At 48.8% G+C, this 202,500-nt stretch carries 192 protein-coding genes, 15 tRNA genes, 1 rRNA gene and 1 other RNA gene (2 of these 209 cut by a window edge); 177 read left to right on the top strand and 32 right to left on the bottom strand.

The genetic code is table 11. The annotated features are described in order from the left end of the window. From ABGT54_RS00990 to ABGT54_RS01025, 8 genes are all read left to right on the top strand, one after another. Window positions 1–1,528 (top strand): 23S ribosomal RNA (locus ABGT54_RS00990); it begins 1,364 nt to the left of the window's first position. Between the two features lie 77 nt (window positions 1,529–1,605). After that, window positions 1,606–1,678: transfer RNA gene (locus tag ABGT54_RS00995), tRNA-Asn, on the top strand. Between the two features lie 6 nt (window positions 1,679–1,684). Continuing rightward, window positions 1,685–1,756: transfer RNA gene (locus tag ABGT54_RS01000), tRNA-Glu, on the top strand. A 4-nt stretch (window positions 1,757–1,760) separates the two neighbouring features. Further along, window positions 1,761–1,833, top strand: a tRNA-Thr gene (locus ABGT54_RS01005). 28 nt (window positions 1,834–1,861) lie between these two features. Next, window positions 1,862–1,935, top strand: a tRNA-Ile gene (locus ABGT54_RS01010). 19 nt (window positions 1,936–1,954) lie between these two features. Beyond that, window positions 1,955–2,028, top strand: a tRNA-Asp gene (locus ABGT54_RS01015). A gap of 6 nt (window positions 2,029–2,034) precedes the next feature. Next, window positions 2,035–2,107, top strand: a tRNA-Val gene (locus tag ABGT54_RS01020). 21 nt (window positions 2,108–2,128) lie between these two features. Continuing rightward, window positions 2,129–2,214, top strand: a tRNA-Leu gene (locus ABGT54_RS01025). A 101-nt stretch (window positions 2,215–2,315) separates the two neighbouring features. Here the strand turns inward: ABGT54_RS01025 and ABGT54_RS01030 are convergent. The 9 genes from ABGT54_RS01030 to ABGT54_RS01070 all read right to left on the bottom strand — a co-directional run bounded on the left by ABGT54_RS01030 (window position 2,316) and on the right by ABGT54_RS01070 (window position 9,431). Then, on the bottom strand, window positions 2,316–3,554 hold the full coding sequence (locus ABGT54_RS01030; protein ID WP_346662442.1) for a site-specific integrase: 1,239 nt from the start codon (window positions 3,552–3,554) through the stop codon (window positions 2,316–2,318). A gap of 128 nt (window positions 3,555–3,682) precedes the next feature. Further along, window positions 3,683–3,988, bottom strand: a complete 306-nt coding sequence (locus tag ABGT54_RS01035) for a hypothetical protein (protein ID WP_346662443.1) — start codon at window positions 3,986–3,988, stop codon at window positions 3,683–3,685. An 18-nt stretch (window positions 3,989–4,006) separates the two neighbouring features. After that, window positions 4,007–5,029 carry a hypothetical protein gene (locus ABGT54_RS01040; RefSeq protein ID WP_346662444.1) on the bottom strand — a complete coding sequence of 341 codons (1,023 nt, stop codon included), beginning with the start codon at window positions 5,027–5,029 and terminating at the stop codon, window positions 4,007–4,009. Window positions 5,030–5,055: 26 nt separating this feature from the next. Continuing rightward, window positions 5,056–5,757, bottom strand: coding sequence for a hypothetical protein (locus tag ABGT54_RS01045; protein WP_346662445.1), 702 nt, complete (start codon window positions 5,755–5,757; stop codon window positions 5,056–5,058). A 210-nt stretch (window positions 5,758–5,967) separates the two neighbouring features. Further along, window positions 5,968–6,744: a hypothetical protein gene (locus tag ABGT54_RS01050; protein ID WP_346662446.1), complete on the bottom strand. Its 777-nt coding sequence runs from the start codon at window positions 6,742–6,744 to the stop codon at window positions 5,968–5,970. After that, the gene (locus ABGT54_RS01055) at window positions 6,741–7,379 is read right to left on the bottom strand and encodes a hypothetical protein (protein ID WP_346662447.1); all 639 of its coding nucleotides are present in this window, start codon (window positions 7,377–7,379) and stop codon (window positions 6,741–6,743) included. Before ABGT54_RS01055 ends, ABGT54_RS01050 begins: the two co-directional genes overlap by 4 nt. Window positions 7,380–7,423: 44 nt before the next feature. Further along, window positions 7,424–7,783: a hypothetical protein gene (locus ABGT54_RS01060; protein ID WP_346662448.1), complete on the bottom strand. Its 360-nt coding sequence runs from the start codon at window positions 7,781–7,783 to the stop codon at window positions 7,424–7,426. A 290-nt stretch (window positions 7,784–8,073) separates the two neighbouring features. Next, the gene (locus ABGT54_RS01065; RefSeq protein WP_346662449.1) at window positions 8,074–9,177 is read right to left on the bottom strand and encodes a hypothetical protein; all 1,104 of its coding nucleotides are present in this window, start codon (window positions 9,175–9,177) and stop codon (window positions 8,074–8,076) included. 38 nt (window positions 9,178–9,215) lie between these two features. After that, on the bottom strand, window positions 9,216–9,431 hold the full coding sequence (locus tag ABGT54_RS01070) for a helix-turn-helix transcriptional regulator (protein WP_346662450.1): 216 nt from the start codon (window positions 9,429–9,431) through the stop codon (window positions 9,216–9,218). A 329-nt stretch (window positions 9,432–9,760) separates the two neighbouring features. On the opposite strand from ABGT54_RS01070, the gene ABGT54_RS01075 reads away from it, so the two are divergent. Together ABGT54_RS01075 and ABGT54_RS01080 are read left to right on the top strand one after the other, a co-directional pair. Continuing rightward, on the top strand, window positions 9,761–11,416 hold the full coding sequence (locus ABGT54_RS01075) for an S-layer homology domain-containing protein (protein WP_346662451.1): 1,656 nt from the start codon (window positions 9,761–9,763) through the stop codon (window positions 11,414–11,416). Window positions 11,417–11,449: 33 nt separating this feature from the next. Next, the gene (locus tag ABGT54_RS01080) at window positions 11,450–12,010 is read left to right on the top strand and encodes a hypothetical protein (RefSeq protein ID WP_346662452.1); all 561 of its coding nucleotides are present in this window, start codon (window positions 11,450–11,452) and stop codon (window positions 12,008–12,010) included. A 220-nt stretch (window positions 12,011–12,230) separates the two neighbouring features. Here the strand turns inward: ABGT54_RS01080 and ABGT54_RS01085 are convergent, their stop codons facing one another. Beyond that, window positions 12,231–13,103, bottom strand: a complete 873-nt coding sequence (locus tag ABGT54_RS01085; protein ID WP_346662453.1) for a sugar phosphate isomerase/epimerase family protein — start codon at window positions 13,101–13,103, stop codon at window positions 12,231–12,233. A gap of 222 nt (window positions 13,104–13,325) precedes the next feature. Between ABGT54_RS01085 and ABGT54_RS01090 the strand changes: the two genes are divergently transcribed. The 17 genes from ABGT54_RS01090 to ABGT54_RS01170 all read left to right on the top strand — a co-directional run bounded on the left by ABGT54_RS01090 (window position 13,326) and on the right by ABGT54_RS01170 (window position 31,736). Continuing rightward, a complete protein-coding gene (locus tag ABGT54_RS01090) occupies window positions 13,326–14,498 on the top strand; it encodes an ROK family transcriptional regulator (protein ID WP_346662454.1) in 1,173 nt (390 codons plus the stop codon). Between the two features lie 235 nt (window positions 14,499–14,733). Continuing rightward, entirely contained in the window at window positions 14,734–15,510 is a 777-nt protein-coding gene (locus ABGT54_RS01095; RefSeq protein ID WP_346662455.1) for an SDR family oxidoreductase, read from the top strand. A gap of 68 nt (window positions 15,511–15,578) precedes the next feature. After that, window positions 15,579–16,610 carry a sugar ABC transporter substrate-binding protein gene (locus ABGT54_RS01100; RefSeq protein ID WP_346662456.1) on the top strand — a complete coding sequence of 344 codons (1,032 nt, stop codon included), beginning with the start codon at window positions 15,579–15,581 and terminating at the stop codon, window positions 16,608–16,610. A gap of 95 nt (window positions 16,611–16,705) precedes the next feature. Beyond that, window positions 16,706–18,220 (top strand): sugar ABC transporter ATP-binding protein, encoded by a 1,515-nt coding sequence (locus tag ABGT54_RS01105; RefSeq protein WP_346662457.1) that lies wholly within the window; start codon window positions 16,706–16,708, stop codon window positions 18,218–18,220. A gap of 1 nt (window position 18,221) precedes the next feature. Then, window positions 18,222–19,172, top strand: coding sequence for an ABC transporter permease (locus ABGT54_RS01110; protein ID WP_346662458.1), 951 nt, complete (start codon window positions 18,222–18,224; stop codon window positions 19,170–19,172). A gap of 87 nt (window positions 19,173–19,259) precedes the next feature. Next, on the top strand, window positions 19,260–19,751 hold the full coding sequence (locus ABGT54_RS01115) for an ureidoglycolate lyase (RefSeq protein WP_346662459.1): 492 nt from the start codon (window positions 19,260–19,262) through the stop codon (window positions 19,749–19,751). An 86-nt stretch (window positions 19,752–19,837) separates the two neighbouring features. Next, a complete protein-coding gene (locus tag ABGT54_RS01120; RefSeq protein WP_346662460.1) occupies window positions 19,838–20,974 on the top strand; it encodes an ROK family transcriptional regulator in 1,137 nt (378 codons plus the stop codon). A gap of 104 nt (window positions 20,975–21,078) precedes the next feature. Continuing rightward, window positions 21,079–22,611 carry an FGGY-family carbohydrate kinase gene (locus tag ABGT54_RS01125; protein WP_346662461.1) on the top strand — a complete coding sequence of 511 codons (1,533 nt, stop codon included), beginning with the start codon at window positions 21,079–21,081 and terminating at the stop codon, window positions 22,609–22,611. A gap of 359 nt (window positions 22,612–22,970) precedes the next feature. After that, on the top strand, window positions 22,971–23,645 hold the full coding sequence (locus ABGT54_RS01130) for a class II aldolase/adducin family protein (RefSeq protein ID WP_346662462.1): 675 nt from the start codon (window positions 22,971–22,973) through the stop codon (window positions 23,643–23,645). Window positions 23,646–23,672: 27 nt separating this feature from the next. Beyond that, a complete protein-coding gene (rhaB, locus tag ABGT54_RS01135; protein ID WP_346662463.1) occupies window positions 23,673–25,067 on the top strand; it encodes a rhamnulokinase in 1,395 nt (464 codons plus the stop codon). Window positions 25,068–25,235: 168 nt separating this feature from the next. Next, a complete protein-coding gene (locus ABGT54_RS01140) occupies window positions 25,236–26,021 on the top strand; it encodes a DeoR/GlpR family DNA-binding transcription regulator (RefSeq protein WP_346662464.1) in 786 nt (261 codons plus the stop codon). 34 nt (window positions 26,022–26,055) lie between these two features. Continuing rightward, window positions 26,056–26,907 carry a class II fructose-bisphosphate aldolase gene (locus ABGT54_RS01145; protein WP_346662465.1) on the top strand — a complete coding sequence of 284 codons (852 nt, stop codon included), beginning with the start codon at window positions 26,056–26,058 and terminating at the stop codon, window positions 26,905–26,907. A 68-nt stretch (window positions 26,908–26,975) separates the two neighbouring features. Beyond that, window positions 26,976–28,493, top strand: coding sequence for a xylulokinase (gene xylB / locus ABGT54_RS01150; protein WP_346662466.1), 1,518 nt, complete (start codon window positions 26,976–26,978; stop codon window positions 28,491–28,493). 3 nt (window positions 28,494–28,496) lie between these two features. After that, window positions 28,497–29,546 (top strand): galactitol-1-phosphate 5-dehydrogenase, encoded by a 1,050-nt coding sequence (locus ABGT54_RS01155; RefSeq protein ID WP_346662467.1) that lies wholly within the window; start codon window positions 28,497–28,499, stop codon window positions 29,544–29,546. A gap of 9 nt (window positions 29,547–29,555) precedes the next feature. After that, on the top strand, window positions 29,556–30,488 hold the full coding sequence (pfkB, locus tag ABGT54_RS01160) for a 1-phosphofructokinase (RefSeq protein WP_346662468.1): 933 nt from the start codon (window positions 29,556–29,558) through the stop codon (window positions 30,486–30,488). A gap of 76 nt (window positions 30,489–30,564) precedes the next feature. Further along, entirely contained in the window at window positions 30,565–31,362 is a 798-nt protein-coding gene (locus ABGT54_RS01165) for an N-acetylmuramoyl-L-alanine amidase (protein WP_346662469.1), read from the top strand. 128 nt (window positions 31,363–31,490) lie between these two features. Further along, window positions 31,491–31,736 carry a hypothetical protein gene (locus tag ABGT54_RS01170; protein ID WP_204909463.1) on the top strand — a complete coding sequence of 82 codons (246 nt, stop codon included), beginning with the start codon at window positions 31,491–31,493 and terminating at the stop codon, window positions 31,734–31,736. On the opposite strand, the gene deoC is transcribed toward ABGT54_RS01170, so the two are convergent. After that, entirely contained in the window at window positions 31,713–32,369 is a 657-nt protein-coding gene (gene deoC, locus ABGT54_RS01175; RefSeq protein ID WP_346662470.1) for a deoxyribose-phosphate aldolase, read from the bottom strand. The genes ABGT54_RS01170 and deoC overlap by 24 nt on opposite strands. Before the next feature lie 127 nt (window positions 32,370–32,496). Here deoC and ABGT54_RS01180 point away from each other — a divergent pair, with 127 nt between their 5' ends. The 9 genes from ABGT54_RS01180 to ABGT54_RS01220 all read left to right on the top strand — a co-directional run bounded on the left by ABGT54_RS01180 (window position 32,497) and on the right by ABGT54_RS01220 (window position 40,288). Then, window positions 32,497–33,261, top strand: a complete 765-nt coding sequence (locus ABGT54_RS01180) for a radical SAM protein (RefSeq protein ID WP_204909465.1) — start codon at window positions 32,497–32,499, stop codon at window positions 33,259–33,261. A 48-nt stretch (window positions 33,262–33,309) separates the two neighbouring features. Next, a complete protein-coding gene (locus ABGT54_RS01185; RefSeq protein WP_346662471.1) occupies window positions 33,310–35,688 on the top strand; it encodes a pyruvate formate lyase family protein in 2,379 nt (792 codons plus the stop codon). Window positions 35,689–35,830: 142 nt separating this feature from the next. Next, the gene (gene murB / locus ABGT54_RS01190) at window positions 35,831–36,742 is read left to right on the top strand and encodes a UDP-N-acetylmuramate dehydrogenase (RefSeq protein ID WP_346662472.1); all 912 of its coding nucleotides are present in this window, start codon (window positions 35,831–35,833) and stop codon (window positions 36,740–36,742) included. A gap of 1 nt (window position 36,743) precedes the next feature. Beyond that, entirely contained in the window at window positions 36,744–37,625 is an 882-nt protein-coding gene (gene rapZ, locus ABGT54_RS01195) for an RNase adapter RapZ (protein ID WP_346662473.1), read from the top strand. A gap of 9 nt (window positions 37,626–37,634) precedes the next feature. Then, the gene (gene whiA, locus ABGT54_RS01200) at window positions 37,635–38,516 is read left to right on the top strand and encodes a DNA-binding protein WhiA (RefSeq protein ID WP_346662474.1); all 882 of its coding nucleotides are present in this window, start codon (window positions 37,635–37,637) and stop codon (window positions 38,514–38,516) included. Between the two features lie 16 nt (window positions 38,517–38,532). Further along, the gene (locus ABGT54_RS01205) at window positions 38,533–38,790 is read left to right on the top strand and encodes an HPr family phosphocarrier protein (protein WP_346662475.1); all 258 of its coding nucleotides are present in this window, start codon (window positions 38,533–38,535) and stop codon (window positions 38,788–38,790) included. A 114-nt stretch (window positions 38,791–38,904) separates the two neighbouring features. Continuing rightward, a complete protein-coding gene (locus ABGT54_RS01210; protein ID WP_346662907.1) occupies window positions 38,905–39,867 on the top strand; it encodes a YegS/Rv2252/BmrU family lipid kinase in 963 nt (320 codons plus the stop codon). Between the two features lie 100 nt (window positions 39,868–39,967). Continuing rightward, window positions 39,968–40,039, top strand: a tRNA-Glu gene (locus tag ABGT54_RS01215). A 120-nt stretch (window positions 40,040–40,159) separates the two neighbouring features. Beyond that, entirely contained in the window at window positions 40,160–40,288 is a 129-nt protein-coding gene (locus ABGT54_RS01220) for a hypothetical protein (protein ID WP_346662476.1), read from the top strand. Window positions 40,289–40,328: 40 nt separating this feature from the next. Here the strand turns inward: ABGT54_RS01220 and ABGT54_RS01225 are convergent, their stop codons facing one another. Next, window positions 40,329–40,547: a helix-turn-helix transcriptional regulator gene (locus ABGT54_RS01225; RefSeq protein ID WP_076780376.1), complete on the bottom strand. Its 219-nt coding sequence runs from the start codon at window positions 40,545–40,547 to the stop codon at window positions 40,329–40,331. A gap of 623 nt (window positions 40,548–41,170) precedes the next feature. On the opposite strand from ABGT54_RS01225, the gene ABGT54_RS01230 reads away from it, so the two are divergent. From ABGT54_RS01230 to ABGT54_RS01250, 5 genes are all read left to right on the top strand, one after another. After that, window positions 41,171–42,085, top strand: a complete 915-nt coding sequence (locus ABGT54_RS01230) for a restriction endonuclease (RefSeq protein ID WP_346662477.1) — start codon at window positions 41,171–41,173, stop codon at window positions 42,083–42,085. 113 nt (window positions 42,086–42,198) lie between these two features. Beyond that, window positions 42,199–42,441, top strand: coding sequence for a type II toxin-antitoxin system Phd/YefM family antitoxin (locus ABGT54_RS01235; protein ID WP_204905148.1), 243 nt, complete (start codon window positions 42,199–42,201; stop codon window positions 42,439–42,441). After that, window positions 42,438–42,815, top strand: coding sequence for a type II toxin-antitoxin system death-on-curing family toxin (locus ABGT54_RS01240; protein WP_346662478.1), 378 nt, complete (start codon window positions 42,438–42,440; stop codon window positions 42,813–42,815). Before ABGT54_RS01235 ends, ABGT54_RS01240 begins: the two co-directional genes overlap by 4 nt. Before the next feature lie 573 nt (window positions 42,816–43,388). Next, window positions 43,389–44,762 (top strand): PhoH family protein, encoded by a 1,374-nt coding sequence (locus ABGT54_RS01245; protein WP_346662479.1) that lies wholly within the window; start codon window positions 43,389–43,391, stop codon window positions 44,760–44,762. Window positions 44,763–44,844: 82 nt separating this feature from the next. After that, entirely contained in the window at window positions 44,845–45,504 is a 660-nt protein-coding gene (locus ABGT54_RS01250; protein WP_346662480.1) for an HD domain-containing protein, read from the top strand. Between the two features lie 41 nt (window positions 45,505–45,545). Here ABGT54_RS01250 and ABGT54_RS01255 read toward each other — a convergent pair whose 3' ends face one another. After that, window positions 45,546–46,889 (bottom strand): CapA family protein, encoded by a 1,344-nt coding sequence (locus tag ABGT54_RS01255; protein WP_346662481.1) that lies wholly within the window; start codon window positions 46,887–46,889, stop codon window positions 45,546–45,548. Between the two features lie 112 nt (window positions 46,890–47,001). Next, window positions 47,002–48,165 carry an MFS transporter gene (locus ABGT54_RS01260; protein ID WP_346662482.1) on the bottom strand — a complete coding sequence of 388 codons (1,164 nt, stop codon included), beginning with the start codon at window positions 48,163–48,165 and terminating at the stop codon, window positions 47,002–47,004. A gap of 122 nt (window positions 48,166–48,287) precedes the next feature. Here ABGT54_RS01260 and ABGT54_RS01265 point away from each other — a divergent pair, with 122 nt between their 5' ends. The 27 genes from ABGT54_RS01265 (at window position 48,288) to ABGT54_RS01395 (ending at window position 67,621) form a co-directional block, all read left to right on the top strand. Further along, the gene (locus ABGT54_RS01265; RefSeq protein WP_346662483.1) at window positions 48,288–49,202 is read left to right on the top strand and encodes an AraC family transcriptional regulator; all 915 of its coding nucleotides are present in this window, start codon (window positions 48,288–48,290) and stop codon (window positions 49,200–49,202) included. A 171-nt stretch (window positions 49,203–49,373) separates the two neighbouring features. After that, complete coding sequence (gene thiS / locus ABGT54_RS01270) at window positions 49,374–49,571, top strand: sulfur carrier protein ThiS (RefSeq protein ID WP_346662484.1); 198 nt, start codon at window positions 49,374–49,376, stop codon at window positions 49,569–49,571. A 1-nt stretch (window position 49,572) separates the two neighbouring features. Continuing rightward, window positions 49,573–50,301 (top strand): sulfur carrier protein ThiS adenylyltransferase ThiF, encoded by a 729-nt coding sequence (gene thiF, locus ABGT54_RS01275; RefSeq protein ID WP_346662485.1) that lies wholly within the window; start codon window positions 49,573–49,575, stop codon window positions 50,299–50,301. After that, window positions 50,298–51,074, top strand: coding sequence for a thiazole synthase (locus tag ABGT54_RS01280; RefSeq protein ID WP_346662486.1), 777 nt, complete (start codon window positions 50,298–50,300; stop codon window positions 51,072–51,074). Before thiF ends, ABGT54_RS01280 begins: the two co-directional genes overlap by 4 nt. 2 nt (window positions 51,075–51,076) lie before the next feature. Continuing rightward, on the top strand, window positions 51,077–51,664 hold the full coding sequence (locus ABGT54_RS01285; RefSeq protein ID WP_346662487.1) for a thiamine phosphate synthase: 588 nt from the start codon (window positions 51,077–51,079) through the stop codon (window positions 51,662–51,664). Between the two features lie 321 nt (window positions 51,665–51,985). Further along, window positions 51,986–52,849 carry a class II fructose-1,6-bisphosphate aldolase gene (gene fba / locus ABGT54_RS01290; protein ID WP_346662488.1) on the top strand — a complete coding sequence of 288 codons (864 nt, stop codon included), beginning with the start codon at window positions 51,986–51,988 and terminating at the stop codon, window positions 52,847–52,849. Window positions 52,850–52,955: 106 nt separating this feature from the next. Beyond that, window positions 52,956–55,067, top strand: coding sequence for a glutamine synthetase III (locus ABGT54_RS01295; protein ID WP_346662489.1), 2,112 nt, complete (start codon window positions 52,956–52,958; stop codon window positions 55,065–55,067). 12 nt (window positions 55,068–55,079) lie between these two features. Continuing rightward, complete coding sequence (locus ABGT54_RS01300) at window positions 55,080–55,559, top strand: DUF1700 domain-containing protein (protein ID WP_346662490.1); 480 nt, start codon at window positions 55,080–55,082, stop codon at window positions 55,557–55,559. Window positions 55,560–55,849: 290 nt separating this feature from the next. Beyond that, window positions 55,850–56,023, top strand: a complete 174-nt coding sequence (locus ABGT54_RS01305; protein WP_346662491.1) for a hypothetical protein — start codon at window positions 55,850–55,852, stop codon at window positions 56,021–56,023. Window positions 56,024–56,189: 166 nt separating this feature from the next. Continuing rightward, window positions 56,190–57,356, top strand: coding sequence for a class I SAM-dependent RNA methyltransferase (locus ABGT54_RS01310; protein WP_346662492.1), 1,167 nt, complete (start codon window positions 56,190–56,192; stop codon window positions 57,354–57,356). Window positions 57,357–57,369: 13 nt separating this feature from the next. Continuing rightward, window positions 57,370–58,002, top strand: coding sequence for an RdgB/HAM1 family non-canonical purine NTP pyrophosphatase (gene rdgB, locus ABGT54_RS01315; RefSeq protein WP_346662493.1), 633 nt, complete (start codon window positions 57,370–57,372; stop codon window positions 58,000–58,002). A gap of 70 nt (window positions 58,003–58,072) precedes the next feature. After that, window positions 58,073–58,570, top strand: coding sequence for a metallophosphoesterase (locus tag ABGT54_RS01320; RefSeq protein ID WP_346662494.1), 498 nt, complete (start codon window positions 58,073–58,075; stop codon window positions 58,568–58,570). A 113-nt stretch (window positions 58,571–58,683) separates the two neighbouring features. Then, a tRNA-Pro gene (locus tag ABGT54_RS01325) sits at window positions 58,684–58,758 on the top strand. A 12-nt stretch (window positions 58,759–58,770) separates the two neighbouring features. Next, window positions 58,771–58,841 (top strand) — tRNA-Gly (locus tag ABGT54_RS01330). A 7-nt stretch (window positions 58,842–58,848) separates the two neighbouring features. Beyond that, a tRNA-Arg gene (locus ABGT54_RS01335) sits at window positions 58,849–58,922 on the top strand. A 66-nt stretch (window positions 58,923–58,988) separates the two neighbouring features. Next, window positions 58,989–59,062: transfer RNA gene (locus ABGT54_RS01340), tRNA-His, on the top strand. Between the two features lie 19 nt (window positions 59,063–59,081). Further along, window positions 59,082–59,153: transfer RNA gene (locus tag ABGT54_RS01345), tRNA-Gln, on the top strand. A gap of 7 nt (window positions 59,154–59,160) precedes the next feature. Next, window positions 59,161–59,233, top strand: a tRNA-Lys gene (locus tag ABGT54_RS01350). A gap of 55 nt (window positions 59,234–59,288) precedes the next feature. Further along, window positions 59,289–59,368 (top strand) — tRNA-Leu (locus tag ABGT54_RS01355). Between the two features lie 202 nt (window positions 59,369–59,570). Beyond that, a complete protein-coding gene (locus tag ABGT54_RS01360) occupies window positions 59,571–60,293 on the top strand; it encodes an ATP-binding cassette domain-containing protein (RefSeq protein ID WP_346662908.1) in 723 nt (240 codons plus the stop codon). 13 nt (window positions 60,294–60,306) lie between these two features. After that, window positions 60,307–61,254, top strand: a complete 948-nt coding sequence (locus tag ABGT54_RS01365) for a SufD family Fe-S cluster assembly protein (protein ID WP_346662495.1) — start codon at window positions 60,307–60,309, stop codon at window positions 61,252–61,254. A 39-nt stretch (window positions 61,255–61,293) separates the two neighbouring features. Beyond that, on the top strand, window positions 61,294–62,148 hold the full coding sequence (locus tag ABGT54_RS01370) for a hypothetical protein (protein WP_346662496.1): 855 nt from the start codon (window positions 61,294–61,296) through the stop codon (window positions 62,146–62,148). 142 nt (window positions 62,149–62,290) lie between these two features. Continuing rightward, a complete protein-coding gene (xylB, locus tag ABGT54_RS01375) occupies window positions 62,291–63,748 on the top strand; it encodes a xylulokinase (protein WP_346662497.1) in 1,458 nt (485 codons plus the stop codon). A 108-nt stretch (window positions 63,749–63,856) separates the two neighbouring features. Beyond that, window positions 63,857–64,831, top strand: coding sequence for an alpha/beta hydrolase (locus ABGT54_RS01380; RefSeq protein WP_346662498.1), 975 nt, complete (start codon window positions 63,857–63,859; stop codon window positions 64,829–64,831). A 129-nt stretch (window positions 64,832–64,960) separates the two neighbouring features. Then, window positions 64,961–65,641 carry a TIGR00266 family protein gene (locus tag ABGT54_RS01385; RefSeq protein ID WP_346662499.1) on the top strand — a complete coding sequence of 227 codons (681 nt, stop codon included), beginning with the start codon at window positions 64,961–64,963 and terminating at the stop codon, window positions 65,639–65,641. Between the two features lie 67 nt (window positions 65,642–65,708). Further along, the gene (locus ABGT54_RS01390) at window positions 65,709–66,593 is read left to right on the top strand and encodes a class II fructose-bisphosphate aldolase (protein WP_346662500.1); all 885 of its coding nucleotides are present in this window, start codon (window positions 65,709–65,711) and stop codon (window positions 66,591–66,593) included. Between the two features lie 8 nt (window positions 66,594–66,601). Then, the gene (locus ABGT54_RS01395) at window positions 66,602–67,621 is read left to right on the top strand and encodes a carbohydrate kinase family protein (protein WP_346662501.1); all 1,020 of its coding nucleotides are present in this window, start codon (window positions 66,602–66,604) and stop codon (window positions 67,619–67,621) included. A gap of 37 nt (window positions 67,622–67,658) precedes the next feature. On the opposite strand, the gene ABGT54_RS01400 is transcribed toward ABGT54_RS01395, so the two are convergent. Continuing rightward, a complete protein-coding gene (locus ABGT54_RS01400) occupies window positions 67,659–68,546 on the bottom strand; it encodes an AraC family transcriptional regulator (protein ID WP_346662502.1) in 888 nt (295 codons plus the stop codon). Window positions 68,547–68,668: 122 nt separating this feature from the next. Between ABGT54_RS01400 and ABGT54_RS01405 the strand changes: the two genes are divergently transcribed. Both ABGT54_RS01405 and galT read left to right on the top strand, forming a co-directional pair. After that, on the top strand, window positions 68,669–69,841 hold the full coding sequence (locus tag ABGT54_RS01405) for a galactokinase (protein ID WP_346662503.1): 1,173 nt from the start codon (window positions 68,669–68,671) through the stop codon (window positions 69,839–69,841). An 89-nt stretch (window positions 69,842–69,930) separates the two neighbouring features. Continuing rightward, the gene (gene galT, locus ABGT54_RS01410; RefSeq protein WP_346662504.1) at window positions 69,931–71,436 is read left to right on the top strand and encodes a UDP-glucose--hexose-1-phosphate uridylyltransferase; all 1,506 of its coding nucleotides are present in this window, start codon (window positions 69,931–69,933) and stop codon (window positions 71,434–71,436) included. Window positions 71,437–71,506: 70 nt separating this feature from the next. Here galT and mtnA read toward each other — a convergent pair whose 3' ends face one another. Both mtnA and pepT read right to left on the bottom strand, forming a co-directional pair. Beyond that, a complete protein-coding gene (gene mtnA / locus ABGT54_RS01415; protein WP_346662505.1) occupies window positions 71,507–72,583 on the bottom strand; it encodes an S-methyl-5-thioribose-1-phosphate isomerase in 1,077 nt (358 codons plus the stop codon). 133 nt (window positions 72,584–72,716) lie between these two features. After that, a complete protein-coding gene (pepT, locus tag ABGT54_RS01420) occupies window positions 72,717–73,931 on the bottom strand; it encodes a peptidase T (protein WP_346662506.1) in 1,215 nt (404 codons plus the stop codon). A 141-nt stretch (window positions 73,932–74,072) separates the two neighbouring features. On the opposite strand from pepT, the gene ABGT54_RS01425 reads away from it, so the two are divergent. The 21 genes from ABGT54_RS01425 (at window position 74,073) to ABGT54_RS01525 (ending at window position 95,966) form a co-directional block, all read left to right on the top strand. Next, on the top strand, window positions 74,073–75,539 hold the full coding sequence (locus ABGT54_RS01425) for a UDP-N-acetylmuramoyl-L-alanyl-D-glutamate--2,6-diaminopimelate ligase (RefSeq protein WP_346662507.1): 1,467 nt from the start codon (window positions 74,073–74,075) through the stop codon (window positions 75,537–75,539). Next, complete coding sequence (gene priA, locus ABGT54_RS01430) at window positions 75,529–77,757, top strand: primosomal protein N' (RefSeq protein ID WP_346662508.1); 2,229 nt, start codon at window positions 75,529–75,531, stop codon at window positions 77,755–77,757. Before ABGT54_RS01425 ends, priA begins: the two co-directional genes overlap by 11 nt. A 29-nt stretch (window positions 77,758–77,786) precedes the next feature. Beyond that, window positions 77,787–78,272, top strand: a complete 486-nt coding sequence (gene def / locus ABGT54_RS01435) for a peptide deformylase (protein WP_346662509.1) — start codon at window positions 77,787–77,789, stop codon at window positions 78,270–78,272. Beyond that, a complete protein-coding gene (fmt, locus tag ABGT54_RS01440) occupies window positions 78,273–79,220 on the top strand; it encodes a methionyl-tRNA formyltransferase (protein WP_346662510.1) in 948 nt (315 codons plus the stop codon). A gap of 13 nt (window positions 79,221–79,233) precedes the next feature. Then, window positions 79,234–79,938, top strand: a complete 705-nt coding sequence (locus ABGT54_RS01445; protein WP_346662511.1) for a zinc metallopeptidase — start codon at window positions 79,234–79,236, stop codon at window positions 79,936–79,938. A gap of 2 nt (window positions 79,939–79,940) precedes the next feature. Next, window positions 79,941–81,230: a 16S rRNA (cytosine(967)-C(5))-methyltransferase RsmB gene (rsmB, locus tag ABGT54_RS01450; RefSeq protein ID WP_346662512.1), complete on the top strand. Its 1,290-nt coding sequence runs from the start codon at window positions 79,941–79,943 to the stop codon at window positions 81,228–81,230. Window positions 81,231–81,232: 2 nt separating this feature from the next. After that, on the top strand, window positions 81,233–82,303 hold the full coding sequence (gene rlmN / locus ABGT54_RS01455) for a 23S rRNA (adenine(2503)-C(2))-methyltransferase RlmN (protein WP_346662513.1): 1,071 nt from the start codon (window positions 81,233–81,235) through the stop codon (window positions 82,301–82,303). Beyond that, window positions 82,281–83,024: a Stp1/IreP family PP2C-type Ser/Thr phosphatase gene (locus ABGT54_RS01460; RefSeq protein ID WP_346662514.1), complete on the top strand. Its 744-nt coding sequence runs from the start codon at window positions 82,281–82,283 to the stop codon at window positions 83,022–83,024. Before rlmN ends, ABGT54_RS01460 begins: the two co-directional genes overlap by 23 nt. Further along, window positions 83,018–85,138: a Stk1 family PASTA domain-containing Ser/Thr kinase gene (pknB, locus tag ABGT54_RS01465; protein WP_346662515.1), complete on the top strand. Its 2,121-nt coding sequence runs from the start codon at window positions 83,018–83,020 to the stop codon at window positions 85,136–85,138. The genes ABGT54_RS01460 and pknB overlap by 7 nt, the downstream gene beginning before the upstream one ends. Window positions 85,139–85,141: 3 nt before the next feature. Beyond that, complete coding sequence (rsgA, locus tag ABGT54_RS01470) at window positions 85,142–86,020, top strand: ribosome small subunit-dependent GTPase A (protein ID WP_346662516.1); 879 nt, start codon at window positions 85,142–85,144, stop codon at window positions 86,018–86,020. A 1-nt stretch (window position 86,021) separates the two neighbouring features. Further along, complete coding sequence (rpe, locus tag ABGT54_RS01475) at window positions 86,022–86,684, top strand: ribulose-phosphate 3-epimerase (RefSeq protein ID WP_346662517.1); 663 nt, start codon at window positions 86,022–86,024, stop codon at window positions 86,682–86,684. Beyond that, window positions 86,677–87,357 (top strand): thiamine diphosphokinase, encoded by a 681-nt coding sequence (locus tag ABGT54_RS01480; protein WP_346662518.1) that lies wholly within the window; start codon window positions 86,677–86,679, stop codon window positions 87,355–87,357. The genes rpe and ABGT54_RS01480 overlap by 8 nt, the downstream gene beginning before the upstream one ends. Window positions 87,358–87,362: 5 nt before the next feature. Continuing rightward, a complete protein-coding gene (ychF, locus tag ABGT54_RS01485; RefSeq protein WP_346662519.1) occupies window positions 87,363–88,463 on the top strand; it encodes a redox-regulated ATPase YchF in 1,101 nt (366 codons plus the stop codon). A gap of 38 nt (window positions 88,464–88,501) precedes the next feature. After that, entirely contained in the window at window positions 88,502–89,365 is an 864-nt protein-coding gene (gene lgt / locus ABGT54_RS01490; protein ID WP_346662520.1) for a prolipoprotein diacylglyceryl transferase, read from the top strand. Further along, window positions 89,362–90,564 carry an N-acetylglucosamine-6-phosphate deacetylase gene (gene nagA, locus ABGT54_RS01495; protein ID WP_346662521.1) on the top strand — a complete coding sequence of 401 codons (1,203 nt, stop codon included), beginning with the start codon at window positions 89,362–89,364 and terminating at the stop codon, window positions 90,562–90,564. The genes lgt and nagA overlap by 4 nt, the downstream gene beginning before the upstream one ends. Window positions 90,565–90,683: 119 nt before the next feature. Then, window positions 90,684–91,388 (top strand): DUF5714 domain-containing protein, encoded by a 705-nt coding sequence (locus tag ABGT54_RS01500; RefSeq protein WP_346662909.1) that lies wholly within the window; start codon window positions 90,684–90,686, stop codon window positions 91,386–91,388. Between the two features lie 542 nt (window positions 91,389–91,930). Then, window positions 91,931–92,542 carry a DUF3267 domain-containing protein gene (locus tag ABGT54_RS01505; protein WP_346662522.1) on the top strand — a complete coding sequence of 204 codons (612 nt, stop codon included), beginning with the start codon at window positions 91,931–91,933 and terminating at the stop codon, window positions 92,540–92,542. A gap of 48 nt (window positions 92,543–92,590) precedes the next feature. Further along, the gene (gene tyrS / locus ABGT54_RS01510; protein ID WP_346662523.1) at window positions 92,591–93,814 is read left to right on the top strand and encodes a tyrosine--tRNA ligase; all 1,224 of its coding nucleotides are present in this window, start codon (window positions 92,591–92,593) and stop codon (window positions 93,812–93,814) included. A gap of 89 nt (window positions 93,815–93,903) precedes the next feature. Next, window positions 93,904–94,548 carry a zinc-ribbon domain-containing protein gene (locus tag ABGT54_RS01515; RefSeq protein ID WP_346662524.1) on the top strand — a complete coding sequence of 215 codons (645 nt, stop codon included), beginning with the start codon at window positions 93,904–93,906 and terminating at the stop codon, window positions 94,546–94,548. Between the two features lie 40 nt (window positions 94,549–94,588). Further along, window positions 94,589–95,389 carry a zinc-ribbon domain-containing protein gene (locus ABGT54_RS01520; protein WP_346662525.1) on the top strand — a complete coding sequence of 267 codons (801 nt, stop codon included), beginning with the start codon at window positions 94,589–94,591 and terminating at the stop codon, window positions 95,387–95,389. A 55-nt stretch (window positions 95,390–95,444) separates the two neighbouring features. Beyond that, window positions 95,445–95,966: a flavin reductase gene (locus ABGT54_RS01525; RefSeq protein WP_346662526.1), complete on the top strand. Its 522-nt coding sequence runs from the start codon at window positions 95,445–95,447 to the stop codon at window positions 95,964–95,966. 103 nt (window positions 95,967–96,069) lie between these two features. Here ABGT54_RS01525 and ABGT54_RS01530 read toward each other — a convergent pair whose 3' ends face one another. Together ABGT54_RS01530 and ABGT54_RS01535 are read right to left on the bottom strand one after the other, a co-directional pair. Next, a complete protein-coding gene (locus ABGT54_RS01530; RefSeq protein WP_346662527.1) occupies window positions 96,070–97,377 on the bottom strand; it encodes an alpha-amylase family glycosyl hydrolase in 1,308 nt (435 codons plus the stop codon). A 78-nt stretch (window positions 97,378–97,455) separates the two neighbouring features. Further along, complete coding sequence (locus ABGT54_RS01535; RefSeq protein WP_346662528.1) at window positions 97,456–98,814, bottom strand: MATE family efflux transporter; 1,359 nt, start codon at window positions 98,812–98,814, stop codon at window positions 97,456–97,458. Window positions 98,815–99,164: 350 nt separating this feature from the next. On the opposite strand from ABGT54_RS01535, the gene rplM reads away from it, so the two are divergent. From rplM to ABGT54_RS01565, 6 genes are all read left to right on the top strand, one after another. Next, complete coding sequence (gene rplM, locus ABGT54_RS01540) at window positions 99,165–99,593, top strand: 50S ribosomal protein L13 (protein WP_346662529.1); 429 nt, start codon at window positions 99,165–99,167, stop codon at window positions 99,591–99,593. Between the two features lie 27 nt (window positions 99,594–99,620). Continuing rightward, the gene (gene rpsI / locus ABGT54_RS01545; protein WP_346662530.1) at window positions 99,621–100,013 is read left to right on the top strand and encodes a 30S ribosomal protein S9; all 393 of its coding nucleotides are present in this window, start codon (window positions 99,621–99,623) and stop codon (window positions 100,011–100,013) included. A 191-nt stretch (window positions 100,014–100,204) separates the two neighbouring features. Beyond that, window positions 100,205–100,537, top strand: a complete 333-nt coding sequence (locus tag ABGT54_RS01550) for a hypothetical protein (RefSeq protein WP_346662531.1) — start codon at window positions 100,205–100,207, stop codon at window positions 100,535–100,537. Window positions 100,538–101,012: 475 nt separating this feature from the next. Beyond that, window positions 101,013–101,450: a VOC family protein gene (locus ABGT54_RS01555; protein WP_346662532.1), complete on the top strand. Its 438-nt coding sequence runs from the start codon at window positions 101,013–101,015 to the stop codon at window positions 101,448–101,450. A 55-nt stretch (window positions 101,451–101,505) separates the two neighbouring features. Beyond that, window positions 101,506–102,534 (top strand): LuxR C-terminal-related transcriptional regulator, encoded by a 1,029-nt coding sequence (locus ABGT54_RS01560; protein ID WP_346662533.1) that lies wholly within the window; start codon window positions 101,506–101,508, stop codon window positions 102,532–102,534. A 125-nt stretch (window positions 102,535–102,659) separates the two neighbouring features. Beyond that, a complete protein-coding gene (locus tag ABGT54_RS01565) occupies window positions 102,660–104,438 on the top strand; it encodes an S-layer homology domain-containing protein (protein ID WP_346662534.1) in 1,779 nt (592 codons plus the stop codon). Between the two features lie 74 nt (window positions 104,439–104,512). Here the strand turns inward: ABGT54_RS01565 and ABGT54_RS01570 are convergent, their stop codons facing one another. Beyond that, window positions 104,513–105,892 carry an MATE family efflux transporter gene (locus tag ABGT54_RS01570; RefSeq protein WP_346662535.1) on the bottom strand — a complete coding sequence of 460 codons (1,380 nt, stop codon included), beginning with the start codon at window positions 105,890–105,892 and terminating at the stop codon, window positions 104,513–104,515. Between the two features lie 50 nt (window positions 105,893–105,942). After that, the gene (locus ABGT54_RS01575) at window positions 105,943–107,085 is read right to left on the bottom strand and encodes a PucR family transcriptional regulator ligand-binding domain-containing protein (RefSeq protein WP_346662536.1); all 1,143 of its coding nucleotides are present in this window, start codon (window positions 107,083–107,085) and stop codon (window positions 105,943–105,945) included. Between the two features lie 269 nt (window positions 107,086–107,354). On the opposite strand from ABGT54_RS01575, the gene ABGT54_RS01580 reads away from it, so the two are divergent. From ABGT54_RS01580 to ABGT54_RS01590, 3 genes are all read left to right on the top strand, one after another. Then, complete coding sequence (locus ABGT54_RS01580; protein ID WP_346662537.1) at window positions 107,355–108,440, top strand: cytosine permease; 1,086 nt, start codon at window positions 107,355–107,357, stop codon at window positions 108,438–108,440. Next, complete coding sequence (locus tag ABGT54_RS01585; protein ID WP_346662538.1) at window positions 108,437–109,537, top strand: DUF917 domain-containing protein; 1,101 nt, start codon at window positions 108,437–108,439, stop codon at window positions 109,535–109,537. The genes ABGT54_RS01580 and ABGT54_RS01585 overlap by 4 nt, the downstream gene beginning before the upstream one ends. A 130-nt stretch (window positions 109,538–109,667) precedes the next feature. Continuing rightward, on the top strand, window positions 109,668–110,282 hold the full coding sequence (locus tag ABGT54_RS01590) for a cytidylate kinase-like family protein (RefSeq protein WP_346662539.1): 615 nt from the start codon (window positions 109,668–109,670) through the stop codon (window positions 110,280–110,282). Window positions 110,283–110,367: 85 nt separating this feature from the next. Here the strand turns inward: ABGT54_RS01590 and ABGT54_RS01595 are convergent, their stop codons facing one another. Continuing rightward, complete coding sequence (locus ABGT54_RS01595; protein WP_346662540.1) at window positions 110,368–111,747, bottom strand: aldehyde dehydrogenase; 1,380 nt, start codon at window positions 111,745–111,747, stop codon at window positions 110,368–110,370. Then, window positions 111,728–113,014, bottom strand: coding sequence for an iron-containing alcohol dehydrogenase (locus tag ABGT54_RS01600; RefSeq protein WP_346662541.1), 1,287 nt, complete (start codon window positions 113,012–113,014; stop codon window positions 111,728–111,730). The genes ABGT54_RS01595 and ABGT54_RS01600 overlap by 20 nt, the downstream gene beginning before the upstream one ends. Window positions 113,015–113,205: 191 nt before the next feature. Between ABGT54_RS01600 and ABGT54_RS01605 the strand changes: the two genes are divergently transcribed. The 12 genes from ABGT54_RS01605 to ABGT54_RS01660 all read left to right on the top strand — a co-directional run bounded on the left by ABGT54_RS01605 (window position 113,206) and on the right by ABGT54_RS01660 (window position 122,971). After that, a complete protein-coding gene (locus ABGT54_RS01605; RefSeq protein ID WP_346662542.1) occupies window positions 113,206–114,000 on the top strand; it encodes a Cof-type HAD-IIB family hydrolase in 795 nt (264 codons plus the stop codon). Window positions 114,001–114,148: 148 nt separating this feature from the next. Next, window positions 114,149–114,688 carry a hypothetical protein gene (locus ABGT54_RS01610; RefSeq protein WP_346662543.1) on the top strand — a complete coding sequence of 180 codons (540 nt, stop codon included), beginning with the start codon at window positions 114,149–114,151 and terminating at the stop codon, window positions 114,686–114,688. A gap of 11 nt (window positions 114,689–114,699) precedes the next feature. Then, window positions 114,700–114,915, top strand: a complete 216-nt coding sequence (locus ABGT54_RS01615; protein WP_346662544.1) for a helix-turn-helix transcriptional regulator — start codon at window positions 114,700–114,702, stop codon at window positions 114,913–114,915. Window positions 114,916–115,063: 148 nt separating this feature from the next. Beyond that, entirely contained in the window at window positions 115,064–115,564 is a 501-nt protein-coding gene (gene greA / locus ABGT54_RS01620) for a transcription elongation factor GreA (protein WP_346662545.1), read from the top strand. Window positions 115,565–115,765: 201 nt separating this feature from the next. Then, on the top strand, window positions 115,766–116,917 hold the full coding sequence (locus ABGT54_RS01625) for a double-cubane-cluster-containing anaerobic reductase (protein ID WP_346662546.1): 1,152 nt from the start codon (window positions 115,766–115,768) through the stop codon (window positions 116,915–116,917). Between the two features lie 42 nt (window positions 116,918–116,959). After that, entirely contained in the window at window positions 116,960–117,730 is a 771-nt protein-coding gene (locus tag ABGT54_RS01630) for an acyl-CoA dehydratase activase (protein ID WP_346662547.1), read from the top strand. Between the two features lie 244 nt (window positions 117,731–117,974). Further along, window positions 117,975–118,841, top strand: a complete 867-nt coding sequence (gene thiM, locus ABGT54_RS01635; RefSeq protein WP_346662548.1) for a hydroxyethylthiazole kinase — start codon at window positions 117,975–117,977, stop codon at window positions 118,839–118,841. Next, window positions 118,828–119,538 carry a thiamine phosphate synthase gene (thiE, locus tag ABGT54_RS01640; RefSeq protein ID WP_346662549.1) on the top strand — a complete coding sequence of 237 codons (711 nt, stop codon included), beginning with the start codon at window positions 118,828–118,830 and terminating at the stop codon, window positions 119,536–119,538. Before thiM ends, thiE begins: the two co-directional genes overlap by 14 nt. Continuing rightward, window positions 119,535–120,212: an HAD family phosphatase gene (locus ABGT54_RS01645; RefSeq protein ID WP_346662550.1), complete on the top strand. Its 678-nt coding sequence runs from the start codon at window positions 119,535–119,537 to the stop codon at window positions 120,210–120,212. The genes thiE and ABGT54_RS01645 overlap by 4 nt, the downstream gene beginning before the upstream one ends. Further along, window positions 120,209–121,009 carry a bifunctional hydroxymethylpyrimidine kinase/phosphomethylpyrimidine kinase gene (gene thiD / locus ABGT54_RS01650; protein WP_346662551.1) on the top strand — a complete coding sequence of 267 codons (801 nt, stop codon included), beginning with the start codon at window positions 120,209–120,211 and terminating at the stop codon, window positions 121,007–121,009. The genes ABGT54_RS01645 and thiD overlap by 4 nt, the downstream gene beginning before the upstream one ends. A gap of 19 nt (window positions 121,010–121,028) precedes the next feature. Further along, window positions 121,029–122,381: a replication-associated recombination protein A gene (locus ABGT54_RS01655; protein WP_346662552.1), complete on the top strand. Its 1,353-nt coding sequence runs from the start codon at window positions 121,029–121,031 to the stop codon at window positions 122,379–122,381. Continuing rightward, window positions 122,381–122,971, top strand: a complete 591-nt coding sequence (locus tag ABGT54_RS01660) for a DUF3841 domain-containing protein (RefSeq protein WP_346662553.1) — start codon at window positions 122,381–122,383, stop codon at window positions 122,969–122,971. Before ABGT54_RS01655 ends, ABGT54_RS01660 begins: the two co-directional genes overlap by 1 nt. 3 nt (window positions 122,972–122,974) lie before the next feature. Here the strand turns inward: ABGT54_RS01660 and ABGT54_RS01665 are convergent, their stop codons facing one another. After that, on the bottom strand, window positions 122,975–124,021 hold the full coding sequence (locus ABGT54_RS01665; protein ID WP_346662554.1) for an acyltransferase family protein: 1,047 nt from the start codon (window positions 124,019–124,021) through the stop codon (window positions 122,975–122,977). A 167-nt stretch (window positions 124,022–124,188) separates the two neighbouring features. Between ABGT54_RS01665 and ABGT54_RS01670 the strand changes: the two genes are divergently transcribed. The 4 genes from ABGT54_RS01670 to glmM all read left to right on the top strand — a co-directional run bounded on the left by ABGT54_RS01670 (window position 124,189) and on the right by glmM (window position 128,969). After that, on the top strand, window positions 124,189–124,902 hold the full coding sequence (locus ABGT54_RS01670; RefSeq protein WP_346662555.1) for an IMP cyclohydrolase: 714 nt from the start codon (window positions 124,189–124,191) through the stop codon (window positions 124,900–124,902). Between the two features lie 22 nt (window positions 124,903–124,924). After that, complete coding sequence (locus ABGT54_RS01675; protein WP_346662556.1) at window positions 124,925–126,103, top strand: phosphoribosylaminoimidazolecarboxamide formyltransferase; 1,179 nt, start codon at window positions 124,925–124,927, stop codon at window positions 126,101–126,103. Between the two features lie 18 nt (window positions 126,104–126,121). Beyond that, a complete protein-coding gene (locus ABGT54_RS01680; protein ID WP_346662557.1) occupies window positions 126,122–127,522 on the top strand; it encodes an NAD(P)/FAD-dependent oxidoreductase in 1,401 nt (466 codons plus the stop codon). Between the two features lie 100 nt (window positions 127,523–127,622). Then, window positions 127,623–128,969: a phosphoglucosamine mutase gene (gene glmM, locus ABGT54_RS01685; protein ID WP_346662558.1), complete on the top strand. Its 1,347-nt coding sequence runs from the start codon at window positions 127,623–127,625 to the stop codon at window positions 128,967–128,969. Window positions 128,970–129,014: 45 nt separating this feature from the next. Here glmM and ABGT54_RS01690 read toward each other — a convergent pair whose 3' ends face one another. Continuing rightward, window positions 129,015–129,857, bottom strand: coding sequence for a YitT family protein (locus ABGT54_RS01690; RefSeq protein WP_346662559.1), 843 nt, complete (start codon window positions 129,855–129,857; stop codon window positions 129,015–129,017). A 154-nt stretch (window positions 129,858–130,011) separates the two neighbouring features. On the opposite strand from ABGT54_RS01690, the gene eno reads away from it, so the two are divergent. The 5 genes from eno to ABGT54_RS01715 all read left to right on the top strand — a co-directional run bounded on the left by eno (window position 130,012) and on the right by ABGT54_RS01715 (window position 134,582). Continuing rightward, the gene (gene eno / locus ABGT54_RS01695; protein ID WP_346662560.1) at window positions 130,012–131,298 is read left to right on the top strand and encodes a phosphopyruvate hydratase; all 1,287 of its coding nucleotides are present in this window, start codon (window positions 130,012–130,014) and stop codon (window positions 131,296–131,298) included. Between the two features lie 89 nt (window positions 131,299–131,387). After that, window positions 131,388–131,630, top strand: a complete 243-nt coding sequence (gene secG / locus ABGT54_RS01700; RefSeq protein ID WP_346662561.1) for a preprotein translocase subunit SecG — start codon at window positions 131,388–131,390, stop codon at window positions 131,628–131,630. 70 nt (window positions 131,631–131,700) lie between these two features. After that, entirely contained in the window at window positions 131,701–133,890 is a 2,190-nt protein-coding gene (gene rnr, locus ABGT54_RS01705; RefSeq protein WP_346662562.1) for a ribonuclease R, read from the top strand. Next, entirely contained in the window at window positions 133,853–134,323 is a 471-nt protein-coding gene (gene smpB, locus ABGT54_RS01710) for an SsrA-binding protein SmpB (protein WP_346662563.1), read from the top strand. Before rnr ends, smpB begins: the two co-directional genes overlap by 38 nt. Window positions 134,324–134,333: 10 nt before the next feature. Then, a complete protein-coding gene (locus tag ABGT54_RS01715; RefSeq protein WP_346662564.1) occupies window positions 134,334–134,582 on the top strand; it encodes a hypothetical protein in 249 nt (82 codons plus the stop codon). 77 nt (window positions 134,583–134,659) lie between these two features. Here the strand turns inward: ABGT54_RS01715 and ABGT54_RS01720 are convergent, their stop codons facing one another. Further along, window positions 134,660–135,085 (bottom strand): Hsp20/alpha crystallin family protein, encoded by a 426-nt coding sequence (locus tag ABGT54_RS01720; protein ID WP_346662565.1) that lies wholly within the window; start codon window positions 135,083–135,085, stop codon window positions 134,660–134,662. A gap of 100 nt (window positions 135,086–135,185) precedes the next feature. After that, entirely contained in the window at window positions 135,186–135,647 is a 462-nt protein-coding gene (locus ABGT54_RS01725; protein ID WP_346662566.1) for an Hsp20/alpha crystallin family protein, read from the bottom strand. A 287-nt stretch (window positions 135,648–135,934) separates the two neighbouring features. Here ABGT54_RS01725 and ytvI point away from each other — a divergent pair, with 287 nt between their 5' ends. Next, window positions 135,935–137,065 carry a sporulation integral membrane protein YtvI gene (ytvI, locus tag ABGT54_RS01730; RefSeq protein WP_346662567.1) on the top strand — a complete coding sequence of 377 codons (1,131 nt, stop codon included), beginning with the start codon at window positions 135,935–135,937 and terminating at the stop codon, window positions 137,063–137,065. A gap of 102 nt (window positions 137,066–137,167) precedes the next feature. Continuing rightward, window positions 137,168–137,518: a transfer-messenger RNA gene (ssrA, locus tag ABGT54_RS01735) on the top strand. Window positions 137,519–137,550: 32 nt separating this feature from the next. Here the strand turns inward: ssrA and ABGT54_RS01740 are convergent. After that, window positions 137,551–137,892: a helix-turn-helix transcriptional regulator gene (locus tag ABGT54_RS01740; RefSeq protein WP_346662568.1), complete on the bottom strand. Its 342-nt coding sequence runs from the start codon at window positions 137,890–137,892 to the stop codon at window positions 137,551–137,553. Between the two features lie 162 nt (window positions 137,893–138,054). On the opposite strand from ABGT54_RS01740, the gene ABGT54_RS01745 reads away from it, so the two are divergent. The 13 genes from ABGT54_RS01745 to hflX all read left to right on the top strand — a co-directional run bounded on the left by ABGT54_RS01745 (window position 138,055) and on the right by hflX (window position 153,910). Then, the gene (locus ABGT54_RS01745; RefSeq protein ID WP_346662569.1) at window positions 138,055–138,915 is read left to right on the top strand and encodes a class C sortase; all 861 of its coding nucleotides are present in this window, start codon (window positions 138,055–138,057) and stop codon (window positions 138,913–138,915) included. Window positions 138,916–139,039: 124 nt separating this feature from the next. Beyond that, entirely contained in the window at window positions 139,040–140,863 is a 1,824-nt protein-coding gene (locus tag ABGT54_RS01750; protein WP_346662570.1) for a SpaH/EbpB family LPXTG-anchored major pilin, read from the top strand. Next, entirely contained in the window at window positions 140,860–141,744 is an 885-nt protein-coding gene (locus tag ABGT54_RS01755; RefSeq protein ID WP_346662571.1) for a class C sortase, read from the top strand. Before ABGT54_RS01750 ends, ABGT54_RS01755 begins: the two co-directional genes overlap by 4 nt. A 45-nt stretch (window positions 141,745–141,789) precedes the next feature. Further along, window positions 141,790–143,655, top strand: coding sequence for a vWA domain-containing protein (locus ABGT54_RS01760; protein ID WP_346662572.1), 1,866 nt, complete (start codon window positions 141,790–141,792; stop codon window positions 143,653–143,655). Continuing rightward, entirely contained in the window at window positions 143,562–144,995 is a 1,434-nt protein-coding gene (locus ABGT54_RS01765; protein WP_346662573.1) for a Cna B-type domain-containing protein, read from the top strand. The genes ABGT54_RS01760 and ABGT54_RS01765 overlap by 94 nt, the downstream gene beginning before the upstream one ends. Before the next feature lie 795 nt (window positions 144,996–145,790). Beyond that, window positions 145,791–146,471: a response regulator transcription factor gene (locus ABGT54_RS01770; protein ID WP_346662574.1), complete on the top strand. Its 681-nt coding sequence runs from the start codon at window positions 145,791–145,793 to the stop codon at window positions 146,469–146,471. Next, window positions 146,472–147,938 (top strand): HAMP domain-containing sensor histidine kinase, encoded by a 1,467-nt coding sequence (locus tag ABGT54_RS01775; RefSeq protein ID WP_346662575.1) that lies wholly within the window; start codon window positions 146,472–146,474, stop codon window positions 147,936–147,938. A gap of 44 nt (window positions 147,939–147,982) precedes the next feature. After that, window positions 147,983–148,594, top strand: a complete 612-nt coding sequence (gene hisH, locus ABGT54_RS01780) for an imidazole glycerol phosphate synthase subunit HisH (protein ID WP_346662576.1) — start codon at window positions 147,983–147,985, stop codon at window positions 148,592–148,594. Window positions 148,595–148,607: 13 nt separating this feature from the next. Further along, entirely contained in the window at window positions 148,608–149,369 is a 762-nt protein-coding gene (gene hisF, locus ABGT54_RS01785) for an imidazole glycerol phosphate synthase subunit HisF (RefSeq protein ID WP_346662577.1), read from the top strand. A gap of 23 nt (window positions 149,370–149,392) precedes the next feature. After that, on the top strand, window positions 149,393–150,061 hold the full coding sequence (locus ABGT54_RS01790) for a uracil-DNA glycosylase (RefSeq protein ID WP_346662578.1): 669 nt from the start codon (window positions 149,393–149,395) through the stop codon (window positions 150,059–150,061). 130 nt (window positions 150,062–150,191) lie between these two features. Further along, window positions 150,192–152,054, top strand: a complete 1,863-nt coding sequence (locus ABGT54_RS01795; protein ID WP_346662579.1) for a heavy metal translocating P-type ATPase — start codon at window positions 150,192–150,194, stop codon at window positions 152,052–152,054. A 34-nt stretch (window positions 152,055–152,088) separates the two neighbouring features. Continuing rightward, window positions 152,089–152,616, top strand: a complete 528-nt coding sequence (locus ABGT54_RS01800) for a tetratricopeptide repeat protein (protein ID WP_346662580.1) — start codon at window positions 152,089–152,091, stop codon at window positions 152,614–152,616. 13 nt (window positions 152,617–152,629) lie between these two features. Then, window positions 152,630–153,910, top strand: coding sequence for a GTPase HflX (hflX, locus tag ABGT54_RS01805; RefSeq protein ID WP_346662581.1), 1,281 nt, complete (start codon window positions 152,630–152,632; stop codon window positions 153,908–153,910). 4 nt (window positions 153,911–153,914) lie between these two features. Here hflX and ABGT54_RS01810 read toward each other — a convergent pair whose 3' ends face one another. Beyond that, entirely contained in the window at window positions 153,915–154,757 is an 843-nt protein-coding gene (locus tag ABGT54_RS01810) for an AraC family transcriptional regulator (RefSeq protein ID WP_346662582.1), read from the bottom strand. Between the two features lie 212 nt (window positions 154,758–154,969). Between ABGT54_RS01810 and dapF the strand changes: the two genes are divergently transcribed. The 19 genes from dapF to ABGT54_RS01905 all read left to right on the top strand — a co-directional run bounded on the left by dapF (window position 154,970) and on the right by ABGT54_RS01905 (window position 177,508). Further along, window positions 154,970–155,827, top strand: coding sequence for a diaminopimelate epimerase (gene dapF / locus ABGT54_RS01815; protein WP_346662583.1), 858 nt, complete (start codon window positions 154,970–154,972; stop codon window positions 155,825–155,827). Between the two features lie 185 nt (window positions 155,828–156,012). Beyond that, window positions 156,013–159,411 carry a helicase-exonuclease AddAB subunit AddB gene (gene addB / locus ABGT54_RS01820; protein WP_346662584.1) on the top strand — a complete coding sequence of 1,133 codons (3,399 nt, stop codon included), beginning with the start codon at window positions 156,013–156,015 and terminating at the stop codon, window positions 159,409–159,411. Beyond that, on the top strand, window positions 159,356–162,934 hold the full coding sequence (gene addA / locus ABGT54_RS01825; protein ID WP_346662585.1) for a helicase-exonuclease AddAB subunit AddA: 3,579 nt from the start codon (window positions 159,356–159,358) through the stop codon (window positions 162,932–162,934). The genes addB and addA overlap by 56 nt, the downstream gene beginning before the upstream one ends. A 160-nt stretch (window positions 162,935–163,094) precedes the next feature. Continuing rightward, window positions 163,095–163,415 carry a PadR family transcriptional regulator gene (locus ABGT54_RS01830; RefSeq protein WP_346662586.1) on the top strand — a complete coding sequence of 107 codons (321 nt, stop codon included), beginning with the start codon at window positions 163,095–163,097 and terminating at the stop codon, window positions 163,413–163,415. Beyond that, complete coding sequence (locus ABGT54_RS01835; RefSeq protein ID WP_346662587.1) at window positions 163,416–164,072, top strand: DUF1700 domain-containing protein; 657 nt, start codon at window positions 163,416–163,418, stop codon at window positions 164,070–164,072. After that, entirely contained in the window at window positions 164,069–164,914 is an 846-nt protein-coding gene (locus ABGT54_RS01840; protein ID WP_346662588.1) for a DUF4097 family beta strand repeat-containing protein, read from the top strand. The genes ABGT54_RS01835 and ABGT54_RS01840 overlap by 4 nt, the downstream gene beginning before the upstream one ends. A gap of 51 nt (window positions 164,915–164,965) precedes the next feature. Continuing rightward, on the top strand, window positions 164,966–165,160 hold the full coding sequence (locus tag ABGT54_RS01845; protein ID WP_346662589.1) for a small, acid-soluble spore protein, alpha/beta type: 195 nt from the start codon (window positions 164,966–164,968) through the stop codon (window positions 165,158–165,160). A gap of 112 nt (window positions 165,161–165,272) precedes the next feature. Next, the gene (locus ABGT54_RS01850; RefSeq protein WP_346662590.1) at window positions 165,273–165,944 is read left to right on the top strand and encodes a WecB/TagA/CpsF family glycosyltransferase; all 672 of its coding nucleotides are present in this window, start codon (window positions 165,273–165,275) and stop codon (window positions 165,942–165,944) included. A 148-nt stretch (window positions 165,945–166,092) separates the two neighbouring features. After that, a complete protein-coding gene (locus ABGT54_RS01855; RefSeq protein ID WP_346662591.1) occupies window positions 166,093–167,181 on the top strand; it encodes a helix-turn-helix domain-containing protein in 1,089 nt (362 codons plus the stop codon). 16 nt (window positions 167,182–167,197) lie between these two features. Then, on the top strand, window positions 167,198–167,884 hold the full coding sequence (ftsE, locus tag ABGT54_RS01860) for a cell division ATP-binding protein FtsE (protein WP_346662592.1): 687 nt from the start codon (window positions 167,198–167,200) through the stop codon (window positions 167,882–167,884). Further along, window positions 167,874–168,782, top strand: a complete 909-nt coding sequence (ftsX, locus tag ABGT54_RS01865) for a permease-like cell division protein FtsX (protein ID WP_346662593.1) — start codon at window positions 167,874–167,876, stop codon at window positions 168,780–168,782. The genes ftsE and ftsX overlap by 11 nt, the downstream gene beginning before the upstream one ends. Before the next feature lie 38 nt (window positions 168,783–168,820). Continuing rightward, on the top strand, window positions 168,821–169,963 hold the full coding sequence (locus ABGT54_RS01870) for a peptidoglycan DD-metalloendopeptidase family protein (protein ID WP_346662594.1): 1,143 nt from the start codon (window positions 168,821–168,823) through the stop codon (window positions 169,961–169,963). A gap of 41 nt (window positions 169,964–170,004) precedes the next feature. Then, window positions 170,005–171,165 (top strand): S41 family peptidase, encoded by a 1,161-nt coding sequence (locus tag ABGT54_RS01875; RefSeq protein WP_346662595.1) that lies wholly within the window; start codon window positions 170,005–170,007, stop codon window positions 171,163–171,165. Between the two features lie 96 nt (window positions 171,166–171,261). Further along, window positions 171,262–172,560, top strand: a complete 1,299-nt coding sequence (locus ABGT54_RS01880) for a dihydroorotase (protein ID WP_346662596.1) — start codon at window positions 171,262–171,264, stop codon at window positions 172,558–172,560. A 1-nt stretch (window position 172,561) separates the two neighbouring features. Then, a complete protein-coding gene (gene pyrF, locus ABGT54_RS01885; protein ID WP_204909346.1) occupies window positions 172,562–173,479 on the top strand; it encodes an orotidine-5'-phosphate decarboxylase in 918 nt (305 codons plus the stop codon). Between the two features lie 97 nt (window positions 173,480–173,576). Further along, window positions 173,577–174,368: a dihydroorotate dehydrogenase electron transfer subunit gene (locus ABGT54_RS01890; RefSeq protein WP_346662597.1), complete on the top strand. Its 792-nt coding sequence runs from the start codon at window positions 173,577–173,579 to the stop codon at window positions 174,366–174,368. Then, window positions 174,368–175,270: a dihydroorotate dehydrogenase gene (locus ABGT54_RS01895; protein ID WP_204930966.1), complete on the top strand. Its 903-nt coding sequence runs from the start codon at window positions 174,368–174,370 to the stop codon at window positions 175,268–175,270. Before ABGT54_RS01890 ends, ABGT54_RS01895 begins: the two co-directional genes overlap by 1 nt. 2 nt (window positions 175,271–175,272) lie before the next feature. After that, window positions 175,273–176,805: a DUF1538 domain-containing protein gene (locus ABGT54_RS01900; protein ID WP_346662598.1), complete on the top strand. Its 1,533-nt coding sequence runs from the start codon at window positions 175,273–175,275 to the stop codon at window positions 176,803–176,805. Window positions 176,806–176,815: 10 nt separating this feature from the next. Beyond that, a complete protein-coding gene (locus ABGT54_RS01905) occupies window positions 176,816–177,508 on the top strand; it encodes a P-II family nitrogen regulator (RefSeq protein WP_204930968.1) in 693 nt (230 codons plus the stop codon). Window positions 177,509–177,628: 120 nt separating this feature from the next. Here ABGT54_RS01905 and ABGT54_RS01910 read toward each other — a convergent pair whose 3' ends face one another. Further along, window positions 177,629–177,805, bottom strand: a complete 177-nt coding sequence (locus ABGT54_RS01910) for a hypothetical protein (protein ID WP_346662599.1) — start codon at window positions 177,803–177,805, stop codon at window positions 177,629–177,631. Window positions 177,806–177,963: 158 nt separating this feature from the next. Here ABGT54_RS01910 and ABGT54_RS01915 point away from each other — a divergent pair, with 158 nt between their 5' ends. From ABGT54_RS01915 to ABGT54_RS01975, 13 genes are all read left to right on the top strand, one after another. Further along, a complete protein-coding gene (locus ABGT54_RS01915) occupies window positions 177,964–178,731 on the top strand; it encodes a GNAT family N-acetyltransferase (RefSeq protein WP_346662600.1) in 768 nt (255 codons plus the stop codon). Window position 178,732: 1 nt separating this feature from the next. Then, on the top strand, window positions 178,733–179,179 hold the full coding sequence (locus ABGT54_RS01920) for a GNAT family N-acetyltransferase (protein ID WP_346662601.1): 447 nt from the start codon (window positions 178,733–178,735) through the stop codon (window positions 179,177–179,179). 26 nt (window positions 179,180–179,205) lie between these two features. Continuing rightward, complete coding sequence (locus ABGT54_RS01925; protein WP_346662602.1) at window positions 179,206–180,465, top strand: hypothetical protein; 1,260 nt, start codon at window positions 179,206–179,208, stop codon at window positions 180,463–180,465. Window positions 180,466–180,578: 113 nt separating this feature from the next. Next, window positions 180,579–181,259, top strand: coding sequence for an orotate phosphoribosyltransferase (gene pyrE / locus ABGT54_RS01930; protein ID WP_346662603.1), 681 nt, complete (start codon window positions 180,579–180,581; stop codon window positions 181,257–181,259). A 59-nt stretch (window positions 181,260–181,318) separates the two neighbouring features. After that, window positions 181,319–181,471 (top strand): hypothetical protein, encoded by a 153-nt coding sequence (locus ABGT54_RS01935; protein ID WP_204909354.1) that lies wholly within the window; start codon window positions 181,319–181,321, stop codon window positions 181,469–181,471. Window positions 181,472–181,500: 29 nt separating this feature from the next. Then, on the top strand, window positions 181,501–181,989 hold the full coding sequence (locus tag ABGT54_RS01940; protein ID WP_346662604.1) for a VanZ family protein: 489 nt from the start codon (window positions 181,501–181,503) through the stop codon (window positions 181,987–181,989). Next, window positions 181,949–182,356, top strand: a complete 408-nt coding sequence (locus ABGT54_RS01945; RefSeq protein WP_346662605.1) for a DUF6142 family protein — start codon at window positions 181,949–181,951, stop codon at window positions 182,354–182,356. Before ABGT54_RS01940 ends, ABGT54_RS01945 begins: the two co-directional genes overlap by 41 nt. A 1-nt stretch (window position 182,357) precedes the next feature. Next, window positions 182,358–184,400, top strand: a complete 2,043-nt coding sequence (locus ABGT54_RS01950; RefSeq protein WP_346662606.1) for an aminopeptidase — start codon at window positions 182,358–182,360, stop codon at window positions 184,398–184,400. Between the two features lie 76 nt (window positions 184,401–184,476). Next, window positions 184,477–184,989, top strand: a complete 513-nt coding sequence (purE, locus tag ABGT54_RS01955) for a 5-(carboxyamino)imidazole ribonucleotide mutase (RefSeq protein ID WP_346662607.1) — start codon at window positions 184,477–184,479, stop codon at window positions 184,987–184,989. 60 nt (window positions 184,990–185,049) lie between these two features. Beyond that, window positions 185,050–186,075, top strand: coding sequence for a phosphoribosylformylglycinamidine cyclo-ligase (gene purM / locus ABGT54_RS01960; RefSeq protein ID WP_346662608.1), 1,026 nt, complete (start codon window positions 185,050–185,052; stop codon window positions 186,073–186,075). Then, entirely contained in the window at window positions 186,069–186,701 is a 633-nt protein-coding gene (gene purN / locus ABGT54_RS01965) for a phosphoribosylglycinamide formyltransferase (protein WP_346662609.1), read from the top strand. The genes purM and purN overlap by 7 nt, the downstream gene beginning before the upstream one ends. Before the next feature lie 4 nt (window positions 186,702–186,705). After that, the gene (gene purD, locus ABGT54_RS01970) at window positions 186,706–187,977 is read left to right on the top strand and encodes a phosphoribosylamine--glycine ligase (RefSeq protein WP_346662610.1); all 1,272 of its coding nucleotides are present in this window, start codon (window positions 186,706–186,708) and stop codon (window positions 187,975–187,977) included. A 233-nt stretch (window positions 187,978–188,210) separates the two neighbouring features. Further along, window positions 188,211–189,101: a hypothetical protein gene (locus ABGT54_RS01975; RefSeq protein WP_346662611.1), complete on the top strand. Its 891-nt coding sequence runs from the start codon at window positions 188,211–188,213 to the stop codon at window positions 189,099–189,101. A 100-nt stretch (window positions 189,102–189,201) separates the two neighbouring features. Here ABGT54_RS01975 and ABGT54_RS01980 read toward each other — a convergent pair whose 3' ends face one another. Next, window positions 189,202–191,424, bottom strand: a complete 2,223-nt coding sequence (locus ABGT54_RS01980; RefSeq protein WP_346662612.1) for an alpha-galactosidase — start codon at window positions 191,422–191,424, stop codon at window positions 189,202–189,204. Window positions 191,425–191,604: 180 nt separating this feature from the next. Then, entirely contained in the window at window positions 191,605–192,462 is an 858-nt protein-coding gene (locus ABGT54_RS01985) for a MurR/RpiR family transcriptional regulator (RefSeq protein ID WP_346662613.1), read from the bottom strand. 272 nt (window positions 192,463–192,734) lie between these two features. Here ABGT54_RS01985 and ald point away from each other — a divergent pair, with 272 nt between their 5' ends. From ald to ABGT54_RS02030, 9 genes are all read left to right on the top strand, one after another. Next, window positions 192,735–193,853, top strand: a complete 1,119-nt coding sequence (gene ald / locus ABGT54_RS01990; protein ID WP_204909643.1) for an alanine dehydrogenase — start codon at window positions 192,735–192,737, stop codon at window positions 193,851–193,853. A 140-nt stretch (window positions 193,854–193,993) separates the two neighbouring features. Continuing rightward, window positions 193,994–194,368 (top strand): GntR family transcriptional regulator, encoded by a 375-nt coding sequence (locus ABGT54_RS01995; protein ID WP_346662614.1) that lies wholly within the window; start codon window positions 193,994–193,996, stop codon window positions 194,366–194,368. A gap of 8 nt (window positions 194,369–194,376) precedes the next feature. Continuing rightward, a complete protein-coding gene (locus ABGT54_RS02000) occupies window positions 194,377–196,821 on the top strand; it encodes an ATP-dependent Clp protease ATP-binding subunit (RefSeq protein ID WP_346662615.1) in 2,445 nt (814 codons plus the stop codon). A gap of 51 nt (window positions 196,822–196,872) precedes the next feature. Then, window positions 196,873–197,286, top strand: a complete 414-nt coding sequence (locus tag ABGT54_RS02005; protein WP_346662616.1) for an endosialidase — start codon at window positions 196,873–196,875, stop codon at window positions 197,284–197,286. A 90-nt stretch (window positions 197,287–197,376) separates the two neighbouring features. Continuing rightward, window positions 197,377–198,756: a DNA repair protein RadA gene (gene radA, locus ABGT54_RS02010; protein ID WP_346662617.1), complete on the top strand. Its 1,380-nt coding sequence runs from the start codon at window positions 197,377–197,379 to the stop codon at window positions 198,754–198,756. A 149-nt stretch (window positions 198,757–198,905) separates the two neighbouring features. Continuing rightward, window positions 198,906–200,540 (top strand): peptide ABC transporter substrate-binding protein, encoded by a 1,635-nt coding sequence (locus ABGT54_RS02015; RefSeq protein ID WP_346662618.1) that lies wholly within the window; start codon window positions 198,906–198,908, stop codon window positions 200,538–200,540. Between the two features lie 72 nt (window positions 200,541–200,612). Then, window positions 200,613–201,539 carry an ABC transporter permease gene (locus tag ABGT54_RS02020; protein WP_346662619.1) on the top strand — a complete coding sequence of 309 codons (927 nt, stop codon included), beginning with the start codon at window positions 200,613–200,615 and terminating at the stop codon, window positions 201,537–201,539. Window positions 201,540–201,548: 9 nt separating this feature from the next. Then, window positions 201,549–202,472, top strand: a complete 924-nt coding sequence (locus ABGT54_RS02025; protein ID WP_346662620.1) for an ABC transporter permease — start codon at window positions 201,549–201,551, stop codon at window positions 202,470–202,472. 15 nt (window positions 202,473–202,487) lie between these two features. Further along, window positions 202,488–202,500, top strand: the start of a protein-coding gene (locus tag ABGT54_RS02030; protein ID WP_346662621.1) for an ABC transporter ATP-binding protein. The gene runs 1,013 nt beyond the window's last position; only the first 13 of its 1,026 coding nucleotides appear in the window; it begins with the start codon at window positions 202,488–202,490; its stop codon lies beyond the right edge, outside the window.

Raw genomic sequence — 202,500 nt, forward strand, 5'->3', positions numbered from 1 at the left:
GGGTAAGTCGGGGCCTAAGGCGAGGCCGAGAGGCGTAGTCGATGGACAACAGGTGGAGATTCCTGTACCACAACATAACAGAACTGTGGGGACACGTGTGGAGAGCATGAGCCGGGAATGGGAAGACCGGTGCAAGCGAAGTAGGAGTGTGATTGGCAAATCCGTCACATGATCCAAAGGCGTGATGCGGACCGAACAAAGAGTAGGGAAGCATGTGAGCCATGCGTCAAGAAAAGCCGCTATTGTTTATGTTGTGCCCGTACCGTAAACCGACACAGGTGGATGAGGAGAGAATCCTAAGGCCGACGGGAGAAGCATTGTTAAGGAACTCGGCAAAATGACTCCGTAACTTCGGGAGAAGGAGTGCCGGTGAGAGCCGGCCGCAGAGAATTGGCCCAAGCAACTGTTTAGCAAAAACACAGGTCTGTGCAAAACCGAAAGGTGAGGTATACGGGCTGACGCCTGCCCGGTGCTGGAAGGTTAAGGGGAGAGGTTAGCTTAAGGCGAAGCTTTGAACTTAAGCCCCAGTAAACGGCGGCCGTAACTATAACGGTCCTAAGGTAGCGAAATTCCTTGTCGGGTAAGTTCCGACCCGCACGAAAGGCGTAATGATTTGGGCACTGTCTCAACAATGCACCCGGTGAAATTGAAGTACCAGTGAAGATGCTGGTTACCTGCGCCAGGACGGAAAGACCCCATGGAGCTTTACTCCAGCTTGATACTGGGATTCGGTATTGCATGTACAGGATAGGTGGGAGGCAAAGAAGTGGTGACGCCAGTTGCCATGGAGCCACTGTTGGGATACCACCCTTGCAGTACTGGGTTTCTAACCAGCAGCCGTGAACCGGCTGGGGGACAATGTCAGGTGGGGAGTTTGACTGGGGCGGTCGCCTCCGAAAGGGTATCGGAGGCGCTCAAAGGTTCCCTCAGAATGGTTGGAAACCATTCGAAGAGTGCAAAGGCAGAAGGGAGCTTGACTGCGACACCGACGGGTGGAGCAGGTACGAAAGTAGGACTTAGTGATCCGGTGGTATAAAGTGGGATTGCCATCGCTCAACGGATAAAAGCTACCCTGGGGATAACAGGCTTATCACTCCCAAGAGTTCACATCGACGGAGTGGTTTGGCACCTCGATGTCGGCTCATCGCATCCTGGGGCTGAAGTAGGTCCCAAGGGTTGGGCTGTTCGCCCATTAAAGCGGTACGCGAGCTGGGTTCAGAACGTCGTGAGACAGTTCGGTCCCTATCCGGCGCGGGCGTAGGATATTTGAGAGGAGCTGTCCTTAGTACGAGAGGACCGGGATGGACTGGCCGCTGGTGTATCTGTTGACTACCAAGGTCATGGCAGAGTAGCCAAGCCGGGAGGGGATAAACGCTGAAGGCATCTAAGCGTGAAGCCCCCCTCAAGATGAGATATCCCTAACGCAAGTTAGTAAGACCCCTTGAAGACGACGAGGTAGATAGGGCAGAGGTGGAAGTACAGTAATGTATGGAGCTGACTGCTACTAATCGGTCGAGGGCATGACCAAAGAAGGTCGGTAGGCAGGATGAAGTTTCTTATATGCAGTTTTGAAGGTATATGAATTATATATCTTTATATGAATATTCCTCCTTAGCTCAGTCGGTAGAGCACTCGGCTGTTAACCGAGTTGTCGTTGGTTCGAGTCCAACAGGGGGAGTTTTTTGGCTCCGTGGTCAAGAGGTTAAGACATCGCCCTTTCACGGCGGTAACACGGGTTCGATTCCCGTCGGAGTCATTTTGCCGATGTGGCTCAATTGGCAGAGCAGCTGATTTGTAATCAGCAGGTTATCGGTTCGAGTCCGATCATCGGCTTGGTTCCTGAATGGGACTTTATGATTTTGGACCTTTAGCTCAGTTGGTTAGAGCAACCGGCTCATAACCGGTCGGTCCTGGGTTCGAGTCCCCGAAGGTCCATTTACCACAATGAATATATGGCCCAGTGGCTCAGTTGGTTAGAGCGCCGCCCTGTCACGGCGGAGGTCGAGAGTTCGAGTCTCTTCTGGGTCGTTATATGGGGTCTTAGCTCAGCTGGGAGAGCATCTGCCTTACAAGCAGAGGGTCATAGGTTCGAGCCCTATAGGCCCCATTAACAATTTTATATTGTTATGCCGCAGTGGCGGAACTGGCAGACGCACAGGACTTAAAATCCTGCGGGACTAACCTCCCGTACCGGTTCGATTCCGGTCTGCGGCAGTTTTGTAAGGTGCTTCAATCCCTTGTAAATAGAGGGGTTGAAGCGTTTTTTGTTTTTTTGAAAAAGTTGTACAAAGTTGTACAGTCTGTAAATACGTGCCTTAAGCTAAAATGCGAGCCATTTGTGAAGTATCGTTGTCATCGACCCGCTGGCCTATATAATGCTCTGTCATGGCAAGTGTAGAATGTCCCAATAAAGGTTGAATGTCGATTGGCTTTACGCCTGCATTATAGAGCATAGAAGCACCGGTAAAACGTATTTTATGACTGGACAGGTAGATAATGCCTGCCTCGTTGCAATACTTTCTTAAACGGCGGTTGAAGGTGTCTGTCGTCAAGGGTCTGCCTTTATGCATGAAAAGAAATTTCCCGTTTGGATTCAGAGCTTTCATTTTTTTCAGAACGGTGACGCCTTCCGCAGGAAGATACTCTGTCCGTATGCTGTAAGAAGGATTTCCTTTTGGATCTTTTAATACCCGGTGCGGCTGGCTTAATGTCAAATCTGCTTGTACTGTCCGTTCCTCTATAAGCTGCTGGCGTATTACAACCATATTCTCATCTTTATTGTCCCATGACAAAGCCTTAATTTCTCCGATTCGGAATATACCATAGAACGCAAGCATAATAGCCAGAATATAGGCATCAGGTTCCAGTGTTTGAAGATAAGACAATAGAGTGGCACGCTCTTTGATCGTATATGCCTTTTTCTTTGTTGACGGAAGTTTATATTTCAAATCATTACAAGGAATTGATGTGATCGGATTGTAAGTGATGATCTCATTTAGCACAGCATAGCGGAAAATTCCGTTTAAAACAGATTTTCTGTTATTAAAATCTTTTCTGGTAATGAATCCGTTGCCTGTCCATATTTGAAAAAGTTTCATCAGATGCTTTGGTTTTATTTCAGCAATCTGCATTTTAGAAATTTCGGAATCAGCTAAAAAACGTTTCCATATGCTGATGTCTTCCTCTATGGTCTTGCCTGATACGATTTTAGTTTCAGAACGATGCGTTACCCATTGTTTATAAACATCTTCTAAAGTATTATCGAAATAGTATGCATACAGTTTATCAATTAATTCTGCTCTGGTATTGGCAATAAATTGTGGATTGTATGACTTAAACCGTCCGTCCTTACAAGTGTAAAAATCTTTCCCCCTTCTGTTTTTAAAATAAATTTCCGATACAAGTTTTTCTTTTTGCTTCTTAGTCATTTCTATCAGTTGTACCGCTTCTGATAAGTTTAGTGTACCACTGTCAATAGAGTCCTTCAACTGTTTAATAGAAGCTGCCTGTTTCTTCTGTTCAATTGTAAGCATAGGTTTGCTAATAATTTCCATATACTGCATAATCTAGCAATACATAAAAGAAATTCTAGTCAATCATTCAACTCTTATACATTACATCACATTACACTACAAAACATTACACTAGGCGTATTGACTAGAATCCTCCTTCTTGATTCGTATTAGTGCTCTCGCGGAAAGGAGATGAGTCTTTCTCCTTCGTAGTCCAGAGTACGATCTGGAGTAACCTCAAGCGTAAATGCTTTTGGGTCGGCGATGACCGAAATATGGGTATCATGCTCCCGAAAAAAGATATCCAGGGATTCCGAAGTCTGATTGTCGACGAAATCCCGGGTGTATGAAATCTCATAGACTCCTGCTGATTCCTGGGCTTTTAAAGCCAGTGTTTCAAGCGTAGAGCAGGAGGGCAACGCCCGGATCAGTAAAGTTAATTTGGCTGCAAGTGTTTCTACTTCTTTTCTCTTCATGATTCATTCTCTCCTTTTCTAATTTTTGAACGGTAATTCGTCCATTTCTTCTTTTGTTGCTTTATGAAATTCTGAATTGCGGTTCAGATATTTCTCTACGGAATCGTATACTGTGACGGATCCGTCCTGTTCGTACGTCCGAACCTCATGAATCCGCCGCAGGAATGCCCGCCATGTTTCGGGATCTTCAAGCTGTGAGGCCTTATACTGCATTTCCAGATCCCAGTTTGAAGTCAGGCATACTGTTTCTGCACACATAACCTTGTTTGCGTATCTTGCCGGGAGTTCCACCGGGTAGATATCGAGATAGCCGAGCATGTCGCTGATCCGCAGCTGTGAGCGGAATTCATCAAAGCACAGGACAGGCTGGCAGGCGTAGGAGTCAAAAGGATGTTCATAATCATTTACCTTGTATACTGCGGAATCTCCATATTCGTCTAGTACGCCCCTTGTCTTGCCTGATCCGGTCGCTCCGTTTATATAAATGACTTTCAGATTCAGACGACGAGTGTTTTTAAACTTTTCTGTCAGCATAGTTGTTCTGAGTCTGTCAATCGAGGTCAGATGAGGGATGTAATCCGGGTTTTCGGAAATGATCTCTGCATTGGAAAGCCCATCGTCCACTACCATGCGGTATAAGTCCTGCATCAGCGTGTTTTCTCCTTTAGGGAATGGCTCTTTTCCCCATTCTTCATAACTTCCTTCAATGCTTGTCTCGGCCTTGTCTGAATCTTTCCATTTCCCACGTTTCTTGATATATGCGATGTTCGCCTGAGGGGTTCCGATTGCAGCCTCGATATGTGCTTTCTCAAAATGACGCTTAAGAGTGCTGAAGCGGACACGGGAACTAAAGTATACATATACATGAGTATGGAAAGTCTGGGTTTCCCCGCCGATTTCATCAGCCATACAGAAAAATTCAAGGGTAGTAAAATTCTCAATCAGTCGTTTCTTTATCTCGGTATGATCCGTGCCATAATCTAACGGATTATTAAGCGTCAACTGAAAAGCATGGCGCTGTGGATCGGATGTTTTCGCCATAAGTGCCCACCTCTTTCTATCCTGTCCTATTCTTCATAAGACAGGGTAATCTTGATGTTGCGGATTACTTCATGCTCATCTGTAAACTCCGAGAGTCTCGAAAGCAGAGACTTCTCCAGAGCTTCATAGCTTTCCAGATTATCCCCTTTATAAAGCTGATAATTTCTCTTTTTCGGCTTCGGAGCAGACTCTTTTTCTGACGAAATTTCCTGAAGTTCATTGTTAAGCCGTAACTTTTTCATGGAAGAAACAGATGTATTTTCTGTAACAAGTTCCTGCTGATCTTTGTCCATTTTCGACATTTCAACTAATTGCGAAACCGAATAATTCTGAAACTCGGGCTTGATTCCGGTACAGCAGTTTGTCTTTTCATCAATAGCACCGAAAGCTTCAACCACCCTTTTAAATTCAGAACACCTGCTCCGGCTAATTCCAAAAATTCTCTTCGCGAAATTATAAATGTCTGAATCTCCTAATATATCAAACCATTTTTTGATATATACGTTGTAGATCGATATTGCTATTTGAAAATAGGAATTATTCGAGTTTTTCTGCTCTTCATATATCTGTCTGCATATCTTTTCAAACTCATCGATCTCTTCCGGGGTATGGTTCACTACTGTACCCCGGATCGATTCTATGTCACTAATCACAGGAAGTGTCGTTTCTGTTGTTGTTTCTTCTGCTTTATCTGTTGTCATTTTCTTTTCAGTTGTTTCTTGTACCATAAGGATTACCTCCGTTTTTTTGCTTTTGTTCAGATGTCTGAATTTTTATTGCTATATTTAAATCTATAAATCTCTTCTAAAAATTACAGTGTTCGCTTTGTGCAAAGGTGCGAACGGGCTGTAAGGCTGAAAATGCAAGAGATTATTAATGTTTGGGTTCCGTGGTACTACTTAGCCACGGAACCCCCGGATCCCTTACCGCCTCCCGGGCTACTGCCTTACGGCATCCGCCCCGTCCGGCGGACGGAAATCCGGCTGATGGGAAAGATAGAACCGCAAATCCCGGCACATTACATCAGGATTCCTAATCAACGGAACTATAATCTCCTGAACCGACTCCTGGCCATCGATCAGAGCAAGAGCCTGCCCCGCTTTATAACTGCCTGTGGGATTCTCTTCCAATTCGCCGGAAAATCCCAACATACGGAATTGTTCAGCGGAACACCGACCAAAAGAAAGGACTGCCTGAAACTGCTCCCGACTGCCAGAAGCGAAGTTTGCTGCATCTGCCCGTTGGACACAAACCATTAAACCAGTGTTTAAGGCTCGAGAGACCGCAAGTATCTCGCCTACCTTTGACATGATCTCTGTTTTCAGCTTCTTTGACTGGGTTTCCGCATAAGTCAGCAGGCCGAAATACTCTTCAATGAATAGCGTATAATGCTTTTTTAGCCTGATCCGTCTTCTCCTGATCTCTGTGAAAAAATCATAGAAGTCAAGGATCATCTGAATTGCGTCCTGTCCCGAAGCATAGGCAGGGGATCCCTCAAAGGCCTCATATTCTTCCCCTGCTTTATAATCCGAGATATATACCGCACTTTCCCCGGATGAAAGCAGCTGCCAGAGATACCACCGGGCAGAAAGGCTTTTCCCTGAGCCGGATTTTCCGGCTATCAGGATACTGCTTGTCTGTTTTGCCAGTGTGATACTGACAGGTACTTTCAAGCCGTACTCCTGATAGTCAGACAGCTGGTATCCTAAGATCATCGATTCTCCCTTGTATCTGGAGATCGTTCCGGTACTGTCTCGGTCAAAGGTTCAGCTGGTGCAGGATCACTTACGGACTCCGCAGCAGACACTTCCTGCCTGTCAAGAAAGCGTTTCCCGGCGTCCGAAAGGGGAATTGCGAAATAGAGACGTGTCGGTGATGCTACACGGATATAGACCGCCACCTGACAACCCCGGGTTTTCATAAAGTAGGTTTCAATGATATTCTGGCAGATTGCTACAATCTGCTCATATGTAATGTCTTTGTAGCGTCCTGCCAAGCCCACAGCTTTTATATCAATCCATGAAATACCGTTTGCGTTCGGGATATAGCTTGCCAGTGCAGGAGTGTCATAAGGATGATCTTCAAGAGCATCCACCAGGTCAAGAGGTTCCTGCTCGGTGAGTATATAGGTTATGTCTACGGTCTGATCCGTCAGCAGTTTATCAACCACCTTTTTATAAATGAATTTTGCGAGGGAAAAGAGTGGATCAAATACCAGGTGTACCATGAATGAAACGCCATCTTCCCAACGCTCTGTACTCTTGGGATATAGCCGGTATATCACATACCCGCTAATCATAAAACCACAAATGCAGACGAGTATAATAATAATAATATCAACTATCATCATAATGAATTCCTCCTTTTGAGGGGGCTTATCGCCCCCGTTTTGAATCACTGTTTCTTAGGTACAATATGTATTGAGTCGGCCTTGATACTGTCCTGAATGGATTTCATTCTTTCGTTGTAGTAAGGTTTTACAATAGCATTATCAAAGGTAACAAGCAGTTTTTCATCCTTCTCTTTAAGTTCTTCCAGTTGTTCCGATGTAATAATCGGCTGGGTCTCTTTTACCAGGATGTCAAACTGATCATAGGATTTCGCTCCGGTTACCGTATAAACGATTCCGGCTATCTTATCCGTCTTTTCTCCATCTTGGTACTCATGGCGGGCATAGCTGTCATTCACAATATAATAGGGATCCTTTGAGTAAACAGCCAATGGAGCCCCTTTTGTGGACATTTGTTTTTTCATAATGCCTCCTTTTGGAATCTGTCAGAATATGATATAATCGTCTTGTCACAGAAGATCATCGCAGCCTGACGTTTACGGGTTACTGATGGTTGCCCCCGCCCTGCGGGGGTTATTCAATGAGCATCAACAACACCTCTTTTCTTGAAGTTTTTCAGCTATGTATTGCTGACACTTATAATCTATCGCATGACCCTATCCATAAGCCAGAATTCCCCCTTATAATGACAAAAAGGGGGAAAATAAAAAATGACTGGGTTACCCAGCCATTCTAAATGATAACTAATAAATGATTATTTAATTTTAGAAAACGCCTTTATTAATTTTAAGAATCGAAGATCAGGAATATTTTCCGGTATTTCACCCCATTTTTCTTCATATTCTTTAATGTTTACGCCTTCTTTCTTTAGTACGTCTCGAATTAAATTTTTTAAAAGAACTTTATACTCCTCATAAAGGAATTCATATATTAAGTCTATCATTATTTGCTTTTGAGATTTATTTAATTTTTTAAATATCTGCGCTAACCAGTCGAAGTCAAACCTATAGTATTTATTATCTCCACCACAATATGAGATTCGGCTCTTTTCAAAATCTTCTATAGTGATAGGGTATTCTTTATAAAATGCATAGGTTTCGTTTTCGTATTTACAGTTTTGAGGTGCAAATATATTAATCCATCTAAATGAATCATCATAATAGTTCTCATTAAGAATACCGACATCAGTTTTGCTATACTTCTCCTCAATGATTTTATTAATTGCAGTTGCTATAGATTGCAATTTGTCTATATCAATTATCTCATGAGTTTCTTTATTAATAATTTTACTGACAATGTGTTTATTGTGTGGCGGAACATCATGGCTATTCTCAGTTTCTAATTCCCATATTTTTTTATCAACTTCTGATACTGTAATATTAAACGCATCTAAAATGATTTTTATGTTTTTCGCGTGAAACGGGATGGGTGTTTCGCTGTTTAAATTCTCGTAATTACAATTTTGCGTTTTAATATTTGCTTTCATTACACATTCCACAATTTGTTTATGTTGATAACTTTTTAATAATGCATACGAATCTAGAAAAGAGTCCTTTTTAAGTGGGGCAATTGGCTTTAATAAACATGAGTTATATTTTTCATATATTTCATCGTTAATGAAAGCATTCTTTATATAGTTGTAGTCCGCTTTTGTCAGAGTTGCCATGGATATATAATCAAAATGCAGCCTTTCTTGTATTTGTTGATATAGGGTTGTAAAAGTTTGATATTTGTTTATGCGTGTACCGGTTTCACTATTAAGCGTATATTTTAAATTGCAATAAGGAATTAGAATCTGCCACATTTTCCCTAAATATTGTATGTCATATGTTGTTTTATCATCAAAGTCCTTATACATAGCCATTCCCTTCCTAAATAGTTTAGACGACTGAAATTTTATCGGTTGACTTCTTTCTTATCGGTACGCTCAAGCAGATAGTCAACGGAGACATTATAATAATCTGCCAGTTTTATCAGTACATCTGTTGGTACATCTCGAAAACCTTTTTCGTACCTGGCGTATACATCCCGGTGTAAATCTATTTCAGCAGAAAGTGTTTTGATTGTCAGATCGTGGTCTGTTCTTAAATTATAAATCCGCCCATACTTCATGCTGCCACCTCGGGAATGTCCTAGATAAATTATATAAGAGCAATAAACTAATTTCAAGGAGAGCTTTACCAGGTGAAAAAATAGATGGCGTAAGAGAAATATTTGTCGAAAAACTCCTTGTTATATATAAGTAGCGATAGTATAGTTGTTATAAGGCAATGGGCTAAAAAATCAAAGATACGATAATGAAATCCTGATTTTCAGAAATTGGAAGAGGTTGCCTGATGAATAGAGATTGATATGGCGGTGATAGGGGGCGGTATCGGATTTAAGGGGATAAAGACTACTATTTTAGGAAGGAGTAAGTTTACTTAAAGGAGGAAATTATTATGAGAAAAAAGAATTTATTTAAGAGGTGTATTTTAGGTGCTTTGTCCATGGCGTTGTTGGTTCCTGTGGTTGGTGCTGTTTCGCCACCGGTAGTTGTTCAGGCGGAGGATATTTCCCAATTGCCAGAGCCTACAGATGAATGGGCAGCAGCTAATGGATGGGTAAAGGAAGGCTTTGACTATGTAAAATCGGAGGGCACCCTCCTTTACCGTCTTAAGTATACTACAACATATTGGGAAATGCAGGAGAATAGTGAAAATTGGCACTGGTTCATCTCAGTCGAAGCCATCGACCCATACGCCACTACGGGGAAGGTAGTGATTCCGTCTAGTGTTGATGGTTATCCGGTGTTATCTATTGCCCGGTACGCTTTTAAGAACGCTCCTATTTCGGAGGTAGTTATTTCGGAGGGGGTACAGGAGGTAGGACTTGCAGCATTTGAGGGGTGTAAGTCATTACAGAGTGTATCATTGCCTAATTCGTTGCTATTTCTGGACCAGGCGTCCTTTTCTCAGACTGGTTTAAAAGATATCACAATTCCAAGTAGTGTAAAGGCAGTTGGTACAGATGCATTATATTATGTTTCGAACAGTATTACATTTGAAGGCAATGCTCCAGAGGTCTTATATGCAGATGATGGTAGTCTAAGTGTTTATGGAGACGTTGTTGTAAATTGTTATTCTAATACTACTGGGTGGGACCAGTTCTCTCTTTACAGGTTAACAGATCAAGGTTGGGTGACTTCTACAGATATAAACATCATTCAGAACGGCGAACCGCCTGTTGTCGAGGCTACATCCGTTAGTGTTAGTCCTGCTTCGGTAACTTTGGATGAGGGTGGGTCTGCTACGGTTACGGCTACGGTAGAGCCGTCTGATGCGACTGATAAAACTATTACTTGGGCGAGTGCTGATCCGTCTATTGCTACGGTTAGTAATGGTGTAATTACGGGTGTTAAGGCTGGGTCTACGACCGTTACAGCTACTTGTGGAAATGCTTCTGCATCCGTTGCAGTAACCGTTACTGCTGAAACAGAACCTGACCCGGAAGAACCAGGGACAGACCCGGGCGAGCCGACACCAGACCCGGAACCAGGAGTCACACTGCCCTATACAGATGTAACTCCAGATGCCTGGTATTACGACACCGTAGCAGATGTCTATGAAAAAGGTCTTATGACCGGAATGGACGCTACCACCTTTGCACCTGTAGAGACACTGGCAAGAGCACAGTTCGCAATCATCCTGTATCGAATGGAAAGCGAACCGGATATTGCTTTCGAAGCAACCTTTAAGGATGTTACGGATGGTCAGTGGTACACGGACGCTATCCTGTGGGCAGCTGATGCAAGTGTGGTAACCGGATATTCCAATGGAAACTTCGGCCCCGCTGATAAGATTAACCGGGAACAGATGGCAACCATGATGTTCCGATACGCCAATGCCAAAGGCTTGGACACCTCCCAGAGGGCAGACTTTAGTTCCTATCCGGATGCTTCATCCGTGAGTGACTACGCCCGTGATGCTATGTCGTGGTGTGTGGCGAATGGCATTATTAGTGGTGATAATGGAAGGTTAAATCCGCAGGGTGAAACTGCCAGGGCGGTGTGTGCTACGATTATTAGTAGGTTCTACAATGCGTATGACTTACAGTAAAAAAGAATACATAGAATATGAGAGGTTCCGGTGTTGGAGCCTCTCGATGATGATTCGGTAACAAGAGTTAATAGATTTTATAGACATATGGAGGAATCATTCATAAAAGTTGTAGATGATGTAATCAGTGAAGAATTTGTAAGATTTGCGCTTCAAGCAAAAGGTAATTTAAATATCGAAGACAGTAATATCAATTCGATAGGTTATATCGTTGCTAATAGAAAAGACCCAGATAAGAAGTATGGTGTTGTTATACGTTATAGAAATATACCGGGAAGTGAAACGCGTTCACAGACTTTTGACGATCTTGAATCAATTAAACAAAATTGCGCTAAAAATCAACTTATTCCAACAATAGGATTTGTTTTGTACGATAAAGAAGAGAAATATGGTTACGTATTTATATTTACTGTAGAGCAATTAGAACATTTAGCCAGTAGTGGCAAAATAGGGGATGAGATTTCTTATGTAAAATGTGGAATCCAGATAAAGTACGGAATTAATCATAAAACAGTAAAGGAAATGTTAGATAAATTAAAATCAAATCTTGACTATATTGAGATTACTATGGGAGAGAAGGATTTTACTGAGTAGTAGCAGGTCATGATTTCCATTAACAAGAAATGAAGTTGTACAAAAGTTGTACACTGTACAACAGAAGCGGTACAAGCCTCCTTTCTATGCGGTTTGTAGGATTTCCGTAGAGTTCGATTCCGGTCTGCGGCATGGAAAAACCCTTGAAAAATCAAGGGTTTATTTTTTATGTTGCATTTCGTGTTGTATAGTTCTTTCAATATTGACAGAATACCGCGTTCTATTTCCAGTCCAGCATGTATCTCTGGAAGGTTACGGCGTCGCGGGCATCTTTGTCCAGTTGCTCTTCGGTGGCGCCGTGACTAATGTCCCGCCATACATGAATATCCTGACCTACCTGGCCGCCCATCGTGACAAAAGGCTCCATGACTACTGTGCCGTCATATCCGATATCCCGAAGAGCATTGCCGATCTCCCGCCAGGGAGTGCGTCCTTTTCCAGGAACCATCCGGTTGCATTCGCCAGTGTGGAAGTGGCCGAGCAGGCTGCCGGCGGTGCGGATGGCGTCGCCGATACTGGATTCTTCCACATTCATATGAAAAGTATCCAGCATGACCTTGATATTATCCATTCCCACTTCTTTTACAAAGGCCACGCCTTCTTCGGCAGTATTCAGGATATGATTCTCAAATCGGTTCAGGACTTCCATGCCCATAGTAATGCCGTACTGTGCGGCTACAGGGGCAATGTCCTGCATTGCTTCTACGCTGCGTTTCCAGTCATCTTCTTTGTTTACGCCCTTGGAGAAGTCCAGGGGCCAGTATGAGTAGAGTGCGCCGCCGATGAGAGTAATGTGAAGCTGCGCCATCACATCAAAGAGACGGGTGAACCATTCTCTGGCATTCTTGCGGATGGCAGGGTCTGCGGATCCCAGATTGTGGTCACGGGTAGGACCGTATCCTGCAGTCAGTTCAATATGATTTGCTGTTGCACAGTCTCTGAGGGCGCGGATCTGATCCGGACTATAGTCTGGCAGGGGAGCTGCGCCCACCTCTAAGATGTCAAATCCCAGCCGCGCTACTTTGTCTACATAATAAGTATAGTCCGCAGCCCATTCTTTTTCCCAGTAAGCATAGTAAATTCCGTGTTTCATAGGTTCCCGTTCCTCCTTTGGTGATCAAATTCTTCTGATGTTATCAAATATACCACCAGTGGAACAAAAAAACAACAAAAGTGAACAATGAAAATTTGGATTTGAACAAAAAAATTGTATAACCTGTATAGTTTCTGTTGAAAAAAAGTTGAAGTAGTGATATAATATATTTGCGTTAATAAAATACTTAAAAAAACACCTTAAAAAAGAGGTGGTTGAAATATGAAGATCAGTACCAATAATACAGATGTAAGAAGAAGAAACCGCAACCGGGTCTTTCGTTTTATCAATAATACCAGGGAGACCTGTATGTCTGAGATTTCCGCGGCGCTGGATGTGAGCGGACCGACGGTGATGTCCATTGTCAAGGAACTGAAGGAAGACGGTGTGATCCGCGAGGTGGGAGAGTATGAATCCACCGGAGGGAGAAAGGCCAAAGCGATCGCATCTGTCAAGGACGGGGTGTATGCCATCGGTGTGGATATCACGCTGAATCATGTCAGTCTGGTTTATACGGATCTAAGTGAAGAAACACTTCGGCATCGCCGGATTCAGAAGTCCTTCCGGAATGAGATTGCCTATATAGAAGAAATTGCAGAGATCGTGAGGACTTTTGTGAAAGAAAATCAGATCCCGGAAGAGAAGATCCTGGGCATGGGGCTGTCTATGCCGGTAATCGTGGATAAAGCAAGGGACATGATCGCAAATTCTCATGTGCTGGGTTTATATGAGGTAGAGTGTGAGGAGTGGACGACACGGATGCCATATCCCTGTGAGATTATTAATGACGCCAATGCGGCCGCTCTTTCTGAAGCATTGTGGCAGAAGGAAAGAGGAAGTATGATCTATCTTCTTTTGAGCAACACGGTGGGGGGCGCGATCAATGTGAAGCCCCCGGAGACAGAAGATGTAAGGGAAGACATACGGGAGAGGGCTGTGACAGACGCTTATGAAGGAGACAACTGGCGGAGCGCTGAATTTGGCCACATGACCCTGTACCCGGGTGGGAAGACCTGCTATTGCGGAAAACAAGGGTGCGTAGATGCTTATTGTTCGGCATCGAATCTGGCGGATCTGGAAGATGGAAAGCTGGAGCGTTTCTTTGAAAAGCTAGAGAAAGGAGACTCCGGTTATCGGAAAGTCTGGAATCAATATCTGGACGATCTTGCGTTGGTGGTAGATAATCTTCGGATGGCTTTTGACTGCGACGTTGTACTGGGAGGCTATGTGGGAAGTTTTATGGAACCTTATATGGAAGAGTTTCGTCAGAGGCTGGCGCCAAAGGATATTTTTGATCACGACGGCTCTTACGCAAGGCCCTGCCGGTACCAGAAAGAGGCATCGGCTCTGGGAGCAGCGCTTTATCAGATCAAGGATTATATTGCATCCATCTGATTGTACAGGCTGTATATGACAGATAAGTGAAAAAGAACTGTACAATCTGCCATACAAATCGCGTTGATAAAAAAATAACATTATGCAGATTGTACAAATCTAAAAATGATAATTTGTCTGTTATTCCGTCTTGCGAAAAAGCGAGACTGAGTTCTATAATGTAAACAAATTTATAAAACACCTTTATAAAAGTGTTATATTATATGGAACGGCTAACAACCGGAAGGAGGACGAAATGGGAATTATTGAGAAAATGAGACTGGACGGGAAAGCAATCTATGTAACAGGCGCTGCCAGCGGGATCGGAAGATGTGCAGCCATGGCGTTTGCAGAGGCAGGAGCTGATGTGGCCATCGTTGACATTAACCTGGAAGGCGCACAGAAAGTGGCAGAGGAGATCAAAGAAGCTACCGGATCCAACACGATTGCGATCCAGTGCGACGTTACCAATCAGGAACAGGTTGAGGCCATGGTCGCAAAAGTAGTGGAAACTTACGGCAAACTGGATGCCTGCTATAACAACGCCGGTATCTGCATCAACCAGCCGGCAGAAGAGATGACTTTTGAGCAGTGGAAGAAGGTCATTGACATCAACCTGACAGGTGTATATCTCTGTGCCACAGCAGCAGGACGCGTGATGCTGAAACAGGGCTATGGTTCTATCATCAATACTGCTTCCATGTCCGGACACATCGTAAATGTGCCGCAGCCGCAGTGTGCATACAATGCATCCAAGGCAGGCGTGATCATGCTGACCAAATCCCTGGCAGTAGAGTGGGCGAAGAAAAATGTGCGTGTAAACTGCATCAGCCCCGGATACATCGGAACCGAGCTGATCATGAATGCAGATCATCTGAAACCGCTGATCGCACAGTGGAATGCGATGGCGCCGATGGGAAGAGTTGGAAAACCGGAAGAACTGCAGTCCATCCTGGTATACCTGGCCGGAGACAGCTGCCCGTTCACCACAGGTTCCGACATCGTAGTAGACGGAGCGTTTACCTGCTTCTAAATCATTTTTCAGATAGCTAATAGCAAAGGCTATAAAAAAATACATTTTCATTAAAAGGAGGACGAAATATGAAAAAGAAAGTGTTAAGCGCTATCCTTTGCATCGCAATGGTAGCAACCATGCTAATCGGATGTACCACAGAATCACCGACATCATCAGATGACAGCTCCAGTGACGACAGCGGAAGCGAAGGCGGCGGCAAGAAAATCGGCATTACCATTCAGAATATGGAAAATGCGTACTGGGCAGGCGTTATGAGCAAGCTTCAGGAAATCCTGGATGAGAACGGTTACGATGCCACTATCGTTGGATGCTCTGAGAATGCGTCCACACAGATCAGCCAGATCGAGAACTTTATTACCAGCGGATGTGATATGATCATGGTTCATCCTCATGATGCAGATGCAGTAGAATCTTCCTGCCAGAATGCGATGAACCAGGGCATCAAGGTAATGTGCTGGGATAACGAGATGGAAAATACCACAGCAAACTGGGTTCTTGACAACACAGAACTTGGAAAAGAGATTGGAAAAACAGCTGCGGCATTTATCAACGAGCATTATACTGCTGACAACAAAGCACAGGTATGTGTAATCGGAAAACCGGATACACAGGTTCTGTTAGAGAGACAGCAGGGAATCGAAGCAGGTCTGGAAGAGAACTGCGAAGATAATTATGAGATCGTGGCTACTATCGACGGCGTTGTAAACAACGAAGTTCAGTCCAAAGCCGAGACCGTTCTGCAGGCTCATCCGGATTGTAAGGTATGGGTTGGTGTAGGCGCTGGCGCGATGATCGGATCCAACACTGCGCTCCTTGCACACTACGGCGGAGCTGGAAATATTCCGGAAGATGTTGGCGTTATTACAACTGACGTTACAAGCGAGCAGTTAGACGCTCTGCAGGCAGGTGATGAGGCCGTTAGAGCTATCGTAGGTTTTGAAGGCTCCAACACCGATACAGCACAGGCTTGCTTCGAGATGTTTGAGAAGATCCTGAACGGCGACTTTGACGACGTCACAGGCGAAGACAGAAACGTATTCAGACCGACCATGGAGATCAACATGGACAACATCGAAGAGATCCAGGCAGGTATGTAATAGTTGTCTTAAGAATGTAGCTGGTTAATTCAAACACAGACCAGGGGGCGGCTTTTCTAAGCTGCCCCCTGGTGAAACTATCACGGGGGAAGAATATGAGCGAAGAATATGTATTGGAATTAGAGCATATAAGAAAAGAATACCCGGGTGTTGTTGCGCTGAAGGACGTTACGCTGCAGTTGAAAAAGGGAGAGATCCTGGCTTTGATCGGTGAAAACGGAGCCGGGAAGTCTACGTTGATCAAGTGCTGCTCCGGGGCGGTTATTCCGACCTCCGGCAAGATCAAAGTAAATGGGAAAGAATTCACAAGCATGACTCCTCAGCTTGCATCGGAAAACGGTATCGCCATCATCTACCAGGAGTTTAACAATGTCAAGGAGTTGTCGGCGGCAGAGAATCTGTTTCTGGGACATCCGATCAGGAAAGGGATCATAATCGATAAGGCTGCCATGGAAAAAGAGGCGGCCAAGGCATTTGAGAGATTACATATCAAGATTAATCCAAAAGAATTAATGAAAAATCTGACTGTCGGTTATCAGCAGATGGTAGAGATCGCCAAGGCGATCCAGCAGGACGCCAAGATCCTGATCATGGATGAGCCTTCTGCACCTCTGACCAGCAAGGAAGTCGAGAGTATGTTTGAAGTGGTGGAACTTTTAAGAGAGCAGGGCGTGTCCATCATTTATATCTCCCATCGTCTGGAAGAGATTTATCGTCTGTCTGACAGGATCCTGGTTCTGCGTGACGGTGAGTATATCAAAACTTTGATCACCAAAGAAAGTCATGTACAGGAGCTGATCAAACTGATGGTGGGTCGTGAGCTGACAGAGACTTATCCGCCGAGAGGAGACTGCATTCAGAAGGATGATGTGGTCCTGGAGCTGAAAAATGTTACCGGAAACGGAGACCGAAATATCAGCCTGAAGGTACACAGAGGAGAGATCCTGGGACTGGGCGGATTGGTGGGAGCCGGACGTACCGAGCTTGCAGAGATTATCTTCGGCGCGGCTAAGAAGCAGTCCGGACAGATTATCTTTAAAGGAAAAGAAGTCAACCCGAAGACCCCTCGGGAGGCAATAGATTTGGGAATCGCGCTGGTTCCGGAGGACCGGAAGCGTCACGGCGCTATGCTGGGCATTTCGATTAAGAATAATATCAATATGCCCATCTATGAAAAAAATTCGACCTTAAGCGTGATTGATTCCAAGAAGGAGAAGGCTATTGCGGAAAAGTACAGAGAAAATATGGCCATCAAGACTCCGTCTTTGAATCAGCTGGTAAAGAACTTAAGCGGTGGTAATCAGCAGAAGGTTATCCTTGGAAGATGGCTGGCAGCCGATTCCGAGCTGATCATATTTGACGAGCCTACCCGTGGTATCGACGTAGGCGCAAAACATGAGATCTATAAGTTAATGAACGATTTGGTGGAAAAAGAGGGAAAGGCAATTCTGATGATTTCTTCTGAAATGGAAGAATTAATGGGTATGTCGGATCGGATCATCGTTCTTGCAGAGGGCGATATGACTGGAGAGATCAGTAGAGATGAATTCAGTCAGGAAACCATCATGGCATACGCATCAGCGGCCAAAGCCAAGGTTGAGGAGGCTTAATATGAATAGTAATAAAGTTGTATATCAGTTAAAAGATAAGGCAATCTGGGTTGTACTGGTTGTGCTGGTGGTTGCCTTTACAGTTGCAAACCCGCGTTTTATCAATCCGGACAACCTGCTTACTCTGCTCCGTCAGGTGGCGGTATTCGGTATTGCATCCATTGGTATGACATTCGTTATCCTGCTTGGGGATATCGACCTTTCCATTGGTACGATTATGTCTTTTGTAAATATTATCGGCGCTTATATGATGGTAAACATGGGAATGAACATGTATCTGGCATGTATCCTTTCCCTGGTTGCGGCAACTCTGATTGGTGTGATCAATGGTTTCATGGTTTCCACGATTGGAATCCCTGCCATCATTGCGACCTTTGCAACGCAGACAGGATTTAACGGTCTGGCCTATATTATCTGTGGCGGTATGCCGATCAGTGGATTCCCGGATGGATTCATTGTACTGGGCCAGGGTTATATTGGAATCGTGCCGATCCCGGTTATCATTATGGCGATCTGTTTCGCGGTAGGTTCCTTTATCCTGAATAAGTCCTACTTCGGCCGTTATTTCTACGCAGTGGGCGGTAATATTGAGGCGGCTAAGCTGTCCGGTATCCGTGTTGGCGTTGTAAAATATCTGGTATTTGCATTGTCCGGATTTTTTGCAGGTCTGGCAGGTATCGTTCTTCTGTCCCGTACCAATTCCGGTAACGCATCTGCAGCGCTTGGATACGAGTTTGACGTTATCACTTGTGTGGTTTTAGGCGGCGTATCGATCACTGGTGGTTATGGTAAGATGTCGGGCGTTGTGGCAGGTACCTGTATCATTGGCGCTCTTCAGAATGGTATGGTGCTGATGAACATCAACTCCTTTGTGCAGGATATTGTCATGGGTATCGTGCTTGCGCTTGCAGTTGGATTTGACTGTATGCAGAAGAAATCACAGCAGAACTAATCGAGAGAAACCAAGAGTAATTGTCCCGGCAAAGTTTTCTTTGCCGGGACTTTCTGCAAACGGGAACCGTTTGAGAAGGGAGAATTTATGCGTACGATCAAAGCGGAACCAATCAGCCGGGAGGCATATGCCCCCTTTGGTGTTTATTATGATTATCTGAATCCGGAAGGGTATGCTCTGGAAGGAGAGATTCACAAGTTTTATCCGGACCGGATCAGTGAGTCTGCAGTTACAAGGGTGGGATATTCTCCCATTGTGGTAAGAAGGGAAGAGCGCAGGATTGTGAAAAGCGTGGAATACCATACGACGGCCCCGGAGTTGATTCTGCCGCTAAATGATGATATGATCATTCATGTGGCTCCTGCTTCCGGAGGCACGCCGATCCCGGAGTGGACAAAGGCATTTGTGGTACCAAAGGGAACCTTGGTGAAGATCAATACGGCAGTCTGGCATCTGGCGCCGCTTCCGGTAAAGGAAGAAGTGCTCCATGCCATGATCATTCTGCCGGAGTGTACTTATGCCAATGATTGCCGGGTGGTGGATCTGAAAGAAGAGGAGCAGTTTGAAATTGTGCTTTAGTGTCAGGAAAACCGATGGATTGACAGAAGCGAAAGACTAGAGAATGGGGAAAGCCATGGTCCGGGGACTATGGCGAAAGCAGAGGTATGGATATTGAAAGAATAAGTTCCAATGAAATAAAGATCAAGAACAGGCAAAGAATTTATCAGTATATCCGGATGAACGGTCCTGTATCAAAACAAGATCTGGTAGTGGCCCTGCAGTTAAGCCTCCCCACAGTAACCCAGAACCTGGAATACCTGAAAAAGGCGGCGCTGATCGACAGCTCCAGAAAGATTACCAACACAGGTGGGCGCAATGCAACGGCATTTACCTATCTAAAAAGGGCGAAGATGGCGATTGGAATTTATATTACAGCGCATCACATGAACGGGGTGGCGGTGAATCTGTCGGGCGACGTAGAAACCATGATCAGAGAGCAGCAGGACTTTGATCTGGACGATGAAGGATATTTAAAAAAGCTGGGGCGTCTGGTGGAAAAGGTCAGAAAAGAGGCGCTTATCAAAGAGGAAGATCTTCTGGGTGTTGGAATATCAGTTCCGGGTCTTGTGTCAGATGACGGTGAGATGGTAATCTACGGGCGTACTCTGAATTTTACGGGAAAAACAAAGAAAGAGATTGCGAAATACATTCCCTATCCCTGCCGGCTGGTCCATGACTCTTATGCTGCCGGATATATTGAGGCATGGAAGAATCAAAATGTAAAGAATGCTTTTTATATCAGCCTTAGCAACAGCATCGGCGGTTCCGTGATCATTGATCATGAAATCTATCAGGGGGACACGCAGAAAGGTGGCGAGATCGGTCATATGACCGTTGTGCCGAAAGACGGCGAGAGATGTTACTGTGGGAAAAGGGGATGTTTTGATACTGTGTGCAGAGCGGGAAATCTGGACCAGTACACGAACGGTAATCTGGAAGCTTTTTTTGAGAAGCTGGCGCAAAAAGATCCCAAAGCGATGGAGCTCTGGGAGACTTATCTGGATTACCTGGCGCTTGCTGTTCATAATATCCGGGTTCTTTTTGACGGGAAAGTAATCCTGGGAGGATATGTGGGAGCATATATTGGAGAGTATCTGGAAGAGCTTTGCCGCAGAGTAGATGAGTACGATTCCTTTGGAGAGCAGGCAAAGGATTATGTACTTGCCTGTCACTATACAAAAGAGGCTTCGGCGGCAGGCGCAGCTGTCTTTTACATTGATGAGTTCCTGGAAGGGATTTAGGAAGTCTTAAATCCGGCAATATCCGATTGACAAGATCAGGTATAGGGTTTATTATTTAAACAGGTTTTATAAAACGTGTTTAAATAATAAAAAGGAGGAAGCTTATGAACTATTTACTTGGCACGGATATTGGAACGTCAGGAACCAAGACAATCCTGATGGATACGAGCGGAAAACTGATTGCCCAGGACCTTCAGGAATATGATGTACTGACTCCTGCGCCTTTGTGGGCGGAGCAGTGGCCGGATGTGTGGTATGAAGCCACAAAAGATTCTATCCGAAATACGGTGGAGAAGGCAAAGAAAGAAGGCGTTGCCACAGAAGATATCAAAGGCATTGCCATCAGCGGACTCTATGGAGGAAGCGGAATCCCTCTGGATGAGCATATGAAGCCGGTTCGGCCTTGTATGATCTGGATGGACAGAAGAGCGGATGAAGAGACCAGGTGGGTGCTGGAGCATATCGGGGAGGAGAAACTGCAGGAGATCACGTTTAACGGAGCTGATCCCTACTATGGTTATACCAAGATTCTTTGGATGAAGAATCACGAGCCGGAAAACTGGGCAAAGACCAGACTGTTTTTGCCGCCCAATGATTATGTGATATACAAGCTGACCGGAGAAGTGGCGATTGATTATTCTTCGGCAGGAAACATCGGCGGAATCTTTGATATGAATACGAGAGAATGGTCCAAAGAGCTGATGGACGCAATGGGAATCCCTTTGTCGATGATGCCACAGAGAATCGTTGAATCTACGGATATTGTGGGGGGCATGACCCGGGAGGCAGCAGAAGATCTGGGCCTTTGGGAAGGATTTCCTGTAATCGCAGGCGGCATTGACTGCGGCGCGGCCAATATCGGACTTGGTGTGTTTGACTCCGGGGTTTATGCGGCGGCTATCGGCACTTCCATGTGCGCGGCGCTTATTTCAGATCAGCCGGTAAAAGGGAAGGGACTGATCGTCTGGCCTTATCTTTATGATGCGAAGAGACTTTCTTATTATTTTGCAGGAGGCAATACGGCGGGAGCCATTGTGAAATGGTTCCGCAATACGTTGTGCCAGTGGGAAGTAGAACAGCAGAAAAATGGCGGACCGTCCATGTATGATGTTATGAATGAAGCCGCGGAGAAGATCCCCGCCGGGAGTGAAGGTCTGGTGGTGCTGCCGTATTTCATGGGCGAGCGGAGCCCGGTGTGGGACTCCGATGCAAAGGGAACCATTGTAGGGCTGTCTCTGACACATAGCAAAGGTCATATTTACCGGGCGTTTCTGGAGGCGGTTGCCTATTGCCTGCGTGATGCCATGGAAGCCACCGGCGACAATCTGGGCGATTATATCCTGATTGCAGGAGGCGTGACAAAATCCAAAGTATGGCGGCAGATTTTTGCTGATGTGACCGGCTATCCGGTGGTGTGCCCCATTTACGACGTAGAAGCAAATATGGGAGATGTGATGCTGGCGGGCATCGGCACCGGCCTGCTGACTTATGAAGAAGTGAAGAAGTGGCAGGTACTGGATGAGAAAATTATGCCGGATGAAGAAAACCATAAGAAGTATAACGAATATTTCAAATTATACAAAAATATTTACAATCATCTGAAAGATGATATGAAAGAACTGACCAGGATCCGGTAAGACAAGACTCCGGCTGAGGCGGAAACGCTTCAGCCGGAGCTTTTTAATTGGGGACGTAGTCGTTTTGCAAATCACCCCGTCCCTAAGTTGCAAAGTACTACGTCCCAAATTGCAAAGTACCCTGTACCCAATGATGTGGATTGTCTGGAAAACAACATAAAATTATGTGGTTTTATGGTGAATTATACATAGATTTAAAAAATGCAACATAAAACAACATGAAATTGATTGCTTTGTGAAGAGGCGTATGCTATGATGGGATTAGAAAGGTTGAAGCGGGGGAGACAGGACCCGCTGATATGACAGGATGGCAAGCTGACAAGTTGGCAAATTGAAGTTGGAAAGGAAGGAAACGGAACATGAAAACAGAACTGGAAATGAAGCAGGAAATGTGTGAGATCGGCAGACGTGTTTACAATCGGGGAATGGTGGCTGCCAATGACGGGAATTTTTCCGTAAAGCTAAATGAGCACGAATTTTTGTGTACCCCGACAGGTGTTAGTAAAGGATTTATGACGCCGGAGTTTATCTGTAAGGTGAATGAAAAGGGAGAGGTGCTGGAAGCGAACGAGGGATTCCGTCCGTCTTCAGAGGTAAAGATGCACATGCGGATCTATGAGCAGCGTCCGGACGTGAACGCGGTGGTACACGCGCACCCCATGTATGCTACTACATTTGCAATTGCGGGAAGAGCCCTGATGGAGCCCATCATGCCGGAGGCGGCGATTTTCCTGGGCGGCGTTCCGCTGGCAAGATACGCCACACCGTCCACTATGGAAGTGCCGGATTCCATTCAGGAGTATTTGCAGGATTATGACGCGGTTTTACTGGAAAATCACGGGGCTCTGACCTTTTCGGATACACTCCTGAATGCGTATTACCGTATGGAGTCTGTGGAGTTTTATGCGCGTCTGATGTATCAGGCAGAAATGCTTGGCGGACCCAAGATCATTCCGCCGGAAAAGGTGGAGGAACTTTATGAGATCCGCCGGAATATGAATCTTCCGGGGAAGCATCCGGCAATGAAAAAGTAGCAGGACGGAAAATGAGGTGAGGATCAGATGGGTAAATATTATCTGGCGGTAGATATCGGCGCTTCCAGCGGACGCCACATCCTGGCCGAATTAAAAGATGGGAAAATGGAGCTTGAAGAAGTGTATCGGTTCCAGAATGGTATGCAGGAGAAGAACGGCGCCCTGTGCTGGGATCACGAATATCTATTCCGGGAAATTAAAAACGGAATGAAAAAATGTAAAGAGCTTCACAAGATCCCAGAATCCGTTTCGGTGGATACCTGGGGAGTGGATTTTGTGCTGTTGGATGCAGATGACCGGGTGCTGGGCGATACCGTGGGATACCGGGACAGCCGGACACAGGGGATGACTGAGAAGGTAGAGACATGCATTTCCCAGGAAGAGCTTTACAAGAGAACAGGGATCCACTGGCAGCTGTATAATACGATTTATCAGCTGGAGGCTGTAAAAAACACACATCCGGAATACCTGGAACAGGCAGAAAGTATCCTGATGACGCCGGACTATTTTCATTTCCTTTTAAGTGGGCAAAAGTACATGGAATATACCATTGCTTCCACCAGTCAGCTGTTAAGCGCCGCTACCGGCGACTGGGACTGGGATTTGCTGGAACTTCTGGGATTTCCAAAAAAAATCTTTCGATCTGTATCCATGCCAGGTACAGTAGCGGGATGCCTTAGAAAAGAAGTCCAGGATGAGGTCGGATTTAACTGCAAGGTTGTGCTGCCGGCATCTCATGACACCGGATCGGCGGTGCTGGCCGTGCCGGCAAAAGGAGAAGACGTGGTGTATATCAGTTCCGGCACCTGGTCCCTGATGGGAGTAGAGCGAAAAGAGCCGGACTGCTCTCTGGAGAGTATGGAAGCAGACTTTACCAATGAGGGCGGCTATGATCACCGGTACCGGTATCTGCGTAACATTATGGGGCTGTGGATGATCCAGTCAGTAAAAAAAGAGCTGACAGAGGATCTCACCTTTGGAGAAATTTGTGAAATGGCGGCACAGGAATCGATAGAATCTATCGTAGACTGCAATGATGAAAGCTTTATGGCGCCCAAAAGCATGATAAAAGCAGTGCAGCAGTTCTGTCGCAAGACCGGGCAGCAGGTACCAGAGACCACCGGTGAAATGGCAGCGGTCATTTATAACAGCCTGGCCAGATGTTATGCAGACACGCTGGAGCATCTGGAAACGAACACTGGGCGGCATTATGATACCGTTTATGTGGTGGGCGGCGGTTCCAGGGCTGGTTACTTAAACGAACTAACCGCAAAGTATACCGGCAGACGGGTGTCCGCAGGTCCCACAGAAGCAACGGCAATCGGCAACCTGGCAGTGCAGATGTTAAGCGATGGCATGTTTGCAGATGTGGATGCAGTGAGAGATTGTATCCGGAGGTCATTTGAGATAGAAGAGTATTGACAGATATGTAACAGGGGACGTAGACCTTTGCAAAAGGTCTACGTCCCCTGTTACATATCTGACAACATAAACCAACAATTATATATTGAATTTTTGTTGGGTTCATGATAATATCAAAGAAGAAACAACATAAAATATGTGGGATTTGTTTGGAAATGGAGGTGAAATATGCTTGCTATTGAAAGGCGCAATCATATTCTGGAAAGATTGCAGAAGGATAAGCGGGTGGTGGTCAGTGAACTGAGCCGGACGTATCAGGTGTCAGAAGAAACGATCCGCCGGGATCTGGAAAAGCTGGAAAATGACGGGCTGGTGATTAAGAGTTACGGCGGGGCGGTATTGAATGAGCACAGTATTTTTGACCTGCCTTTTAATATCCGGAAAAATCAGATGGTGGCGGAGAAGCAGAGGATTGCGGATACGATTGCGGATATGGTGCGGGACGGCGAGGCGCTGATGCTGGATGCCAGTTCCACGGCGGTCTATGTGGCCAGAAGGCTGAAGAGCAAGAAAAAGCTGACGGTGATCACGAATTCCGTGGAGATCATTGTGGAGCTGTTTGATGTGCCGGAGTGGAATGTGATCTCCACTGGGGGTGTGTCGCGGGAGCGTTCGTTTGCGCTGGTGGGCCCCAATACGAACCGAATGATCAGTTCCTACCATGTGGACAAGGCGATTATATCCTGCAAGGCCGCCAATATGGCCACAGGTATGATGGATTCGGACGAGCAGGACGCCTGCAGCAAGCGGCTGATGCTTGCCGCGGCCAAGGAGCGGATCCTGGTGGCGGATAATTCCAAATTTGACAAGATGGCATTTGCCAAAGTGGCGGACTGGACGGAGCTGACAAAGGTGGTAACGGACCGGGAGCCATCCAGAGAGTGGCTCCGGGAGTTTGAGCGGCTTCGGATCGAGTGTGTTTATCCGGGGAAAGAAGACGTGAAAAGTAAATAAAAAATAAGAAAATAAAAAACAGGAGGACAAAGAAATGGCATTGGTAACTTCAAAACAGATGCTGGAGGATGCCCAGAAGGGCGGTTATGCAGTTGGTGCATTCAATGTGGAGAACATGGAGATGGTAAAGGCAGTGATCGCTGCGGCAGAGGAGATGCAGGCTCCGGTCATGCTCCAGACCACACCGTCTACGGTGAAATATGGCACGCTTGAGAGCTATTACGCTATCGTTGCCGCAGAGGCAAAGAAGGCAAGTGTTCCCGTATGTCTCCACTTGGATCACGGCAGCAGCTTTGAGCTGGCGGCACAGGCTCTGCGGGCAGGCTACACTTCTGTTATGATCGACGGATCCCACGAGGATTTCGAGGGAAATGTAGCAGTGACGAAGAAGGTAGCCGATATGGCAAATGCTATAGGCATTCCGGTAGAAGCGGAGCTTGGAAAAGTAGGCGGAAAGGAAGATGACCTGGAAGCAGAGGCGGATACCAACACCGATCCGCAGGAAGCAAAGGAATTCGTAGAGCGTACCGGCGTGACTTCTCTGGCCGTGGCGATCGGAACCGCTCACGGCTTCTACAAGACCACACCGGTCCTGGATAAAGAGAGAGTTTCGGAGATCAAGGCGGTAGTTTCCGTACCGTTGGTACTTCACGGCGCATCCGGATTAAGCGATGAAGATGTAAAAGAATGCGTGCAGAGAGGCATGTGCAAGGTAAATTTCGCGACAGAGCTCCGGGCTGCCTATACAGACGCAGGCAAAAAGCTGCTGGAAGAAAAACCGGAGACCTTTGATCCGAAGAAATTTGGCGTTGTGGGCATGGAAGCTGTCAAAGAGCTGGTAAAAGGCCGTATGAAAGTTCTGGGCTGCGAGGGAAAGGCAAAATAAAGGGCAGCCGGATAAAAGGAAGGACTGTGCAAGGGAAAAAGCAACACGACAGAAAGAGTGGTACGCTTATGAAACAATATTTATTAGGGATTGATATTGGAACCAGCGCATGCAAAACAGCTGTTTTTGACGAGAACGGTCATGTGCTGGCCACCGGAAGCGGCGATTATCCGGTTTATTATCCAAGACCCGGGTGGGCGGAACAAAATCCGGAAGAATGGTGGGCTGCTGTCTGCGACGCCATCAAAGAAATGCTGGAAACAAGCGGCATCCGTGCGGGGGAGATTGCGGGCATCGGCATCGACGGCCAGAGCTGGTCGGCCATCCCGGTGGACAGGGATGGAAATGTCCTGGCCAACACTCCGATCTGGATGGATACCCGGGCGGCGGATATCTGCGAAGAAGTAGGGGCGAGGATTGGAGAAGACAGGATTTTTCAGGTCTGCGGCAACCCATTTAAAGCTACTTATACTACGCCGAAGATTCTCTGGTATCAGAGAAATCTGCCGGAAGTTTACGGGCATACTTATAAAATACTGCAGTCTAACAGTTATATCGCCTATAAACTGACCGGGGAAATGACCCAGGAATTAAGCCAGGGGTACGGCCTGCACTGCTTTGATATGCGAAAAGGCGTGTGGGATTATGAGATGTGCAGGGAATTTGGGATCCGGGAAGACCTGCTCCCGGACATTTATCCCAGTCACGCCATTGTAGGGAGCGTGACGGAACAGGCGGCAAAAGAATGTGGCCTGCTTGCCGGTACGCCGGTGGCGGCAGGCGCTCTGGATGCAGCCTGCGGAACCCTGGGAGCCGGAGTGGTGCATCCGGGCGAGACCCAGGAGCAGGGCGGACAGGCCGGCGGCATGAGCATCTGCATCGATGAATATAAGGCGGATCCCAGACTGATCTTAAGTTATCACGCGGCCGCCGGGCAGTGGATCCTGCAGGGCGGCACCGTAGGCGGAGGCGGCGTTATGCGCTGGATGGAGCAGCAGTTTGGGGATTATGAGAGAAGCCGGAAGACAGAGCTTGGGAAGAGTTCCCTGGATCAGTTCAATGATCTGGCGGGAAATGTGCCGGCAGGAAGCGACGGCGTGGTATTTCTTCCTTATATGTCCGGCGAGCGGTCCCCAATCTGGGACCCCAACGCCAAAGGCGTATTTTACGGGCTGGACTTTAGCAAGACTAAGGGACATTTCATCCGCGCGGCCATGGAAGGCGTAGCCCTGTCCCTTCGCCACAATCTGGAAGTGGCAGAGGAAGCGGGCGCCAGAGCAGATGTATTACGAGCCATGGGAGGATCAGCAAACTCTCTTCTCTGGACGCAGATTAAGGCAGATGTGACAGGCAAAGAGATTCTTGTGCCATCATCCGATACAGCCACGACTCTGGGCGCAGTGATCCTGGCAGGAGTGGGGATCGGGATGTATAAAAGTTTTGAGGAGGCAGTGGATAAGACCGTGGAAATCAAACGGTCCCACAAGCCGGATCCGGCGAAGAAAGAAGTATATGATCGAAACTATGAGACGTATTTAAAATTATATGACCATTTGAAAGATCTTATGGCGGAAAGGAGCAGATAAGAAATGAAAGCAGCAGTTGTATGTGCAAATGAAGACGTACGCTACATGGATTATGAAGAGCCGCAGGTGGCGCCAGGCACCGTAAAGGTTAAAGTTAAAGCATCGGGCATCTGTGGATCTGATATCCCAAGAGTCCTGAATCACGGCGTACATTTTTATCCGATCGTACTGGGACATGAGTTTTCCGGCGATGTGGTAGAGGTAGGAGAAGGAGTGACCTCCATCAAAGTGGGCGACCATGTGTCCGGCGCGCCTCTGGTTCCCTGTATGAAATGTGACGACTGTCAGAAGGGAAATTTCTCTCTGTGCAAACACTACAGCTTTATCGGTTCCAGACAGCAGGGCAGCAACGCAGACTATGTCGTGATCCCGGAGCAGAATGCGGTGGTCTATGATCCCAGCATTTCCTATGAGCAGGCGGCTATGTTCGAGCCCTCCACCGTGGCCCTTCACGGCGTATACCAGAACCAGTACCAGGGCGGCGGCTATGTGGCGGTTCTCGGCGGCGGCACCATCGGTATGTTTACCATGCAGTGGACCAAAATTTTCGGCTCCAAGAAGGTTGTGGTGTTTGATATCAGCGAGGAACGTCTGGAACTGGCAAAACGGCTGGGCGCTGACGAGGTGATCAATACTACAGAAGAAAATTATATGGAAAAGGCCATGGCCATCACAGAGGGCAAAGGATATGATTATGTATTCGAAACAGCAGGACAGGTGCCCACACTGAAAATGGCATTCGAAGTGGCTGCCAACAAAGCGCATGTGTGCTGCATCGGAACACCCCATGCAGACGCGACATTTACACCGGCCCTGTGGGAGAAGATGAACCGCAAGGAATTCTATCTGACCGGTTCCTGGATGTCCTACAGCGCGCCGTTCCCGGGCAAAGAGTGGAAGCTGACGGCCCATTATTTTGCCACAGGACAGCTCAAATTCGATCCGGGATTCATTTTTAAGAAAATGCCCATGAGCCAGGCCCAGGAAGCATTTCAGATGTATAAAACACCGGGGCTTGTACAGGGCAAGATCCTGTTGATGAACGAAGAGTAGGAGGCTGTTATGATACTGACCGTAACATTAAATGCAGCGATCGATAAGCGGTACGTGGTGGAAGAGTTCCGGGAAGGAGAAGTCAACCGGGTAAAGGAATGCGCCTATGTGCCAGGAGGAAAAGGGCTGAATGTATCCAAGCCGGCGGCAGTTGCCGGGGCGGAAGTTGTGGCTACGGGATTCGTGGGCGGTCATGCGGGTAATTACATCGAAGAATCCTTAAAGGCCTATCATGTCACAGGAGATTTCTATCATCTGGAGGCGGAAAGCCGTTCCTGCATCAATATCTGGGACGAAAAAAACCAGAGGCAGACCGAATTTCTGGAACCGGGCTTTACCGTGACAGAAGAAGAATTTCAGGCTTTTGCCGAAAAATTCCGGGGTCTGGTGGAACAGGCGGACGTAGTGACCATGTCCGGCAGCGTGCCCAAAGGCCTGGATGGAACGGCATATCAGCGTCTGGTAAAGATCGTAAAAGACGCCGGTAAGCCGGTGATCCTGGACACCAGCGGGAAACTTCTGACCATGGGTATCGAGGCCTGCCCCACGATGATCAAACCCAACATTGACGAGATCCGGATGCTGACCGGTAAACGCTGCGACCACATGGAAGACATCATTGAGGCGGCAAAAGCAGTGCATGAAAAAGGCGTCGAGGTGGTTGCGGTATCTCTGGGCGCGGACGGGTCCCTTGCAGTGGGAAAAGAAGGCGTGTTCCGGGCGATTGTTCCCAAGATCCAGGCAGTCAACACCGTGGGATGCGGAGATTCCATGATCGCAGGATTTGCCCTGGGATTTGCCGAGGGAGCAGGGCTGGAAGAAACCCTTCGCAAAGCCAGCGCCATTTCCGCGGCAGCCGCACTCCGGGAAGAGACCGGTTTCTTTGTCATGGAAGATATGGAACAGCTGTACCCGCAGATCCAGATTGAAAAGATCGGATAAGTTCCTGGAAAAAGAATGCACACAATACCCCTTTTTCGCATACGTTAAGATAGAACGTAGGGAAAGGGGTATTTTTATGCCATATTCAATCATGCTGGATGCCGGACACGGCGGAAAAGATCCGGGCGCCGTATCTGCAGGCCGCCAGGAGAAGGACGATACACTCAGGCTTATGCTGATGGTGGGAGAGATCCTGCAGGACAGAGGGGTGGATGTGGAATATACCAGGACCACAGATATCTATGAGACGCCGGTGGAGAAGGCGATGGAAGCCAATGCGGCAGGAGTGGATTACTTTGTTTCCATTCACAGAAATTCTACCCCGGATGAAAAAGGACCGTCCGGAGTGGAGAGTCTGGTCTACGATCTGTCCGGGGTGAAGTATGAGATGGCCCAGGACATCAACGAACAGCTGGAAGCCGTGGGATTCGTGAACCGGGGCGTGCAGGCAAGGCCCAATCTTGCGGTGCTCCGGCGGACGAAGATGCCGGCGGTGCTGGTGGAAGTGGGATTTATCAATTCTGATACAGATAATCAGCTGTTGGATGAAAATATGCGGGATATTGCGGAAGCCATCGCTGAAGGGATCCTGGATACGCTGGAGTATGAAGGGGAACTGGGCGGAGGAACTGCCGGAACCTTGCAGGGCGGCCCTCATTACCGGGTGCAGGCGGGCGCCTACCGGAACCGGACCTATGCCCAGCGGCTGATGGAAGAACTGATGGAGTATGACATTCCGGCTTATATCGATGACTCTGGTCCGTTCTATCTGGTGCAGATCGGCGACTACCGGGATCTGGATGAAGCCGCGGCGATGGAGCAGAGGGTAAAAAGGGCCGGATACCCGGCGGTGATCGTAAAACTGCCTTCCTGACGTGCGCTGCAAAGGAAGATTTAACATAATTTTAAAGGGAATCTTTATATGGGCTTAACACTCCTGGACTATACTATCCTCAGAAAAGGAAAAAGAGGAACCTGTCTGATTCCAGGGAGGGAAAGAACATGAGAGAATTATGGGAACTGACACAAAAATTTTGCAGAAATGAAGATGTGGAAGCAGTATTTCTTGCGGTGAATATCGTCTGCTGGACGGCAGGCACACTTCTGGCAGGGCTGGCGTTCTGCCTGATCACAGGAACCGCTGTCTCGCTTTGCCTGACAAAGCTGATGTGTGCCGCCATCTATATGGGTCTGATCGTCGGCCTGGCCGGCGGGATCGTATATTTATTCCGCAGAAGAGCACAGTAGTTTTACTGCGGAACTGGTGCCGATCCGGCTGCATCCCGCCTGGATAAAGGCTTCTAAGTCTTCCCGGGTGCGGATTCCCCCTGCGGCTTTGATCTTGACCGAAGAGCCGATGTGCTCTTTGAATAATAAAATGTCTTCCATCGTGGCGCCGGCTGTGCCAAAACCGGTGGAAGTTTTTATATAGTCAGCTCCGGCTTTTGTGACGATCTCACAGAGCCGGATTTTTTCGTCTCTGGTCAGATAGCAGGTCTCCACGATCACCTTTAAGATCCGGCTGCCTGCGGTTTCTCTGAGGGCGCGGATCTCCTCGTATACTTTATCAAAATCCCGGTTTTTCACATCTCCCAGGTTGATCACCATGTCCAGTTCGTCCGCCCCGTCCCGGAGAGCGAGCCGGGCTTCGCAGACTTTGGCCTCTGCAGGATTGTAGCCAAGAGGAAAGCCGATGACGGTACAGATGGGAAGTTCCGGTCCAAAAGCTTCCCTTGCTCTTCTGACATAAGAAGGAGGAATGCAGACCGAGGCAGTGTGGTAAGAGAGGGCCTCTTTACATAGTGTTTCGATCTCGTCCCAGGTACAGACAGGTTTCAGAAGCGTGTGGTCGATATACTGCAGCATTTCCTTTGTTTCCATAAGTAACCTCCTCGCCGAATACATTATCTTTATTGTATCTCCGGATCAGAAAAAATGTCAACAGAACTTATTGACATTGAATGGTCATATGGTATAATACCATTAAAGATAGAAAATGGGGGATATCATGACTTTAAAACTATTTCAAAAAGGATTTAATTATTCCCAGGACGGCCAGGGAAACCGGCTGGTCTATCATCTCCAGGGCTGCAATATGACCTGTCCCTGGTGCGCCAATCCGGAGGGGATGCCGATGGAGGGGGCCATGATCCGGGAAGCGGGGAAGTCTCCCAGGCTTTCCTGTAAAGTATACGAGACAGAAGAGATTTTAAGGGAGGCGGTAAGCTGTGTCCCCATGTTTTTTGACGGGGGCGGCGTAACCTTTAGCGGCGGGGAAGCCACCTGCCAGTTTGAGGCCCTCAAAGAAGTGCTGACAGAGCTTCAGAAAGCCGGGATCCACACGGCTGTAGAGACCAACGGCACCCACAGGAGACTGCCGGAACTCTTCCCCTGCATCGATCAGCTGATCATGGACTGTAAGCACTGGGACGCAGAACAGCACCGGAAATACACCGGCGTCCCGTTTTCTGTGGTATATGCGAATCTAAAAGAAGCGGCTGCAAAGCATCCCAGGGTGGATATCCGGACGCCTCTTATCGGCGGCGTCAATGACAGTGAAGAGGATGTGGCACATTTCCTGGATCTTTATGAGGAACTTTCCGGCCCCAATGTGACCTTTGAGTTATTGAAGTATCACGAATACGGCAGGAAGAAATGGGAAGAGTGCGGATGGACCTATGCCATGGATGAAAAGGCACATGTAACCGTGGAGCAGATGAAGGATTTTCAGGAAAAGATCCGCGGAAGAGGACTTACTTATAAAAAGAGCTGATACAAAGGCTGACCAGAATCAGAGGAGAAAGAAAGGAGCTGCAGAAAAATGGAGATCAAAGCAGTATGGAATGCAGATAAGATTACGGAACTTGCAAAGGAACGGTTTCAGGAAGAGAGAAGCTTAAACCATCTGGAGGGATGGTTCCTGGCAAAAGAGATCCAGAGAGAGTGCGACCAGAGATTTGAAAAAGATCCGGACTGCATCCGGATCGCTAAGACGCAGGTGGAAGTGGTGAAGCACATCCCGCTTTCCATCGGGGATTATCATGTGTTTGCGGGAACACAGGACGATTCCTTTGCCAGATCCTATGCGCTGATCAATCCGGCATTTACAGTGGATTCTTTTTCCGGCTACTGTGATCCGGTAGCAGTATTTGGGGACATTGATCCGATCGGCGATCTTACGAAAGAACGGATCGAGGATCTGCGGGAATATAATAATCATACCAGGTTTGCCGATGCGCTCCGCCATGCCTACGACCTGGCGGGAGAGGATACCAGTGAGGCGATTTATTTCATCGAGCAGGTAACCGGGCATCTGATCCCGGACGTGCGGCCGCTGCTTGCGGAAGGCACGGCGGGCGTGCGGGCAGAGATTGAGAAAAACCAGGCGGCCTGCGAAGACGACAGAAAGGATTACTTTGAGGCGATGAAGATCGCCCTGGACGCCCTGGACATTCTGGCGGACCGTTACCGCGCTCTGGCAGAGGACAAGGAGAAAAACAGCGAAGGAGAGGCAAAAGAGCGGTACCGCCTGATGAAAGAGACGCTGGAGAAAGTGCCGGCGCACGGAGCGTCGAATCTTTTTGAGGCGATCCAGTCGTTTATCCTGATCTGGCAGACCATGTGTCTGGAACAGACGCCCAATCCCTTTGCCTTTTCCGTGGGAAATGCGGACAGGATCTTTGAGCCCTACCGGGCAAAGACCAATATGAGCCGGGAAGTGGCGGCAGCCCTCTTTAAGCACCTGCTGGTCTTTTTCAACGTGGCGGACAGAAGCTGGGCCATTTCCCAGAACCTGCTGATCGGCGGCAGGAATGTGGAGGGAGAGGATCTGACCAATCTTACCTCTTATGCGCTTCTGGATGCCTATTATGACATGAACCTGCCCCAGCCTATTTTGTCGGTCAAGCTGCATAAGAATACGCCCAAAGAACTGTATGAGAGTCTGGGAAGGTTCTTCTTTACTCCGGGATGCCTGACCCCGTCCTTCTTTAATGACGACAGCCTCTTCCCGATCCTTGAGGCACACGGCGTGGAGACCGGGGATCTTGCGGATTATTCAGTGGCAGGCTGCCAGGAGCCGCTGATCATGGGAAAGGATAACGGCAATACCACCAACAGCTGGCTGAACCTGGGCAAGATCCTGGAACTGTGCATCAGCGGAGGCGTGTCCACTGTTACCGGAAAGAAGCTGGGAAAGACGGATGAAGAGAACGGCTGCCACAGTAAACTGGAAGTGTTGCAGAACATCCGGCAGATCTTCTATCAGAATGTGGATGAATATGCAGACCGGATGGTACGGTCCGCCAATGCGGCTTCGGAAGCCATCGGAATCCTGCAGGTACCCTTCTTGTCTACGATGATGGGCGGCGCAGACTCCGGCATCGACGTCAGGGACACCAGAAAGCAGGGAACCCGCTATAACGGCAGCGGCTGCCTGATCCACGGCCTGTCCGTGGTGGCAGATTCCTTTATCGCCATTGACACACTGCTAAAAGAACGTCCCCAGGACGCAGACCGGCTGGCGGAAGCGCTCCGGACCAATTTTGAGAAGGACCCGCAGATGCATGAGTATCTGATGAACTGCAAAAAATTTGGAAATAATGAGGCACAGGTGGATCTGGAGGCGCAGGAGATCGCCAATCGAGTGGCAGACATCGTGGCTTCCAAGAAAAATTATCTGGGCAATCCCTTCCGGCCTGATTTTTCTACACCGTCCACCCACCTTCTGTACGGCTACTGGGTGGGGGCGACGCCAGACGGACGCAAGTCCAGAGATATGCTGGGTTACGGCGTGGACCCGCTGTACGGTGAAGCACATTCCGGACTGGGATTCCGGGTGCTTTCCGGCATGAAGCTTCCTTATGAGAAGATGAACGGCGGATATGCTTCTCATTTTGGCATCAATCCGGGATATTTCCGGGTAGATACCCTGGAAGGAAAGGGCGTGGAATTCAGGGATAAGATCATCAATCCATTGTTCTATAATCCCTGCAATCCGGGCATCCAGCCCTTTTATCTGTATGTCAATGTCACCACGCCGGATATGCTCCGGAAGGTATTGAAAGAACCAAAGAAATATGCGCCCAGCGGGGTCTATATCATGCGGATCCACGGGACATTTGTCAATTTCCTGGATCTGTCTCCGGCGATCCAGGAGGATATTATCACCCGTCTGGATATGGAGTCTACCAGTATGTAGAGCAAAGTGTCGTATCAGGCGGTCTGCCCCGGTTTTCAGAAGAAACCCGCGGACAGCCGCCTCTTTGTTTTGAAGTAAACATTGAATTTGGCGGGTTTTTAGTGTATGATGGACGTTGAAATGAAGAAGACCGGGGTGTTTTATGAATCAGAAGTTTTATGAAAAACTGGCAGAGATCCTGCCGGAAGAAAGAATCAAGACAGAAGAGCCGATGCAGATGCACACTACGTTTCGGGTAGGCGGGCCTGCGGATTATTTCCTGATGCCTCAGACGCCGCAGGAGGTACAGAAGGTGGTTTCTTTGTGTAAAGAAGAGGGAATGCCCTTTTATGTGATCGGAAATGGCAGCAATCTTCTGGTGTCAGATCAGGGATACCGGGGAGTGATCCTGCAGCTGTACCGGAACATGAGCCGCATCCAGGTGGAGGGAACGGTGATCCGGGCGCAGGCAGGCGCGCTGTTGTCTGCGATAGCGGCAAGAGCGTATGAAAACCATTTGACAGGGTTTGAATTTGCGGCCGGGATTCCGGGTACCATTGGAGGCGCCACGGTGATGAATGCAGGAGCTTACGGAGGAGAGATGAAGGACGTGCTTTTGCGGGTGATGGTTCTGACGCCGGAAGGAGAACTTCTGTCAATTGAAAAAGAGGAGATGGAGCTGGGATACCGGACCAGTGTTATTTCTAAAAAGGGATATATTACTCTGGAGGCTGAGATCGGACTTTCGCCTGGAAAGCAGGAAGAGATCAAAGCGCGGATGGACGACCTTCGGATCAGGCGGACTACCAAACAGCCACTGGAGTACCCAAGCGCAGGCAGTACCTTTAAGCGGCCGGAAGGATATTTCGCCGGGAAGCTGATCCAGGACTGCGGACTGGCCGGATATCAGGTGGGAGGCGCGCAGGTATCCGAAAAGCACTGCGGATTTGTGATCAACAAAGAACATGCAACGGCTGCGGACATTGATGCGTTGATGCGCCAGGTGTCTGCGAAGGTCAAAGAACAATTTGGAGTAACGCTGGAACCGGAAGTAAAGAGACTGGGAGTGTTCTGATATGAGGCTTGTAATCATAACAGGAATGTCAGGGGCAGGGAAGAGTACCGCTCTTAAGATGCTGGAGGACGTGGGATATTTCTGTGTGGACAATCTGCCGGTGCCGCTGATCCCGAGGATTGCGGATCTGTGGAAGGGATCCGGCACAGAGATCAGCAAGGCTGCGCTTGGCGTAGACATCCGGAGCGGCCAGAGCTTTCGGGAGCTTCACAAGGTGCTGGATGAACTGGACGGCGCAAAGGTTCTCTATGAGATCCTGTATCTGGAATCGGATGATGATGTGCTGATCAAGAGATACAAGGAAACCAGAAGATTCCATCCGCTGACAGGAAGCCAGGGGCGGATTGAGGACGGGATCCGGGAAGAACGTCAGAAGCTGAAGTTCTTAAAAGATCGGGCGGATTATATCATTGATACCAGCCATATGCTGACCAGAGAACTGAAAGCAGAGCTGAACAAGATCTTTGTTCAGAATAAGGAGTATAAAAATCTGTACATTTCTGTGATGTCCTTTGGATTCAAATATGGAATCCCGCAGGATGCAGATCTGGTATTTGACGTGCGGTTCCTTCCGAATCCTTATTATATAGAAGAATTAAGACCAAAGACCGGGAATGATCCGGGGGTTCATGCCTATGTAATGGATAGTCCGGCAGCAGTTGCTTTTCTGGAAAAACTGACAGACCTGGTGGAATTCCTGATCCCGAATTATGTGCAGGAGGGAAAGACACAACTGGTGATCGCGGTGGGATGTACCGGAGGGAAGCACCGGTCTGTGACACTTGCCGCGGAATTATATCAGGCCCTGTCACACAATGAATCTTACGGTATCCGCCTGGAACACCGGGATATCGGCAAGGATGCGATCACGAAGGCAAAGTAGGGATGAGGCATGTCATTTTCAGGGAAAATCAAAGAGGAACTGGCCGGACATATTGCCAGGGCCAGGCACTGTAACCTTGCAGAACTCTCTGCGCTGACGGAGATGAGCGGGGAGTTTCGCGTGGGGACGGATGAAAGCTGCGGTCTGATGATCCATACAGAAAATCTGGCAGTGGCAAGAAAAGTCTTTACATTATTACAAAAAACATTTAATATAAGAACGGATATTATCGTCAGGAGAAATACGGTAAAAGGCAGCAGTAGTTATCACATCTATGCCAAGGGCGGCGAGCTTCTGGCGATCAGACAGGCAATCGTACAGGCTGTGTGCTGTAAACGCGCATATATTCGGGGAGCGTTTCTGGCATCCGGGTCTATGAGTGATCCCAGTAAGGCATATCATTTTGAAATCGTCTGCGAAGAAAACAGGCAGGCAGAGCATCTGCGGGATATGATCAATAGTTTTGATCTGGACGCGAAGATCGTGAAGCGGAAAAAGTCCTATGTGGTCTATCTGAAAGAAGGTTCTCAGATCGTGGATATCCTGAATATAATGGAGGCTCATGTGGCCCTGATGGAGCTGGAGAATATACGGATCGTAAAAGAAATGCGTAATTCTGTCAACCGCAAGGTCAACTGCGAGACTGCCAACATCAACAAAACCGTGTCGGCTGCAGTGAAGCAGAAGGAGGATATCCTGTATATCAGAGATACCATCGGTTTTGAAAAACTGCCGGAAGGCCTGCGGGAAGCTGCTCTTGCCAGGCTTCGGTACCCGGACGCTCCTTTAAAAGAGCTGGGAGCTCTACTTGAGCACCCGGTGGGAAAGTCGGGGATCAATCACAGACTTAGGAAATTAAGTGAGATGGCAGAGAAGTTAAGGGAACAGTAAGGAGGAGCAAGTAGTTATGATTAGAAGACCAGTGATTATTCAGAAGGATATGGCGAAAGAAGAGCACCCGATTGCTCTGTTAGTCCAGGAAGCCAGCCAGTATGAAAGTCAGGTTTACATCGAGGTCGACAATAAAAAGATCAATGCCAAAAGTATCATGGGCATGATGAGCCTGCAGCTGGAAAAAGGACTGAACATTACAGTGGTAAGTGATGGAAACGATGAAGAGGCTGCGGCATCCGGCGTTGAAAATTTTCTGGCAGCTCATGCCTGATGAGAACTTATACATAATAACATAATATTTGAGATAAGAGGGCATGTAAGATGCCCTCTTTGCGTAACAGGATCCTGCAGGAAGAAAGAAGTGGAGGGAAAAGGAATGGCAAGAATGAAACGATTATTGTTTGTATATAATCCGCGGGCAGGAAAAGAGCTTCTGAAGCCAAAACTTTCAGACATTGTAGACATTTTTGTAAAATCCGGATATGAAGTGGTGATCTATCCGACACAGTCCTATCATGATGCTTACAAGAAGATCCGAAAATATCCTTCCGAAGACTTTGACCTGGTGGTCTGCAGCGGGGGAGACGGGACCATTGACGAAGTAGTGACCGGTATGATGAAGCGAAGCAGAAGAAATCCCATCGGTTATATTCCCACCGGCACCACCAATGATTTTGCCAACAGCCTTCATATTCCAAAGGATCTTCTGGGCGCAGCCGACAATGCGGTAAACGGCGCAGTATTTCCCTGCGACGTGGGAAGATTCAATGACGGGACCTTTGTATACATTGCGGCTTTTGGCCTCTTTACCGACGTTTCTTATGAGACAAAGCAGGGAATGAAAAATGTGCTGGGCCACCTGGCCTATGTGCTGGAGGGGACAAAGCGGCTCTTTAACGTGCCTTCCTACCGGATCAAAGTCACCCATGACGGAGAAGTGATCGAAGATGAATTTATCTATGGCATGGTGACGAATTCCCGTTCAGTAGGCGGTTTCCGGAACATGGTAGGAAAGCAGGTGGTCTTTGACGACGGCCTCTTTGAAGTGACGCTCATCAAGACACCGAAAAACCCCATCGCCCTGCAGGAGATCATTGCGGCCCTTCTGATCGAACAGGTAGATACGAAGCATATGTATACCTTCAAGACCGGCAGGATCGAGTTTGAGTCCCTGGAAGAGATTTCCTGGACGCTGGACGGAGAGTATGGAGGAAGCCATGACAAAGTCGTGATCGAAAACCTGAATAAGCAACTGCAGATCATGGTGCCCGAAGAGCATATCCGGGAGCTGATGGCGAATCCGGATGATTATCAGCCGGAAGAAAGCAGGGTAGAAGAAGACTTGTAGAAGGAGCGAAAATCGGAATCCTGAAAAAATAAAAAAATTTGAAAAAAGTACTTGCCTAATTAGCATTTGTCTGCTATACTAGGCAAGTACGATATGACATGGCTCCGTGGTCAAGAGGTCAAGACGCTAGCCTCTCACGCTGGAATCAGGGGTTCGATTCCCCTCGGAGTCACTGAGAAAGCCCGTTTTTACGGGCTTTTTTCGTGTCTGGAAAACAAAAGTGTATCAAATGGTGTATCAAACATACGTTTGGATATTGAGGAATCAAAATACTTAAGGAGGAAATGATACATTGGATAATGCAATGGATATTCTTCTTACGAAACTGGATGATGCCATTCATGATATGGAGACTGGCAGAGTGCAGACGATAGAGGAAGCGTGGAAAGAGATTGATGAAATAGAAAGCCTTGACAGTTAACAGAAAAACTGCCAGGGCTTTTTCGCCGGTAAAATGAATTTTATAATGACTGGTCTGTATCACTTGGAATATATCTGCAAATCTCCTGAATATCACAATCCAGAATACGGCAGAGATCATTCAGCGTTGTAGTATTCAACGGTTTGTTCTTCCGCAGCTTATCAATCGTAGAACTGGAGATATGGTGCTTGTTGATCAATGTATATGTTGACTCGTTTGATTTCTTTAATGTTTCCCAGAAAGGACTGTAATCAATCATGGCATACCTCCTATGGTTAAAGGATAGTATGTGGTTGTTTTATTGACTATAGTCGCTAAAAAGACTGCAATATTAGAGAAATGAAATGGACAAAAGAACAACAGGAAAACATGATATATCTGCTAAGGGATTCCATGTACAGAGGATTGATGAGGAAGATCAAGAAATATGAAACAGGAGTAGAATAAAAATATCTCTCACAGCCTTCATTTTGTACCATCGCGATGGGCTTTTTTGAAGTTCAAGTGAGACAGGCGATAGAAATATTGTCTCAATGGACTCAGGGTCCAGTTGGATGATCTGATCAGTCGTTTGGATCATTGCGTGGATTTTAATCACAAGCCGGATATATGCAGGTATGGGAAGCAGAGTTCTCAGCAAGAGTGCTGCCATGTGAAATGCAAATAACAGATTTTCTGTTTTGGTATTACGGGGTGGATCTTGCTCTTTGAAAATTATTTGTTCCATGTTAAAATTTATGTATGTTTATAGTATTGTTTGATTATGGACAGTCAAACAGTATACTAATCGTATAAAATCGAGGATTGTGTTGCAGAGCTAATGATATTTTATCAGACGCTTATAAAGTAAAATACTTTAATAGCAAAAAGAGGTGGCGAAAAATGTATTTTGATACGTTAAATTCCGATGAACAGATATCTTATTTAATCAAACCTATTATTGAAGTGCTTCAGGAAGCAGGCGGTCAGCTGGATCGATCAGAAATCAGAGACAGGATTGGGGAAAAAGACGAGAGGATTGCAGAGTTTGAACAGAAACTGTATACGTCTGGGAAAACCGGAAATCAGTATAAAAAATTTGATTTTAAATTCAATTTTGCAATCAAAGAATTGAGTTATCTTGGGATTATCTCTTATGTAAAGTATAATCCGAAGATTACTCTTACACAAAAAGGGGCAGGTATTATTCTCGATTCTTTCGATGCGGCAGTTGAAGTGCATGATAAAGCCAAAGAGTATTGGACAGAACAGGCTGTTAAAAACAAAAGTAAAAATCCCGCACATGAAAATCCGGCGGCGGAAGACGAAGAGGAAGTTTCGACAGAAGATGGAATTGTAGATGACTTCAAAGTGAGACTGCAAAGTGCGATTGCTAGTATGTCACCGGCAAAGTTCGAGCAGTTTTCCAGAGCACTGCTCACCAAAATGGGAGTCCAGTTTACCAACAAAGGTATTCAGATCTCTAATGACGGCGGTATTGACGGATATGGATATCATGTGGATGAAGAGGATTTCAGAACCACCAGGGTAGTGATCCAATGCAAGAGATATAATACAAATCCAGTAAGTGAACCGGAGATCAATCAATTCCTTGGGGCAATGAACAAGTTTCAGGCAGACTACGGCGTTTTTATTACAAACAGCAGATTTACCAATAAAGCGCGGGAGGCCGCTAGAGAAGGCACGCCGATCACGTTGATTGACGGAAACGATCTGATCAGATTAGTGATTAAGTATGAACTTTTCATTACGCCTGTCACTACATATGTTTTAGACGACTTCTATTTGGACGATTAGGATGATTAGTCAAATGCCATGTTGAAAGATATTGGAAAATTTAAAAAATAGGTTGTATTTATCCTATTTTTTGCATATAATGCAATTAGAATATTATGAAAAGAGGGATTGATATGATCGTTGATACAAATAATTTGATTTCTATTACAGAAGCAAACCAGAATTTCTCCAAAGTGGCCCGGCTTGTAGATGAAAAGGGTTCGGTTGTGATATTAAAGAATAATGTGCCGCGTTATATGATAGTGGAATTTTCATTAGCAGAGGAAGAGCAGATGGCATCGGATGAGGATGTCATGGATATCTCCAGACGTTTGATTGAAAAGAACCGTCAGGCTTATGAGGTGCTTGCTAAATGATCCGATTATCCAAAGCACAGGTTATTATGATTCATAAACAACTCATAAAAGAGACGGGCGGAGCATCAGGCCTTCGAGATGAGGGGCTGTTGGAGTCCGCATTAAATTCTCCGTTTCAGACGTTTGGCGGGGAGGATGTATATCCGTCTCTACAACAGAAAGCAGCAAGACTATGTTTTGGACTTGTTAAAAATCATCCGTTTGTAGACGGAAATAAGCGGATTGGCGCACACGCTATGCTGGTGTTCCTTGCACTTAACGGTGTGGAGTTGCAGCATTCACAGGAAGAACTTTCTGATATCATTCTCCAGGTTGCGGCAGGCGAAATCGAGACAAAAGAACTTCTGAACTGGATTCTTCTTCATCAAATATAAATTGACAATTACGGAAATACAGTCATTAGGTACACAGCCTGATGACTGTATTTTTTACAATCTAACACAGTAAAAGCGTCCGGTTTCTTTTCTATAACATTTCTCTTATAATGAATTATGTTGGGACAGGTCCGCCTATCACAAAAGCAAAGCACAACAAAAGAAATAACACTTCTCCTGGTTGAGGTTATTGTATCACCAAACAGCAAATTAGTCACTCAACGCATAGTAGAATCGGCTTAAATACAAGAGGACTGTGAGTTCACTTTGATAAATTAGATGTTTACAATACGGGATAATAATTGCTGTCAAAGCATATAATATAATTTTGAAATAGAAAAATGCAACATGTTGCAAAAATTTTTTGCAGAGATGGATAAGCTTTTTCACTAAATAGTCAAAGAAATAATTGGAGTACACAGAAAAAGGGCATCGCAAAATCATCCGCCTGATGATTTTGCAGGAGCCCTCCTTTTACGTTGGTTTTACATTAGGCGGATAGAAGATATAACAATAAAAACGTATAGTAAAAATAGTAAGATTCAAAAAAATAACTACGGGAAGGAAATCTGAATGGGAAAAATCTATGTGCTTGATACCAACGTCCTGATCCAGGCACCATATGCGCCGGTCTGTTTTGAGGAAAATGAAGTGATACTTCCGCTGGTGGTTCTGGAGGAGTTAGATAATCTGAAGAAAGACGAGGGAGAGAGGGGAGTTAATGTGCGCCGGGCGATCCGTTTCCTGGAACAGATGCGTGCAAAAGGGAATCTGCTGGACGGGATCAGGATGGAAAATGAGGGCATCCTGAAAGTAGAGAAGAATTACCTGGATGTGGAACTGCCGCCAGATCTTCCCGATTATAAATCGGACAACCGGATTTTAAAAGTCTGTAAAGGACTGTCACAGTCCAGAGAAGAGCAGGTCACTCTTGTGACAAAGGATATCCTGCTTCGCATCAAGGCGCAGATCCTGGGAATCCGGGCGGAAGATTTTACCACAGAACAAGTGGGAGAGCATGAGACGCAGTATCAGGGCAGGATTCAGGTGTATGTGCCGGAAGAAGCATTTAAGGACTTTAAGAAAAAAGGGATCGGCACAGAACTGGCTTATTGCATGGATGAAGACGGGAAAGCATGGACGCCGGAACTGTTTGAAAATGAGTTTGTAATTTTGAAGGCTGATCAGTCTCATAAAAAGACCCAGCTTGGAAGAGTGGAGAAAGGGATGATCCGGAAGCTGGATTACAGGAAAAGCACGCCTTACGGGGTGAAGCCAAGGAACGCCGGGCAGTATTTTATCCAGGAAGCGTTGATGCAGCCGGCGGAAAAGGCGCCGCTGGTGATCATCAAGGGGATTGCCGGGACCAGCAAGACTTTTTATTCTCTGGCTGTGGGACTGGAGAAAATGCTGAATCACTATACCGGGGAGTACCGGAGGATTCTGATCTGCCGGCCAAACGCGCAGTTTGATTCGGAAATAGGTTTTCTGCCGGGCAATGAGCAGGAGAAGATTTCCCCTCTTTTGCGCCCGGTGATCGATAATCTGGAACAACTGGTAGATTCCGATGAAAAGGAAAGGTACAGCAGTGAGGCGGAACTGTCCGGGAAAATAGAAGAAATCTTTGAGCGGGGGATCATTCAGGCAGAAGCTATGAATTTTATCCGAGGAAGATCTATCGTAAAGACTTATCTGATCATAGATGAAGCGCAGAACATGACGCCTGCCCAGGTAAAAGGAATTATTACCCGGGCAGGAAAAGATACGAAGATCATCCTCCTTGGAGATCCGGGCCAGATAGACCGGCCGTTCCTGGATGAACGGACAAACGGACTAAGTTATGCGGCGGAACATATGAAGGGAAGTCCGCTCTGCTGGCAGATCACTCTGACGCCAGATGAGTGTGAGCGGTCAGAACTGGCCGTGGACGCAGTTCAGAGATTATAGAAAACATTCCGCGGAAGGTAACCAGTAAATTTTGCGGCGCCTTCCGCTTTTTATTCTAAAAAAGCAGGAGTAGTGAACACAAGTGATCAGTTATAAAGACGTTAAGAAAAATGAAGAAATCAACGCATTGATTGAAAAAGGCAATGACGTATTATATGAGCTGGGGTATACGGAGCATTCCAGAAAACATGCGGCCAGAGTCGCCCAGCGGGCCGGAGAGATTCTTGAAAAATTAGAGTTTGACGAACACGAGGTAGAACTTGCCAGGATTGCAGGATATATGCATGATATCGGCAACTGCGTCAACCGGAACAACCATGCGCACAGCGGGGCGATACTGGCATATCAGATCTTGAGGGAAGAGGATCTGTCCATCGACGATGTTCTTACAGTAGTGACAGCCATCGGGCATCACGATGAAGCCACCGGGACATCAGTAGACGCCGTCTCTGCGGCGCTGATCCTGGCGGACAAGACGGATGTGAGAAGAAACCGGGTGCAGAACCGCAACCCGGCAAACTTTGACATCCATGACCGGGTCAATTATGCGGCGCTGAAAGCGGCTCTGGAACTGAAAGAAGAAAAGAAAGTGATTCAGATGAATCTGGAACTGGACGATTCCATCTGTACGGTGATGGATTATTTTGAGATCTTTCTTGAACGGATGTTGATGTGCCGCAGAGCCGCAGAAGTGCTGGGATGCCGGTTTAAGCTGGTGGCGAACGGGAACAAGCTGTGCTGAAAACCGGTTGCATTTCATCTCTTACGAACAGACCGGATCGCTTACAGCGCTGATTTTAATGGAAGGGCTTCCTTTACTTTTTCCACGCCTTCGCCGATGATAGCCTGGGTTCTAGCTGCGGATTCGTCTGCTTCTTCTTTGATGCCTGTAACGCCGGTTGCGTTTTCCAGGTTTTCGGTGTCATCGACCGGCAGGACCAGGAACGCGGCGCCCTTCTCGCCGGGGTAGCGGTGCGTCCACATGGGAGTGAAGGTCACATCTTCCAGCGTAACCTTTCCCTTTTTGTTGCTGGAAAGGGAGAGGCTTATGAGGTAACTGTCCTCAGTTTCGCCTGTGGGCAGTTCTTCTGTCATATATTCGATCTGCTGGTTGGACAGGAAATTTCCGATGGCATAAGCGCAGAGCATCTGGTGCTTGCCGTCTGTGGAAGTCAGCACGTCTACCGGCTGGATCACATGAGGATGGCTGCCGATCAGAGTGTCGATCCCCAGGTCGCAGAGCTCCTGTGCGATCGTTTCCTGCTGTTCAGACTGGGTGGTCTGGTATTCATTGCCCCAGTGCATATAGGCGATGGTATACTGGACGCCTTTCTTTTTCATATATGCAAGAGATTTTTCTACTTCTGTATAGAAGGAATCCAGATCGTTGTAGTCAAAGGAATTGATCAGCGGTGCGATGTCCTCGGAAAGAGGGATGGCGTTGATGGAAGTTTTGCCGCCTTTTTCTGTGGTTTCATATACATAGCTTAGGACGCCGACCTTGATTCCGTTTACGTCAATGATGCGACAGGTCTTTTGTTTTTCATCGGAACGGGTCCCCAGATAGTCAAGATCCCGTTCTTTCAAAACATCCATGGTGCGTAAAAGCCCTTCGTCGCCTCCATCGTATACATGGTTGCTGGCAAGATTGATCATGTCAAAGCCGCATCCGGACAAGGCGTCTGCCAGAGCGTCCGGAGCGCGGAACATGGGATATCCGCTGTAGCCGGCTTCTTCTCCGGCAAGAGAGGTTTCCAGTGTTACGGTGGAAATGTCAGACGCCTTCAGAAGATCCCGGCAGTAGTCAAAGATGGGAGCATAATCGTAACTGCCATCCTCTGCGTTATGATAGGTGGCGGAATTCAGAATCGGGCCGTGAAACACGATATCTCCGGCTGCCGTCCAGGTGACAGTGGAAGGTGTAAACGTTTGTCCTTCCTCTTTTTTGCCGGAAGAAGAAAAGGCAAGAAAGGCAAGGATGATCAGAAGAACACAAAGTACAATGCTTTCAGACAGTAACAGATAGAATCGTTCCCTGCCCCGGACAGTAAATGTCTCCGGCAGATATCGTGTATAACGGGCGCGGCGTCTGGCCGCTTTTTTACGGTGTTTTTCAAATTCTGACATAGTTCCTGCCGCCGCTTTTGCAGTGCCAAAAGGGCTTCTCCTTCTTTTGTGTGATACAGATATTGTAACGCGCAAAAGAGAGAAAAACAAGAACGATTCCGTTCCCGGAACCTTATCTTTTCGCGGACAGTTTTCCGGCTGCAAAGGTAAAAAGTAAAATACTGGCGCCGAACAGGCAGCTGCATGCCATGCCGGTTTTCGGGCCTGCCAGATCGTTTAGGATTCCCAGAAGCCAGGGGCCGAACATGCCGCCCAGGCCGCCAAACGACAGAAAGACGCCGAGGGCCCGGCCGGGATGGCCCGGGGCCAGCCCGGAAACAACGGCCGAAGATGTGGGAAAGATGACAGAGTAACAAAGGCCGCTGACAGAGACCAGGATGGCCAAAGCGTCCGGTCCGTATACCCCGGCCAGGGTACAGCCAACGGCAAGAAGCGATGCGGCAAGGATACTTGGAATGTGTCCGATGCGGTCAACAAAAAGGGATCCGCCAAGCCGGCCCAGTGTGATCCCGATGTAAAAGAGGGAAAGGCCGGCGGAAGCTTCCAGAAGAGAAAAATGCTTCACATGACAATAGAAGTCCGCCAGCCAGGTGGCAGTGCCGATCTCGGCTGCCATATAAGCGAAGTTTGATAGGTTCATGGAAAAGAGGGCAAGGGACTGCGAGGCGCGCTGCTTTTTCTGCATAATTTTCTGCGCCTTTTGGCTGAGGCGGGGGCAGTGAAGGAAGATAAAGTACAGGGCGCAGGGCGCTGCAAATACAAGTCCCAGCCGGTAAACAAGCCGCCAGGATAGTCCGGCGTCCAGAAGGAGGCCTGCGGCTGCAGGAGTCAGGAATGCGCCGCAGCCTGCGATAGCTGCCAGGATATTTAAGTGGCGGCCCTTTTTTTCCGGATAGATGGCAGAGATGATATTGCAGCCGCCAAGTTCCAGAGAGCCAAGGCCCATCCCGATGAAAAACATGAAGAAAATGAGGAGAGGAAGCGCTGTGGAAGCTGTGTATCCAAGGACACCGGCCGTCAGGGAAACGCCTGCAAGGATCAGAGTGGATCTGGGACTGGTCCGGTCGGCAAGGACGCCTGCAAGTAAAGTGGCTGTAAAATATCCGGCGTATTGCCCCATAACAATCAAACCTCCCAGAGCATAACTAAGAGGAAGATCGGCAAGCAGTGTGGAAAGAGTAGCGCCCCGCATGCTGTCAAAAATGCCAAAAAGCAGATAGCTGAAATATCCGCCCAGAGTCAGGGCGATCAGGTGTCGTCTGGTCAAAGAAATCATCTGTTTCCTCCTGTATCTTGTGTGACGTTCAGAAATCTAGTATGATTATATCAGCAACTGCGGCAGATCAATAATATTATTTAGCCGGATAATAAGAATATTCCGTCAAAATGGAGGGAAACATGATTGAATTTGGAGATACCATCGTTGATGAGGCCGGATATGAAGATCTCGGGCATAAAATGGGAGAATTTCCCATAGGATGCTATTTTGATGACCTGGAGAAACGAACGATTCCCTGGCATTGGCATGAGGAGATGGAAAGCGGCGTTGTGGCAAAAGGAGAGATCCGTTTCCGCACGCCGAATCACAGCTTTCTTCTGACGAAAGGGGATGCTTTTTTTGTCAACAGCGGAATCCTTCATGAGATACAAAGGAGTGCGGAGGGCTCCTGTGAGGTGCAGATCCTTGCGTTTCATCCCAGGCTGATCGGAGAAGAAGAAAGTGTATACTGGAAAAAATATGTCCTGCCTTTTCTGGAACATCCGGAAATGGAGGGGAGCGGATTTAGCAGGACTCTCTGGAAAATGCCGGGAGATCTGATCGAAGAAGCATGGATGGGATGTGTAGAGGAAGAAGAAGGATATGAGATCCTGGTGCGGGAAAACCTGACCCGTCTGTTGCTGCTCCTTGGCAGAAGACCTGGAGAAGATTGCAGAGCCGGAGCGAAAGAAAGAGCCAGAAGAAACAATGAACGGATCAAGCAGATGCTGACCTTTATCCGGCAGCATTACGGAGAGCGGGTGACGGTGAAGGAGATCGCAGCCAGCGCATCTGTCAGTGAGAGCGAATGTCTGCGCTGTTTCCGAAATGTCCTGGATACGACGCCGGTCGCCTGTTTGAAGGAATGTCGTCTGCAGACCGCGGCAAAACTTTTGGCAGGCACATCCGTCAGGATTTCTGAGATTGCGTACCAGTGCGGATTTTCGGATATGAGTTATTTTGCCAGATCTTTTCGTGAGAAGTATCACTGCACGCCGTCTGCTTACCGGGATCGGGCCGGAAGCTCTGCCGTACCGGTGCAAGGGAAATATTGACATTTCCGGAAGCTGTGCTATAATGAGCAAAGATTCATATCGGAAACATAGAGTGGACAAAGGTTCATGAAGGGGTGCACCACCGCGGGTGTATTACTTTGTGAACCTTTTTTGTGGCAATTGTGGGACGAATACCATGTGAAGCAAAGGTTTCCGGGAAAGGAGAAACAGATGATCAGGGTAAACGGAGAAGAAAAAAAGCTGGACAAACCGACCGCGCTTTTGACTTATCTGGTACAGGAAGGGTATCAGACCGGGCGGATCGCGGTGGAATTAAATGGAACGATTATCCCGAAGAGAAATTATGAACAGATCATCCTTCATGCCGGAGACGTGCTGGAAGTGGTCAGTTTTGTAGGAGGAGGTTAGCATGGGGAGTCTGCATATGCAAGGAACAGCCGGAGAGGAAAGAAAAGGACAGCTTTCCAGAGAAGCGGTGGAAGAGGCGCTGACCCTAAGGCATGGCCGGACAGTGCAGGAGAAGCTGAAGGCCGGGAAGGTGGCGGTGGCCGGGCTGGGAGGCCTGGGATCGAATGTTGCCTTTTCTCTGGCCAGGATCGGAGTCGGATCTTTGCATCTGATTGATTTTGATCGGGTGGATGTGACCAATCTGAACCGGCAGCAGTACAGGATGTGCCATGTCGGCAGGTACAAGACGGAGGCGCTGAAAGAAGAACTTCTGGAGATCAACCCTTACCTGGAGATCCGGACAGATTGCGTACGGATGACAGAAGAAAATCTAGGGGAACTATTCCGGGAAGATGAGATCATCTGTGAGGCCTTTGATGATCCGGAATGTAAGGCCATTCTGGTCAACGGCGTCCTGGAGACTTTCCCGGAGAAGGTGGTTGTCAGCGCGTCCGGGATGGCCGGGTATGGAAGAAGCAATGAGATCCGTACCCGGAAGGTGACGGAACACTTTTATCTTTGCGGAGATGAAGTCAGTGATTCACAGGAAGAACCGGGGCTGATGGCGCCCCGTGTGGCCATCTGTGCCGGCCATGAGGCGAATCTGATCGCAGAGCTTTTAATCCGGAGGCGTGACAATGACGGTGGTCAGACAGATATAAAGGAAGAAATGAGGAGGAATCAGAAATGACAGACAGAGAAAAAGACACATTGATGATCGGAGGACATGAATTTACATCCCGTTTTATACTGGGATCCGGGAAATACTCGTTTGAGCTGATCAAAGCGGCTGTGGAAAATGCAGGGGCGCAGATCATCACTATGGCGCTTCGCAGGGCGAGTCAGTATGGAGATAATATTCTGGATTATATTCCAGAGGGAATCACGTTGCTTCCCAATACGTCCGGATCAAAAACGGCAGAGGAGGCCGTGCGGACTGCCAGGCTTTCCCGGGAAATCTGCGGCAGCGATTTTGTGAAAGTGGAGGTGATCCCGGATGCCAAGTATCTGCTTCCGGACAATTATGAGACGGTAAAGGCAACGGAGATCCTGGCAAAAGAAGGATTTGTCGTAATGCCTTATATGTATCCGGATCTGAATGCGGCTAAGGCTCTCCGGGATGCGGGGGCGGCCTGCATCATGCCTCTGGGAGCGCCGATCGGCTCAAACAAGGGCATTTGTACCAGGGATTTTATTCAGATTCTGATCGATGAGATCGATCTGCCGGTCATTGTGGACGCGGGGATCGGAAAGCCGTCCCAGGCCTGTGAAGCCATGGAGATGGGAGCTGCGGCTGTGATGGCAAATACTGCTATTGCCACAGCCGGGGACATTCCGGCAATGGCGGGCGCGTTTAAACAGGCCATTGAGGCAGGTCGCGCCGCTTACCGGGCAGGACTGGGCCGGGTTATCGAGTGTGGCGCAAGTGCGTCTTCTCCATTAACTGGTGTGAGTGGGAAATAAACATGTATGAAGAGATTGATTTTACCAGGATAATAGCGGTGTCTAACCGTCATGTAAGCCGTCTTCCTTATCTGGAACAGGTGGAGAGGATCTTAAGCTTTCATCCCAAAGCATTTCTTCTAAGAGAAAAGGATCTGGAAGAATCTCAATATCTGGATCTGGCAGAGAAGGTGCATAGACTTTGCAAGAAGTACCGGGTGGAGTTGATAGCGCATTATTACCCGGAAGCGGCGGAAAGGCTGGGAGTGGACGCGCTGCATCTGCCACTGTGGAAGCTGGAGGCTCTGGCAGGCGGCCGGGACCGGTTCGTGGCGGACAGGAAGATTGGCGTGTCTGTACACTCTCTGGAAGAAGCGGCTAAAGCTGTGGGGCTTGGCGCGTCTTATCTGACGGCGGGACATATCTTTGCTACGGACTGTAAAAAGGGACTGGCGCCCAGAGGATTACCGTTTCTAAAGGAAATCTGTGATTCCGTGGAGGTGCCAGTCTATGGCATCGGCGGGATCCGGCTTGAGCCGCCTGGGATTGCCGGGGTGATGGAGCAGGGCGCGGCGGGAGTCTGTATCATGTCGCAGATGATGCGGATGTAAACAGGTGGGTTCCCGGCGAGCCGGCCGGATGATTTTCTGTCGTCAAATAAGGGACGCCATCCTAAAAAGGATGGCGTCCCTTGTTTCATCATGGTGTGAGTGTAAAGTGTGGCATCCGGAGCACGGAGCTCCGGATGCAAACTTTATGAGGGGGGAGATAGTCGAATATTTTCAACTATCTGTGCTTTATTATAGATAGAAAATGTGACCAAACTATGTTCAAAGTCTAAAAAAAGTGAAAATTACTGATTTCCTTGTCATTTTTCTCTTTATGAGATATAATGATTAAAGCAAATTTTTAGGAATTGGAGGAAATTGAAAATGTTAGTATCAGCAAAAGACATGCTCGAAAAAGCAGTCGCAGGTCACTATGCGGTCGGACAGTTCAATATTAATAACCTGGAGTGGACCAAGTGTATCCTTCAGGCGGCAGAGGAGTGCAAATCTCCGGTAATCTTAGGTGTATCCGAGGGAGCCGGAAAGTACATGACAGGATTCAAGACTGTTGCGTCTATGGTGTCTGCAATGATCGAAGAGATGGGGATCACCGTTCCGGTAGCGCTTCATCTGGATCACGGAACTTATGACGGATGTATGAAATGTATTGAGGCAGGATTTTCTTCCATTATGTTTGACGGCTCCAAGTATCCGATCGAGGAAAATGTTGAGAAGACCAAAGAACTGATCGCAATCTGTCGGGAGAAGGGAATGTCCCTGGAGGCAGAGGTAGGAGCCATTGGCGGCGAAGAGGACGGCGTGATCGGACAGGGCGAATGTGCAGATCCGCAGGAATGTAAGATGATCGCTGACCTTGGCGTAGACATGCTGGCAGCAGGTATCGGAAATATTCACGGAAAATATCCTGCAAACTGGGCAGGTCTTAGCTTTGAGACTCTGGACGCGATCCAGCAGCTGACAGGGGATCTTCCGCTGGTTCTGCATGGCGGTACCGGTATCCCGGATGATATGATCAAAAAAGCGATCGATCTTGGCGTTGCAAAGATCAATGTAAATACAGAGTGCCAGCTGGTATTTGCAGAGGCTACCCGTAAGTACATCGAGGCGGGCAAGGATCTGGAAGGCAAAGGATATGACCCGCGTAAGCTTCTGAAGCCGGGCGCAGAGGCCATTATCGACAAGGTAAAGGAAAAAATGGAACTGTTTGGTTCTGTAGGAAAAGCCTAAGCAACAGGCAAAGCGATAAAAAGAATAAAGGCGTTCCAACCGGTAGTTGGAGTGCCTTTTTCTATATGGAATATGCAGGATAAGAGAAGAAAGGAAATGCGAGAATATGAGTGAAGCATTTAACGTGGCTGACATCTTTGGCGAGGACGTTTTCAATGATACAGTCATGCAGGAGCGACTGCCGAAAAAAGTTTACAAAGATCTGAAAAAGACCATTGAAGAGGGAAAGGAACTGGACCCGGCAACTGCCGACGTGATTGCCCATGAAATGAAGGAATGGGCGATTGAAAAGGGCGCGACCCATTATACGCACTGGTTCCAGCCCCTGACAGGAGTGACGGCAGAAAAGCACGACTCCTTTATTTCAGCGCCCATGCCAAGCGGCAAGGTTCTTATGAGTTTTTCCGGCAAGGAGCTGATCAAGGGAGAACCGGATGCGTCTTCTTTTCCGTCGGGCGGACTTCGGGCCACATTTGAGGCGAGAGGATATACGGCCTGGGACTGCACTTCTCCGGCCTTTGTCCGCAAAGATGCGGCTGGCGCGACACTATGTATTCCTACGGCATTTTGCTCTTATACAGGAGAAGCTCTGGATCAGAAGACGCCTCTTCTGCGGTCTATGGAGGCGATCAACATTCAGGCGCTCCGCCTGATCCGTCTCTTTGGCAATACGACTGCCAGGAAGGTAACGCCGTCTGTCGGCCCGGAGCAGGAATATTTCCTGGTAGACGCAAAGAAATTTCAACAGAGAAAAGACCTGATCTATACCGGCAGGACTTTGTTTGGCGCGATGCCGCCAAAAGGGCAGGAGCTGGACGACCATTATTTTGGGACGATCCGCCAGCGGATTGCCGGATTTATGCGTGATGTGAATATTGAACTGTGGAAGGTGGGCGTAAGCTCCAAGACACAGCATAACGAGGTGGCTCCGGCGCAGCATGAGCTGGCGCCGATCTATGCGCCTGCCAATGTGGCGGTGGATCACAATCATCTGGTGATGCAGACGTTAAAAAGAGTAGCAGGGCAGCACGGGATGAAGTGTCTGCTTCATGAGAAGCCCTTTGCAGGGGTCAATGGATCCGGTAAGCATGACAACTGGTCTCTGACCACAGATGACGGGAAAAATCTTCTGGATCCGGGTAAGACACCCCATGAAAATATTCAGTTTTTGCTGGTACTGACTTGTATATTAAAGGCGGTGGATGAGCATGCGGATCTGTTAAGAGAGTCTGCGGCTGACCCGGGCAATGACCATCGTCTGGGAGCGAACGAAGCGCCTCCGGCGATCATTTCTGTGTTCCTTGGCGATCAGCTGGAGGATGTGATCGATCAGCTGGTCAGCACGGGAGAAGCCACGCACAGTCTGAAGGGCGGGAAGCTGGAGACCGGCGTGCGTACGCTGCCGGAACTGGCAAAGGATGCGACAGACCGTAACCGCACGTCTCCATTTGCATTTACCGGAAATAAATTTGAATTTCGTATGGTGGGATCCAGAGATTCTGTGGCCGGCCCGAATGTGGTGCTGAACACCATTGTGGCGGAAGCGTTTGCAGAGGCCTGCGACGTGCTGGAGCAGGCGGATAATTTTGAGATGGCTGTTCATGACCTGATCAAAAAATATGCGACAGAGCATCAGCGGATTATTTTCAACGGAAACGGGTATTCTGAGGAGTGGGTAAAAGAGGCGGAAAGAAGAGGCCTGCCGAACATTTCCTCTATGGTGGAAGCTATCCCGGCCCTGACAACAGACAAATCCGTAGCAATGTTTGAAAAGTTCGGAGTGTTTACCAGGGCGGAACTGGAGTCCAGAGAAGAGATCAAATACGAGAATTATGCGAAAGCTATCAATATTGAAGCGCGTACGATGATCGATATGGCCAGCAAACAGTTCCTGCCGGCATTTATCAAGTATACGAAGACTCTGGCAGATACGGTAAATGCGGTAAGAGATGCCGGGGCGGATGCTTCTGTGCAGTCCGATATCTTAAATGAAGTGACGGTTCATTTAAGAGAGACCAGGGAGGCGCTGGAAAAACTCAAAGCAGTAACAGAGACGGCGGCTGCCATGCCGGAAGGTGGAGATCAGGCCAGATATTATCATTTCGATGTGGTTCCGGCCATGGAAGCTTTGCGCGCTCCGGTGGATACGATGGAAATGATCGTGGACAAAGAAGCGTGGCCGATGCCTTCCTACGGCGATCTGATGTTTGAGGTGTAAAGGAGAAGCTTCGTGACAAGAAGAGAATTTATAGAAAAGCTGAAGGCTGCGCTGGAGCAGGACTTAAGTCCGGGCGAGGTGCAGGAGCAGGCTGCGTTTTATAATGATTATATCCGGGACGAGGTGCAAAAAGGGAGAACGGAGGAAGCGGTAACCGCGGAACTCGGGGATCCCTGGGCGATCGCCCGCAATATCATCAGCGCCGCGGAGATCGCAGACGGAGAAACCGGGCGCGGGAGAGAGAGCGCGCGCCGGTTCCGCGAAGATGGCGGGAACAGCGCCGCAGGAGGCTTCCGGGAAAAAGGAGAAAGGCAGATCCATATCTCTGGCACGCCAGGCTGGTGGCAGATCCTGCTGGCTGTTTTGGGAGTGCTCGGGGTTATCGTACTGGTCGTGGCGGTGATCGGCGGGATCTTTTCCCTGCTTGCCCCTATTTTGCTGCCTCTTATTATAATTCTGATCGTATTTCGGATATTAGGAAGACGCCGGTGAAAACCGGCGCCTTTTTTGTAACAGAAAGAATCGCAGAAAGGTAAAAGACCGATGGGGGAGCCATCGGTCTTTTGAGGGGAGTATAAATAATTAATAAGGGGTTGTAGAAAGAACACTTTCTACATGACTTAGTATAATATAGCAGAAAACAAAAAGCAAGCAAAATATTAAAAAAATCTTAATGTTCAAAAGAAACACCAGAATGAAAGCCGATTTTGCATAAATCGATACATAGAATTCTGCCGGTTGGAAACAATAATCTCGAAATCAAAAAAGCAGGAGGAATCGATATGGCAAAGAATAATCAGTCGTCCAACAGTAATCAGAATGCAAATAATATGGGACAGAATGGCACCAACAGACAGACATCCGGAAAAAATTCCGCAAACAAAAATTCTTACGGAAAAAATAACACGTCCCGGAATTACACGTCCGGTGCATCCGATTACAGCGACAAATACTAGCGCAGCCAGCGAATGGGGACGTAGACCTTTGCAAAAGGTCTACGTCCCCATTTCCATTTTGCCCTGTCCCTAATCGCATTTTACCCTGTACCCGATTGACAAATTCCTGGGGAAGCAAGTAAGATGTAAGGTGAGATATGGAAATGTTTGGTTGAGGATAAAGGATATGAAAAAGCGTATGGAGTTGATTGCGCCCTGTCATTTTGGGCTGGAAGCTGTTTTGAAGCGTGAAATTCTGGATCTGGGATATGAGATCCTGGAGGTGGAGGACGGGAGAGTGACTTTTCTCGGGGATGAGGAAGCTATCTGCCGGGCGAATGTGTTTCTTAGGACTGCGGAGCGGATCCTGCTTAAGGTGGGGAGTTTTCAGGCAGTGTCTTTTGAAGAATTATTTGAGAAGACGCGTGCGCTTCCCTGGGAGGAGTACATCCCCAGAGACGGCCGGTTCTGGGTGGCCAAGGCTTCGTCTGTGAAGAGCAGGCTCTTTAGTCCGTCGGATATTCAGTCGATTATGAAGAAGGCCATGGTGAAAAGACTGCAGGACAGATATCATATCGAATGGTTCCCGGAGGACGGGGCGGAGTATCCGCTGCGCGTGTTTTTGATGAAGGACCAGGTGACGGTTGGAATAGATACATCTGGCACATCCCTGCATAAGAGAGGATACCGGGAGGTTTCCGGGAAGGCGCCGATCACAGAGACGCTGGCGGCGGCGCTTATCATGCTGACGCCGTGGCGGCAGGACCGTATCCTGGTAGATCCTTTTTGCGGAAGCGGTACATTTCCCATTGAGGCGGCGATGATGGCGGCAAACATTGCCCCTGGCATGAACCGTTCATTTACCGCGGAGAAATGGACCAACTTTCTGCCTAAGAAATTGTGGTATGAGGCGGTCAATGAGGCTGGAGATCTGATCCGTGATCCGGCTGAAACAGATATCCAGGGTTATGACGCAGACGAAGAGGTGATCCGCATCGCAAGGAGAAATGCCCGGGAAGCCGGGGTGGAGCATCTGATCCATTTCCAAAGGCGGGACGTCAGAGATCTGCATCATCCAAAAAAATATGGATTTATCATTACCAATCCGCCCTATGGGGAAAGGCTGGAAGACAAAAAAGATCTGCCCCGGCTCTACCGGGCGTTTGGCGAGGCGTTCCGGGGGCTTGACTCCTGGTCTGCATATATGATCACATCCTATGAAGACGCGGAAAAATATTTTGGCCGTAAGGCAGATAAGAATCGGAAAATATATAACGGCATGCTCAAAACATATTTTTATCAATTCCAGGGGCCAAAACCGCCCCGGAGAGCGAAAGCGTCAGGACAGGAATAAAAGGAAAGAAAGGATGGAAAAAATGGGGAAGATGGATAAAATTATTTTTGCAACAGGCAATGCACATAAGATGACAGAGATCCGCATGATTTTAAAGGATCTGGGGGTGGAAATCCTTTCACAGGCGGAAGCGGGGATCCATGCAGACGTGGTAGAGGATGGTTCGACCTTTGAAGAAAATGCGCTGATCAAGGCCACGCAGATCCAAAAGATCGCAGCTGCCGTGCCGGAATATCAAAATGCGGTGGTCCTGGCGGATGATTCCGGTCTGGAGATTGATTATCTGAATAAAGAGCCGGGCATTTATTCTGCCAGATATCTGGGAGAAAATACCTCTTATGATATCAAGAATCAGGCGCTTCTCGGCCGGCTGGAAGGCGTACCGGATGAGAAAAGGACCGCCCGTTTTGTATGCGCGATCGCAGCGGCGCTTCCGGACGGGACTACAGAAGTGGTAAGAGGAACCATGGAAGGGATCATCGGACATGAAATTGCCGGAGAGAATGGATTTGGCTACGACCCGATCTTCTATCTCCCGGCTCTGGGATGTACCAGCGCGCAGTTGGCTCCGGAAAAGAAAAATGAGCTGAGTCACCGCGGCGAGGGATTAAGGAAAATGCGGGAGATCCTGGGAAATCGACGATAGCAGAGGAGACAGCGAAGAAAGAAAAAAGCTGACAATGATAAAAGAGGCGTTGACATAAGGAGGATGACCCATGAAAGTTCTGATCGTCAGTGATACGCACAAATCCCATCGGAATCTGGAAAAGATCATGGAAAAGGAGCGCCCGTTTCAGATGCTGATACATCTGGGAGATGTGGAAGGAAGTGAGGACTATATAGAGGCTCTGGCCGGTTGTCCGGTTCATATTGTCCGGGGAAATAATGATTTCTTTTCTGATCTGCCGGCAGAGGAAGAGTTTTTTATCGAGGGCCAGCATGTTTTTATTACCCACGGCCATTACTACGGGGTTTCTATGGGCGAATCCAGGATCCGGGCGGAAGGAAGAGGCCGGGGGGCGGATCTGGTTATGTACGGGCACACACACAGGCCGTCTCTTTTGGTGGAAAAGGATCTGGTGACGTTAAATCCGGGGAGCGTGTCTTATCCCCGGCAGGAGGGAAGAAAGCCGAGCTATATTGTGATGAATACAGATGGCGATGGAGAGGCAGTTTTTCAGATATGTTATCTGGATGGATCCGGATTGTTATAGATGTTAAAATTTCCGGTTAAAATTTCCGCAGTTAAAAAATATGAAAAAGTTGTTGACAATCCGAAAAGCATCGGATATAATAATTTTTGCGTTGTGAGACGGTAAGGAGATGTCGGGGTGTGGCTCAGCTTGGCTAGAGCGCCTGGTTTGGGACCAGGAGGCCGCAGGTTCGAATCCTGTCACCCCGATACCGACAGCATGCGGGTGTAGTTCAATGGTAGAACACCAGCCTTCCAAGCTGGATACGTGGGTTCGATTCCCATCACCCGCTCTCTTATGAGTCTGTAGCTCAGCTGGATAGAGCAACGGCCTTCTAAGCCGTAGGTCGAGGGTTCGAATCCCCCCAGGCTCGTTAGAACCAAGACAATTAAATACAGGATACTTAGTTGGACGCTTGGTTCGATAAGTAATTAGCATGGTGGGTATGGTGCAGTTGGTTAGCGCGCCAGATTGTGGTTCTGGATATCATGGGTTCGAGTCCCATTACCCACCTTTTTCTATTTTCTTTTATTGGGCTATCGCCAAGCGGTAAGGCACAGGACTTTGACTCCTGCATTCGTTGGTTCGAATCCAACTAGCCCAGCTTTTACGGGCGTGTAGCTCAGGTGGTAGAGCACTTGACTTTTAATCAAGTTGTCCGGGGTTCGAATCCCCGCACGCTCACTTTGATATTCCGGCGGAAATCCTTTGAAAGATTTCCGCTCTTTTGATACGTTGGGCGGATGTGGCGGAACTGGCAGACGCGCTAGACTTAGGATCTAGTACTTCGGTGTGCAGGTTCGATTCCTGTCATCCGCATTAGGATCGTGATTTCTGATCTTGCATCGGGGGTTGCGGTTCTTTTTTTTACAGATTTTCACAGAAATATCAGGAGGGCCTGGTTGCGGAAGTGAAAGCATCGGAAAAGGCGGATTTGCTGTTCTTTGGCTTGAATATCCGCAAAAAAGAGGATATAATGTGCTTTGTGGAAAGAAGAGGCTTAAAAGGAGCGAAAAAGGAAATGCTGGAAGTAAGAAATCTGACATTTAATGTCCATGAAAATGGAGTGGAAAGAAGCATTGTTGAAAATATAAGTTTTCAGGTAAAGGATGGCGAGATGCTGGTGATCACCGGCCCAAACGGCGGCGGAAAATCTACGCTTGCCAAGGTGCTGATGGGGATTGAAAAAGCCGACGGCGGACAGATCCTTCTGGATGGAGAAGACATTACCGGTTATGATATCGATCACCGGGCAGGCGCAGGGATTGGCTTCGCGTTTCAGCAACCGCCAAGATTTAAGGGAATGACGGTAAATAAACTGCTTTCCCTGGCTGCGGGAAGAGACCTTTCGGAGCCGGAGTGCTGCAGGATGCTCAGCGCGGTAGGATTGTGCGCCAGAGAATATATCAGCCGGGAAGTAGATGCTACCTTGTCCGGTGGAGAGATGAAACGGCTGGAGATTGCCACTGTGCTTGCCAAACATCATAAATTGTGCATTTTCGACGAGCCGGAGGCGGGGATTGATCTGTGGAGTTTTTCCATGCTGATCCAGCAGTTTGAAAAGATCCACCAGAAAAAAGAAGAGAGTCTGATCCTGATCTCGCATCAGGAGAGGATCATTCAGATGGCGGATCGGATCATGGTGATCGAAGGTGGGAAGATCGCAGCAATCGGGCCAAAGGATGAGATCCTGCCCACTCTCCTGGACAAAGGGGAAAGCTGCGTATGTATGGACCGGGAATAGGAGGAGACGACAGATGGAACAAACAATCGACCAGGCAAAACTGGACCGGATCACGGAGCAGATTTTAAAACAGATTGATAATGGAAATGGATTCTCCCAGGAGGGGGCATTTAACCTGCGCCACAATGGGGTTGCGCTCTGCCACGGGGACAGTGAGCATATCAAGATCCGTAAGAAAGAGGACAGGCAGGGGATCGACGTCTATATTGATGCAGAGACAAAGGGCGAGCAGGTGCATATTCCTGTGGTGGTAGATGCTTCCGGCATGACAGATATTGTATACAATGATTTTTATATCGCAGATGGAGCGGATGTGGTCATTGTGGCCGGCTGCGGAATCCATAACAGTGGATGCAATGAGAGCCGCCATGACGGGATCCATTCCTTTCATGTGGGAAAAGGCGCAAATGTGCGCTATGAAGAAAAGCACTACGGAGAGGGCGAGGGAACCGGAGCGAAGGTCCTGAACCCGGTGACAAAGATCTTTATGGAGGAAGACTCTGTATTTACATTGGATACGGCCCAGATCAAAGGCGTGGATTCTACGGTAAGGGAGACAGAGGTACATCTTGGAAAAGGGGCAAAGCTGTATGTGATTGAAAAGCTGATGACCCACGACTGCCAGACGGCAGAATCCAATATGGAGGTGGATCTGGACGGCGAAGGAAGCTCTGCACAGATCATTTCCCGGTCTGTAGCCAAAGGAACCTCAAAGCAGATTTTTCATCCCAGGGCTGTGGGAAATGCCAGGTGCCACGCTCATGTACAATGTGATTCTATTATCATGGATCACGCAGAGGTCAGCTCGATCCCGGAGATCAACGCCAGACATCTGGATGCGGCGATTATCCATGAGGCGGCCATTGGCAGAATCAACGATGAGCAGCTGATCAAACTTCGGACGCTGGGCATGACAGAAGAAGAGGCGGAAGGTGTGATCATTGAAAACTTTTTGAATTAAGAGGCTATGTAGTTTTTTGACAGAAGAGAAGAGGAATCAATGAAATTAAAGAAACGACTGCACGTCATGGGGAAAGCGCTGCACATGGAGCTTAGAGAGCATAAAAGCTCCTTTCTTGTGTATGTGACGCTGCGGGCGCTGGTCATCGTGATGATGATCCTGCAGATTTTTAACCGGAACTATGAGAATGTATTTTTGTGCGCCCTGACTCTGGTGCTGCTGATCATGCCAAGCCTGATCCAGATCAATTTAAAGATCGAGCTGCCGACTGCGCTGGAGATTACCATTCTGGTATTCATTTTTGCGGCGGAGATCCTGGGAGAGATCCAGGCGTATTATATCAAATTTCCGTTCTGGGATACCGTACTCCATACCATCAATGGATTTTTGATGGCGGCCATTGGATTTGCGCTGGTGGACATCCTGAACCAGAGTAAGAAATTTTCCATCCAGCTGTCGCCGGTATTTCTGGCGATCGTTGCATTTTGCTTTTCCATGACCGTAGGCGTGCTGTGGGAATTTTTCGAGTGCGCCATGGACCGGTTTTTTGGCATGGATATGCAAAAAGATACCATTATCCACAGTTTTTCTTCCGTGATGCTGGATCCCACGCACAAGAATATTCCTGTGCCCGTGGAAGGGATTAACGAGGTGGTGATCAACGGGCAGGAACTGGGCCTGGGCGGGTATCTGGACATTGGGCTTTTAGATACCATGAACGACCTGTTTGTCAATTTCATCGGGGCAGCGGTATTTTCCGTGATTGGATATTTCTATGTAAAAAGCCGGGGAAAAGGGAAATTTGCCCGTAAGTTTATCCCCAGGCTTAAGAGCAAGGATGCAGATTTTCTGGAAAAAGCGGAAGAGATGGAGAAAACAGAAAAACAGAAGTGATTCTCGAAATGGTACTGGCCGGGGGCAAAAGCCCCCGGCTTTTTTCTTTTGCTGACAGGGGTCTGTTATGATAAAATAAGAATCAGATAAGAATTCAGATAATAGTCAGAAGGTGAAGGATAAACAGAAAAGGAGGAAGGTTATGTATTTTATCGGTATTGATCTGGGAACATCGGCGGTCAAGCTTCTTCTGATGGATGAAAAGGGGACGATCCACCGGGTGGTGTCAAAAGAATACCCTCTGTATTTCCCGCAACCGGGATGGTCGGAGCAAAATCCAAAGGACTGGTATGAGAAGACCCTGGAAGGGATCCGGGAACTGACGGAGGGAGTGGAGAAGCGCGAAGTGGCCGGGATTGGCTGCGGCGGGCAGATGCACGGGCTGGTGGTCCTTGACGACCGCGATCAGGTGATCCGTCCGGCCATCCTCTGGAATGACGGACGAACGGCGAAGCAGACGGAATATCTCAATCAGGTGATCGGAAAAGAGACCCTGTCAAAATATACGGCAAATATTGCATTTGCGGGATTCACAGCGCCCAAGCTTTTGTGGATGCAGGAAGAGGAGCCGGAACATTTCGCGAAAATCGCAAAGATCATGCTCCCCAAGGACTATCTGTCCTACCGGTTGGGCGGCGTCCACTGTACCGATTATTCGGACGCGTCGGGCATGCTGCTTCTGGATGTGGAGCATAAATGCTGGTCAAAGGAAATGATGGAGATCTGCCATGTCCGCGAGGAACAGCTGCCAAAGCTGTTTGAAAGCTATGAGGCCGTAGGGACTCTGAAGCCGGAGCTGGCAAGAGAACTGGGGCTTTCTGATCAGGTGAAGATCGTAGCGGGAGCCGGGGATAATGCGGCGGCGGCTGTGGGAACCGGAACCGTGGGCGACGGACGATGCAATATTTCCCTTGGGACTTCCGGGACCATTTTCATTTCCAGCAGGACATTTGGCGTGGACAGCTACAACGCGCTGCATTCCTTTGCTCATGCAGACGGGCATTATCATCTGATGGGCTGCATGTTAAGCGCGGCGGCCTGCAATAAATGGTGGATGGAAGAGATCCTGAAGACCTCGGATTATGGCGCGGAGCAGGAAAAGATCTGCAGGCTGGGGGAAAATCACGTGTATTACCTGCCTTATCTGATGGGCGAGCGGTCGCCCCATAACGATCCCGATGCCAGGGCCTGCTTCATCGGCATGTCCATGGACACCACCAGAGAAGAAATGACCCAGGCCGTGCTGGAGGGCGTGGCCTTTGCCCTTCGGGATTCCCTGGAGGTGGCAAAAAGCCTGGGCGTACAGCTGACCCGGACCAGGATCTGCGGCGGCGGGGCAAAAAGCACACTCTGGAAACAGATCATCGCAAATGTCATGAACCTGAAGGTAGACATGATCGAGAGCGAAGAAGGACCAGGACTTGGCGGCGCAATGCTGGCAGCCGTAGGATGTGGCGCATTTGCCAGCGTAGAAGAAGCAGCTGAAAAGCTGGTCCGGGTAGTGGACACCATCGAACCCGATCCGGAACTGGTCGAAAAATACGCCAGACACTACGAAAAATTCCGGAAATTCTACCCGGCGCTGAAGGGGTTATTTTAGCACTCGGGTACAGGGTAAAATTCAATTAGGTACAGGGTGAAATGCAAATTGGGACGTAGACCTTTGCAAAAAGTCTACGTCCCAAATGAAAGTAGTGGAGGTGGAATTATGGCGATTTACCGGAAGTATCTGGAGCCGTCCTACGGCCCTGTGGCGCCGGAGGTGGAGATTATGGCGCCCCAGGTGATGGATATGGAGCACAAAGAGGCCTGGCGGAGGCAGAGTGATTATGAATCGCTGGCGCTTATGACGGCTGCCTATCGGAAATGTAACTGCTATCCGCAGGTGATGCGTGTGCTGACGGAGGATGTTCGGCTGGATTTTGGGAACGGGCCGTTCCGGGTGCGGATCTACCTGCCGCCGGAAGGGGCCGGAAAGCGTCCCGTGCTGGTGTACTGCCATGGCGGCTCGTTTTCCTTTAACAGTATCGAAGTGTATGAGTATGTGTGCCGCTATCTGTGCATGGCGGGCAATCTGATCGTGGTGGCGCCGGATTACCACCTGGCGCCGGAGTTTCGGTTCCCGAAGGGACTGGAAGAGTCTTATGAGACGTTGAAATGGGCGGAGGCTCACGCGGAAGAGTACGGTGGCGATCCGGATAATTTAAATGTGGGCGGCGACAGTTCCGGCGGAAATTTTGCGGCGGTACTCTCTATGCTGGCAAGAGACTGGAAGGGCCCGAAGATCTGCAGACAGCTCCTGGTCTATCCGTTGGTGTGCAACTATGCGGAAGAGGTAACACGGTCGGAGGAACTCTACGGACGGAACCATTTTCTGGATTACCGCTGTGTGGACGATCCTATGGCGCCTTACTTTAGCAGAGAAGAGGAGAGAAAGAATCCGCTGGCCTCCCCGCTCCTTGCCAAAGATCTGACCGGCCTTCCGCCGGCCTGCCTGGTGCTTGCCGGCTGCGATCCGCTGCTGGATCAGGGACTGATGTACGCGGCCAGGCTGGAAGACGCCGGCGTTCCGGTGGAATGCCATGTGATGGAAGGGATGCTCCACGGATTTTTCAACTGGACCTATGGGAAGAGTTTTGAAGCCCTGGGCCTGGGCGCCCGGTTTCTCAATCAGAGATCGTAGGCGTTTGTAAAGAAAACAAGAGGAAATGTTAAATCTTACCACATTTGCTTTACGGGCAGGGTAAAATCCAGTAAGATAAATGTAATAGTAATATACCTAATAAAAAAATGATCCAAGGAGGGCAAAGAGATGAAGTATCAGATTTTAGGCGACACGCTGCCGGTAGTGGTATGCCAGCTGGAGGGCGGCGAGAAGATGATCACAGAGAGCGGGAGCATGTCCTGGATGTCTCCGAATATGAAAATGGAAACGACCAGCAATGGCGGTTTTGGAAAGGCGCTGGGACGGATGTTCGCAGGAGAACATATTTTCCAGAACATTTACACGGCGCAGGGCGGCGAGGGAATGATCGCTTTTGCATCCAGTTTTCCGGGATCTGTCCGGGCATTTGAGATTGCGCCCGGAAAGGAAATGATCTTCCAGAAGAGCTCATTCCTGGCAGGCGAGGCTGGCATCCAGCTGTCTGTATTCTTTAATAAGAAATTCACATCCGGCCTGTTTGGCGGCGAGGGATTTATCATGCAGAAGCTGTCCGGACAGGGCATTGCGTTTGCTGAGTTTGACGGTCATGTAGTGGAATATGATCTGGCTCCAGGCCAGCAGATCGTGGTGGACACCGGATATCTGGCAGCCATGGAAGCAACCTGCAGCATGGAAGTAAAGAGTGTTCCCGGCGTGAAAAATATGTTGTTTGGCGGGGAGGGGATTTTCAACACCCTGATCACAGGTCCCGGCAGGATCTGGCTGCAGACCATGCCGCTTAGCAATGTGGCGGGAGTGTTAAGGCCTTACATGCCGACAGGAAATTAAGCGCTTTTTTGTCAGACATGCGAGAAAAGGCGGATGTCAGAAAATATGGGAAACAGGAGGAAATGCCATGTTAGTTTCATTGAAAGAGCTGATGAAAGCTGCGTCAGAGGGTGGTTATGCGGTGGGCGCATTTAACGTATCCAATCTGGAATCTCTGATGGCCATCATGGGGGCGGCGGAGGAAACAGGACACGGAGTGATTTTAAATTATGCAGAAGTGCACGCCCCGTTTCTGTCGATGGAGCAGGCGGCTCTGATCATGCTGGATGCAGCCAGAAAGGCCAGTGTTCCGGTGTGCGTCCACCTGGATCATGGCTCCTCTATGGAAGCCTGCATCCGGGCCATCCGTCTGGGATTTACATCTGTGATGCTGGACGCATCCGCAGAAGATTATGAGACGAATGTAAGGGCGACAGCCCAGATTGTCCGTCTGGCCCACAGTGTGGGGGTAACCGTGGAGGCGGAGCTTGGTCATATTTTTTCTTCTAATATGGGACTGGCGGAATCGCCTGCAGAGGCGGAAACGCTGGATTCCTACGAAAGCGCTGACGACGTGTATACAGATCCGGCAACGGCAAAGGATTTTGTAGAACGGACCGAAGTGGACGTTCTTGCCATTGCTTTTGGCACCACTCATGGCATTTACACGAAGAAGCCGGTGCTGGACCTGGAGCGGATCGCAAGGATCCGGCAGGCCATTGACATTCCTTTTGTGATGCACGGAGGATCAGGCCTTAGCAAAGAAGAATTCCAGACCGCCATCAGAAACGGGATTCGGAAGATCAATTATTATACTTATATGACGCTGGCCGGAGGAAAAGCGGTGAAGGAGGCTATGGATCAAAAGGGAGCGGATGAAAATGTTTTCTTCCATGATATTCCCATGATCGCGACAGAAGCCATGAAGGAAAATGTCAAAGAAGCCATTCGGGTATTCAGTCTGGAAGTGTAGGTGGAAAAATGAAAGAAGGAAAAAAGGGGATCGCAATTGCGGGAACCCTGATCGCAGATACATTTTATAAGATCGATACCTATCCAGAGCCTGGGAATCTGACCAAGATCCGCGACATTGTATATTATATCGGCGGTACCGGAAATACCATCCTGGATCTGGCAAAACTGGATCCGAAGCTTCCATTAAAATTAAGCGGCATTATCGGTGAGGACGCGCAGGGGCGGATGATGAAAGAAAAGCTTCAGGAGTTCCCAAACATCGATCTTGCCAATCTGACAGTGACAAAAGACGGATTTAGTTCCGTGACCCATGTGATGAATGCCCAGGATACCAAGCAGCGGACCTTTTTTTACCAGGGCGGCGCAGGTGATATCTATGAAGAAAAATACATTGACTGGGAAGCCATTGACGCAGAGATTTTTCATCTGCAGTACCTGCTTTTGATGGACAAGGCGGACAGCCCGGATCCGGAGTACGGCACCCATGCGGCCAGGATCCTTCATGACGCCAGAAAACGGGGGATGAAAACTTCGGTAGATATGGTTTCGGAACAGAGCGACCGGGCGCCGGGGATCGTCAGCGCTGCGCTGAAATATACGGATTACTGCGCCATTAACGAAGTGGAAGCGGAGGCGGGAACCGGCGTGCAGTTGCCGGCGGAAGGCCCTACGGAAGCCTGGGCAAAGAAAGCGCTCCTGAAAATGAAGGAAAAAGGGGTCACTACCTGGGCGGTGATCCATTGTCCCAGTTGCGGATATGGCTATGACTGCCAGACAGATACATTTGTAAGTGTTCCCAGTCTGACGTTGCCCGAGGGGTATATCAGGGGAACCAACGGCGCAGGCGACGCATACTGCTCAGGGATCCTTTACGGCGCATACCAGGGGATGACCCTTCAGGACTCCATGATCCTGGGAACAGCCTGCGCGGCCTGTTCACTGTCTGAAGTAAATGGCACGGACGGCATGCGGTCTTATGAGAAGACCATGGAATTGTACCGGAAGTTTTCCCGGGCTGCGGATTAAGAGGATAGCTCCGGCAGAGCCGGACGGAAGGCCTGTATCAGGGTTCCAGACGGTTTTTCCGGTACTGGCCGGGAGAGCATCCCATATAGCGTTTGAAGATCTGACCATAATAGGCCGGCGTGGAAAATCCAACCATGCCGGCTGTTTTTGTGATGCTTTCTCCCCGCAGAAGAAGAGGCAGGCTGTTCTGGATGCGGAGAAATAAAATGTAGTCGAAGATCGTCATTTTCATATATTTCCTGAAAAACCGGCAGCATTCGCTTTTACAGATATTGATGTGGGAGGACACATCTTCCAGGGACAGGTCTTCAGCATAGTGTTCCTGAAGATAAGCCAGCATATCCTTGAGGCGCCGAAGCTGCTTTTGGGGATGCGGTTTCTTTTCCGGAAGACGGCTGTAGTAGAGGTAGAGTTGTTTCCAGATGCCGGCAAGGAGCAGATGGAGGTCCAGCTCGTAGCAGGAAGTGGGAGCCTCGGAGAGAGCATGGATTTCTTTCAGGCTGTGCAGAATCTGCGCCTGCCAGTCGGTGTCCGGACAAAGTTTCAGAGAGTGCCAGGCTTCGTTGGCGGTGATAAAGTCTACATATTTTGTCTGCAGCCGGCTGTTTTCGTATCCGTAAATAAAACGGGGCGCAAAGGTGACAGAGACGTACCGGCAGTCGTTTTCGTCTATCATGTAGCCGGAATGCAGGGCATTGCTGTTGCAGAAAAGGCCTTCGCCTGCATGCAGGATGTATTTCTGGTCATTGATATGGTATTCCATCTGCCCGGAGAGAATGTAAGTCAGTTCGATCTCCCGGTGCCAGTGCCAGAGAAAGGATCCCTGTTCGTAAGAGCGGATAGATTCCGGACTGATGTGGACGGGAAATTCGTAATTGCCGTGGTGTTTGATCTCCTGGCGGTTTTTGGCGGTGTGGATCTGCATTTTCGGGTAAACTCCTCAAAATCTTTATAGTTTTCTGGAATATTCTTATTGAGAAACTTTTGGAATCTCATTATAATCATAAAATAGAATAAGAAATTATGCAAGTGGAGGAGAAAAGGACCATGATGACAAAACTGATGGAGACGTTCCAGAAACTGTATGGGGAAGGCGGAGAGATCCGCGCTTATTTTGCGCCTGGAAGAGTCAACCTGATCGGCGAGCACACAGACTATAACGGAGGACATGTATTTCCCTGTGCGCTGACACTGGGGACATATGGACTGGTCCGGGAAAGAAAGGACCGGGTTCTTCGTTTTTATTCGGTTAATTTTGAAAGACTTGGCGTGGTGGAGACAAGTCTGGATGATCTGACGCCTTATAAAGAGGCTTCCTGGACGAATTATCCGAAGGGAGTAATGTGGGCTTTTGAGAAGAGAGGCTATCACATGGATCATGGACTGGACATGCTGATCTGGGGAAATATCCCCAATGGATCCGGATTGTCTTCTTCTGCGTCCCTGGAAGTGCTGACCGGCATTATCTTAAAGGATACTTATGGATTTGACCAGGTGAGCATGGTGGACATCGCACTGATCGGACAGGACTCAGAGAATAACTTTAACGGCTGCAACTGCGGGATCATGGATCAGTTTGCCAGTGCTATGGGCAAGAAGGATCATGCCATTTTCCTGGATACGAACACGCTGAAATATGAGTATGCGCCGGTGATCCTGGAAGATGCAAAGATTGTGATCACGAACAGCAAGGTAAAACACAGCCTGGTGGATTCTGCCTATAACGACAGGAGGCAGGAGTGCGAAAAAGCGCTGGAAGAACTTCAGCAGGCGGTGGAGATTAAAACGCTGGGAGATCTGACAGAAGAAGAGTTTGAGATGCACAAAAGCGCCATCCAAGATCCGGTTCGGCAGAAGCGGGCAAAACACGCGGTTTACGAGAATCAGCGGACCATCCGGGCGGTGGAGGCTCTGAAGAACAATGATGTAGAACTGTTTGGCAAGCTGATGAACGCTTCGCATAAGTCTCTCCGGGAGGATTATGAAGTATCCTGCGAGGAGATTGATATTCTGGTAGATCTGGCACAGGCCATGCCTGGCGTGCTGGGATCCAGGATTACCGGAGGCGGATTTGGCGGATGTACTGTCAGCATTGTAAAGAATGATACCGTGGATGAATTTATAAGCAGCATTGGGAAGGCATACCAGGAAAAAGTGGGTCATGAAGCAGAATTTTATGTAGTGGACATCGGGGACGGAGCCAGGAAGCTGGAATTATAAGACGAGAAAATCCGGGATATTGTATTGAGAAACACAGGAGTCAGAAAAAGCAAGGCCAAAACAGCCGATTGGAAACAGGGGGATGTAGGATGTTACAGAAAAATATTAAAAAATTAGTAGAATATGGGATCAGCACCGGCCTGACGCCGGAGTGCGAGAGGATTTATACGACAAATCTTCTGCTGGAACTGTTTCATGAGGATAGTTATGAGGACGTAGAAGCGGAAAAAATAGCGATAGACGAAGAAGGAAGCGGTCTGGAGCAGGTGCTGGCGGAGCTTCTTGACGAGGCGGTAAAGCGTGGGATCATCGAGGACAGTATCGGCTACAGGGATCTGTTTGACACGAAGATCATGAACTGCCTGATGCCCCGTCCGGCCCAGGTGCAAAAAGAGTTCTGGGAGCATTACGGACATTCTCCGGAGGAGGCGACAGAATTTTACTACAAGTTCAGCAGGGACAGCGATTATATTCGCCGGTACCGGGTAAAGAAGGACATGAAATGGAAAGTAGATTCTCCTTACGGAGAGATCGACATCACCATCAACCTGTCCAAGCCTGAAAAGGACCCGAAGGCCATCGCTGCAGCGAAAAACGCGAAAAACAGCAGCTATCCAAAGTGCCAGCTGTGTATGGAAAACGAAGGGTATGCGGGAAGACTGGATCATCCTGCAAGGGAAAACCACAGGATCATCCCCATCACTGTCAACGGAGGAAAGTGGGGATTCCAGTATTCTCCTTATGTATATTACAATGAGCACTGTATCGTATTTAACGGCGAGCATATCCCGATGAAAATTGACCGGGCTGCATTTACCAAATTATTTGATTTTGTAAAACAGTTTCCCCATTATTTCCTGGGATCCAACGCAGATCTACCCATCGTAGGCGGTTCGATCCTAAGCCACGACCATTTCCAGGGCGGACATTACACCTTTGCCATGGCAAAGGCGCCCATGGAAAAAGCAGTTACCATTCCCGGGTATGAAGACGTAGAAGCCGGAATCGTAAAATGGCCGCTGTCCGTGCTGCGGATCCGCCATAAGGACGAAAAACGGCTCATCGACCTGGCAGACCATATCCTGGGTGTGTGGAGAGACTACACCGACGAAGCGGCATTCATTTACGCTGAGACAGACGGAGAGCCCCATAACACCATCACGCCAATTGCCAGAAAAGTAGGAGACGTATACGAACTGGACCTGACACTTCGGAACAATATTACCACCGAAGAGCATCCGCTGGGCGTGTACCATCCACATGCACAGTACCACAATATCAAAAAAGAAAACATCGGCCTCATTGAAGTCATGGGCCTGGCAGTGCTGCCGGCCAGACTGAAAGAAGAGCTGGAGATCCTGGCCGATTATCTGGCAGAAGGAAAAGACATCCGCAGCAACGAAAAGATTGAAAAACACGCTGCCTGGGCAGAATCCTTCCTGCCAAAATACAAAAACATCACCAGAGAGAACGTAATGGACATTCTGAAAGAAGAAGTAGGGCAGACATTTGTCCATGTGCTGGAAGACGCAGGCGTGTACAAATGCACGGAAGAAGGCAGAAAAGCCTTCATGAGATTTGTGGAAAAACTGTAACGGGTACAGGGTAAAATTCAATTAGGTACAGGGCAAAACGCAATTTGGGACGTAGACCTTTGCAAAAGGTCTACGTCCCAAATTGCATTTGCGCGGCCAGACTGTCGGTGAAGGGCGGATAGCAGATGCCTTTTTCTGTGATGATGGCAGTGATCAGGCTGTGGTCTGTTACGTCAAAGGCGGGATTGTAGCAATTGACTCCCTTCGGGGCCATGGGTTCCTGATAGAACATTTCCCGGATTTCATCGGGATCGCGCTGTTCGATCTGGATCTCGCTGCCGGTTTTGCAGGTCATGTCGATGGTGGAAGTTGGACCGAGTACATAGAAGGGAATATGGTAGTAATGTGCCAGTACCGCTATACTGCTGGTACCGATTTTGTTGGCAACATCTCCGTTTGCTGCTACCCGGTCGCAGCCTACCATACAGGCCTGTACCCACCCGTTTTTCATAACCATGCCGGCCATGTTATCGCAGATCAGGGTGACATCAATGCCGGCGCGGCTTAGTTCGTAGGCGGTGAGCCGTGCGCCCTGGAGGAGGGGTCTTGTCTCGTCTGCAAATACTTTCAAATGCATGCCTCTTTCTTTTGCGAGAAAAAGCGGACCCTGGCCGGTGCCGTACCGGGAGGTGGCGAGAGGGCCGGCGTTGCAGTGGGTCAGGATGCCGTCGCCGTCTTTTAACAGAGAAAGACCGTATTCGGAAATAGCGGTGCACATCTTTATGTCTTCCTGGTGGATTGCCATACATTCGGCCTTTAAAAGCGGAAGGATTTCTTCTGAAGGCCGGCCGGCGTTTGCTGTAACAACGCCCTCCATGCGGTTCAGGGCCCAGCTTAAGTTGACAGCGGTTGGTCTGGAAGAATTCAGATATTCCTTCTGTTCACGAAATTTTCGCAGAAATTCTTTGGGATCAGCGGCGCGGATCTGCTTTGCAAGGCAATAGATTCCGTAGCCTGCACAGATGCCGATGGCCGGCGCGCCGCGAACCTTCAGTGAATGGATGGCGTCCCAGATCTCATCGACAGAGGAAAGACACTGGTATTCCAGACGTCCGGGAAGTCTGGTCTGATCAATGATAATGACAGCAGTTTCGTCATCACTTAAACGTACACTTTGCGTATGGGTAATTTCTCTTAATTGACTCATAAGGATCTCCTGGTGTGGTTTTGAATAGGGTGCAGGGTAAAATCCGATTAGGTACAGGGTAAAATTCAATCAGGTACAGGGCAAAACGCAATTTGGGACGTAGACCTTTTGCAAAGGTCTACGTCCCAAATTGTTATGCGTAGAGCTTTACTAACTCAATCAGTACGTCTACGGCTTTGTCCATTCCTTCTACGGTAATGTGTTCATAAGGGCCATGGTAAGCGTGTCCGCCGGTGCCCAGGTTCGGGCAGGGCAGTCCTTTGAAGCTTAACTGGCAGCCGTCTGTACCGCCGCGGATCGGAAGGATCAGCGGAGTGACATCTGCGTTTTCGCAGGCAATCTTGGCATTGTCGATCAGATGCATGCAGTCTTTGATAATGACTGCCATGTTCTGGTACTGATCGGTAATGGTCAGTTTTACGGTGCCTTCGCCCCATTTTTCGTTCAGGTCTTTTTCGATCAGCTGCAGAGTCTTTTTCCGTGATTCAAACATATGGCCGTCATGGTCGCGAACAAAATAGTGGAGCTCTGCATGTCCGCAGTCGCCGGACATGGATACCAGATGGAAGAATCCTTCATAGCCCTCGGTTCCACGAGGTGTTTCGCATCCGGGAAGCATCTGGTTGATCTCCATAGCGACCAGGGCAGCGTTGATCATGGTGTCCTTGGAGGATCCGGGATGAACGCTGAATCCGGTGATCTCAAAATCAGCCTTGCAGGCGTTGAAGTTTTCGTACTGGATCTCGCCTTCGGTGTCGCCGTCCAGAGTATAACCATACTGCGCGCCGAACTGTTCTACATTGAAATGAGCGGCGCCGGTTCCGATCTCTTCATCGGGAGTAAACGCTACGGAAATCGGTCCGTGAGGCATCCCGCTCTCGTTCAGATATTCAATGAGAGTGAGGATTTCGGCGATTCCGGCCTTGTCGTCTGCGCCAAGAACGGTATGGCCGTCTGTGGTGATAAGGGTTCTGCCCTTCAGATCCTTAAGGTGCGGGAAAGTTTCTGTGCTAAGTACCAGACCGCTGTCTCCCAGAGGAAGATCTTCTCCGTTATAATTCTCTGTGATCACCGGATGAATGTCCTGATCACAGAAGTCAGATACGGTATCCATGTGGGCGATGAAACCGATGGAGGTCTTGTCCTCATACCCGGGAGTTGCCGGGAGTTTTCCGTACAGATAGCACTGGTCATCCAGCACTACATCGCTAAGTCCCAGCTCTTCCATTTCTGTTTTCAGGATCTTTGCCAGATCAAACTGGCACTGTGAGGAGGGAACAGTCTCGCTGTTCTCATCACTGGGTGTACGCACAACAACGTACTTCAGAAGTCTTTCATAAGCTTTCATGATATGATTTCCCCTTTGCTTTGTTTTTGCTACAGTTTTCTGTAGTAATGATCCTTCTATACTATAACACAAATTTGTCTTTGCTGCACTTAAAATTAATGCTATACTATAAGAAGCGGGAAAAACAGGGAGGAAACTCATATGAAATTAAACAGTCTGCTGGAACACCTGGAATATGAAGTCAGACAGGGCAGTGACAGCATAGAAGTAACCGAGCTTATTCATGATTCCAGAAAGGTAACGCCGGGCAGTGTTTTTGTCTGCATCAGCGGCGCCGTGTCAGATGGACATGCGTATGTTGAAGAGGTAGCGGCCAAAGGAGCAAAAGCGGTGATCGTAGAGAGACCGACAGACGCGCCGGAAGGGGTGACGGTGATCCATGTGGATGACACCCGTTATGCGCTGGCGCTGATGTCTGCGGCATATTTCGGATATCCGGCCAGAAAGCTGAAGGTCATCGGCATCACGGGGACCAAGGGAAAGACGACAACGACTTATATGGTAAAATCCATCCTGGAAGGCGCCGGCTATAAAGTCGGCCTGATCGGGACGATCGAGGCTATCATTGGAGATACGTCGATTCCTGCCAATAATACCACACCGGAGTCTTATACAATCCATCAGTATTTTGCACAGATGGTAGAGGAAGGCTGCGATTGCGTGGTGATGGAGGTGTCCTCACAGGGCCTGATGCTGCACCGGACGGCGGGAATCCAGTTTGAGATCGGTATCTTTACCAATCTGGGCGAAGATCATATCGGGCCTAATGAACATAAGGATTTTGAAGATTACAAGCGCTGTAAAGGTATTTTATTTACCCAGTGCAGGCTTGGGATCGCCAATGTAGATGACAAGTGGTACAAAGATGTATTCCAAAATGCTACCTGCCGGGTGGAAACTTTTGGATTTTCCAGTGAGGCAGACCTTCGGGCGACCAGGGTGCAGCACATCGCGAGACCGGGATATCTGGGAGTGGCCTATCATGTGACAGGCCTGATGGATTTTGATGTGGAGATCGATATTCCGGGAAATTTCAGCGTATACAATTCATTGACTGCCATTGCCGTGTGCCGTCATTTTGGCGTGCCGGTTGAAAAAATCCAGGCAGCCTTAAAGCAGGCGAAGGTAAAGGGCCGGGTAGAGATGGTGAAGGTGTCGGATGAATTTGCCATGCTGATTGATTATGCTCACAATGCTATGAGTCTTGAGAGCCTTCTTGAGACTTTAAGAGATTATAATCCGGGACGGATCGTGACTATTTTTGGCTGCGGAGGCAACCGCTCCAAAACCAGGCGGTACGAGATGGGAGAAGTGTCCGGACGCCTTTCCGACTTTACGATTATCACTTCGGATAATCCAAGATTTGAAGAGCCGCAGGAGATTATCAATGACATTATCACCGGGATCCAAAAGACAGATGGCAAATATATCGACATCTGCGACCGCAAGGAAGCGATCCGCTATGCCATTGCTCATGGACAGGCCGGAGATATCATTGTTCTGGCAGGAAAAGGACATGAAACTTACCAGGAGATCAAAGGCGTCAAGTACGACATGGACGACAGAGTTCTGATTAAAGAAGTGTTAGAGGAATTACATGTACGCTGATATTATTGTTGATATTACGCATGAAAAACTGGATAAGATTTTTCAATACCGCATCCCCTCTCATCTGGAGGGGATGCTTAAGATTGGAGACGAAGTTTATATTCCTTTCGGCAGATCCAATAAAGAAATCCGGGGGTACCTGATCAGTTTTTCTGAAAAAGCGGATTATGACCCAGGGAAGATTAAGGAAATTGCCGGGATTGTGGAAGACGCAGCCGCAATCGAGGCGAAACTGGTAGCTTTGGCGGCCTGGATGAAGGAAACCTACGGGGGAACCATGATCCAGGCTTTAAAAACAGTTCTTCCGATTAAAAAGAAAGTGAAGATCCCGGTCAGGCGGACAGTGATCTTAGAGCTGTCAGAAGAAGAGGGCAGAAAGAAGCTGGAGGAGTATCTGCACAAAAATGAGAAGGCAAGAGCCAGGGTCCTGGCCGGCCTTCTGGACTGTCCTGCCCAGGACTACGGGCTTCTGACAAAAAAACTGCATGTGACGGCGCGGACTTTGCAGGCGCTGGAAGATCAGGGCGTATTAAAGATTGATTCGGAACAGACCTTCCGCACTCCCTTCCGGGTAAAACAAAGGACAGACCGGCAGGTGACGCTGACCAGAGAGCAGCAGGCGGCGGCGGACCTGTTCTGGCAGGATTATCAGGCAGGAATCCGCAAGACCTATCTGGTATATGGCGTTACAGGCAGCGGAAAAACAGAAGTATATATGGAAATGATCCGACGGGTGCTGGAAACGGGGCGTCAGGTGATCGTGCTGATTCCGGAGATCGCGCTGACGTATCAGACGGTTCTTCGGTTTTACGGCAGATTTGGGGACCGGGTATCCATCCTGCACTCCAGGATGTCTGACGGAGAGCGGTCCGACCAGATAGAAAGAGTCCGGACCGGCCAGGCAGATGTAATGATCGGTCCGCGATCTGCATTGTTTACCCCGTTTCCCAGGCTGGGACTGATCGTCATCGATGAGGAGCATGAGGGAACTTATAAAAGCGAACAGACGCCCAGGTATCATGCAAGAGAGACTGCCATTCACAGGGCAAAGGAGGAAGGAGCCAGCGTAGTGCTGGGATCAGCCACTCCATCTCTGGAAAGTTTTTACGCCTGTCGCTCCGGAGAAATCCAGATGCTGAAGCTGGGAAGCAGAACAGGCGGCGGCAGGCTCCCGAGAGTCTGGATCACGGACATGCGGGAGGAATTGAGAAAAGGGAACCGTTCTATTTTAAGCGACAGGCTGGAAGCGCTGATCCGGCAGCGGCTGGAGCGAAAAGAGCAGATCATGCTGTTTTTAAACCGCCGGGGCTATGCAGGGTTTGTAAGTTGCAGGGCCTGCGGATATGTAGTAAAATGTCCTCATTGTGATGTGGCTCTTTCCGCTCACAGAAATGGACGGCTGGTCTGCCATTATTGCGGGTATGAGCAGCCGGAGCTTCACAGCTGCCCGTCCTGCGGATCTTCTTATATTGGGGGATTTAAGGCGGGCACGCAGCAGGTGGAAGAGCTGATCCAAAAAAGGTTTCCCGAAGCCAGGCTTCTTCGCATGGATCTGGATACTACCAGAAAAAAAGACAGTTATGAACGGATCCTGGAGGCCTTTTCTGATGGGGAGGCAGATATCCTGATCGGTACACAGATGATTGTAAAAGGCCATGATTTCCACAGGGTTACCCTGGTGGGGATCCTGGCTGCAGATCTGTCGCTGTACTGTGATGATTACCGGTCCGGGGAGCGGACGTTTCAGCTGCTTACGCAGGCGGCGGGAAGAGCCGGCAGAGGAACCGGGGAAGGAGAAGTGGTGATCCAGACATACAGCCCGGATCATTACAGCATCCAAAGGGCGGCAGATCAGGATTATGAAGGCTTTTTTGAAGAGGAGATGCGCTACCGCACGCTGATGGGATATCCGCCGGCGGCTCACCTTCTTGCAATCCTTCTTTCCGGAGAAAAAGAAGAAGAAGTGAACCTGGCAGCCGGGTATCTGAAGGGATTTATTAAGAGGATCGATCCGGAGGGACGGATCCAGGTGATCGGCCCGGCCAGCCCGCATGTAGGCAAAGTGGCGGATCTGTACCGCCGGGTGCTCTATCTGAAAGAACAGGATGCCGGTATTTTGATTGAAGCCAAAAACCGGATGGAGCAATATATCGAGGCAAACCGGGGATTTACGCCCCTGCGGATCCAGTTTGACCTGGATCCCATGGGGATATTCTAGTATAAAAATGTGACAGAGGAGACAAACTTATGGCAATCAGAAAAATCAGAGAAATCGGAGACGACGTGTTGACAAAAACCTGCAAAGAGGTTCCCAAAATGACTCTTCGCAATAAGATCCTGATCGGGGATATGCTGGACACCATGTACGAGGCAATGGGCGTAGGACTTGCGGCGCCACAGGTAGGGGTATTAAAGCGGATTGTAGTGATCGATGTGGGCGAAGGTCCTATTGTGCTGATCAATCCCAGGATCGTGGAGACTTCCGGGGAACAGACCGGAGAGGAGGGGTGCTTAAGCGTACCCGGAAAATCCGGACAGGTGACAAGGCCTGAACGTGTAAAAGTTGTGGCACAGAATGAAGAGATGGAAGAAATCGAACTGGAGGGAGAGGGACTGCTTGCAAGAGCGTTCTGTCATGAGATCGATCATCTGGACGGGAAAATGTATGTGGATCTTGTAGAAGGGGAGCTTCATGACGTGGAGTACAGCGAAGAAGAGCAGGAGGAAGAGTAAATGAAGATCATATTTATGGGAACTCCGGAGTTCTCGGTGGGGACTCTGGAAGCTCTGATCGAGGCAGGACACCAGATCGTTCTGGCGGTGACGCAGCCGGATAAACCAAAGGGACGCGGCGGGAAAATGCAGTATCCGCCGGTCAAGGAGACGGCGCTGGCTCACGGTATCCCGGTCTTTCAGCCAAAGAAGATCCGGGATCCTGAAAATATCGAAGAGCTTCGGAAATATCAGGCAGATGTGATGGTTGTCATCGCATTTGGGCAGATCCTTCCACAGGAGATCCTGGATATGACGCCTTATGGCTGTATCAACGTTCATGCATCGCTCCTTCCCAAATACCGGGGAGCTGCGCCCATTCAGTGGGCGGTGATCCGGGGAGAAAAGGTGTCGGGCGTGACGACCATGCAGATGGACGCAGGCCTGGACACCGGGGATATGCTCCTGAAAACGGAGGTTGTACTGGAGGAGAAAGAGACCGGCGGGAGCCTGCATGATAAACTGGCAAAGGCCGGGGCAAAACTGTGTGTGGAGACCCTGCAGGGGTTGGAGGATCATACGATCCTTCCTGAAAAACAAGGCGAAAGTCCGACAGAGTATGCAAGAATGCTGGAGAAAGAATTGGGAAATATCTGCTGGGAGCAGCCCGCAGAAGAGATTGAACGTCTGATCCGTGGCTTAAATCCCTGGCCCAGCGCTTATACCCACTGGGAAGGAAAAACGATGAAGATCTGGGAGGCAGAGGTGGTCGAAGAGGAACCGGACTGCCGGACAGAGGCAGCGCCGGGAACCATCGTCCGGGTGGAGAAAGACGGCTTTCTGGTCCGGACAGGAGCAGGACTTCTGAAGGTGACGGCGCTTCAGATCCCGGGGAAAAAGCGGATGGACGCGGCCGCGTTCCTGCGGGGCTATCCGGTAAAAGCCGGACTGATACTGACAAGTAGTTAGGAGGCATTTGTAAATGTATTATCCGATGTTTTATTTTGACCCGACGTATGTATTTTTAATCATTGGCGTAATCATCTGTATGGCTGCATCCGCAAAGATGCGGTCTACTTATTCCAGATACTCCCGGGTGCCAAATCACCGGGGCATGACGGGACGGGAAGCGGCGGAGCAGATCCTGCAAAGAGCGGGGATCTTTGACGTCCGTGTGGAGCACATTTCCGGAAATCTGACCGATCATTATGATCCGCGAACAAAAGTACTAAGACTTTCTGATGCGACCTACGGGTCCGCTTCTGTAGCGGCGGTAGGGGTGGCGGCTCATGAATGCGGCCACGCCATTCAGCATGCCACCGGATATGTGCCGCTAAAGCTGCGCGGCGCGCTGGTTCCGGCGGCCAATTTTGGAAGCACCATTGCATGGCCTTTGATCCTGCTTGGATTTCTTTTTAACGGGCAGTCTTCGGTATTGTTCCTGAACCTGGGGATCCTGGCGTTTTCACTGGCTGTTTTATTTCAGATCGTGACGCTTCCGGTAGAATTCAACGCGTCCGGACGGGCGCTTCATATGCTGGCAGGGAGCGGCATGCTTTATGAAGAAGAAATGCGCTGTGCAAGGAAGGTGCTGACAGCTGCGGCACTTACTTATGTGGCGGGAGCAGCTTCGGCAATCCTGCAGCTTCTGCGTATCATTGTACTGTCAAATTCAAGGAGAAGATAAAGATGAACGAGCGGGAACTGGTGCTGGAAGCTTTGCTTTCCATCACACGGGACGGAGAATACAGCCATATTGTATTGAAAAATCTTCTGGATCTTTACCAGTATCTGGATAAAAGAAAACGCGCTTTTATCACCAGGGTGGTAAACGGCACCCTGGAGCGTCAGATAGAGATTGATTATATCATTGATCAGTTTTCAAAAGTGAAAGTAAAAAAAATGAAGCCGGTAATCCGGACCATCCTGCGATTTGGCGTCTATCAGTTAAAGTATATGGACAGCATTCCAGACGCGGCCGTCTGCAATGAGGCGGTGAAACTGGCAGAAAAAAAGGGGTTCCGGCAATTGAAAGGATTTGTCAACGGCGTACTGCGAAATATCAGCAGACATCCGGAACAGATCATCTGGCCGGGAAAGGAAGAGCCGGAAGCGTATCTCTCTGTAAAAGAATCTCTGCCTGTGTGGCTGGTGAGGCTGTGGCTGGAAACCTATGATACAGAGACCGTAGAGGGGATGGGAGAAGAGTTCTTGAAGGAAAGCCCCCTGACGGTCCGGTTTGATCCGGAAAGGATCTGCCGGGAAACACTGATCCGAAGACTTCGGGAAGAAGGTGTGGAAGCAGAGGGAATCCCCGGAACGTCCTGCGGTCTGATCCTGCATGGCGTGGATCATCTGGCTGCCCTTTCCAGCTTTCAGGAGGGGCTTTACCAGGTGCAGGATATCAGTTCCATGCAGGTGGCGCTTCTGGCAGATCCAAAAGAAGGAGACCAGGTGCTGGATGTGTGCGCGGCTCCCGGCGGAAAGGCGATTCATATGGCTGAGCTTCTGAAGGGTACCGGCTATGTAGAGGCCAGAGACTTAAGCGAGCGGAAAACCGAGCTGATCCGGGAGAATATTGCAAGAAGCGGCCTTACCAACATTGCGGCCGTCTGCCACGACGCGCTGGTTCCGGATCCGGAATGGATCGGGAAAGCGGATGTGGTCATTGCCGATCTTCCCTGTTCCGGACTGGGGGTGCTGGGAAGGAAGCCGGATCTGAAGTATAAGATGACAGAAGAAGCGGCGGCAGAACTGGCAGGACTGCAAAGACAGATTCTGTCCGTTGTGAAAGATTATGTAAAGCCCGGAGGAAAACTTCTCTACAGCACCTGCACGATCCACAATGCGGAAAATGAAGAGAACGCCAGGTGGTTCGCAAAGACGTATCCGGAGTACACACTGATAAAAGAAGAACAGCGGATCCCGGGAAGAGATCCCGGAGATGGATTTTATATCGCCGTGTTCCGAAAGGAGTAGAGATGGATAGACAGGATATTGCTTCCTTTACCTATGAAGAGATCCAGGAGGAAATGAAAAAGATCGGGGAAAAGCCGTTCCGGGGAAGACAGATCTATGAATGGATCCATGTCCGGTCTGCGGACGATTTTTCAGAAATGACCAATCTGTCCAGGGAGTTGAGAGAGAAGCTTTCCCTGCATTACAGGATCCCGCAGATGAAGGTGGCGGCGCACCAGGTTTCCCGAAAGGATCCGACGGAAAAATTTCTGTTTGAGCTGGAAGACGGCAATATGATCGAGAGCGTGCTGATGAAATACGAATACGGCAATTCTGTCTGTATTTCTTCGCAGGCGGGATGCCGGATGGGGTGCAGATTCTGCGCCTCTGCCATTGGCGGCCTGAAACGCAGCCTTTTGGCGTCGGAAATGCTGCGGCAGGTTTACCAGGTGCAGAAGTGCTGCAAAGAACGAGTGTCCAATATTGTGGTTATGGGCACCGGGGAGCCTCTGGATAATTATGAGAATTTCGTCAGATTTGTACATATGATCAGCGATGAGCACGGATTGCATATCAGCCAGAGAAGCATTACCGCTTCTACCTGCGGGATTGTTCCCGGGATACAAAGACTTGCCGGAGAAGGGCTGCAGATTACGCTGGCTTTGTCCCTGCATGGCTCCACCCAGGAAAAGCGCAAAGCGCTGATGCCTGTGGCAAATAAGTATGCGCTCCCGGAGGTGCTGGCGGCCTGCGATTATTATTTTGAAAAGACAGGCCGCAGGATCACGTTTGAATACAGCCTGGTAAAAGGTGTCAATGATCAGCCGGAAGATATCCGTGAGCTTACCGCGCTTTTGAAGCACCGGAATTGTCATGTAAACCTGATCCCGGTCAATCCTGTGAAAGAAAGAACGTTCCGCCGCCCCAGCTATGAAAATGCGGTGGAATTTAAAAATAAACTTGAAAAAAACGGAATTAATGTTACTATAAGAAGGGAAAGAGGCTCTGATATTGACGGAGCCTGTGGACAGCTGCGTAGAAGATATGCGGCGGATCATAAAGGAGAAACAGATGAAATTATATGCGATGACTGACGTGGGGAGAAAGCGTGAAGTCAATCAGGATTTCGTATATGTGACAGACCGGCCGGTGGGGCCGTTCCCGAACTTCCTTGCTGTGGCAGACGGGATGGGCGGACATAAAGCCGGGGATTTTGCGTCCAAATATACGGTAAATACGGTGCTTGAGGAGCTGGAAAAGACGCCTCTTGACAAACCGGAAGAGATTTTGCGTAATATTGTCACCATTGCAAATCATAAGCTGATCGAAGTGGCGTCTACAGATGTCAAGCTGGAAGGGATGGGCACAACGCTGGTGGCGGGTACCGTGATCGGGAATACCCTGTATTTTGCCAACGTGGGCGACAGCCGTCTTTATCTGATCAATGAAAAGATCCGGCAGATATCCAAGGACCATTCCCTGGTAGAGGAAATGGTGCGACTGGGCGGGATCAAGGCAGAAGAGGCAAAAAACCATCCGGATAAGAACATCATTACGCGCGCAATCGGAGTGAAAGAAGACGTAGAGGCAGACATTTATGAGTATCGTCTGAAAAAGGGGGATGTGATCCTCATGTGTACAGACGGTCTTAGCAATATGGTAGAAGACGAGGATATGTTTGATATCGTCAAGGGCTCCAGAGATGTGGTGGAAGCGGTAGAGATGCTGATCGAGAAGGCAAACAGCAACGGCGGAAGAGATAATATAGGGGTAGTGATTGCGGAGCCGCTTTCAGATGAGGTGAGTGTATGGTAAAGGATGGTATTGTACTGGGAAAACGGTACGAGATATTAAGTAAGGTAGGCGCAGGCGGCATGGCCGATGTCTACAAGGGCAGAGACCGGATGTTGAACCGGTATGTGGCAGTAAAAGTACTGAAGAAAGAGTACCGGGAAGATGAGAGTTTTGTCCGGAAGTTCCGTTCGGAAGCGCAGGCTGCTGCGGGGCTTCTGCATCCGAATATTGTAAATGTATATGATGTGGGTGAAGACCGGGGACTGTATTATATGGTCATGGAACTGGTAGAAGGCATCACCTTAAAAGAATATATTGAAAAGAAGGGGAGATTGTCCTACAAAGAAGTGGTGAGCATCGCCATCCAGATGTGTGCCGGGATCGGCGCAGCACATGCGGCGGGCATCATCCACCGGGACATCAAGCCGCAGAATATCATTATTTCCAAAGAAGGAAAAGTGAAGGTTACGGACTTTGGCATTGCGAAAGCTGTAACATCTAATACGATCAGCACGAACGCCATGGGATCTGTCCACTATACTTCGCCGGAGCAGGCAAGAGGCGGATTCAGTGATCAGAAAAGCGACATTTATTCCATTGGCATCACGCTTTATGAAATGGTGACCGGACAGGTGCCTTTTGACGGGGATTCCACGGTGTCTGTAGCGATCAAGCATCTTCAGGAAGAGATCACGCCTCCGTCAGAGAAGGTGGAGGACATTCCCTATAGTCTTGAACAGATCATTTTAAAGTGTACCCAGAAAAACTCTGAAAGAAGATATCCGAATACCGATGAACTGATCCGGGATCTGAAACATTGTCTGGTAGACCCGGATGGAGATTTTGTTGTCATTCCGCCTCTTGGGAATGCAGATACTGTGATCATCACGGATGAGGAACTGGATGAGATCCAAAATTCCTGTGACGGGGATGAGGAAGATTATGACGAGGATGAGGACTACGGCGGGTACGACGAAGACGAGGATGAAGATTACGACGGGGACGATGAGGATTACGACGGTGAGGACTATGACGAGGATGAAGACTATGACGTGCCCGGAAAGAGAGGCAAGGGGTCTGATGAAGTCAATCCGCGGATGAAGAAGCTGACCCGTATTCTGACCATCGTGGTGGCGCTTATCATCGCATTTATTGTGATTTTTGCCATTGGCCGGGCGGCAGGAATCTTTTCTGTGGGACCTGGAAAGAATGTGCAGACTGAAAATATGGTAGAAGTGCCAAAGATTGTGGGGATGACAGAGGCCGATGCAGAGGAGGCTCTTAACAAAAAGGGACTGGGATTTAAAGTTGTCGCAAGAGAAGAGTCTAAAAAATATGAAAAAGGCAGGGTCAGCGAGCAGCGGACCAAAGCAGGAGACGAGGTGGCAAAGAATACCACCATTGAAGTCGTAGTAAGCTCCGGGCTTGTGGGAGATAGTATCAAAGTTCCGGATGTCAGCGGAAGAACAGAGGATGAAGCACAGAGCATCCTGGAAGACGCCGGGTTTAAAAAGATATCTTCTGAATTTACCTATCATGACAGCGTGCCAAGCGGCCAGGTGATCAAGACGACGCCGGAGGCAAATGCAGAAGCGACGGAAGATACAGAAATCGTGATGCAGGTAAGCAAAGGAGCAGAGAAAAAGACTGTGCCGAATGTGATAGGGAAAGAAGATGCAGAGGCGCAAAATGAGATCAAGAACGCAGGCCTGGATATTGAGTCTGTAACCTATGAATACAGCAGCACAGTTGAAAAAGGGCTTGTGATTTCGCAGAGTGTGGATGGTGGAAAAAAGGTGAACGCCGGAACTGCCATTGCACTGGTGATCAGCAACGGTCCGGAACCGGCAGCCAAGGTAAGCGTTCCGCCGGTGACCGGGACATCGGAGAGTACTGCGCGGCAGCTTCTAAGAAGCGCGGGGCTGAATGTAAGTGTGACGTATCAGCACAGCAGCTCCGTGACAGCAGGCAATGTGATCAGCTGCAGCCCGGATGTGGGAAGCAGTGTGGATGAGGGAGCAACGGTAACTTTGGTGATCAGCACAGGCCCGGAGCAGACGACGCCCGTGCCGGAGCCGGAGCCCGAGCCTGAGCCGGGAGGCGAAGGAAGCGAAGCAACAGAAGAAGTGGACTGATTGATGAGAGGAAAGATTATCAAGGGAATTGCCGGATTCTACTACGTTGACGTAGTAGAATCCGGTGTTTATGAATGTAAAGCAAAAGGTGTGTTTAGAAAAGAAAAGAAGAAGCCATTGGTGGGGGACAATGTGGAGATCGAAATCCTTGATGAAAAGGAAAGAGAGGGAAACCTGATCCACATTTTGCCAAGGAAAAATGAACTGATCCGCCCTGCGTCAGCCAATGTGGATCAGGCGCTGGTGGTTTTTGCTGTGACAAAGCCCAGTCCCCATCTTCATCTGCTGGATCGGTTTCTGATCATGATGGAGCAGGCAGGAATCCCTGTGGTCCTTTGTTTTAATAAGGAGGATCTGGGGACAGAGGAACAGATCGGCGCGTTAAAGGAGATTTACCGGGATTGCGGATGCAGGCTTCTCTTTTCCAGTGCAAAGGAAGAGACAAACATTTCCGGGATCCGGGAGCTGCTGGAAGGAAAGACTACGGTGATCGCAGGGCCTTCCGGAGTGGGCAAGTCTTCGCTGATCAATCTTCTTCATCCCCAGGCCAATATGGAGACGGGATCTGTCAGCAGAAAGATCCAGCGAGGCAGGCATACCACCAGGCATGCGGAATTGTTTGCGTTGGGAGAGAATTCTTATATTATGGATACTCCGGGATTCAGTTCTTTGTATGTCAGCGATCTGGAAAAAGAAGAACTGAAATACTATTTCCCGGAGTTTGCGCCCTATGAAGGAAATTGCAGGTTTCAGGGATGTGATCACATCCATGAACCGGATTGTGCGGTGAAAAAGGCGGTGGAAGAAGGAAAGATCCACCGGTCCAGATACGACAATTATCGGGCTTTTTATGAAGAGCTGAAGGAGCAGAGGAGGTATTAGCATGGAATACATACTGGCCCCGTCAATCCTTTCTGCAGATTTTAAAAATCTGGGAAGCGAGATGAAAAAAACGGAAGAAGAAGGAGCGCGTTACCTCCATTTTGATGTGATGGACGGCATGTTTGTGCCCAATATTTCCTTTGGGATCCCGGTGCTGGCATCCATTCAGGGGGCGACTGGCCAGGTGATGGACGTGCATCTGATGATCCGGGAGCCAATCCGTTATGTGGAGGATTTCAGGAAGGCGGGAGCGGATATTATTACGATTCATCTGGAAGCCTGCCAGGATGTCCATGCCACTTTAAGGGCTGTCCGGGAAGCAGGGCTGCGAGCCGGGCTTTCCATCTGCCCGGAGACGGATGTGGAAAAGCTTGCTCCCTATCTTCGCGAGATTGATATGGCGTTGATCATGAGCGTACATCCGGGATTTGGCGGGCAGTCGTTTCTTCCAGGAACACTGGAAAAAATCCGAAGGACCAGAGAAATGGCACAGGAGCAGGGGCTGGATCTGGATATCCAGGTGGATGGAGGGATCTCCATGTCCAATATCCGCCAGGTGCTGGACGCCGGAGCCAATGTGATCGTAGTGGGGTCAGGAGTTTTCAAAGGGGATGCAAAGGAGAATACCAAAGCATTGATGGAGATTGTGAAGAGTTATGAGTAAAAAGATTGTGATTGTATCCGGCGGAAAGCTGGAGGAAGAAGTGTGCCTTCCCATTCTGGAGGGACAAAAAGAAGGATATGTGATCGGTGTGGACAAGGGCGTGGAGTTTTTATATCGTCATCAGATCATGCCCGATTACATTGTGGGAGATTTTGACAGCGTTCAGCAGGAAGTGGTAGAGTATTACCGCAAGGAGACGCATGTGGGCATCCGGGAATTTAATCCTGTAAAAGATGCTTCTGATACAGAGATTGCCATTCGGCTTGCCATGACGCTTGGGGGGACGCATCTGGTGATCCTGGGAGCTACCGGAGGCCGGATCGATCATCTGTGGGCAAATGTTCAGTGCCTGACCATTCCCTTTAAAGCGGGAGTGCAGGCAGAGATCCTGGACAGCCAGAACCGGATTTCTCTGATCGGGGAAGGGGAGACCCACCTGAAAAAGGCAGAGGCATACGGACCGTATTTTTCAGTGTTTCCACTGGGAGAAGAGATCTTCGGCTTCAATATAGAGGGCGCGAAATATCCGTTGGAGAACCATGTACTGACACCTTATGACAGCCTGTGTGTCAGCAACGAGATTGCCGGAGACGAGGTGGTGATCACGTTTTCGGCGGGGATCGTGATCCTGATGGAGACACGGGATAAGAAGGAAAAAACGAAGGAGATGTAATAGATATGAAATTAGGAATCGTGGGACTTCCCAACGTAGGAAAAAGTACATTGTTTAATTCCCTGACAAAGGCAGGGGCAGAGTCTGCCAACTATCCTTTTTGCACCATTGATCCCAATGTGGGTGTGGTAACGGTGCCGGATGAACGGCTGAACGTGCTGGGAGAAATGTATCATACCAGAAAAATTATCCCGGCGGCTATTGAGTTTGTAGATATTGCCGGACTGGTTAAAGGCGCTTCTAAAGGAGAGGGGCTGGGGAATCAGTTCCTGGCGAATATCCGGGAGGTTGACGCTATTGTTCATGTGGTGCGTTGCTTTGAGGACAGCAATATTGTGCATGTAGACGGCAGCATCAACCCGCTGCGGGACATCGAGACCATCAATCTGGAGCTGATTTTCTCTGACCTGGAGATTCTGGAACGGCGGATCGCTAAGACTACAAAGGTGGCCAGAAATGATAAAACGGCTGCAAAGGAATTAAGCCTTCTGGAAAAGATCAAAGCACACCTGGAGGAAGGAAAGATGGCAAAGACCTTTGGCGGGGCGGAAGATGAGGAGGAACAGGAGTGGCTTGGAAGCTATAATCTTCTTACCTATAAACCGGTGATCTACGCCGCAAATGTGGCGGAAGGTGATCTGGCAGACGATGGCGCGTCCAATGCGGGAGTGGCGGCTGTGCGGGAATATGCAAAGGAAGAACAGAGTGAAGTCTTCGTGGTTTGTGCACAGATCGAACAGGAGATCGCAGAGCTGGAAGAGGATGAAAAGAAAATGTTCCTGGAGGATCTGGGACTTTCCGAGTCTGGACTGGAAAAGCTTATCAAGGCCAGCTACCGGATCCTGGGACTGATCAGCTATCTGACTGCCGGGGAGCCGGAAGTGCGGGCGTGGACGATCACGAAGGGAACCAAAGCGCCCCAGGCGGCAGGAAAGATCCATACCGATTTTGAACGCGGGTTTATCCGTGCGGAAGTGGTTTCCTACGAGGATCTGATTGCCTGCGGCAGTCATAATGCCGCGAAGGAAAAAGGACTGATCCGGCTGGAAGGAAAAGACTATGTGGTGCAGGACGGGGACATTATGTTGTTCCGGTTTAATGTATAATGCCTGTCTGATGACAGAAAAGATGGGAGCGGTCGGACATGCATACATTTATTGATTTTCCGCATCTGGGGATTCATCTGGAGGATGTGGGGAAAACACTTACGGTATTTGGATTTGACATCGCCTATTATGGAATTACGATAGCGATTGGCATGCTGGCCGGTATTTTTGTGGCCACACAGATGGCAAAGCGTACCGGTCAGAAGCAGGAAGATTATGTGGATCTGGCAATTTTCGGGATTATTTTCGGGATCATCGGGGCCAGGATTTATTTTGTGATCTTTAGTTGGGACATGTATAAAGGCAATCTCCTGGAGATCTTTAATACCAGGCACGGGGGGCTGGCAATCTACGGTGGTGTGATCGCCGCGGTGATCACAGTATTTGTGGTGGCTCGTGTGAAAAAAATCCCGGTAGGACTGATGCTGGATACCGGCGGCTGCGGGCTGATTACCGGACAGATGATCGGCCGGTGGGGAAACTTTTTTAACCGGGAGGCTTTTGGAGAATATACGGACGGCATATTTGCCATGCGGCTTCCGCTGGATGCAGTGAGGAGCGGGGATGTGACAGAGAAGATGCGGGAGCATATGGAGACTGTGGATGGAGTTTCCTGCATCCAGGTGTCGCCCACCTTTCTCTATGAATCGTTCTGGTGCCTGTTGGTGCTGATCCTGCTTTTATGCTACACCAGATATAAGAAATTTAACGGCGAGGTATTTTTGATCTATCTGGCAGGATACGGCGCAGGGAGATTCTGGATCGAGTCTTTAAGGACTGATCAGCTGTGGATCCCCGGGACGCAGATCCCGGTGTCACAGTTGCTGGCAGGAGTCCTGGTGGTGGTGTCTGTAGTCTGGATCATATATGGAAGAAGGAGACAAAGGAGACAGGAAAAATGATCATCAAAAATGTAAAAGTGTATCTGGAGAATGAGACATTTGCAGAAGGTGAGATTAAAGTCCATAAGGGGAAGATCGAACGGGTGATTTCCGGAGCTGCAAGAGGAGAAGGATTCCTGGCGCAGCCAGGGGAGGAAGTGGTAGACGGAAAAGGCGCGTATGCGATTCCTGGTCTGATCGATCTCCATTTTCATGGCTGTATGGGAGATGATTTTTGCGATGGCACCAGGGAGGCGATCCGGCGGATCGCCGAGTATGAAGCATCCATCGGTGTGACGGCTATCGCGCCGGCTACAATGACTTTGCCGGTGGAGGAGCTGGTACAAATCCTTGAAACGGCGGCAGAATACCGGGAAGAAGCGCAGCCGGCTCTGGCGGGAGAAGAGAGAAGTGAAGCGTACCGGGCCTGTGCGGATCTTATCGGCGTCAATATGGAGGGGCCATTTATCAGCAAGGTAAAAAAAGGAGCCCAGGACGAGCGCAATATCCTGGATTGCGACACCAAAGTGGCCCGTCGGTTCCTGGAGGCTTCCAAGGGACTGGTGAAGTTTATCGGTGTAGCGCCGGAGGAGAGCGAAAACGCGGTTTCGTTTATCAAAGAAATGAAGGATCAGGTTCATATTTCCCTGGCTCATACCAATGCAAATTATGAACAGGCAAAGGCGGCATTTGACGCAGGGGCAAGTCACGCGGTGCATTTATATAATGCTATGCCTGCGTTTACCCATCGGGCGCCCGGCGTGGTGGGGGCAGTGGCAGACAGTCCTTCGGTTATGGCGGAACTGATCTGTGACGGCGTACATATTCATCCGGCGGTGGTCCGTGCCACCTTCCAGATGATGGGAGCGGACCGTATGATCCTGATCAGTGACAGCATGCGGGCAACCGGTATGCCGGACGGCAGATATACCCTGGGCGGACTGGATGTGGATGTCAGGGGCAACCGGGCAACCCTGGTCAGCGACGGCGCGTTAGCCGGCTCCGCGACTAATCTTATGGACTGCATACGTACGGCAGTAAAGAAGATGGGAATCCCGCTGGAAACAGCAGTGGCCTGTGCTACGATCCATCCCGCAAAGAGTCTGGGCGTGGAAGAGGAAAGAGGATCCCTTGCGGAAGGAAAGAAGGCCGATATTGTATTGCTTGATCAGGAACTGAATCTGGTAAACGTATGGAAAGATGGGGTTCTGATCGTATAGATCAATGGATAATTTAAACAGAGACTGGAAATGGAAAGGATGTTGCGGCGGTGAGACGAGGAGAAGGCGCCTGTCTGGTATGCGGCAAAGAACTGGAATATTCCCGGGAGGCAAAAGAAATGACTTGCGTTTTTTGCGGGAAAACAGAAATGAGCCATGCCGTGTGCAAAGACGGACATTATGTGTGTGATGCGTGTCATGCAAAAAAAGGGATTGAGGCGATTATGCGGGAATGTAGTGTTACTCCTTACAAAAATCCTGTTGAGATCATGCAGAAGATCATGGAAGATCCATATATTTATATGCACGGACCGGAACACCATGTAATGGCAGGAGCTGCGCTTCTGGCAGCTTATCACAATTGCGGCGGAGAACTGGATCTTCCGGCGGCGCTGAAGGAAATGAAGACCCGCGGTTGTCAGGTGCCCGGCGGCGTGTGCGGGTTCTGGGGATGTTGCGGTGCAGGGATCAGCACCGGCATTTATATGAGCATTGTCACCAAAGCCACACCGTTAAGCGGGAACTCCTGGGGAATCTCCAACCGAATGACAGCAAGAGCCTTGCAGGCCATCGGCAGGATCGGCGGCCCCAGATGCTGTAAAAGAGATACATTTACAGCGGTAACAGAAGCAGTGCAGATGACCCGCGAAGAACTGGGAATCAAAATGGAGCTGCCGGAAAAGCTGGTCTGCAGATTTTATGTGGAAAACCAACAATGTTTGGGGAAAAGATGTCCTTACCACCCGGAAGGGGACGGGGGATTTCTAGAAATCCCCCGTCCCCTTCCGGGTGGCGAAGTGAAGAAATCCCCCAAATGTGAATAATTCATGTGGATAAAAAGGGAATAAAATGTGGATAAGTTAAGTTCATCAAAATTGGGGACGGGGGTTTTCCAGAAAACCCCCGTCCCCAATTTTGGGTTGACAATTTCCTTTAAATGCGGTAGGATTGCAATCAGACAGATAGATATAAAGGCTTGGAAGGGAACAAGTAATATCCGGGACACCCGTACAGAAAGCAGCCGGCGGATGAGAGGCGCGCGAAGGAACCGTATATGAATACGTCCCGGAGCTTTGCACCGAACACTATTCTGATGCGATTTTTCAGGTAGAGAGTAGGCTGTGACGGATTGGCGCACGTTAAAGCGCCGGGCTGTAAATGGATAGCAGATGCAGAGCAGCCGAATGAGACCGATGCTGTAAGGCTTCGGTGAAGCAAGGTGGTACCGCGGAAAAGTTGATTCGCCCTTACTGTGAAAGCAGTAAGGGTTTTTCTTTTTTCTGCAGTGTTGCCGGATCACTTTGTAGTGTTGCCGGATTGTTTGGCAGTGCAGTCGGCAGCGTTTGGAAGAAAAAGGTGGGGAGTCATGTCTAAGGAAGAAAAAGTGGACAATAAAAAACAGATGCTGGTGGACAATTATGAAAGACAAAGGACCGAGTTTGTGCAAAGAGGATACCGGGAATCTTCAGAAGTGTTTTCTGTGGCCAAAGCGAATGCGATGGTGTTTGTTACTTCGGTTCCTGTTGCAGCTGTTCTGCTCCTGCTCTGGATCCTGACAGGGCGCGGTCCGCTCTGGACAAAGGATCTTAACGGCTTTTTGCTCCTGGTCGTGTTTCTGGTGACAGCCTTCATCCATGAAGTGCTTCATGGTGTGGGATGGAGCCTGGGAGCAAAAAAGGGGTGGAAGAGCATTCATATCGGCATGATGTGGTCCAGTTTTACGCCTTACTGTCATTGCAGGGAACCACTGGAGCCCGGGAAATATATTTTCGGCGGAGTGCTGCCCGGAGCAGTTCTAGGACTTGGAATCTATCTCGCGGCATTTATTGCGGGCAGCAGTTTCCTGCTGTGGCTGTCTCTTCTAAATGTGGTGGGAGCCGGCGGGGATCTTTTGATTGTCTGGTATGCCCGCCGATACCGGAAGGGCTATATCCTGGATCATCCAACGGAATGTGGCTTCATCATATTTCAGAAATAAAAAAGAAATAAAAGAGAAACAAAACAAAAGGAAAAGGAGAAAAGAAAAATGGGAATTTATGAAGAATTACAGGCAAGAGGGCTGATCGCCCAGGTGACGGACGAAGAAGAGATCCGGGAACTGATCAATAACGGAAAAGCAACATTTTATATTGGATTTGACCCGACGGCAGACAGTCTTCATGTAGGACATTTCATGGCGCTGTGTCTGATGAAGCGTCTGCAGGACGCAGGAAATAAGCCAATTGCCCTGATTGGCGGAGGCACCGGCTACATTGGCGATCCATCCGGAAGAACGGACATGCGTTCTATGATGACGCCGGAGCAGATCCAGCACAACTGCGATTGTTTTAAAAAGCAGATGAGCCGCTTCATTGACTTTTCTGAAGATAAGGCATTGATGGTCAATAATGCAGACTGGCTGCTGGATTTGAATTACATTGATTTCTTAAGGGAAGTAGGACCTCATTTCAGCGTCAACCGCATGCTGACAGCAGAATGTTACAAGCAGAGAATGGAGAGAGGTTTAAGTTTCCTGGAGTTTAATTACATGATTATGCAGAGCTTTGACTTTTACATGCTGTACCAGAAATATGGCTGTAATCTGCAGTTTGGCGGGGATGACCAGTGGAGCAATATGCTGGGCGGCACAGAATTGATCCGCCGGAAGCTTGGCAAAAATGCCTGCGCCATGACCATTACTCTGCTTTTGAATTCCGAAGGCAAGAAGATGGGTAAAACACAGAGCGGCGCCGTTTGGCTGGATCCAAACAAGACCTCTCCCTTTGAGTTCTACCAGTACTGGAGAAACGTGGCAGATGCAGATGTGCTGAAATGTATCCGGATGCTGACATTCCTGCCGCTGGAGGAAATTGATAAGATGGACAGCTGGGAAGGAGCGCAGCTGAATACGGCAAAAGAAATCCTGGCCTTTGAGCTGACCAAGCTGGTACACGGCGAGGAAGAAGCAAAAAAAGCACAGGAATCTGCAAAAGCCCTGTTCAGCCAGGGAGCGGCGGCAGAAATGCCAACCACAGAGCTGACAGAAGCCGACCTGGAGGATGGAAAGATAGATATTCTGACCCTTTTGGTTAAGGCAGGTCTGGTTCCTTCCAAATCTGAGGCAAGACGCGCGGTACAGCAGGGCGGCGTTACAGTAGACGGGGAGAAAATAGAGGATATTCATGCAGTATTTGCCGGGGAAGATTTAGGCGGAGAAGGCAGGATCCTGAAAAAAGGGAAGAAAAATTTCAGGAAGATCGTAATGAAGTAATTATGGGGAAATACAGAAAATAATAGAAAGAAAACTGCCGAAAGTGTGCTACAATAAAACAAAGGATAAATCAGCAGGAGGATTTTAAAATGTTTTGCATACACTGTGGACAGGAACTCATGGAGGGGGACCGGTTCTGTACAAATTGCGGCGCTCCCGTCGGAGGTGCAGGCGAGGGGATGGCGTCCGGCGCACAGACGCGATATGCAGGAATAAAAAAGAGCAGAAAAGGATGGATCGCGGCCATTGTGGGAATCCTGATCCTCTTTATTGCCGGTGCGGCATTTGGCATATGGATGTTGTTTTTTAGCAATACCTATAAAACGCCCATCCGCAATCTGGTCAAGGCAATCGAAGAGCAAGACGGCGAAGCGGCTGTGAAGCTGATTCCTGAGCAATATATGGAGATGGCAGATCAGTGGATGGGAATCGGAAAGGAAGAGATGGAAGACCTGGTAGAAGCAGGCCTGAAAAATATAGCTGGCGGCTATCAGGGCGATGTGAAAGTTGATTATGAGATTGGCGATGTCAGGGATCTGTCAGATCAGGAAATCCAGAGCCTGGAAACCAGTTATTTCGGAATGTTGGGTGAGATTGAAGAGGCAAAAGAAGTAGAGTTTTCCGCAGAAGTTTCTGTGAATGGCGGAGACGATATGGAAATTGCGGACGATACATGGATCACGGTAATCAAGATTGACGGAAAGTGGTATCTGGACCCGTCTTTGCTTAACTAAGCCTGGAAGAAATGCTGCCGGCTAAAAGGAGGGATAGAGGATGAAATGTCCGAGATGTGGATATAAGAATATCAGGGAAGCCAGATTCTGTGAGAGATGCGGAACACCGCTGCCGCAAAAGAAATCAAAGGCACCTGTTATTATTGCTGTCGTATGCGTGGCAGTCATCATTTTTGCTGTGCTGATCGGCTATTTTGCCTATGATATTTTATCTGACGGGAGCAAGGCTGTTGTCCGGGAAGAAGAAATCCCGGGAGGTTCCGGCGAGGATGAGAAAGCGCCTCAGCCGGAAGGCGGAGCAGAGGAGACGCAGGAAGATCCGGAAGAAGAGACAGAAGAGGAAGAAGATGGCGTCTGGGATATGTACAATATCAGTCCTCCCTCCTCTGTCGGAGCAGCCAGTGAGGTTGCGGTGACACAGGCAATGGCTACTTCTGTGATCGATCAGGAAGGCCATGATAACAGCGCCGGCATGGTGGTGGACGGGCGAGACGAAACCTCCTGGCAGGAAGGTGTGCCAGGTGACGGGATCGGGGAAGGCATTTCCCTGTATTTTGACGGGGAATACGAGATCAGGTACATAGCATTCAAGCTTGGAAACTGGAGGGGCGATAGTTATTATACGCAGAATAACCGTCCGCAGACGTTGAAGATTACCATGGATGGCCAGGAGAAAGAGATCACTTTTGATGATGTAAAACAGGAACAGTGGGTAGAGGTATCCGGAGACTGTGATGCCTCAGATCTTAAGATCGAGATTGTATCCGTGTATGGCGGAACCAATCCTGACTGGGACGACACCTGTATTGCAGAGGTCAGTGTTTACGGAGAAAAGGAATAGAGAGATTGACAGATCTGGTATAATGGAAAAAGAAAAAAGACAGGAGGAATGGACAATGACATTTCATGAAGCAGACATTCACACATTATCATTTAATCCGTTTGATAAGATCAGCAAGCAGTGGATGCTGATCACTGCAGGAGACCGGAATGGTTCCAATACCATGACCGCCAGCTGGGGAGGAGTTGGGATTATGTGGGGGAAACCGGTGGCAACCGCATATATCCGGCCACAGAGATATACCAAAGAATTTGTAGATGCCAGCGATACGTTCACCCTGTCCTTCCTGCCGGAGGAACAGAGGAAGGCGTTGAATATCTGTGGTTCGGTATCTGGAAGAGACGTGGAAGATAAATGGAAAGAAGCCGGTCTTCATCCCTGTTATCTGAATGAAGGCGCCCCGGAAGAAGTGGCGGCAGTTGAAGAGGCGGAGATGGTGTTTGAGTGCCGGAAGCTGTACGCACAGGAGATGCTTCCGGAATGTTTTACAGACACAGAATGTGATACCAAGTGGTATCCGACCAAAGACTATCATACCATGTACATTGCAGAAATCGTTAAAGTCTGGGTGAAATAAAAAAGTGAAAAACAGGGCGAAGATTCCTGGAGTATTACATATCCGGGATGTCTTTGCCCTGTTTTTTATTTGAGTTTCAAAAGAAATATTTTGGTTTCTTTTTCTAGAATTGCAGATACAGGATACTGTATGCCGGCATTTCCAGTGATCCATTCAGATGTAGAGTGTTTTCGCTAAGCAGTTCTGTGACCGGACCGGATAAATCGCCGTGACAGGCGGTGTAGGGGATGTCCGAGGCGTTGACAGCCACAAAAACTTTTTCCCTGTCTGTCATGCGTTCAAAGATCAGCTGGTGATTGGTCAGAACTACATTTCGATAGGAGCCGTTGCAAAGGGCATCGCTGTTCTTGCGGATGCGGATCAGCTTCCGGATCAGGTCGGTCAGATCGTTTGGCTTTGGCTCTTCAAAGCAGGGACGAAGGGAGTAGTCATTTCCCGGAGCTTTTTCCCCTGGTTCGCCCCATTCGCTTCCGTAATAGATACAGGGGATGCCTGGCATGCCCATCAGAAGTCCGCAGGCCAGAGGCAGATGAGCTTTGTTGGTCAGAATGCTGGCAATTCTTGTCACATCGTGATTGTCTACAAAGTTCATCAGGTGTTTGCCCCGGTAGAGGCACCAGGGCTCTGAACCGTACTGGCGCTGCAGAGAATGGGCAATCTCAAACAGATTCATGGAATTAAAGCTGGAGTATATGCCCTTGTAACATTCATAATTGGTACAGCTGTGAAGCATTTCCTCATTAACGATCCGGTTGTAGTCGCCGAACAGGACCTCTCCGATGAGTACAAACTCTGGCTTAAGTGTCTGCGTGAAGGAGCGCAGGCGGCGCATAAACTCCGGTTCCAGACTGTAGGCTACGTCAAGGCGCAGACCGTCAATGTCAAATGTCTCGATCCAGAATTTTACACACTCCAGAAGATAGTCTGTAACCGCCGGATTTTTCAGATTCAGTTTTACCAGTTCAAAATGTCCTTCCCACCCTTCGTACCAGAAACCGTCATTGTAGGAGTTGTTTCCGTCAAAATTGATCCAGAACCAGTCCTTGTAAGGGGAGTCCCATTTCTTTTCCAGCACATCCTGAAAGGCCCAGAATCCTCGGCCTACATGGTTAAAAACACCGTCCAGTACGATTTTAATACGGTGGTTGTGAAGGTTCTGGCAGACTTCGGCAAAATCTTCGTTGGTGCCAAGCCGGCAGTCGATCTTTTTAAAATCGCGGGTGTCATAGCCGTGGTTGTCGGATTCAAATACCGGATTTAAAAGAATAGCGTCTATGCCCAGTTTTTCCAGATACTCACTCCAGTCCAGTAATTTGCGGATACGGGGGATACATACTCCATCGTTGTGTACCGGCGCGCCGCAAAAACCGATGGGATAGATCTGATAAAAGATACTGTTATATGCCCACATAATATTTGAAAGCCTCTCTTTCTGTTTCATTTTTTCGTATAGGTCTATTTTAATCGATAGGAAACCATTGGTCAAAACTTATTCTGTCCCGGCAGCCGGAAGTTTCTTCTTCAGGAACCATAAAAACCAGCACAGCAGAACGATTCCCTTCAGGATGCTGGAAATGGTGATGCTCCACCAGATGCCGTTTAGTCCCAGTATGGTATCTACCAGCATGAAGGCAAGCGGGATCCGCATGGCGGTAAACAGGATGCTGACCACAGATGGCGGCACTGTTTTCCCGAAACCGGCAAAGGCGCCTGCGGTCGTGATTTCCACGCTCATAAAGAGCTGCGAGACCCCCAGGATTACCAGATAGTCCACACCCATGGGAAGCACGTCTGCTTCGGTAATAAAAATGCGGAAAATGGGCGCAGGACACACCATCAGAAGGAAAGTACAGAACAGGCCCCAGATCAGAACGATTACCATGGCGCTGCGATATCCCCTGCGGATCCGCCCCGGATTGCCGGCTCCGTGATTTTGTGCGATAAAAGAATTTACCGCAGCGGCAAAACCGTCAGCTGTCATCCAGGAAATGGATTCGATCTGGGAACCTACTTTCTGGACAGCCACGGCGGCATCTCCATATCCTGCCACCATCCGGGCAATGATCATGGAAATACCGGTAAACAGCATATTTTGCAGGCAGGATGGCACGCCGATCTGCACGATGGACTGGATGGCTGCCAGTTTTGGCCGTGAAAAAAACCGTACATGGCAAAATAAGAGATCGTCCCGCAGCGCAAATAAAAGGAACATGCAGGTAACAATCATCTGTGCAAAGACGGTGGCAATGGCGGCGCCCATAACCCTTAGTTCTGGAAATGGGCCGATCCCAAAGATCAGGACAGGATCCATAAAAAAGTTGATCACCAGTCCACTGGTGGTGGCAAAGAACGCAGCCCTGCTGTTGCCGATGGCAGTAAACAGTCCGGTAAACGTCTGGTTTAAAAAGGAAAAAAAGACCAGGCCGCAGGTGATCTTAAGATAAATCCGTGCGTCTGCAATGACCTGCGGGCTGTTCAGTTTAAAGAAGTCGATCAATGGGACGGAAAACAGGATGCAGAGCAGTCCGAAGAGCAGACCGGTAAAAGCGGCAAGCTGCAAAGCGCCTGCGGCGTATCCGGCCGCCTCTTTTGAATCCCCGGCGCCCAGAGAATGACCGGTGTTTACCTGACCGCCCATTTTGGAGAGCACAGCAAGGCCGTTGGAAAGCCACATATACATACCGGCAGCGCCTACGGCTGCCACGGCATTACTTCCCAGTCTTCCAATCCAGATCATATCTGTCAGGTTATAGGCCATCTGGATCAGAGAAGTTGCCATGATCGGGATGGCAAGACGGGTCAGGGAAGAAAGTACAGGCCCGTGCAGGAGATCTATGTGTTTTTTCATTGGTAATTCCCCCAGAATGTGATACTATATTCAAGGCGAGACAGAGGATCTACACAGGAGTTTTGCGGCGTTGCCTCTTCATTGTGCATCCGTAGTGCAATGATTTTGTCTCATGTGGAAATCCTCCGGTCGTGCAGGAAAAAGTATAGCACAAATGTCAGTAGAAAAACAGCCGGAGAAACGGAAAAAACCACAGAAATTTGCAGAAAAACTGTTGACACACCTGGATGCGTATAATATAATAATGCAGTATGACAAAAGGAGAAACAGCAGGAAACCAAAGCCCCGGAGTCTTGCTGATTCCGATAAAAAGACCATGTGAAATGTTTAGATTTACAGGAGGGAACCCAATGAAAACTTATATGGCAAATCCAGATAAGATTGAAAGAAAATGGTATGTAGTTGACGCATCGGGATATACATTAGGACGCCTGGCATCTGAAATCGCCAAGGTGTTAAGAGGAAAAAACAAACCGGAGTTTACACCGCACATTGATACAGGTGATTATGTAATTGTTGTAAATGCAGAGAAAGTTGCTGTAACAGGTAAGAAGATGAATCAGAAGATCTACTATCGTCACTCTGATTATGTAGGAGGAATGAAAGAGACTACACTGGCAGAGATGATGGCTAAGAAGCCGGAGAGAGTGATCGAACTCGCTGTAAAGGGAATGCTTCCGAAGGGACCTTTGGGAAGAGCTATGATCAAGAAGCTTCATGTATATGCAGGACCGGATCATGAGCAGCAGGCTCAGAAGCCGGTAGAGCTGAAATTTTAGGGAAAGGTTTGAAAGGAGGATATTACAGTGGCTAACGCAAGATTTTACGGAACAGGAAGAAGAAAAAAATCAGTAGCAAGAGTATATTTAGTACCGGGAACCGGTAAGATTACAATAAATAAGAGAGATATTGATGAATATCTCGGACTGGAAACCTTAAAGGTTGTTGTTCGTCAGCCCCTGGTAGCTACCGAGACTGATGGAAAATTTGATGTAATCGTCAATGTAAAGGGCGGCGGCTATACAGGACAGGCAGGAGCAATCCGCCACGGTATCGCAAGAGCGCTGCTTGAGGCAGACGCTGATTACAGACCGGTGCTCAAGAAAGCAGGATTCCTGACTCGTGATCCGAGAATGAAAGAGCGTAAGAAATACGGTCTCAAGGCAGCCCGTCGCGCTCCGCAGTTCAGCAAGCGTTAATCGGGATTACCCAAGAGATAACCGAACAGTTATTGAAATTGCAGGCAAACCCTGGAAACATCACGTTTCCGGGGTTTTTTTTTACCCTGGAAACGCGGTGAAACGGGGGAAAACCGGGTGAAAATCACCGGATTAGCAGCGCGTTTGTAACACGTTTGCAACAAAAATATCTTTACTCAAGAGTCCTGTTTATGGCGTCAATCAGGATCCGTACATCGGATATGAAATATTTCTATACGGATCTGATCAATGAACTGGTGCAGAATCCGGCAGAGAAACTGAAAGTGTTTGATAAGAACAGCCCCTATCTGCCAACCAGAAAAATCGGGAAGAACAATCCGAAAGCAGAGGAGATACGGATCGATAATTATCTCCGGCAGGAGTGGAACAACATGGTAGACCGGGCGATAGTGGAAGGCGTGACCGAAGAGGAACTGCGCCTTACAAAGAAAATGTTGATTGGGACTATCAGGCTATTCTTTACGCAAAAGAGAATGGTGTTGGAGAATCGGAAAACCAAATAACAGAGATGATGCAGTATTACGGTATTAATCAGGATCAAATTGCTAAAGCATTAAAGGAAATTGGGTATTAGTTTTATAATCAATATTATTTTTATAAAATCCAAGAGGTGGAAGAAATAGGTGACGTGTGGCAGGTAGAAGATATTGGGCGAGTTTATGGAAAATATACCCTAGTAGAGGCATTGGCTGATAGGAAAGCATCAATAGGAATTTTTGGAGATATTATTTCTAAAGTGTAAGAACGGTAACAAGGGATTTGTGAAGAATGAAACGGGTTGAAAGAAACTGATAAGAGAGGTGTCCTCAATCGCATTCAGTCTTCTACGATTTGCAACGCATTTGCAACAAATTCCAGCGGAATCCCCGTATTTCCGCCATTTTCGGTTACCCAAACGTTAAGCAAGTTTTATTACGGTTGAAAAGGAGAAAAAGTATGATAAAATAGACCTATATTTTCCGAAGGGTGGGACAGGTTATGAAACTGAAAAATGTCTTGATTGTTGTTTCGGATCTTGAAAGATCCAGGAAGTTTTATCAGGATCTGTTTGGGCTGGATACGATCCTGAAACAGGACGGGAACGTGATCCTGACAGAGGGACTTGTGCTGCAGGAAAAACAGGTATGGGAGGAAGCGATTGGAAGAGAGTCCCGGATCGGGGATGCGGGAATGTTGTTGTATTTTGAAGAAAAAGACATGGAAACATTTCAAAAGAAATTAGAAAAATATCAAAAAGAGTTTCCGGGAAGGATTCGTTATTTGGGATCGGCAATAGACTTTAACAGCAAAAAAGACCCGTGTCAACCGGCAGGAACGGAACAACCGGCAGGAGCAGATCGGCGGGCGGCGCTTTCCGGGAAAGTGCTTCGGTTTTATGATCCAGACGGACATTTGATCGAAGTACGGGAACGGTAAGGGGATCAAAGCAATGTCTGGAACGAGGAAAAAGCCATGGACAGGAGGAAGACAGATGGAGATTGACATGGAGGAAGATAAGGAAGTGGAGTTTTCCGGGCTGATGCCGCTGATGAATACTGCTTTTGTACCGGGCAGGTGTAAGGAGGCGGTGCTTGCTATGCCAGAGGGTCCGGAAAAAGAGATCGCAGCAGCGGAATATGAGTACTTTAGAGGCAATCCCAGGGAGGCTGCAAAGAAGGCGCAGATGTATCTGGATTGTCAGGACCGGGCTGTCAGGCTGTCGGCGTGTCTGATATACGGATATGCCAATCTTTCTATCGGTCAGATCCGGCAGTCCGGCTATGCGCTTCGTGAATTAAAAAAAACATTAAAGTCAGGGTCAAAAGAACCACCGGAAAGCCGCGCTATGGAATCATTTCTTTCATTCACCGCAGCGGTCCTTCTGCATCTGCCTCTGCCGGAAGAGCTTCCGGAGCCTGGAGAATACTTACGAATGCTTCCGCCAGGGATACGGATATTTGCAATGTATGTGAGAGCACATTACTATTATCTTCAGGAGGATTATAGTAAGAGTCTTGGCATTGTAGAAGGGACAGTAAGCGTTCAGGACGCGATCTATCCGATCCCCATGATCTATATCCATCTGGTGGCGGTGATGGATTACATCAGCCTGAAGCAGCCGGGGCCGGCGAAAGAACATCTTCTGGCTGCCTGGGAGCTGGCAAAACCGGATGATCTGGTCGAAGCATTTGGCGAACATCATGGCCTGCTGGGTGGAATGCTGGAGGCTGTGATCAAAAAGAACTGGCCGGAAGATTTTAAGCGGATTATTGCCATCACCTATCAGTTTTCCGCGGGATGGAGAAAGATCCACAATCCGGCGACCGGGCATGAAGTGGCGGAGAATCTTACCACCACGGAATTTGCCACTGCGATGCTTGCCGCCAGAGGGTGGACGAATAAGGAGATTGCAGAGCATATGAATGTGTCTGCAAATACGGTAAAAAGCTGTATTGCTTCTGTGCTGCAGAAACTGCATATAAGGAATAGAAAAGAATTGAAGCGGTATATGCTTCCATAGGGAAAAGGCAAAAAAGACTCTGTCACCATCCGTTTTTAAGGAGGAAACGGGTGGTGGCAAAGTCCTTTTTTTATGGTATTTTTTATAATAGAAAAGCGAAAGTAAATGAAAAGGAGGAAAGTAGAATGGGTAAAAAAGTATGGAAGAAACTGGCGGCCTGTATTGCCGTAATGAGTATGATACTGTGCATGCTGCCGGTTTCTGCTTTTGCACAGGAAGATACGCCGGAAACGTATGTGGCGCTGGGTGACAGTATTACATCCGGTTACGGGCTTTCAGAGGATGAAAGCGCATTTCCTGCGCTGGTGGCAGAGACCTGTGGGCTTACGCTGGATAACCAGGGGATTGCGGGAGCGACATCAGCAGATCTTCTGGCAGGGCTGGGAGACGGCAGCCTGAAAGTCGCCGGGGCAGATGTAGTCACGATTACAGTTGGCGGCAATGATCTGATGGACGCGCTTTATACTTATCTGGCAAATCAGTATAACGCATCTGTGCCTGGGGGCGCCATGACGGCAGAAACGGTACAGACGGCCCTTATGACAGGAGATACGGCAATGCTTGCGTTTGCAATGGGTGTGGTGCCTTCTTTTGCTTCTTCCACGGAGGCAAAGACTGCCCTTGCAGGTTTTGGGGTGAACCTGGCGGGGATCATAAAGGCAATCCGTCTGCAAAACCAGGAAGCAATGATTATTTTTGTGACACAGTATAATCCTTATAAATATTTTGCAGAGCATATAACCGTACCGCTGGAACAGATCAAGACCCAGGCACAGGCGCTTGCATCTGCATTTGAGCTTGGCGTACAGGCAATGAATGCTGTGATCCTGCAGACCGAGGGACAGGCAGGATGCTTTGTGGCAGATGGTTATGGAGTGATTGCAGCGGCAGAAGAAGATCCTTGCAATGCAGCCTTTGATATGGCTTCTATGAAATTTAATCTGGATTTTCATCCCAATGCGTATGGGCATCAGCTGATCGCGGAAGAGGTATCTGGCGTGGTTAATACCATCAAGCAGCTTTCTGCAGCGCTGGAAGCACAGATTGCTGTGATTCAGGGTCTGACAGCGCTTACTGAGGTGGATCAGAAGACGGCGGAAACGGAAGAAAGCGCGAAAGCATGGGCAGAAACTCTGATCAGCGGGGTTCTTGCAGAAGGCGTGACAGCAGAAGTTCAGATTGTAGATTTTGAAGCTGCACAGGCTGGAGACAAAGAAAATGCAGAGGGGAAGGATGGCAGTTTCAAGATTGCTGTTTCACTGGCATATGGAGAGTTTGAGATTTCTGATGCGGTTGTGATAGACACCAGGATTACTGCAGAAGAATATACAGAGCCGGAACCGCCGAAGACAGACCTCCCGTATACAGATGTTGATGAAGACAGCTGGTTCTATGCCGAGGCAAAGTACGCTTACGAGAAAGGTCTTATGACCGGAATGGATGAGACTACTTTTGGGCCCGAAGTCATTCTGCCAAGAGCACAATTTGCGACAATACTTTATCGTATGGAAGGAGAACCGGAGACAGAATTTGAGGAGAAATTCCTGGATGTCGCAGACGGGCAGTTCTATACACTACCCGTTATGTGGGCAGAGGAGGCAGAAGTGGTAACCGGATATACCAATGGCAACTTTGGACCTTCTGATCCGATCAACCGGGAGCAGATGGCCACCATGATGTTCCGTTATGCAAATTATCTGGGGCTGGATACTTCACAGAGAACGGATGATATGGATTTCCCGGATGTTTCATATGTCAGTGATTTCGCGCAGGAGGCAATGTCCTGGTGTGTGGCGAATGAAATTATTACCGGTGATAACGGAAATCTGAATCCGCAGGGAGAAACGAACCGGGCAGTATGTGCAACCATCATCATCCGTTTCTATAAGTGCTACGGATTATAAATGGATCTTGCAACAGAGGAAAAGAAGGAATACGAGACAGGTTTATGATCTGAAACGAGAATGCGCGCTGCAGCTTATGATGCTGCGGCGCGCATTTTTTTGAGTGTTGACCGGAAACTGAAAGCAAACATAGTTGCGGTGGTGGCTACGGCAATGAAATCTGCAATGGGTTCTGCCAGAAAGACGGCCTGTACCTTGTCTTCCAGAAACAGGGGAAGAAGGTAGATCAGCGGAATCAGTACGATGATCTTCCGAAAGATTGCAAGGAAGGCGGACACTCTGGAGTTGCCAAAAGCGATAAAGGTCTGCTGGCAGGATATCTGCAGCCCCATCAGGATCACGGAGGCCATGTAGATACGAAGCGCCCAGCAGGCAAGAGCAGTCAGCTGGGGGTCGCTGGTGAAAATGGCGACAAAAATACCCGGAGTCAGTTCTGACAACAGCCAGAGGATAGCGGCAAAGCTGACGCAGCAGATAGTCTGGAGCCGAAATGCTTCTTTTACCCGGTCGGCGTTTCCGGCTCCGAAGTTAAAGCTGATGATAGGCTGTCCGCCCTGGGTCAGCCCCTGAAGAGGCAGCAGGGCAAACTGCATGACGCTGGAGAGAATGGTCATAGCGCCGACGGCCAGATCGCCGCCGTATTTTAAAAGGGAAGAATTAAAACACAGCACCAGGATGCTTTCTGTGGACTGCATGACAAAGGGAGCAACTCCCAGACCGATGCAAGGCAGCAGAACCCTGGAGCGGATCCTTAAGTTTTCCTTCTTCAGACGAAGAACGGTATTTGGGCCGGTTAAAAATCGAAGGGCCCATACAGCGCTGATGGCCTGGGAAAGGATCGTGGCAAGAGCAGCGCCCCGGACGCCCATATGAAATCCGAAAATAAAGACAGGATCCAGGATAATATTGGTGACAGCGCCGATTACAACTGTCATCATGCTGATCTTGGAGAATCCCTGCGCTGAGATGAACAGATTCATTCCCAGTGTCAGCTGTACAAAGATGGTGCCGATGGCGTAGATGGACATATAGTCCGTGGCATAGCCAATGGTATTTTCACTGGCGCCGAATAAAAGTAGAACCGGCCGCTGGAAGATCAGGATCAGTATCGTCAGCAGGATGGCGGCTGCCACAAGGGCGAAAAAACAGTTTCCCATGATCTGCTCTGCGCCCTCCTTATCTTTTCTTCCCATCAGGATGCTGGCTCTTGGCGCGCCGCCCATTCCAAGAAGAGAAGCAAAAGCGGAGACGATCATGATCAGCGGGAAGCAAACGCCTACGCCGGTCAGAGCGGCAGCCCCGGTCTCGGGGATGTGGCCGATATACATCCGGTCAACCATGTTGTAAAGTGCGTTTACAAGCTGAGAGGTGATGGCCGGTACAGCCAGGACAAAAAGCAGATGGCGGACAGACTCCCGCCCCAGGTCCACTTCATTGGACATACGCAGTTTCATAGATATATAGCCTTCTTTCTAGTGTGTGTTTCATTGCCGGATATGCAGACTTAAGGTTTCAGCAGTCGATGGATCTTATAAATGATGGACAGGGTTTCCAGAAAGTCCACTTCATTTTCTCCGTATTCCAGGATCTCCTTCAAACTGTTGATCCGGTAACGGACCGTGTTCTCATGGAGAAACATGGCGGCGCCGGTTTTTTTATAATCTGCGCCGTTTTCCATGAAACAACACAGGGTGTAAAACAGCTGGGAATGATTTTCCTCGTCATATTTCAGGAGAGGGCCGGCAGTCTCTTTGTAAAATTGCAGGAGAGCCGGATGATCCTGGATAGATACCAGAAGCCGCGTAATCCCCAGTCGGCGATAGTAGGCGGTCTGTCCCGGGCTGGCAGCATCTGCCGCGGCGTAAGCCTGGGAGATGCCGTCTCCCAGACGGGAAATGGGCTGGACATTGCTGATGCCGATCCGGGCTCCGGGAAGGTTCTGGCAGAGATAGTCGGTAATATCCTGGATGGTTTCCTGAAGCTGGCTGTCTGTTTTTTTGTGAAAACTGTAAGCCAGACAGAATCCGTCACGATATGTAGCCGAGAGGGAAGTGACTCCGTAGTAAAGCGGCTTGCTCAGGAGCATTTTTTCCTGCTGCTTTTCGGACATGGCGCAGAAAAATACCAGGACATGACTAAGAAAACTGGGATTTAGTTCCCGGATGATCTCTCGTTTTTCAGAGTCTGAAATGTGACCGGAGGTCAGGGCCAGCAGTTGATTGGTGACAAGCCTGCGGCTTTCCAGAGATAGTTTACATTCAATAATGCCGGAGATCACTGAAGAGTAGGGAACGTGTTCGCTGATAAAAATAACCGGCAGCTTATGTTTGTTACAAAGCTCCGCTGCTTCGGGAGGGATATCTTTGATGTATTGATCGATGATACATACGGCAGAAGCCTGGATAGAGAGGTACCGTTTTATGACCGTTATGATATAATCCGGATTATCTTTACCATAAAAAAAAGCGGTCAGATAAAAATCATGACGTGCGGTCAGATTATCCAGGATCGGATCGCAGACATCATGAGGAGTGTCATATACATTGGGAAAATGGACCGGGTTATCCAGGCCGGATTCTCCGGCGACCAGACGATAACCGTCCATAAATGGGAGTTTCAGGACATCTCTGACAGTCAGCTCTTTCATTTGTACATCAAATCCTTTCTTTTTTTATAATTCTAACAATTGTTGAAAAGAAAATCCAGTAATCTTTGTGAAATAAACAAAAAAGTTGAGGTTTTTTTAACAAAGAATGATGAAATACAGAAAAATGGCTGGTATACTTTACGATTAGGGGATTCAGATAGTTAGATTGAAGTAAATATAGGGGAGAGCAGACAGGGAAAAGGAAGGGGAAATGGTATGGCAGGAGAAAAGTTTGCCCTGGAACCGGTTGGCCCGGAAGAAAAAAAGGGATGGATATCGCTGGCGTTTGTACAGACAGGGATTATCGTATGCGTTCCATCGCTGCTTTTGGAAAACAAGGGGCGAGGTTCCTGGTAGGCACCACGATGCTGATTTCTATGGTAGGCTGGTCTGGGCTGAACTGTAATGTGTGTGGAGAATCCTTTGCCAGTCTTGTCAGAACGGCCTTTGGAATGGAGGTTCCAGTGATGGCTTCCTCGGTTTTCTGGGGGATCGTGATGCTGATCAGCGCCGTGTACGGGATGAATGCTTTTCGCAGGCTGGATGCTGTGGCGCTTCCTCTTCTTGTGCTGCTTATGATCCTTGGAACAATACTGGCATTTTTAAGATATGGAGCGGAGGGGTTATCTCTGCCGTCCGGGAACACGATGACATTTGTACAGGGGATGGGGCTTTCTTTTAGCTTTACTGCTGCCGGCGCTATTACAAGCGCGGATATCACCCGGTTTCAGAAGAGTAGAAAAGATACGGTAAAATCTGTTTTCTGGGGAATTATGCCGGCAGGGATTTTCACATTATGCCTGGGGATCCTGATGACAAAGATGACAGGAAATTATGATATTACATCGGTTCTTACATCTGTTGGTCTTCCGGTTTCCGGGGTGCTGGTCCTGATTCTTGCCACCTGGACGACCAATTCACTGAACGCTTATTCTGCGGGACTGGATGCAGTGATGGTATTTGGTATTCCCGATCAGAAAAGAAAGGCTGCGACAGCGGTTGCCGGCCTTGCGGGGATTGTGTTGGCCGCAGCGGGGATCCTGGGACATATGGAAACTTTTTTGAGTCTTCTTTCCTATGTTTTTTCTGCTGTTGGGGGAGTGATGACGGCAGATTACTGGATTGTGAGAAAGGGGAGAAAGGAATCCTGGCATGAGAAACGCGGGTGGAATCCTACCGGCGTTCTGGCGATGATCCTGGCCATTGGCGCGGCTGTGATCGTGAAGGTGGATTACTCGGGGATTATCTGGGGATTTTTTATATATCTGATAGTAGAGCGTCTGCTGCCCGGTTCCCGGGAAAAGGAGCTTCCGTCTACAGAAGAAGAACAAGGAAAAGGAAATGAGGAGAAATGAGGAAATTACAAAAGCAGGAGATTATTGATTTGTTGCATGGCTGTGCCGTGGCAGGAACCGGTGGCGGCGGAGAATTGTCGCTTGGGTTATCCCTTTTGGAGGAGGATTTTCAGAAAGGAAAGGATCTGTTCCTTGCCAAGCCGGAAGAGGTGCCGGCGGGTTCTTATGTCTGTGTGCCATATATGTGCGGCTCTCCGGCCAGTCTTGCCACTTGCGGAAAAGAGTATGCAAGGCTTCCGATGCTTGGGTACCCGGAATCTTTGCTTGCGTTCCGGACGCTGGAAGACTATTTCGGGAAACCGTTTTTTGGTGTGGTCGCGACAGAACTTGGAGGCGCGAACACCGCCTATGCACTACATACCGCATTTCAGCTGGGTGTGCCTGTGATTGACGGCGACCCTGCCGGCCGGTCGGTGCCGGAACTTCAGCACAGCTCCTTTTATGTGGAAGGAATCCCGATGGCCCCGGTAGCTGTGGCCACTCAGTTTGGGGATACGATGATTATCAAAGACGTGGTAGACGATATGCGCTGTGAAGACATTATCCGATCCATTGCCGTAGCCAGTGGAAATAAAATCGGTGTAGCGGATCATGCTGTAACAGGAGAGCAGCTTCGCCACGCCATTATCCCGCATACGCTTTCCTACGCTATGGAGATCGGAAAGGTAATGCGCCTTGCGAAAGCACAGGAAAAAAATGCGGCAGAAAAGATCTGCGAAGCGGTGGATGGAAAGATTTTATTTACCGGAACGGTGACAAAGACTTTCTATGAGGAAGAGGGAGGATTTGTCCTTGGAGAGATCCATTTGAGCGGAACAGGAAATTATAAAAAAGAAAATTACGGAATCTGGTTTAAAAACGAAAATCTTGTGGCTTACCGGAATGGAAAAGTGGATGTTTCCTGCCCGGATCTGATCTGCGTCATAGATGACGCGGGGAACCCGGTGACGAACCCTTATGCAAGATCTGGCCAGAAGCTGACTGTATTTGCCCTTCCGGCGCCGGCAGTCTGGAAAACAGAAGACGGGATTGACGTCCTGGGTCCGAGAAGCTTTGGATTTCATTTTGATTATATTCCTTTTTCGGAGAGAGAATAAAAAAAGAGATTATATAAAAAAGATTATAAAAAAAGAGATTATTGGTTGAAATATCTGTCAATTTAGAGGAAACTGCGTTATAATGAAAGAAGATACCTGCAGGATACTTCGTGAGGAAGGGGGATTCTCTATGACAGAACCAAGGATCATCACCATAGGCCGTGAATTTGGAAGCGGCGGACACGAAATCGGAAACTTGCTTGCCACCAGGCTGGATATTCCGCTTTATGATAACAATCTGATCCGGATGGTAGCGGAAAAACTGGATATCCGGGAAGAGACGGCGCGCGCCGTGGACGAGACGACATTAAATAGTTTCCTGACTGGATTTGTATTGGATCCCATCGAGCAGTCCAGCCGGCTGAACGGGACAGAATATGTACCGCCGCTGACCCAGCAGGTATATGAGCTGCAGTGCGACATCATCCGCAGGCTGGCAGACAGAGGATCCTGCATTATCGTAGGCCGGTGTGCAGATTATGTGCTGCGGGATCATAAAAACTGCATCAATATATTTATCTGTGCAGGCTTGGAAGACCGGGTATCAAGAATAGCAAGAAAATATGACATTTCCGAGCGGAAAGCGGCAGATAAGATCAAGCGGATGGATCGCGAGAGAAGAAACTATTATGAATCTCATACCGGACAGGAGTGGGGAAGCATCGAATCCCATCATATGCTCCTGAATGTGAGCCGTCTGGGAATAGAACGGGCAGTAGACTTGCTGGAAAAAATGTGCAGATAGAAGATTGTTAAGTTACTAACAGGGGACGTAGACCTTTTGCAAAGGTCTACGTCCCCAATTGCATTTTACCCTGTACCTGATTGAATTATTTCAGGAAAAACCGTACCATTTTTTCGTGTATTTTCCGGTAAGGCTGATAGCGCATAGGCAGATCCAGCCAGTTTTTTTTGTCTACAATGCTCTTGTAGTGGGAGAAGGTATCGAAGCCGGTCTTGCCGTGATAGGCGCCCATTCCGCTTTCGCCGAAGCCGCCAAATCCCATCTGGGTGGTGGCCAGATGGATGATGGTGTCGTTGATGCACCCGCCGCCGAAACCGCAGTGGGCGGTTACCTGTCTTGCGGCTTTTTTGTTGGATGTGAACAGATAAAGCGCCAGTGGGTGGGGCCTGGAGTTGATGTTTCGGATCACTTCGTCCAGATGGTCAAAGACCAGGATGGGCATGATGGGGCCGAAGATTTCTTCCTGCATGACAGGGTCGGCAAACGTGACGTTATCCATGACGGTGGGTTCGATACGCAGAGTTCTGCGGTCGGATTTTCCTCCGTGTATGACTTTGGCGTTGTCGATCAGTCCCAGGATCCGGTCGAAATGTTTTTCGTTGATGATTTTCCCGTAATTGGTATTTTTTAATGGCTGTTTGCCAAATTGTTTCTGGATTTGTCTTTGTACTTCTTTGATCAACTTTTCTTTGACAGAGCGGTGGCAGTAAATATAGTCCGGCGCCACGCAGGTCTGCCCGCAGTTCAGATATTTGCCGAATACGATTCTCCGGGCTGCCAGCCGGATGTTGGCGGAGGCGTCTACGATGCAGGGACTTTTGCCTCCCAGCTCCAGAGTGACCGGAGTCAGATGTTCGGCGGCGCTTTGCATGACTTTCTTTCCTACAGACTGACTGCCTGTAAAGAAAATATAGTCAAAATGTTCTTTTAGAAGGCAGGTATTCTCTGCACGGCCGCCGGTAACAACAGCTACATATTGTGGATCAAAGCACTGGGACAGGATCTGGAGGATTACGTCGCTGGTGCAGGGGGAATAAGCGCTTGGCTTCACGACAGCAGTGTTTCCTGCAGCCAGCGCGTCCACCAGAGGTGACAGCGTCAGCATAAAAGGATAGTTCCATGGACTCATGATCAAAGTCACGCCGTAAGGCAATGGCTTTTGATAACTGTGAGAATGAAACTGGGCAAGCGGCGTAAGCACTGTCTTTTCCCGGGCAAATTTTCGGATGTGTTTTAGCAGATAGCTGATTTCTTCCAGAACCAGCCCCGTTTCGCACATATAACTTTCAAAACTGCTTTTTCCCAGATCTTTGCGAAGAGCCGTGTGGATCTCTTTTTCGCATTCGGAGATGACCGCATACAATTTTTTTAAAGCTGCGATCCGAAATGGGATGGGAAGAGTTGCCCCTGTTTGAAAATATTTTCTCTGCGTAGTGACGATTTCTTTAATTTCCTGTTCTGTCATGGATGTCCGCTCCTTCCACATTTGTTTCTTCCTGGTCTTTGATAACGCTGCTGTCTGCTGTGTCTTCATCTGTCATCAACATATAATAGAAAGGTTCCAGTTCGGCGGCGTTCATCAGGACCGGTACCGGATAGAGGGGGTTGGCTTCTTTGTCTGCGTAATGCGCCAGCTTGGGAATGTCTTCTTCTCGGATTTCCGGGATCCGGTTGCCGATGCCAAACCGTTCTTTCATCAGTTTGATGGCTTCAATAAACCGTCCCGCAGCTTCATCGCTGGGGGTGTCTTTTTCGGCAAGGGAGGCCGCAATGGCAAGGCGGTGCAGCTTTTTGTGGATTTTTGCCCCGTAAGCTTCCAGCACCATCGGCAGGATTACGGCGTTGGCATATCCGTGGGGAACATTGTATTCTCCGCCAAGAGAATGAGCGATGGCGTGCACATAGCCTACATAGGATTTGGTAAATGCACAGCCTGCATAGAAAGAAGCGTGCAGCATATTCCGGCGTGCATCAATGTTGCTGCCATCTTCATAGACCTTGTCGATATTTTCAAAAATCAGCTGTACGGCCAGAAGCGCATCTTTTCTGGTGCCGTAAGTGGTAGAATTGCCAATATAGGCTTCCACTGCGTGGGTCAGAGCATCCATGCCGGTGGTGGCCGTGATAAAAGGCGGAAGACTAAGGGTAACTTTTGGATCCAGCACGGCGTACCGTGGGATCAGTGGAAAATCGTTGATGGCATATTTGTAACGGGTCCGGGCGTCTGTGATCACAGCAGCCAGCGTTGTTTCACTGCCGGTGCCAGCGGTAGTTGGCACAGCCATCAAGAGGGGCAATTTTTTATGTACCTTAAGGATACCCTTCATTTTTGCAAGGGACTGGCCGGGTTTCACTGCCCGGGCGCCAACCGCTTTGGCGCAGTCCATACTGGAGCCGCCGCCAAATCCAATGATGCAGTCACATCCCTGGCTCCGGTAGAGTTCCAGGGCTTCGGCTACATTGTCTGTAGTGGGGTTGGCTACGGTTTTATCATACATGCAGTATGGAATCCCCTCAGTTGTAAGAGCTTTTTCCAGGCGTCCGGTCAGGCCGAGTTTGCGGATCCCGGCATCGGTGATGATCAGAACTTTACTGCAGTGCTTTTTCTGGATCACTTCCGGCAGCGCTTTGACACTGCCGACGACTTTGGGCTTGCGATAGGGCAGGAACGGAAGAGCGATTTTCAGACCAGTCTGAAAAGTCCTGCAATATATTTTTTTGAAATGATTCATAATAAAGATCCTTTCCGGCGAAAAACGCGCATTTTTACATATTTTACACAAAAAAATATTAGCAGTTGCGAGAAGGTTTGTCAATAAACCTAAGTTGCCAGACGGAGTGGAAAATATCTATAATAGAAGGGATTGCAGGTAATGGATGTTACATCTGAAAGCAACAAAAAAAGGAAGAAAAAGGAGAAAATATGGAGAAAAAAGCAGCGCTGTTTTTTGATATTGACGGGACTCTGATCGATGATCATACCAACGAATTGCCGGAGAGTGCGGCAGAAGCAATCAGACGGGCCCGTGCGGCCGGACATCTTGTGTTTATCAATACCGGGCGGACGGTCTGCAGCGTGCCGGTCCGGCTGCGGCTTATGGGCATTGACGGTCTGCTTTGTGGATGCGGCACATATATCAATTATCGGCATGGTATTTTGCTGGAGCATCCCATTCCAGAAGAAAGAGGGTATCGATATATCGATGCTATGATACGTTTTGGAATGGAAGGTTTTCTGGAGGGGACAGAGGACGTATACTTTTCTGAAAGGATCAGCCGGTTTGAAAATGTGGAGAGCACCCGGCGTTATATGGCGTCCCTGGGACTGGGTGTGGAGAGAAACTATGAGAAGAAAGGATTTTGTTATGACAAACTGTTGGTCTGTACCGACGCGCAGAGCCGTAAAGAAGAGTTCTTCCAGGCAATTGCGGAAGATCTGGTTCCGATCGATCGGACCCGGGGTGTTTATGAATGTATCCAAAAAGGATACTCCAAAGCAACAGCCATAGAATTTATACGGAAATATCTGAATCTGGACCTGGATCAGATCTATGTGTTCGGCGACAGCAGCAATGACCTTTCTATGTTTGCGTATGCCAGGCATGGAGTTGCAATGGGCGAGCATGATCCGGTGCTGGACGACTATGCGGAGTATATTACCGATACGGTGAAGAATGACGGGATTCGGAAGGCCATGGAACATCTGGGGCTGATTTAGCTGGCAGGGATACATGGAGTGGATGGGAAGGGGGAGCTGCATACAGATACGGAACTTTGTACTTGACTTCAAAAGATATCCGTGCTACCATAAATTTAATGATAAACATTAAATAATTATCGTAATACATGCAATGGGAGAGAAGCGAATGAACGAAGAAGGAAAAGTACAGGAAGAAAGAACCGTTCAGGTCAATGATTTTGCGGTGGATACGCAGAAGGAAGGAAGAAAAAGAACACCCAGAAGGCTGAAAGTACTTCTGGGGCTGTCGTTAGTTGTGACAGGATTCGCGGCGCTTGGCTGCCTGTGGTCTTTGCCGTGGATGATAAAAGCAAGGGAGTGGGAAGAGGCCGGCGCGGTGGCTTTTGCAGGGCGGATCCTCTTTGTTTTCACCATTTTGATTAGTTTTGCTGGTCTGATCTGTATCGCGAAAGACCTGCATGCAGGCAAGATGTTTTCCGGGACGCTGGCCAGGTGCGTGCTGCTGCTGGGAGTGATTTATATGGCGGCGTCTGTATGGATCCCCAGAATTCCCGGTTATCATTCATCCGGGTATGAGATCTTATCCAGCGATGAGTTTGTACTGATCGACGGAACCATTCTGCTTCCGGGGCTTTTGCTTCTCGTTTTGGGAAGCCTGATCCGGGAAGGGGTCCGGATGCAGAAAGAAAAAGAGGAAATATTGTAGGAGGTACCGTCATGGCGATCATATTAAGACTGGACCGGGTGATGGCAGACAGGAAGATGTCGTTAAATGAATTGTCCGAAAGGGTGGGAATCTCCAATGTAAATCTTTCCAACCTGAAAACAGGAAAGGTAAAGGCCGTGCGGTTTTCCACTCTGGACGCCATCTGCGATGTGCTGGACTGCCAGCCCGGGGATATATTGGAATACAAAAGAAATCCGGATCAGTAAGAAAGAAACAGGGAAAATATCATAGCATGCGATGTAGATGCGACAAATTTACAGCTGCGGACACATAGAGACAGGCAGATGAAGCACTTTGGCCGGAGAACCAGATATTTACCAGATATTAAGAAAAATAGAAGAAAGAGGGAAAAAAATGGGCGAACAGTTGACGCCAAACGACGTAAAAAAGATCAAAGAAGAAATCGAGTACAGGAAACTGGTGGTGCGGAAAAAAGAACTGGAGGCAGTAAAAGAAGCAAGAGCCCAGGGAGATTTAAGTGAAAACTTTGAATATAAAGCCGCAAAGCAGGATAAAAACCGTAACGAAAGCAGAATCCGCTATCTGGAGCGGATGCTGAAACATGCCCGGATCGTTTCCGATCGGTCAGCCGACGATGAAGTGGGCATCAACAATACCGTAGATCTCTATTTTGAAGATGACGAAGAAATAGAAACATATCGGCTGGTAACCAGCATCCGGGCCAATTCCATGGAGGGCAAAATCAGCATCGAATCCCCTCTTGGAAAAGCCATTCGCGGACATAAGACAGGCGACCGCGTATATGTAAAAACCGGGGAAGGCGGGTATTATGTAGAAATCCGGAAGATTGACAAGTCAACAGACGATACAGAAGATCAGCTGCGGAAGTACTAATGGGGACGTAGTAAAATGCAAAAGGTCTACGTCCCAAATTGCGTTTTGCCCTGTCACTTTTTGGCAAGAGGGGTGTACCCGACTGCTTTTTATTGAATGAATCTATATCTTTTATTATTTTTTTGAATTGGAGAGAATGTTTTTACGCTGTTAAAATAAGGGGTAGTACAGTAAATATGACAGAATGGAGAGGAGATTTTTATGGAAGTTATTAAGGATCTGCCAGAAGTTTTTGAAGAGTTTGCGGAGCAGCGTAAAAAATCGTTCCTGGCTGTGAAGGAATTGAAGGATAAGGGAGTCCCGGTGGTCGGCGCGTACTGCACATATTTTCCGCAGGAGATTGCAATGGCCATGGGAGCCGCTACCGTTGGCCTTTGCTCTACGTCTGACGAGACGATAGCGGTGGCGGAAAAAGATCTGCCAAAGAATTTGTGCCCGCTGATCAAGTCCAGTTACGGATTTGCAGTTACGGATAAGTGTCCGTTCTTCTATTTTTCGGATGTGGTTGTGGGAGAGACGACTTGCGACGGGAAAAAGAAAATGTATGAATATATGTCGGAGTTTAAGGATGTGTTCCTGATGGAGCTTCCCAATACGCAGGGAGAGCAGGCATTTCGGCTGTGGAAAAGTGAGATCATCCGGTTTAAAGAGTATCTGGAGAAAAAATTCCATGTGGAGATTACCGAAGAGCAGATCCGTGACGCCATCAGGGTCAATAATGCAGGGCGCAGATCACTGCGCCGTCTCTATGAGGTGATGCGTCATGATCCGGCTCCCATCACAGGCCATGATCTCTTTAAGGTTCTTTATGGCAGCACCTTTAAGTTTGATCGTTCCAAGATCCCGGAGGAAGTAGACACACTGACAGACAAGATTGAAAAAGAATACGCGCAGGGAAAAATGCAGGAAAAGAAGCCGCGGATCCTGGTGACCGGATGCCCTATTGGCGGAGCCACAGAAAAGGTGATCGACGCCATTGAAAACAACGGCGGCATCGTAGTTACTTATGAAAACTGCAGCGGAGCAAAATCTATTGACAAACTGGTGGATGAGGAGAATCCGGACGTATACGATGCCCTGGCAAGAAGATACCTGGATATCGGGTGCTCTGTTATGACGCCGAACCCCAATCGTCTGGAACTGCTGGGACGCCTGATTGACGAGTATCAGGTGGACGGTGTGGTGGAAATGGTACTGCAGGCCTGTCACACCTATAATGTGGAAAGTACCGGCATCCGCAGATTTGTAAATGAGAAGAAAAAGATACCGTATATTGGTGTGGAGACAGATTATTCTCAGGCAGATATCGGGCAGTTAAATACCCGGATCGCTGCATTTATTGAAATGTTATAAGACATACGGCGGCGCATGAAAGACAGAAGGGATTGAAAAAATATGAATTATGTTGGAATCGATATCGGTTCCACTGCATCTAAAGTTTCTGTGCGGGGGGATCGGGAAATCAATTATGTACTCCCGACAGGGTGGAGCAGTAAAGAGACTGCCCGCACGATCCGGGAAAAGCTTCTGGAAGAAGGAGTGGATGTGGAGGCAGACGATACCAAAGTAGTGGCCACCGGATATGGGCGCATTGCGGTAGAGTATGCTGACTATGTGATCACGGAAATCACCTGTCACGCCAGGGGCGGCCGGGAATTTGCAGGTGGCGACTGCGCGGTGATCGATGTGGGAGGACAGGATACGAAGGTGATCCTTCTGGAGCACGGAATGGTCAGAGACTTTCTGATGAATGACAAATGTTCTGCAGGAACCGGAAAGTTCCTGGAAATCATGGCAAATCGTCTGGGCGTGACGCTGCAGGAGCTTTTTGAGATGGCGGACAAAGGAACCATCCTTCCCATCAGTTCCTTGTGTACAGTGTTTGCGGAATCAGAAGTGATCAATTATATCGGAGAAGGGAAGCCAAGAGAAGACATTGCGGCCGGCGTAGTGGATTCGGTGGCGGCAAAGGTAGCGCAGCTGGCACAAAGGAAGGAACTGCCGGATAAGATTATCCTGACCGGCGGATTGAGTAAAAGCCGGTATTTTACCGCCCAGTTGTCTGCAAAACTTGGAAAGACGGTAGAGCCTACCGAGATGGGCAGATACGCGGGAGCGATCGGGGCGGCAAAGCTTGCAGAAGAGAAAAGCCTAAAGGGCAGATAAAACGGCAAAGCCTGCAAAAAAGAAAAAACCGGAGAAAAATATACCGGGAGAAGAATATGCCGGAAGTAAGAACGGAGACGTGTGCCTGAAAAAGTACACGTCTCCATTTACGTTTTGCAGGAACTCCTGTTATAATAACAAAAAGATGCTTTTGCCGGATGATCGGGGGCCGGGGGTGCAAATCTGCCGGGGCCGGGTCACAGCAAAACACCGACAGAATAAGAACAGGAAAGGAATGTAGATTATGATCGGAACCTATCTGGAGGAGGTGCGCCACAAGGCGCCGCTGGTACACAACATTACGAATTATGTCACAGTCAACGATGTGGCAAATATGATCCTGGCCTGCGGAGCCAGTCCTATTATGGCAGATGAGCCGGAGGACGCCGTAGAGATCACGGCGATATGCAACAGCCTGAACCTCAATATCGGTACCCTAAACCGCCGGACCATTGAAGGAATGTTTGCGGCGGGAAGGCGGGCAAAAGAGCTGGGGCATCCGGTGCTTCTTGATCCGGTGGGAGCCGGAGCCAGCAGCCTTCGCACAAAAACAGCTCTTAAGATCATGGAGGAGATCCGTCCGGATGTGATCCGGGGAAATATCTCGGAGATCCGTACGCTTCGGGATAACTATACGAACCGCAGACAGGAAAATGCCGCGGGCGGACAGGTGTCGGCCGGCGCAACCCGGGGCGTGGATGCGGATATCAGAGATGCAGTCACAGAAGAGAATCTGGAAGAAGGAATCGCATTTGCAAAAGCTTTTGCACAGGAAACAGGCTGCATGGTTGCCATTACCGGGGCCATTGATCTTGTAAGCGACGGCAGCGCCTGTTATGTGATCCGTAACGGAATGCCGCAGATGAGCCGGATCACAGGTACCGGCTGCCAGTTGTCTGGTCTGATGACAGCATTTGTTGCGGCAGGTGGGGAAGATAAGCTTGCGGCGGCAGCGGCGGCGGTCTGCACCATGGGCCTGGCAGGAGAGATGGGGTATCAGAGGATGCAGGAAGGGGATGGAAATGCCACCTACCGCAGCCGGATCATTGACGCAGTTTATCAGATGAACGGGGAAATTCTGGACCAGGGGGCAAAGTATGAGATTCGATAAAAAACAATTGACAGAAGCGTTACTTCTATATGCGGTGACGGACCGTTCCTGGCTGGGGGAGAGCACCCTTGCGGAACAGACAGAAGAAGCGTTAAAAGGCGGCGTGACGTTTGTACAGATCCGGGAAAAGGATCTGGATGCGGCCTCCTTCCGGAAAGAGGCAGAAGAGCTGAAAGAGCTGTGCGAAAACTATCAGGTGCCCTTTGTGGTCAATGATGATGTGGAACTGGCTCTGGAGATAGATGCAGACGGCGTCCATGTAGGACAAAGCGATATGGAAGCCGGCGAGGTCAGGAAAAAGCTGGGGCAGGATAAGATCATCGGCGTCTCCGCAAGAACGGTGGAAGAGGCTCTTGCAGCCCAGGCTCACGGCGCTGACTACCTGGGAGTGGGAGCGGTGTTTCCGACCAGTTCCAAGAAAGATGCATCTGACGTCAGCTTTTCGACACTGAAAGAAATCTGTGAAGCAGTAGAGATCCCGGTCATCGCCATTGGCGGCATCACCGGGGAAAACACAGCCAGACTTGCAGGCAGCGGCATCTGCGGCGTGGCAGTGATCAGCGCCATTTTTGCAAAGCCGGATGTCAGAAAAGCAGCCGAAGAGCTGAAAGGGGCGGTCAGAAAGATGTTGTATCACGAGGGGGATGAAGGACGGATCATGGAGAAAGAAGAGCAGGAAAGAAGGGCGGAGAAATGATCCGGGGCGCTATTTTTGACATTGACGGAACCCTCCTTGATTCTCTGGGGATCTGGGAGGAGGCAGACGAGCGTTATCTGGAGGAGCAGGGGATCCAGGCAGAAGAGGGTCTGGGACGGATCCTGTATCCCATGACCCTGCAGGAGGCCTGCGCTTACATTCGCCGGCATTATCCGGTCGAAGATACACAAGAGGAGATTATCTCAAAAATACGAAAGATCGTGGAAGTATTTTACCGGGAGCAGGCGCCTCTGAAAAAGGGAGTGGCCGGATTTCTTTCTGCTATCCGGGCAAAAGGGATTCCTGTGATAGCGGCCACCACAGGGGAAAAAGCGCTGGCGGAAGCTGCTTTTCAAAGACTTGGCATAGAGACGTTTTTTCGGGAAATTCTCACCTGTACCGGGGTGGGCGCCGGAAAGGATCAGCCAAAGATCTATGAGGAGGGCGCCAGGCTTCTCGGAAGCAGGCCGGAAGAAACCCTGGTGTTTGAGGACGCCTTTTATGCGCTGAAAACCGCATCGGACGCCGGATTTCTGACCATAGGAGTCCGGGATCCTTACAATGAGCAGGATCTGGGAAATATCCTGGATACGGCAGATTTTTATCTGACGGATCTGACGGATTTCCAGGGATTCTGGGACAGATTAGAGGAGAAGAAAGGAAAACAGATATGAGACATACAGCATTAACCATTGCGGGCAGTGATTCCAGCGGAGGAGCCGGTATTCAGGCAGATATTAAGACGATGCTGGCCAACGGGGTTTATGCCATGAGCGCAGTCACAGCGCTGACCGCCCAGAATACCAGAGGAGTCGCCGCGATTCAGGAGTCTTCGCCGGAATTTCTGGCAGATCAGCTGGACTGTATTTTTACAGACATCTTTCCGGACGCGGTGAAGATCGGCATGGTTTCCTCCGGGGCGCTGATCCGCGTTATTGCAGAAAAACTGCGGACATACGGAGCAAAGAAGATTGTGGTGGATCCAGTGATGGTGGCCACCAGCGGAGCGAAGCTGATCAGTGAAGAGGCTGTCGACACCCTAAAAGAATGTCTGTTTCCGCTGGCGACAGTCCTGACTCCCAATATTCCGGAGACGGAAGTGTTGTCCGGCATGCGGATCACCTCCGCAGAAGCGATGACGGCGGCAGCAGAAAAGATCAGCCGGACCTACCACTGTGCAGTCCTCTGTAAAGGCGGGCATCAGTTAAATGACGCCAACGACCTGTTGTTCTGCGAGGGGGCGGGCAGATGGTTTTGCGGGGAACGGATTGAGAATCCCAATACCCACGGAACAGGGTGTACGCTTTCCAGCGCCATTGCCTCGAATCTGGCAAAAGGATACAGCCTGGATGTGTCTGTCGAACGGGCCAAGCAGTATATTTCCGGAGCACTGTCGGCGATGCTTGATCTGGGAGAAGGAAGCGGCCCTATGGATCACGGCTTTGATATCCACAGTTTTTACACGGAATAACAGAAAGAAGGAATGTAGTGTGGAGCAGCTTACTTTATTTGACAATCGCAAGGAGACGGCGCCGCTTGCCAGCAGGATCCGGCCCAAAACGCTGGAGGAATTCGCCGGACAGAAGCATTTGCTTGGCCCCGGGAAAGTGCTGCGTCAGCTGATCGAGAAGGATCAGATTTCTTCCATGATCTTTTGGGGGCCGCCGGGGGTGGGAAAGACCACACTTGCCAGCATCATCGCCGGAAGGACACGGGCAAATTTTATCAATTTCAGCGCCGTTACCAGCGGGATCAAGGAGATCAAAGAGGTGATGAGCCAGGCGGAAGAGGGGCGCCGGATGGGAGAACGGACCGTGCTGTTTGTAGACGAGATCCACCGGTTTAACAAGGCGCAGCAGGACGCATTTCTCCCCTATGTGGAAAAGGGAAGCATTATCCTGATCGGCGCAACCACTGAGAATCCTTCCTTTGAAGTCAATGCGGCCCTTCTTTCCAGGTGCCGGGTGTTTGTGTTAAAGGCACTGGAAGAAGCAGATCTGTCAGAGCTTCTTGTGCGGGCGCTGCAGCATCCCCAGGGGTTTGCATCCCAGAAGGTAAAGATCACGGACCGGCAGATTCAAAAAATAGCTGCGTTTGCAGACGGAGACGCCAGAACTGCCCTGAACACACTGGAAATGGTGGTGACCAATGCAGAAATTACGGCAGAAGGCATGGTCGTAACCGACGAAGACCTTGCCCAGTGTATCAGCCGCAAGTCTCTGCTTTATGATAAAAACGGGGAAGAACACTACAATCTGATCTCTGCCCTTCACAAATCCATGCGTAACAGCGATCCGGACGCCGCCATCTACTGGCTGTGCCGGATGCTGGAAGGAGGAGAAAACCCATTGTATATTGCAAGACGTCTGATCCGGTTTGCCAGTGAAGATGTAGGGATGGCGGACAGCCATGCGCTTACCGTGGCAGTGGCGGCTTACCAGGCCTGCCATTTCCTGGGAATGCCGGAATGCGATGTGCATCTTACACATGCGGCGACTTATCTTGCTATGGCGCCAAAGTCCAACGCTCTTTATACGGCGGTGGAAGCCTGTAAGCAGGAGGTGAGAGAAAGACCGGCGGAGCCGGTGCCGCTCAATCTTCGCAATGCGCCGACGCAGCTGATGAAAGAACTGGATTATGGAAAGGATTACCAGTACGCTCACGACACGGAAGAAAAGGTGACCCGGATGCAGTGTATGCCGGACGGACTTGTCGGAAGGACCTATTACCAGCCCACTGATCAGGGCGAAGAGGCGGCAGTCAGAGAACGTCTGAAAAAGATCCGGGACTGGAAAAGCAGGAAGAGTTCAGAGATATCGCAGATAATAAGGGAGGAAAAGTGATGGAAACAAAGATGGTAAAACTTTACACCCGCCAGAATGACAAAACTCTTTATCAGCTGGAACGGGACGGACGCATCATCAATCAGAGGGTCTATGTGGAACTGCATTTCGGAGATATTGCTCCATTATTTATGGAGAGCTATGACTGGTTTACCCGGGAAGCGGCAAAGAGACTGCCCAAGCCGGAAGATGTGCAGGCTCCAATCTGGTGTTCCATCAGTGTGGAAAATTGTTTGAAACCGATCCCCGGTACCGTGGTTTATTGCCTGGAAGTGCCGGAAGATCAGGTGATTTATTTTGATGATGTAAAATGGGATTATGTATTGAACCGGATCTACCTGCCAAAGGATGAGGAAGACAAGAAGGCATACCGGCAGCATTTAAAAGAGATCGGGGTAGAAAATGGGTTTGAATTTCTGTCCGGGAAATATAAGGGAATGTTTCCGGAAGAAGAGGCCCGCATCCGGGAAAGCTGGAAACGGGCCTTTGAGATTGATAACTGGACGATTTTTAATGTGTGCGGAAACATCTGGGAAATCCGCAGAGAATGGGTGAAAAAAATTGTTCATCCCGGTGAGACGGTGGAATAATCCCTATCTTGGCCAAAATGTGGCTTTCCAGGCCGGAAAGGCCGTTCTCTGGCGGAGCACTGCCTCGGGAGCCGGAAGCTTTAAGGAGGCAATCCGGTTCGTAATATTGGTTAATGGCTGCCAGGACAGGGCAAGGGTCAGAAGGATGCAGAATCCGACAAGCGCCAGGGCCTCCGGCAGGGTGTCCAGATGATCCAGAAGAGGAGTGCCTCTGCGGATACAGGAGTAGACCAGTCCGTGGAAAAGGTAGATGGCCATGGTGCGTGTTCCGATATAGGAAAAAGCAGTCTTCTTTTCTGTCATCAGCATCAGGACGGCAAATGTCATGAATGCGCCGATGGCATAGCAGATCAGACGGCACAGCATGCCGGTCAGGATGTCCTGCTCCAGATAATGATAGTTATAACGCCCGTAGAAGATCTTTACCGACAGATCCCGGTTCCAGGGCTCCAGAACGATCACAGTCACGAAGCAGAGGACGCCTGCGATGCCTGCTAGGGAGGAGATCCTGCCCCGCATCCTGGTGATGATGGAACGGTCGCAGTATAATCCTGCCAGGAAGAAAGGATAAAAGACCAGGATCCTTGGGATGCTTAGAAAATTACTTGGCATCTGCACACAACCGATCAGAAGACCGGCTGCCACAGAAAGCAGGAAATGGTGCGGCAATTTTCGCACATATGGGGTGGCAAGCCGCCACACAAACAGAGCCAGGATGTACCAGAGAGAAAATTTGGGGAACATCAGGGCAAGGCTGGTGGGACGGTGGAGCACCAGAGTATATAAAAGGTAATAAATGACCTCGTATACCAGGTAAGGAATAAGAAGCTTGCGGATCAGTGCGGACACTGGAAGCTCTCGTTTGGAAAAATAGCCGGAAATAAAGATAAAAGCCGGCATGTGAAAGGATACGATCAGCCATTTCAGAGAATACAGAAATTCCGTCTGCTGATAGCTGGCTTCAGTAAAATGTCCCAGAACTACCAGAAGGATCAGAAACGCTTTGCAGTTGTCAAACAGATAGTCTCTTGGTCTGCTGCCGGATGTCATAAATCATTCCTCCTAATCTAACAACAGATGATACACGTTTCGCTTTTGAAAGACAAGATTGAAAATGTATAAAAAAAACTGATTTCCCGGATGGAAATTGTGACAAATATTATATATAATGAGAGAGAGATACCAAAGAAAGGAATTTCAAAAAAGGAGAAGCATTCATGGAAATTTTAAAGATTGAGCAGGAATTAAGAGAAAATTCTTATCCCGGACGCGGCATCATCCTTGGCAAAAGCGCTGACGGCTCCAAGGCAGTAGCGGCGTATTTTATTATGGGAAGAAGTGAAAACAGCCGGAACCGTATCTTTGTGGAGGAGGGAGAGGGCATCCGTACCCAGGCATTCGATCCTTCCAAACTGACGGACCCCAGTCTGATCATCTATGCGCCAGTGCGTGTCCTGGGAAATAAGACCATTGTAACCAACGGAGACCAGACGGACACTATTTACGAAGGCATGGATAAACAGCTGACTTTTGAACAATCTTTAAGAAGCAGAGAGTTTGAACCAGACGGCCCTAATTATACACCCAGGATCTCCGGCATTATGCACATCGAAAACGGACATTATAATTATGCCATGTCCATTTTAAAAAGCAGCGACGGCTCACCGGAGAGCTGCCATCGCTTTACCTTTGCCTATGAGAATCCGAAAGCCGGAGAAGGACATTTCATCCATACTTACCAGTGCGACGGAAATCCTCTGCCAAGTTTTGAGGGAGAGCCCAAAAGAATCCAGATCCCGGATGATATGGAAGCTTTTACAGAGCTTCTCTGGAACAGTCTGAACGAGGATAACAAGGTTTCCCTGTTTGTGCGTTATATTGACATTGCCACAGGAACCTGTGAAACAAAGATTGTAAATAAAAATCAATAATCCAGAAGGGAGAAAATGCAAAATGAAAGAGTTAGAGCTGAAATACGGATGTAATCCCAACCAGAAGCCGTCCAGAATTTATATGGCGGACGGAAGTGAGCTTCCGATCACGGTATTAAACGGGAAGCCGGGATATATCAATTTTCTGGATGCTTTTAATGGCTGGCAGCTGGTAAAGGAACTGAAAAAAGCGACCGGACTTCCGGCAGCCACATCCTTTAAGCATGTGTCTCCGGCAGGAGCGGCGGTAGGATTGCCCTTGTCTGAAACACTGGCGAAGATCTACTGGGTGGATGATCTGGGAGAACTTTCCCCGCTGGCATGTGCCTATGCAAGAGCAAGAGGCGCGGACAGAATGTCTTCCTTCGGAGATTTTATTTCTTTGTCCGATGTCTGCGACGTGGACACGGCAAGGCTGATCAAACGAGAAGTATCCGATGGTGTGATCGCGCCCGGGTATGAGCCGGAGGCGCTGGAAATTCTAAAGCAGAAGAAAAAAGGAAATTACAATGTGATCCAGATCGACCCGGACTATGTGCCTGCGCCGCTGGAGCACAAGGATGTATTTGGCGTAACCTTTGAACAGGGAAGAAATGAACTGAAGATCGATGATGATTTCTTCTCCAATATTGTAACCGATCAGAAAGAACTGACCGATCAGGCAAAGATTGACCTTGCCATTTCTATGATCACGTTGAAGTACACACAGTCCAATTCTGTATGCTTTGTAAAGGACGGCCAGGCCATTGGTATTGGCGCCGGACAGCAGTCCAGGATCCACTGCACCAGACTGGCGGGCAGCAAGGCGGACAACTGGTGGTTAAGACAGTGTCCAAAGGTCATGGAGCTTCCGTTTGTAGATTCCATCCGCCGCGCAGACAGAGACAATGCTATCGACCTGTATATCGGGGAAGATTACATGGATGTGCTTTCTGACGACGCATGGCCGGCAATCTTTAAAGAAAAACCGGAAGTCTTTACCAGAGAAGAAAAGAGGGCGTGGCTGGACAAACTGACGGATGTAGCCCTTGGTTCCGACGCATTCTTCCCCTTTGGCGACAATATTGAAAGAGCCCACAGAAGCGGCGTGAAATATGTGGCGCAGCCGGGTGGCTCTGTAAGAGATGACAACGTGATCGAGACATGCAATAAATATGGAATGGTGATGGCCTTTACCGGCATCCGCCTGTTCCATCACTAAAAACAGAGGTGTCATCATATGAACCATTATGATGTGATTATCATAGGCGCAGGTCCCTCCGGGATTTTCTGCGCCTATGAACTGATGAGGGAGCATCCGGATTTGAAGGTGCTGATGATCGAGAAAGGCCGTTCGATTGAAAAACGGGTGTGCCCCAAACGGAAAACCAAAATATGCGTAGGCTGCAATCCCTGTTCTATCACCACCGGCTTTGCCGGTGCCGGCGCTTTTTCTGATGGGAAATTGTCTCTGTCCCCGGATGTGGGCGGTACGCTTCCAGAGATCCTGGGATATGAAAAAGCGGAAGCACTGATCCACGAAGCAGATCAGATCTATCTGAAATTCGGAGCGGATCAGAAGGTGTATGGCATCAATGATTATCAGGCGATCGAAAAGATCCGGACCAAGGCGATCCGGGCCAATCTGAAACTGATCGAGTGTCCGATCCGCCATCTTGGGACAGAAGAAGGATATAAGATCTATGAAAGACTTCAGGATCATCTGCAGAGAGGAAATGTAGAGCTTCGGTTTATGACGATGGTAGAGGACCTGATCGTAGAAGAGGGAAAAGCTGTCGGTGTGGTCACAGACAAAGGAGAGACTTATTATGCGCCGGAGATTGTAGCCGGCGTAGGAAGAGAAGGCTCTGAGTGGTTCGCCCACCTCTGCAGAAAGTATGGGGTCGAGACGAAGAATGGTACGGTGGATGTAGGGGTTCGTGTGGAAGTCCGTGATGAGATCATGAAGGAATTGAATGAAAAGCTTTATGAAGCGAAGCTGGTCTACTATACCCCTACTTTTGACGACAAAGTCCGGGTGTTCTGCACCAATCCTTCCGGCGAAGTGTCTGCCGAGTATTATGATGACCGGCTGGCAGTGGTCAACGGCCATGCGTACAAATCACAGGAACTTAAGACACACAATACCAATTTTGCCCTGCTGGTGTCCAAGAATTTTACGGATCCTTTCCGGTCGCCCATCGAGTATGGCAAGCATATCGCCCGGCTGGGAAATATGCTAAGCGGCGGCAGGATCCTGCTGCAGCGATACGGGGACTTTCGCAGAGGCAGAAGAACCACGGCGGAAAGACTGGGCCGCAATAATATCGTTCCCACCCTGAAGGATGCAGTTCCGGGCGACCTTTCCCTGGTATTTCCTCACCGGATCATGGTGGATATTGAAGAAATGATCCGGGCTCTTGATATGGTGACGCCTGGGATCGCATCAGATGAAACGCTGCTCTATGGGGTAGAGGTAAAGTTCTATTCTAATAAAGTGGTGGTGAACCGGCAGTTTGAGACAACGCTTCCCGGGCTTAGGGCCATGGGAGACGGCGCATCCGTGACCAGGGGGCTTTTACAGGCGTCCGCCAACGGGATCCATACAGCCAGAAGTATCCTGGAAAAGCGCGGGAAATAGGGTTGTATCTCAAGGCAAAAGGGAATATAATAGAAAAGGCCGGGCGCAGATTGTGCAAAAAAACCGGCAAATAAGTCAAAACCTGGAGGAATGGAGTACTATGGGAAAATATTTTGGAACAGACGGATTCCGCGGCGAGGCAAATGAAGTCCTGACTGTGGAACATGCGTTTAAAGTAGGAAAATATCTGGGATGGTATTACGGACAGGATCACAAGGCCAGAGTGGTGATCGGCAAAGATACCAGAAGAAGCAGCTATATGTTTGAATATGCGCTGGCAGCGGGACTTACTGCTTCCGGGGCGGACGCTTATCTTCTCCATGTAACTACCACGCCCAGCGTATCTTATGTGACAAGGACCGAAGACTTTGACTGCGGGATTATGATCTCTGCCAGTCACAACCCTTATTACGACAACGGGATTAAGATCATCAACGGAAAGGGTCACAAGATGGAGGCGGAGGTAGAGGAAAAGATCGAGGCCTACATTGACGGCGAGATCGGAGAACTTCCGCTTGCCAAAAAGGAGAACATTGGACGTACCGTGGATTATGCGGCAGGCCGGAACCGTTATATCGGACATCTGATCTCTCTTGCCACCCGTTCCTTTAAAAATATGCGGGTTGGTCTGGACTGCGCCAACGGCAGTGCGTTTGCCATCGCAAAGAGCGTATACGACGCCCTGGGCGCAAAGACCTATGTGATCAATCAGGAACCGGACGGAACCAATATCAATACCAACTGTGGTTCCACGCATATTGAAGTTCTTCAGGAATTTGTAAAAGAAAAGAATCTGGATATCGCATTTGCGTTTGATGGGGATGCTGATCGCTGTATTGCAGTAGATGAAAACGGAAATGTCGTAGACGGGGATCTGATCCTCTATATTTGCGGAAAGTACTTAAAAGAACAGGGACGGCTGAACGGGGACACCATTGTGACCACGATCATGTCAAATCTGGGACTTTACAAAGCCTGTGATAAAGTGGGCATAAAATACGAAAAAACAGCAGTCGGCGATAAGTATGTCTATGAAAATATGATGAAGAATAATTTCTGTCTGGGCGGCGAGCAGTCGGGACACATTATCTTCAGTAAATATGCCACAACCGGCGACGGTATCCTGACATCGCTGATGATCATGGAAGTGGTGATGGAGAAAAAGCAGACCCTTTCCAAACTGGCGGAGGATGTAAAAATCTACCCGCAGCTTCTGAAGAATGTAAGGGTTGCAGATAAGAAGACAGCCCGGGAAAATCCGGAAGTGGTAAAAGCGGTGGATGAAGTGGCAAAGGCTCTGGGAGACGACGGACGGATCCTGGTACGGGAAAGCGGTACGGAGCCGGTGATCCGTGTTATGGTGGAAGCGGCCACAGACGAGATCTGCGAGAAGTATGTAGATCAGGTGATCGATGTGATGAAAGAACAGAATCTGATAGTCGGATAAGGAAAAGACGTCAGGTCTGAAGCAGGCACAAAAAAGGATTCCCTCCTAGATGGAGTGGAATCCTTTTCCTATAATTTCGCTGGTGTTGGATATCAGTAAGAAAGCGTCCGGTGAGTGTTCTTTGATGTAGTTTCTTAACCGGATCGCTTCAATCCGGCTAAGGACGGTCAGAACCAGATATTTGTCATCTCCGGAGAAGGCGCCCTGAGCCAGGACTACCGTTGCGCTTCGGTGAAGATCCTCTTTGATAAATTCACAGATAGGTTTGGGATCCTGACAGACCACGTTAAAGTACTTGGACAGATTCAGGCTTTCAATAAAACTGTCGATCATGAAGGAACGAAGGAAAAGTCCAAGGAAGGAATACAGTCCGGTGGTGATCCCAAATACAAAGCATCCGGCGAAGGTGATCAGGAAGTCTGTGGCAAGAAGCGCTTTTCCGATATCGATGCTGGTATACTTTTTCATGATCATGGCAATGATATCCGTGCCGCCGCTGGATGCGCCGATATTAAACAGGATGGCTGATCCGACCGCAGGAAGAGCAATGGCAAAGATCAGCTCCAGAAACGGCTGATCAGTCAGAGGCTGCTGCATGGGGCAGATCCGGTCCAGCAGGGACAAGGTGACGGAAAGAAGAATGCTGCTGTAGGCAGTGCCTGCCGCGAACCCTTTTCCAAGAACGATAAATCCGATCAGGAGAAGGGCCATGTTGGCGATAAAAGAAAAGTCACTGGCTGAGATGACACCGGTTTTGGCAACCAGAACGGCAAGACCGGTGATCCCGCCAAAGGTAAAGTTATTCGTAAATTTAAAGAAATAAGTTCCCACCGCCATGATCAGCGTACTTACAGTCAGCAGAAAAAAGTGTTTGACTTGTGATTTCATGATATATTCCCCAACGTATTTTAGAATCTATTTGTAATCCACATGAATTGTAACGCCGGGCACCTGAAAAGTCAACGAATAAGCCGGGATTTGAAAAAATTGTATGAGAAGGCCGCCTTAGGCACATAATATCTTCCGTAAGGAGGATGGAGACATGTATAAATATCTGCCGATTACGGACGTATACGCGAGAGAAATCCTGGACTCCAGAGGGAACCCGACGGTGGAGGTGGAGCTTCTGGCGGGAGAACGGTACTGGGGGAGAGCGGCGGTTCCAGCCGGAGCTTCCACCGGCGGGCATGAGGCGGTGGAAGTTCGGGATGGCGGCGAGAGATACGCAGGTCTTGGAGTGCAACAGGCTGTGGAGCATATCAATGGCAGGATTGCGCCCCAGATCACAGAACTGAACGTGTTTGACCAGGCGCTTCTGGACCGGACGCTTCTGGAGATCGACGGAACAAATGACAAATCCAATCTGGGAGCGAATGCGCTGCTTGGCGTGTCCATGGCTGCGGCCAGGGCTGCGGCAGACGCGCTTAGGATGCCCCTCTACCTCTATCTTGGCGGGACCAACGCAAAGGTGATGCCTGTGCCGATGATGAACATTATGAATGGCGGGCGTCATGCAGATAATACGATCGACATTCAGGAATTTATGATCATGCCAGCCGGCGCCTGCTGTTTTCGGGAAGGACTTCGCATGTGCGCTGAAATCTATCATATGCTGAAAACCGTCCTGAAAGAGAAAGGACATCATACGGGAGTAGGAGACGAGGGCGGCTTTGCGCCAAACTTAAAAAGTGCAAGAGAAGTCCTGGAATTGATGACAAGAGCTGTGGAACGATCGGGATACCGGCCGGGGGAAGATATTGTATTTGCACTGGACGCGGCGGCGTCAGAGCTTTATGACCGCCAGTTCCAGAAATATGTGCTGGAAGGAGAAGGAAAAATCCTGTCTGCAGAGGAAATGACCGGATATTTTGCGGAGCTTGCAGAAGCATTTCCCATCGCATCCATTGAAGACCCTCTTTATGAAGAAGACTGGGAGGGCTGGGCGAAGATGACGAAAAAACTTGGCGGCAAAGTGCAGCTGGTAGGAGATGATCTCTTTGTAACAAATCCCTCCCGGATCCGGCAGGGAATCCGGGAGGGGGCTGCCAACGCCGCCCTGATCAAAGTCAACCAGATCGGTACTTTGACGGAAACATTTGACGCCATCGAAACAGCAAAGCAGGCCGGTTACCGCACGATCCTTTCCCACAGGTCTGCAGAAACGGCAGACACCATCATCGCGGATATCGCAGTGGCATACGGAACCGGGCAGATCAAGGCAGGCGCTCCCTGCCGGATGGAACGGGTGGAAAAATACAACCGGCTCCTAAGGATCGGGGAGCGACTGGGGGATGCGGCAAGATATCAGAACCCCTTTGTACAGATGTAAAAAATGAAGCGAAAACCCGTAATTTACGCTTGCCTTCCGAATGCTCCTGTGATAAAATATACATGGTTTATCCGCAGGAGGTGTAGAAAGTGGAGATCTTAAAGATAATATTAATGATTATATTTGCAATAGACTGTATCGCATTGACGGCTATCGTCTTAATGCAGGAAGGAAAATCAGCCGGCCTTGGAACCATCGGCGGCATGGCTGACAGCTACTGGGGGCAGAATAAAGGCCGTTCCATGGAAGGTACGCTGGTGAAATCCACAAAGTTCCTGGCGATCCTGTTTATTGTACTGGCGGCAGTGTTGAATTTGAAAGTATTTGCTTAATATTTGTTGGCAAAAGAAAAAGAGCAAGGACACTCCTTAATTTGGGGTGTCCTTTTCAAGTCCGGGGAGAATGGATGCAGTGACAGACCAGTTGTTTGAAGAAAGAAAACAGAAAATATATCGTTTTATGCAGGATGTTTTGTATGTTCCGATGAGGCAAAAAGAGATCGCCGCGGTTCTTCAGATTCCCAGGGAGGAACGGGAAGAACTGCGAAAGATCCTGGAAGCGCTTACAGAGGAAGGAAAGATCACGGTCAGCAAGCGGGGAAAATACAGTCTGAATAAAGAAATAAGACTGACAGGCATCTTCCGCGCCAATCTGAAGGGATTCGGGTTTGTGACAGTGGAAGGGGAAGACGAGGATATTTATATCCGGGAAGATCAGACAAACGGAGCTATGGACAAAGATACCGTGGAGATCATTCTTACCAGAGCCGGCAGTGGCAGACACCGGGAAGGACGGGTGCGAAAGATCGTGAAACGGGGTACCGCCAGGGTGGTGGGGCTTTTTCAGATGAATCCGGGAAAGAATTATGGATTCGTGCTCCCCGATAATCAGAAGCTGTTTCATGATATTTTTATACCGGCAGAGAGGTCCATGGGGGCTGCAGACGGCCATAAGGTGGTGGCAGAACTGACTTTCTATGGAGACGGAAAGAAGAAGCCGGAAGGAAAGATCGTAGAGATCCTGGGGCATGTCAATGATCCGGGAACGGATATCCTGTCCATTGTAAAGGCTTATGATCTGCCCGCCGAGTTCCCGGAAAAGGTCTTAAATCAGGCGGTCCGGGTGGCAAAGCCGGTCAGCCCGGCAGATATGGCCGGCCGCAAAGACATCCGGGACTGGCAGATGGTGACGATAGACGGAGAGGATGCCAAAGATCTGGACGACGCGGTGTCTCTTGTGAAGGAAGGAGATCATTACATCCTGGGCGTCCATATCGCGGACGTGGCAAATTATGTGCAGGAGAACAGCGCGCTGGACCGGGAGGCCTTTGAAAGAGGGACCAGCGTTTATCTGGCGGACCGGGTGATCCCCATGCTTCCTCATACATTGTCCAATGGCATCTGTTCTTTGAATGCCGGAGAGGACAGGCTGGCTTTAAGCTGCATTATGAAGATTGACCCTGCCGGCCGCGTGACGGATCATGAGATTGCCGAGACGGTGATCCATGTAGACCGGCGTATGAGTTATACGGCAGTAAACAAGATTCTGGAGGATCAGGATCCGACAGAGAGGGAAATCTACCGGGAACTGGTTCCCATGTTTGAGAGAATGGGAGAGTTGTCTCATATCATCCGGGAACGGCGAAAGAAAAGAGGATCTATTGATTTTGATTTTCCGGAGACAAAAATGATCCTGAATGAAAAGGGAGAGCCTCTGGAATTAAAACCATATGAGAGAAATACAGCCACCCGGCTGATCGAGGATTTTATGCTGCTGGCCAATGAAACAGTGGCTGAAGATTATTATTGGCAGGAACTGCCGTTCCTTTATCGCACCCATGAGGCGCCGGACGATGAGAAGATCCGCGCCCTGGCGATTTTTATCCATAATTTCGGGTATTCCATGCATGTCGGGAACCGGGAGATCCGGCCCGGAGAGGTGCAGAAACTTCTGACAAAAGCAGAAGGGACGCCGGAGGAACCTTTGATCGCAAGGCTGGCCCTGCGATCCATGAAGCAGGCCAGGTATACCGAAGATAATACCGGACATTTCGGGTTGGCGGCGAAGTATTACACGCATTTTACGTCCCCCATCCGCAGATATCCGGATCTGCAGATCCACAGGATCATCAAGGATCATCTGCGGGGAAGGATGAACGAAAAAAAGACGGAACATTATCGTTCGATCCTGCCGGAGGTGGCGAAGCATTCCAGTGAGACGGAGCGAAGAGCCGAGGAAGCGGAGCGGGAGACCATCAAGCTGAAAAAGGCGGAATATATGCAGAAGCGGATCGGAAAGGTATATGAAGGCGTGATATCGGGCATTACCAAATGGGGCATGTATGTGGAACTGCCCAATACGGTGGAAGGTCTGGTTCATGTGGTCAGTATGAAGGATGACCACTATGAGTACGACGAGCGAAACTATGAGCTGGCAGGTGTGCGTACCGGCAGGCGTTACCGGCTGGGAGAGCGGATCTGCGTGCGGGTCACCGGCGCGGACCGGCTGCAGAGGACCATTGATTTTGAGATTGCAGAGGAAGGAGAGGAAGACGATGGCAAAGAAAACAGGCATGAAGCTGATCGCCAATAATAAGAAGGCGTATCATGACTATTTCATCCTGGAGACATATGAGGCGGGGATCGCCCTTCACGGAACAGAAGTAAAGTCTCTACGCATGGGAAAGTGCAGCATCAAAGAGGCCTTTATCCGTGTGGAAAATGAAGAAGTGTTTATCTATGGTATGCACATCAGTCCCTATGAGAAGGGAAATATCTTTAATAAAGATCCACTGCGTGTAAGAAAGCTCCTTCTTCACAAGTACGAGATCCGCAAGCTTCTGGGAAAGACCAAAGAAAAGGGTATGACGCTGGTACCCCTGAAGGTATATCTGAAAGACAGCCTGGTAAAAGTAGAGATTGGCCTGGCAAGGGGGAAAAAACTGTATGACAAGCGTCAGGACATTGCGAAGAAAGATCAGCAAAGAGAGGCACAGCGGGACTTCAAGGTCCGCAATTTCGGGTAGGAGGAAGAGTATGGTACCTGTAAAGAAAGAGGATTTAAGAACTCTGGTGACAGAGACTACGAAGGAAGTATATGAGGAGCTGACGCCCCATCTGGTCCAGCTTATCAATCAGACACACCGGAACACCAATCTGACAGAGGCACAGAAGCAGGACGAGATCTCCATACATATGATGGGATATGTGAAATCCTGTACCAATGAGATTATCATTGAGGTGCTGGCAGAGATCCTGGGGCTGGAGGATGAAGACGAGGAATAACAGGATGGCAGTCACAATAAAAAACTACCGGCGGTTTCGTATCGCCGGTAGTTTTTTTAGAACATGAAGAGAAAAAATTATTCGATTGTAATCAGCTTAGGCTGTTCTTCTTCGTGCTGCACTTCTTTTGGGATCTGCAGGGTCAGGACTCCGTCCTTAAAAGCGGCCTTGATGTCGTCCTGGGTAACTTCATCTCCCACATAAAAGCTGCGGTTGCAGGTGCCGGTATATCGCTCTTTGTGAATACATTTTCCGCGGGCGTCTTTTTCTTCCTTGGTCTCATTCTTGTGAGCAGTAATGGTAAGATATCCGTCCTTTAAGTCGGCCTTGATATCTTCCTTTGCATATCCCGGCAGTTCCATTTCTACCATATAGTTGTTGTCTTTTTCGTGGATATCCGTTTTCATAACCTGGCTGGATGTACCGCTGTAAGAGCGGGTGAAGAACGGATCATCAAACATATCGTCAAATAAACTGTTAAAACCTCTGTTTGCAAGTAACATAATAATTACCTCCCTGAATCTGATTTATGATTTTTTGGTTATTGTCTGCATGGATAGAAATTCTATGTGATCGGGGACAGCTTTTGCTGTCCCCGGAATTTTAACCTTCGATCGCGATGCTGTTCCGGGTTTCTACGGCTTTAGCATCTTTTTTGGGGATGCAAAGTTTCAGGATACCGTCCTCAAACTTTGCTTTCACATCGGACTGCTCCACAGCATCGCCTACATAGAAGCTTCTCTGCATTGCCCCGGCATAACGCTCCTTGCGGATATATTTGCCTTTCTTGTCCTGCTCGTCTTTGTCAAGACCCTTGGAAGCGGAGATGGTCAGGTAGCCGTTGTTCAGCTGTACGCTGATCTCATCTTTCTTGAATCCGGGCAGGTCCACGTCCAGTTCATAACCTTCATCGTGTTCCCGGATATCGGTCTTCATCATATTCTTTGCATGCTTTCCATACAATGGGTTTTTGCGTCCGAAGAATTCTCTGTCGAACCGGTCAAATGGGAAATCCATCCAATCATCATCAAATAAGTTTTCTCCAAAAATACTAGGCATCATCATAAGTCATTTCTCCTTTCATTATGAAAACAAATACCATCAGCACTCTTGAAGTTATCTCAAGTGGTTTTCTTTTGTTCTGTATGTACTATAACACATATTGTTAGCAGTGTAAAGAGGTGAGTGCTAAAACTTTTGTGAAAAAAGTGTGAACACATAATACTGTTAAAAAAATGCCGAAATTGCATTCATGTTGTTGACACGTCCGATTATCTCCGATATTCTTAATATTGTGTATTCTTTTATAAAGGAAGGAATAGGCTGATAAAAAAGAGGGGCGGAATCTTGGAATGGAAAAACGGAAAAAATTTATCATAAATTTCTTATATTTTGCAATTATCATTGCCGCGATTTTCTTTGCGCTGCAATTTGCGCTGACATTGCTGTTCCCTTTTGTGGCCGCGCTTTTTATCGCTTATATCTTGAAGCATCCGATCAATTTTATTGCAAGAAAAACAAAAATCCCCAAAAAGCTGGCAGCCGTTCTTATGGTTCTGCTTTTTTACGGCACGATAGGTACCTTTCTTGTGCTTGCCAGCATTCGGGCCTTTTCATTCGCCACCGACCTTGTTCAGCGGCTGCCGTCGATCTTCCGGATCTATATGAATCCGGTGCTGACGGACCTGTTTGATCAGCTGGAACAGGCGCTGGAACAGGCAGATTCCAATATTCTGGATACGGTGGATTATCTGTGGAGCCAGTTTATGCAGTCTCTCAGAAGCATTGTTTCCAATCTGTCGCTGACCAGTATGGAAGCAATCTCAGACGTGGCGTCCTCTTTGCCGATGCTGTTTATTAAGATGCTTCTGATGGTCATCTCTACCTTTTTTATTGCCATGGATTATGAACGGCTGACCGGTTTTTGCATGCGCCAGTTAAACGGGTGGGCCAGAGATATTTTTCTGCAGGTACAGAAGTATGTGGTGGGCACACTGTTTGTGTGTATCCGTTCCTATGCGCTGATCATGAGCATTACCTTTATGGAGTTGTTTCTTGGCCTGTCACTGTTCCGCGTAGATTATGCCCTTCTGATCGCTCTTTGCATTGCGATCTTTGATATCCTTCCGGTGCTGGGGACAGGGGGGATTATGATCCCCTGGGCAGTGATCACGGCGATTCTGGGAGATTATCCGATGGCGTTGAAATTGTTCGGCCTCTATATTTTTATTACAATCGTGCGTAATATTATTGAGCCGAAAATAGTGGGGAGCCAGATCGGCCTGCATCCGGTGGTGACTCTGGTTAGTATGTTTGCAGGAGTTCAGCTGTTTGGAGTAGTAGGATTATTCGGATTTCCGATTGGATTGTCTCTTTTAATGCATCTGAACCGGACAGGAACCGTCAAGATCTTCAAATTGAAGGACGAAGAAGAAGCGAAAGAGTCTTTGGAGGCCGGATTCCCTGAAAAAGAAGGCGAATAAGAACGGATAAGAGGCCGAAAATCTCCTTGACAAAGAAAACTGACCGCGCATATAATGAGAGTGACATAAAGATCACGTCTGCACACCAGGAGAGACAGTTCAGGGCTTGTACTGGTTTCGACGGGGGTCTGGAAGTTGGGGAAGCCATCCGTAGCGGGACACTACGTTAAAAGTTCCATCTAAATATAAACGCAGACGATAGACAGTTAGCGTACGCTGCCTAATCTGGCAGTAGTCGGCCTTAGGTCATCCGCTGCTTAAGTCGCCGGCTTCAACGAGGCGGAGCACTTCACCTCCAAAGCTTTGAGGAGATGGAAGAGTATATGAAGCTACTGATGTCTGTAACCTGTCATTAGGTGACAGACGGAGGGAATGTTAAAATAATGACTGTGATGGGAGATGCCCTGATGGATGGGCTTTCGGACGCGGGTTCGATTCCCGCCAGGTCCACTTGGCGATAAGGACAGCATTTGCTGTCCTTATTTTTAGTTGTCTTTTATTGTCTTGAGAAAGCAGAGCAGAGCGTTCTGCTGCTGTTCTGACAGCTCAGACAACATTTCTGAAAGTTCCGGCAGTATCTGTGAACGTGCCTGACTGTCCGGAGGGTCCAGTTTACACAAAGTATCCAGGGAAATATTGAGTTTCTGCGAGTAGCCCATGAGTACCATGGGATTGCAGCGATGGATCCCTCGTTCCATTGTGGAAATATAACTTAAAGACACCTGGCAGTAATCAGCGATCTCGCTTTGAGAGATATGTTGTTCTTTCCGGAACTGTTGCAGCCGTTTTCCCAGTAAACGATCGGCTTCCTGTGGGGATGGTCTCATATTTTCAGTCCTTTCCTATTGTTTTTTCTTATTATTATACTCCCTGATTTCCTTAATAACAACAAAAAAATAGTCGTAAACTGCGAAAAAATATTGAAATAAAGATGATAAACAATTATAATCTTTCTTAATCAAAAACGGATAAGGAAAGAAGGGAGAAAAATGGGGAAAATTCTGCGGCGTGGGATCGGCTGTCTTTGTATCCTGTGTGGACTGGTCTGCTTTCTGTATCCGAAATATCAGGATTACAGGATCTGCCGCACGGTAGATACTATGGTCGAATGGCCGGAAGAGTCCGGAACCGGGCAGAGAAGTAAAATGGAGCGGATGCCGGAATTATATGAAGCGATGCGGCTGTATAATCAGAAGTTGTGTCTGGAAGGACAGAATTTTCAGGAAGAGGAAAAGGTTCCTGGCTTTTTATCCGCAGCAGAGTGTCTGGAGGAGACGGACGGAGCGCTGGGATATATAGAGATTCCGGATATGGGCGTCTGTCTGCCGGTATTTCCGGGAGCCACCGGGGAACATCTGGCAAGGGGAGCAGCCATAATGGATCAGACCAGCATGCCGCTGGGCGGCGCGGGAACAAACTGTGTGATCGCCGGACACAGGGGGTACCGGGGAAGTCCTTTCTTTCAGTATATTGATCATATGAAAGAAGGGTCAGAGGTGACCCTTGTGACTCCCTGGGAAACATTAAGATACCAGGCAGTGGAGACAAAAGTTATTGACCCGTGCGACTGGGAGGATCTGAAGATCTGTCCGGACAAGGATCGTCTTACGCTGATATCCTGCCATCCTTATGGCGGAGGAGGAAGATACAGATATCTGGTTCTGTGCGAGCGCATTACAGGCGGGCGGCAGGAGAGGTCTGCGTTAGCGCCGGAGGCTGCCCTGGGGCACAATCTGCAGAAAGGAGCAGTTTCTTTCGGAAATGTGAAAAGGATGGTGGAAGGGCTGCTGCCTGTTGTTGTATGTGTGGCTGCCGGATGGTTGATTTTAAAAAGCATTCGCAATAATTAGCTGAAAACAACTAATTATCTATTGATTAATTAGGCGTTAAATGCTATAATCGTTATACGATGAAACGGATCCGGAAAAGGAGGTGATGAAGATGGGGTGGGGAAATCCAGAAGGCGGAAGATAAATGAACGATAAAAGGAGAGGAGCAACAAAGATGAAGCGATATCGGAAAAGGAAGTTGGGAATGTTCGTATTAAGTGCAGTGGTTGCAGCGACATCTGTCGCCGGCGTCAGGGCCGCTCCTTCAGATGTGATCGATCCAGATGCCAGGGCTGCCTTTACGATCCACAAATATGATTTAAGCGCAGCAAAAAGCGATGGGGTGGATCCGGAGACTGCCGGATTTTCATCCGATGGACAAAAGGATGAGACAGTGGAAAAGGCGCTGGAAGATTATGCGTTGGAGGGGGTTGGCTTTACCTATCTGAAGGTGGGAGACATCCATACAGACCGGCAGGAGAACAGATTCCAGCTGGTATATGATATCCCGGACGCTCTTGAGATGGCGCTGGATCTTACGGATGGCGGAGGGGACGGAAAATATACTTCAACAGAGTTAAATGTGGCGCTGGCGGATACGCTGGCTGACGGCGCAGAAGGGAAGAACAGGCTGGAACGGTTTTTGGCGGCATCCCCGGGGAAACAGGAGATGGAGCTGACAGATGAAAATGGAGAAACACGGGCGGAAGATCTTGCACAGGGACTTTATCTGATCACAGAGACAAAAGTGCCGCCAGGCGTATATCTGACAACGAATCCTTTTTTTCTCTCCCTGCCGATGACAGATGAAGCGGGGGACAGCTGGTTTTATGACGTAGATGTATATCCGAAGAACCAGACAGATGAACCGGAGCTGGACAAGCTTGTAAAGCAAGAAGACGATAATGATCCGCAGGAACCATATGAGGATACGGCCACCGGGTCAGAAGGAGATGTGATGGAGTATCTGTTTGTCTCACATCTTCCGGGTATCACATCTGAAGCAACATATCTAAGTAAGTATACATTTCATGACAAAATAGATGTCGGTCTGACATACAATCAAGATTTTTCCATTTACTTTTATAAAAATGAAGAAGACGCAAGGATGAACCGCACAGAAAATGCGCTGGATGTCTGGGGAAAGGATTCTCCTAATTTTTATGTGGAATACAGTGAACAGGAAGCGATGATCCACATTACAGAAAACGGTCTTGCGGAAATCAATCCGTTACGTTCCGGTATGTATCTGACAGTGGCGTATTCCTGTACGATTGATTCAGATGCTGCAACTGTACTGGGAGATAAGGGAAACAAAAATGAGGTGCAGCTTACCTGGAGCCGTACGAGCAAAGAGGATACGGATACGCTGACGGACCAGGCAAAAGTATATGTGTATGGTCTGGATCTTCAAAAGGAATTTGAAGAAAAAGACGGCGAGAAAGGAAATCCCGAACAGGTGCAGTTTCTTTTGAAAAATATGACAGATGGATATTTTATGACTGCAGTTTCCGAAGAAGAAGGGATCTTTTACATTACAGACGGCCATAAGACGACAGATGAAGACCAGGCGACAGTTTTTGTGCCTGCGGCAGATGGAAGGCTTCTGATCAACGGTTTGGAAGCAGATACTTATGCGTTGACAGAAATCGCTACGGATGATCAGTATTCTCTGCTAAAGGAGCCTGTCATCATAGAAATTAACGAGGCGAAAGGAGAGGGAACTGCGTCTGCTGCAACGGTGGATCAGAAAAAGGCGCAGATGAGTATATACCGGGATCATGGGGAAGAATCTCCGAATGCGAGAGTAGAGCTGGCTGTTCTGAATACCCGATCTTTTCGCCTGCCGCAGACAGGAGGCTGGGGAAGCCTTATATTTACACTGGCAGGATGCGGATCCGCGCTGGCTGGAGTGATTCTGGTTACAAAGAAATCCAAAAAGAACAGAAAGAAGAAAAAGACAGCATGAAAAAGAACAGGAGGAGGGGGAGAACTTTTCAGGTGCTGCTGCTGTTTCTTCTTGCGGCAGGGCTCATGGGTTATCCGTTCCTTTCTAATCTTATGTTTGAGGTTCGCGCAGGTTCTTATGTAAAAGAGATTGCGGAGACAGCAGAAAACATGAACGCCAGTGGGAAAAAAAGAATCCTCAGGGAGGCTTATCAATATAATGAGTCTCTGGCTTGCGGGAATGTCCGTCTGACGGATCCTTTTATTGCAGCGATTCCCGGAGAAAAGAAAGAAAATTATTGCTCTGTGTTGTCTGCGGATGCAGACGGCGTTATGGGAAGTATTGAGATCCCGGTTATAGGGGTAAGGCTGCCGATTTATCACGGGACCACAGAAGAAGTGCTGCAAAAAGGGGCGGGCCATCTGTACGGAACGTCGCTGCCGGTCGGAGGAGAGAGTACACACAGCGTATTGACCGGACACACGGGAATTGGTCGGGCAAAACTTTTTACGGATCTTACCGCAATGGAAAAAGGAGATGTTTTTTTCCTGCATATCTGGGGAGAAACATTGGCCTATGAAACGGATCAGATCAAAATCGTAAGACCTGCAGATCTGTCGGACTTGTATATTGAAAGCGGGAAAGATTACTGTACACTGGTTACATGCACCCCATATGGGGTGAACTCGCATCGTCTGCTGGTCAGGGGAGAAAGAGTCAGCGATCCTGAAAAGGTGAAAAACGAAGCGGCAGATAGCGCGAAAGACAGAGGGTCTGAATGGATGAGAGAATATCTTCATGCTCTTTGGATCAGCCTGGCAGCCTTTCTGACTGGTTTTCTTGGGGTGACATTTTTTCGATGGCGTCGGAATGGAGTGAAAAATGACAGAATCTGGGAGTAGATGCTGATATAGAAAGGAAAAGCTGTGTATACGGCGGGTGAATATATGAAACATAAACGGAAACTTTCTGCCTTTTTTCTGACTATACTTTTTTGCGTGCTGATCTGCGGATATGTACAGTCAGTGTTGGCAACAGATGCGGTAAACAGTATCGTTTCTATCGAAAACGGAAAGATTCTTCGAGAAGATGGGAGTGTGGAATACGGCAGGCCTGAGGCAGATGAAGGAGACAGGGAGCCCTGCGTAAAGGAAGAACCAGGCCAGGCGCAATACTATGACCGGTACATGCAAAAAGGAACAGATTCCAGGATCAGTCTGATGTCGGTTCCGGATGTCCGGAATCTGACGACAGATATCCGGAAGAGGACACAATGGGTGGACCCATCAAATGGAAACGGAAAAGTGACGCTTCAATATCGGTCAAACTCCGGAATGATTCAGGGGACAGAAGACATGAATGTCATACTGATTCAGGACAAGTCCGGCTCTATGGATGCGAATTACGGATACAATCTGGAAGTGGTGCGCCGCGGATGGGGAACTCCGGATGCAGTCCTGTGGTATCCGATTCAAAATTCTTACGGGTGGTCGGAAACCGTCAGCGATATCGCAACGGAAGAAAACTATATGCAAAGGCTTCTTTTTAAAGATGCAGATTCCGGATATCCAGGGTACAGAGAAGGCTGGATGCACAACGGAGAGATGAGCTATAATTCTCCCTGTCAGGAGGATGCTCACTATTACCTGCTGACAGAAACGGATCCTGCCACCGGGCTTCCGGCCTGGTCTATGGTTCAGGGAAATAATCTTTATAACATAGCGAAGACGGATCTGCATCACTATCAGATGATCTCGCGGGATGAAGCAAGAAATCAATATCTTGCCGAGGGAAGAAGAGTTGTCCGGATGACCCGGGGAGTCTATTATGATGAAAAAGGAGAAAAGAATTATCCGTCAGAAGAGCAGCCTGCTTATTTTCTGGATGTGACACAGATGATCAAACATGGCGGGAAATGGATCTTAAGTACCTGTGCCATGCAGCAATGTCAGACCAATGACCGTCTGGCAAAATCACAGGATTTTATGAACACGCTTCTGACACAGATCTTTGCTTTCAACCCGGACAATCAGGTTGCTTATATTCCCTTTTGGGGGGATGTGCCCAAACAGGGAAACTGGGATAACGCACATGCAAACGGTTCGGCAGATGGATTGTATATTGATAATGCAGGCCGTATGACCAGGCAGGAGGGTGTGACGGAGATTGGTTTTACGACAGACCAGAAACAATTGAAGGATCAGATCGATCATGCGTTTACTTATGACGGGACGAATTGGGCAATAGCGTTTCAGGAGGCGTTGGCGCTGTTGGAAGGGCGCAGTCTGGAGGATGCACAAAAGGATACATTGATCGTGTTTCTGACAGACGGTATGCCACAGGGAACCGTAGGAACGTCTCTGGACAGTGAAAATCCCAGAATTAACGGAGAAAATGAGATCGCCAGGCTCCGGAAGATTCCGGGGGTAACCATTTATGCCTGCGGGGTAGGGGTGAATCAGTATGACCAGACCGGATTGAAGCAGCGGATGGATCAGACAGATTCTACCGGAACTGCCGCATATGCCAGGGTTACCAGTGATTTTGAACAGTTGAAAAAAGAGATCATGGACCGGATCGACCGGCAATATGTGATAGATATCCAGGGAAAAGACGCTTTTTATACAGATCAGTTAAGCGCTCCGTTCTCACTGGATGAAAGGAAATTATCTTCCGGGTGGAAAGTGCTGGACGGAACGGGAGAGGAAAAGAAAAAGGAGTGCCGCTGGAAGTATATCAGGCAGCCCTTCATGGAGCGCAGTATATTTACGTCAGGGATAGCAGGACCATATACTGGCATATCGGAGAGCTGACAGACGGAGGATATCAGGAGACGGGCCATGAGATGTCGTTTCCCATTTGCTACGGGGATTACCAGAATTCTACGGACGGGGCTGATAAGGCAATGGTCTCTAATGAGGAACAGAAGCTGACTTATACGACGACGCAGGAGCCGGAACGTATTTTGGAACAGACAATGTCTGCTCCCAGCATCATTTTTAACAGACAGAAAAAACCGGATATTACAGTAAATAAATCCATAGAAGGCGCTGTTTTCGAGAAAGATACGAAGTATCGTTTTGTCTGTACGAAAGAAAAGGAGACGAAGGAGTATGTAAAAGATATTGCCGGAGAGACGTATTTGACAGTGAAAGCAGGGGAAACTGCAGGGACAGCCAGGATCAGTGATCTGGAACCGGGGACTTATTATATCTATGAGGTGGATGAAATGGGACGGATTCTTTCCAGGCAGACTGGCGTAGCAATTCTTACTGAGAAAGCGGCGATCACCACGGCAGAAGCAGGTGGAAGCGTGCCCCCTTCTGTACAATCCTCTGATGCAGAGATCCTTCAGAACCAGGATAATGTTTTGAGGATCCAAACGGAAGGGGCGTCGGTCCTGTTTCAAATTGAATATATAAAAGTGCAGGTGGAAAAAATATGGAAAGACGAAGACGATCCGGACAGGCCAAAAGAAGCAGAGATTTTTCTCCTAAGAAACGGGGAAAAAATCCAGACAATGAAATTAACAGAAAAGGCAGGATGGAAGGGGACATTTCAAAATCTGGAAAAGTATGATGCGAAAGGAAAGATGTATCAATATACGGTAGAAGAGAAAGAAATCACCGGATATCATTCAAAGATCCGTCAGACGGGGGACTATTCATACGCGATTGAGAATACTTTGCTAAAAGGAAGCGTGAAGATCCGTAAACTGGATATGGACGGGAAAACGCCTCTTGCCGGAGCTGTGTTTGAATTGCAGGACAAAAGGGGAAAACGTATGGAAAAGAAAGATACCGGAGAAAATGGAGAAGTTTTATTTGCGGATCTTGCGCCGGGCGTTTATACAATTACAGAGATTCAGACAGCAAAAGGACATACTTTGTTGAAGGAGCCGCTGACCATAACGATTCCGCTTAAGATGTCTGAACAGGAAGTGGAAGATAAAAAGGTTGATAAAAGCCAATGTGTTTATGCGCCGGAAGAAAAGCTGTATTTATTCTATGATCATACTTATGAGATTACAAATCACGCTTCGTTTCAACTTCCGGTGACAGGAGGAGAAACACCGGCAGGAATATACGTTATGATGGCAGCCGGATTGGCCGCACTTGCGGGAGCAGTGTGGCTGGCACGCAAAAAAATATAGGATAAGAAAGAGGATAAACAGCAGCTGCTGCGTAAAACACAGACGTAGACGGCTGCTGTTTTTGTGGTATAATGATTGCACATGAGTGCAATCCGGCCCAATTGCATTGGGCCGCCCCGCTGCGCGGGGAGTTCTACCGGCAAGCCACGGCTTGGGAAGTAAATGCCGCCTGCGGCGTCGCTTCCTTCCCTGCGCGCGTGGTATAATGATTGCACATGAGTGCAATCCGGCCCAATTGCATTGGGCCGCCCCGCTGCGCGGGGATTCTACCGGCAAGCCACGGCTTGGGAAGTAAATGCCGCCTGCGGCGTCGCTTCCTTCCCTGCGCGCGTGGTATAATGATTGCACATGAGTGCAATCCGGCCCAATTGCATTGGGCCGCCCCGCTGCGCGGGGATTCTACCGGCAAGCCACGGCTTGGGAAGTAAATGCCGCCTGCGGCGTCGCTTCCTTCCCTGCGCGTGTGGTATAATGATTGCACATGAGTGCAATCCGGCCCAATTGCATTGGGCCGCCCCGCTGCGCGGGGATTCTACCGGCAAGCCACGGCTTGGGAAGTAAATGCCGCCTGCGGCGTCGCTTCCTTCCCTGCGCGTGTGGTATAATGATTGCACATGAGTGCAATCCGGCCCAATTGCATTGGGCCGCCCCGCTGCGCGGGGATTCTACCGGCAAGCCACGGCTTGGGAAGTAAATGCCGCCTGCGGCGTCGCTTCCTTCCCTGCGCGTGTGGTATAATGATCACAGAAATGTCACAGGTCTCTGTTATGATAAGATAAAATGGAGGGCAAAAGTATGGAAAATTTAAAAATACTGGTTGTAGATGATGAAAGCCGTATGCGGAAACTGGTCCGGGATTTCCTGGAGCGGGAGGGATATGAAGTTCTGGAAGCGGCAGACGGCGTGGAAGCTATGGATATTTTTTATGAAGAAAAGGAGATCGCGCTGGTTATTCTGGATGTTATGATGCCCAAAATGGACGGGTGGCAGACTTTGCGGGAGATTCGGCAAAGTTCTCAGATACCGGTGATCATGCTGACGGCAAGGGCGGAAGAGCGGGACGAACTGCAGGGATTTAAGCTGGGGGTAGACGAATACATTTCCAAGCCTTTCAGCCCGAAGATTCTGGTAGCAAGAGTCGGGGCTCTGTTAAGACGCAGCCATGGCATGGGCGCAGGAGAAGTCCTGACAGCCGGAGGCATTACGGTGGATAAGTCCGCTCATCAGGTCAAGATTGACGGCAAAGAGATTGAGCTTAGCTATAAAGAATTTGAGCTGCTTGCTTATTTTCTGGAAAATCAGGGGATTGCGCTTTCCAGGGAAAAGATCCTTAACAATGTATGGAATTATGATTATTTCGGGGATGCCAGGACTATTGATACGCATGTGAAAAAACTGCGGAGTAAAATGGGTGAAAAGGGTAGCTATATAAAAACCATCTGGGGAATGGGTTACAAATTCGAGGTGGACGCGTAAATGAAGTATTCAGTCAGGCGGCAGATGATCGCCATCTTTATTGCGCTTCTGGTGTGCATGCTGGCGGCCCTTCTTGTCATCAACGTCACATTTCTCGAACCTTACTATATTACGAATAAGGAGAAAAGCTTCCGGGAAATGTATGACGGGCTGGGGCAGCTGGTTGAAGAACAGGCTTATGAAGAAGAGGGCTCTACCAGTGAGCTCCTGAAGCAGGCGGAACGCAACAACATGTCATTTCTGATCCTGGACCAAAGAAGCGGGAAAAAATATACGAATGTCCATAATGAAGAAATGCTGCTGAATCAGCTGCTGGGATATGTGATCAATCAGGCACAGAAAAGTGGGCAGATCCTGGAAAGCACGGATTCGTATCAGATGCTTCAGGCAAGAGATCCATGGAATGAGACAGAGTATCTGGTTATGTGGGGAAAATTTAAAGACGGGAGTCAGTTCCTGATGAGAAGTCCCCTGGAAAGTATGCGCGAAAGCGCGGCCATCTCCAATCGTTTCCTGATATATATCGGCAGTGTTCTGATCGTGATCGGCGGCATTCTGGTCTGGTACTTTTCTAAAAAGCTGACAGATCCGATCCTGGAACTGGCTAAGTTGTCAGATCAGATGGCCAATCTGAATTTTGAAGCAAAATATACCAGCGGAGGTCAAAATGAGATCGGAGAGCTGGGCGCGAATTTTAACCGCATGTCCTTCAGACTGGAGCAGACGATCTCGGAATTGAAAAAGGCAAATAACAGCCTTTTGAAGGATATTGAACAGAAAGAGAAGCTGGAAGAAATGCGGAATGAATTTCTGGGAAATGTTTCTCATGAACTGAAGACGCCCATCGCACTGATCCAGGGGTACGCAGAAGGGCTTAAAGACGGGATCAGCGACGATCCGGAGAGCAGGGAATTTTACTGTGATGTGATCATGGACGAAGCCATGAAGATGAACCAGATGGTGAAAAATCTGCTGACTCTGAATCAGCTGGAATTTGGCGATGAGGACATCGAATTTACACGCTTTGATCTGGCGGCGCTGATCCGGGGAGTCTTACAGAGTATGGAGATCCTGGCGTCCCAGGAGGGAATACGAATGGTCTTTGGTCAGGAAGAGCCGGTCTATGTGTGGGCGGATGAGTTTAAGACCGAGCAGGTGATCCGTAATTATGTCAGCAATGCCATCCATCATGCGGCGGCGGAAAAAGTTGTAGAAGTAAAGATTGTAAAAGAAGGAAAGAAAGCAAGGGCAAGCGTCTTTAACACAGGGAAACCAATCCCGGAATCCGACCTTTGTCATATCTGGGAGAAGTTTTATAAAGTGGACAAAGCCCACACCAGGGAATATGGAGGAAATGGCATAGGGCTGTCTATCGTAAAGGCCATCATGGAGTCTTTTCATCAGGAATATGGCGTGAAGAATTATGACAATGGTGTTGAATTCTGGTTTGAACTTGATGTAGAATAAAAAGATATTATGGGAAAGAAATGGGAAAGAAGAGGAGCAGAGGATTGATAGCGATCATAGATTACGATGCGGGAAATATAAAAAGTGTAGAAAAAGCGCTGATCCATCTGGGACAGGAGGTGGCTGTCACCAGAGACGCCGGCCAGATCCTGAATGCAGACCAGGTTATTCTGCCCGGAGTGGGTGCTTTTGGCGATGCCATGGAAAAACTTCACAGATACGACCTGGTGCCTGTGATCCGTCAGGTGGCGGAAAGAGGGACACCTTTTCTGGGAATCTGCCTGGGGCTTCAGCTTTTATTTGAACGAAGCGACGAGGCGCCCGGGACAGAGGGGCTTGGAATCTTAAAGGGAGAGATTTTGCGGCTGCCGGAAAAAGAAGGATATAAGATCCCTCATATGGGATGGAATTCCCTGGAACTTCTTCATAACGGCAGATTATTCCGGGGGCTTCCGGAAGAACCTTATGTATATTTTGTACATTCTTATTATTTGAAAGCAGCGGATGAAAGGATCGTAACAGCCAGGACAGAGTATACTACCATGATCCATGCTTCCGTGGAGCAGGGGAATGTGTTTGCCTGCCAGTTCCATCCGGAGAAGAGCAGCAGCACAGGCTTGCAGATCCTGAAAAATTTTGTGGAAACAAAGGCATAGGAGGGGACACAGAATGCATACAAAACGGATCATTCCCTGCCTGGATGTCCATGACGGACGGGTAGTAAAAGGAGTGAATTTTGTAGATTTAAGAGATGCCGGAGACCCGGTGGAGATCGCGGCGGCTTATGACAAAGCGGGCGCTGATGAACTGGTGTTTCTGGATATTACGGCAACTTCGGATGCAAGAAAAACGGTGACAGAGATGGTGCGAAGGGTGGCGCAGACGGTGTTTATCCCTTTTACGGTAGGCGGCGGGATCCGGACAGTGGAAGACTTCCGGGCGCTTCTGCGGGAAGGAGCGGATAAGATTTCCATTAATTCATCGGCGATCAATACGCCTTCCCTTATTTCAGAGGCGGCAGACAAGTTCGGAAGCCAGTGCGTAGTCGTGGCGATCGACGCAAAGCAGCGGCCGGACGGCACCGGGTGGAATATTTATAAAAATGGCGGCCGGATCGATGTGGGGATTGATGCGGTGGAATGGGCGATGACGGCAGAAAAGCTTGGGGCAGGAGAGATCCTTCTCACCAGTATGGACTGTGACGGCACCAAGGCAGGTTACGATCTTGCGCTTACCAGAGCAATCGCAGAGGCGGTCAATATTCCTGTGATCGCCAGCGGCGGAGCAGGCACGAAAGAGCATTTTTACGAGGCTCTGACACTGGGCAGGGCGGATGCGGCTCTGGCGGCTTCTTTGTTTCATTACAAGGAACTTGAGATCCGGGATGTAAAAGCGTATCTGCGACAAAAAAATGTTCCGGTCCGTCTGTAGACCGAATGTGGGAAGGGGTACATATGGCAGCGATTTCCAATGACTGGCTGGATGCTCTGAAAGGAGAGTTCCGCAAGCCGTATTATAAACAATTATTTGAAACTGTAAACAGAGAATATCAGACCCGGCAGATTTTTCCTCCGGCTGACGACATATTCAACGCATTTCATCTGACCCCGCTCCACTGTGTGAAAGCGGTGATCCTGGGACAGGATCCCTATCACAATTACGGACAGGCGCACGGGCTTTGTTTCTCCGTACAAAAAGGAGTGCAGATCCCGCCTTCTCTTGTCAACATCTATCAGGAGCTGCATGATGATCTGGGATGCAGGATCCCGGATCACGGCTGTCTGACCAAGTGGGCAAAACAGGGCGTATTGATGCTGAACACGGTACTGACGGTCCGGGCCCACCAGGCCAATTCCCACCGGAATATCGGATGGGAAGAATTTACGGACGCGGCGATCCGGGCGCTGAACGAGCAGGATCGTCCCATTGTTTTTATCTTATGGGGAAGCCCGGCGGCAAAAAAAGAACGCATGTTGACGAATCCGAATCATTTGATCTTAAAAGCGCCTCATCCGAGTCCCCTTTCAGCATACCGGGGATTTTTCGGAAGCCGTCCGTTTAGTCAGACAAACGCATTTCTGGAAGCGCATGGAGTATCTCCCATTGACTGGCAGATTGATTAAATGTGAAATAATTCATTACAAAAATATTAATTTTCCTTTCATTTTATGCCAAACGGTTGAAATAAAAATCGCCGTTTGGCATAATTATTTATAATGGTTATCTATAACAGTTATGAAAAGGACAGGAACTATGACGGGAGAACTGAAGAGAAGGGTAAAAATATATGGAGCAGGCGTGATCCTTTACCTGCTGGCCATCGCAGTGACTACACAGGCGATCCTTCCGGATGCGCTGCGTTTTGTGTGGTTTTTCGCGGCTTACCTGCTTATCGGGTTTGATGCATTTCAAAAGCTGCAGGAGGCTTTTCTGAAAAAGAAATTTCTGACAGAGTATACGCTGATCATTCTTGCAACGATCGGCGCTTTTGGCGTGGGCAGATACGCAGAAGGCGTTCTTGTGATGCTGCTGTTTGAACTGGGGATGATGTTTGAAGCATATACCACAGACAATGCCAGGCGTTCGATTGAGAGTATGATCAATATCCGGCCGGAGTCTGCGACCAGAAAGGTACGGGGAAGAGAATTTAAAGTAGATCCTTCTTTATTAAAGCCGGGACATACGATCGTGATCCGTCCCGGGGAGAGGATTCCTGCAGATGCGGTTGTGACTTCAGGAACCACAAGCATTGATACGAAAGCGCTGACCGGGGAATCGGTTCCCAGAGCGGCCTGGCCGGGGGATCAGATCTATGGCGGCTGCATTAACCTAAGCGGAGAGATCGAAGCAAAGGTTACCGCCCTGTATGTAGATTCTACAGTTTCCCGGATTATGGAAATGGTGGAAGACGCGCAGAATAAAAAAGCAGAGAGCGAAAGTTTTGTTTCCAGATTTTCCCGGGCGTATGTTCCGGCTATGCTGATCTGCGCCCTGGCGGTAATGATCTATCCTTCCCTGACATTTTCCTATGGGAACTGGGAGACCTGGATCTATCGCGGGCTGATCTTTCTGATCATTGCCTGCCCGACAGGGCTTGTGATGTCAGTGCCCATCGCATTTCTGGGAGGGATCGCTTCGGCGGCCAGACACGGGGTTGTGGTAAAAGGCGGCAATTACCTGGAAACTCTGGCAAAAGCAGATACGTTTATCTTTGATAAGACCGGAACGCTGACGGAGGGCGTTTTCAAAGTGAAAGAAATCAAAGCGGTGGGGATGACGGAGCAGGAGCTTTTGCGGATCGCGGCTCATGTGGAATATCATTCCAATCATCCCATCGCCCAGTCCCTGAAAGAGGCTTATCAGGGAGAGATCCGGGAGAACAAAGTCTACCGGATGCGGGAAATGCCGGGATACGGCGTAAATGCAATGTTTGAAGGAAAAAGAGTTTATATCGGGAACCGGCGGCTGATGGAGCGCCAGAACATTTCCTGTGAAGAGGTAACCGGCACGGGTACGCCGGTGTTTGTGGCTGTCGCGGATCATTATGCCGGATACATATTGATCGCAGATTCGGTCAAAGAAGACGCGAAAGAAACGCTTCAGTATCTGCGGGAAAAATGCAGGGCTGTACTGGTTATGCTGACCGGAGATACCACCAGCTCCGGCAAAGAGGTTGCAAAGGAGCTGCAAATGGATTATGCTTATACCAACCTGATGCCGGAAGATAAACTGGAACAGCTCCAGGATTTTATGAGTCTGCAGGACGGCAGTGAAAAACTGGTCTGTGTAGGGGATGGGATCAATGATGCGCCGGTGCTGGCAAGGGCGGACGTGGGGATTGCCATGGGCGCGCTTGGATCGGCGGCGGCTGTGGAGGCTGCGGATGTGATCCTGATGGATGACGAACTGTCCAGAATTGTTGACGCGATCAAGATCGCCAAGGAGACGCTGCGGGTAGTCAGCCAGAATATTACGTTTGCCATGGTGGTAAAGGTTCTGATCCTGATCCTTGCGGCAGTGGGATGGTTTGGAATGTGGGAGGCCATTCTGGCGGAGGTTGGCGTTATGTTTGTGGTCATCTTAAATGCTGTGTGGGTGGTCAAGTATCAGGTATAGTCTGTCGGTGTGACAGAAGTTAGGAGATTGGATCATGAAAATAAAAGCAGTGATACCGGCGCTTGCGCTGGCACTTTCCCTTGCCGGCTGTTCCGGTTCTCCGGAAAAGGGGCTGGAATATCTGGAAGCAGGGGAATATGAGCAGGCGGAAGAAGAGTTTCAGGCGGCGGCCGAAAAGGGAAATCATCCCGGCGAAGCTTATCGGGGACTGGGGATTGCCAGATGGGAATTAAAGGATTATGAGGGCGCGAAAAAAGCGTTTAAGAGCGCGCTGGAAAATGGGGCCCAGAAGACCGGTACTCTTTATAATTTTATTGGCTGCTGTGCGCTGCGCTTGGAAGAACCTTCCTCGGCGCTGAATTATTTTAATTTGGGTCTTACCAGGGAAGGAAATAGCGAAGAACTGGTGCAGGAGATGAAGTATAATGTGATAGCAGCCTATGAGCAGATGGAGGACTGGCAGAGCGCTGTGCAGAAGCTTGAAGAGTATCTGGAAGAATACCCGGACGATGAAAACGCCCGCAAGGAACTGACATTTCTTGAGACCAGAGAATTAGAGTAGGATGAAGAACTGTATGATTGAATTGGCAGAAGAACAGGAACGGGTCATTCTGGTGGGGGTGAGCCTGGGAGATCAGGAGGAAGCCAGACGATCCCTTGAGGAATTAAAGGAGCTTGCCGGGACGGCCGGCGCTGTAACGGAAGGTTGTGTGATCCAGAGCCGGGAACAGATTCATCCAGCAACCTATGTGGGAAAAGGAAAGCTGGAAGAGATCAGGGATCTTCTGTGGGAAACGCAGGCGACCGGTGTGATCTGTGATGATGAACTTTCGCCTGTGCAAATGAAAAACCTGCAGGATGAGCTGGACGCTAAGGTTATGGACCGGACCCTTCTGATCCTGGATATTTTTGCAGGCAGAGCTTCTACCAGCGAAGGGAAGATCCAGGTGGAGCTGGCACAGCTGAAATACCGGCAGACCAGGCTGGCCGGATTTGGAACGGCCATGTCAAGGCTTGGCGGGGGGATCGGCACCAGAGGGCCCGGGGAAAAGAAACTGGAAATGGACCGGCGACTCATCAAGAGCAGGATCGCTCAGCTGAACCGGGAACTGGCGGCAGTCAAACGACATCGTGAGGTTACGAGAGAACAGAGAAGCAAAAGCCGCATTCCGGTGGCGGCCATTGTGGGATATACAAACGCAGGGAAATCTACACTTTTAAATACCCTAACCGGCGCTGGGATCCTGGCGGAAGATCAGCTTTTTGCGACCCTGGATCCGACAACCCGGGAGAGAAAGCTTCCCAGTGGACAGAAGATCCTTCTGACAGATACGGTGGGATTCATCCGGAAACTGCCCCATCATCTGATCGATGCATTTCGCAGTACACTGGAGGAGGCAAAGTATGCAGATCTGATCCTGCATGTGGTGGACGCGTCCAGTCCGCAGATGGATGAACAGATGTATACGGTTTATGAGACGCTTCATAACCTGGAGATCACAGATAAGCCGGTAATCACGGTTTTTAATAAGAAAGACAAGGCAGGATTTGATCAGATGGCCAGAGATTTCCGCGCAGACCACACGGTACGGATCTCGGCAAAGAGCGGAGATGGCCTGGATGAACTGCTGGTTGCTATTGAGACAGTGCTTCGCCAGCAGAAGATTTATATTGAAGATCTGTATTCTTATCATGAGGTCCCAAAGATTCAGCTGATCCGAAAATACGGAGAAATAAACACTGAGGAATACCGGGAGGACGGGATTTTTGTGCAGGCATTTGTACCGGCAGAGATTTACGCGAAAGTGAAAGGAGACGCGTCCGGCAAATCCGTTCAGACGAATTCTGCCGGATAACAGATTATGAAAGCGCAAGGGTCTCCCGTGGGGATTCCTGAAATAATTTTTTGTAGGAACGGGAAAACGTAGAGTAATCCCGGAATCCGCAGTCAAAACAGACCTGCGTGCTGGGGACGCCGGACAGGATCAGTTCCCTGGCAAGCAAAAGCCGCTTCTGCGTGATGTATTGCCCCAGCGTGTAACCGGTTTCCTGCTTAAAGAGCCGCATCATATAATATTTGCTGATAAAAAAACGGCCTGACAGCCCGTCAATGGTCAGATCTTCAGACAGGTGATTATTGATATACTGCAGAATTTCCTGGATCTTCAGATTACACTTTTGCGTATCAATAAATTCCAGCCGGTTTTTCCTTGCGGCCCGGTTTAAGTGGATCATAAACTCCAGGAAAAGGACCTGACGGTACAGCTCCGAAGCATAGCCGTCATCCGAAAAAGAATGTTCCAGACGCATGATCGAGCGGAAAAGAGAACTTTTCTCCAGAGAAGAAATACGCAGTACATTGGAATGCTCCAGCTCGGCCTTCCGAAAACAAAAACTTAAGTCATAAGAATCCGTATGGTAGGCATCTATAAAATTTGGAGAAATATAAACGATGATCCGTTCATAAAGCACAGAATTATCCACCGAAAGCCGATGAATATCTCCATGCCGCACAAGCACAATATCATAAGGCTTCAGTGCATAAGACTTTCCCTCGATCATATAGCTGACATTTCCCTTGATAAAAATCGTAATCTTATCAAAATCATGATAGTGATAGGCAATCTCATGCGTTTCCCGGTCGGTCAGATGAAAAAGCCGGAATTCGCTGTTGAGGTAGCCTTTTTTTGTATACATTTCCATAAAAACTCCATTTGGGTACAGGGTAAAATGCAATTAGGTACAGGGTAAAATGCAATTTGGGACGTAGTCCTTTGCAAAAGGACTACGTCCCAAATGTATCATGAAAGAGCAGGATTTGCAATATATATAACAGGATTTGTGTTGTATTGGGAAATAATGCCTGATATGATAAGAATATAGTGTGGTAATCTTATGATTTCGGAGGTTATGTTATGAAGGTTGTTTTACAGAGGTATCATGGGCTGGGAAATGATTATGTGGTGTTTGATCCGAACAAGAATGAGCTGGAGCTGACGCCGGAGAATGTGAAGCTGATCTGCGACCGGAATGCGGGTCTTGGATCGGACGGTGTGCTGGAGGGCCCGGTGCTCCGGGAGGACGGTATGTATGTGAAGGTGTGGAACCCGGACGGCAGTGAGTCGGAGACCAGTGGAAATGGTGTGCGGATTTTTGCGAAGTATCTGAAGGACGCAAGTTATATACAGAAGAAGCATTTTACGTTATATACGGGAAACGGCCCGGTGGATGTGACCTTTCTGAATGAGGACGGAAGCCGTCTGCGTGTTTCCATGGGGAAACTGTCGTTCTGGAGTGATGATATCCCGGTAACCGGCGAGCGCAGGGAAGTAATCAATGAGGATATGGTTTTTGGCAGAACGCTGTATCCGGTAACCTGTGTTTCTATCGGAAATCCGCATTGTGTGATCCCGATGCGGGAGATTTCCAAACCGCTGGTGTGCAAGATCGGTGATTATGCTGAAATCGCAAGATATTTTCCGAACCGGATCAACACGCAGATTATGAAGGTGATTGACAAAGAGCATGTGGCTATCGAGATTTACGAGCGCGGAGCCGGCTATACCCTGGCTTCCGGTACAGGAGCCTGTGCGGCGGCCGGCGTTGCCTATAAACTCGGTATGACAGGCAGTAAGGTGATCGTGCACATGCCGGGCGGAGACCTGCAGGTGGAGATTGAGGATGACTGGAGTGTATTTATGACCGGCGATGTATTTTATGTAGCAAAACTGACGCTGAGCAATGAATTCACAGAGAAACTGAGAAATGCATAAGATGATACAATGAGATCTGACGGGGACATGCAACAAGCATGTCCCTTTTTGGTATGGCGGCAAACCGGCGTACAGGCGTGGCTTTACACTCTTCGTTGTACTATCCGGCTGCCCGTGTTAAAATAAAGCTGTTAAATGCTTCAAAAGCAAGAAGAGTAAGTCTTGGATGCAAACAGGGAGGAATTATGGCGCTTCAGTTTATTTTTGGCCCGTCGGGATCGGGAAAATCTTATACTTTGTATCAGTCTGTGATCCGGGAATCAATGGAGCATCCGGAACAGAATTTTATTGTCCTGGTGCCGGAGCAGTTTACCATGCAGACGCAGAAGGATCTGGTCAGCATGCACCCGAGGCGTGGGATCATGAATATTGATGTGCTAAGCTTTGCAAGGCTTGCGTATCGCGTGTTTGAAGAGACCGGAGGAGGCAGTCTGCCGGTGCTGGATGACGAGGGGAAAAATCTGATCCTGCGGAAGATCGCCGCTGATTATGAGGATCAGTTGAAGGTGCTGAAAGGAAATATACGAAAACAGGGTTATATCAGCGAGATAAAGTCAGTCCTTTCGGAATTTGCCCAGTATGACATCGGAGAAGAAGAAATCCGGAAAGTCATGGAGGCGTCAGGGAAAGATTCCAGACTGTATTATAAATTGCAGGATCTTAAGATCTTGTATCGTGGTTTTACCAAATATCTGGAGGATCGGTATATCACGAAGGAAGAGCTTCTGGATGTGTTAAGAAGAGAAGTAAAGAAGTCAGAGATGTTAAAAAACAGTGTTGTGGTTCTGGATGGTTTTACCGGGTTTACGCCGGTGCAGAACCGGCTGCTTCTGGAACTTTTGCGGTATTGTCGGAAGGTCTGTGTCACTGTGACCGTGGATGAGAGAGAAGATCCCTTTACTTACCGCCATCCGTATCAGTTATTCGCTCTAAGTAAACAGATGGCTTCGGGTCTTTTGAAGCTGGCGGAAGAAGCAAAGACAGAGATCGGGGAACCGGTGCGCCTTTTCGGGGAAGTTCCGAAACGCTTTGAAAACAGTCCGTCTCTTAAATTTCTGGAACGAAATCTGTTCCGCTATCAGACAGAAACCTTTCCAGGACAACCGGAAGGCGTGCAGGTCTTTGCGGCAGCAAATCCCAGGGAAGAAGCTATGGCTGCAGCGGGAAGGATCCGCGCACTGGTAAGGAAAGAACGATACCGCTATCGGGAAATCGGTGTGATCGTCAGTGACATGAATGTCTATGCAGAAGAATTAAAGCAGGCGTTCCAGCGCTATGAGATTCCCTTTTTTATGGATCAGAAGAAAAGCATCTTGTTGAATCCGTTTATAGAATATCTGCGAAGCCTTCTTTTTATGGCAGAACAGAACTTTACTGCAGACAGTGTTTTTCGTTTCCTTCGTACTAATTTATCCGGTTTTTCTATGGAAGAAACAGACGCGCTGGAAAATTATGTAACCGGTCTTGGGATTAAGGGATATAAGAAGTGGCAGGAACGCTGGATCCGCCGGATGAAATTTACCACAGAAGAAGATCTTGAAAAGTTTAATCATTGCCGGGTCCAGCTGGTGGAAAAAGTAGATGGTCTGCTTTATGTATTAAAGCAGCGGAAGAAAACGGTCCGGGATATTACCATGGCGATTTATGAATTTATGGTTCGGGAGGATCTTCAGAGGAAATTAAAACGAAGAGAAGAAGAGTTCCAGGCGTCAGGCCGGCTGGCGCTGGCCAAAGAGTATGCACAGGTTTACCGAATCGTGATTGAACTGTTTGATAAACTGACGGAACTGTTGGGGGATGAGGAAGTCAGTCTGAAGGAATATGCCAGGCTTCTGGACGCGGGCCTTGAGGAAGCCCGGGTTGGGGTGATCCCGCCCAGTCCGGATCAGGTGGTGGCCGGCGATATGCAAAGAACCAGGCTAAAAGATATGAAGGCACTTTTGTTTGTGGGAGCCAGCGACGCTTATCTGCCGGGTAATCTGTTAAGAACGGGTCTTTTGTCCGAGCGGGACAGAGAGCGGTTTGCGGGCGCCAGAGTTCTTTTGTCTCCAGGAGGGAAGGAAAAGGCTTATGAGCAGAAATTTTATCTGTATCTGAACCTGACCAAGCCTTCCCGCAGGCTGGAGATTTTTTACAGCCGTCTGTCTCCGGACGGAAAGACGATGCGACCCTCTTATCTGATCCAGGAGATCCGGAAACTTTATCCGGATCTGCAGGTTGGCAAGGTAGAGGAGGCAGGTTTTTTCGACCGGGAATGGACCGGCGCTCTGGGATTTGCAGAGTGGGCAAAGGGGATTCCCGGGGCTATGGAGGCTCCGGACAAAGTGTGGATGGAGCTTTACCGCCGGTACCGGCAAGATCCGAAGTATGCCGGGGAAGTGGAGAGGCTTATGAAAGCAGGATCCTATCAGAGACCATCGGATCCGCTGACAAAAGAGACGGCAAAACGGCTGTACGGAGAAGATTTTGAAGCCAGTATTACCAGGATCGAAGGATTTTCCGCCTGCGCGTTCGCCCATTTTCTGACCTATGGATTAAAACTTAGAGAAAGGGAAACGTATGAATTTCAGGCAGTAGACCTGGGAAACATCTGCCACAAAGCGCTGGAATACTTTTCGGCAAAAACGGAAAAGGAGCAAAAAGACTGGACACAGCTTACCGGAGAAGAAAGAAACCGGCTGATGGATGAAAGCGTGGAAGAGGCGGTGACTGATTACGGAAACAATGTGTTGTACAGCAGTGCACGCAATGAGTATCTGATCCGGAGGATCAAAACCATGCTGGAACGCACGATATGGGCGGTCACCAGGCAGCTGGAAGCAGGAGATTTCCGGCCTTCCTCCTATGAAATGCGTTTCCGGGGCGGGAAGATCGACCGGATCGATACCTGTACAGAAGAAGATAAGGTCTATGTAAAAGTAGTGGATTATAAAACCGGCAAGAAAGCCTTTGATATTACGGCGCTTTATCATGGCCTGCAGCTTCAGCTGATGGTTTATCTGGATGCGGCGGTTCAAATGGAGGCAAAGAAGCATCCCGGCAAAGAAGTGATTCCGGCAGGCGTGTTTTATTATCGGATTGAAGACCCGATGGTGGAAAAACAGGAGGGCCTGCAGCCAGAACAGGTGGAAGAAGAACTGTTAAGAGAGTTGAAGCCGGATGGAGTGATCAACTGTAAAGACGAGGTATTAAGACATCTGGACAGGAACAAAGAAGGGGAGTCTCTTGCTGCTCCTTTGAAATATAACAGGGACGGGAGCCTTTCCAGAACATCGAAAGCCGTGCCGGAAGAGATGTTCGGGGTTATGATGGAGCACGCCGTAAGCCAGGTGAAGCGGGTGCAGGAAAGAATCCTGGATGGGGAGATTGGCATACGTCCTTACCGGAGAGGTCAGGAAACGGGATGCGATTACTGCAGATATAGGAATATCTGCGGGTTTGATACAGAGATTGGAGGTTATGAATACCGGGAAATCTATAAGATGAGCCTGGAGGAAGCCATATCTGCAATGAAAGGAGCAAAAGGTCATGGGGATCAGCTGGACAGAGGAACAAAAACAGGTCATCTGCCTGAGGAATCGTAATATTCTGGTATCTGCGGCGGCGGGTTCCGGAAAAACAGCAGTACTGGTGGAAAGGATCATCACCATGCTGACAAAAGATCAGGAGCCGTTGTCTGTGGATCAGCTTCTGATCGTTACCTTTACAGAAGCAGCGGCAGCGGAGATGAAGGACAGGATCCGTAACGCGATTGAAAAAAAACTGGAAGAGATGCCGGAAAATGAACATCTGAAACGGCAGGCTACGTTGATCCACAATGCACAGATCAGCACCATCCACAGCTTTTGTCTCTCTGTGATCCGGGATCATTTTCATGTGATCGATCTGGATCCCGGTTTCCGGGTAGGGGAAGAAGGAGAATTAAAACTGCTGCAGCAGGATGTGCTGGCAGAGGTTCTGGAAGAAAAGTACAGGGAAGGAACGGAAAGTTTTCTGAATTTTATCTCGGCCTACAGCAGCCCCAGAAGCGACCGTAAACTGGGCGAATGGATTTTAAAAGTTTATGAATTTTCCAGAAGCTATCCGGACGCCCAAGGCTGGCTTGCCTCCTGTGTGAAAGCTTATGAAGCGACGGATGAACAGGCATTTGAGGAATCCTGGATCGCGGATATGATCAAAGCGCGGACAAGACAGTATATCAAAGATGTAAGAGCGCTTCTGGAGGAGGCTCTTTTGGTCTGCGGGGAGGCTGACGGGCCGGGTGTTTATGAGGCGGCGATTATTCTGGATCTTCGTCAGGCCAAAGAACTGGAACAGGCAGAGACCTACCGGGATCTGTTGAACAGGATGGAGAAGCTTTCGTTTCCCACGCTTGCGGCCAACCGGAAAAAAGAGGTTTCAAAAGAAAAAGCTTCTTATGTAAAAGGGCTTCGGGAGGAGGCAAAAAAGCTTCTGCAGGACCTGAAAAAGCAGTATTTCTATCAGAGTATGGAAGAGATGACGGCAGATCTTAAGGTCTGCTTTCCGGCGGTGCGGGAGCTGGCCGAACTTGTAGAGTTGTTTGCCTGCAGATATGAGGAGGCTAAGCAAAATCAGAATCTCATTGATTTTTCAGATATGGAGCAGTATGCGCTGAAGATTCTGACAGAGAAAAAAGATGGAATGTTCGTGCCCTCTGCTGCAGCGCTGGAATATCAGCAGCAGTACCGGGAGATTATGATCGATGAATATCAGGACAGCAACCTGATCCAGGAAACGATCCTGACCAGTGTTTCTTCTGTCTCACAGGGAAGATACAATATCTTTATGGTGGGTGATGTAAAGCAGAGTATTTATCGGTTTCGTCTGTCCAGACCGGAGCTGTTCATGGAGAAATATCATACTTATGATCTTGGAGAAAGCAAGACTCAGAGGATCGATCTTCATAAAAACTTCCGCAGCCGCCCGGAAGTTCTAGAAAGCGTCAATCAGATTTTTCGGGAGATCATGGCGCCGGATCTTGGAGGAATTGCTTATGATCAGGATGCGGCGCTGTATCCGGGCGCTTCTTTTCCGGAAGACGACAATATGCAGACAGAGATTCTGGTGCTGGATACAGGGCAGGAGGATGTCAAGGGGGAAGAACGTAAGCTGGAGGGACGCCTGATCGCAGAGAGGATCCGTCAGCTGATACGAAACGGCCGGGTTACAGAGAAAGAAACCGGAGAACTTCGCCCGGTCCGTTATTCAGATATCGTAATTCTTACCCGCAGCATCCAGGGATATGCGGATGTATATGCAGAAGTATTAAATGAAGAAGGAATCCCTGCTCACACAGTAGCAAAAGAAGGATATTTTAAAACCCGGGAGATCGGGATCCTGCTGGATTATCTGCGGGTGCTGGACAACCGGCAGCAGGATATCCCGCTGGCAGGAGTGCTCGCCTCGCCTATCGGAGATATGAGTGATGAAGAACTGGCATGTATTGCCTTCACATGTCCCGGGAAGCCTTTTTATCAGGCGGTAGATCAGTACTGCGAGAGGGAGGACGCAAAAGAACAGATCCGAAATAAACTGAAAAAGACGCTGGATCAGATGGACGGATTCCGGGAACTGGTTCCGTATACCCCCATCCATGAACTACTTATACAGATCCTGTCAGAGACCGGGCTTGGAGCATTTATGGAGGCGATGCCGGGCGGGGAGCAAAGAAGGGCGAATCTGGAAATGCTGGTGGAGAAGGCAAGGGCTTTTGAGTCAGCCAGCTATAAAGGACTGTTTCATTTCGTACGGTATATCGAGCAGCTGCAGAAATATCATGTGGACTATGGAGAAGCCGGAACAGAGGCGGAAGATACCGATACGGTCCGGATCATGACAATCCATAAGAGTAAAGGACTGGAATTCCCGGTCGTTTTTGTAGCGGGGATGGGAAAACGGTTCAATCTGCAGGACGCAAGAAGCAGCATCGCTCTCCACCCGGGGATGGGCATCGGTCTGGATGCGGTGCGCCTGAACGAACGGACCAAGGCACCCACGCTGGTGAAAAAAATGATTCAGAAAGAAGAGGTTCTGGACAGTCTGGGCGAAGAGCTTCGGGTCTTATATGTGGCTATGACCAGAGCAAAGGAGAAGCTGATCCTGACCGGGACTCTTTCGGGAGCAGAGAAAAAACAGGGCCCCCGTCCGCTTACCTTTGCAAGAAGAAGCGGCGCCGTTACCTATTGGGATTGGGTGCTCCCTGCAGCGGCGGCAGCGGATGACCAGGGACTTTTTAAGGTCTTTGTTGTTTCTCCGGAGCAGATTGTAAAAGCTTCTGTAGAAGAGGAAATAGACAGCCGCCTGACCAGGACGGCCCTGGACGCGTGGGTCGAAAGCACTAAAGCAGATCCGGAGATAGAAAGAGTGATGGAGGAGCAGTTTGCTTACCAGTATCCTTATCCTGCAAGCAGGCAGCAAAAAATGAAGTTTACAGTATCGGAATTAAAGAAGCGGTCATATGTCAGAGAGGACCAGGCAGTGGATGATGCCTTCCAAATGGGCGAATTACTGTATGAAGAGCCGGATGTGGTGCCGCTTCTCCCCAGATTCCTGCAAAAAGAAGACGTGCTTACCGGTGCCTCCAGGGGTACGGCTTATCACAGAGTTATGGAACTGCTGGATTTTGCCGGGATTTCCGATCTTGAGACAGTGAAAGCGGCGATGGAGGGATATCAGGAGGAAGGAAAATTGTCCGGAGATATGAAGGAAGCGGTCCGGCCGGAGGATATCCTGGAATTTTTGCAGTGCCCCTGTGGCAGGCGGATGCAGGAGGCGGATAAAATACGGCGCCTGTACCGGGAACAGCCGTTTGTGCTTGGAATTGACGCAAGGGAAATATATCCCGGCGAGCAGGAAGGAGAGATCCTGCTGGTACAGGGGATCATCGACGCTTATTTTGAGGAAGACGGGGAACTGGTGGTTGTGGACTATAAGACCGACAGGGTTTCGTCAGGGCAGGAACTGGAAGAAAGATATCACGCACAGCTGGAGTATTATGCAAGGGCGCTGGAACAACTGACCGGAAAGAAGGTAAAAGAAAAGATCATCTATTCCTTTGCTTTGAAAAAGGAATTGTCCCTATCATGATCAAAAAGAAGAAAGGAAGAAGGACATCCGTTCCGGGAAACGGATGTCCTTTTTTCTATTATACTTGTTGACAAACTATATTATACATCATATAATATAGTCAATTAAATAATATTAATTAAAAAATAATATGGAGAAAACAGCAAGGGAGTGAAAGGGTATGGTATTTAACACCGGAGCGGCGCTTCTGGATGCCATCGTACTGGCTGTAGTATCCCGGGAAAAGGAAGGGACTTACGGGTACAAAATTACTCTGGATGTCAGAAAAGTACTGGATGTGTCAGAGTCCACCCTGTATCCGGTCCTGCGAAGACTTCAAAAGGATGAGTGTCTGGAAGTCTACGACCGTCAGTTTGACGGGAGAAACCGGCGATATTATCGGGTAACGCCAAAAGGAATGGCACAATTACAGCTCTACCATGAGGAATGGAAGCTCTATTCAAAAAAAATCAGCGAGCTATTTGAGGGAGGTGCGGCATAAATGAACCGGATGGAATTTATGACAGAGCTGGCGTCGCTTTTGCAGGATATTCCGGCAGAGGACAGAAGAGACGCAATGCAGTACTATAACGACTATTTCGATGACGCCGGAGAGGAACTGGAGCAGCAGGTGATCGAGGAGCTGGAAAGTCCGGCAAAAGTGGCGGAAAAAATCAAGGCCAATCTGACAGAGGACGGCGATGACCGAAAGGGAGACCAGACATATCAGAGTGGCGGGCAGCCGCCCCGGGAACGGCTGCATCCGGCTTCCGGCTCCGGACGGACCTGGAAGATCATACTTATTGCAGTAGTGATCTTATGTGCGCTTCCGGTTATTCTTCCGGTGGCGTTTGGGATACTTTGCGGAGTGATCGGCATCCTTTTTGGAATTTTCGGTCTGTTTCTGGCGCTGGTTGCAACCGCGGCTTCTATACTGATTGCAGGGATCGCTCTGATCGTTTCCGGGATCTTTTGCCTGGTGCCTGAGGTGGCCGTCGGTCTTGCGCTGATCGGCAGCGGTCTGATCCTCTCTGTTCTTGGCGTGATCGCTTTGGTGGGAGCAGTTAAATTATGCGCGGTGGCAATCCCGGCCATTTTAAGAGGGCTGATGTGGCTCTGCCGCAAACCATTTGAAAGAAAGGCGGTGAACCGGTCGTGAAAAGAGGATGGAAGATATTCTGGATCGTGTGCGGGGCGCTGGCGTCTCTTGGGGTTGTACTGTGTATTGTGTCATTGGTGCTGGGTGTAACCATGGATCAGATCCGTATCCGGGCAGGAGAAGGCGTCGGATTTCACGGACTTCTGAAATTTGAAGCAGGCCTGGAAGACGATATGGAGAAAACTTATGAAGGAATAACCAGGATCGATGCAGACGTGTATGCGGGGACGGTGAAAATCCTGCCCGGAGAGGGGACAGATGTATCTGTGGAAACAAAAGAAATCAGCAGAAGGCTGAATCTGGAAATCCGTCAGGAAGGAGAAGAGCTGAAGATTGATACGGACGAACATGTCTGGGGAATCAATGATGACGGCGAAGGTCTGATCCTGATCTATATTCCCAGGGAGAGGATGCTGGATCAGGCAACGGTAGAGCTGAAGGCGGGAACCCTTTATATAGAAGATCTCCAGGCGCAGGAACTGTCTGTGGATACCGGAGCGGCAGAGGCGGTCCTGGAAAATGTGCGGGCAAAGGAAGCCGATATTGCCTGCGGAGTAGGCAGTGTGACCGGATCCGGATGCTTTTCGGAAGCAGCAGAAATAGAAGTTGGCGTAGGATCCCTTGAGTTTACTCTGGCAGGGGCAGAAGAGGATTACAATTATGCGCTGAATGTGGGAGTCGGGGAAGTAGAGATCGGCGGAAGCAGGTATTCCGGTGTTGGCACAGGGAAAGAGATCGACAACAAAGCGGCCCGGAGTATTTCTGTTGACTGCGGGACCGGATCTGCGAAAATAATTTTTGACGAGAGACTTCAAAATACCTGGGACGCCGGGGGCGTATAAAAATAACAGCATTTGCCCATACTTAGTAAAAAATGAAAGGGGCAGATGCGAATGGCTGAAAAAGAAAACCGTCCGGTCCGCTGGCAGGAACTGGAGGAAGAGGATCGTTTAAAGTATGAGATCGCAGGAGAACTGGGGCTGCTGGATCGGGTAATGGAACAGGGCTGGAAGTCTTTGTCGTCCAAAGAGACCGGGCGGATCGGAGGACTGGTGGCCAGGCGCCGCAGACGGGAAGAGAAAAATTAACAAAAATATTACGAATATTAAGAAGTATGAACATTTCGTGATAATGGTTGAAAAGGAAATACCCATTTGCTATAATCGAAAAACTGGAAAACATATGTAAGTGGGTGACGGGATGGAGCAGAAAATTAATGTTTTAGGCATTGATATTGACAACTGCACTGCCAAAGAAGCGCTGCGGCGAACAATTGAATATATGGATTCCGTACCGGTCAGCACAGTAGAGATGCTTACAGTGGACAGCCTGATGCAGATGGACGAAAGACCTGAGATTAAGGAAGAGGTGGGGTCCTTCGATCTGGTGATGCCTGCGGACAAGACTCTTTTGGAAGCGGCGGATATTACAGATGGGAAAAACCTGCGGGAAACAAAAGAGCAGATGTTTCTCAAGCTTTTCCTGCGGTATCTGCATAAAAATCATAAAAGGGTGTACCTTCTGGTAGAATCCGAAGAAGAAGGACAGCGCTTTTTTGATTATCTTCAGAAAAATTATGAAGGCGTTCAGGTAGTAGGGCTGGCAAAGGTGTCCGCAAGAAACCGGGCGGACGATATGCTGGTCAACGCCATGAACGGCGGAGAAGTAGACTGTGTGATCGCAGCACTGTCTGCGCCGCTGCAGGAAGAATTTATCATTCGGAACCGGAATCTTCTGGATGTGAGGATCTTTCTGGGGCTTGGGAAAAGAACGCTTCCGGATCTGCAAAACGGTGTGTTTTCTGACAGAGTGGGACGTTTTTTGATGAAATATATTTTTAAAAGAGAGATTGAAAAAAGGAAACAAAAATAATGATGAGGAAATTAACAAAATTTTGTGATTTCCTCTTTATTTTTTTGGTGAAATATATTAAGATAAAGGCTGTAATATACATTTTTACTACATCTTTTTTAACTTTGTTGTGAAAAATGTATATTGAAACTGGTGGAGGAGATGACATATGATATCTAATCAAATACTTCAAAACACAATTGAAGGATTGAAAGGGATCACACGGATTGATTTCTGCGTGATGGACACGGACGGAAAGGCACTTGCCGGCACATTCACGGAGCAGGCGGACTATGAAAAAGAAGTCGTATCTTTTGTAGAATCTCCGGCAGAAAGCCAGGTGGTACAGGGATGTCAGTTCTTTAAAATCTTTGATGAACATCAGCTGGAGTATGTCCTGATGGCAAAGGGAGAAAGTGACGATGTATATATGGTGGGAAAGATTGCCGCCTTTCAGATTCAGAATCTCCTGATCGCTTATAAAGAGAGATTTGACAAAGATAATTTTATCAAAAATCTTCTGCTGGACAACCTGCTTTTAGTGGACATTTATAACCGTGCCAAAAAATTACATATTGACACAGAAGTCAGACGTGTTATCTTTATTATTGAGACAAAGCACGAAAAAGACAGCAATACATTAGAAAATGTCAGAGGTATGCTGGGCGGAAGATCCAGAGATTTCGTGACTGCGGTGGATGAAAAGAATATTATCGTCGTAAAAGAACTGGAGCCGTCAGACGGTTATCCGGAGATTGAAAAGACGGCGCAGAATCTGTATTCCATGTTGAAAGAGGAAGAAGGAGAAGAGGTTCTGATCGCTTACGGCACCATTGTAGGCGATATAAAAGAAGTCTCCAAGTCATACAAAGAAGCGAAACTGGCGTTGGACGTAGGCAAGATCTTTGCGGGGGAGAAAAATGTCATTGCCTTTAGTGCTTTGGGAATCGGCCGGCTGATCTATCAGCTTCCGATCCCGCTCTGTAAGATGTTTATACGCGAGATTTTCGAGGGAAAATCACCAGATGATTTCGATGAAGAGACATTGACTACGATCAATAAATTCTTCGAGAATAATCTGAACGTGTCAGAAACATCGAGACAACTGTACATTCACAGAAACACGCTTGTGTATCGTTTGGACAAGCTCCAGAAAAGTACGGGGCTTGATCTTCGTGTGTTCGAAGATGCGATTACATTTAAGATCGCTCTGATGGTCGTGAAGTACATGAAGTACATGGAGTCGATGGAGTATTGATAACCAGGAGGAAAGTATGATTGAATTAAAAGAAGTAACGAAAGAGTACTCAAAAGGGGTTGCAGCCCTGAACGGCGTCAATCTGAAGGTCGAACAGGGAGAATTTGTATTCATCGTAGGAGACAGTGGATCCGGAAAATCAACGCTGATCCGTCTGATCTTAAAAGAACTGGAGCCTACGTCAGGAAAGATTATTGTGAATGGTCAGGATCTTAGCAGATTAAAGCATCGCAAGATCCCGATGTACCGCAGAGGCATCGGTGTGGTATTTCAGGATTTCCGTCTTCTGAAAGACCGGAATATCTATGAAAATATTGCCTTTGCACAGAGAGTTACAGAAAAACCATCCAGGGTCATTAAGAAAAAAGTGCCTGCGGCGCTTTCTCTTGTAGGCCTTGCACAGAAATACAAGTCATTTCCAAAAGAGCTGTCAGGGGGAGAACAGCAGAGAGTTGCTATCGCCAGAGCCATTGTAAATGAGCCTGCGATCCTGCTGGCTGACGAGCCGACCGGTAACCTGGATCCGACAAACTCATGGGAAATCATGAAACTTTTGGAGGAAGCCAATAACCGTGGAACGACGGTTCTGGTCGTTACACATAACCAGGAGATCGTAAACGAAATGCAAAAGCGCGTTGTTACAATGAAAAAGGGAGTTATTGTAAACGACGAGAAAAAAGGTGGGTATAATAATGAGAATTAGTACAGTTGGGTATTCGATGAAACAAGGGGTAAAGAACATCGGAAGAAATAAGTTGTTCTCCATTGCTTCCATCGCGACGATGGCGGCGTGTATTTTTCTCTTCGGCCTGTTTTATTCCATTGTAGTCAATTTTAATTACATTGTGGAAAAGGCAGAAGAAGGGGTGGCGATCACAGTCCTTTTTGAAGAGGATGCCACAGAAGAGCAGAAAGAAGAAATCGGAGAAGAGCTGGAACAGGCGGACGGTGTGCTGGAAGTGAATTATGTCAGCGCCGAAGAAGCCTGGGATCAGTTCCAGGAAGAGTATTTTGGAGATAACGCAGAGCTTGCGGAAGGGTTTCAGACCGACAATCCGCTGGCCAATTCAGATAACTATGAAGTTTATATGGCGGATGTTTCCAAACAGTCAGATGTAGTAAAGTTTGCGGAAAGCCTGGACGGAGTGCGGAAAGTTAACCGTTCGGATGTGGTGGCAAAAACACTGACCAGCGTGAACCGCCTGGTGGGATATGTGTCCATCGCGATCATCGCAATCCTGCTGGCTGTATCGGTATTCCTGATCAGCAACACGGTCACCATGGGTATTACGGTGCGCCGGGAAGAGATCGCGATCATGAAATATATCGGAGCAAAGGACAGTTTTGTCCGGGCGCCCTTTGTGATAGAGGGTCTTCTGATCGGTGTGGTCGGAGCGCTGATTCCGCTGGCGCTATTGTATTTTATGTATGACAAGGCAGTGGCTTATGTGATGACAAGATTCAGCCTTTTGAATAATATCATTGATTTCCTGCCGGTGGTTACGATTTACCGGACGCTGCTTCCGATCGGTATTGTGCTGGGCGTGGGCATCGGATTTGTAGGAAGTTTCTTTACCATTCGTAAGCACCTTAGAGTATAATCAAAGTATACAAAGTATAATTAAAAAGGGGGATACATATGATACATAGAAAGCGAATCATCAGCCTGGTGTTGACGGCTGTTATGTGTCTGGGGCTGGGGCTTCAGGTCAACGCATCAGAGATCAGCGAGACCAAAGAAAAGGCAGCACAGCTTGAGAATCAAAAGAAAGCGGCAGAGAATGAAAAGAATTCTCTGGCAGCGCAGCTTGAGAAGATCGCGGGGGAGATGGAAGATCTTCAGGGTCAGATCGAAGAAAAGGAAATGGAGCTGTTCGCCAAGGAAGAAGAACTGTCACAGGCTAAGGTGGAAGAAAACGAGCAGTATCAGGACATGAAGAAGCGGATCAAGTATATGTACGAGAATGGTAACGCTCAGTTCATTGAGATCCTTCTGGAGTCCAAGACGATCGGAGATTTTCTGAACAAGGCCGAGTACATCAGCACGATTTCTGAATATGACAGAGATATGCTGGAACAGTTCCAGGAGATTGTAAAAGCGGTAGAAAAGCAGGAAGCAGAGATCCGTGACGAATATGAAGAGATGGGTGACATGCAGGATGAACTGATCGCAAAACAGGATCAGGTGTCCAAACTGGTTACCCAAAAAGAAGCAGAGATCAGCAGCCTGGGAAGTCAGCTGGATGACACCAATAAGAAACTTGCCCAGCTGGAAGAGGCGGCAGCAGAGGCACAGCGCAAGCAGGCAGAAGCAGCTGCATCACAGCAGGCACAGTCTTCGGCCGGCAGCGGTTATAAACCTGGCGGCGCAGGAGCGGCCGTTGTCAGCGGCAATGGCACTTTTACCCATCCGTGTCCTGGATATACTTATATTTCCAGTTATTTCGGATATCGGGAACAGCCACTGGCAGGAGCCAGCACCAATCATAAGGGAATGGATTTCGCGGCTCCACAGGGGACTCCGATCTACGCGGCGGCTTCCGGAACAGTTGTATCCGCGGCATACAGTGGAAATGCCGGAAATATGATCACCATCAGCCATGGAAACGGATTGTCCACGATTTACATGCACTGCTATCAGATGTATGTTTCAGCAGGCCAGACAGTAAGCAAAGGTCAGAATATTGCCAGCGTGGGAACCACAGGTAATTCTACCGGACCGCATCTTCATTTCCAGGTGAACTTAAATGGAGTGCCGACTAATCCGATGAATTATCTGTAGAAGGTGACAGTGGTCAATGAATCAGGAACAGGAAGAAAGAAATGAGATTAAGGAAATCTTTTTTACAGGGGGCGCTTTTTGGCGCCCTCGTTGTATTATCAGGAACAGGAATGATATCTTGCGGGATCAGACTTTTTGGTGATGATCCCACCGGGGAAAAGGTGGAGACGTTAAAGAAACTGATCAATGAAAAATATATGGGGGAAATAGAGGAAGACGCCCTGGAAGAAGGCCTCTATAAAGGGTATGTCCAGGGGCTTGACGATCCTTACTCTGTTTATTATGACGAGGGAGAGACAAAGGAGCTCTATGAGACCACGGAAGGAGAATACAGTGGGATCGGCGCGGTCTTAAGCCAGGATCTGGACAGCGGGGTGATCACGCTGGTTCAGATTTATGAGGATTCTCCGGCGGATAAAGCCGGCCTTCGGGATGATGATATTCTGACCAGGGTAGGTGAGATGGAAGTGACCGGCATGGATCTTTCGGAACTTGTGACCTATATCAAAGGGGAAAAGGGAACGGAGGTAGAACTGACGGTACTGCGGGGAGAAAAACCGCAGGAGATTACGGTGACGGCTGTCCGTGATACTGTGGAGGCGCAGACAGTAGAATACGAAATGCTGGAAGATCAGATTGGATATCTTGCGGTCAGCGAGTTTGATTCGGTTACCAGTGATCAGTACGAAGAGGCTCTGGAAGCGTTGTCCAGCCAGGGGATGGAAGGTCTTGTGGTGGACCTTCGGAATAATCCGGGAGGCAATCTTGATACGGTCTGCGATATGCTGGATCTGGTGCTGCCGGAAGGAACTATCGTATATATGGAGGATAAAGAAGGCAATCGGCAGACCTATTCTTCAGATGAAGAACATCAGCTGGATGTGCCAATGGCAGTGCTGGTCAATGGAAACAGCGCCAGCGCTTCCGAGATTTATGCCGGAGCGATCCAGGATTATGGAATTGGAACGATTGTTGGTACGAAGACTTACGGAAAAGGCGTCGTTCAGCAGATTTTTGATCTGGGAGACGGCACCAGCGTGAAACTTACGGTTGCAGAATACTTCACACCGAAGGGAAGGAGCATCAACGGAGAAGGGGTGACGCCGGATCTGGAAGTGGAATATGAGCCGGATGAAAAGGATCCGGAAGCGGATAATCAGCTGGAGACGGCGACGGAGGCGGTAAAACAGGCAGTGGAATAAGCCAGGCCGCTCTGCGGGTTCTGAATTAAACCTTTTCTTTTTCGGCCGGCCTATGGTAAAATAAAAACACAACTGTTTCAGGAAAGGAAAGCGAATATGACGATATTAATCCAAAACGGTCATGTGATCGATCCGCTGACAGGGCGGAATGAAGTGTGTGATGTTCTGGTGCGGGATGGAAAGATCCAGAAGATAGGGACCGGTCTTCCGGAAGAGGCGGAACAGGTCCTGGACGCTTCCGGGTGCTATGTCATGCCGGGACTGATCGATCTCCATGTACATTTCCGGGATCCAGGCCTGGAGTACAAGGAAACCCTGGAAACCGGGGGAAGGGCGGCTGCCCGCGGCGGCGTCACCACAGTCTGCGCCATGCCCAATACCAGACCGGTGATCGACACGGCGGAAAAGGTGGCGGATGTACACGCCAGAGCAAAGAAGGAGGCCCTGGTCCATGTGATCCAGATCGGCGCCGTGACCAGAGGACAGGAAGGAAAAGAACTGGCCGATATTGCAGGAATGGCAAGGGAAGGATGCCACGCGATCAGTGAGGACGGGAAGTCCGTGATGAACGCTTCCCTGTACCGGAAGGGCATGCGGGAGGCAAAAGCAAACGGTCTGGCCGTATTTGCCCACTGCGAGGACATTACCATGGTGGAAGGCGGCGTGATGAACGCGGACGAAAACGCGGCGCGCCTGGGTCTGAAGGGAATCACCAATTCCGTAGAAGATGTGATCGTGGCAAGAGACATCCTGCTGGCAAAGGAGACCGGAGTGCGGCTGCATCTGTGCCACTGTTCTACTGCGGACAGCGTGGAGATGATCCGGCTGGCCAAAGAAGAAGGACTGCCGGTGACAGGCGAGGTGTGCCCGCATCATTTCACCCTGAGCGCGGACGATATCAGGGAAAATGACGGAAATTATAAAATGAATCCCCCGCTTCGAAGCAAAGCGGATGTGGAGGCGCTGAAAAAAGGTCTCAAAGAAGGCATCATGGACGTGATTTCCACAGATCATGCGCCTCACAGCGAGGAAGAAAAGAATCAGCCCATGGAGAAAGCGCCCTTTGGCATCGTGGGACTGGAGACTTCCGCAGCGCTTACCTATACGGAACTGGTAAAACCGGGGATTTTAAGTATCATGGATATGGCGGAAAAAATGAGCCTGAATCCCGCGAAAATCCTGGGATTATCAGACCGCGGAAGCATTTCCGAAGGGAAACGGGCGGATCTGGTGGTATTTGATCCGAACCGGGAGTACCGGATCGATAAGACGACATTTTTATCAAAAGGCAAAAATACGCCGTTTGACGGACGGAAAGTGACCGGAGATATCAAATATACGCTGGTGGACGGCAAAATCGTATACGAAAATCAGGCATTGACAGGAGGAAACTAAAGTGATCAATCAGTTGACAGCAAAGATTAAAAAGACAGGAGCGCCGATCGTGGTGGGGCTGGACCCCATGCTGAACTATGTGCCGCAGCACATTCAGAAAAAAGCATTTGCAGAATTTGGAGAGACACTGGAAGGAGCGGCAGAGGCCATCTGGCAGTTTAACAAAGAGATCGTGGACAAGACTTATGACCTGATCCCGGCGGTAAAGCCCCAGATTGCCATGTACGAGCAGTTCGGACTTCCCGGGCTTGCCGCATTTAAGAAGACCGTAGATTACTGTAAGGAAAAAGGCCTGGTGGTGATCGGCGATATCAAGCGCGGAGACATCGGCTCCACTTCCGCAGCCTACGCAGTAGGCCATATCGGAAAAGTACAGGTGGGAAGCAGATCCTACGCGCCGTTTGACGAAGACTTTGTGACCGTCAATCCGTATCTTGGCTCCGACGGTATCAACCCCTTCCTGGACGTGTGCAGAGAAGAGAAAAAAGGCATCTTCGTCCTGGTAAAAACCTCCAATCCGTCCAGCGGAGAATTTCAGGACCGGCTCATCGACGGCCGTCCGCTCTATGAACTGGTGGGCGAAAAAGTGGCACAGTGGGGCGAGAGCCTGATGGGCGAAGAATACAGCTATGTAGGAGCCGTTGTCGGCGCAACCTATCCGGAGATGGGAAAAGTATTGAGAAAGATCATGCCCAAAGCCTACATTCTGGTGCCGGGCTACGGCGCCCAGGGCGGCAAAGGCAAGGACCTGGTACACTTCTTCAACGAAGACGGTCTGGGGGCGATCGTCAACTCCTCCCGCGGCATCATAGCAGCCTATAAACAGGAAACATACGCAAAATACGGCGAAGAGAACTTCGCAGATGCGTCCCGCGCAGCGGTAGAAGATATGATCGCGGATATCCGCAGCGCGTTATAACAGGACGTAGACAAATGCAAAAGGTCTACGTCCCAAATTGCAAATCAGGGTGTCCCAAATTGAATTTCAGGGTGTACCCGAAAGGAGAAAATCGTACATGAAGAAGAAGGAACAGGCGTTGGTGATTTCGCAGGAAATGCTTGCCGACGGGATTTTTAGTATGTGGATCCGCACAGATGCGGCAAATGCGGCGAAGCCGGGGCAGTTTTTGTCTATGTACACGGATGATGGAACAAAGCTTTTGCCCAGGCCGATCAGTATCTGTGAGATTGACAGGGACGGGGAAGCGCTGCGAATGGTATACCGTGTCACCGGCCCGGAGACGGGGACGGAGCAGTTTTCCCGTTTGCAGGCGGGGGATAAGATCGAGATTGTTGGCCCGCTGGGAAATGGATTCCCGCTGGAAAAAGCCGCCGGTAAACGGGCGATGCTGATGGGCGGCGGGATTGGCGTTCCGCCGATCCTGGAGCTGGCAAAGGAGCTGGCAGGCGAACTGGAACCGGTACAGAAGATGATCGTTGTCGGATACCGGGACAGCCAGACGTTTCTGAAAGAAGAGTTTGAGCAAAACGGTGCATTGTATCTTTCTACGGAAGATGGCAGTGTGGGGACAAAAGGAAATGTGATGGACGCTGTCCGGGAAAATCAGCTGGACGCTGATATTATCTATGCCTGCGGCCCGACGCCGATGCTGCGCGCGATCAAGGCGTATGCCCAGGAAAATGGTATCGAATGTTATATTTCTCTGGAAGAGCGGATGGCCTGCGGGATCGGCGCATGCCTGGGCTGCGTCTGCAAGAGCAGAGAAAAGGACGAGCACAGCAACGTGCATAATAAGAGGGTCTGCAAGGACGGCCCGGTATTCCTGGCTTCGGAGGTGGAAATCTGATGAATATGAAGATCAACATAGCGGGAGTGGAGTGGAAAAATCCCGTAACAGTCGCCTCCGGCACGTTCGGATCCGGAGAAGAGTTTTCGGAATTTGTTGACTTGAACCAGCTGGGTGCTGTAACCACCAAGGGGGTGGCAAATGTTCCCTGGGCCGGCAATCCGACGCCCAGAGTTGCGGAAGTATACGGGGGCATGATGAATGCCATCGGCCTGCAGAATCCGGGGATTGATGTTTTCTGCCGCCGGGACATTCCGTTTCTGAAGCAGTTTGATACGAAGATCATCGTCAATGTCTGCGGCCATGCGCCGGAAGAGTATCTGGCGGTGGTGGAGCGCCTCGCCGACGAGCCCATTGATATGATGGAGATCAATATTTCCTGTCCCAATGTAAATGCAGGTTTCCTGGCTTTTGGGCAGGATGCAAAGCATGTGGAGGAACTGACCGCCCAGATCAAGAAGATCGCAAAACAGCCCGTGATCATGAAGCTGACGCCTAATGTAACGGATATTACAGAGATCGCGAGAGCGGCGGAGGCCGGCGGCGCGGATGCGGTTTCACTTATCAACACACTGACCGGCATGAAGATCGACATTCACAGGAGAACCTTTGCCCTGGCAAATAAGACCGGCGGCGTGTCCGGCCCGGCAGTGCACCCTGTGGCCGTGCGGATGGTCTATCAGACAGCGCAGGCGGTCAAGATCCCGATCATCGGAATGGGCGGCATTTCCACAGCAGAAGACGCCATTGAAATGCTTCTGGCAGGAGCTACGGCTGTGGCGGTGGGAACAGCCAACTTCCACAATCCTTCCGCGGCGGCGGACGTTGTGGATGGAATTGCGGCTTATATGAAACAATATGGCATAGAAGATGTTCGTGAATTGATTGGAGGGGTCCGTTAGCAGTGGAGTTATACCAGACAAGATTTGCTGAAAAATTAAAGGAGGCACTGACTGCAGTGTCTCCTACGATTGGAATTGTGTTATTGTTAAGCTTTACGATCGCGCCCATTCCGCCCAGTATCCTGCTGCTCTTACTATTTGGCGCAGTGCTTTTGATCATCGGGATGATGTTCTTTACGCTGGGAGCGGAACTTGCGATGACGCCGGTGGGAGAGAAGATCGGTACCCGCATCGCCAATTCCCGGAATCTGGGGATCGTATTGCTGTTGTGTTTTCTGTTAGGCTTTATTATTACCATATCGGAGCCGGATCTGCAGGTACTTGCAGAGCAGGTTCCGTCCGTTCCAAATGCCGTGCTGATCCTGGCGGTGGCTGTCGGCGTGGGATTCTTTCTGATGATCGCAATGCTTCGTATGCTTTTTTCTAAAACACTGCGTTCCCTTTTGATTCTGTTTTATTTCCTGGTGTTTGTACTGGCATTTTTTGTACAGGATGACTTTCTGGCTGTCGCTTTTGATTCAGGCGGCGTGACCACCGGTCCCATGACGGTTCCATTTATCATGGCTCTGGGCGTGGGCTTTGCTGCGGTCCGAAGCGATAAACATGCGGAAGACGACAGCTTCGGTCTGGTTTCTCTTTGTTCCATCGGGCCGATCCTGGCGGTGCTGCTTCTGGGGCTTTTGTATCATCCGGAAAGTACCGGATATGCGGGCTCCGAGACCCCGGTGATCCGGGACTCTGTAGAGTTGTGGAGATATTTTGCCGCAGGGCTTCCGAAATATATTGAAGAAATCGCAGTTTCACTCCTGCCGATCATCCTCTTTTTTGCTGTATTTCAGATGATTTCTCTGAAAATGCGTGGAAGACCGTTGAAAAAGATCGTGATCGGAATGGTGTATACTTATGTGGGTCTGGTGCTGTTTTTGACAGGGGTAAATGTAGGGTTTATGCCGGCCGGAAATTATCTGGGATTCATGATCGCGGGACTTTCCTACCGTTGGGTATTGATCCCGATCGGTATGGTGATCGGTTACTTTATTGTAAAAGCGGAGCCTGCGGTGTACGTGTTGAAAGAGCAGGTAGAAGAAATCACGTCCGGGGCGATCTCAGGGGAGGCCATGGGACTTAGCCTGTCTCTTGGCGTATCCGTATCTATCGGACTTGCCATGATCCGGGTGCTGACAGGAATCTCTATTTTCTGGTTCATTCTGCCGGGATATCTGATCGCGCTGGCGCTGTCTTTCTTTGTCCCAAAGATCTTTACAGCGATTGCATTTGACTCGGGCGGCGTGGCATCGGGGCCGATGACGGCAACCTTTCTTCTGCCCTTTGCCATGGGAGCCTGTGAGGCTGTTGGCGGAAATATCGTGCAGGACGCCTTTGGCGTGGTGGCTATGGTAGCCATGACGCCGCTCATTACGATCCAGGTCATGGGCGCTGTATACAAGTACCGTTTCGCGCATGCCAGGGCCGAGGAAGCGCTGGAGGCTTCCTATCTGGATATCTGGGCGGATGACGATATCATAGAATTGTAGGAGGAACTGTATGAATCATATCTATCTGATGGGGATTATTATCAACCGGGGAATGCGGGAAAAGTTTCTCCAGTTTTTTAAGGAATATCACATCGAGGTGACGTTTGCTTCACTGGGCCGGGGAACAGCCAGCAGTTCTCTTCTGGATTATCTGGGCATGGAAGCCGCGGAAAAAGCGGTATATGTAGCCGTGGTCACCCGGAAAACATGGATACAGCTGAAAAAAGGCCTGTACACCAGGCTTCGGATCGATGTACCGGGCCGGGGAATTGCATTTCTGATCCCGTTAAGCAGTGTGGGTGGGAAAAAAGTACTGCAATATCTGACGGCAGGCCAGAAACTTGAGATCGAGGAGGAGAGCGTTTTGAAAAATACAGAGTATGAATTATTGGTTACAATCGCAAATTCTGGTTATACAGAGACGATCATGGATGCGGCCAGAAGCGCCCATGCTCCCGGGGGGACTGTGATCCATGCAAAAGGAACCGGCGCGGAACATGCAAAAACATTTCTTGGGATCTCTCTTGCGGAGGAAAAAGAAATGGTATTCATCGTGGTAAAGACATCGCAGAAAAACGAAATTATGCGCGCCATTATGGAGAAGGCCGGAACCGGGACCAAGGCCGGCGGCGTGATCTTCTCTCTTCCGGTGACGGATACCGCCGGGATCCGACAGATCGAGGAAGAACTGGAAGAGGAATAACTGATTTTGAAAATAAAAGTGCTGCAGGATATCTGTCCTGCAGCTTTTTTTGTGCGATACGCTCGAGGGCGACCACCGTGCTTGCACGAGTGGGCATCCGACCGGCAAGGAATACTGATGCTATTTTTCATAGAGAGCTAATTTCTTTTTTAATTCGGCTATTTCGTTTGTTAATCGTTCTTCGGAAAATTTTTTCTCCTCCTTCAGAGTATCAATTTCCTCCTGCATTTCATCAATCATATATTGCACAGTGTTTCGGTCTAGTTCCTGCAATTCCTTTGAGAACATATCCATCACCCTTTCTATATTCCTGATATTATTGTGCAGAAGGTTTTTGGCGATGTCAAGAGAAACGTAGTGGGAGCGGTTCGTTTAAATATTCGGGAGTGTTTCCTTGAGAAAATGAAGGGATAATGGTATGCTATTAAAAAGCACTGACCGGAGGCAAAGAGGTTATGACAAATCGTGAAATCCTGCGGATTGCCATGGAGCAGTCTGCGATAGATATTAATTGTAAAGCAGATGATTTCCTGAGAACAGAGCATGTGGTTGTGGAATCTAAGATTGGACCGGATGCAAGAAAGTATTATCATGAACCGGTCGCGCTGGATCTGGTCTCATATGGAAACAATATTGTTGCGTCTGTAAAAGATGAATATCGGGAAATTGCAGAAGAGTATATTCATAAATATGAATTTTATCATTGTTTTGAGACGCCTAACATGTATTGGCTGAACGAACGCCTTGCACCGTTTGGGCAGAAAGTATGCTTTATGGCAGAGTATTATCTGCCGGATCTGAACCGGATGAAACCGTTGCCCTGCAGTTATCCATTGCGGATTCTCACACAAAAGGATTTTACAGATTTATACAGGCCTGAGTGGAGCAATGCATTGGTTGAGGGAAGAAGGGAATTTGATGTCCTCGGAGTTGGCGCATATGACGGGGAAAAGTTGATCGGTCTGGCGGGCTGTTCTGCAGACTGTGATATGATGTGGCAGATCGGGATAGATGTGCTGCCAGAATACAGGAATAAGGGAATTGCTTCTGCGCTGACAAGCAGGCTGGCCTTGGAAGTCCTTGAGAGAGGGAAAGTGCCGTTTTATTGTACTGCCTGGTCTAATATCCCATCAGTCCGTAATGGGATCAAGAGTGGATTCCTTCCTGCGTGGACACAGATGACCGCAAAACCTGTGGATTTTATAGAGGAGATGAATCGCTGATATGCGCTATAGAAAAGCAACAATCGAAGATATCCCGGAACTGGCAAGGATCCGCAAGATGCAGCTTCATGATGAGGGCCCGCAGCCGGAAGAAATGATGGATGAGGAACTGGAGGCCTATTTTTCTGAAAAAATGGCAGACGGATCTCTGATCCAGTGGGTGGCGGAAGATGATAACCAGATCATTGGGACAGGAGCGATTATTTTTATGGATTTTCCGCCGTCTTTCACGAACAAGAGTGGAAAGCAGGGATATATTGCAAATATGTACACCAGTTCGGGAGACCGCGGAAAAGGGATTGCCACAGAGATTCTGGAAAGGTTGATCCGGGAGGGGAAGCAAAGAAAGATTACAAAATACATTCTTTATGCATCCCGTTGGGGGCGCCCGGTGTATGAGAGATATGGGTTCCAGGACGCAGGAGCGTGGATGGAACTGAAATTATAAAATCATCAAGATGAGGAGAAAAGGTTATGGAAGAGAAGATCATCAGAAGCGCCATCCTGGCACATGGAAGCAACAAAAGTTTTCATTTTGAGCTCCGGGAGGAATTGAAACCCAAGCAGATTGACAATGCAATCCGCGCGTATGCCAAAGGAGTTACAGCTGCGGAGGTCATTGCTTTCCTTGATGAAACCATGCTCTCAAACGGGAAAAAGGGGTATCTTGTTACCGAGAAGGGGATTTATTCCAGCACGATGTTTAACAAAAAATGCAATCCGCTCCCGCTGGATCACATGGTGTCCGTTGAGGTAGAGGAGTCGGACTGTATCGTGACCTATGAGGATGGAACAAAGCGGAGCTTTTTCTTTAGTATTCACAAGGAATTCCCGGAAATCTTGAGAGCAATCCTGAAAGGTGGGGGCCAGAGCGTGAGAGAGCCAGAAAAACCGGAGAAGGCGGCAGAGCCGCCGAAGGCAGTGGAGCCGCCAAAGCCGACAGAGCCGCCGAAGGCAGTGGAGCCGCCAAAGCCGATAGAGCCAGCTAAGGCAGTGGAGCCGCCAAAACAGGCAGAGTCGCCAAAGCCAGTGGAGGAAGAAGAGCCTGCTAAGCCCGAACAAGAGCCCACTGCGCCGGAAGAAGAGCCTGCCGAGCCGGAACAAGAGCCTGCTGCGCCGGAACAAGAGTCTGCCGAGCCGGAGCAAGAGACGAAGAAGTATAAGATTGCTGTCGTGGGAGAGGCAGACAGCGGCAGACATACGCTGGTGGAGCGCCTGTTAGAGAGCGGAGACCTTTCAGAGGATATTTCCCTGATCATCTTTGAGAATCCGCTGGAATTGTTCCGTTATCTGGAAGAACCTGGAGCTTACTTGAACGGCTATATAGGCGTCTGTGACGCTACAACAGGCACATCAGATGAACTGACGGATGCGATCCGGATCATGAGCGGGAAACAGATTCCTCTTTCTGCGTTGTTTTTTAATAAGCGGGATTTGTTCGAGGATGACGAAATGTTTCTTCTGTCAGCACAGATGACGCTGGGAGATATGGAAGATATGGGATTTGACGGTTTTTATCAGCCGGAAAGTGTAGAGATTTTACTTGGCCGTCTGTATTCGGTGCCGGTCTATATCGGGAGCGCAGTGGATATCAGGACGAATCACCTGGGGCCGGAATTTGGAAACGCAGTCCGGGAATTAATTCTGGCATTGAATGCCCATGAAGGGATCCTGCCGGACGGAGAAATGGAACCAGTATCATTAGAGGAACTGATTTCCAGATATCAGGCATAAATGTAATTCATTCTTACGGAAACAGACTGAATTGAAAAACCCTGTCTGATATGTTAGAATTGTTAAATGAAATAGGATCATTAGCAAAGATTAACTACACGGAGGTTTTAGATATGGAAAGCTACAAGCAGGAATTTATTGAATTTATGGTAGAAAGCGATGTGCTCAAGTTCGGAGAATTTACGCTGAAGAGCGGAAGAAAATCTCCGTTTTTTATGAATGCGGGCGCTTATGTGACAGGAATCCAGCTGAAGCGTCTGGGAGAATACTATGCAAAGGCGATCCACGAGACCTATGGAGATGATTTCGATGTGCTGTTCGGACCGGCTTATAAGGGAATCCCGCTTGCGGTGGTGACTGCCATCGCTTACAGCGAACTGTACGGGAAGGAAGTGCGTTACTGCTCTGACCGCAAGGAAGAGAAGGATCACGGCGCGGATAAAGGAAGCTTCCTGGGAAGCAAACTGAAGGACGGCGACCGGGTGATCATGATCGAGGATGTGACGACGTCCGGAAAATCTATGGAAGAGACGGTTCCAAAGGTAAAAGGAGCGGCAGACGTGGAGATCAAGGGCCTGATGGTATCCTTGAACCGGATGGAAGTAGGAAAAGGCGGAGAAAAATGTGCTCTGGATGAGGTGAGAGACCTCTATGGTTTTGACACCGCAGCCATCGTTACCATGGAAGAAGTGGTAGAATACTTATATAACCGGGAATGCCAGGGAAAAATCGTGATTGATGATACATTAAAATCTGCGATTGACGCATATTATGAACAGTACGGCGCAAAATAGAGGCCGGAAGAAGCGAGGGGAAGACGCAGGCGAAAGATTCAGGTTCAGGAGGGATATGTATGAATGAGAAGGCATATAAAGCAATGAGTATAGTCGGAGCGGCAAATATCGCAGTCGGGATCGTTATCCTGGTTGTCGGCATCGCGGCCGGTGTGATCGCGATCGTCAGCGGGGCAAAGCTCCAGAAAGAGAAACAGGGGCTTACTTTTTAAGCGCTTTTGGAAAGAAAGGAAGCATTTTTTTGAATTATAAGACGAGGAAGAGGGTTCGTGCCCTGGGGAAGCTTCTGTTTGTACTTTATGTGTTTTTTATTATCTATTTTTTGTTGTTTTCTGAATGGTACGGACGGACGGGGGTATATACGGAATATCGATATAATCTCGTGCTCTTTAAAGAAATAAAAAGGTTTTGGGAATACCGGGATCAGCTGGGCTTTTTTGCTGTGTTTACCAATCTGTTCGGGAACGTGATTATTTTTATTCCCTTTGGATTTTTCTTACCGATGGCAAGCAGGCGAAGGAGCCTGTCTGCCACGGTATTTTATAGTTTCGGCTTAAGTCTTTGTGTGGAGACATTTCAATTGATCTCCAGAGTTGGAAGTTTTGATGTGGATGATCTTTTGCTCAATACACTGGGAGGGCTGGCCGGATACATTGCGTTTGTGATATGTGCGGCGATAAGGAGAAGAAATGATACGCATAGGAAAAAAAGGAAGAAAACCAAGAACTGAAGAAGACCGGGCAAAAGCGGCAGCAAAAGCCAGAGAAAAGCAGCGGAAAAAGATGATCCGTACCAAGTACGGACAAAAGACGCTTCGTCATGCAAGAAAAGGAGTCTACTCCTGTTTTTATGGCGGAATGGTATTTGTGTTGTCGTTTCTGATGATCCTGATCTCCTATGTGGCAAAAGGAGAGGTGGGGATTCTGATCGGTCTTGTCGGGGCAGGGACGCTGGCATTGTCTGTGGCAGGGCTGGTTCTTGGAATTCGGGGATTGAAAGAACGAGATAAAAATTATATTACCTGCAGGGTCGGGATCGCCATGAACGGCGTGTTCCTTGCCGGTCTTGCAGGACTATTTATCAGGGGGCTGTTATAATATGATGGAAGAAAGATATGGACTTGCTGTAGAAAGGATCCGGCAGATTTCAGAGGAAGAAAGTGTAAATGAGAGATTCCTTTCGTTTTTTCGGGAAACTGCAAAGTTTCTATTGATGATTGATGAGTTAAAGAAACAGATGGAGGACGGGACGTACCGGAAACTTGAACTGGAAGAACTGGAAGTCTGGAACCGGCGCCTTTATGAAGACATCCTTCCGGAGAATTATGGGAAAAGCTTTGGAAATCCGGATTATGCAGTGAACATGCTGGGAGAGGAGTTTGGCCCGCTGTTAAGCGCTCTGTATACAGAGCTTCGGGGCGCTATTCCCTATGTATTTGAGGGAAAGACAGAATATCTGGACATCCTGATGGAACTCTTCCTGGAGATCTACTGCCAGTTTGAAGAAGAGGATGGTCCGGAAGCTGCCGCCGTCCGGGATACCATTTACTGGTATGCCAGCGATTACTGTGACGTATTTGTGGCAGACCGCATCCGGGATCAGATCGATCCGGAGCATTCTTTTGCCGCGGACCTGATTTGTAAAAGTGATCTTAAGGATCTTCGCTATCTGTACTGGTTCGGGGAATATATCAGTGAAAACGAAATGGAAACTGCAAAGTTTCTTCTGTCTCTGGATGAGGAAAAGATCCGGAAAATGGCCGATGTATATACGGAGGGCTACCGGATCGGATTTGTCAACACCGGAAAAGATCTGTCTAAGAAGGGAACGGTAGAGATCCGGTATGTGATTGGATTTGAGCGGGTGGTGAAGGCTGCCATCCAGAATTTTAAAGCCATGGGGCTGAAACCGGTGTTCTGCCGGTCCGGCGCAAGCGTGCTGACCAGGCGCCAGCAGCTGAAGACCGGGTACTATGGCGGTATTCCCAATAAGCAGTTCGACTATGATCACAAAGATGACCAGGCTTTGTTTTTGGATAAGAAATTTGTGGAACGCAAGCTGGAAGTGATCCAGACTACCTACGAGCATGAAAAGGAGCTGGCGGCTCTGATGGCCGGCCCGGCAGTGATCGAGATGTTTGGAGAAAAACCGTTTTCCCCGGAGCATAAAGAGAACGCCCTGAAGCTGGACAAAAAACAGGAAGAGCTTTCCAGACAGTTCGACAGCCGGCAGGGACAGATCGTGAATCGTTATATCCGAGGGGATGAGAGAAGCTTTACCCTCATTGCCTATCCGGTGCCGGAGATCGGACCGGACTACGAAGAGATTTTTGAGGAAGTGATCCGGATCAACACCCTGGATGCGAAGGTCTATGAAAAGGTGCAGCAGACGATGATCGATGCGCTGGATCAGGGAGAATATGTACACATCCTGGGCGGAAACGGCAACCGGACTGATCTGAAGGTGCAGCTGTACCGGCTGCAGGATCCGCAGAAAGAGACGATTTTTGAAAATTGTGTGGCGGATGTCAATATTCCGGTGGGAGAAGTGTTTACCTCTCCTGTGCTGGAGGGAACCAATGGAACGCTTCATGTAAGCAAGGTCTATCTTCATGATCTGCAGTACCGGGATCTGGAGCTTACCTTTGCCAACGGCATGATCGCGGATTACCGATGCGCGAATTTTTCCAGGGAGATGGAGAATAAAGCTTATATCCGGGATCATATTCTGCACCATTATGAGACGCTTCCTCTTGGAGAATTTGCGATCGGGACGAATACTACGGCTTATGTTGCGGCAAAGAAATACGGCATTGAGGACAAGATGCCGATCCTGATCGCGGAAAAGATGGGGCCTCATTTTGCGGTAGGAGATACCTGTTACAGCTGGAGTGAAGATGTTTCCGTCTATAATCCGAACGGAAAAGAAATTGTGGCCAGAGATAATTCGGTGTCTATCCGGAGAAAGGAAGATGTTTCCAAAGCATATTTCCAGTGTCATACGGATATTACCATTCCCTATGAGGAGCTGAAAAGTATTACGGTAGTAACAAAAGAAGGAGAAGAGATCCCGCTCCTGCGGGACGGAAGATTCGTTCTTCCGGGGACGGAGATCCTGAATGAACCGTTGAAAAACCTGTAGAAATCATGTATGATGAACGGAGAACAAAAGTGGACGTTTCCTGTCTGCTTAAGTATACAAGGAAAGGATGAAAATAATGGCAAAAGTAGGAATTGTAATGGGCAGCGACTCAGACCTTAAGGTGATGAGCAAAGCCGCATCCATGCTGGAAAAGCTGGGGATTGATTATGAGATGACGATTATTTCCGCACACAGAGAGCCGGATGTGTTCTTTGACTGGGCGAAGGCAGCAGAAGGAAAAGGGATCAAGGTGATCATTGCGGGAGCCGGTATGGCGGCTCACCTGCCGGGAATGTGCGCCGCACTGTTCCCGATGCCGGTCATTGGCGTTCCCATGTCTGGAAAAAATCTTGCAGGAGAAGACGCGCTGTTTTCCATCGTACAGATGCCGCCGGGAATCCCGGTAGCGACAGTGGCGATCGACGGAGGTATGAATGCGGCGATCCTGGCTGCAAAGATCCTGGCTGTTTCTGATGAAGAACTTCTGAACAAGCTGAAAGATTATACCACAGAGATGAAAGAAACCGTGCAGGCAAAGGCTGCAAAGCTTGATGAGATCGGATATCAGGCGTATCTGGACCAGAAATAGACATTTGGACAGAGTCAAACAGATTTTGGAAAAAATAGAAAAAAGATAAGGAGACTGGTTATGGATTATAAGAAGGCAGGCGTGGATATTGAGGCTGGATATCGTTCTGTGGAACTGATGAAGGAGCATGTGAAAAAGACCATGCGTCCGGAAGTACTGGGCGGCCTGGGCGGTTTTTCGGGAGCATTTTCTTTAAGTAAGATCAAGGAAATGGAGGAGCCGGTCCTGTTGTCCGGAACAGACGGATGTGGGACAAAGGTGAAGCTTGCAATGGTTCTCGATAAACACGATACCATTGGTATCGACGCAGTGGCAATGTGTGTCAATGATATTGCCTGCGCGGGCGGCGAACCGCTGTTTTTCCTGGACTATATTGCATGCGGGAAGAATTATCCGGAAAAGATCGCAGATATTGTCAAAGGCGTAGCGGAAGGATGTCTCCAGTCTGAAGCGGCGCTGATCGGCGGCGAGACAGCGGAACATCCTGGGCTTATGGCAGAAGATGAATACGATCTGGCAGGATTTGCCGTTGGCGTATGCGACCGGAAAGACATGATCACAGGGGAAAACCTGGCATGCGGGGACGTGCTGATCGGCATGGCGTCCACAGGCGTTCACAGCAATGGATTTTCTCTGGTCCGCAAGGTATTTGATATGACAAAAGAGTCTCTGGAGACGTATTATGACGACCTGGGAACCACTCTTGGCGAGGCGCTTCTTGCTCCAACCAGGATCTATGTAAAGGCATTGAAAAATGTAAAGAATGCAGGCGTGACTGTCAAGGCCTGCAGCCATATTACCGGAGGCGGGTTCTACGAGAACATTCCAAGAATGTTAAAGGGCGGCGTAAAAGCAGTGATCGAAAAAGACAGCTATCCGATCCCGCCGATCTTTGCGAAGATTGCAAAAGAAGGAAATGTAGAAGAGCAGATGATGTACAATACATATAATATGGGTCTTGGCATGGTGATCGCCGTGAACCCTGAAGATGTGGATAAGGCAATGGAAGCCATCCGCGCCGCAGGGGATCAGCCCTATGTAGTCGGCCACATTGAAGCCGGAGAAAAGGGAGTCGAATTATGTTAAATGTAGTTGTCATGGTATCCGGCGGAGGGACCAATCTGCAGGCGATTCTTGACGCGGTGGAAGACGGCGGGATCCGGAATACGAAAATCTGTGCCGTGATCAGCAATAACGCAGGCGCGTATGCGCTGGAGAGGGCAAAAAACCACGGGATCCCCGGAATCGTTATCTCTCCCAAACAGTTTGCTTCCAGAGAAGCGTTTAACGAGGCGTTTCTGGAGGAAGTGGAGAAGCTTCAGCCGGATCTTATCGTGCTGGCCGGATTCCTGGTAGTGATCCCGCCGGCTGTGATCCGCAGGTATCCCAACCGAATCATCAATATCCATCCGTCCCTGATCCCTTCTTTTTGCGGGACCGGGTATTATGGACTGAAAGTCCATGAAGCGGAACTGGAGCGGGGCGTCAAAGTAGCAGGCGCTACGGTGCATTTTGTGGATGAGGGAACGGATACCGGACCGATCATCCTGCAAAAGGCAGTGGAAGTAAAGAAGGGCGATACACCGGAGATCTTGCAGCGCCGTGTCATGGAAGAAGCGGAGTGGAAGATCCTTCCCCGGGCGATCCAGCTGATCGCAGACGGGAAAGTCAGGGTGACCGGTAAGATTGCAGAGGTCATAGAGGAGGATTAAGAAAATGAAAGTGTTGATCGTGGGAAGCGGCGGAAGAGAGCATGCGATCGCTTACAGCGCGGCAAAGAGCGATAAAGTGGACAAGATCTACTGCCTGCCTGGAAATGCGGGGATTGCGGAGTACGCTCAGTGTGAGCCCATCGGCGCCATGGAATTTGAAAAGATCGTGGCATTTGCAAAGGAAAAAGAAGTGGATCTTGTGATCGTAGGAATGGACGACCCGCTGGTGGGCGGTCTGGTGGACTGTCTGGAAGAAGCGGGGATCCGTACCTTCGGCCCCAATAAGGCGGCGGCGATCCTGGAGGGATCCAAGGCATTTTCCAAAGATCTGATGAAGAAGTATCACATCCCGACAGCGGCTTATGAGAATTTCACAGATCCGGAAAAAGCGCTTGCCTATCTGGAAACAGCAAAGATGCCTATCGTATTGAAGGCGGACGGCCTTGCCCTTGGAAAAGGCGTGCTGATCTGCAACACTCTGGAAGAGGCAAAAGAAGGCGTAAAGACGATCATGGAAGATAAGAAGTTCGGAAACGCCGGAAATGAGATGGTCATTGAAGAGTTTATGACCGGCCGCGAAGTTTCTGTTCTTTCCTTTGTAGATGGAAAGACCATCAAGACCATGACCTCCGCGCAAGACCATAAGCGGGCCGGCGACGGAGATACCGGACTGAATACCGGCGGTATGGGAACCTTTTCCCCCAGCCCCTTCTATACAAAAGAGGTGGATGAATTCTGCCAGAAACATATTTATCAGGCGACGGTAGACGCCATGCGTGCAGAGGGAAGACCTTTTAAGGGTATCATTTTCTTTGGCCTGATGCTGACAGAAGACGGACCCAAGGTCCTGGAATACAACGCAAGATTTGGGGATCCGGAAGCACAGGTGGTACTGCCCCGGATGAAAAATGATCTTATCGAAGTGGCGGAAGCCTGCATTGACGGTACGCTGGATCAGGTGGATCTGCAGTTTGAGGACAATGCTGCGGTCTGCGTGGTGCTGGCAAGCGAGGGGTATCCGGTATCCTATCAAAAGGGGCTGCCAATCACCGGCCTGGAGAAATTCAAGGATGCAGACGGTTACTACTGCTTCCATGCAGGAACCAAATTCGACGGAAATCAGATCGTGACCAGCGGAGGACGTGTCCTTGGCATTACAGCAAAGGGAAAAGATCTGAAAGAGGCGAGAGCCAACGCCTATGCTGCTACAGAGTGGGTACAGTTTGATAACAAATATATGCGTCACGATATCGGAAAGGCGATTGACGAGGCATAAATATAAATACATTTAAATATGAATAGAAACTGCCAGGAATCTATGCTATGATATATGAAAGCATTACATTTCTGGCAGTTTTTCTTTAGCGGCAATTGCCGTGTCTGATTTTCTAAAAAGATCTAAAAGAAATCTTAATGCTTTGATTCCAATTTACAGGGCAGAGAGGTTTCGTAAAATCTTTTGGGAAGTTTGGGAAGCCTCCCGCAGGATTCTATGAAAAGGAGGCAGTTATGAGCAAGCAGAATCCGGTTCCGAACAGAACCTACAAATCCACGATCTTCATCAGGCTGATGGAGGATAAGAGAAAGCTGCTGGAGGTGTATAATGCAGTCAGTGGAAACCATTATACAGATCCAGACCTTCTTACGATTAATACACTGGAGAATGCTATTTATATGTCAGTGAAAAACGATGTTTCGTTTTTGATTGATTCCAGATTATATCTGTATGAGCATCAGTCTACGTACAGCCCGAATCTCCCATTGAGGCTGCTTTTGTATCTGGGAGATCTGTATGCAGGGATGACAGAGAATGAAAACCTATATGGCAGAAAGCTGGTGAAGATTCCACCGCCACAGTTTTTAATTCTCTATAATGGAGAGGAAGAGTTGCCAGACAGGAAAATTCTTCGTTTGTCAGACATGTATGCGGCAGAGGAAGCAGAGCATAAGCTGGAACTGGAGGCAGTGATGCTGAATATAAATGCAGGCCATAGTCCGGAACTTTTAAGTGTATGTAGTATTTTATGGGAATATGCGGAGTATACAGCCAGGGTACGGAAGTATGCGAAGAAACAATCGATTGAGGATGCGGTAGAGAGGACGATTGAGGAATGTATCGAAGAGGGAATTCTGGAAGAATTTTTGCGGAAAAACCGCGCGGAGGCCAAGAATATGAGTATCTATGAGTATAATCAGGAGAAGCACCTGCGGCAGGAGAGGGAGGCGTCCTGGGAGGAAGGCCGAGAAACTGGAATACAGGAAGGCCGGAAAGCAGAGCAACGCAAAACTGCCTTTAACTTGTCGGAAATGGGAATGGATGTAGAAAAGATCGCCCAAGCGGTGGAGGCAAGTGTAGAGGATGTGCAGTCATGGCTTAGAGGAGAGTGTGTAGAAAATTAGAATTTTCATAGAAATAGAGGAAGAGGGTGTCGCTCAATCATCTGGCTTGACGATTGAGCGGCACCCTCGCTCTGTTTATGGGAAAATAGGATCTGGCTTATTACTCTGTTTCCAAAAGATACAATCTGGAATCAAAGTCGCAGCTTATTTCCATGCCGGGAACTGGTTCCCCTGCGGAAGAGTCGGAAGTCACAAGTCCTGCGTTCATCAGCTCATCTCCGTAGTAGAGTTGTCCGTCCGCGGAATTTTTATAACACAGATCCGGATTCAGACCCGTGAGTGACAGCCTGGTGAACCGGTCGTTGACGGTATTGAGGATCCGGTACCATCCCACAAGAGCCTGGCGCCGGTCCGGACTTACCACCATCCAGGCGGTCTCGTTATTCTCAAACGGGCTTAGCAGCCGGTAGAAGTCGCCGAACTGGATCAACTCCCGGTGATCCTTCATGAAACGGATCTGTTTCTTAACTTCTTCCTGTTCTTCGGGGGTCAGCCGGTTTAAGTCCAGCTCATACCCAAAGGTCCCAAAATACGCTACATTTGCCCGGGTGTGAAGCGGCGTATTCCGGTTCAGCTGATGGTTGGGGCACATGGATACGTGGCTGCCCATGCTGACAACCGGATAGCCGTAGGAAGAACCGTACTGGATCTTCAGGCGTTCTATCGCATCGGTATCGTCGCTGGTCCATGCCTGGGGCGCGTAATAGAGCATACCCGGGTCAAACCTTGCCCCGCCGCTTGCGCAGGACTCAAAGAGAACCTCAGGAAATGCACTGGTCAGGCGTTCATAAAGGTCATAAACACCCAGAATATAGCGGTGGAACACTTCTCCCTGCTGATCTGCCGGGAGAGCAGCGCTCCAGCATTCGCTGATGCTGCGGTTCATATCCCATTTGACATAAGAGACTTTTGCATGGGACAGGATCTTTGCCATCATTTCGTAAATGCAGTCTACCACCTCCGGGCGGGAGAAATCCAGGACATACTGGAAGCGGCCGTGGGAGACGGCGCGGTCCGGCGTCTGCAAGATCCAGTCCGGGTGGGCGCGGTACAGATCGGAATCCTTATTCACCATCTCTGGTTCAAACCAGAGCCCGAATTTCAGGCCAAGGGCTGTGACTTTTTCGGCGATTCCGGTGATGCCTTCCGGTAAAAGAGAAGGCGCGGCCACCCAGTCGCCAAGACCTGCGCGGTCGTTTCGTCTGGCGCCGAACCACCCGTCGTCCAGGACAAATAATTCCACGCCGCATTCTTTTGCTTTCGCGGCAATCTCTACCAGCCGGTCTTCCGTAAAATCAAAATAAGTGGCTTCCCAGTTATTGAGAAGGATGGGACGGGTTCTGTCCCGCCAGTAGCCTCTGGCCAGCCGGCTCCTGTACAGCCGGTGAAGTGTCTGGCTTAAGTCATTGAGCCCGTTTCCGGTATAGACCATGACAGCCTCCGGCGTCTGAAAGCTGGCGCCGGGGGTTAATTTCCAGTCAAACCAGTCCGGGTGGATGCCAAGGAGCATCCGGGTGGTTCCGTGGGTGTCTACTTCTGCCTGCGCAAGGAAATTACCGCTGTAAACCAGAGAAAAGCCGACGGCTTCGCCCTGAAATTCATCAGTGTTCGGGCGTTTCAGTATAACAAAAGGATTGTGTTCGTGGGAAGAATGTCCGCGCAGGCTTCCGACGGACTGGATCCCCATCTCCAGACGGCGGACTTTTGCGTGCCGTTCTTTCGCCCAGGCGCCGGAAAACTGGATCATATCATAGCGGTCATCCGGCAGATCCATGCAAAGACTCATGGCTCTGGTCAGATGAACCGTTTCGTTTCCTTCGTGAAAGAAACAGGCGCTCCTTGTGATGACTGCCTCCTTTGCAAAGATGGTATAGAGCAGATGGAGGCGCACGCCGGTTAGCGGATCCTTCAGGATCAGCGTCAGTGTTTCGGCTTCTTCCGGAGCTTCGGTATAGGTGGCGGGAAGCCCTGCAAGGCGCGGCTTTCCAGGGTGGATCTGGTATCCTTCATACTGGAAATCGCAGATCCGGCTTCCGTTTTCCTGCAGGATCTCCACAGCAGGCTGCCGGTAGTCACTGGAACCATAAACGCCGTATTCCTGTCTTGTGTGTTCCAGAGAAAAACTCCGGTCATTTTCGAACAGATAGGATGTCATGGGACGGGGGGCCGTCTCCAGAAGATAAGAGTAGTCTTCTTTCTGGTGGATACGCTTCCCAAAGTACAGCTGGCCCATATGGCGGTTTGGCAGAACCGTCATAATGTAGCTGATCTTATCGTTAAATAGATGAAATGTCCGGGTGGATTTGTAAAAGGCAATACTCATAAATTTATTCCTCCTGTAGAAAACTGCCGGATTTTTTCGGATCCGGGAATGTATTTTTTTCGTACTATTTCTTATTATAGGAGGAAATCTGTAAAATATGACAGGTGGACATGTTAGAAAAAACCGTCAAAATGTTAAAAACATTTTGGCGGTTTTTGTGACGCATATAAAAGCAAAAAATCAATAGGTACCAAGTTCTTCAATAAAGCGGTCGATTTTTTTGAGACGCTTTTCAATTCCCCGGACTTTATGGCTGATCGTGTCAAGAAGAGCTTCTGACACAAACTGCGGAGCGACCATAGAGTTGAAAAAATTGTTGCTGTTTACAGGAGCGGTTAAAAGAACAGAAGCATATTCTGCCAGAAGAGCGCTTGGCTTGTCCGTGATCACTACAATCTTTGCACCGGCTTCTCTTGCCATTTTTGCTGCGAGTTTATCCAGAGACGAGTATCTGGGAAAGCTGAACACGATCAGACAGTCATCTTTGGATATATTGCAGATATGATCGATAGGACTTATGGGGGTGGCGTTTGTCATTTCCACATTAGGTACCATATGCTTGAGATACAGCAGGAAATAATCTCCCAGACAGGAGTTCCCGCGAGAGCAGACAATATATTTGTGCCTGCTGGAAATAATGGCGTCTGCCGCTTCTTCAAAGGTCTGGATCGTATTGTTGACAAAGATGGATTCCAGATTTTTTGCAGAATTTTTCAGATGGCGCTTCAGGTATTCGGCGCTGTCATCTAGTTTTGCCCGTTTGGCAATGCGCTGGGAGGGCACGGTAATACTGCTGGAAATGCTTAACACCTTATCCTGATAGTCTCTTCTTAATGATTTCTGGAAATCCATAAATCCGTTATAGCCAAGAGAACGGCTGAAACGGATCACAGAGGATTCGCTGACGCCAAGTTTCAGGGCAATCTCGGTAGAGGTCATAAAGCAGGCGTCTGCGGAATTGTCTAATATGAACTTTGCGATCATTTTCTGGGTTTTTGTAAGGTTGGCGTTGCGGATCGTTTCTCTTAGTTCTTTCATAAAATAAGCACCTGCCCTCTGGAAATCCTTCTATCTCAATTTAAGCATGAAATAAATAAATATGCAAGTAAATTGTAAAAACAATTAAGAAATTTGCAATACAATAAAAAGTTTTGTGAAAAAAATAACTTTTATTGAATAATATACACTGGTGTGCTAGTATAATTTTAGAGACAAATGAATAATATTCTTCAAAACCGGACTGGAAATGAAAAATATTGTTCAGAACAACGAACGTGTGAAAAAGAAAAGAGAAACAGGAGGGAATCAAATTGAAAGTAGGATGTGTAAAAGAAATCAAAAACAATGAGTTCCGTGTAGGTATGACACCTGACAATGTGAAGGTATATGCCGGAGCAGGACATGAGGTTTATATCGAAAAGGGCGCGGGACTCGGCTCCGGATTTACTGATGCTGAGTATGAAGCTGCCGGAGCAAAGATGATCGATACGGCAAAAGAAGTATGGGATACCGTTGAGATGATGATCAAGGTAAAAGAGCCTCTGCCGGAAGAGTATCCGTTGTTCCATGAAGGACTGATCCTTTATACTTATCTTCACCTGGCTGCAGACAAACCGCAGACAGACGCTCTTTTGAACGGTAAAGTAAAAGGCGTTGCCTATGAAACACTTTTTGATCCCAGACAGGGCGGACTGCCGCTGCTTGCTCCTATGAGCCAGATCGCAGGACGCTTAAGTATCCAGGAAGGCGCAAAGTACCTGGAGAAGAGATTCGGAGGCGAAGGTGTTCTGTTGGCAGGCGTTCCCGGAACCCCGAAGGCAAACATCGTAATCCTTGGCGGCGGTAATGTAGGAACCAATGCCTGCAAGATCGCGGTCGGCATGGGCGCAAATGTAACAATCCTGGATATCAGCCTTCCGAGACTGGCTTATCTGGATGACCTGTTCGGCGCACGTGTACAGACACTGGTTTCCAATGACGCGAACATTGAGAAATCTGTAAAAGAAGCAGACCTGGTAATCGGTTCCGTACTGATCCCCGGAAAAGCTGCTCCGAAGATCTTCAAGAAGAAATATCTCAAAGAGATGAAGCCGGGCGCTGTATTTGTAGACGTTGCGGTTGACCAGGGCGGATGTGGCGAGACCACAAGAGTTACCTATCATGATGATCCGATCTTTATTGAGGACGGTGTTGTTCATTACTGCGTAGGAAATATGCCTGGAGCAGTTCCGAGAACATCCACCATCGCGCTGACAAACGCTACCGTATATTACGGACTGCAGATTGCCAACAAGGGTCTGGAGCAGGCATGCAAGGACAACGAAGTGATCTACTCCGCGATCAACACCTATGACGGCAAACTGACCTGCAAGAACGTAGCAGACAGCTTTGACTGCTATGAATATGTAGATATTAAGACACTTTGCTAATTACAATAAAGACATTTCCAAACTTAATTCCTTCAAGTTGCGAAAAGGAGCTTACAATTTCGGTTGTAAGCTCCTTTTGAATGTGTTATACTATCGATATAACACGCGGTACAGCGAATATACAAAAGCAGGTGGAATACATGTTGATAGAAATTGATTTCAATAGTGATGAGGCTCTCTATGTACAGCTGCAGAATCAGATCATCCTGGGAATCGCGACGGATATGATCAAAGAAGGGGATGCGCTGCCGTCGGTGCGACAGCTGGCGGATACGGTAGGGATCAATATGCACACAGTGAATAAAGCATATACCATATTAAAGCAGGAGGGCTTCATTCGTCTGGACCGGCGCAGAGGGGCGGTGATCGCCCTGGATGTGGATAAAGCCCAGGCGCTTCTGAAAATGCGGGAAAATTTAAGGATCCTGCTGGCCAGAGGGTGCTGTAAAAACATTTCCAGAGAGGAAGTGCACGCTCTGGTGGATGATATATTTGACGAGTATGGAAAGGAATAACAGATGTCATGAATTATACAAGACAGGCAGAGCAAGTATTGAAAATAGCTGAAAAAACTGCAAAGGACATGAAGCATCCCTACATAGGGACAGAGCATCTTCTCCTGGGATTAAGAGAAGTTTATACAGGAGTGGCAGGACAGATTCTGGACGCCAATCGTGCGGACAGGGAGCGGATCCTGACTGTTATGGAAGAGCTTGTCTCTCCGGTGGATCATAAAAATATTCCTGGGGATCCAAAGATCAGCCCCAGGCTTGCTTACATTCTGGAGGAAAGTAAGGCGGAGGCCCGCCGGTTCCACGAAGACGAGATCGGGACAGAGCATCTCCTGCTGGCGCTTCTTAGAGATGTGGACTGTGTCGCCTGCAGGATTCTGCTGACGCTGAATGTCAATATGCAGAAAGTGTATCAGGAAATCCTGGAGGTGCTGGGCGTAGATCCAAAGGAATATCAGGATGAACTGGCCCAGGAGGCTGGAGGCGCCAAAGGCACAGTGCTGGAGCAGTTCGGTACGGACCTGACGGCACAGGCGGCGGAGGGAAAACTGGATCCGGTCATTGGAAGAAAAGAAGAGATCGGACGGCTGATGCAGGTCTTAAGCCGCAGAACCAAGAATAACCCCTGTCTGGTGGGGGAGCCGGGCGTCGGAAAGACGGCGGTGATCGAAGGACTTGCCCAGCAGATCGCGGCGGGAGTAGTTCCGGACAGCATGAAAGAAAAAAGAATCCTGACCATGGATCTGGCGGCGATGATCGCAGGATCCAAATACAGAGGTGAATTTGAGGAACGGATGAAGCGTCTGATCCAGGAAGTAAAAACAGCGGGAAATGTGATCCTTTTTCTGGATGAGGTGCACACGATCATCGGCGCAGGCGGAGCGGAGGGGGCCATGGATGCGTCCAATATCCTGAAACCGTCTCTTGCCCGGGGCGAGCTGCAGCTGATCGGCGCGACTACCATCACGGAGTATCGGAAATACATCGAAAAGGACGCGGCCCTGGAACGCCGGTTTCAGCCCATTACAGTGGAAGAACCCACGCAGGAGCAGTGCCTTGAGATTCTGGAAGGGCTTGCGCCCCGCTATGAGGCGCATCATCATGTGGAGCTTAAGAAAGACGCCCTTGTGGCAGCAGTAAAACTATCGGCCCGCTATATCAGCGACCGTTTCCTGCCGGATAAGGCTATTGATGTGGTGGACGAGGCGTGTTCCAGAGTAAGCCTTGGCGGGTTCCGGGTGCCGGAGCAGATTTTTGCCCTGGAAAAAACGGCGCAGGATCTGTCGGTACAGCTGGAGGAAGCGTTGGTGCGAGGCGATATTGCCGAGGCGTCTCTTGTCCGCAAAGAAAAAGAAGAGGCACTTAAGAAACTTGGCCGGCAAAAAGAGCGGTTCCAGAAGAAAAGCAGAGAAAAACAGCTGTCCGTGTCAGAGCAGGATATTGCAGAAGTGGTGTCGCAGTGGACAAAGATTCCGGTCCAGAAGCTGGCGGAGTCTGAAAGCGCGCGCCTGAACCGGCTGGAACAGACGCTTCATAAGCGGGTGATCGGTCAGGAGGAGGCGGTATCTGCCGTGGCGCGTTCTATCAAACGGGGAAGAGTCGGGCTGAAAGACCCGAAGCGCCCGATCGGCTCCTTCCTGTTTCTTGGTCCCACCGGCGTGGGAAAAACAGAACTTTCCAAAGCGCTGGCGGAAGCGTTGTTTGGAACAGAAGATTCACTGATCCGGGTAGACATGTCAGAGTATATGGAGAAACACAGCGTGTCAAAAATGATCGGATCTCCTCCGGGTTATGTGGGACATGAGGAAGGCGGACAGCTCAGCGAACAGGTGAGAAGGCATCCCTACTCTGTCATTCTGTTTGATGAGATTGAGAAAGCACATCCGGATGTGTTTAACATTCTCCTGCAGGTGCTGGATGACGGACACATCACTGATTCGCAGGGCAGGAAAGTGGATTTTTGCAATACCGTGATTATTATGACTTCCAATGCCGGGGCGCAGTCTATCATTGATCCCAAGAAGCTTGGGTTTAATGCCAGGGAAGACGCAGCCGGAGATTATAAGCGGATGAAGAGTAATGTGATGAATGAGATCAAACTCATTTTCCGGCCGGAATTTCTGAACCGGATCGATGAGATCCTGGTGTTCCATCCGTTAAGCCAGGAACAGATGAAAAAGATCGTGGGACTGATGTGCACCGACCTGATCCGCAGGGCAAAAGAGCAGCTGGGAATCCGTCTGACGATCCGGGATTCCGTGAAAAAACATATCGTGGAGACCGGGACAGACCGCAAATACGGAGCACGTCCTCTGCGCCGGGCTGTACAGAATCAGCTGGAAGATCAGCTGGCAGAGGCTCTTTTGAAAGGAGAGATTGCAAGAGGCATGGAAGTTGTGGCGGGCATGTCTAAAAAAGAAATAAAATTTATTCCAAAAGCTACAAAAGAATCCTGATTTGAGATATAATGGGGATACAAATGAAGAACTTAAGGGAGGACAATACGCATGACAGCAGTGAAAGAGCTTTTAAGAGCTGAGGAGGACGGAACACTTAGCTTTGGAGATTATACGCTGGAGAGCAAGACAAAACTGGAAGGCTTTGAACATAAAGGGGATATTTACAAAGTCAAGACATTTGCAGAAATCACAAAATTAGAACGCAATGGTATGTTTGTGTATGAATCTGTGCCGGGAACGGCGGTGGATCATTTCTGCGCCACCGAAGAAGAAATCTGTTTTCAGGTGTGCGGACCGAAGGATGCACAGTTTACGCTGGAAATGGAGGCGGACACTGTGTACGAAGTGTATATGGACGGCGTCAGCGCAGGAGAGATGAAGACGAACTTAAGCGGAAAGTTAAGCGTAAGCGTAGAGCTTGGAAAGGACGCTCCGGTATCTGTCAAGATTATAAAAAAATAGTTCAGGACGCCGTCAAAACGGATCAATTGCATAAAAAAGACAGCAGGCAGCCTGTATCAGGCTGCCTGTTTGCTTGGAAGGAGACTGATTATGGCAAAAGGGAAAAAAACAGTATTTTTCTGTCAGAACTGCGGACATGAAGAAAGTAAATGGCTGGGACAGTGCCCGGCCTGCAGAGAGTGGAATACTTTTGTGGAAGAAAAGGTAACGACAGGCCGGGAAACAAAGAAAACGGGAGGGCCTGTGGCAAGAGATGCGGTTTCACGCGTGGTAGCGCTGGAAAGTGTGTCTACAGAGGAGGAAGACCGGATCCGGACGGAGATTACAGAGCTGGACCGCGTCCTTGGCGGAGGAATCGTGCAAGGTTCCCTGGTTCTGGTGGGAGGAGATCCGGGGATCGGCAAATCCACGCTTCTTTTGCAGATGTGCCAAAAACTTGCACAGAAAGAGAAAAAGATTCTTTATATTTCTGGAGAGGAATCCTTAAAGCAGATCAGGCTCCGGGCAAACCGGATGGGGGAATTTCCCGGAAATCTTTATCTTCTGTGCGAGACCAATCTGGAAATGATCCGCAGTGTGATCGAACAGCTGACACCGGATCTGGTGGTGATAGATTCAATCCAGACTATGTATCATGAAGAAGTTTCTTCGGCGCCCGGCAGCGTATCTCAGGTGCGGGAGTCTACCAATGTATTTCTTCAGCTTGCAAAAGGACTGAATATTGCCATATTTCTGGTGGGACATGTAACAAAAGAAGGAACCGTAGCAGGACCGAGAGTTTTGGAACACATGGTAGATACAGTGCTGTACTTTGAAGGGGACCGCCATGCGTCTTACCGGATCCTGCGCGGAGTGAAAAACAGATTTGGCTCCACCAATGAGATCGGCGTTTTTGAGATGCGTAAGGAAGGACTGACAGAAGTGGAAAATCCTTCAGAATATATGTTAAGCGGTCGTCCGGAGAATGCCTCCGGCTCTGTGGTGGCCTGCGCCATGGAAGGAACCAGGCCGATCCTGATGGAGATCCAGGCACTGGTGTGCAGAAGTAATTTCGGGATGCCAAGAAGAACAGCGGCAGGGCTTGACTATAACCGGGTAAATCTTCTGATGGCAGTACTGGAAAAAAGAGTGGGTCTTCCGTTGTCTGACTATGATGCATATGTGAATATTGCGGGCGGCATCCGGATGAATGAGCCGGCAGCAGATCTGGGGGTTGTGATGGCGATTGCCTCCAGCTATAAAAACAAACCGGTGCCCGGAGATATGATCGTGTTCGGAGAAGTGGGGCTAAGCGGAGAGATCCGCGCGGTGACCATGCCGGAACAGAGAGTGGCGGAAGCAAAAAAGCTGGGCTTTCGGACCTGCGTTCTGCCTGCTGTATCGAAAAAGACTCTGGGAGACACCGGCGTGAGTGAGGGTATGAAGATCCTCGGTGTAAGTTCTATTAGTCAAGTCCTGGAGTTGTTATGAAAGAAGTACTGGAAATAATGCTCATAAAATGCTCAAAAAAATACAAATAAGTTGACAAAATGCACAAGTAGAGTTATTATTTTAACAAGCTTTATCTTTTTTTGGGGCTGATAGAGCTTTAGAACCTTTTAGGAAAAGGAGGATGAGTTATGAAAAAGAGAGTTTTAGCAGCATTATTGACAACGGCTATGACAGTGACACTGCTGGCTGGCTGCGGAGTCCCGGGCGGCTCTGACGACGGAGGGGATACCGAAGGATTGAAGAGGGTAACCTATTCTCTGCGTGAAGAACCACCGACACTGGATCCGCAGCTTATGAACTCCATCCCGAGTGCTACAGCAGCGATCCATACCTGTGCGGGACTGACCCGTAACGTAGAAGGCGAGATCCGCGGAGACGGCGCAGAGGACTGGGATGTGTCCGAGGATGGTCTGGTGTATACCTTCTATCTGCGTGATGGTCTGAAGTGGAGCGACGGAGAAGATCTGACAGCAGAAGATTATGTATATGGAATCCAGAGACTGGTTAATCCAGAGACTGCTTCCGGCTATTCTTTCCTGGGCGCGATCCTGAAGAACGGCGATCCGATCAGCAAGGGAGAAATGGATGTCAGTGAACTGGGTGTTACAGCTCCGGATTCATCTACTGTAGAGATTACTCTGGAACATCCGGCAACATACTTTACTGCAATGACAGCGATGGCGCAGTTCTGCCCGGCCAGACAGGATCTGGTAGAAGAGTACGGACAGGATTATGCGGCAGATCCCGACAAAGCGGCTTATTCCGGACCTTTTGTAGTATCTGAGTGGAAGCATGGCGATGAGATCGTTCTTGCAAAGAATGAAGAGTACTGGGACAAAGACAGCATTAAGTTAGATGAGATCTGCCTGAAGACAGTTGCAGACGCCAAGACAGGCGTGGCAATGTGGGAAGAGGGCGAACTTGATATCACAGATGTTCCGACAGAGATGACCGAACAATATGCAGATAACTCCGAATTTGTATTTGACGGTGCAAACGATTACCTGGCGCTGAATATGAGTGAGGGACGCATCCTTCAGAACAAGAACCTTCGTCTGGCGCTGAACTATGCGATCAACAGACAGGAATACATTGACCTGGCGACCAATGGCGTATATGAGGCCAACACCAGATATGTCCTTCCGGATGTAAATGGTTATGAAGAAGGCGTAAACTATGGAGAAGCTTTCCCGTATGAGGCCTTCCCGGTAGAGGGTGATGCAGATAAGGCGAATGAATATCTGAACGCTGCAATGACAGAGCTTGGCGTATCCGATCCGGCAGAGATCACCATCGAACTTCTGACAACGGATACCGACCTTGCAAAGAAGCAGGCTGAAGTTATCCAGGATCAGATCCAGAAAGCTATCGGCGTTACCATCGAGATCCGTCAGGTAACCTATAAGCAGAGACTGGAAATGGAAGAAAAGAAAGAGTTTGATATGGTATTTACCGGATGGGTGCCGGATTATCCGGATGCTTACTCCTATCTGGAACTGTGGCTGAATGGAAGTTCCTACAACCATACAAGCTACAACAATCCGTCTTATGATGCGCTGGTGATCGGTTCACAGACAGAGACAGATCCAAAGGCAAGAGCAGAGATGCTGTTCCAGGCAGAGCAGATCTTCCTGGAAGACGCAGCGGTTGTTCCGCTTCAGCTTCGCCGGATCCAGCTGCTTGTAAATGAAAATATTGAAAACTTTAACGTATACTTTGTAGGTTACAACTATAACCTGGTATATGCAGATATCAAAGAATAAAAAATCTGCGGGAAAAGAACATGGATTTCAGAGGGGGAGTTTGATCTCCCCCTCTTTTGAAAGGAGAAGCCTATGGCAAAATATATTCTAAAAAGAATCGGGCTCTCAATCGTAACGCTTATCGTGCTGACGACGATCGTGTTTATACTGGTACGTCTGATGCCCGGAGATCCGTTTTCCAGTGATAAGATGACTCCTGAGATCCGGGCGAATATGGAAGCTTATTATGGATTGGATAAGTCACTGCCGGAGCAGTATATTACATATATGAATAATCTGCTTCATGGAGATCTGGGGTATTCCATGAAATATGTGAATCAGTCGGTGAACAGGATTATTGCAGATGCCTTTCCTTATTCTGCAGACCTGGGGATCCGGGCGCTGATCTTTGCGGTATGTTTTGGTGTTACACTGGGAGTGATTGCGTCCCTGAACCGTGGGAAGAAGCTGGATGCAGTCTGTATCCTGATCGCAATTCTGGGAACTTCGATTCCAGACTTTATTATGGGATCTCTTCTTCAGTATTTCTTTGGTATCAAGTGGGGACTTCTGCCGGTGGCGCAGTACACGAGCGTAGCTCATACGATCCTGCCGTCTATTGCTGTGGGATTCTATACACTGGCTATGGTATCCAGGCTGATGCGTGCCAGCATGCTTGAAGTGGTCACATCGGATTATACAAAGACAGCAAAGGCCAAAGGTCTTTCCAAGTGGAGGATCACGGTGAAGCATCAGATCCGCAATGCGATCATGCCGGTCGTTACGGTCCTTGGTCCGCTGGTTGCTTCTGTGCTGACCGGAACATTTGTTATCGAGGCGCTGTTTGCGATTCCGGGACTTGGCAAACATTATGTACAGAGTATCAGCAATAACGATTATACGCTGGTGCTTGGAATGACCATTTTCTTTGGCGCCTTCTTGATCTTAATGAATCTGATCGTTGATATCCTGTATGGAATCATCGATCCGAGAATCCGTCTGAGTGGAAAAGGAAAGTAGGTGAAGGAAATGGCAGAGATCACAAGAGAAAAGTTTAAAGTCGTAGGGAAAAATATCAGCAGTATGGAGTCCATTTCCCGCCCGAACATCGGGTACTGGCAGGACGCGTGGAGAAGAATCCGGAAAAACAAAGTGGCATTTTTCTCGTTGTGTCTGATTGTACTGTATATTGTCATGGCTGTTTTTGCGCCTATGCTGAGTCAATACACCCATTATTCGCAGAATGTGCATGAAATGAACCAGGCATTTTCGGGGAAACACTGGTTTGGAACAGACAGTCTGGGACGTGACCTTTGGGTTCGTGCATGGATGGGAGCAAGAGTTTCCCTGACCATTGGTTTTGTGGCAAGCATCATTAACGGAATCATAGGTTCGCTGGTGGGCGGTATTTCCGGTTACTACGGGGGGAAGGTAGACCTTCTGATCCAGCGTATCGTAGACGTGCTTTACGGGATCCCCAGCATGATCATCACCCTGCTTTTGATGGTGGTACTTGGAAACGGCGTGCATTGTCTGATCATAGCCATGATCTGTGTCGGATGGATCGGAAGCTGCCGTACCGTCCGTGGTGAAGTGCTGAAGTTAAGAGAGTCTGACTTCGTGGCGGCCGCCAAGATCATGGGCGTAAAGGATATAGCCATTATTGTAAAACACATTCTTCCCAATGTTATGGGAATTATTATTACCAGCGTGACCATGGCGATCCCGAATGCGATTTTCCAGGAAGCGTTCTTAAGTTATATCGGTCTTGGCATTTCTCCGCCGGACTGCAGCTGGGGCATCCTGGCAAAAGAAGGGATCCAGATGCTTAGAGTATATCCCTATCAGGTATTTGTACCGGCGTTTATGATCTGTACGACGATGCTGGCGCTGAACCTGCTGGGCGACGGCCTTAGGGATGCCTTTGATCCGAAGCTTAGGGGCACAGAGTAGGAAGGAGGAAGAGGTATGGAGAATTTAT

This window comes from uncultured Merdimonas sp. (genome assembly GCF_963929015.1).
Classification (GTDB): Bacteria; Bacillota; Clostridia; order Lachnospirales; family Lachnospiraceae; genus Merdimonas.

Coding starts and splice junctions, on each gene's coding strand:
- ABGT54_RS01030 (WP_346662442.1), bottom strand. CDS start 3,554: ATGGAAATTATTAGCAAACCTATGCTTACAATTGAACAGAAGAAACAG.
- ABGT54_RS01035 (WP_346662443.1), bottom strand. CDS start 3,988: ATGAAGAGAAAAGAAGTAGAAACACTTGCAGCCAAATTAACTTTACTG.
- ABGT54_RS01040 (WP_346662444.1), bottom strand. CDS start 5,029: ATGGCGAAAACATCCGATCCACAGCGCCATGCTTTTCAGTTGACGCTT.
- ABGT54_RS01045 (WP_346662445.1), bottom strand. CDS start 5,757: ATGGTACAAGAAACAACTGAAAAGAAAATGACAACAGATAAAGCAGAA.
- ABGT54_RS01050 (WP_346662446.1), bottom strand. CDS start 6,744: ATGATCTTAGGATACCAGCTGTCTGACTATCAGGAGTACGGCTTGAAA.
- ABGT54_RS01055 (WP_346662447.1), bottom strand. CDS start 7,379: ATGATGATAGTTGATATTATTATTATTATACTCGTCTGCATTTGTGGT.
- ABGT54_RS01060 (WP_346662448.1), bottom strand. CDS start 7,783: ATGAAAAAACAAATGTCCACAAAAGGGGCTCCATTGGCTGTTTACTCA.
- ABGT54_RS01065 (WP_346662449.1), bottom strand. CDS start 9,177: ATGTATAAGGACTTTGATGATAAAACAACATATGACATACAATATTTA.
- ABGT54_RS01070 (WP_346662450.1), bottom strand. CDS start 9,431: ATGAAGTATGGGCGGATTTATAATTTAAGAACAGACCACGATCTGACA.
- ABGT54_RS01075 (WP_346662451.1), top strand. CDS start 9,761: ATGAGAAAAAAGAATTTATTTAAGAGGTGTATTTTAGGTGCTTTGTCC.
- ABGT54_RS01085 (WP_346662453.1), bottom strand. CDS start 13,103: ATGAAACACGGAATTTACTATGCTTACTGGGAAAAAGAATGGGCTGCG.
- ABGT54_RS01090 (WP_346662454.1), top strand. CDS start 13,326: ATGAAGATCAGTACCAATAATACAGATGTAAGAAGAAGAAACCGCAAC.
- ABGT54_RS01095 (WP_346662455.1), top strand. CDS start 14,734: ATGGGAATTATTGAGAAAATGAGACTGGACGGGAAAGCAATCTATGTA.
- ABGT54_RS01100 (WP_346662456.1), top strand. CDS start 15,579: ATGAAAAAGAAAGTGTTAAGCGCTATCCTTTGCATCGCAATGGTAGCA.
- ABGT54_RS01105 (WP_346662457.1), top strand. CDS start 16,706: ATGAGCGAAGAATATGTATTGGAATTAGAGCATATAAGAAAAGAATAC.
- ABGT54_RS01110 (WP_346662458.1), top strand. CDS start 18,222: ATGAATAGTAATAAAGTTGTATATCAGTTAAAAGATAAGGCAATCTGG.
- ABGT54_RS01115 (WP_346662459.1), top strand. CDS start 19,260: ATGCGTACGATCAAAGCGGAACCAATCAGCCGGGAGGCATATGCCCCC.
- ABGT54_RS01120 (WP_346662460.1), top strand. CDS start 19,838: ATGGATATTGAAAGAATAAGTTCCAATGAAATAAAGATCAAGAACAGG.
- ABGT54_RS01125 (WP_346662461.1), top strand. CDS start 21,079: ATGAACTATTTACTTGGCACGGATATTGGAACGTCAGGAACCAAGACA.
- ABGT54_RS01130 (WP_346662462.1), top strand. CDS start 22,971: ATGAAAACAGAACTGGAAATGAAGCAGGAAATGTGTGAGATCGGCAGA.
- rhaB (WP_346662463.1), top strand. CDS start 23,673: ATGGGTAAATATTATCTGGCGGTAGATATCGGCGCTTCCAGCGGACGC.
- ABGT54_RS01140 (WP_346662464.1), top strand. CDS start 25,236: ATGCTTGCTATTGAAAGGCGCAATCATATTCTGGAAAGATTGCAGAAG.
- ABGT54_RS01145 (WP_346662465.1), top strand. CDS start 26,056: ATGGCATTGGTAACTTCAAAACAGATGCTGGAGGATGCCCAGAAGGGC.
- xylB (WP_346662466.1), top strand. CDS start 26,976: ATGAAACAATATTTATTAGGGATTGATATTGGAACCAGCGCATGCAAA.
- ABGT54_RS01155 (WP_346662467.1), top strand. CDS start 28,497: ATGAAAGCAGCAGTTGTATGTGCAAATGAAGACGTACGCTACATGGAT.
- pfkB (WP_346662468.1), top strand. CDS start 29,556: ATGATACTGACCGTAACATTAAATGCAGCGATCGATAAGCGGTACGTG.
- ABGT54_RS01165 (WP_346662469.1), top strand. CDS start 30,565: ATGCCATATTCAATCATGCTGGATGCCGGACACGGCGGAAAAGATCCG.
- ABGT54_RS01170 (WP_204909463.1), top strand. CDS start 31,491: ATGAGAGAATTATGGGAACTGACACAAAAATTTTGCAGAAATGAAGAT.
- deoC (WP_346662470.1), bottom strand. CDS start 32,369: ATGGAAACAAAGGAAATGCTGCAGTATATCGACCACACGCTTCTGAAA.
- ABGT54_RS01180 (WP_204909465.1), top strand. CDS start 32,497: ATGACTTTAAAACTATTTCAAAAAGGATTTAATTATTCCCAGGACGGC.
- ABGT54_RS01185 (WP_346662471.1), top strand. CDS start 33,310: ATGGAGATCAAAGCAGTATGGAATGCAGATAAGATTACGGAACTTGCA.
- murB (WP_346662472.1), top strand. CDS start 35,831: ATGAATCAGAAGTTTTATGAAAAACTGGCAGAGATCCTGCCGGAAGAA.
- rapZ (WP_346662473.1), top strand. CDS start 36,744: ATGAGGCTTGTAATCATAACAGGAATGTCAGGGGCAGGGAAGAGTACC.
- whiA (WP_346662474.1), top strand. CDS start 37,635: ATGTCATTTTCAGGGAAAATCAAAGAGGAACTGGCCGGACATATTGCC.
- ABGT54_RS01205 (WP_346662475.1), top strand. CDS start 38,533: ATGATTAGAAGACCAGTGATTATTCAGAAGGATATGGCGAAAGAAGAG.
- ABGT54_RS01210 (WP_346662907.1), top strand. CDS start 38,905: ATGAAACGATTATTGTTTGTATATAATCCGCGGGCAGGAAAAGAGCTT.
- ABGT54_RS01225 (WP_076780376.1), bottom strand. CDS start 40,547: ATGATTGATTACAGTCCTTTCTGGGAAACATTAAAGAAATCAAACGAG.
- ABGT54_RS01230 (WP_346662477.1), top strand. CDS start 41,171: ATGTATTTTGATACGTTAAATTCCGATGAACAGATATCTTATTTAATC.
- ABGT54_RS01235 (WP_204905148.1), top strand. CDS start 42,199: ATGATCGTTGATACAAATAATTTGATTTCTATTACAGAAGCAAACCAG.
- ABGT54_RS01240 (WP_346662478.1), top strand. CDS start 42,438: ATGATCCGATTATCCAAAGCACAGGTTATTATGATTCATAAACAACTC.
- ABGT54_RS01245 (WP_346662479.1), top strand. CDS start 43,389: ATGGGAAAAATCTATGTGCTTGATACCAACGTCCTGATCCAGGCACCA.
- ABGT54_RS01255 (WP_346662481.1), bottom strand. CDS start 46,889: ATGTCAGAATTTGAAAAACACCGTAAAAAAGCGGCCAGACGCCGCGCC.
- ABGT54_RS01260 (WP_346662482.1), bottom strand. CDS start 48,165: ATGATTTCTTTGACCAGACGACACCTGATCGCCCTGACTCTGGGCGGA.
- ABGT54_RS01265 (WP_346662483.1), top strand. CDS start 48,288: ATGATTGAATTTGGAGATACCATCGTTGATGAGGCCGGATATGAAGAT.
- thiS (WP_346662484.1), top strand. CDS start 49,374: ATGATCAGGGTAAACGGAGAAGAAAAAAAGCTGGACAAACCGACCGCG.
- thiF (WP_346662485.1), top strand. CDS start 49,573: ATGGGGAGTCTGCATATGCAAGGAACAGCCGGAGAGGAAAGAAAAGGA.
- ABGT54_RS01280 (WP_346662486.1), top strand. CDS start 50,298: ATGACAGACAGAGAAAAAGACACATTGATGATCGGAGGACATGAATTT.
- ABGT54_RS01285 (WP_346662487.1), top strand. CDS start 51,077: ATGTATGAAGAGATTGATTTTACCAGGATAATAGCGGTGTCTAACCGT.
- fba (WP_346662488.1), top strand. CDS start 51,986: ATGTTAGTATCAGCAAAAGACATGCTCGAAAAAGCAGTCGCAGGTCAC.
- ABGT54_RS01295 (WP_346662489.1), top strand. CDS start 52,956: ATGAGTGAAGCATTTAACGTGGCTGACATCTTTGGCGAGGACGTTTTC.
- ABGT54_RS01305 (WP_346662491.1), top strand. CDS start 55,850: ATGGCAAAGAATAATCAGTCGTCCAACAGTAATCAGAATGCAAATAAT.
- ABGT54_RS01310 (WP_346662492.1), top strand. CDS start 56,190: ATGAAAAAGCGTATGGAGTTGATTGCGCCCTGTCATTTTGGGCTGGAA.
- rdgB (WP_346662493.1), top strand. CDS start 57,370: ATGGAAAAAATGGGGAAGATGGATAAAATTATTTTTGCAACAGGCAAT.
- ABGT54_RS01320 (WP_346662494.1), top strand. CDS start 58,073: ATGAAAGTTCTGATCGTCAGTGATACGCACAAATCCCATCGGAATCTG.
- ABGT54_RS01360 (WP_346662908.1), top strand. CDS start 59,571: ATGCTGGAAGTAAGAAATCTGACATTTAATGTCCATGAAAATGGAGTG.
- ABGT54_RS01365 (WP_346662495.1), top strand. CDS start 60,307: ATGGAACAAACAATCGACCAGGCAAAACTGGACCGGATCACGGAGCAG.
- ABGT54_RS01370 (WP_346662496.1), top strand. CDS start 61,294: ATGAAATTAAAGAAACGACTGCACGTCATGGGGAAAGCGCTGCACATG.
- xylB (WP_346662497.1), top strand. CDS start 62,291: ATGTATTTTATCGGTATTGATCTGGGAACATCGGCGGTCAAGCTTCTT.
- ABGT54_RS01380 (WP_346662498.1), top strand. CDS start 63,857: ATGGCGATTTACCGGAAGTATCTGGAGCCGTCCTACGGCCCTGTGGCG.
- ABGT54_RS01385 (WP_346662499.1), top strand. CDS start 64,961: ATGAAGTATCAGATTTTAGGCGACACGCTGCCGGTAGTGGTATGCCAG.
- ABGT54_RS01390 (WP_346662500.1), top strand. CDS start 65,709: ATGTTAGTTTCATTGAAAGAGCTGATGAAAGCTGCGTCAGAGGGTGGT.
- ABGT54_RS01395 (WP_346662501.1), top strand. CDS start 66,602: ATGAAAGAAGGAAAAAAGGGGATCGCAATTGCGGGAACCCTGATCGCA.
- ABGT54_RS01400 (WP_346662502.1), bottom strand. CDS start 68,546: ATGCAGATCCACACCGCCAAAAACCGCCAGGAGATCAAACACCACGGC.
- ABGT54_RS01405 (WP_346662503.1), top strand. CDS start 68,669: ATGATGACAAAACTGATGGAGACGTTCCAGAAACTGTATGGGGAAGGC.
- galT (WP_346662504.1), top strand. CDS start 69,931: ATGTTACAGAAAAATATTAAAAAATTAGTAGAATATGGGATCAGCACC.
- mtnA (WP_346662505.1), bottom strand. CDS start 72,583: ATGAGTCAATTAAGAGAAATTACCCATACGCAAAGTGTACGTTTAAGT.
- pepT (WP_346662506.1), bottom strand. CDS start 73,931: ATGAAAGCTTATGAAAGACTTCTGAAGTACGTTGTTGTGCGTACACCC.
- ABGT54_RS01425 (WP_346662507.1), top strand. CDS start 74,073: ATGAAATTAAACAGTCTGCTGGAACACCTGGAATATGAAGTCAGACAG.
- priA (WP_346662508.1), top strand. CDS start 75,529: ATGTACGCTGATATTATTGTTGATATTACGCATGAAAAACTGGATAAG.
- def (WP_346662509.1), top strand. CDS start 77,787: ATGGCAATCAGAAAAATCAGAGAAATCGGAGACGACGTGTTGACAAAA.
- fmt (WP_346662510.1), top strand. CDS start 78,273: ATGAAGATCATATTTATGGGAACTCCGGAGTTCTCGGTGGGGACTCTG.
- ABGT54_RS01445 (WP_346662511.1), top strand. CDS start 79,234: ATGTATTATCCGATGTTTTATTTTGACCCGACGTATGTATTTTTAATC.
- rsmB (WP_346662512.1), top strand. CDS start 79,941: ATGAACGAGCGGGAACTGGTGCTGGAAGCTTTGCTTTCCATCACACGG.
- rlmN (WP_346662513.1), top strand. CDS start 81,233: ATGGATAGACAGGATATTGCTTCCTTTACCTATGAAGAGATCCAGGAG.
- ABGT54_RS01460 (WP_346662514.1), top strand. CDS start 82,281: ATGAAATTATATGCGATGACTGACGTGGGGAGAAAGCGTGAAGTCAAT.
- pknB (WP_346662515.1), top strand. CDS start 83,018: ATGGTAAAGGATGGTATTGTACTGGGAAAACGGTACGAGATATTAAGT.
- rsgA (WP_346662516.1), top strand. CDS start 85,142: ATGAGAGGAAAGATTATCAAGGGAATTGCCGGATTCTACTACGTTGAC.
- rpe (WP_346662517.1), top strand. CDS start 86,022: ATGGAATACATACTGGCCCCGTCAATCCTTTCTGCAGATTTTAAAAAT.
- ABGT54_RS01480 (WP_346662518.1), top strand. CDS start 86,677: ATGAGTAAAAAGATTGTGATTGTATCCGGCGGAAAGCTGGAGGAAGAA.
- ychF (WP_346662519.1), top strand. CDS start 87,363: ATGAAATTAGGAATCGTGGGACTTCCCAACGTAGGAAAAAGTACATTG.
- lgt (WP_346662520.1), top strand. CDS start 88,502: ATGCATACATTTATTGATTTTCCGCATCTGGGGATTCATCTGGAGGAT.
- nagA (WP_346662521.1), top strand. CDS start 89,362: ATGATCATCAAAAATGTAAAAGTGTATCTGGAGAATGAGACATTTGCA.
- ABGT54_RS01500 (WP_346662909.1), top strand. CDS start 90,684: ATGACTTGCGTTTTTTGCGGGAAAACAGAAATGAGCCATGCCGTGTGC.
- ABGT54_RS01505 (WP_346662522.1), top strand. CDS start 91,931: ATGTCTAAGGAAGAAAAAGTGGACAATAAAAAACAGATGCTGGTGGAC.
- tyrS (WP_346662523.1), top strand. CDS start 92,591: ATGGGAATTTATGAAGAATTACAGGCAAGAGGGCTGATCGCCCAGGTG.
- ABGT54_RS01515 (WP_346662524.1), top strand. CDS start 93,904: ATGTTTTGCATACACTGTGGACAGGAACTCATGGAGGGGGACCGGTTC.
- ABGT54_RS01520 (WP_346662525.1), top strand. CDS start 94,589: ATGAAATGTCCGAGATGTGGATATAAGAATATCAGGGAAGCCAGATTC.
- ABGT54_RS01525 (WP_346662526.1), top strand. CDS start 95,445: ATGACATTTCATGAAGCAGACATTCACACATTATCATTTAATCCGTTT.
- ABGT54_RS01530 (WP_346662527.1), bottom strand. CDS start 97,377: ATGTGGGCATATAACAGTATCTTTTATCAGATCTATCCCATCGGTTTT.
- ABGT54_RS01535 (WP_346662528.1), bottom strand. CDS start 98,814: ATGAAAAAACACATAGATCTCCTGCACGGGCCTGTACTTTCTTCCCTG.
- rplM (WP_346662529.1), top strand. CDS start 99,165: ATGAAAACTTATATGGCAAATCCAGATAAGATTGAAAGAAAATGGTAT.
- ABGT54_RS01550 (WP_346662531.1), top strand. CDS start 100,205: ATGGCGTCAATCAGGATCCGTACATCGGATATGAAATATTTCTATACG.
- ABGT54_RS01555 (WP_346662532.1), top strand. CDS start 101,013: ATGAAACTGAAAAATGTCTTGATTGTTGTTTCGGATCTTGAAAGATCC.
- ABGT54_RS01560 (WP_346662533.1), top strand. CDS start 101,506: ATGGAGATTGACATGGAGGAAGATAAGGAAGTGGAGTTTTCCGGGCTG.
- ABGT54_RS01565 (WP_346662534.1), top strand. CDS start 102,660: ATGGGTAAAAAAGTATGGAAGAAACTGGCGGCCTGTATTGCCGTAATG.
- ABGT54_RS01570 (WP_346662535.1), bottom strand. CDS start 105,892: ATGAAACTGCGTATGTCCAATGAAGTGGACCTGGGGCGGGAGTCTGTC.
- ABGT54_RS01575 (WP_346662536.1), bottom strand. CDS start 107,085: ATGAAAGAGCTGACTGTCAGAGATGTCCTGAAACTCCCATTTATGGAC.
- ABGT54_RS01580 (WP_346662537.1), top strand. CDS start 107,355: ATGGATATCGCTGGCGTTTGTACAGACAGGGATTATCGTATGCGTTCC.
- ABGT54_RS01585 (WP_346662538.1), top strand. CDS start 108,437: ATGAGGAAATTACAAAAGCAGGAGATTATTGATTTGTTGCATGGCTGT.
- ABGT54_RS01590 (WP_346662539.1), top strand. CDS start 109,668: ATGACAGAACCAAGGATCATCACCATAGGCCGTGAATTTGGAAGCGGC.
- ABGT54_RS01595 (WP_346662540.1), bottom strand. CDS start 111,747: ATGACAGAACAGGAAATTAAAGAAATCGTCACTACGCAGAGAAAATAT.
- ABGT54_RS01600 (WP_346662541.1), bottom strand. CDS start 113,014: ATGAATCATTTCAAAAAAATATATTGCAGGACTTTTCAGACTGGTCTG.
- ABGT54_RS01605 (WP_346662542.1), top strand. CDS start 113,206: ATGGAGAAAAAAGCAGCGCTGTTTTTTGATATTGACGGGACTCTGATC.
- ABGT54_RS01610 (WP_346662543.1), top strand. CDS start 114,149: ATGAACGAAGAAGGAAAAGTACAGGAAGAAAGAACCGTTCAGGTCAAT.
- ABGT54_RS01615 (WP_346662544.1), top strand. CDS start 114,700: ATGGCGATCATATTAAGACTGGACCGGGTGATGGCAGACAGGAAGATG.
- greA (WP_346662545.1), top strand. CDS start 115,064: ATGGGCGAACAGTTGACGCCAAACGACGTAAAAAAGATCAAAGAAGAA.
- ABGT54_RS01625 (WP_346662546.1), top strand. CDS start 115,766: ATGGAAGTTATTAAGGATCTGCCAGAAGTTTTTGAAGAGTTTGCGGAG.
- ABGT54_RS01630 (WP_346662547.1), top strand. CDS start 116,960: ATGAATTATGTTGGAATCGATATCGGTTCCACTGCATCTAAAGTTTCT.
- thiM (WP_346662548.1), top strand. CDS start 117,975: ATGATCGGAACCTATCTGGAGGAGGTGCGCCACAAGGCGCCGCTGGTA.
- thiE (WP_346662549.1), top strand. CDS start 118,828: ATGAGATTCGATAAAAAACAATTGACAGAAGCGTTACTTCTATATGCG.
- ABGT54_RS01645 (WP_346662550.1), top strand. CDS start 119,535: ATGATCCGGGGCGCTATTTTTGACATTGACGGAACCCTCCTTGATTCT.
- thiD (WP_346662551.1), top strand. CDS start 120,209: ATGAGACATACAGCATTAACCATTGCGGGCAGTGATTCCAGCGGAGGA.
- ABGT54_RS01660 (WP_346662553.1), top strand. CDS start 122,381: ATGGAAACAAAGATGGTAAAACTTTACACCCGCCAGAATGACAAAACT.
- ABGT54_RS01665 (WP_346662554.1), bottom strand. CDS start 124,021: ATGACATCCGGCAGCAGACCAAGAGACTATCTGTTTGACAACTGCAAA.
- ABGT54_RS01670 (WP_346662555.1), top strand. CDS start 124,189: ATGGAAATTTTAAAGATTGAGCAGGAATTAAGAGAAAATTCTTATCCC.
- ABGT54_RS01675 (WP_346662556.1), top strand. CDS start 124,925: ATGAAAGAGTTAGAGCTGAAATACGGATGTAATCCCAACCAGAAGCCG.
- ABGT54_RS01680 (WP_346662557.1), top strand. CDS start 126,122: ATGAACCATTATGATGTGATTATCATAGGCGCAGGTCCCTCCGGGATT.
- glmM (WP_346662558.1), top strand. CDS start 127,623: ATGGGAAAATATTTTGGAACAGACGGATTCCGCGGCGAGGCAAATGAA.
- ABGT54_RS01690 (WP_346662559.1), bottom strand. CDS start 129,857: ATGAAATCACAAGTCAAACACTTTTTTCTGCTGACTGTAAGTACGCTG.
- eno (WP_346662560.1), top strand. CDS start 130,012: ATGTATAAATATCTGCCGATTACGGACGTATACGCGAGAGAAATCCTG.
- rnr (WP_346662562.1), top strand. CDS start 131,701: ATGGATGCAGTGACAGACCAGTTGTTTGAAGAAAGAAAACAGAAAATA.
- smpB (WP_346662563.1), top strand. CDS start 133,853: ATGGCAAAGAAAACAGGCATGAAGCTGATCGCCAATAATAAGAAGGCG.
- ABGT54_RS01715 (WP_346662564.1), top strand. CDS start 134,334: ATGGTACCTGTAAAGAAAGAGGATTTAAGAACTCTGGTGACAGAGACT.
- ABGT54_RS01720 (WP_346662565.1), bottom strand. CDS start 135,085: ATGTTACTTGCAAACAGAGGTTTTAACAGTTTATTTGACGATATGTTT.
- ABGT54_RS01725 (WP_346662566.1), bottom strand. CDS start 135,647: ATGATGATGCCTAGTATTTTTGGAGAAAACTTATTTGATGATGATTGG.
- ytvI (WP_346662567.1), top strand. CDS start 135,935: ATGGAAAAACGGAAAAAATTTATCATAAATTTCTTATATTTTGCAATT.
- ABGT54_RS01740 (WP_346662568.1), bottom strand. CDS start 137,892: ATGAGACCATCCCCACAGGAAGCCGATCGTTTACTGGGAAAACGGCTG.
- ABGT54_RS01745 (WP_346662569.1), top strand. CDS start 138,055: ATGGGGAAAATTCTGCGGCGTGGGATCGGCTGTCTTTGTATCCTGTGT.
- ABGT54_RS01750 (WP_346662570.1), top strand. CDS start 139,040: ATGAACGATAAAAGGAGAGGAGCAACAAAGATGAAGCGATATCGGAAA.
- ABGT54_RS01755 (WP_346662571.1), top strand. CDS start 140,860: ATGAAAAAGAACAGGAGGAGGGGGAGAACTTTTCAGGTGCTGCTGCTG.
- ABGT54_RS01760 (WP_346662572.1), top strand. CDS start 141,790: ATGAAACATAAACGGAAACTTTCTGCCTTTTTTCTGACTATACTTTTT.
- ABGT54_RS01770 (WP_346662574.1), top strand. CDS start 145,791: ATGGAAAATTTAAAAATACTGGTTGTAGATGATGAAAGCCGTATGCGG.
- ABGT54_RS01775 (WP_346662575.1), top strand. CDS start 146,472: ATGAAGTATTCAGTCAGGCGGCAGATGATCGCCATCTTTATTGCGCTT.
- hisF (WP_346662577.1), top strand. CDS start 148,608: ATGCATACAAAACGGATCATTCCCTGCCTGGATGTCCATGACGGACGG.
- ABGT54_RS01790 (WP_346662578.1), top strand. CDS start 149,393: ATGGCAGCGATTTCCAATGACTGGCTGGATGCTCTGAAAGGAGAGTTC.
- ABGT54_RS01795 (WP_346662579.1), top strand. CDS start 150,192: ATGACGGGAGAACTGAAGAGAAGGGTAAAAATATATGGAGCAGGCGTG.
- ABGT54_RS01800 (WP_346662580.1), top strand. CDS start 152,089: ATGAAAATAAAAGCAGTGATACCGGCGCTTGCGCTGGCACTTTCCCTT.
- hflX (WP_346662581.1), top strand. CDS start 152,630: ATGATTGAATTGGCAGAAGAACAGGAACGGGTCATTCTGGTGGGGGTG.
- ABGT54_RS01810 (WP_346662582.1), bottom strand. CDS start 154,757: ATGGAAATGTATACAAAAAAAGGCTACCTCAACAGCGAATTCCGGCTT.
- dapF (WP_346662583.1), top strand. CDS start 154,970: ATGAAGGTTGTTTTACAGAGGTATCATGGGCTGGGAAATGATTATGTG.
- addB (WP_346662584.1), top strand. CDS start 156,013: ATGGCGCTTCAGTTTATTTTTGGCCCGTCGGGATCGGGAAAATCTTAT.
- addA (WP_346662585.1), top strand. CDS start 159,356: ATGGGGATCAGCTGGACAGAGGAACAAAAACAGGTCATCTGCCTGAGG.
- ABGT54_RS01830 (WP_346662586.1), top strand. CDS start 163,095: ATGGTATTTAACACCGGAGCGGCGCTTCTGGATGCCATCGTACTGGCT.
- ABGT54_RS01835 (WP_346662587.1), top strand. CDS start 163,416: ATGAACCGGATGGAATTTATGACAGAGCTGGCGTCGCTTTTGCAGGAT.
- ABGT54_RS01845 (WP_346662589.1), top strand. CDS start 164,966: ATGGCTGAAAAAGAAAACCGTCCGGTCCGCTGGCAGGAACTGGAGGAA.
- ABGT54_RS01850 (WP_346662590.1), top strand. CDS start 165,273: ATGGAGCAGAAAATTAATGTTTTAGGCATTGATATTGACAACTGCACT.
- ABGT54_RS01855 (WP_346662591.1), top strand. CDS start 166,093: ATGATATCTAATCAAATACTTCAAAACACAATTGAAGGATTGAAAGGG.
- ftsE (WP_346662592.1), top strand. CDS start 167,198: ATGATTGAATTAAAAGAAGTAACGAAAGAGTACTCAAAAGGGGTTGCA.
- ftsX (WP_346662593.1), top strand. CDS start 167,874: ATGAGAATTAGTACAGTTGGGTATTCGATGAAACAAGGGGTAAAGAAC.
- ABGT54_RS01870 (WP_346662594.1), top strand. CDS start 168,821: ATGATACATAGAAAGCGAATCATCAGCCTGGTGTTGACGGCTGTTATG.
- ABGT54_RS01875 (WP_346662595.1), top strand. CDS start 170,005: ATGAGATTAAGGAAATCTTTTTTACAGGGGGCGCTTTTTGGCGCCCTC.
- ABGT54_RS01880 (WP_346662596.1), top strand. CDS start 171,262: ATGACGATATTAATCCAAAACGGTCATGTGATCGATCCGCTGACAGGG.
- ABGT54_RS01890 (WP_346662597.1), top strand. CDS start 173,577: ATGAAGAAGAAGGAACAGGCGTTGGTGATTTCGCAGGAAATGCTTGCC.
- ABGT54_RS01895 (WP_204930966.1), top strand. CDS start 174,368: ATGAATATGAAGATCAACATAGCGGGAGTGGAGTGGAAAAATCCCGTA.
- ABGT54_RS01905 (WP_204930968.1), top strand. CDS start 176,816: ATGAATCATATCTATCTGATGGGGATTATTATCAACCGGGGAATGCGG.
- ABGT54_RS01915 (WP_346662600.1), top strand. CDS start 177,964: ATGACAAATCGTGAAATCCTGCGGATTGCCATGGAGCAGTCTGCGATA.
- ABGT54_RS01920 (WP_346662601.1), top strand. CDS start 178,733: ATGCGCTATAGAAAAGCAACAATCGAAGATATCCCGGAACTGGCAAGG.
- ABGT54_RS01925 (WP_346662602.1), top strand. CDS start 179,206: ATGGAAGAGAAGATCATCAGAAGCGCCATCCTGGCACATGGAAGCAAC.
- pyrE (WP_346662603.1), top strand. CDS start 180,579: ATGGAAAGCTACAAGCAGGAATTTATTGAATTTATGGTAGAAAGCGAT.
- ABGT54_RS01935 (WP_204909354.1), top strand. CDS start 181,319: ATGAATGAGAAGGCATATAAAGCAATGAGTATAGTCGGAGCGGCAAAT.
- ABGT54_RS01945 (WP_346662605.1), top strand. CDS start 181,949: ATGATACGCATAGGAAAAAAAGGAAGAAAACCAAGAACTGAAGAAGAC.
- ABGT54_RS01950 (WP_346662606.1), top strand. CDS start 182,358: ATGATGGAAGAAAGATATGGACTTGCTGTAGAAAGGATCCGGCAGATT.
- purE (WP_346662607.1), top strand. CDS start 184,477: ATGGCAAAAGTAGGAATTGTAATGGGCAGCGACTCAGACCTTAAGGTG.
- purM (WP_346662608.1), top strand. CDS start 185,050: ATGGATTATAAGAAGGCAGGCGTGGATATTGAGGCTGGATATCGTTCT.
- purN (WP_346662609.1), top strand. CDS start 186,069: ATGTTAAATGTAGTTGTCATGGTATCCGGCGGAGGGACCAATCTGCAG.
- purD (WP_346662610.1), top strand. CDS start 186,706: ATGAAAGTGTTGATCGTGGGAAGCGGCGGAAGAGAGCATGCGATCGCT.
- ABGT54_RS01975 (WP_346662611.1), top strand. CDS start 188,211: ATGAGCAAGCAGAATCCGGTTCCGAACAGAACCTACAAATCCACGATC.
- ABGT54_RS01980 (WP_346662612.1), bottom strand. CDS start 191,424: ATGAGTATTGCCTTTTACAAATCCACCCGGACATTTCATCTATTTAAC.
- ABGT54_RS01985 (WP_346662613.1), bottom strand. CDS start 192,462: ATGAAAGAACTAAGAGAAACGATCCGCAACGCCAACCTTACAAAAACC.
- ABGT54_RS01995 (WP_346662614.1), top strand. CDS start 193,994: ATGTTGATAGAAATTGATTTCAATAGTGATGAGGCTCTCTATGTACAG.
- ABGT54_RS02000 (WP_346662615.1), top strand. CDS start 194,377: ATGAATTATACAAGACAGGCAGAGCAAGTATTGAAAATAGCTGAAAAA.
- ABGT54_RS02005 (WP_346662616.1), top strand. CDS start 196,873: ATGACAGCAGTGAAAGAGCTTTTAAGAGCTGAGGAGGACGGAACACTT.
- radA (WP_346662617.1), top strand. CDS start 197,377: ATGGCAAAAGGGAAAAAAACAGTATTTTTCTGTCAGAACTGCGGACAT.
- ABGT54_RS02015 (WP_346662618.1), top strand. CDS start 198,906: ATGAAAAAGAGAGTTTTAGCAGCATTATTGACAACGGCTATGACAGTG.
- ABGT54_RS02020 (WP_346662619.1), top strand. CDS start 200,613: ATGGCAAAATATATTCTAAAAAGAATCGGGCTCTCAATCGTAACGCTT.
- ABGT54_RS02025 (WP_346662620.1), top strand. CDS start 201,549: ATGGCAGAGATCACAAGAGAAAAGTTTAAAGTCGTAGGGAAAAATATC.